This window comes from Paraburkholderia sp. BR10872, assembly GCF_040965835.1.
GTDB classification, from domain to species: domain Bacteria; phylum Pseudomonadota; class Gammaproteobacteria; order Burkholderiales; family Burkholderiaceae; genus Paraburkholderia; species Paraburkholderia nodosa_A.
This window is the reverse complement of record NZ_JBFRCN010000006.1, coordinates 1-207,978: the sequence shown is the minus strand read 5'-3', so window position 1 is coordinate 207,978 and position 207,978 is coordinate 1. Positions and strand designations below refer to the sequence as shown.

The window sequence follows — 207,978 nt, the reverse complement described above, 5'->3', positions numbered from 1 at the left end:
CAACTATGGCCTGCCGCAATGGCTGCGTGTGACGATCGGCTTGCCCGAGGAGAACGCGGCATTCGTCGCGGCCCTCGAGCGAGCGCTTGGCGCGCAATGAGCGCGCAACCCTTACTTTTTTCGGTGACGTCGTGAGTGCGTTTTCGTTTAACAAACTGGTGATTTTCGGCGTGGGCCTGATCGGCGGGTCGCTCGCGCGCGCGTTGCGCGAGCGAGGCTCGCACGGCGGCGAAGGCGTGCAGGTGATCGGTGTGGGCCGCAGTGCAAAGTCGGTATCGCGCGCGCTCGAACTGGGCGTGATCGATGCCGCCGCGACGCTCGACGACGAAGCGGCGCTCGCCGCCGCGCTCGACGGCGCCGACATCGTGCTGATCGCCGCTCCCGTAGCGCAAACCCAGGCCCTGCTCGAGCGCATGGCGCCGCACCTGGGGCAAGCAACCATCGTCACCGACGCCGGCAGCACCAAGAGCGACGTGATCGCCGCGGCCCGTGCCGCGCTCGGCGCGCGCATCGCCCAGTTCGTGCCGGGGCATCCCATCGCCGGGCGCGAATCGAGCGGCGTCGACGCCGCGCTGCCCGATCTCTACGTGGGCCGCAACGTCGTGCTGTGCCCGCTCGCGGAAAACGCGCCGGCATCGGTCGAGCGCATCGCCGCGATGTGGCGCGCCACGGGCGCATTGATCGGCGAGATGCCGGCCGCGCAGCACGATCGCGTGTTCGCTTCGGTGAGCCATCTGCCGCATGTGTTGTCGTTTGCGCTCGTCGACCAGATTCTCGCTTCGCCCGACGCCCAGCTGAAATTTTCGTTCGCGGCAGGCGGTTTCCGCGACTTCACGCGCATTGCCGCGTCGAGCCCCGAAATGTGGCGCGACGTGTGCCTCGCGAACCGCGCCGCGCTGCTCGCCGAACTCGACGGCTACACTGAAGTGCTGGCGAAGCTGCGCGCGGCCATCGACGCCGGCGACGGCGCAGCGCTCGAAACCGTGTTCGCGCGTTCGCGCGCCGCGCGCGAGGCGTGGCAGGAGCGCGGCGGCAAGAGCGCGGCGGCGGCCATCGATACAGCACCAGGCAAATAAGCAAGCAGGACCCAGCCCGACGGCGCGAGCGCCGCAACCCAGGCAACCTCAGGTAACACCAGGCATTCTCAGGACACGCTCATGGAACACCTCGATCTCGGACCGTTCACCCGTGCGTCCGGCACGATCCGTCTGCCCGGTTCGAAGAGCATCTCGAACCGCGTGCTGCTGCTCGCCGCGCTGGCCGAGGGCGAAACGACCATCACGAACCTGCTCGACTCCGACGACACGCGCGTGATGCTCGACGCACTGGAAAAGCTCGGCGTGAAGCTCAAACGAGAGGACGACACCTGCATCGTGCAGGGCACGCGCGGCGCGTTCCAGGCGGTGCGCGCGGATCTCTTCCTCGGCAACGCAGGCACGGCGGTGCGTCCGCTCACGGCCGCGCTCGCGGTGAACGGCGGCGACTACCGCATTCACGGCGTACCGCGCATGCACGAGCGACCCATCGGCGACCTCGTGGACGGCCTGCGCCAGATCGGCGCGAAGATCGATTACGAAGAAAACGAAGGCTATCCGCCGCTGCGCATCCGCCCCGCGCCGGTTTCGGTCGAGGCGCCCATCCGCGTGCGCGGCGATGTGTCGAGCCAGTTCCTCACGGCGCTTCTGATGACGCTGCCGCTCGTGCGCGCCAAGGACGGCGTGACGATCGTCGAAGTGGACGGCGAACTGATCTCCAAGCCCTACATCGAAATCACGATCAAGCTGATGGAGCGCTTCGGCGTGAAGGTCGAGCGCCACGGCTGGCACCGCTTCGAGATCCCGGCGGGCGTGCGCTACCAGTCGCCGGGCAAGATCATGGTCGAGGGCGATGCATCGAGCGCGTCGTACTTTCTCGCCGCGGGCGCGATCGGCGGCGGCCCGCTGCGTGTGGAAGGCGTGGGACGATCGAGTATCCAGGGCGACGTTGCGTTCGCCGCGGCGCTCATGCGCATGGGCGCGAACGTCACGGTCGCCGATGACTGGATCGAGGTGCGCGGGATCGGCAACGATCACGGCAAGCTCGACCCCATCGACATGGACTTCAACCTGATTCCCGACGCAGCGATGACGATCGCCGTGGCGGCGCTCTTCGCCGACGGCGCAACTACGCTACGCAACATCGCGAGCTGGCGCGTGAAGGAAACCGACCGCATCGCCGCGATGGCCACGGAACTGCGCAAGGTGGGCGCGAACGTGGAAGAGGGCCCCGATTACCTGATCGTGCGTCCGCCCGAGCAACTCACGCCGAACGCAGCGATCGACACCTACGACGATCACCGCATGGCGATGTGCTTCTCGCTCGTGAGCCTCGGCGGCGTGCCGGTGCGCATCAACGACCCGAAGTGCGTCGGCAAGACGTTCCCCGATTACTTCGAGCGCTTCCTGGCGCTCGCGCAACCTTGATTCAATGAAGCCGAGTACCTTTGCCGCATGAAATCGACCCGTCCCTTTTATCCGACGCCCGTCATCACGATCGACGGCCCGAGTGCTTCCGGCAAGGGCACGGTGGCCGCGCTAGTCGCCGCGCAACTTGGCTTTCACCTGCTCGACAGCGGCGCGCTGTACCGCCTGGCGGCGCTCGCGAGCATGCGCTACGCGATTGCGGCCGACGACGCCGAGAACCTTGCGAAGCTGATCGACGATCTCCATATCACGTTCCGCGAGGGGCTTGCGCAGCTCGATGGCGTTGAAGTTTCGAACGAAATCCGTGCCGAGGAAGTGGGCAACCGCGCCTCGATGATCGCTGCGCATCCGGCCGTGCGCACCGCGCTCGTGGCGCGCCAGCGGGCGTTTCGCAAGCTTCCCGGGCTCGTTGCGGATGGCCGCGACATGGGCACCGTGATCTTCCCGGACGCTGTTCTGAAGGTGTTTTTAACGGCCAGCGTGGAGGCCCGTGCGGCCCGCCGGCATAAGCAATTGATCCAAAAAGGTTTTTCTGCTAATATGGATGACTTGCTTCGGGATTTGCGTGGACGCGACGCGCGCGACAGTAACCGCGCGGCCGCACCGCTCAAGCCTGCAGCAGATGCGCAGCTTCTCGATACTTCGGCGCTCTCCGTCGACCAGGCGGTCGAACAGGTGGTGCAGTGGTATCAGGAGTCTAGCCAACTGCGGCCCGTACGGTAATCCGCGAACGGGGCAAAGCGCAGTAAAGAAAGCAGTAAGCAGTAAGCAGTAAGCAGTAAGCAGTACGAGTAGGTGCCCTGGAAAGCAACAGGGCGTGTGTTAAACCCTTTAACCCCGTATGGCTTTTGCATCTGCGCCGCGAGCATCGTGTTCCGGCCTCAACGCCCGGCAGTCAAGACCGACTGGCGAGGTAGCGAAAACCATGCAAATCCAGATTTTTATGTCCGACCTGCAAACCTCCACCCCGAATACCGAATCTTTCGCGGCTCTGTTCGAAGAGTCGCTGACCCGCCAGGACATGCGCGCCGGCGAAGTGATTTCCGCCGAAGTCGTGCGCGTCGACCACAACTTTGTGGTCGTCAATGCTGGTCTCAAGTCCGAAGCCTATATTCCGCTCGAAGAATTCCTGAACGACGCGGGTGAAGTGGAAGTGCAGGCGGGTGATTTCGTTTCCGTCGCGATCGACGCGCTGGAAAACGGCTACGGCGACACCATCCTGTCGCGCGACAAGGCGAAGCGTCTCGCTTCGTGGCTGTCGCTGGAAAAGGCTCTCGACAACAACGAACTCGTGACCGGCACGATCACGGGCAAGGTCAAGGGCGGCATGACCGTCATGGTCAACGGCATCCGCGCGTTCCTGCCGGGTTCGCTCGTCGACACGCGTCCGGTCAAGGACACGACGCCGTACGAAGGCAAGACCCTCGAATTCCGCGTCATCAAGCTCGACCGCAAGCGTAACAACGTCGTGCTGTCGCGCCGCGCAGTGATCGAAGCCACGCAAGGCGAAGAGCGCGCAAAGCTGCTCGAAACGCTCAAGGAAGGCGCGATCGTCAACGGCGTGGTCAAGAACATCACCGACTACGGCGCGTTCGTGGACCTCGGCGGCATCGACGGCCTGCTGCACATCACCGACATCGCATGGCGTCGCGTGCGTCACCCGAGCGAAGTTCTCTCGGTTGGCCAGGAAGTCACCGCGAAGATCCTCAAGTTCGACCAGGAAAAGAACCGCGTTTCGCTCGGTATCAAGCAACTGGGCGACGATCCGTGGGAAGGCATCTCGCGCCGTTACCCGTCGGGCACGCGTCTGTTCGGCAAGGTCACGAACATCACCGACTACGGCGCGTTCGTCGAAGTCGAATCGGGCATCGAAGGCCTGGTTCACGTGTCGGAAATGGACTGGACCAACAAGAACGTTGCTCCGTCGAAGGTTGTCCAGCTGGGCGACGAAGTCGAAGTCATGGTCCTCGAGATCGACGAAGACCGCCGCCGCATCTCGCTCGGCATGAAGCAGTGCAAGCCGAATCCGTGGGATGACTTCAGCCGCAACTTCAAGAAGGGCGACAAGCTCCAGGGCGCGATCAAGTCGATTACCGACTTCGGCGTGTTCATCGGTCTGCCTGGCGGCATCGACGGTCTGGTTCACCTTTCGGACCTGTCGTGGTCGGAAGCTGGCGAAGAAGCCGTTCGCAAGTACAAGAAGGGCGACGAAGTCGAAGCCGTGGTTCTGGGCATCGACGTCGAGAAGGAACGCATTTCGCTCGGCATCAAGCAGCTCGAAGGCGACCCGTTCAGCAACTTCGTTGCTGTCAACGACAAGGGTTCGATCGTCGACGGCGTGGTCAAGTCGGTTGACGCCAAGGGCGCAGTCGTGACGCTGAACGCCGACGTCGAAGGCTACCTGCGTGCTTCGGAAATCGCGCAAGACCGCGTGGAAGATGCTCGCAACGTGCTGAAGGAAGGCGACAAGGTCAACGCGATGATCATCAACATCGATCGCAAGTCGCGTGGCATCAACCTGTCGATCAAGGCGAAGGACTCGGCTGAAACGCAGGAAGCCCTGCGCACCATGTCGGCTGATTCGGGTCAGGCTGCCACCGGCACGACCAACCTCGGCGCGCTGCTCAAGGCCAAGCTCGACGGCCAGAACCAGTAAGCCTCAAACGGGGGCAAGCTGAAGTATGACCAAATCTGAATTGGTCGCGCAGCTGGCTACGCGATTTCCGCAACTTGTTCTCAAGGACGCGGATTTCGCGGTCAAGACGATGCTCGATGCGATGTCCGAGGCGCTTGCCAAGGGCCATCGCATCGAAATTCGTGGCTTTGGCAGCTTCGGCCTGAATCGTCGGCCGTCGCGCGTCGGTCGCAATCCGAAGTCGGGTGAAAAGGTGCTGGTGCCTGAGAAGTTCGTGCCGCACTTCAAGCCGGGCAAGGAACTGCGCGAGCGCGTCGACCGTAATTCGGGCGAGCCGCTGAAGGCGGACGAGCCGGACGACGACCTGTAAGCGTTGGATCGTTTTCGATCGGGCGATTGCGGTCGTCGGCGGTCAATGCCAGATGGCCAGAATGCATGGACCGATAAAAAGCGCTGGGGTGAACAACCCCGGCGCTTTTTTTTCGTCTGCGCCTTTTGGACGCGGTTAGTTCCGGCAAGCCAGGTTGCCTGGCTCAGTGCTCGCTCACACGTGTCGGCCCGCGAGCCGTTCAATTACAATACGGGACACTTCGGCGCGGCTTGTGCTGCGGCGCAGCATGTCCGCCGTGCCGGCGCCTTTCTCAACTGCCAAGAGAACCCTTCAATGAGATTGATCGCCTGGGTGATCCGTGTGCTGGTGTTCGTACTGCTGCTCGTCCTTGCGCTCGCCAACACGCAAACCGCGACGCTGAACTTTCTGGCCGGATATTCGTGGCAGGCCCCGCTGATCCTGATCGGCCTCGCGTTTTTTGTCGTGGGGCTGCTGGCGGGGCTGCTTTCTGCGCTGCCCGGCGTGTTCCGGCTGCGCATGGAAAACGGCCGCCTCAAGCGCGACTTGCGGGTGGCGCGTGAAACGCCCACGCCGAGCGTCGAGCCGCCGCTGCCGCCGCTCATCTGATTTGTATTGCCGTGCCGCGCGCCTGAACGCGTGCGGCTGATTTTCCGCTCATACCATCGCTCGCATGGATCTCGATTTTTGGTGGCTCCTCGTCATTCCCGTGGCTTTCGCGCTCGGCTGGATGGCGTCGCGCTACGACCTGAAGGCACTGCTTTCCGAAAGCGCCAACCTGCCGCGCTCGTATTTTCGCGGCCTGAATTTTCTGCTCAACGAGCAGCCGGACAAGGCCATCGACGCGTTCATCGAGGTCGCCAAGCTCGACCCCGAAACCGTCGAGCTGCACTTCGCGCTCGGCAATCTGTTTCGCCGCCGCGGCGAGACCGACCGCGCGATCCGCGTGCATCAGAATCTGCTTTCGCGTTCCGACCTGCCCGTGAACGAGCGCGACCACGCGCTCTATGAACTCGGCCAGGATTTTCTGAAGGCCGGTATGCTCGACCGCGCCGAAGAGACCTTCGGCAAGCTCAAGTCGGGCGACTTCGCGCTCGGCGCTCAGCGTGCACTGCTCGCGATCTACGAGATCGAGAAGGACTGGAACCGCTGCATCGACACGGCACGTCATCTCGAAACGATGGGCGCGGCGTCGCTCGACCTCGAGATCGCCCAGTTCCACTGCGAACTCGCGCAGGAAGCGCTCCAGCAGAAAAAGCCCGACGAAGCGCGCCGTCAACTGGCGCTCGCGCTCAAGGCCAATTCGCAGAACGTGCGCGCGACGATCCTCGCAGGCGACGTCGATGCGGCAAGCGGCGATTGCGAGACTGCGCTTGGCCACTGGCGCGATGTCGAAGCGCAAAACCCCGCTTATCTGCCGCTCGTCGCCGAAAAGGTCATGAAGGCCTACGAGACGCTCGGCCGCGCCGAAGAGGGCGCACAATTGCTCACGACGTGGGTCGACGCGTATCCGTCGAACGATCTGCTCGACGTCGCCTACAAGTATGTCGCCGCGCTGCGCGGCCCCGATGCGGCGCACGCGCTCGCCCGCACGCAGATGCAGAAGTCGCCGAACCTCGCCGGCATGGCGCGCCTGCTCGAAGCGCAGCAGGCCACGGCCGAAGAGCCGCGCCGCAGCGAACTCGAGCTGATGCGCAAGCTGCTCCAGCAGCGCACCAAGAACCTGCCTCGCTACACCTGCCAGAACTGCGGATTCCGGGCGCGCCTGTTCTACTGGCAGTGTCCGGGCTGCAGCGGCTGGGAAACCTATGCGCCGCGCCGTGTCGAGCCGGTTCCCGCGTCGAGCTGAGCCTTAAGGGCGCGCGTGCCCAGCCCGGCACCAGCCGGCCGCGCCCACAAACATTCCAACATCCGCATCTGTCACCGGAGCGCCTATGAAGATCACCATTGTCGGTACCGGCTACGTCGGCCTCGTCACCGGTGCGTGTCTTGCCGAAATCGGCCACGACGTGTTTTGCCTCGATGTCGATCCGCGCAAGATCGATATCCTGAATGGCGGCGGCGTCCCGATTCACGAGCCGGGCCTGCTCGAACTCATCGCGCGCAACCGCGCGGCCGGGCGCATTACCTTTTCCACCGACATCGCCGCGAGCGTCGAGCACGGCGAGGTGCAGTTCATCGCCGTGGGCACGCCGCCCGACGAAGACGGCTCGGCCGATCTCCAGTACGTGCTCGAAGCGGCGCGCAGCATCGGCCGCCACATGAACGGCTTCAAGGTGGTCGTCGACAAGTCGACGGTGCCGGTCGGCACGGCGCAGCGCGTGCACGGCGTGCTGGCCGAAGAACTGGCGAAGCGCGGCCTCTCGCATAGCGTGGATCACCGCTTCTCGGTCGTCTCGAACCCCGAGTTTCTGAAAGAGGGCGCGGCGGTGGACGACTTCATGCGTCCGGACCGCATCATCATCGGTCTCGACGAGGACGAGAACGGCACCGTGGCGCGCGAGAAGATGAAGCGCCTCTACGCGCCGTTCAACCGCAATCACGAACGCACGATCTACATGGACGTGCGCTCCGCCGAATTCACGAAGTACGCGGCCAACGCCATGCTCGCCACGCGCATCTCGTTCATGAACGAGATGGCGAATCTCGCCGACCGCGTGGGCGCCGACATCGAGTCGGTGCGCCGCGGCATCGGCTCCGATCCGCGCATCGGCTATCACTTCCTCTATGCCGGCTGCGGCTATGGCGGCTCGTGCTTCCCGAAGGACGTGCAGGCGCTGATCCGCACGGCCGCCGAGTCGGGCCAGAACCTGCGCGTGCTCGAAGCCGTCGAGGAGGTCAATCACGGCCAGAAGGAAGTGCTCGTGAAGAAGATCGCCAGCGTGTGCGGCGACGACCTCACCGGCAAGCACTTCGCCGTGTGGGGCCTCGCGTTCAAGCCGAACACCGACGACATGCGCGAAGCGCCGAGCCGCCGTCTGATCGCCGACCTGCTCTCGCGCGGGGCCACGGTGGCGGCGTGGGACCCGGTCGCAGCCGAAGAGGCGCAGCGCGTGTTCGCGCTCGATCTCGCACACGCGCCTGAGCAGCACGCGCGCCTGACGTTCGCATCGAGCCAGGACGACGCGCTCACGGGTGCCGACGCGCTCGTGATCGTCACCGAATGGACCGCCTTCAAGGCGCCCGATTTCGCGCATTTGAAGAAGGTGCTCAAGGCACCGCGTATCTTCGACGGACGCAACCTCTACGAGCCCGACGCCATGGCCGAGCTCGGCATTGACTATCATTCGATTGGGCGGCCCCATGTCAATCTCGCAAACTCCGCAGCCTGAAGCCGCGCCCGTCGCCGCGCTTGCTGCTGCCATCGCGCCGGAAGTGCGCGTCGTGCCGCGCGAGAAGCTCGCGACCTCGCGCGTGCTGGTGGTGGGCGACGTCATGCTCGACCGCTACTGGTTCGGCGACGTCAACCGCATCTCGCCGGAAGCGCCGGTGCCGGTCGTGCATGTGCAGCGCAAGGAAGACCGTTTGGGTGGCGCCGCGAACGTCGCGCGCAACGCGGCGGCGCTCGGCGCTCACGCGGGCCTCCTGTGCGTGGTGGGCCATGACGAACCCGGCGAGCGTATCGTCGAGCTGCTCGACGAAAGCAACGTGAACGCGTATCTCGAGCGCGATCCCGCGTTGCCGACCACCATCAAGCTGCGCGTGCTGTCGCGCCAGCAACAGTTGTTGCGCGTGGACTTCGAAAACACGCCCGCGCACGAGATCCTGCTCGCCGGCCTCGCGCGTTTCGACGCGCTGCTGCCCACGCACGACGTGATCCTGCTCTCCGACTACGCGAAGGGTGGGCTCACGCATGTCACGCAGATGATCGCGAAGGCGCGCGCCGCGGGCAAGGCGGTGCTCGTCGATCCGAAGGGCGACGACTGGGAGCGCTATCGCGGCGCGAGCCTCATCACGCCGAACCGCGCGGAGCTGCGCGAAGTGGTGGGCACGTGGAAGTCCGAGGAGGACCTGCACGCGCGCGTGACGAAGCTGCGCCACGAACTGCAGTTCGATGCGCTCCTGCTCACGCGCTCAGAAGAGGGTATGACGCTCTTTTCCGATGACGGCGCGCTGCACGCGGCGGCCGATGCGCGCGAAGTGTATGATGTCTCGGGCGCCGGCGACACGGTGATCGCGACCGTCGCGGTCATGCTGGGCGCGGGATTGCCGCTCGTCGAAGGCGTCGCGCTCGCGAATCGCGCGGCCGGCATCGTGGTCGGCAAGCTCGGCACGGCCACCGTCGACTACGACGAACTCTTTCAATAATGTTGCGCATGCGAGCGTGCAGCGCTCGCACCCCGGCCGGAATTTCCGCAGCGTTTTTCCGGCGGGGCATCAACCTCGCGTGAACCTCGTCACCGCAGACCTATCATGACCCTCATCGTCACCGGCGCGGCCGGCTTCATCGGCAGCAACATCGTCAAGGCGCTGAACGAACGCGGCGAAGACCGCATCATCGCCGTCGACAATCTCACCCGCGCGGACAAGTTCAGGAATCTCGTCGATTGCGAGATCGACGACTACATCGACAAGACCGAGTTCGTCGAGCGCTTTGCGCGCGGCGATTTCGGCGACGTGCGCGCGGTGTTCCACGAAGGCGCCTGTTCGGACACGATGGAAACCGACGGCCGCTACATGATGGACAACAACTTCCGCTATAGCCGCGCCGTGCTCGACACGTGCCTCGCGCAGCGCGTGCAGTTTCTGTATGCGTCGTCGGCGGCGATTTACGGCGGCTCGACGCGCTTCGTCGAAGAGCGCGAAGTGGAAGCGCCGCTGAACGTGTACGGCTATTCGAAGTTCCTGTTCGACCAGGTGATCCGCCGCGTGCTGCCCACGGCGCAAAGCCAGATTGCGGGCTTTCGCTACTTCAACGTGTACGGTGCGCGCGAAACGCACAAGGCGCGCATGGCGTCGGTTGCGTTCCACAACTTCAACCAGTTCCGCGCCGAAGGCCGCGTGAAGCTGTTCGGCGAATACAACGGTTATGCGCCGGGCGAGCAGACGCGCGACTTCGTCTCCGTCGAGGACGTGGTGAAGGTGAACCTGTTCTTCTTCGATCATCCGGAGAAGACGGGCATCTTCAATCTGGGCAGCGGCCGTGCCCAGCCGTTCAACGACATCGCCACGACCGTGGTGAACACGCTGCGTGCGATGGAAGGCAAGCCCGCGCTCTCGCTCGCGGAGCAGGTCAAGGAAGGGCTGATCGAGTACATCCCGTTCCCGGATGCGCTGCGCGGCAAGTATCAGTGCTTCACGCAGGCGGACCAGTCGAAGCTGCGCGCAGCGGGCTACGACGCGCCGTTCCTGACGGTGCAGGAAGGCGTGGATCGTTACGTACGTTGGCTTTCTGGCCAGGTGTAACGCGAAGCCCTGACTTCATAAACTGGACTCTCCTCGCCGGCGATGGTCGCCGGCGTTTTGAGGGAGATCCAGCATGTTCCGAAAAGTCCTTGCGGCGGCCGCGCTTCTGGCCGTATTCAGCCACGCCTTTGCGGCCGTGGAGGTCAACACCGCCAACGAAGACGCGCTTCGCGGCATCAAGGGGGTGGGGCCCGCGCGCGCCAAGGCCATTCTCGACGAGCGCAGCGCGCACGGCCCGTACAAGGATGCCAGTGACCTCGGCAAGCGCGTGAAGGGCATGGGCGGCCATACCGTCGAACGTTTGCAGGCCGAAGGATTGGCGATCGGTCCCGCGAATGCCCATGCAGCACAGGCGAAGGTTGCGCAGGCAACGCCCGCGAAGGCGGGCGCACCTCAGGCTGCCGTGGCGGTCAAGAAGTAGCAGGCCGCTCGCGCTCGTGTGTTACCCCGCGCGTCGTGCTGCGCCGTCGCGGGGCGCAGTTTCCTTCAGGTGTCGCTCAGGTGAAGTCGACCCGCGACGTTGACCCGCGGCCCGGGCCGCGGGCTTTTTGCAGCCCATGATGGTCGAGTCGCCAGCCGGCGTCCATACCGGCGTCATGGGTCCCCTGCGGTCGCTGCCCGCGTGGTTTAGAATCGACGGGTCACGTCATCGCGCCTCACTGCCATCCCCATGCCCTACAAGACCATTGAAGACACGATCGGCAATACCCCGCTCGTGCAACTCGTCCGCCTGCCGGACGACGAAATCCGCGCCCGCAACAACGTCTTGCTGGCCAAGCTCGAAGGCAACAACCCGGCTGGGTCCGTGAAGGACCGCCCGGCGCTCTCGATGATCCATAAAGCCGAAGAGCGCGGCCGCATCAAGCCCGGCGACACACTCATCGAAGCGACGAGCGGCAACACGGGCATCGCGCTCGCCATGGCGGCGGCGATCCGCGGCTACAAGATGGTGCTCATCATGCCGGAGGACCTCTCGGTCGAGCGCCGTCAGAGCATGGCGGCTTACGGCGCCGAAATCATGCTTACGCCGGTCAAGGGCGGCATGGAATATGCGCGCGATCTCGCCGAGCAAATGCAGCGCGACGGCAAGGGGATTATCCTCGACCAGTTCGGCAATCCCGACAATCCGCTTGCGCACTACGAGGCCACTGGCCCGGAAATCTGGCGCGATACCGAAGGGCGCATCACGCACTTCGTTTCGTCGATGGGCACGACCGGCACGATCATGGGCACGTCCCAGTTCCTGAAAGAAAAGAATCAGGCGATCGAGATCGTCGGCGCGCAGCCGGAAGAGGGCTCGCGCATTCCGGGCATTCGCAAGTGGCCCGAAGCGTATATGCCGAAGATTTTCGACCGCAGCCGCGTGGATCGCGTGGAGAGCGTGAGCCAGGCCGCCGCCGAGAACATGGCGCGCCGTCTGGCCTCGGTCGAAGGTATCTTCGCGGGGATCTCGTCGGGCGGCGCATGTGAGGTGGCGATGCGTCTTGCGCGCCAGCTCGAGAACGCGACGATCGTGTTCATCGTCTGCGATCGTGGCGACCGCTATCTCTCGACGGGTGTGTTTCCCGCCTGATTGAAGCGTGGACGCAAAAAAAACGGCCTTCGATGTTTCCGAAGGCCGTTTTGCTTTGTATCGCTGAAGTTACTCTTGCTGTTCGGGTGGCGTCGCGCCCGTGCCGTTCGGGGCGCTGTTCATCCCGTTGCCATTGCCACCGTTGTTGCCGCCGTTGCCGCCATTTCCACCGTTTCCGTTCGCCGGGCCCACCCCCACGCCTGGCTGCGTCGCCAGCATCTGCGCTTTCACGCGCATGCCCAGTTGATACACCGCGAGCGCATAGAAGAAGCTGCGGTTATAGCGCGTCAGCACATAAAAGTTCTTGAGCCCGAGCTTGTACTCGGTGCCGCGGCCAGGCGACGGCAGGTCGATCACCGTGACAGGCGTGCCCGCCTCGGCGGCGATATCCACGTCCGGCTGGTCGAGCACGAGGCCCGAGCGCAGCAACTGGCTCAGCGGCCAGCGCGGTTCGGGCTTGCCGTCGGCGGCGGCCTGGGCGATGCCGAGGCTGCCCGCATCGGTGGCGATATTCCATACCACGGGCCGCCCCGATTCCCAGCCGTTCTGCCGCAGATAGTTCGCCACGCTGCCGATCGCGTCGGCCGTGCTCCCGCGCAGGTCGATGTGATTGTTGCCCTCGTAGTCCACCGCGTACTGCACGATGCTGCTCGGCAGGAACTGGGGAATGCCGATCGCGCCCGTGTACGAGCCGAGTACCGACGACGGATCGATCTGCGCGTCGCGCGTCCACACGAGGTAGTCCTCGAGATTCTTGCGGAACGTCGCCATGCGCTCGGCGCGGTTCGGCGTGTCCGGATAATCGAAGGCGAGCGTGGTGAGCGCATCGAGCACGCGGAAGTTGCCCATGTAGCGGCCGTAGATCGTCTCCACGCCGATGATGCCGACGATCACCTCGGGCGGCACGCCAAACTCCTCCGACGCGCGCTGCAGCGTGGCCTGGTTCGCGCGCCAGAAGCGTACCCCCGCATTGATGCGTACCGGGTCGAGGAAGCGCGCCTGATATGCGCGCCAGTTCTTCACGCCCGGAACGGGCGAGGGCGTCACGAGCTTCACCGCCGTCGCCGAATAGTTCGCGCTCGCGAACAGCGCATGCAGTGCGGTGGGATCGAAGTCGTAGCGCGCCACCATGTCGTTGATGAAGCCGTCGACGTCCGGATTGTTCGCGTAGCGCTGCGGGACGATTTCCTCTTCGAACGTCTGGCCCTGCGTCGGCGTTTGCGGTTGCGCCTGCGCGAGCGTGAGCGGCGTCTGTCGCGATTTCGGCGCGGCAGTTTGCGCGCGCGCCGCGCCGGTGCACAACGACGCCGCGACGCAAAGCGCGAGTGCGAGGGTCGTGCGACGTGGGCGGCTGGAGGCGGACAGAGCAGTCTTGAGGGTCATGAGAGAGCGGAGGGAGAGCGGTCCAGGAAGAACCCGGGCAGTATAACCGAGCGCCTTCGGGGAATCGGGCCGTTGCGCGCCGGCGTGGCGCGTGAGCACCAGGTCGCTGTGGTAACGTGGTGTCTGTTCGCGCGCCAGCCGGCGTGCCGCCAGACTAAAGACAGAAGGAGACCCGCGGCCGCGCGCATGCGCGAAGCCCGCGGCGAGTGCGACTCATGACGACCGGTTTCTTCTCTCACCCCGATTTTCTGCTGCACGAGATGGGCGAATGGCATCCTGAATGCCCCGCGCGTCTGCAGGCCATCGAAGACCAGCTGATCGCGAGCCGCATCGACGCGCTGATCGAGCGCGACGAATCGGCGCCGCTCGCGACCGAGGCGGACCTCCTGCGCGTGCATACCCAGGCGCATATCGACTTCATCCGCAACACGGCGCCCAGCGAAGGCTACGCGAGCATCGACCCGGACACGCTGATGAATCCGCACACGTGGCAGGCGGCGCTGCGTGCGGCGGGCGCGGCGATCGCGGCCACCGACGCGGTCCTCGCCGGGCGCTACGAGAACGCATTCTGCAGCGTGCGCCCGCCCGGCCATCACGCGGAGCCTGCGCGCGCGATGGGCTTTTGCTTCTTCAACAACATCGCGATCGCGGCGCGCCATGCACTCGAAGTCCACGGCCTCCAGCGCGTGGCGATCGTCGATTTCGACGTGCATCACGGCAACGGCACCGAGGCCGCGTTCGCGGGCGACTCGCGCGTGCTGATGTGCAGCTTCTTTCAGCATCCGTTCTATCCGTACTCGGGGGCCGAGAATCCGGCGCCGAACATGGTCAACCTGCCGATCGCGGCGCGCACGAAAGGCATGGAAGTGCGCGAGGCCATCGACATCATGTGGCTGCCGCGGCTGCACGAGTTCAAACCGGAGATGGTGTTCGTCTCGGCGGGCTTCGACGCGCATCGCGAAGACGATCTCGGCAACATGGGCCTCGTGGAGGACGACTTCGCCTGGATCACGGACCAGATTCGCGACATCGCGGGCCGCTATGCGAAGGGGCGCATCGTGAGCAGCCTCGAAGGCGGCTATAACCTCTCGGCGCTCGGCCGCAGCGTGGTGGCGCATCTGCGCGCGCTGGCGGATATCTAGGCGGCCGGCGCGGCCCAGAGCGCGGACCCGCATCGCACACATTCGAACGAAGGAGACACGCATCGTGAGTGCCATTCCCTCTTCATCGCAAGCGCTAGTCGAAATTACACGCGATGCGTATGGCGTGTCGGGCGTCGTGCGCCTCACGCTGAACCGTCCGGATGCGTTCAACGCGCTTTCCGAGGCGCTCATCGATGCGTTGCAGGGCGAACTCGCCGCGCTGGCGCAATCCGACGCGCGCGTGGTCGTGATCGCAGCGGCAGGGCGCGCGTTCTGCGCGGGCCACGATCTCAGGGAAATGCGCGCGGCGCCCTCGCACGAGTACTACACGAAGCTGTTCGAGCGCTGCTCGAAGATGATGCTCGCCATTCAAAAGATGCCGCAGCCTGTCATCGCGCGCGTCCAGGGCGTGGCGACGGCGGCGGGCTGCCAGCTCGTCGCGATGTGCGATCTGGCGGTGGCGGTGGACTCGGCGCGCTTTGCGGTTTCGGGCATCAATCTCGGGCTCTTTTGCTCGACGCCCGCTGTGCCGCTCTCGCGCAATGTCTCGCGCAAGGCGGCCTTCGAGATGCTGATGACGGGCGAATTCATCGATGCGGAGAAGGCGTTGCGCGAAGGCCTCGTGAATCGCGTGGTGCCCGCCGACCAACTCGACGCCGCCGTGACCGCGCTGGCCGCGAGCATCTGCGCGAAGCCGCGCGAGGCCGTCGCGGCAGGCAAGGGGCTCTTCTACCGGCAACTCGAAATGGGCATCGACGCCGCGTATCAGCTGGCCGGGCAGACCATGGCCTGCAACATGATGACCGACCCAGCGCTCGACGGCGTGCAGGCCTTCATCGAGAAACGCAGCGCGAAGTAACGCGCCTGACCGCTCAGGAGTGCTGGTCGATCCAGTCGATCAGCGCGCCGATCACGCGCTCTCGATCGAGGTCGTTGAGCGTTTCATGGAAGCTGCCTTCATATAGCGTGAGCGTGCGATCGGGCGATCCCACGTTCGCGCCGAACGCGCGGCTGCCCTCGGGCTCGGTGAGCTTGTCCTCGGTGCCATGCCAGATCAGCACGGGTAGCCGCAGTTGCGCGCGTCCTGTCTCGATGCGCTTCATCGCTTCCAGCAATTGCGCCCCCGTGCGGGCGGGAATCGCGCCGTGATGCACGAGCGGATCGGCGCGATTGGCTTCGACCACGTCGCGCACGCGCGCGAGCAGCGCCGCGTCGATCTTCATGGCCGGAAAGGTCGGCCAGATCGCGCTGATCACACGGCTCGCGGCGATTTTCCATGCGGGCACGTCGCGGCCCGGCGCGAGCGCCGCGCTCGAGAGCAGCAGGCCCGCGAGCGGCACGCGAGTTTGCGGCAGGCGCTCGATGGCGTAGAGCGCGGCAATCGCGCCGCCCATGCTGTGCCCCATCAGGAAGAGCGGTGTGCCCTGTGCAGCGCATTGCGCGCTCGCGTGGGCGAGGAGCGCCTCGGCGTCGTTGAGATAGTCGTCGAAGTGCGAGATCCAGGTGCGGCGGCCAGGGGCATGCCCGTGGCCGCGCAGATCGATTGCGTAGACATCGATGCCCGCGGCGGTCAGCCGCGTGGCGAGCGCCGCATACCGGCCCGCGTGTTCCGCGAGACCATGAATCAGCGCGATGGCCGCGCGCGGCGGCGCGCTCGCGCGCCAGACGTAGAGCGGCAACTCGACGCCGTCACGCGTACGCAGCGTCGCTTGCCCGGCGGGTTCGGCGGCTTGCGCCATGGCGATGTTCTGACTGGTCTCCATCTCGCTCCCTGTTTGGGCAATGCGTGGCGGTTCACGGTAGTTCGTTTTCGGCATCAGTCTGTCGGCAGCAGTGTAGCGGCCGCGCGGGCGGCCACGTGCTGCCAGAAGCCTCTAATGCAAATGAGTTATGAAATTATCGAAATTGATTATTAAAAGGAATTTTGCGTGCCAGGGTAAAATGCGGGGCTAAATCCAGTCCATCAAACGGCGGCTGTCTGCCGGCGCGACGCGTTTTCCGCTACTGAAAAGGAGCGGCCTGCGCGAGCGGCGCGCGGCACACCCGCCGTTTTGCTTTTTTTCCATGATCGAAATTCGAAACGTGTCCCAGCGCTTCGCCGGCCCACAAGGCTGGATCGAGGCGCTGCACAACGTCAATCTGACGATTCCGCCGGGCGAAGTGTTCGGCATCATCGGGCGCAGCGGCGCAGGCAAGAGCACGCTGGTGCGCACCATCAACCTGCTCACGCGGCCCACCGAAGGCGACATCGTCGTCAACGCTCGCACGCTCACGTCGCTCTCTTCGGCCCAGCTGCGCGAAGCGCGCCGCGAGATCGGCATGATTTTCCAGCACTTCAACCTGCTGTCGTCGCGCACCGTGTTCGACAACGTCGCGCTGCCGCTCGAACTGGCCGGCGTGAAGCGCGCCGAGATCGAAGCGACGGTGCTGCCGCTGCTCGAACTCGTCGGCCTGACCGCGCAGAAAGACCGCTATCCCTCGCAGATCAGCGGCGGCCAGAAGCAGCGCGTGGGCATTGCGCGCGCGCTCGCGAGCAAGCCGAAGGTGCTGCTTTCGGACGAGGCGACCTCGGCGCTCGACCCCGAAACCACGCGCGCGATTCTCGACCTGCTGCGCAAGATCAATCGCGAACTGAACCTGACCATCGTGATGATCACGCACCAGATGGAAGTGATCAAACAGGTCTGCGACCGCGTGGCCGTGCTCGACGCGGGCCGCGTGGTGGAAAGCGGTCCCGTGATCGACGTGTTCCTGCAGCCGCGCCACGAAGTCACGCGCGCGCTGCTCGGCGACGTGATCGCCCAGGAACTGCCGCCCGCGCTCAAGGCGCGTGTGGCCGAGCATCTCGCGAAGGGCAGCGGCCACTTGCTGCGCCTCGCGTTCAAGGGTACGGGCGTCGACCAGCCGGTTCTCTCGGAGACGATTCGGCGCTTCGAACTCGATTTCAACATCCTGCACGGCCAGATCGACGAGATCCAGGGGCAGGCGTTCGGCTCGCTCGCGGTGCTCGCGGGCGGCGATCCGGTGAAGGTGGCGCAGGCCATGGCGTGGCTGCGCGAACAAGGCGTCGTGGTGGAGGAACTGTCCCATGTGGAGTGAAATGTTCGACATGTTCGTCCAGTCGTTCTGGGAGACGCTCGTCATGGTGGGCATCTCGGGACTCGTGGGCGCGGCCATCGGCCTGCCGCTCGGCGTGCTGCTCTATCTCACCGACCGCAACGGCGTGCTGCAGAATATCGCCGCGAATCGCGTGATGGGGGTGATCGTCAATGCCGTGCGCTCCACGCCGTTCATCATTCTGCTCGTTGCCGTGATTCCGTTCACGCGCCTCGTGGTCGGCTCGTCGATCGGCACGGCGGCCGCCGTCGTGCCGCTCACCATCGCCGCTGCGCCGTTCATCGCGCGACTCGTCGAAACGGCGCTGCGCGAAGTCGATCGCGGCCTGATCGAAGCGGCCCAGGCCATGGGCGCGAGCACGAGCCAGATCGTCTTCAAGGTGCTGCTGCCCGAGTCGCTGCCAGGCGTCGTCGCGGGGCTCACCATCACGTTCATCTCGCTCGTCGGCTATTCGGCGATGGCCGGCGCGATCGGCGGCGGCGGTCTTGGCGACCTCGGCATCCGCTACGGCTATCAGCGCTTCGAACCCGAAGTCATGTTGATCGTGGTCGTGATCCTGATCGTGTTCGTGCAGCTCGTGCAGTCGTTCGGCGACTGGCTCGTGCGGCGCCTGAGCCACAAATAGGCCTTAAAACAAGCGGTTTTTCGATCAACATAACTACACAAGACAAAGGTTGGATATGCAACGTCGTTTCATGATCCGGCTCGCGGCGGCGCTTGGCGCGGCTTCGCTCATCGCACCGCTTGCTGCGCACGCGGACGAAACCATCAAGGTGGGCGTGACGGGCGGCCCGCACGAGCAGGTGATGGAAGTCGTGAAGAGCGTGGCCGCGAAGAGCGGCCTGAACATCAAGATCATCGAGTTCTCCGACTACGTGCAGCCGAACGCGGCGCTCGCGGGCGGCGATCTCGACGCCAACAGCTACCAGCACGCGCCGTATCTCGACGCGCAGGTGAAGGATCGCGGCTACAAGCTGATCAAGATCGCCGACACCGTTACGTTCCCGATGGGCATCTACTCGAAGAAGATCAAATCGCTCTCCGAACTGAAGCCGGGCGCGCGCATCGCGGTGCCGAATGATCCGACGAATGGCGGCCGTGCGTTGCTGCTGCTGCAGAGCCAGGGTCTCATCAAGTTGCGCGCCGACGCAGGTTTGAAGGCGACGCCGCTCGACATCGTGGAAAACCCCAGGAAGCTGAAAATCGTCGAGCTCGACGCCGCACAGATTCCGCGTTCGCTCGACGACGTGGACGCGGCCGCGATCAACACGAACTTCGCCATGCAAGCGGGCCTGAAGCCGAAACAGGACGCGATCGCAATCGAAGACCCGAAGGGGCCGTACGTGAATATCCTCGCGATCCGCGAGGCGGACCGCAACAAGCCCTGGGTGGCGAAGCTGGTCGCCGCGTACCACTCGCCGGGAGTGAAGCGCTACGTCGAAACGACGTTCGGCGGGGCAGTTATCACCTCGTGGTAGGACCCCCTGGGCCGTGAAATTAGAGATATTTTTCGGCGCCCGGGCTTGATGCCCGGGTTTTTTCCACCGTAAAATCGCACGATCGTTCGCTACTGATGACCGGGGTGCGGCAGCGGTGGTTCGGGAAAATTGCTGGTGGCAGATCGGCCCGACAGGGCTATCGCTATAATGTCCGCCAGGTTGACGTATTCGTAACTTCGGAGCATGTGAATGAAAGTCCTTGTGCCAGTCAAACGCGTAGTCGATTACAACGTGAAGGTTCGTGTGAAGTCGGATGGCACGGGCGTCGACATCGCGAACGTGAAGATGTCGATGAACCCGTTCGACGAAATCGCCGTGGAAGAAGCGGTGCGTCTGAAGGAAGCGGGCGTGGCGACCGAAGTCATCGCCGTTTCGGCGGGCGTGACGCAAGCGCAGGAAACGCTGCGCACGGCGCTGGCCATCGGCGCGGATCGCGCGATCCTCATCGAGTCGAACGAAGACCTCCAGCCGCTGGCTGTGGCCAAGCTGCTGAAGGCGCTGGTCGACAAGGAACAGCCGCAACTCGTCATCCTCGGCAAGCAGGCCATCGACGACGATTCGAACCAGACCGGCCAGATGCTCGCCGCGCTGGCGAACCTGCCGCAAGCCACCTTCGCCTCGAAGGTGGTCGTGGCCGACGGCAAGGCGACGGTGTCGCGCGAAGTGGACGGTGGCGCGGAAACGCTGTCGCTCAAGCTGCCCGCAGTCGTTACGACGGATCTGCGCCTGAACGAGCCGCGCTACGTCACGCTGCCGAACATCATGAAGGCGAAGAAGAAGCCGCTGGAAACCGTCAAGCCCGAAGACCTCGGCGTCGACGTCGCGCCGCGTCTGAAGACGCTGAAGGTTGCCGAGCCGCCCAAGCGCAGCGCAGGCGTGAAGGTGCCGGACGTGAAGACGCTGGTCGAGAAGCTGAAGACGGAAGCCAAGGTGCTGTAAGGAGCGAGACGAAAATGACGAATCTGGTTATTGCTGAACACGACAATCACTCGATCAAGGCCGCGACGCTGAACACGGTCGCCGCAGCACAGAAAATTGGCGGCGACGTGCACGTGCTGGTCGCGGGCCACAACGCGCAAGCCGCAGCGGATGCCGCCGCGAAGATCGCAGGCGTTGCGAAGGTGCTGCTGGCCGACGCGCCGCAACTCGAGCAGGGTCTCGCCGAGAACGTCGAAGCGACGGTCCTCGCGCTTGTGCAAAATGCGGCGAAGAACTACACGCACATCCTGGCGCCGGCAACGGCAGCGGGCAAGAACGTCACGCCGCGTATCGCCGCGAAGCTCGACGTCGCGCAAATCAGCGACATCACCGCTGTGGATGCGCCGGACACGTTCGAGCGCCCGATCTACGCGGGCAATGCCATCGCGACGGTGCAATCGGTCGACCCGATCAAGGTCATCACCGTGCGTACGACGGCATTCGATGCAGTTGCAGCCGTTGGCGGCAGCGCAGCAGTCGAGAAGCTCGACGCGGCAGCGGACAGCGGCCTCACCCAGTTCGTCGGCCGTGAAGTGACGAAGCTCGACCGTCCGGAACTCACGAGCGCAAAGATCATCGTCTCGGGCGGCCGGGGTCTGGGCAGCGGCGAGAACTACACGAAGGTGCTGGAGCCGCTCGCGGACAAGCTCAACGCCGCACTTGGCGCCTCGCGCGCAGCCGTCGACGCGGGCTATGTGCCGAACGACTATCAGGTCGGACAGACCGGCAAGATCGTCGCGCCGCAACTGTACGTGGCGGTCGGCATCTCGGGTGCGATCCAGCACCTTGCCGGCATGAAGGACTCGAAGGTCATCGTCGCGATCAACAAGGACGAAGAAGCACCGATCTTCAGCGTGGCCGATTACGGCCTCGTGGGCGACCTGTTCACGGTCGTGCCGGAACTCGTGAAGGAACTCGGCTGAATCCGGCCGGTGTATCGAGCGACGAGCGCCGCGTATCATGATTGAACGCGTGGCGTGAGACGAAGCAACAAAGGGGCGCTGCGGCGCCCCTTTGTCATTTGAGGAACCGCATACCGACAGGAGGAGACTGAAATGTACCAGGCGCCCACGAGCGACATGCTGTTCGTCATGAAGGAACTGGCCGGCCTCGAAGAAATCGCCAGCTTACCGGGCGGCGAAGACGCCACGCCCGAAACGGTCGAAGCGGTGCTGCACGAAGCCGCGAAGCTGTGCGGCGAAGTGCTCGAGCCGCTGAACGCCGAAGGCGACCGCAATCCGAGCCGCTGGGAAAACGGCAACGTGCACGCCACGCCCGGTTTCAAGGCGGCATTCCGCCAATACGTGGAAGGCGGCTGGCAAGGCGTGCAGCATCCTCAGGAATACGAAGGACAAGGTTTACCGAAGCTCGTCGGCACGCCGTGTGTGGAAATGCTCAACGCGGCGAACCTTTCGTTCGCGTTGTGTCCGCTGCTCACCGACGGCGCCATCGAAGCGCTCCTCACCGCCGGCAGCGAAGCGCAAAAGCAGCGCTTCGTGCCGAAGCTCATCTCCGGCGACTGGACCGGCACGATGAACCTCACCGAGCCGCAGGCGGGCTCCGATCTCGCCGCCGTGCGCACGCGCGCCGAGCCGCAAGGCGACGGCACGTACAAGGTGTTCGGCACGAAGATCTTCATCACGTGGGGCGAGCACGACATGGCGGAGAACATCGTCCATCTCGTGCTCGCGCGCACGCCCACGGCGCCCGAAGGCGTGAAGGGCATTTCGCTCTTCATCGTGCCGAAGTTCCTCGTCAACGAAGATGGCACGCTCGGCGCGCGCAACGATGTGCACTGCGTATCGATCGAACACAAGCTCGGCATCAAGGCGAGCCCGACCGCCGTGCTGCAGTTCGGCGACCATGGCGGCGCGATCGGCCAGTTGATCGGCGAAGAGAATCGCGGCCTCGAATACATGTTCATCATGATGAACGCCGCGCGTTTTGCGGTGGGCATGCAGGGCGTGGCCGTCTCCGATCGCGCGTACCAGAAGGCGCTCGCCTATGCGAAGGAGCGCGTGCAGAGCCGCCCGGTGGACGGTTCCGCGAAAGCCGCGGTGAGCATCATCCATCACCCCGACGTGCGCCGCATGCTCGCCACGATGCGTGCGCTCACCGAAGCCGCGCGTGCGCTCGCTTACGTGGCGGCCGGCGAGAGCGACCGCGCGCATGGCGACCCCGACGAGGCGGCCCGTGCGCGGCATCAGGCGCGCTACGAGTACCTCGTGCCGATCGTGAAGGGCTGGAGCACCGAACTCGCGCTCGAAGTGACGAGCCTCGGCGTCCAGGTTCATGGCGGCATGGGCTTCATCGAGGAAACGGGCGCGGCGCAGTTCTACCGTGACGCACGCATTCTGCCGATCTACGAGGGCACGACGGCGATCCAGGCGAACGATCTCATCGGACGCAAGACGCTGCGCGACGGCGGCGCGGCGGCAAAGGCGCTGCTCGCCGATATCGCGCAGACCGTCGACGCGCTGGCCGCACAACGAGGCGCGGCGTTCGAGTCGATGCGCAAGCATCTCGCGGCGGGTAAGGATGCGCTGGCATCGGCCGTGGACTTCGTGCTCGCGAAGACGAAAAGCGATCCGAACGCGGTGTTCGCGGGCAGCGTGCCGTATCTCAAGCTCGCGGGCATCGTGCTGTGCGGTTGGCAAATGGCGCGCGCCATGCTCGCCTCGCAGCGTCTCATGCAGGAGGACCCGAAGTTTCATGGCGCGAAGATCGCCACGGCGCAGTTCTACGCGCAACACGTCTTGCCGCAGGCGGTGGCGCTCGAAGCGGCGATCGTCAGCGCCAACGGCAGCGAGGGCGTGCTGGCGCTAGCGGAGGATCAGTTCTGACGCAGCCGCGCGCTACTCACAGCGAGAAATGAAACACGGCGCCCTGGCGGCGCCGTGTTCGTTCACGCAGCGTGGCTGGCTTCAGGCATACGCCGGACGATGCGAGCCTTGCGTGTCGCCGAGATAGCGGTGCACCGAAAGATCGTCCGCGCGGATGGCGGGCTGTTTGCCCGAGATCAAGTCGGCGAGCAATTGGCCCGAACCGCACGACATCGTCCAGCCGAGGGTGCCGTGACCCGTGTTCAGGAACAGGTTCGAGATCGGCGTGCGGCCGACAACCGGCGTGCCGTCCGGCGTCATCGGGCGCAGGCCGGTCCAGAAGGTGGCCTTCGTCGTGTCGCCGCCGCCCGGGAACAAGTCGTTGACGCACATTTCGAGCGTTTCACGGCGCGCTTGCTTGAGCGTCTTGTCGAAGCCGACGATCTCGGCCATGCCGCCCACACGGATGCGGTCGTCAAAACGCGTGATCGCGATCTTGTAGGTTTCGTCGAGCACGGTCGAAACCGGCGCGGCACTCGCATTCACGATCGGCGCCGTGATCGAATAGCCCTTGAGCGGATAAACCGGAATCTTCACGAGGCCCGCGAGCATCTTCGTCGAGAAGGAGCCGAGCGCGACCACGAACGAATCGGCGCGCACCAGCTCGCTGCCGCATTGCACGCCCGCGATACGGTCGCCCTGCATGGCGAGGCCGTCGATCGGCGTGTTGTAGCGGAATTTCACACCCAGTTGTTCGGCCATGGCGGCGAGGCGCGTGGTGAACATCTGGCAGTCGCCGGTTTCGTCGCCGGGCAGACGCAGGCCGCCGGTGAGCTTGCCCGACACCGCGGCGAGCGCCGGTTCTGCGCGGCCGAGTTCGGCTGCGGTGAGCAGTTCGTACGGAACGTTCGCGTCCTTGAGCACGGCGATGTCCTTCGCTGCGCCTTCGAACTGCTGCTGCGTGCGGAACACCTGAAGCGTGCCGCCCGTGCGGCCTTCATACTGAATGCCCGTGTCGGCGCGCAACGCCTGCAGGCAGTCGCGGCTGTATTCCGCGAGACGCACCATGCGGCCTTTGTTGAGCGCGTAGCGTTCAGCCGTGCAGTTCTGCAGCATCTGCCACATCCACTGCAGCTGGAACTTCGTGCCGTCCAGACGAATGGCGAGCGGCGCGTGCTTCTCGAACATCCACTTGATCGCCTTGAGCGGCACGCCCGGCGCGGCCCACGGTGCGGCGTAGCCCGGCGAGATCTGTCCGGCATTGGCAAAACTGGTTTCGAGCGCGGGACCGGCCTCGCGGTCGATCACCGTGACTTCGTGGCCCGCGCGGGCGAGATACCAGGCGCTGGCCACACCGACCACACCACTGCCCAACACGACGACTCGCATAGCTGCTCCATATAGTTTCGTTGAGCTACGCCGCGTTGCCGGGCCCTTGGAAGCCGTCTTTTGGCACCGATAGGGAAGAAGGCATGAAAATCCGGGTGTAGCCAGTATTTGTAGCTATGCTATTGTTGTATGTCCAGGTTTTGTTATCGTATTTTTCAGATTTTCGGGAAGAAATCATGAGAACGCAGCGCCAACCGGTCCGCGCGCTCGACCGGCTCGATCACCGCATCCTGAAGCTGCTCCAGGAGGACGGCCGCATGGCGATGAAGGACCTCGCGGAGCAGGTCGGGCTCTCGGTCACACCGTGCATCGAGCGCGTCAAGCGCATGGAGCGCGACGGCGTGATCACGGGTTACTTCGCGCGTGTGAATCCCTCGGTGCTGGGTGCGGCGCTGCTCGTGTTCGTGGAGATCACGCTCGATCACAAGAGCGGCAACATGTTCGACCAGTTCCGCCGCGAGGTGCAGAAGATTCCCGAAGTGCTCGAATGCCATCTCGTCTCGGGCGACTTCGACTATCTCATCAAGGCGCGCATCGGCGAGATGGCCGACTACCGCAAGCTGCTCGGCGACATCCTGCTGCAACTGCCGGGCGCCGTGCAGTCGAAGAGCTACGTGGTGATGGAAGAGATCAAGGAGACGCTGACCATCGCCGTGGGGGAATGAACGGGTAACAGCGGGCTGAAGGCGGCCCCGTTTTTAGGACTCGACAACGCGGATCGATACTGTATATTTATACAGTATCGATCCGCGTCTTTTTGTCCATTTTCTCTACCCGTGACTGATTCCCATCACCCCGATCCCGACGCCTGGTATCCCGTTGCGCCGCCCACGGCGCGCAAGGGGCGCGGGGCGGTCACGAACCTGCAAGGGCGCTACGAAGTCGACCAGCGCGAAGCGTTCGACGACGGCTGGCAGCCCACGGGTGTCGGCGGGGAGCGCGATGGTGATGGCGATGAAACCGGCGAGCCCAGGCTGCGCACCGAAGTCTTCGAAGAGCGCGCGAAGAGCATCCTCACACGCAACCAGTCGCCGGACATTCCATTCAACGTCTCGCTCAATCCGTATCGCGGCTGCGAGCACGGCTGTATCTATTGCTTTGCGCGGCCTACGCACAGTTATCTCGGCCTTTCGCCGGGGCTCGATTTCGAGAGCCGAATCTACGCCAAGGTCAATGCGGCGGAGTTGCTCGCGCGGGAAATCGCCAAGCCGTCGTACGAGCCCGAGCCGATTGCGCTGGGCGTGAATACCGACGCCTGGCAACCGGTGGAGCGCGACCTGCGCATCACACGCCGCGTGGTCGAAGTGCTGGCGGAACGGCAGCATCCGTTCGCGGCCATCACGAAATCCTCGCTGATCGAGCGCGATCTCGACCTGCTCGCGCCGATGGCCGCGCGCCAGCAGTTCATGGCGGCAATCACGATCACCACACTCGACGCCGATATCGCCCGCTCGCTCGAACCGCGTGCGGCGACACCCGCGCGGCGGCTGCGTACCATCCGCACGCTCGCCGAAGCCGGTGTGCCGGTCGGCGTGAGCATCGCACCCGTGATTCCGTTCGTGACCGAGCCCGACATGGAGCGCGTGCTCGAAGCCTGCGCCGAGGCCGGTGCGACAAGCGCGAGTTACATCGTGCTGCGTTTGCCGTGGGAGGTCGCGCCGCTGTTCCAGGACTGGCTGGCGGCGCACTTCCCGCAGCGCGCCGAGCGCGTGATGAGCCGCGTGCGCGACATGCGCGGCGGCAAAGACTACGAATCGGCGTTTTCGCAGCGCATGAAGGGAACGGGGCTGTGGGCCGACCTGCTCAAGCAGCGCTTTCATCATGCCGTGCGGCGCCTCGGGCTCAACGAGCGGCGCCACGGCATTCTGGACATGTCGGCGTTCGTGCAGTCGAAGACCGTGCGCGAGAAGCCTCAGCTCGACCTGTTCTGAGCCGTTACTGCGCGATTTACTGCGAGAGCGCCTTCGCGGCCTCGACTTGCGACTCGAAGTACGTTTGAAACGAGAGTGCGAGTCCCGTCATCAGCAGGAACGCGCCAATCAGCAGCGAGAAGATCACGACGAAAATCACCGTCCAGCCCGAGCGGCTCGTGCGGCCTTTCTCCACGAACGCGGCGTTGAACTGCGCGTCCCATTTGGCGTCGGGGCGAAGTCCGTAGACGATTGCCGCCAGAAACGCCGAGAGGACGGACACCGCGCCGATCACGGCGAGCACCCAGCCAGGAATCGAGGCGCGCTCGGTGGCGACGAGCAGCATCACGCCCGGAATGCCGAGGAGCGTGCCCAACAAATGCGCCCAGCCCCACACGTCGCGCGGGCCATACAGGTAGAAGCGGTGGGCGCCGAGACTGCCAAACAGGAAGGCGAGGGCGGCGGTGAGCGTCTTGGAGCGAAAGCGTGCGAGGTTCTTGTCGTTGGGCATGGGCTCGGGCAAAACGTGGGCGTCGGCCGCCATGAGCGCATTACGTCGAACGCGCACGGGCCGCCGGGCATTGTATGCCGCACGACGCGCTTGCAGCACAAGCGCACGCTTATGCCCGGCACTTGTCTGCAGCTTCGATGTGACGGCCGCGTCACGGTTTCGTGTAGGTCACGCGATAGATCGCGCCCGCATAGTCGTCGCTGACGAGGAGCGATCCGTCGGGCAGCGGCAGCACGTCGGCGGGGCGGCCCCATTGGGTCTCGTCTGAATTGAGCCAGCCCTGCGCGAACACTTCCTGGCGTGCGTTCGTGCCGTCTGGGTTGGCGATCACGCGCACCACGCGATAGCCGACCTTCTTGCTGCGGTTCCACGAGCCGTGCTCGGCGATGAAAATGCAGTTCTTATAGTCAGCCGGGAACATCGAACCGGTATAGAAGCGCATGCCAAGCGACGCCACATGCGCGCCGAGCTTGAGGACCGGGGGCGTGAAGCTGCTGCACGGATGGCCTGCGCCGAACTCGGGGTCGGCGACATTGCCGCCGTGGCAATAGGGAAAGCCGAAGTCCTCGCCCACGTGCGCGAGGCGGTTGAGCTTGTCGTCGGGGATGTCGTCGCCGAGCATGTCCCGGCCGTTGTCGGTGAACCAGAGCTCATGCGTCTGCGGATGCCACGCGAAGCCGACCGTGTTGCGCACGCCGCGGGCGATGGTCTCGTAGTGCGAGCCGTCGGGCTCCATGCGCCCGATCATCGCGAAATGCACGCGCTGCGGGTCGCTGACCGGCAGACAGACGTTGCACGGCGCGCCTTGCGGCACGTAGAGCTTGCCGTCGGGGCCGAAGGCGATGAACTTCCAGCCGTGGTGGCGCTCGGCGGGCAGCGAATCCGTGACGACGACGGCTTTGGGCGGATCGTCGAGATGACGGTCGATGTCGTCGAGCCGCACGATAGACGACACCGCTGAAACGTACAATGCGCCGTTGCGCCAGGCCACGCCCACCGGCATCGTCAGTCCCGAGGCCACGATATGGCGCTTGATGGCTTTGCCGTCCTTGAGTTCGAGCGCGTAGACGTCGCCGTCCGTACTCCCCACATACAGGAGGGTGCCGTTGCCTGACAGCGTCATTTCGCGCGCACCGGGCAAGTCGGCGGACAGCACCTCGATGTGGAAGCCCGGCGGCAGCTTGATGCGCTCGATGGGAAGCGCCGCTTGAGCGAACGGCGCCGCGAGCAGGGCGGCGGCAAAGGCGAGACACGCCGCTGCAAAGCGTCGGGCCGACTCGCGAGACACCGGAAAAAAGGAGCTGCCACCCACGCCGCCGCCACAAACGCGACGCGGCCATTGCACGAGTCGTCTGAAAGTCGCCACAATTCGCTCCAGGGCCCGCCCATCGTGGGCATGAGCCGCAGTTTGACCGCTTTGTCTCGCCGCTTTCCGCGCGCCGGCGTGCAATTTCCCGTTAAGTGTTTGTTATGCCTCCGGTTTCGGGCTATAATCGCATGTTTCAGTAGTCCCGAACCCCCGGTTTTCAAGGATTTTCGTATGGTCATCATCCGTCTGGCACGCGGCGGCTCGAAGAAGCGCCCGTTCTACAACATCGTCGCAACCGACTCGCGCAACCGTCGCGACGGCCGTTTCATCGAGCGAGTGGGCTTCTACAACCCGGTCGCTACCAAGGGTGAAACGCTGCGTATCGCTCAAGATCGCGTGACGTACTGGAAGGAAAACGGCGCGCAAATGTCGCCGGCCGTCGAGCGCCTCGTGAAGGAAGCGCAAAAGACCGCCGCCGCTGCGCCGGCTGCTTAAGTCTTTAAGCGTCTTTTCAGTCTGTTGTCCGTGTTTCACCTGTGTACGCGCTGCATGATCCGCGTATGCAATATCAAGCTGGTCGCAAGGGGTGCCGATGTCCGCGCATGACGCCAAATCTGCCGTAGAGGCGAACGACGCGTCGGAAAGCGGGGCGCCCGAAGTTGCAGCCAGCGGCGCCGGCAAGGCTGCCGCCCGCGGCGCGCCGTCCTTTGGTGCGTTCGTGCGCAAGCCTGCGCGCGAGAGCGCCGCGAAAGCTGCGCCCGCAACCGGGACAGCCGGTGGCCTGCGCGCCGAAACCGAGGCGAGTTGGCCTGCCGACGCCGTTGAAGTCGGCGCCGTGATCGACGCCTACGGTCTCAAGGGCTGGCTGAAGATCGCGCCGCACGCGCAGGATAGCCAGGCGCTGCTTTCCGCTAAACGCTGGTGGCTCCTCAAGGGCCGCGAGGGTCAGGCGCATCGCGAGCGTCATTGCGCGGTGCGCGTGAGCGCCAAGGTTCATGGTGACAGCGTCGTTGGCCAGCTTTCGGGCGTGGCCGACCGCGATGCCGCGCTGCTGTTGCGCGGCGCGCGCGTGTACGTGAGCCGGGCCGAATTCCCGGCGCCCGCAGCCGATGAATATTACTGGGTCGACCTGATCGGCCTCGATGTCGCCAATGAGGCGGGCGTCGAGCTCGGCAAGGTTGCCGACCTGATCGACAATGGCGCGCAATCGGTGTTGCGTGTCACGTATGCGTCTACGGACAAGGATGGCAAGCCGGCCACCGGCGAGCGCCTGATCCCGTTTGTAGGCGTGTTCGTGAAGACGGTGGACCTGGCGGCGAAGCGTATCGTCGTCGACTGGGAAGCCGACTACTAAGCAGCGGCAACGCTGTGGCAACCCCGCCGCGCGCCTTGATTCAATTTCGCTGAACGGAGAGAGCGATGCAGTTCGATGTCGTCACGCTCTTTCCCGAGATGTTCCGCGCGCTGACCGACTGGGGCATTACCAGCCGGGCGGCGAAGCAGCAGCGTTACACGTTGCGCACGTGGAATCCGCGTGATTTCACGACCGACAACTACCGTACGATCGACGATCGCCCCTACGGCGGCGGGCCCGGCATGGTCATGCTGGCCAGGCCGCTCGAAGCGGCGATCGACGCGGCAAAGGCCGCGCAGGCGCAAGCCGGCGTGAGCGCCCCGCGTGTGCTGCTGATGTCGCCGCAAGGCAAACCGCTCACGCATGAACGCGTCATGCAGTTCGCGCAGGAGCCGGGTCTCGTGATGTTGTGCGGCCGCTATGAAGCGATCGACCAGCGTCTCGTCGACCGCTGCGTGGACGAAGAAGTGAGCCTCGGCGACTTCGTGCTCTCGGGGGGTGAATTGCCCGCGATGGCCTTGATGGACGCCGTGGTGCGCAACCTGCCGGGCGTGCTGGGCGATGCGCTTTCGGCGGTGCAGGACAGCTTCGTCGACGGTTTGCTCGACTGTCCGCATTACACGCGCCCCGAGGAATACGACGGTGTGCGCGTGCCCGATGTGCTGCTTGGCGGCCATCATGCGGAAATCGAGCAATGGCGTCGCCGCGAGGCGTTGCGCAACACGTGGAACAAGCGGCCCGATCTGATCGCGCGGGCCAGAAAGAACAAGATGTTGAGCCGGGCCGACGAGGCGTGGCTCGCTAGTCTCGCGAAGGGCTCGAACGAAGCGTAAGGCTTCGGGCGTGCGCGACAAGGGGCGCAAAAGGCGGTGCCGCTTCATGCGTGAACGGCGCCAGTTGTGAATCCATCCTCTATCGGGGCCGTAGTGCAGCAACCCTGCACAGGTACGAACGCCGACAAGATGGCATACGGAGTCAATCCATGAATCTGATTGAAAAACTCGAGCAGGAAGAAATCCAGCGCGTGCTGGGCGAGAAGACCATCCCCGAATTCGCCCCCGGCGATACGGTGATCGTCAACGTGAACGTGGTTGAAGGTAACCGCAAGCGCGTTCAGGCATACGAAGGCGTCGTGATCGCGAAGCGTAACCGCGGCCTGAACTCGTCGTTCATCGTGCGCAAGATCTCGTCGGGCGAAGGCGTCGAGCGTACGTTCCAGACGTACTCGCCGCTGCTGGCCAGCATCGTGGTGAAGCGTCGCGGCGACGTGCGTCGCGCGAAGCTGTACTACCTGCGCAACCTGTCGGGCAAGAAGGCACGTATCAAGGAAAAGCTGGTGTCGAAAGACCGCGCAGCTGCTCCGGCCGAACAGGCGTAAAAGCTGTAAGAAAGAAGCACCCTCCGGGGTGCTTTTTTCTTTTTGGCCGCAAAATAATCTCGTGTACGTGTAATCCGGGACGCCCGTTGATCCGCCCAGTATTTGAACCCGAAAGCCTGCCGATCGAATCGACGGGCGCGAGCCTTCCGCAGGTCGCCGCGGAACGCCTGACCGCCGCCGGCTTGCGCACGCGCTTCGAGCAGCGCCTGCCGTGGGACCCCGAACCCCAGGAAGCCCGTCTGTTCGAGATGCGCGATCCGCGCGAGGCCGCCGTGCTCATGCCCATCGCCATGCGCCCGGGCGGCCTGACCGTGCTGCTCACCCAGCGCGCCGACAACCTCAGCAATCACGCGGGACAGGTGAGCTTTCCCGGCGGCAGCCGCGAACCTTCCGACCCCACCCCCATCGCCGCCGCGCTGCGCGAGGCGCACGAGGAAGTGAACCTCGACCCCGCGCGCGTCGAGGTGCTCGGCGCATTGCCCGACTACCTCACCGGCACCGGCTTCAGGGTCACGCCCGTGGTCGGTCTCGTGCACGAGCCGTTCAGTCTCGCGGCGGACTCGCTCGAAGTGGCAAGCATCTTCGAAGTGCCGCTCAGCTTTCTCATGAACCCGGTGCATCACCAGGTGCGCGTGCTCCGCTGGGAAGGCGGCGAGCGGCGCTTTTATGCGATGCCGTATCCGGACCGCAATTCGCCGGACCTCGACGTGCCCGAACCCGTCGTCGCTTCCGGTGTCGGCTCCTCGCACTTCATCTGGGGGGCGACGGCCGGTATGCTGCGCAACTTCTACCGTTTCCTGCTCGCGTAACACGTCTGGCGGCGCGTGCAAGCGTCGCTGCGCACTGTTGCGAGTTTGCCGCCCGAATTGCCGGCGATGGTCAGGCACATCTGGCCCTGTGATATCGTTGCAACACTTTCATAAAACCCCTTTCGCAACCCGATCTGCACGGCGCGTCGCATGACCTTCTTTTCCGTATTGCTGGCTCTCGTCATCGAACAGGTGCGGGCGCTGTCGCCCAATAATCCGGTCATGGCGCTCGTGCGCCTCAATGCGGAGTGGGCCGCTCACGGCTTCGACGCCGGCAAGCAGAAGCATGGCCTCATCGCGTGGCTCGTGGTCGTGCTGCCGTGGACGCTCGCCACGGCGCTCGTCTACTACGTGCTGTACCACATCAGCTTCGTGCTGGCGTTCCTGTGGAACGTGGCGGTTGTGTACTTCACGCTCGGTTTTCGCCAGTTCAGCCACTACTTCACCGACATCCATCTCGCGCTGAACAACGACGACGTGCCGCGCGCGCGTGAAATCCTCCAGGAATGGACCGGCATCGACGCCGTGGACATGCCCGTGAGCGAGATCGTGCGCCACACGCTGATTCATGCGGTGATCGCCTCGCATCGGCACGTGTTCGGCGTGTTCTTCTGGTTTCTCGTGCCGATCGGGCCCGCGGGCGCCGTGCTGTACCGCATCGCCGAATACCTCGCGCGCGAGTGGGCACGTCCGGCCGAGGAACGCACCGAGGCGTTCTCGAACTTCGCGCAGCATGTGTTCTTCGTGATCGACTGGGTGCCTGCGCGGCTCACGTCGCTGGGCTTCGCGATCGTCGGCAACTTCGAGGACGCGATCTACGCCTGGCGCAACCACACGAACCAGTGGCCCGACACCAACGAAGGCGTGCTGCTCGCCACCGGCAGCGGCGCGCTGGGCGCGCGCCTGTCAGGCCCGCTCGCCGAGCAGTCCAGCGTCGATGTGCTCGCGCAGCCGGGCGAGGGCGGTCCGTACACGGTGGGCGACGACTGCACGCCGCGTACGCTGCAATCGGCCGTGGGCCTCGTGTGGCGCGCCGTGATCCTGTGGATGATCCTGCTGCTCATGCTGACGATTGCCGTCTGGCTCTGAGCGCCCGACGCTGAATCGCAGAAATGCAAATGGGCCGCTTCCAGCGGCCCATTTTCGTCTGGATCAGCAACTCACGCCGTCACTCGTCGCGCACGTCGCGATCGCGTCCGCAATTCCAGCACACGGTGAACTGCGCCTCGAGCACCTCGCCGCAGCGCGCACAGCGCCACGTGGGCGAGCCCGGCGGCGGCCCGTTCACGGCTTCGTCAATCAGACGCCGGGCGAGCTTCTCGTCGCGCTCGTCCACGAGCCACAGTTCGGGCGCGCACTGTTCGGCCGGAATCTCGCCCATCGCGCCGCTCAGATAGCGGTTGTGCAGCTCGCAGGGCACGCCCGCCGTCGCCAGGATGTTCATCCAGTGCTGGGCGATCAGCAGATTCGGCGCGCGCACGAGCTTGAGCATAGGCGTTGGGGCAGGTGGCGGTCAGCGCACGACCTGGCTGATCTCGTGGATGAGCTGCGCGTAGAGCGCCTGGCGCTCGGGCGCGATGCGGCCGTCGTCCACCGCTTCCAGAATCGCGCAGCCCGGTTCGTGCAGGTGATGGCAGTTGTAGAAGCGGCAATGCGCGAGCAGCGGCCGGAACTCGGGGAACGCACGCTCCAGCTTGCCTTCGGTGAGGTGATAGAGGCCGAACTCCTGGAAGCCCGGCGAGTCGATCAACGCGCCGCCCTCGGGCAGCGTGTAGAGCCGCGTGAACGTCGTGGTGTGACGGCCGCTGTTGAGTGCCGTCGAGATCTCGCGCGTGGCCGCTTCGGCGTCGGGGATCAGCAGGTTCACGAGCGTCGACTTGCCCATGCCCGACTGGCCGAGCAGGATCGTCTGATGGCCGTGGAGATGCTCGGCCAGCACCGCGTGTGCTTGCTCGGGGCGGCCCTTCACCGAAACCTCCAGCACCGTATAGCCCAGCGCGCGATAGCGTTCGAGGCGCTGGCGCGCGAGCGGCAGCGCGGCCTCTACGTCGATCTTGTTGAGCACGATGAGCGGCTTGAGGTCGTTGGCCTCGGCGGCCACGAGCGCGCGCCCGAGCAGGTCCTCGCTGAAGTGCGGCTCGGTGGCGAGCACGATCAGCAACTGGTCGAGGTTCGCCGCGAAGAGCTTCGACTTGAACTGGTCGGAGCGATAGAGCAGGTTGCGCCGCTCGCCGATCGCGACGATCACGCCCTGGTCGGCGGAAGTCGACTGATACTCGACGCGGTCGCCCACCGCGACCTCGCTCTTCTTGCCGCGCGGGAAGCATTGCAGGTGCGCGCCGCCGCCGTCGGGCGCGACGAGATAATGGCGCCCATGGGCGGCGATCACCACGCCGTGCAGCGTAGTGCCTGCAGCTTTTGCGTTGTCGGCGGCTTTGGATGCGCGCCGGTTCATGCGTGCGCGAGCAGTCGGTCGATCCGCTGCGAAGCCGGCGGATGCGAGTAGTAGAACGCGGTATAGAGCGGGTCGGGCGTGAGCGTCGACGCGTTGTCCTCGTAGAGTTTCACGAGCGCGTTGACGAGATGCTGCGCGTCCGTTTGCGTGGCGGCGAAGGCGTCGGCCTCGAACTCGTGCTTGCGCGAGGAGAGGCTGCCAAGCGGCGTAACGAAGAACAGGAACACGGGCACGGCGAGGAAGAACAGCACGAGCGCGAGCCCTTCATTGCCGCCGAGCAGCGACGGCCGCACGCCGAGCCCCTCGTAGAACCAGACGCGCTGCGAGAGCCAGCCGAGCAGGGCGAGCAACGCGAGGCTGATCGCAAACGTGACGACCATGCGCTTGATCACGTGACGACGCTTGAAGTGACCGAGTTCGTGCGCAAGCACGGCCTCGATCTCGCTGCCGGACAGGCGCGTGAGCAGCGTGTCGAAGAACACGATGCGCTTGGATGCGCCAAAGCCCGTGAAATAGGCGTTGCCGTGCGCGGAACGGCGGCTGCCGTCCATCACGAACAGGCCCTTGGCCGCGAAGCCGCAGCGCTGCATGAGCGCCTCGATGCGCGAGCGCAGCGCTTCGTCGCGCAGCGGTTCGAACTTGTTGAAGAGCGGCGCGATGAAGGTGGGGTAGAGCACCAGCACGAGCATCTGGAAGGCGACCCATACGGCCCACGTCCAGAGCCACCAGAAGCTGCCCGCCTGCTTCATGAGCCAGAGCACGACGAAGAGCAGTGGAATGCCGAACGCGGCGCCGATCAGGAGCCCCTTGATGCGGTCCATGATGAAGATGCGCTTCGTCATGCGATTGAAGCCGAAGCGCTCCTCGACCACGAACTGGCGGTAGTAGTCGAGCGGCAGCTCGACCAGGCCGGAGATGGCGAGCACGGCCCCGACCAGCGCGATCTGGCCCACATATTCGCGCCCGATCGCGTCCGAGATGCCGAGATCGAGCGCCTGCACGCCGCCGAGCAGCGTGAGCGCGATCAGCACCACGGCGCCGAGCACGATCTCGATCATGCCGAGGCGCGTGCGCGCGACCGTGTAGTCGGCGGCGCGCTGGTGCGCGGCGAGCGGAATGGTGGCGGTGAACTGCGCCGGCACCGCGCCGCGGTGGGCGGCCACGAAGCGGATCTGGCGCGACGCGAGCCAGAGTTTGGTCGCGACCATGGCGAGCACGCCGACGACGAACAGCACGCTGAAGTACAGCGCAGGGGAGGGGGACAGATTAGGCATCCAGGAAGTCCGTGGTATCTATGCGACAATTATATGTTCTCGCCGGCCGGGCATCGCATCCTGTCGATGCCGCGCACGCGCCGCGCCACCAACGCTCTCCGGGTTGCCTTTCATGACTGACATTACCGCTGCCGGCGCGCCGCTCATCGAGCGCACCGACATGAACCTGATCTGGCTCGATATGGAGATGACGGGCCTCGATCCCGACAACGACCGCATCATCGAGATCGCCGTGGTGGTGACGAACTCGACGCTCGAGAAACTCGTGGAAGGCCCCGTGCTGGCCATCCATCAGCCGGAGTCGGTGCTCGACCGCATGGACGAATGGAACCGCAACACACACGGCCGCTCGGGCCTCACCGAGCGCGTGCGCGCTTCGACCGTCACGGAAGAAACCGCGACCGAGCAGATCATGGCGTTCCTTTCGCAATACGTGCCGCCGGGCAAGTCGCCGATGTGCGGCAACTCGATCTGCCAGGACCGCCGCTTCATGGCGCGCTGGATGCCCACGCTCGAGCGCTTCTTTCACTACCGCAACCTCGACGTGAGCACGCTCAAGGAGCTGTGCCGCCGTTGGCAGCCCACCCTCTACAAGGGTTTCCAGAAGCGCGCGATGCACACGGCGCTCGCCGACATCCACGAGTCGATCGACGAACTCAAGTACTACCGCGAGCACTTCCTCGTTCCGGCGCCGGGCATCGTGCCCGACGTGGCGGCAGGCGAGGCCGGCCCGGCACTCTGAGCGCCGTTGAGACACGCAGCAGCAGCGGCGCTGCCGCTGCTGCGCGATCGTTGAAGTTCGAGTGTCAAGCGCGCGGCGCCCGCTGCGCGTTCCTGGGCCGGAACGCCGCCACGACGTTCGGATCGGTTTCGATATACGGTCCGCCGATCAGGTCGATGCAGTACGGCACCGCAGCAAAAATACCGGGCACCTTCACCGTGCCCTGATCGTCGCGCAAGCCTTCCAGCGTTTCCTTGATCGACTTCGGCTGCCCCGGCAGGTTGATGATGAGCGCCGCGTGGTCGTCGTTCTCGCGGATCACGGCAACCTGGCGCGACAGAATGGCCGTCGGCACGAAATTCAGGCTGATCTGGCGCATCTGCTCGCCAAAGCCCGGCATTTCCTTTGTCGCGACCGCGAGCGTCGCCTCGGGCGTCACGTCGCGGCGCGCGGGGCCGGTGCCGCCCGTCGTCAACACGAGGTCGCAGCCGAGGCCGTCCACGAGCGCCGTGAGCGTCGCGGAGATCGTTCCCGCGTCGTCGTGGATCAGGCGCGTTTCGGCGCGCCACGGCGTTTTCAGCGCGTTGCCGAGCCACTCCATCAGCGAGGGAATGCCCTTGTCCTCGTAGACGCCGCTCGTCGCGCGGTCGCTGACCGACACGAGGCCGATCACGAGTTCGTCAGGATGGCTGCGCTCAGGCTTCGTCATCTTCGCGGTCCTCGTCGGCACGCTCGTCGTCCTGGTCTTCGCTCTCGCCAGCGCCCTGGGCGCTCGCGTCCTTGATCCACTGGAACAGCTCGCGGAAGGACCTGGGCGGCTTGCCTTGCTCCTGCTCGCGGCGCGCGTTGCGGATCAGCGTGCGGCCTTCCTGCGGGTCGGCGGCGGGGTGCTGGCGGATGAATTCGGTGAGCGCGGCGTCGTCCGCGAGCAGCTTGTCGCGCGTGCGCTCGATCCAGTGCAGGCGCGCCGTGGCGGCCCTGTTCACGCCGCGGTGCTCGTCGAGCTTCGTGCGCAGCGCGGCGACTTCGGCCTCCGTGAGCCCGCGCATCATGCGGCCCACATACTGGAGCTGGCGGCGACGGCCTTCGTGGTCGGTGATGCGGCGGCACTCGTGGACGGCGTCTGCGAGGTCTTCGGTCATCGGCATGCGCTTGAGCGCGTCCTTGGGCAGTTCCACGAGGGCCTGGCCGAGTTCCTGGAGCGCTTCCATGTCACGCTTGAGCTGCGATTTGCTCGGGCGATCGTAGCCGTTGTCGTCTTGTTCGGCGACAGCGTCGTTCATCGGTTGAATGCGGGTTTTGCGTTTCATGGGGCGTATTGTAGCGTGCGCGCGCGTGCGGCTCGGGCTGGAAGTCGGCGGAAAGCGGCGCCGGCGGCCCGATGCGGGTGCGGGCATTGGTACGGCGGTTGGTGCGGGGGCCAGGCGGCGAAAGCGCCTGTGATGCGTGTTCACATACCTTGCTATGATCGCGGGATGCGCTTTGCGAACGCTGCGCGTTCCGAGGCACCTGAATCGACACCAGCGAAACACGACATCAGCGGGCCGCACCGGCCCAATACCGGACCGTAACGACAATGGCAGCAGACATCGAAGCCCGGCAACGCTTTTTCCCCCACACCCAGGACGAGCTGAAGGAGATCGCGTCAGACATCCTGCGGCATGCCAGCGCGCTCGGCGCGAGCGACGCCGCGACCGAGATTTCCGAAGGCGACGGTTTGTCCGTCTCGGTGCGGCGCGGCGAGGTCGAGACGATCGAGCACAACCGCGACAAGATGGTCGGCGTGACCGTCTATATCGGCAACAAGCGCGGCAACGCGAGCACCTCGGACTTTTCGCCGCAGGCGCTCAAGGACACGGTGGCTGCCGCGTACAACATCGCGCGCTTCACCGCCGACGACGACTGCGCGGGCCTCGCCGAGCGCGATCTGCTCGAAACAGCGCCGCGCGACCTCGACCTCTATCACCCGTGGAATCTCTCCGCCGACGAGGCCGTGGAAATCGCGCGCCGCGCCGAAGACGCCGCGTTCGCCGTCGACCCGCGCGTGAAGAATTCCGAAGGCGCGAGCGTGTCGGCGCAGCATTCGCAGTTCGTGCTCGCCACCTCGGGCGGCTTCATGCACGGCTATCCGTACTCGCGCCACTACGTTTCGTGTGCGCCTATCGCAGGCGTCGGCCGCAACATGCAGCGCGACGACTGGTACAGCTCGCGGCGCAGCGCGGCCGAACTGGCCTCCCCCGAAGCCGTCGGGCGCTATGCGGCCGAGCGTGCGCTTTCACGCCTGAACGCGCGCAGCCTCGACACGCGCAAGGTGCCGGTGCTGTTCGAGGCGCCGCTCGCGGCGGGCCTGCTCGGCGCGTTCGTGCAGGCTGTCAGCGGCGGCGCGCTGTATCGCAAGACGTCGTTCCTCGTCGACAGCCTCGGCAAGCCGGTGTTCGCGCCGCACATCCAGATCGTCGAGGACCCGCATGTGCCGCGCGCGGCCGGCAGCGCGCCGTTCGACGAAGAGGGCGTGCGCACGCAGCGCCGCGAAGTCGTGAAGGACGGCATCGTGCAGGGCTATTTCCTGTCGTCGTATTCGGCGCGCAAGCTCGGCATGCAGACCACGGGCAACGCCGGCGGGTCGCACAACCTGCAGTTCCAGAGCTCGCTCACGAAGCCCGAGGACGACTTCGAGGAGATGCTGAAAAAGCTCGGCACGGGCCTGTTGCTGACCGAACTGATGGGTCAGGGCGTGAACTTCGTGACGGGCGACTATTCGCGCGGCGCGTCGGGCTTCTGGGTGGAGAACGGCAAGATCCAGTACCCTGTGGAAGAAATCACGGTGGCTTCCACGCTGCAGGAGATGTTCCACCACATCGTCGCCGTGGGCGCGGATACGCTCGCGCGCGGCACGCGTCAGACCGGCTCGGTGCTGATCGAGCGGATGACGGTGGCGGGGCAGTAAGCGCCCTTTAGCGCCTTCTGCACAGGCTCGATGAAAAACGGCACGCCCTGGCGTGCCGTTTTGCTTTTGGGTGCCGCGCTGCGCGCCCCCGTCGATCAATCCCGCCGCACGTACCGCACGAAAGCGAAATCGAAGTCGTTCGGTGCATTCGCATGCAGCGACTCGCGCGACGTTTCCTGCCACACGTCGGGGTCGGGCGCGGGGAAGGTGGCGTCGCCCTCGAAGTCCGCGGAGATTTCCGTCACGACGAGCTCGCGCGCAAGCCCGAGTCCTTCGCCGTAGAGCTGCGCGCCGCCGATCAGGAACGCCGTGGGCGCCTGGTCCTGGGCCGCGAGCGCGAGCGCCTCGTCGAGGCTCGTGGCGGTGTCGCAGCCGGGAAAGCGCTTGCCCGCGTCGCGCGTCACGACGATGTTGCGGCGGCCCGGCAAGGCGCGGCCGATCGATTCGTGCGTTTTACGGCCCATGATGATGGGCGCGCCCATCGTGGTGCGCTTGAAGAACGCGAGGTCTTCGGGGAGCCGCCAGGGCAGCGCGTTGTCGCGGCCGATCACGCCGTTGCGGGCGCGCGCGACAATGAGAGTGAGCGTCGTCATCGAAAGGGTAGAGGTGCGAGGTTGTAAGCTGTTCGCAGTCATTCTACCCGAGCGCGCCGGGCGCCCCGACGCGCTTCCCCTGCGGTATCGGCTCTTTCAGTCCTGCCCGTCGGGCGGCAATTCCGCCTGGTTTTCCGCATCGCCGCCAAAGAACGTTTTTTCATCGCGCAGGCCGTGCGTGCCCATCAGCCGGTAAAGCGTCACGCGCGAGATGCCGAGATCGGCAGCGGCTTCCGTGAGCCGGTGCCGGTGCCGCAGCAGCGCCGCTTCGATCGCGCGCCGCTCCGCGGCCTCGCGCGCCTGCGCGAGCGTGACCGTCTGCTGCGCGGTGAAGTGCGCGAGATCGAGATCCTCCGCCGAGATCAGCTTGCTTTCGGCCATCACGATCGCGCGGCGCACGCGGTTGATGAGCTCGCGCACGTTGCCAGGCCAGTTGTAGTTGTACAGGGCCTCGATGGCGTCTGGCGTGAAGCCGCGGATGCGGCGCGCGCTGTCCTGCTTGAACTTGTGCAGCACGTGATGCGCGAGAATTTCGATGTCCTTGCCGCGCGCGCGCAGCGGCGGCTCGTCCACGCGCAGCACGCACAGGCGGTGAAAGAGGTCGGCGCGAAAGCGTCCGTCGCGCATCGCCGCCTCGAGATCGACGTGCGTGGCCGAAATGATGCGCACGTCCACGGGAATCTGCTCGCGGCCGCCCAGCCGCTCGATCTTGCCTTCCTGCAAAAAGCGCAGCAGGCTTGCCTGGCTTTCCAGCGGCAGGTCGCCGATTTCGTCGAGAAAGAGCGTCCCGCCGTTGGCCGATTCGACGCGCCCGATCTTGCGCTGGTTCGCGCCCGTGAACGCACCGCGCTCGTAGCCGAACAATTCGGATTGCAGAAGATGGTGCGGAATCGCGCCGCAGTTGATCGGCACGAAGGTCGCCTTGCGCCGCGCGGAGCGCTCGTGGATCGCGAGCGCCGTGAGTTCCTTGCCAGTGCCCGATTCGCCCGAGATGAATACGGTGGCATCGGTGTTGGCCACCTTGCGGATCGTGCGAAAGAGCTGCTGCATCGCTTCGCAGGTGCCGACCATCTCGTCATCGTCCTGGCTCGCGGCGGCGGCCGGCGTGTCGAGATCGCACAGCGACACCATGCCGAACGCGTGGCCCACGAGGTAGTCGAGCGTCGCATGCGCGACCGGCACGTGCACGTAGTCGAAGCAATAGTGGCGGATCAAGCGCCGCACTTCGGCGTCGGTGAGGCGCGTATCGTCGGTGAGCGCGATCCATCCCACCTGCTGCAGCCGCAGAATCGTCTCGAGGCCCGCGAACTCGCGCGGCGCGAAACCCGTGAGATCGATGATGCCGGCGTAGGCCTCCTCCGGCTTCACGAGGCGCGAGGCCTCGTGCACCGTGCGCGCGGTCGAGATTTCCCAGCCACGGCTCTTGAGGTAGGCACACAGCAGCGGGTCGGGTGTACGCGCGACATACAGCAGGGTGCGCTCGATGCCCGCCTCGGGCTTCGCATCGCGCGCGCGGCCCACGTCGGGGACATCTTCGGCAAGCGGCGGCCCGCCCACGGCGAGACGCTGCCCGGCTCCGGCGAGTGGTGTCACAGTGGCGCCCAGATGTGAGGATTCGCGCACGATCGGCCTCATGTGATCAGAAGGTGTAAGGGAATCGCACGCCGACGACGAAGTTCGGTGCATCGGGCGTGAGCCCGACGGACACCGCGCCGTTGATCGTCAGGTGCTTGTTCACCACGTGGTTCAGGCCGAAGTTGAGCACCGAGGCGGTCGTCTGGCTGCCCGGCACGCCGGTCCAGGTGCCGCCCGGCGACTTGGTCTTCGACTGCGGCTCGATGGCCATGGTGTACGAAATGCTCGCCGAGTCCTTGTCCGAGAAGGCGAGCGCTACGCCGCCGCCGAACTGGATGATGTCGCCGAGCTTCACTTCGGCAGGCTCGGTCTGCCCGATCACCGAGGAGATGTCGGCGAACGAGCGTGAGATGTTGTACGTGTATGAGAAGCTGCCGAACAGCACCACGGGGTCGTAGGTCTTCAGCACCGAGATGCCGGCCGTGACGTTCCAGAAGCCCGTGCCTGTAGGCAGCTTGCTGGGAGCGACGAGATTGGTGTTGTCGGGCGTGATCTGCTGAACCTTGATGCCGAACGGCGAGGTGCCGGTCGCCGTTTTCACGCGCAGGCTGCCGACCACGTCGGGAATGCTGTTGGTTTCCTTCAGGAACTGGTAGTAGATCCCGAAGTTCACGTCGCCGATGGCGTTCGAATTGACCGATGCATCCGTGAGCGTGCTGGCCGAGCCGCCCGCGCCACCCACGATGAAGGTGCTGTGCCGGTAGACATAAGGCACGTCCACATCGATGCTCATGCGGTCCGTGAGGCCGTAGCGCGTGTCGAGGTCGGCGGTGATCGTGTGCGACTTGGTCTGCCCCAGATTGATGTTGCCGAGAAAGATCGCGTCGAGTGCAAGAAAGCCCGAAAGCTGGAGCTGGCGCCGATCGTAGTAACTGTCGCTGATGCCCCAGTCCAACGTCAGCTTGTGGTCGAAGAGCGGCGCGTGCTCGCGCTGCACGACCGCCTCTTCGGCTTGCGTGCGCGACGGCTCGGCGCTCTTTTGCGTCTCGCCCACGGTCGGGCTGCCAGTGTTGGGATTGACGCCCGGGTTGATACCAACGGGCGCGCCCTGCTGCGGCCCGCTCGCGGCCGAAGTGCCGGTCGCACCATTGGTCGCGCCCGCGTCGGGCGAGGGCGGGTTCACCGGCACGCCCGTGGCCGTGCCGGTGAGCGAACCCGGCGCCGTCGCGCCCGGCAGCGCCTGGGCGAGCGGCGGCAGGGGCACAGGCAGACCGTCTGCGCCCGGCTGTTCCGCGACCGTCGCGCCCGACGCGGCGTCAGGCGCGCCCGCGCCCGGCATGCCGCGGCCGCGTTGCGCCATTTCGAGGTTCGTCACCTGGCGCTCCAGCGACTGGATTTGCCTCTGCTGCTCGTCGACGACGCGCATGAGCGTATTCAGGCGGTCCTCGATCGACTGGCTTTGTAGCGCCTGCGCGTGGGCGGATTGCGAGAGCGCGAATAGTAAAACGGCTGCTGGAATGGCGGCCAGCGACACGTGTGGCGCGGCCGCCCTGGACATCATCTTCATTGTTCTTCCCCCGGGATCGAATGCGGGCGCCCGGCGGAACCCCCTGGTTCCACGCCCGCGCACGTCGATGCTCCTCATTCAAAGTGCTGCTTCTCGCGCGGGTCCTTGCCCGCGTGGTGGTCTCCTTGACTGGCACGTCTCGTGTAGGCCCTCGGTTAGTGGAGATTTCGCAGAGCCTGTAATACGCCGGTCTGCCGGATCATTTGCGACGTCATCTGCTGCGTCTGCAGACTCAGTTGCAACTGGTTGGCGACCTGCTGGTTATTGCCTGCGACCTGGAGTAACTGGGCGATCGCGCCGGCTTGCTGCAAGTTGCCCGGCACGATGTTCTGCGTGGCGATGCCCGCCGGCGTCTGCAGCGTCACGTTGACGCCGTTACTGCCGAACGAGATGCCCGCTCTTATGCTGCCGGTCGCGTTCGATGCCGACGCGCTCGACTGGTTGGCGGCGCCTGGCAGATTCGCGAGGTGCGGCGCGTTGTTGTCATAGGAGATGGTGGCGGCATTGGCGCCCGTATTGCCGTTGCCGGCCACCTGGGTGATCTGCGAGACGCCGTTGATCGAGACGTTCTGGCCGCCGGTGGCCGTCGCGTTCGGGTTGGCGCCGCTGTTTGCGCCCGTGGCCCCGCTCTGCGTCGGGTCGATCACGGTTGCGTAGGTCTTCACCTGCGCGCTCACCTGGTTGGCCGCGTTCTGGGCGACCGCGAGCGCGCCTTGCGCGACTGCGGTCGCGCCGTTTGGCAATTGCCATTGAGAAAGCAGGTTCAGAACGAACCCGGAAATCATGTCGCTGCCGGCATATTTGCCGGTCTGATGCGCGAGCACGTCGTCGCCGACGGCTTCGCAGCGGATGCCTTGCGCCTGTCCGTCGGCGTTCGCGAGAAACGCCGGCACCGGTTGCGGCGAGCCGATGCCTTCAGCCGCTAGCGCACCGCTCGAAAAAGCGCAGGCGAGCGCGCAGACGGCTGCCGCGATGCCACACTGTGAGAGGTTGCGTTTCATGATTCTTCGGACTTCAGAACATGACGGCCTTATCGAGGCCGTACTCGAAGAAGGGAGTCGCCGCGGTGCCATTGAGCAAGGCTTGTTCACGCAGCTTGAGCGCGAGCGACTCGTTGTTCTGCAACAGCGGAGAGTCCTCCAGGAACGGTTTGCCGAGCACCGCGAAGACGAGGCCGTTCCATGTTTTGGCGAAGTCGTCTTCGGCGACGATCCGGTTGCCGAGCGCGGGGTCCGCAATGAAGATGCGGCCATTCTCGGCGTGCTTGACGATCACGAAGTGCTCGTAGCCATCGATGTTCATGAGCACCAGCACGGGAATCTGCAGGTGGTAGAGCGCGTCGGTATTGACGCGAAAACCGCGGCCGCGCAAGCCGATCGTCTCGACGAACTTCTTCATGTCGAGCATGGAGAAGCCGTTCTTGACGACCACCTCGGGCGTGGAGAACACCATCATCTGGCGGATCAGCTCAGGTTCGGGGATGTCGATGCCGTAGCCATACTTGAGCAGTGTGGCGAGTGCGGCGGCGCCGCAGCTGTAGTCGTACTGCTGGCTGACGATGCTGCGATAGCGCAGGTCCCGCATCGAGTGGAGCGGCAGCTTCACCGGCACGCCGACGAGGTGGGTCGCGTCGAGCGTCGACTGCTGCGCATGCACAGGCACAAGGGCTGCGCTGGCCGAGAGCGTCAGCGCGACGACAAACATCCTTGATGCCGGGGTCGATACGGGCCCGGACATGGTGGTCTCCTGCCTTCTGGTATGCGCGCCGGCTGCGGTGGGACAGCCGGCGCGCGTTGCTTGCTGCGTTTTCTGCCTGGGGCGAGCCCAGTTCCTGCAGTGCTGCCAACCGTGCTTAGTGGCCGTTGTTCATCGCGGCGATTGCCATGCCGTTGTGCTGCAGGTTGCCGATGCCGCCGGCAATGTTCACGCCGATGTTGCCTTGCGCGCCGGTGAGCGTATTGGCGCCGAGGCTGGCCGTACCCTGGAACTGGCCGACTGCCGACATGTTGGCGTTCTGCGAGCTGTTATCCGTCGCGACCATCGCAACCGTCGAGTAGGCACCCGGGGTTGCCGTCGTCACCGAGCCCGCAAGACTGTTGTTCTGCGCGTTGCCGATGCCGGATGCGACGTTCACGCCGACGTTGCCCGATACGTTGGCGAGAGAGCCGTCGCCGACAGACGCGTTCAGGTTGAAGTTCTTCACGTGGGCGCTACCGCTGGACGCCTGCGTGTTGAAGATCTGCGCGTTGCCGAACACGTTGCCCATGTCGACGGAAGCGAGCGCGACGTCGTTGCTTTGCGCGTTGTTGATGCCTTCAGCGATGTTCACGCCGAGGTTGCCCGTCACGCCGGTTGCTGCGCCGTTGCCGGTATTGGCGTCGAGCGTGCCCGCCTGTTGTGTGTTGATATGCTGCGTAACGGAGCCGGTGGTGTGCTCGTCGACGGTGTTGAGCGAGTCGCTCACGTTGTAGCCCCAGCTCTTGCTCGAGCTCGAGCTGCGCGACGACGAGTGGCTATCCGAATCCGAGCTGGAGCTCGACGAGCTGTACATGGATGCGTACGTGCTCGACGAGTTCTTCGACTTTTCGCTCGTGCCGTTCACGCTCGTCGAAAGCGCGGCGCTGGCCGTGCCGTCAGCATGAGCCGTATTGGCGGTCGTCGAGCTGTTGCTCGTATTCTTGTTGTTGTTCACGGACCAGGCCGCGCCGACGTTCGTCGTGTCGCTGTTGTTGTGCGAGTTGGTCGTGGTGTGCGACGTGCTTTCCGAGCCAGTGAGGTCGATGCCGGCCGAGCCGTTCCGGTGGTTGCCGGTGTGCGACCACGATGCGTTGGCCTGGAGGCTGCCATTGCCGCTCTGCGACTTCGTCGACGTGTTGTTGCCTACGCTGCTGTAGCTCGTGCCAAGGGCCGCGCTGCCCGTGTCGCTATAGGTGCTGGCAGTCGTGTGGTCATGTGTGCTGCCATTGTCGGTCGCGACGTGATAGTCGGCGCTCGCGCTTGCGTTGAAGGTCTTGCTGAAGCTCGAGTTGCTCGACGAGCTCTTCGAGTTCGACGCATTCACTTGATGCGAATGCGACGAACTGCTCGACGACGACGAGCTGCTCGACTCGCTCGAGCTCGAGGACTTCGAGAAGGAATTGCTGCCCGTGCCCGTCACGCTCCACGTGGTGTTGTTCACTGCCGTGGTGATCTTGCCGCTGTTGTAGCTTTGCGCTTGCGGAAGCAGCGTGCCGCCACCGGTGGTCTGGTTGTTGTTGATGACGGCGCCGGCGGTGCTCGAAACCGAGACGCAGCCGAACAGCGCGACAAAGCCTTCGATGCCTACGTATTGCGTGACGCCTGTGGCGTTGAAGAGATACGCCGAATTTGCCGCGTGAGCGGAGCCTACCGCCGACGCAAGAACTGCCGCTGCTATGAGGGTGCGCTTCATGATTTCGCTCCGATACTGAGTGGTCAGTTAAAAAAGAGTGCCCGCCGGGGGACGGAGCACAAAACTGTTTGCCGTAGCGTTACCGGCGCCGGCCGTCTGGTTCACCTGCACGAGGCCCGTCGCATTCCTGAATGCCGCATTGTCGATGCGTACCTCACGAATACCCCCTGCCTGGGCCATTTGCCCCTGACCGCCGTTTTGAGCAGCCGCCGCGGACAGTTCCCCGTCCGAGACCGCCACTACACCAATCGCACCACTGCTGATGAGAGCAGTGTTGCGCTGGACATTGCCCACGCCCGCCGACTGATTCACCATCATTGCGCCGTTCGCGTTTGCAAAAGCTCCTGCACCTATCGTCGCGCTCGCGCCCTTGAGTCGCGCCGTGACGCTGGCGAGCTGCTCGTCGCCGTTGACGTTGATCGACACGTTGCCGGTCGTGATCGTCAGCTGGTTGGCCTGCGCGTTGTCGACACCCGCGGTCTCGTTCACCGTGAGCGCGCCGGTCGTCGAGGTGGCGGCGCCCGGGGCGATGCTCGCCGTCGCGCCGACGCTCACCTGGGCCTGCGCGGCGCTCGCGAAGGCGAGCGCGGCGACGCCGGCGAGCGCGCCGGAAAGCGCCGTGCGCCACGCGCGTGACGTCTGGATCGAACGGCTCATTTCATGCCTCCCATGGCGCCCGAGAGTGGGGCGAGCGCGCCTGTGATCGTCGAGGAAATCGTGCCGCCGAGACCGGCGCCGACGCCGCCGGTCGCGCCGGCTCCGGCCGCCACATTCGAGCCGGTTGCGCTGCCCGTGAGAATGCGCGTGAGCGCCTGGACGCCGGCGGTCTGCGCACTCAATGCGCCGTTCGCGTTGACGCCGCTCGAGCCGTGCGCGTTGGTGAGATCGGTGTCGGTGACGAGCGTCGCCATCGCCGGGTCGAAGCTGTTCTTGGGGAAGGTTGTGGCGCGCACGAGCACCGGGTCCTGATTCTTCGGCACGTTGTCGAAAGCGCTGCGCGGCGTGATGTCTCGTTCGACGATGACGTCGCCGGGATTCGTGACCTGCTGGGCGGCCACGCCCGCCGTGACGCTCGCGGCCAGTAAGCCGCACAGGGCGGCGGCGAACTGGGCCGACCGGCGGCTGGTGCCGCGCGTCGCATTGCGTGCTCTCATGCTGGTCTCCTCCTGGCCGGAGTCGGCACATCGGCGCCTTGTCCGGTCATTTCGTCCTGGCCGCGCGTGTTCGCAGCGAACCAGGACACCGCGCAGCAAGCGGCGCGGGTGCTATCTCATCGTTACTTTCTCGTGTAGCTCGCGAGGTTGCCCTGCGTGTTCTGGGTCGCGTCGACAGGGATCGGCAGCGGTGCGGGCGGCGCGATTTCGTCCCAGAGCGTCACGTTGTTGTTGCCGCGCATCAGTTGCGGGGTGGCAGCCATCATCACCATGCCGACGGCGCCGCCGCGCTGGCGCGAAAGCGTCTGGTCGTCGAGAGAGCCGATGCCCGCGAAGACGCCGTCATTGCCAAAGGCGACGGGGTCGGCCGGGGCGGGGGCGCTGGCGGACGTGGTGCTGGCCGGGGCCGCGGCTGTCGAAGTCGTGTCGCTGGCCGGCGTGCCCACTGCTAGCGTGGCGGGAACGAGTGCCGCAGGTGTTGCAGGAACGACATCCGGGGTGGCGCTGGCGACGCTGGCAACCGCAGTTGGCGCGGCAGGTGCATCGTCCACTGCCTGTGCGCGAGCACCGGGCGAGAGTAGGAGGAGGGCGGCGGGAACGAGCATGGCGGCACATGCACTGCCGTAGCCAATGACACTGCGCCGGACCTGCTGGATGTTGAGTCGCATGGCGTATCTCCTGATGCGAGACATTTAGCGAAACGTGTGCCATCGCCCGCAATCCATTGATACGCTTCGAACCGCACTATTCTCTGCAAATTTTGAATGGCGGATATTCGCCAAAATGTTTCAGCGCTGAAACGTGGGGCTGTTTAAACCCGTTTGGAATGCGATACGGGTTTCAAAGGAGAACGTTTGCGCGCCAGACACTTAACTATTGAGAGAAAGGAAACATCCGTAATTCTTTCTGCACTGACAAAATGCCGGAAAACTAGTGGAAACATTTCCATCGGTCCCTTATCCATTCCCATTGCATAAATTCTATCCAAGTGCCACGAGGCTATAGTAAGCTTCAGAAAAAGCCGTAATGCCTAAAAGAAAACGCCCGCAACTGGGCAAGTTGACACACACGCCACAACTCGGGGATTCACTGTCAGCAAAAGCATGCGCGTTCACTGTTTTTCAGGTACGCGAAAGCCGCTTTTTGCTGCGTGTCTGTACATTCAGGTGCGTGCCGTCATTCCCAAACGATGGTGTTGGCAAGAGGATCTGAATAATGGAACCTGCAACGCGGCAATTGGTGTACGTGACGCGAAAACCGGTCGAAGCGTTGAACGAGCGGTTCCACGAGCGTGGCTGGCAGGTGGAGATCGTCGGCAACGCACGGGACGCGCGGCGCGCTCTGCGCGCAGGGATGCCTGCGGGCGGGCTGCTCGATCTTTCCAGCGAATTCCATCTGCATGAAATCGGCTCGTTCGAGCCGTGCCTCACGCTGCCCAATGTCGGCTGGGTGGCTGCGACCACGACGGGCCAGTTGCAGGACGCAACGCTGCGCCGTCTGGTGCGCGATTACTGTTTCGATTACGTAACGGTCCCCTGGAACGGCGATCGGATCGTCGATTCCGTCGGCCACGCGTATGGCATGGTCTCGCTCTGCGAAGTCGCCTCGAACGACACCACGGGCGGCACCGAAGGCGAAATGGTCGGCTCGTGCGAGGCGATGCTGGCGCTGTTCCGCTCGATCCGCAAGGTCGCGCTGACCGATGCGCCGGTGTTCATCTCCGGCGAGTCGGGCACGGGCAAGGAACTCACGGCGGTGGCGATCCACGAGCGCTCGGCGCGCCGCAGCGCGCCGTTCGTGCCGATCAACTGCGGCGCCATTCCCCCGCACCTGCTGCAGTCCGAGTTGTTCGGCTACGAGCGCGGCGCGTTCACGGGCGCGAGCCAGCGCAAGATCGGCCGGGTCGAATCGGCCAACGGCGGCACGCTCTTTCTCGACGAAATCGGCGACCTGCCGATGGAAAGCCAGGCGAGCCTGCTGCGTTTCCTGCAGGAAGGCAAGATCGAGCGCCTGGGCGGTCATCAGTCGATTCCCGTGGACGTGCGCATCATCTCGGCCACGCACGTCGATATGCGCGCGGCGATGGTGGAAGGGCGCTTCCGCCAGGATTTGTATCACCGTCTGTGCGTGCTGCAGATCGACGAGCCGCCGCTGCGCGCGCGCGGCAAGGACATCGAGCTGCTCGCGCGGCACATGCTCGAGCGCTTCAAGAAGGACGGCAGCCGGCGCCTGCGCGGCTTTTCGCCCGACGCCATCGCCGCCCTGCACAACTACAGCTGGCCCGGCAACGTGCGCGAGTTGATCAACCGCGTGCGGCGCGCCATCGTGATGTCGGAGGGCCGTGCGATCACGGCGCGCGATCTCGAACTCGGCGACTACGTCGAGGTGGTGCCGGTCTCGCTCGCCCAGGCGCGCGAAGCCGCCGAGCGCCAGGCCATCGAACTCGCGCTGCTGCGCCACCGCGGCCGCCTCGGCGACGCCGCCCAGGAGCTCGGCATCTCGCGCGTGACGCTGTACCGGCTCTTGTGCGCGCATGGCATGCGCCATATGGAAAGCGAGCCGCTCGCGCCGCATCCGGGCGGCCTGGTTTCGGGCGGTTGAGGCGGGGTGGGGTTGCCTGAGGGCGATTGACGTCGATTGAGGCGACCGGCACTTTCGTGCTCCACGCGTGGATCGCGCGCCGTCGCTTTGCGCGGCCTTTGCCATGCGTTTCATCTCGGTGCGTCTTATAGCGTCGCGAGACTTTCTCCGGGCTCGTCGTAGCCCTTCCTGTGGGCGTTCTGCCCTTGTCACCGTTGCGTGATGCGCTCGCGCTTTCGGCGCGGCCGACCCGGGACGCGCGCGCCGGGTAAAATCCTCCTTTTCCATCCTGAATCCGAACCGGGCGCCACGTGCCCGACGAGGGAACCGCGCATGAAACAGTATCTCGAGCTCGTCCGCTCGATTCTCGACACCGGCACCTGGCAGGAAAACCGCACCGGCATCCGCACGATCAGCCAGCCGGGCGCCATGCTGCGCTTCGACCTGCAGGAAGGCTTCCCCGCGGTGACGACGAAGAAGCTGGCATTCAAGTCGGCCGTGGGTGAGCTGATCGGATTTTTGCGCGCCTCGCGCAGCGCAGCCGACTTCCGGGCGCTGGGCTGCAAGGTCTGGGACGCCAACGCGAACGAGAACGCCCAGTGGCTCGCCAACCCGTACCGCCAGGGCACGGACGACCTGGGCGACGTGTACGGCGTGCAATGGCGGCGCTGGCCTGCTTACAAGGTGCTCGACGGCGACGCCGCCGCACAGCTCGTCGACGCGCAGTCGCGCGGCTATGCGCGCGTGGCAGAATTTACCGAGGATGGCCGCTCCAAGGTGCTGCTCTACAAGGCGGTGGACCAGCTGCGTCAGTGCCTCGATACGATCATGAGCAACCCCACCGACCGGCGAATTTTGTTTCATGGCTGGAATCCGGCCGTGCTCGAAGAGATCGCGCTGCCGGCTTGCCATCTGCTGTACCAGTTCCTGCCGAACCCGACAAAGCGCGAAATCTCGCTGTGCCTCTACATCCGCAGCAACGATGTGGGCCTCGGCACGCCGTTCAACCTCACCGAAGGCGCGGTGCTGCTGCACCTGGTGGGCCGGCTCACGGGCTATACGCCGCGCTGGTTCACGTACTTCATCGGCGACGCGCATATCTACGAGAACCAGCTCGATATGCTCAACGAGCAGCTGCGCCGGGAGCCGTACGCGAGCCCGCGTCTGGCCATCTCCGAGCGCGTGCCCGAGTACGCGAAGACGGGCGTCTACGAGCCTCAGTGGCTCGAAAAGGTCGAGCCGTCGGACTTCTCGCTCGTCGACTACCGGCATCACGAGCCGCTGACCGCGCCGATGGCAGTGTGAGGCGCTTGCATTTGCGTGAGTGGCCGGTATGACCGCGCCATGAATAAAGCCCGCGAACGGCGACGTTCGCGGGCTTTTTCGTTGGCGGCGCGTCGATCAGCCGTGGTGGCGATCGTCGTGATTGCCACCGCTTGCACGCTCTTGCGGATGAGGCGCGGGCTGCGGCTGCGGACGCGGTTGGGGCTGCGGCTGCGGGCGGGCCTCCGCGTGCTGCTGCGGCTGGGGCTGGGGCTGCGGATGGAATTCCGGGCGCGGCGCATGTTGGGCCCGAAGCTGCCCTTCACAGGCGCGATGCCAGGCGTGCCCGGGTCGATGCGCGCATTGCGCCATTGCTGCGGATCGACACGCTGTGCGAACCGCGAGACCGGCTGACCGTGGACGAACGCCGTGGCCGGTACCGCCGTCACCGCACCCGGCGCGCGATAGTTCACGTAGGTGTTGTGAACGTTGATATTCGTGATGTTGACGTCGCGCCGGTAGTTGTTGACGACGACGGTCTGGTTCACGCGCTCGTAGTAGTGCGGGCTCCAGCCGCCCCAGTGCGGATGCCATGGCTCACCCGGCCCGAGCGCGAACCACGCGACGCCCGCGGCCGCGACGCCGCCTACCGCGAGGTTGACGCCCCAGTCCGTGCCGCCGTCGCCGCCGCCCACGAACGCGACCAGCGCCGGCGCATAGACGGGCGGCGCGCTTTCGACGACCGGCCCGGGCACCCACGCCCACGAATCGTCGACGTAAGCCCAGCGTCCGTAGTGATATGGCGCGAAGCCCCAGGGCGCGTCATCGACCCACGTCCAGCCCCACGGCGCCTGCCACACCCAGTGGCCGTCGTGATACGGCGCCCAGCCGGTGGGCACCGAGTTCGGCGTCCAGACTTCGCCGTATTGCGGATCGTTGCGCCACGTGCCGTTGTTGTCGAGGTCCTGGTAGCCCGGGACGTCGCGCGAGACGTAGCGCGCCGAGACCGAGCGGTCCTCGGCGGCGTCGCGCGCGAGCCCCCACTGGTCGAAGGCGTCCGGCGGCGGCGTCTGGTCGCTCGCCACCTGCTGCAGGTCGGTGCCGGCGAAGCGGATCTGCTGGCCGGCCGTCATCGGCGTCTGACCGTTTTCGCCGTACACGGTCACGCTCCCGCTGCGCACGGTGACGGTCGTGCTGCTGCCGTCGGGTGCCACATCCACGCGATAGTCGCCGGGGCTCGTCACGCCGAGTGCGAGGTTCGGCGTGTCGATTTCATACGAGCTGCCGGGCGGCACTTCGCGCACACGCGTCGAGAGCGTGCCCTGCGCGATCTTGAGCTGCGCGGTTTGATCGTCGAGATTGAGGACGTCGAGGCTCGTTTGCGCGCCGAGGCGCACCGCCGTCGAGCCGATGTGCATTTCCGAGCGCCCATTGGCGTCGTTCCAGAGCTGGTCGCCGGTCGTGAGCGGGCGGTTGAGCTGCGCGTACGACCAGTCGCTCGCGCCGGCCGGCTCGGTGGTCACGGCGCCGGCCATGTAGTCCAGACGCGCGACGCGGCTCGGCGGATCGCCGCCCGTGGCAGCGGGGGCGGTCGCGGCATCGGGCGGCGCTGCCTGCGCGAAGACCGCGGGCGCGGCTGCGAGGTTCAGCGCCGCGAGCGCGGCGAGCGCAAACAGCGTGCGGCGCGAAGTGCGCCGAAACTGGGTGATCGTAGGTGTGCGCGTCATCATTGTTCTCCTGTCGATGGGATTTGGCGCTTTGCTGCCGCAGCGTTTAGCGCTATCCCATGCAGGGCACTGTATCCGGCGGGCTTGTTTCCATGCTCACGGATTTGTTAAGGCTTATGCACCAGATGTAACAGAACGTGTGACCGCGCGCGAAACGCGCATTTTTGCGCGCGAAATCGGCGATGTTGTACGGTAATTGTCAGCTAATTCCGCGCGTGCAGCTGGTGTCTCAGGCACCGGCGATTGCGTCGAACTCGCGCTGTCCCTTGGGTGTGATGCGCAACACGCGCGGGCGGCTCGTGCGCTCGATCCAGCCGCCCCGCGTCCACGAATCGAGCAGCGCCGCGCCGAGTGCGCCGCCCAGGTGCGGCCTGCGCTCGCTCCAGTCGAGGCAGGTGCAGGCGAAGCGCCGCCGCCGCGCGCGCAGCGCCGCCACGTCCACGCCCCAGGCCGCGAGACGCGTTGCGCCTTCGGGGGTGGCTTCGAGGGTGTCGCCGTCGCGCACCAGCAGGCCGCCGTCCACGAGACGTTCGAACACCCGCACGGCCACTTCGCCGGCCATGTGGTCGTAGCAGGTGCGCGCATGGCGCATCTCGAGCGGCACCGTACGCGCGGGGCGCGGCGCCGGGCGCTGCGAGGTGACGGCGTTGGACACCTGCGCGACGTTCATGAGCGCCTCGATCGCCGCAGCGATCTCGGGGTTGGCGATGCGGTAGTAGCGGTGGCGGCCGCGCACGTCGAGCGCGAGGAGCCCGCCGTCGGTCAGGCGCGCGAGGTGGCCGCTCGCCGCCGAAGGCGACAGCCCCGCGATCATCGTGAGTTCGCCCGCGGGCCGCGCGCTGCCGTCCATCAACGCCCACAGCATGGCGGCGCGGCCCGGATCGGCGAGGAGTGCGGCAACGCGTGCGAGGCCCGGGAAGTGGCTCGACTCGTCGGTGGCGGGAAGGTTCATGGCGGCTCCTTCATGGTTTGCGATGGCGGCTGACGCCGCCCACACCGTGACTTTAGCGAATTGTCGCATTCGACGTTTCAGTCTATGGTGAAGTGTCGATTGCAACCACTCGAGATCCCCGCGGGTGAGGTCGAGGCATTGCCTGCGGCGGTACATACTGCGGTGCGCCAGAGCCCCGCGCTAAAATCGTTTATTCACGCAATCGGCCCGGCTTCTCATGAAACGCTTCCTCGCTCTTTTTGCCGTCGCCGCGCTCGCCGCCTTGTGCACCGCCTGCGCCGGCGGTTCCGCGCCGTCGTCGAGCGGTGCCAGCGGCATCACGATGTACGGCACGATCGACGAGGGCATCACGTTCCACAAGTGAGCGGCCTGGCATCATCTGGCAGTTTTTGATGTTGCTTTGGCCTGACTGCCAAAGGCGCGCGTGCGATGATGCAGACAGATCGTCAGCATCGAGTCCGCCGCCATGCCGTCTCAACCGCCGTCCCAAACGCCCGCACGCCATGTCGTGTTCGCCGTCGCGCCGGAGCTCGTGCTGCTCGACGCCTGCGGTCCCGTCGAGGCGTTCTGGCGCGCCGAGCTGGCGATGCGTGTCGCGAGCGGTATCCGCGGCGGCGATCCCTGCGCCTACCGCACGACGCTCGCCTCGGTCGCCGGCGGCGTGCTGCCCACCTTCGCGGGCATGCCCATCGTCACCGAGCGGCTCGACACGCTCGACCCTGCCACGATCGACACGCTGATCGTCCCCGGCGTCCCCATCGACGACACCACCGCGCTGCAACCCGAACTCGTCGCCTGGATCGCAGCGGCCGCGCCGCACGCGCGCCGCGTCGCGTCGGTCTGCACGGGGGCGTTCTATCTCGCGGCAGCGGGGCTGCTCGACGGTCGCCGCGCGGCCACGCACTGGCGCAACGCGGCGCAGCTCGCGCGCCGTTTTCCCCGTATCGAAGTCGATCCCGAGCCGATCTTTATCCGCGACGAGCGCGACGGCCGCGTGGTGTGGACGTCGGCGGGTGTGACGGCGGGTATCGATCTCGCGCTCGCGCTGATCGAGGAGGACTGCGGCCATGCGGTCGCGATGCAGGCCGCGCGCCGCCTCGTCGTGTTCATGAAGCGGCCCGGCGGCCAGTCGCAGTTCAGCGAGGCACTCGCGGCTCAGGTCAGCGCGGGCGCGGAGTTCGACGCGCTGCACGGCTGGATGGCCGCCAACCTGCACGGCGAGCTGAGCGTCGAGCGTCTGGCCGAAGAAGCGCGCATGAGCCCGCGCACGTTCGCGCGCCGATATGTCGACGCAGTGGGGCGCACGCCTGCGCGCACGGTCGCGGCGATGCGCGTGGAGGCCGCCGCCCACGCGCTCGTGCAGTCGCGCCGCCCGCTCAAGCGCATTGCGGCCGACTGCGGTTTCGGCACCGAGCAGAATCTGCGGCGCGCGTTCGAAAGGTCCTACGGCGTGCTGCCCCTCGACTATCGGGCGCGATTCGCGGCGAGCTAGAAACACCGCCGATGGCGTTTGGCAGGCGGCTGCGACTCTCTGTCTTATTGCGCTCGTATAATCAACGCCTCCTTACCCCACCATACGAGCCGCCGTACGCGGCTTTTCGCCATGAGCCAAGCCGAGATGAAGACGCCTACCCAGCCGCTGGACCGTTCGGAAACGACGTTCCGGTTCCTCGCCGAGCCGACTTCGGTGAACTTCGGCGGCAAAGTGCACGGCGGTGCGCTGATGAAGTGGATCGACGAGACGGCTTATGCGTGCGCCGCGGTCTGGTCCGGCCGCTATTGCGTCACGGTGAGCGTGGGCAATATCCGCTTTCGACGGCCGATTCTCGTCGGCAACATGGTCGAGCTGCGCGCGCGCGTGGTCGCCACGGGCCGCACGTCGATGCATATTCACATCACCGTGCATGCCGGCGATCCGAAGAGCGGCCAGCTACGGCTCACCACGGACTGCCTGATCGTGTTCGTGGCCGTCGACGAAAACGGCAATCCGATTCCCGTGCCCACGTACGTGCCGGAAACGGACGAGCAGAAGCGCCTCGCGAAGTACGCGCTCGACGTGAAGGAAGCGCTCGACGCGATCGTCGAACTCAAGCCCGAGGAAGTGGCGAAAGGGCAGGTCTAAGCAGGGTCGAGACGCAGGCACGCTGTTGCGCCAGCATGAAAAAACGGGCGGCGAGGGTTTGAACCACGCCGCCCATTTTGCATTTCAGCCCTGCAAATAGAGCTTATTTCTTCGCGTTGCCGACCATCTCGCCGGGCTTCACCCATTCGTCGAACTGCTGCTCGGTCACGTGTCCCAGCGCGAGCGCGGCGGCCTTGAGCGTGGTGCCTTCCTTGTGCGCCTTCTTGGCGATCTGCGCGGCCTTGTCGTAGCCGATGTGCGGATTGAGCGCCGTCACGAGCATGAGCGATTCGTTGAGCAGCGTGTCGATGCGCGAGCGGTTCGGCTCGATCCCCACCGCGCAGTGATCGTTGAAGCTGAGCGCACCGTCGGCGAGCATGCGGATGGACTGCAGCACGTTGTGCGCGATCATCGGGCGGAACACGTTCAGCTCGAAGTTGCCGCTCGCGCCTCCCATGTTCACGGCAACGTCGTTGCCGAACACCTGGCAGCAGAGCATTGTCACGGCTTCCGACTGCGTAGGGTTCACCTTGCCCGGCATGATCGAGCTGCCCGGCTCGTTCTCGGGAATCGACAGCTCGCCCAGGCCGCAGCGCGGACCGCTCGCGAGCCAGCGAATGTCGTTGGCGATCTTCATGAGGCTCGCCGCCACGGTCTTGAGCGCGCCGTGGGCGAACACGAGCGCGTCTGCGGCGGCCATCACCTCGAACTTGTTGGGCGCGGTGACGAAGGGCACGCCCGTCAGCTTCGCAATGCTTTCCGCCACCTTGTGCGCGAACTGCGGATGCGCGTTCAGGCCCGTGCCTACGGCCGTGCCGCCCTGCGCGAGTTCATACAGATGGGGCAACGAAGATTCCACGTGCTTGATGCCGTGATCGAGCTGCGCAACATAGCCCGAGAACTCCTGGCCGAGCGTGAGCGGCGTGGCGTCCTGCAGGTGCGTGCGGCCGATCTTCACGATGTCGGCAAAGGCCTTCGCCTTCGCATCGAGCGTATTGCGCAGCGTCTTGAGCGCCGGCAGCAGATGCTTGACGATGCCATAGGCGGCGGCCACGTGCATCGCGGTCGGGAACACGTCGTTGGACGACTGGCCGCGGTTGACGTCGTCGTTCGGATGCACCTTGCGCGCCTCGCCGCGCTCCCCGCCCAGAATCTCGCTCGCGCGGTTCGCGATCACCTCGTTGAGATTCATGTTGGTTTGCGTGCCGGAGCCCGTTTGCCAGACCGCAAGCGGGAATTCGCCCGGATGCTTTCCCGCGATGATCTCGTCGGCGGCCTGCACGATCGCGTGCGCCCTGGTCTCGTCGAGCACGCCTAGCGAGAGATTCACTTCGGCTGCAGCGCGCTTGATCGTCGCTAGCGCGGTGATGAGTTCCGGCGACTGCTTTTCGGTGGAGATGCGGAAGTTCTGCAGCGATCGCTGCGTCTGCGCGCCCCAAAGCTGCTGGGCGGGCACGGCGATCTCGCCGAACGTGTCGCGCTCCATGCGGACGCTTTCGTTGCTTGCGGTCATTTGATCCTCCGGTGATTGAGGCGGCGCCTTCGGCTCGCGCGGCTTGCGAGTCAAGCGTTCTACGTGTTGCTCGCCCGATAGCGACGTGCGCTCAAAGCCGCTTCAAAGCTGGCTATCGACCGGCAACAGCAAGAATAGCCCGGTTAGGACATTTCTGTAGAAACCCGCACCAGGGTCGAGGTTGTAGGTGCGGATCATGCCGTTCTCCTCGTCGGTCCAGACGAGCGCCGAGTTGACCGTCGTGCCTTTGAGCAGCGCCAGTTGTTCGGGCGTCGCGAGCGTCACGCGGTAGCTCACCTGCGGCGAGGTCGCACGCTTGAACAGGTCGGCGACTTCATGCGCGATCGGCGGACTCTCGATGGTGAGCGCAAGCTCGGTGTTCAGGCGTGCCGAGCGCGGATCGAGATTGAGCGAGCCGATCACGAGCGTGCTGTCGTCAATCACGTAAGCCTTGGCGTGCAGGCTCGCTCGCGAGCGCGAACCGACCACGCCGAAGCGCTGCTCGTCGTCGTGCTCCTCCTGCTGCGGCTTGAACTCGTAGAGCTCGACGCCGGCCTCGAGCAGCGGCACGCGGTAGGGGCTGTAGCCGGCCTGCACCGCCACGGCGTCGGTGGCGGCGAGCGAATTGGTGAGGATCGCCACGCGCACACCATGCGAGGTGAGCGCGCGGATGGTCTGCACGCCCGTGTCGTGCGGCACGAAGTACGGCGAGAACACCAGCACGCTGTTGTGCGCCTGATGGATACGATCGAGCAGCGCGCGCATGGCGTCGCCCAGCTCGCCTTTGTCGGCGCCCGCGATCTTGCCGGGCGAGTCGGCCACGAACGCCCATTTCGCCCAGACAAGCCCGAGCGTGTTGCCCGCGATCTGCTGCGCGAGCGGCGTGGCGTTGAGCGGCTTGGCGTTGTAGGGTTCGGCGCTCTCGTGCCAGTGGCGGCGCAGGTCGTCGCGCGCGGCGTCGAGATCGTGTGCGTCGAACTTCTGATGATTGAGCACGCGCAGGGGGTAGGAGATCGAGCTGTTCCAGTACTCGTCGAAGCTTGCCGAGACGCTTTGCGCGACCGGGCCCGCCGTGAGCACGTCGAGGTCGCGGAAGTCGATCGTCGGGCTCGCGTTGAAGTACTCGTCGCCGAGATTGCGGCCGCCGACGATCGCCATTTCGTTGTCGACGATCGTCGCCTTGTTGTGCATGCGGCGCGTGAACTGGTCGACGTTCGTGAAGAAGTTGCGCGTGCGCAGGTACATCGATTCGCTCGTGCTGCCGTACGGATTGAACACGCGGATCTGGATGTTCGGATGGCTGTTGAGCGCGGCCATCAGGCGGTCGATGTCGTGAAAATTCAGGTCGTCGACCAGCATGCGCACGCGTACGCCGCGATCGGCCGCATAGAGCGCCGAGCCGAGCAGCAGCTTGCCGGTGGTGTCCTCGTTGGCGATGTAGTACTGCATGTCGAGCGTTTTCGTCGCCGCGCGCGCAAGCGCGACGCGCATCTGCAGCGAGTCGGTGCCGGTGGCGAGCAGGCGGAATCCCGATTCGTTCGGGTGAGCGGCAAGGGGGGCGGCGAGCGCGGCGCCGAGCGGCGTGGCGCTGGCTTGCTGCGCCGGCAGCGCCGCGCTCGTCTCGCGCGGGTAGTCGGTGGCGGGCGGGCGCGTCGCGCAACCGGCGACCAGCGCGAGGCAAACGAGCGCGAAGCAGGCTCGCCGTGGGGCTCCAGGCAGGGCTTGCGGCGGGACGCGCCGCAAGGTCATGCGTTGCGAAACGGTTTCGGATCGGGCGGGATGCGCGGGCAAACGGATTCTCCATGGCGGCGCGCCGCATGATGGTTCGTTTTCATTGCACGGCTTCGCGAAGATTCTACGGGAAGCGGCCTGCCTGTCTTGCGGCGGCGGACACGCTGCGTATGCAATTTCCGGGCCGCAAGCAACTGACGATTGCGCGCGGCCGGAAAGGTCTGCGGTCGATCAAACGCGCGCGGTCGACGCGTTCTCAGCGCCTTGCGCATCGCGCGTGCTGCCGCGCGCCGGCTTCCCGGCCCAGTAGCCGGCGAGCACCGAGCCCGAGAGGTTGTGCCATACCGAGAAAAGCGCGCCGGGCAGGGCGGCGAGCGGCGAGAAGTAGAGCTTGCCGAGCGTCGCGGCGAGACCCGAGTTCTGCATGCCCACTTCGATGGCCAGCGTGCGGCACACCGATTCGTCGAAGCCGAGCAGGCGGCCGCCCCAGTAGCCGCCGAGCAGGCCGATGCCGTTGTGCAGCACCACGCCGAGCGCGACGAGCGGACCGACCGTGGCGATGCTCGCATGCGTGCCGCTTACCACGGCGGCGATGATCGCGAGGATCGACACCATGGAGACGAGCGGCAGCACCGGCTCGACGCGGCGCACGAGCGCGCCCGCGAGGCGGTTCACGATGAGGCCGATGGCGATCGGCAGGCCGACGATCTGCAGGATGCTCATGAGCATGCCGTGCACGTCGACGACGATCGAGGCATCGACGTAAAGACGGGTCAGCAGCGGCGTCGCGAATACGCCGACCAGGGTGGAGAGCGCGCTGATCGTCACCGAAAGAACGACGTCGCCGCGCGCGAGATAGATCATCACGTTCGACGCCGTGCCGCTCGCCACGCTGCCCACGAGCACCATGCCCGCCGTGAGGTCGGGCGGCATGTGCAGCACTTTGGCGATCGCCCAGGCGGCGAGCGGCATGACGAGGTAGTGCAGGAAGATGCCCGCGGCGACCGGCGCGGGCCGCGTGAAGACGCGCTGGAAGTCGGCGAACGAGAGCGTGACGCCCATCGCCAGCATGATGATCATCAGGAGCGTCGTGACGTGCGGCGCGATCGGCGCGACGAGGCCCGGGTCGAAGTAGGCCAGCAGGGAAACGAGGACGGCCCAGAGCGGGAAGAGTCGGGTAATCGGGGCGAGCATGAAGGGGCGGTCCGTGAATGGGTTCGTTGTGCGTTGGCGCACGGCAAGCGGTGCCGGGGTGGCCGGCGGCGGCGCTCGCGGGGCGCGGCTGTCTCCTGTGTCGACTGGCGTTGGCGCTTTAGCGCCCGGTCCAGTCCCATGCAGCGTACTGTTCTTGCCCTCGTGGGACGGACGCCGCTTGCGGCGCCTGGCGCGTATTTTAACCGGTCGAGCCGGTGCGGCCCGGTCGGTTAAGTGAACGCTTCAACCCGCGCTTCAACCCGCGCGGCCCGCCGCGGCGGCGTGAGCCTGCGAGCGCAGGCTCATCCGGTGAAAGCGCCATGTCATGAGCACGGCGACGGTGGCAAGCCCGGCTGCGAGCCCCCACCAGAGCCCGAGCGCGCCGAGGCCGAAGTAAAACGCCAGCGCGTAGCCCAGCGGAAAGCCGATCCCCCAGTAACCAAGCGTGGCCGCGAGCATCGGCACGCGCGTGTCCTTCAGGCCGCGCAGGCAGCCCGAACCCACGGTCTGCGCGCCGTCGACGATCTGGAAGATGGCCGCGACGCCGAGAAGCGTGGCGGCGAGCGAGACCGTCTGCGCATTGGCCGGGTCGTCGAGATGCAGGTAGAGCCCGACAATCCAGTGCGGCGCCAGCACCATCACGAGCGCCGAGAGCGACATGAAGCCGACGCCGAGCCCGAGCGCGACGAAGCCCGCATGGCGTGCCGCGCTCGGCACACCCGCGCCGGACCAGTAACCCACGCGCACGTTGGCCGCCTGGCCGATCGCGAGCGGCACCATGAACGTGACAGAGGCCACGTTCAGGGCGATCTGGTGCGCCGCCAGCGGCGTCTCCCCGAGCAGGCCGGCGAGCAGGCCGGTGGCGAGAAAGAGCGTCGCTTCGACCGCATAGGTGATCGCAACCGGCCAGCCGATCGTGAAGAGTTCGCCCATCAGCGGCGCCGTCGGTCGGCGCGCGACGACGAAACGCTGGTGCGAAGGCCGCAGGTGCAGCAGCGCCATCAGCACGAACGCGGTGAGCCACACGGTGATGGTCGTCGCTACCGCCGAGCCGAGAAAGCCGAGGCGCGGCAGGCCCCAGGCACCGTGGATCAGGCCGAAGTTGAGAAAGCCGTTGATGAAGACGCACGCCACCGACACCCACAGGAGGCGCCGCGCCGCGCCGATGGCGGGCAGGAACGAGCGCATGAGCCCCACGCCGATAAGGCTGGCGGGCGCGCCCCAGCGCAGCACGGCCGTGTATTCGCCGATGTGATGCGCGAGCAGCGTCGGCTCCCCGAGGGCGCGCAGGATCGGCTCGGCGAACGAGAGCAACGCGAACGCCGGCACGGAAAGCAGCAGGGACAGCGCGAAACCGGTCCAGTAGATGTGCGGTACGTGGCTTTCGTTGTCGGCGCCGCGCGCCTGCGCGACGCTCACGCTCACCGAGGTCAGCACGCCCTGCAGCACGGTGACCACCACGAAGAACAGGTTAGCGCCGAGGCCGCCCGCGGCGAGCGCGTCGGCGCCGAGCGAGCCGAGCAGCACCGTGTCGGTCACGCTCATCGCCATCTGCGAGAGTTGGGCGATCGCGAGCGGCCCGGCGAGGCGGGCGGTGTCGGCTGCATGGCGGCGCAGCGTGGGCGGCGCGGCAACGGCGCGGCGGGAAAGCGTAGTTCGAGTCATGAAAAACAAGCGGCGCGAGATAAGCGCGCCGCGAGGCAGGGTTCGTCTGTCAAAACTGAAAGCTTATTGCGAGACAGCGACCTTGTCGATCCAGATGCTCAAATCTGGTGCATAGCCGGCGCCTGCGGGCAAGTTCCGGCGGGGTTCACTCGCTCGCCTTGATGGCAATGCGGGTGTCGCCGAGCAGCACGGCCTGGCCCGCGCGGATCTTGCACGTCTTGCGCAGCTCGACTTCGCCGTCCACCTTCACCGCGCCCGAGGCGACGATCTGCTTGGCCGAGCCGCCGCTGTCGGCGAGTCCGGTGATCTTCAGGAGGTTGTGCAGTTCGACGTAGTCGCCGGTCAGCGTGAAATCGAGGTTGGGCATGGCGGATTCAAATTCGAAAGGCGTGCGGCTAGCGCGCGACGGGTGAGCATCATAAGCGATGGCGGGCTCGCGGCAGCGCCTGCCAGCGCATCGTTACATGCAGGGGCCAGATGTTATGAATTCGTCAGTAAATGAAACGTTGAGTAACGTCGCGGGACCCCGCGGCGATCTTCATACCAAAATGGTTTCACCCGGATCGACAGCGCCGCTCGAGTTTTTCTGGTGCGGTTCCGTCGAGCCGGGGCGCGATTGTGGCGGGCTTGCCCACCGCATAAGCGCCTTCGGAACCACTGCAAAGAGGATACGCCATGACCCAGATCGCCAAGCTGCTCACTGCTACCGCCGCTTTTGCCACCGTGACCACTGCCGCCGTATTTGCGCAGGGCGCGTATGCCCAAAACGCGACCCAGGGCGCGACACAGGCCGGCGAAGCCCCAACGATGGCGCCTTCCGGCGCGCCGGCCATGGCGCCGGGCGCTGCCCCTGGCCAGATGACCGGGCAGGCGCCGAGCCAGGCGCCGGCGGCCGCAGGGATCGCGCAGCCCGCGCCCGCGCCGCAGGCCCTGACCGCACCGCAGTCCGCCGACCCGCTGGTGCAAAAGCGCAACGCGAACGCGGCGGCGAACGCCGAATACCGCATCGCGAAGAAGTCGGCGAACGCCGAGTACGGCGACGCGAAGAAGCAGGCGAAGTCGCAGTACAAGGCGCAGGTGAAGGACGCGAAGATCAACCACAAGGCCGATCGTCAGGCCAACGACTCGGAAATGAAGGACCAGATGAACGGCATGTCGGCCCAGCAGCAGGGCGGCCAGTCGCAGTAACGATCGGCTGATGCCGAAGGCGCCCGCGCCTTTGGGGGCGCCGGCCTTGTGCCTGGCCTTGTGAGCGGCGGCGTCCGGCAACGGGCGCCGCCGTTTTGTCTGGCGGCTCCCGGGTGTCGGCGGCGGCGAAACGCGCCGTGGCGTTGTCGTTAAATCCCGCCAGATCGCCGTGGAATCAGGCGCTTGCGGACGCATGGTGTATGGATATACAGTATGCGTCGCTCCTTCCCGATTCGCCACGTTCATCGTCCCAGCGCCCGCCGTGTCCACCGTTTCCGTTGCCGATTCCTCCGTCTCCGATGCCAGCCAGGCGCGCGCCGAAGCAGCCAATGCCGTTGGCGCGTGGCTCGCGAAACTCAACGATGCGCAGCGCGAGGCCGTCGAACACGGCGGCGAAGCGGGCTACGCGCCCGGTTCCGCGCTGCCGGGCCCGCTGCTCGTGATCGCGGGCGCCGGGTCGGGCAAGACGAATACGCTCGCGCACCGCGTCGCGCATCTGATCGCGGGTGGCGCCGACCCGCACCGCATCCTGCTGCTCACGTTCTCGCGGCGCGCCGCGCTGGAAATGACGCGGCGCGTGGCGCGTATCGCTGCCAGCGCCCCAGGCGCGGCCGCCGTGCTCGCGCAAGGGCTCAGTTGGGCGGGCACCTTTCACGGCGTGGGCGCGCGGTTGTTGCGCGAGTACGCGGATCACATCGGCCTGTCGCCGGCGTTCACGATCAACGACCGCGAGGATTCCGCGGATCTTATGAATCTGGTGCGCCACGAGCTGGGTTTCTCGGCCAAAGAAAAGCGCTTCCCCTCGAAATCGACTTGCCTCGCGATCTATTCGCGCGCGGTCAATACGGGCGATTCGCTCGCCAATGTGCTCAACCGTTCGTTCTCGTGGTGCCTCGAGTGGGAGCCGCAGCTACGTGCGCTGTTCGCCTCGTACGTGGACGCCAAGCAGAAGCAGAACGTGCTCGACTACGACGACCTGCTGCTCTACTGGGCCCACATGGCCGCGGAGCCGGCCATCGCCGCCGATCTCGCGGGCCGCTTCGATCACATCCTCGTCGACGAATACCAGGACACCAACCGCCTGCAGGCCTCGATCCTGCTCGCGCTCAAGCCCGATGGCCGCGGCCTCACCGTGGTCGGCGACGACGCCCAGGCGATCTATTCGTTTCGCGGCGCGACCGTGCGCAACATTCTCGACTTCCCGGCGCAGTTCGACCCGCCCGCGCGTCAGGTGACGCTCGAACGCAATTACCGTTCGACGGCGCCGATCCTCGCCGCCTCGAACGCCGTGATCGACGCCGCCGCCGAGCGCTTCACCAAGAACCTGTGGACCGAACGCCCCTCGCAGCAGCGCCCGCGCCTCGTCACCGTGGCCGACGAGGCCACCCAGGCGCGCTATGTCGTCGAGCAGATTCTCGAGGCGCGTGAAGCGGGCATGAAACTCAAACAGCAGGCCGTGCTGTTTCGCGCGGCGCACCACAGCGCGACGCTCGAAATCGAACTGGCGCGACGCAATATCCCGTTCGTGAAGTTCGGCGGACTGCGTTTTCTCGACGCCGCGCACGTGAAAGACGTGCTGGCGGTGCTGCGCTGGGCCGAGAATCCGCTCGACCGTGTGGCGGGGTTTCGCGTGACGCAGTTGCTGCCGGGCGTCGGGCCCGCCAACGCCGCGCGCCTGCTCGACCAGGTGTCAGCGTGCACGGGCGCGTATCGCGCCGCCGAGGCGCTCGCGGCTTTCGCGCCGCCGCCGCGCGCGGCCGAGGACTGGCCGGCGTTTGCGTCGCTCATCGACGGCCTCTCGATGCGCTCGACGCCGTGGCCGGCCGAATTCGAGCGCGTGCGGCGCTGGTACGAGCCGCATCTCGAGCGCAATCACGAAGACGCCCAGGTGCGTCTCGCCGACTTGCTGCAGATGGAGAGCATTGCGAGCACCTACGCCTCGCGCGAGCGCTTTCTCACCGAACTCACGCTCGATCCGCCCGACGCGACGAGCGCCGAATCGGCCGATCCGCTGCTCGACGAAGACTACCTGATCCTTTCGACGATCCATTCGGCGAAAGGTCAGGAGTGGCGCAACGTGTTCGTGCTCAACGGCGTGGACGGCTGCATTCCGTCCGATCTCGGCGCGGGCAGCGACGAGGAACTGGAGGAGGAGCGGCGGCTGCTCTATGTGGCGATGACGCGCGCGAAGGAGGATCTGCACATCGTCGTGCCGCAGCGCTTTTATGTGCACAACCAGGTGGCGTCGGGCGACCGGCACGTGTGGGCCTCGCGCACGCGCTTCATCGCGACGCCCATGCTGCCGCTGTTCGAATCCCGCGCGTGGCCGCCCGCGCCCGTGGCGAGCGCGCCGAGCGCGGCCGGACTCGCCGCCGCCGCGCAGGCGAAGGTCGAGATCGCCGCGAAGCTCAGGAAGATGTGGGATTGAGGGGGAAAGCGGGGCGCGCGCCGTTTTCAGGCGCGCGCGCCAGCGCTTAGCGCCGCTGCTCGCGTGCCGTGCTGCGCTGCGGCGGCATGAAGAAGTTGCGCATCCACGCGGCGAGGCGCGTGAACACATCGTCGGGCTCCTCGACGAAAATCTCGGGCTTGAGCAGGCGCAGATACTCCATGATCTGTTGCGCTTCCTGCTTCTGGAACACGCCATGCGTCACGCCGAGCCTCAGCAGCCCGCGCAGCTCGCCCAGACGCTCGCGAGCCGCGCTGCCGCTCGCCTGTTCACAGCCGATCTTCGCTTCGTACACGCGCTGACGCAGCGACTCGGTGAGGCGCCACGCGGGCGTCTGCATCGACTCTTCGAGGGCCTGGATGTCCTGCACGCCCGACTTGATCTGCGCCGCCAGCGGGTCGACCAGCGTGTCGTCGCCCTGGGCTTCGCTCACGATGGCCGCCGCCCAGTCGCGGCACTGCTTCGAGAGTTCGTCGGGCGTCCACTCGGGCCGCGACGCGAAGCCGAAACCGAATTCGCCTGCCTGACGCATCAGGATCGAGACGACCTCGGGGAATTCCTTGTCGAGCGTGCGCTTGGCCCACGCGTACTGGCCGCCTTGCAGGAGCCGCTGGACGGCGTGCTCCGTGAGCGGCGTCATGTTGTCGAGCAGCTTCGCGCGCAGGTAGTCCTCGAATTCCGGCGTGGCGAATTGCGGGTCGAGTTTGAGCGAGACGCGCAGGAACGCGTCGAAATCCTTGCGCAGCGACGCAAGCGTTTCGTCCTTCAGGTTAAGGGTGATATGCCCCATTGTGGTTGCCCCGGTGTAATCCTTGTCGCTTCTCGCGTGCTCTCGCCGTTCGAGCAGTGGCCTGCCAGAGCAGGCCCTGACGGGTTTAACGGCGCTCCGGGGTGAAACTTGAGCGTAAGGGGCGACGCTTGCCTCTAGCGCAGGACAACGCCTTGCCAGAGGAAGAACACGCCGAGCCCGATCGCGATGGTGAGGAGCGGGCGCTTCGTGAGCGCGCTGACGACGATCGCCGCGAGCGCGCCGACGAGTTGCGGGTTGCGCCAGGTCAGCTCGGCGCCCTGACCGTGGGGCGAGACCGCCATCGGCACGATGATCGCCGTGAGCACGGTGACGGGCACGAAGCCGAGCGCGGTGCGCACGAGCGGCGGGAATACCAGCCGGTCGCCGAGCACGAACACCGCAGTGCGAATGACCAGGGTGATCAGGGCCATGCCGAGAATCAGGACGACGTAGTTCATTGCCCGGCTCCTGCGGTGCGTTGGACGTTGGGGGACTTGCGGGAGGACTCGCTGCCGGCGCGGGCGCCGCGCGACGAACCTGGCCGTGAGAGCACGACACCCACGACCACGCCCGCGAGCACGGCGCCGAGCAGCCCGAGCTTGTACGGCCAGCCCTGCCAGAAAAAGGCGAGCGCGCCCGCAGTCGCGGCGGCGGCGAGGTAGCGCAAGGCAACCAGCTGTGGCACGACGATGGCGATGAAGGTCGCGACCATCGCGAAGTCGAGGCCGAGCGACTGCAGACCCGGGAACGCCGCGCCGAACAGCAGGCCGGCCGCGGTCCAGAGTTGCCAGTTCAGGTACATCGAGAGGCCCGAGCCGAGGAAATGCCACGGCGAGACGTCGTCGCCGGGCGGATGGCGGCGCAAATGCGCCCACGCGACGGCGAAGACCTCATCGGTGAGCAGGCTGCCGAGCACGAGCCGCCAGCGCAGCGGCAGGTGCGAGATATAGGGCGCGAGCGTCGCGCTATAGAGCACGTGGCGCAGGTTCACGATGAACGTGGTGGCCCAAATCACCGCGAAGCTCGCGTGCGAAGCGATCAGCCCGAGCGCGATGAATTGCGCGGAGCCGGCGAACACGGCGAGCGACATGAACTGGCCGTGCCAGAGCGAAAGCGGGCCCGAGGTGACGAGCGTGCCGAAGATCACGCCGAAGGGCGCGGCGCCGATCATCATGGGGATCGTGTCGCGCGCGCCGGCGATGAATTCGGCAAGGCGGTTGGGATGCGTGGTCAAACTGTCCTCCTGATACAAGGGGACAGCATAGCGGGCCGCCTTACGCGTGGCTTGTACGTTCTTGCGGCCGGATGCGGGTTGGCGCGTTCAGGACGACTGCCAGCGCCCCGGCGGCACGCCGAACATGCGCCGAAAGTGTCGCGTGAAATGGCTCTGGTCGGTGAAACCGCTCGCGGCGGCGACCTCGGCAACCGTAGCGCCTTCGCGCAGCGGGGCGAGGGCGCGTTGCAGGCGCAACTGGGTGCGCCAGGCGTGCGGCGGCAGCCCGGTTGCCTGCGTGAAGAGCCGCGCGGCGTGAAACGGCGAGAGGCCGACCGCCTGGGCGAGATCGGCCACGCGCAGCGGCGTGGCGAGATCGGCGGCGAGGAGCGCCTTCATCGTTTCCACGCGCGGATCGTTCGGGCCGTGTTTGAGCGCCGCCTCGCGCGTGCGGCCGTAGCGCGTGAGCAGCGTCGAGAGTGCGTCGAGCAGCGAGCCTTCCACGGCGAGCAGATCGGCACAAGGCGCCGAAGGCGATGCCGGGCTGGCGCTCGCGCCGGGTTCGGGCACGGCTGCGGCGCGCCGCCAGTCCGCGTCGGCTTCCAGCAGCCGGTGGGCGCGCGAGAGCCGGTGCGCGAGATCGAGATCGTGGATCACCTCGGCGTCGAACCACGGCAGCGGCTGCGTGCGCCCGGCGATTTCGCCGGCGAGCTCGTGCAGGAAGTCGATCGGCACGTACATCACCCGATAGCTCCAGCCTTCTTCGACGGCGCGTGAACCCGTATGCAGCTCCCCCGGATTGATCACCGGCACGCTGCCCGTTGCGGCGACATGCTGCGTGCCGCGATAGCGAAAGCATTCCGCGCCGCCCTCGATCACGGGGATCGTGTAGGCCTCGTGCCAGTGTGGCGCGAACGTATGTTGGTTGTATTCGGCCGTGACGAGATCCGCGCCGGGCAGAAGCGGCGTGCGCCAGTAGCGGGCGGAGTCTCGAAAACGGGAACCGGTCATGGTGAAGGATCCTGCACGGATCGCCAGTTTAGCGCAGCGGAATCGTCGTGCCCGCGGGCACCGGCACGGCCGTCACGCTGTTCTTGGCGCTGCCGCTCACCACGCGGTCGCTGTAGGTCAGATACACGAGCGCGTTGCGCTTCGCGTCGACCACGCGCACGACGTGCAGCGTCTTGAAGAGGAACGACATGCGCTCGTTGAAGACGTCGTCTTGCTGTTTGAGCGGACCTGCGAAGGAGATCGGCCCGACCTGCCGGCACGCGATCGATGCCTCGGTCGGATCTTCCGCAATGCCGAGCGTGCCCTTCACGCCGCCCGTGCGTGCGCGGGAGACGTAGCAGGTCACGCCTGGCACCTGCGGATCGTCGTAGGCCTCGACGACGACTTTGTCCGAGCCGGTCACGCGGAAGTTGGTGTTCACGCTGCCGATCTGCTCGGCGTGGGCGGTGGCGCAGGCGACGAGGCTCGCGCAGGCGAGCAGCGGGCGCGCGAGGCAAGCGCAGAGGCGGGTGGATTTCATGCGGATTCCCGAAGATGACGAAGCGACATTATCGGGGAGGGTAGCGTGTGCCACGCGCGCAGCAAAAGAAAAAGGGGTTGCGTGCAACCACGCAACCCCTCGATATTTTGGCTCCCCGACCTGGGCTCGAACCAGGGACCTACGGATTAACAGTCCGGCGCTCTACCGACTGAGCTATCGGGGACCAGCAGTACAGCGACAACACTTTACGTCATAAAAAAGCCCGTTTTGCGTTGTGAACGCCAACGGGCTTTTGCGAATCTTGGCTCCCCGACCTGGGCTCGAACCAGGGACCTACGGATTAACAGTCCGGCGCTCTACCGACTGAGCTATCGGGGATCAACAAAAGCAGAGAACGAGATTCTATGGGGTCTGGCTGGGCCTGTCAATACCCTGTCGCGATCTGTTTAGGGCAATCCGCTGCGCGAGGGACTGTCCGTGTAAGCGACGGCGGCGGGAAGACACCCCGAACAAGCGATCAGCGTGCGAGCAGCGCGAGCTTGTCCTTCACGTCCTTGAATTCGTCGGCTTCCGGCAGCGGGGCCTTGGTCTTCGTGATGCTCGGCCAGCCCTTCGCGAGGTCGGCGTTCAGCTCGATGAATGATTGCTGGTCGCCAGGCACGTCTTCCTCGGCGTAGATGGCGTTCACCGGGCACTCGGCAACGCACACGGCGCAGTCGATGCACTCGTCCGGGTCGATCGCGAGGAAGTTGGGACCTTCGCGAAAGCAGTCCACCGGGCACACATCGACGCAGTCGGTATAGCGGCACTTGATGCAGCTCTCGGTCACAACGTGAGTCATTCAGGCAGCTCCTGCAAGCTTTTTGTATCGGGGGATGGCGGTTCGCCAAAAGCGCTATTGTAACTGATGAGGAATTACCCCAACCACAGGCCCGCGACCGTCCTTAGATCGTTTCGTGATTAGTTTATAAGGCCGGGCGATCCGCAGCGTTTTATCCCTTGCGCGCGAGGGGCCGTGCCGGCGGGCACGCGGCGCGCGCGGGCATTCGGGTAACATGGACGCACCGCTGGCGTCTGCCGCCCGGAACCGCTGCGGGACATCTGCCCGGCAGCATGTCCGGTTCCCGCTTCGCGGGCGCTATCCGATTGCAGTCCGGCCGGCCCATCATGATCATTACTTCGCTGCTCGATACCGATCTCTACAAATTCACCATGATGCAGGTGGTGCTGCATCATTTCCCCGCGGCCAATGTGGAATACCGCTTCCGCTGCCGCACGCCGAACGTCGATCTCGTGCCTTACGTCGACGAGATCCGCAGCGAGATCCAGAAGCTGTGCAGGCTACGCTTCGCCGAGACCGAGCTCGACTACCTGCGCAAGATGCGCTTCATCAAGAGCGACTTCATCGACTTTCTCGCGCTCTTTCACCTCAACGAAAAGTACATCTCGGTCACGCCGTCGCCCAAGGCCAATGGCGAGATCGACATCGCGATCCAGGGGCCGTGGCTGCACACGATCCTCTTCGAGATCCCGGTGCTCGCCATCGTCAACGAGGTGTACTTCCGCAACACGCAGCATCATCCGCAGTACGAGGAGGGGCGCGAGCGCCTGCGCCACAAGATCGAGCTACTTGGCGCGAAGCCCGAATTCGCCGACTGCAAGATCGCCGACTACGGTACGCGCCGCCGCTTCTCGAAGCGCTGGCACGAGGAGGTGATCCTCACGCTCAAGGCCGATCTCGGCGAGCAGTTCACGGGCACGAGCAACGTCTACTACGCGATGAAGCACAACCTCACGCCGCTCGGCACGATGGCGCATGAGTACCTGCAGGCGTGCCAGGCGCTCGGGCCGCGTCTGCGCGACTCGCAGATCTTCGGCTTCGAGATGTGGGCGAAGGAATACCGCGGCGACCTGGGCATTGCGCTCTCGGACGTCTACGGCATGCAGGCGTTCCTGCGCGACTTCGACATGTACTTCTGCAAGCTCTTCGACGGCGCGCGGCACGACTCGGGGGATCCGTTCGAGTGGGGCGAGCGCCTGCTCAAGCACTACGAGGACAATCGCTGCGATCCGCGCACGAAGACGATGATCTTCTCGGACGCGCTCGACATTCCGAAGGTGCTGCGCCTGTACGAGCGTTTCGGCGACCGCTGCCGCCTCGCGTTCGGCGTGGGCACGAACCTCACCAACGACCTGGGTTACCAGCCGCTGCAGATCGTCATCAAGATGGTCCGCTGCAACGGCCAGCCCGTCGCCAAGCTTTCCGATTCGCCGGGCAAGAACATGTGCGACGACAAGGCATATCTCGCCTATCTGCGCCAGGTGTTCGGCATCGAGCAGCCCGTAGAGGAAGAGTGCGGGGGGCAACCAGGCGTGTGAAAAACGCCGCACGCTTGACCCGCAGATCGCAGGCGACGCCCCGGTATAATCGGCGCGTCGCCTTTCTTCATCTGACGAGGACGTTCATGGACACGACGGCCGCCCGCCGCAGCATACTCGCGCGCATTCGCGCGGCGCAGGGACGCGAGGCCACGCCCGCGGCGGATGAGCGGGAAGCCGTGGCCGACTACCTCGCGCTACATCCCGAGGGTCCGCGCCCGCCGCTGGAAGGCGATCTCGTTGCGCGCTTCGTCGGCGAGGCGCGCAAGATGTCGAGCACCGTCGACGAAATCCAGCAACTCGCCGATGTGCCCGCCGCCGCGCAACGCTATCTCGCTGAGCGCAGCCTGCCGATGCAGGCCGTCGCGTGGCAGACGCTCGACACGCTCGACTGGGCCGGCGCCGGTCTCGCCGTGCAATTCCGCAAGCCCGAAGATCGCGATCTCGTCGGCCTCACGGGCTGCTTTTGCGCCACCGCTGAAACCGGCACGCTGGTCCTGCTCTCCAGCCCCCAGACGTGGGCCTCGGGCGCGCTGCTGCCCGAAACGCACATCGCCGTCGTGCCCGCTTCGCGCATCGTCGCGGGCCACGAGGACGCCTTCGCGCTCATGCGCGCCGAACGCGGTGAGCTGCCGCGCGCGGTCAACTTCGTTTCGGGGCCTTCGCGCACCGGCGACATCGAGCAGACCATCATTCTTGGGGCACACGGGCCGTATCGCGTGCATGTGATCGTCGTGCATGGCGCGTAAGCGCAACACGGCAAGCGCTTGCGCGGGGACGCTCTGCGCGGCGCTGACGCTCTACAGCACGAGCGCACACGCGGCGGCCTTCGACGGCGCATCGCTCGGCGCCGCGTGGGCGCTGCCGTTCGCCGGCATGCTGCTGTCGATCGCGTTCTTCCCGATGTTCGCGGCCACGTTCTGGCATCACCACTTCGGCAAGGTTTCGGCGGCCTGGGCGCTCGCGTTCCTGCTGCCGTTCGCGGCCACGCATGGTGTCGGCGTGACGTATCCGCTGTTCGTGCACGCCGTCGTCGACGAATATCTGCCCTTCATCGTGTTGCTCGGCGCGCTCTATACGATCGCGGGCGGCATCTGCGTGTACGGGAATCTGCGCGGCTCGCCGCGCATGAACACGGAGATCCTCGCGCTCGGCACCGTGCTCGCGAGCGTGATGGGCACGACCGGCGCGGCGATGCTGCTGATCCGCCCGCTCCTGCGCGCGAACGACAACCGCCGGCACAACGTGCACGTGGTCGTGTTCTTCATCTTTCTCGTCGCGAATGCGGGCGGCCTGCTCACGCCGCTCGGCGATCCGCCGCTGTTCCTCGGTTTTCTCAACGGCGTGGGATTCTTCTGGACTGCGCAGCATCTCGCGCTGCCGATGCTGTTCGTGTGCGGCGTGCTGCTTGTGGTGTTCTACGCGCTCGATAGCTGGTACTTTCGCCGCGCCGGGGAAGTGCACGCCGCTGCGCTCGACGCGACGCCGGACACAGACGCGCTCTCCATCGGCGGCAAGGCGAATTTCGTGTTGCTCGCGCTACTCGTCGTGCTCGTGCTGATGAGCGGCGTGTGGCGTCCCGGTATCGTTTTCGAGGTCGCGGGCGCGCACCTGCAGTTGCAGAATCTCGTGCGCGATGCGGGACTCGTTGCGCTCGCACTCATTTCGCTCGTGTTCACGTCGAAAGCAGCGCGCGCCGACAACGGTTTCGAATGGGCGCCGATCGTCGAGGTGGCCAAACTCTTCGCGGGCATTTTCGTGACGATCACGCCGGTCATCGCGATGTTGCGCGCGGGCGAGGCGGGCGCGTTCGCGGCGCTGATCCGGTTTGTGAGCGACGCGCCAGGCCGCCCCAACGAAGCGATGTACTTCTGGGCGACGGGGCTCCTCTCGTCGTTTCTCGACAACGCGCCCACCTACCTCGTGTTCTTCAATCTCGCGGGCGGCGACGCCAACGCGCTCATGTCCGGCGGCGCGAAAACGCTCGCCGCGATCTCGGCAGGCGCGGTGTGGATGGGCGCGCTCACCTATATCGGCAACGCGCCGAACTTCATGGTGAAGGCGATCGCGCAGTCGCGCGGCGTGCGCATGCCGGGCTTCTTCGGCTATCTTGGCTGGTCGGGCGCGCTGCTCGCGCCGGTGTTTCTCGCGGCCACCTGGCTCTTTTTCGTCTAGCGGCAAGGCGTTTGCGAGCCGGACTGCGAAAAGCGCGCGAGACTTCCCTGAGCGCCCCGTCACGCGCAACAATGACGGACATCGACTGAAGTGTGGAGAGCAACGATGCAAAAGATTCTCGTGGCGCGCCCGATCTTTCCCGACGTGATCGATCGGCTCAAGCAGTATTTCGACGTGGACTGGAACAACGGCGAAGCGCTTTCGCCCGAGGCGCTGCACCAGCGTCTCGCCGACAAGGACGGCGCGCTCACCGCGGGCGACCCGATCGGCGCCGCAACGCTCGCCGCGGCGCCGCGCCTGCGCGTGGTGTCGAACATGGCCGTGGGCTACAACAACTTCGACATGGCCGCCTTCAACGCGGCCAACGTGCTCGGCACCAACACGCCGGACGTGCTCAACGAAACCACGGCCGACTTCGGCTGGGCGCTGATGATGGCGGCCGCGCGCCGCGTGACGGAATCGGAGCACTTCCTGCGCGCGGGCAAGTGGGACAAGTGGTCGTTCGACGCGTTCCTCGGTTCGGACATTTTCGGCGCCACGCTCGGCGTGATCGGCATGGGCCGTATCGGCCAGGCGCTCGCGCGTCGTGCGCGCGGCTTCGACATGCGCGTGGTGTATCACAACCGTTCGCGCGTCGCGGCTGAGATCGAGCGCGAGCTGAATGCCGAATATCTGTCGAAGGAAGACCTGCTCAGGCAGGCCGACCACGTCGTGCTCGTGCTGCCCTATACGGCGCAAAACCATCACACGATCGGCGCAGCCGAACTCGCGCTGATGAAACCCACGGCGACGCTAACCAACATCGCGCGCGGCGGCATCGTCGACGACGCGGCGCTCGCACACGCGCTGCGCACGCGCCAGATCGCGGCGGCGGGCCTCGACGTGTTCGAGGGCGAGCCGCGCGTGCATCCGGCGTTGCTCGAAGTGGAGAACGTCGTGCTCACGCCGCACATCGCGAGTGCGAGCGAAGCCACGCGCCGCGCGATGGCGAACCTCGCCGCCGACAACCTTATCGCGGCGCTCGGCGAGGGACCGCGCGCCGGCCAGCCGCCCAATCCGATCAACCCCGCTGTGCTGGGGCAAGCCCGTAAATGAGTCCGCTCGCAGTCATGTCGCTGGCGATCGTCGCGCTGGCGATCGCATTCGTCGTGACGCTCGTGGCGTTGCTGCGCGCGCGTCAAGGCCATGGCGATGGCGACGCCGAGGTCACGCTCGACGCACTCGATCAACTGAGCGACCGCCTCGCCGCGTCGACCGACACGCAGGCGCGCGCGGCCGAGCGCATCGAGCGCGAGCTGCGCAATGAGATCGCGCGCACGGCGCAGAGCTCGCGCAGCGAGTTCGGCGGCGGCTTCGCGCAGGTGCAGCAGGCGCTGGCGGCGCAGCTCGGCAGCATCGCGACCGTGCAGAACAGCCAGATCGACGGTTTCGCCCAGCAGCTCGCCAAACTCACCGCCGCCAATACGCAGCAGCTCGATGCCGTGCGCCAGAGTCTGCATCAGCAAGCCCAGCAGGCGCGTGACGAGCAGGGCGCTGCGCTGCGCCACTTCGGCGCGCTGCTCACGCAGCAGCTCGGGCAACTCACCGAAGTCAACGACCGCCGCTTCGCCGAAGTGCGCGCGACGCTCGAACAGCGCCTCAAGGACATCGAAGCGAACAACGCGGCGAAGCTCGAGGAAATGCGCCGCACGGTCGACGAGAAGCTGCACGCTACGCTCGAACAGCGCCTTGGCGAATCGTTCAAGCTCGTTTCCGATCGGCTGGAGCAGGTGCATCGCGGGCTTGGCGAGATGCAGACGCTGGCCGCGGGCGTGGGCGACCTGAAGAAGGTGCTCACCAATGTGAAGACGCGCGGCACCTGGGGCGAAGTGCAGCTCGAAGCGCTGCTCGAACAGATGCTCACGCCCGACCAGTACGCGAAGAACGTCGCGACGGTGCCGAAGAGCACGGAGCGCGTGGAATTCGCGATTCGCCTGCCCGGACGCGGCGCGGGCGGCGCGGAACAAGGCGAGCCGGTCTGGCTGCCGATCGACGCCAAATTCCCGCGCGAAGACTACGAACGTCTCATCGATGCGCAGGAGCGCGCGGACGTGCTCGCGATCGAGGAGGCCGGGCGCGCGCTCGAGCTGCGCATCCGCGCGGAGGCGCGCACCATCGCCGAGAAGTACGTCGCGCCCCCGCACACGACCGATTTCGCGCTGCTGTTCCTGCCGACCGAAGGCCTTTACGCCGAAATCCTGCGCCGCCCGGGCTTGACCGATGTCCTGCAGCGCGACTACCGCGTGAGCGTGGCGGGTCCGACCACGCTCACGGCACTTCTCAACAGCCTGCAGATGGGCTTTCGCACGCTCGCGATCGAGCGCCGCTCGAGCGAGGTGTGGCAGGTGCTGGGCGCGGTGAAGACGGAGTTCGGCAAGTTCGGCGACGTGCTCGCGCGCACCAAGACGCAGCTCGAAACGGTCACGCGTTCCATCGAGGCGGCGGAGGTGCGCACGCGTGCGATGAACCGCAAGCTGCGCGACGTCGAGGCGCTGCCGGGCGAGGCCGCCGCGAATCTCCTCGGCGACGCGCTCCGTAATGGCAACGGCAACGGCGACGCAGAAAGCGAAACGGGCTTCGGCGACGAGTGACCGCAACCCGCGCGCCAAAAGACAACGGGCCGCCCGATTCAGGCGGCCCGTTTGCATTCGAGCGTGTGCGGTGCGTTGGCTTAACCGATCATCGTTTCACCAGCTGCGGCGAGCTTTTCGAGCGCATCGCCGGTCATGCGCACGACGCGCCAGTCGGGCAGCACGGTCGCGCCGAGCTTTTCATAGAAGCCGATGGCCGGCGTGTTCCAGTCGAGCACGGTCCACTCGAAGCGGGCGCAGCCGCGTTCGACGGCGATCGCCGCGAGCGCGCGCAACATCGCGGTGCCGAGGCCGGTGCCGCGCTGCGACGGCTGCACGTAGAGGTCTTCGAGATAAAGGCCGCGGCGGCTCAGGAACGTCGAGTAGTTGTGGAAGAAGAGCGCGTAGCCGACGATGCGGCCGGCGTCTTCCGCCACCAGCGCTTCAGCGGCCGGGCGCGTGCCGAACAGGGCGTCGGCGAGGCCATCGGCCGTGCCCGTGAACAGATGCGTGAGCTTCTCGAACTCCGCGAGCTCGTACATCAGCGCGTGCATCGCGCCGACGTCGGCGGCCGTGGCGGCGCGGATCGTCGCGGTCATCACGCTTCCTCGGGCACGTCGGACAGATGGATCTCGATGCCGCCGAAGCGCGAGGCCACCCAGTTGTAGGCGTGGCAGGCGATCCACAGCAGGATGAAGCCGACGATCGCGTTGAGCAGCAGCGCGCTGAAGATGGTCGAGAGTTCGACCGCGCCATAGCGCACGAACGCCACGAGCACGCCAAGCAGCACGATCGGCACGCTGAAGGTCAGGTACACGAGGATGAGCGCCTTGGCGGTCTGGCCCGCAGCGATGAACGAGATCTGTTTTTTCATAGTAGTCGGTCCGTTATGCAGGTGTGGACGTGTGGTTGGTTTTGATGACCTCTCGGGCGCCGCCGCGCTAGACGAGTCCATCGAACAGCATGATGTCGACCGCGTCGCCGGCATCGAGATCGCCGGCTTCATGGGCGAGCACGATGAAGCAGTTCGCCTCGCTCATCGTGCTGAGCGCGCCCGAGCTTTGCGAGCCGGTCGGCGCGACGCGCCACTGGCCGCTGGCGTCGCGGCGCGCGAGGCCGCGCTGGAATTCGGTGCGGCCCGCGCGCTTTTTGATCGGCTGATCGCTCAATGCCGGCACGAGCGGGACGGGCTGCGCTTGCGCGCCCGCCATCGCCAAGAGAGCGGGGCGCACGATCTGGTAGAACGAGACCATCGTCGCGACCGGGTTGCCGGGCAGCCCGAACAGGAGCGCCGCGCGGCCCGCGCCCGGGCGTCCGCCCGACCAGATGCGGCCGAACGCAAGCGGGCGGCCGGGACGCATGGCGAGGCCCCAGAACGAGACGTCGCCGAGCGTTTGCAACTGGGTGCGCGTGAAATCGGCTTCGCCGACCGAGACGCCGCCGGAGGTTAGCACGACATCGGCGGATTCGGCAGCGAGTTTCAGCGTGGCGGCCAGCGCCGCGGGGTCGTCGCGCACGACGCCCAGATCGATCGCCTCGACGTTCAGGCGCTGCAGCATCGCGCCGAGCGCGTAGCGGTTGCTGTCGTAGATGCAGCCCGCTTCGAGCGGCTCGCCTGGCGAGCGCAGTTCGTCGCCGGTCGAGAAGTAGGCCACGCGCAGGCGCTGCTTCACGTGCGCCTCGATGAGGCCAAGCGACGCCAGCAAGCCAATGTCGGACGCGCGCAGCACGCGGCCGGCCGCGAGCGCCGCGCCGCCGCGCGCGAGGTCCTCGCCCTTACGGCGCGCGTTCGCGCCGCGTTTGACGGCGTTTGCTTCGAAAGTGACGACGTCGCCCTGCACAGACACATGCTCTTGCGGCACGACGGTGTCGCAGTTCGCGGGCATCGGCGCGCCGGTCATGATGCGCACGCACGCACCCGCGGCAACGTCGCCCGGGTAAGCGTGACCGGCGAAGGCCTTGCCGCATACGGCGAGCGAGAGGGCGCCGGAGGTGCCGGCCAGGGCCGCGCCATCGAACGCGTAGCCGTCCATCGCGGCGTTGTCGTGCGCGGGAACGTCGATGGGCGAAATCACGTCTTCGGCCAGCACACGCGCGAGCGCTTCACGCAGCGGCACGCGTTCGCTCGCCGCAAGCGGCGTCGCCCACTGCAGCACGATGGCCTGGGCGGCGCTGACGGGCAAAGCTTGCGGATCGTACTGGCTGATGCAGCCGGCGCTGCCGGAGGGATGGTTAAGCGTGGTCATCGAGTGAGGAAGCGTCGCATCCGCACGGCGTGTGCGGCGATCGTCCAGGCGGGCGTGCCGGCCGTGTGCCGGGGACGGCGGCCGACCGGGCGGCGCCCGATTGCAATTCAGGCGCGTTCGAGTTCGGCCAGTTCCTGTAAGGAATTGATATTGTAAAACGCACGTTCGTCGGCAAAGGCGACTTCGGTGGCCGTGTGGCGCGCGTACCACGCACGCACCTTGCGCTCGCCGGCGGCGAGGAAGGCGGCGAGGTCGTCGGCGAGCGAGGTGCGTACGAGCGCGAATACCGGGTGCAGCGAGACCACGCCTTCGGCATTCGTCGTGGTCGCGGTCACGATGTCGGCGCGCGCCGAGAGCGCGGCGTGGCCCAGGCGCTCGGCGAGATCGGCCGGCAGCCAGGGCGAGTCGCAGGGCGCCGTGAGGAGCCATACGGTTTGCGCAGCGCGCAGTCCCGCGAGGAGCCCCGCGAGCGGGCCGGGGAAGTCGGGCAGCGTATCGGCGAGCACGCTCGCTCGCCATGGTGCGCCGAGCGCCGAATAAGCATCGCCGTTGCGGTTCGCGCTGATCGAGAGGGCGCCGACCTGCGACGCGAGGCGCGTGAGCACGTGCGCGGCAAGCGGTTTGCCGTGCAGCATCTGCAAGCCCTTGTCCGCGCCGCCCATACGCTGGCCGCGGCCGCCCGCGAGCACGAGGCCCGTGATCGATGCCGTGGAAATGGGGTTGGCGCTCGTCGGCGTCATGGGCTGCTCAGCCGCCGATATAGGACATTTCGATGCGGCGCTCGTCGGAGGCCGCCGGCGCCTGCGCGCTGCCCCGCAGCTGCGAATAGCGGTCGGCGCGGCCTTCCCATACCTGCGCGATGGCGCCGGAGATTGCCGTGTCGGTGGCGCCGTTGCGCAACAGCGCGCGCAGGTCGTAACCCATCGAGGCGAAGAGGCACAGGTACAGCTTGCCCTCGGTCGAAAGGCGCGCGCGCGTGCAGTCGCCGCAGAACGCGCGCGTCACGCTGGAGATCGCGCCGATTTCGCCCGCGCCATCTGCGTAGCCCCAGCGCTGCGCCGTTTCGGCGGCGTTGTGGGGCTCCAGCGGCACGAGCGGCCAGTGCTCGGAAATGCGCGCGACGACTTCCGCCGACGGCAGCACTTCGGCCATGTTCCAGCCATTCGAGGTGCCCACGTCCATGTACTCGATGAAGCGCAGCGTCACATCCGTGCCGCGGAAATGCCGTGCAAGCGGCACGATCTCGCCGTCGTTCGTGCCGCGCTTGACGACCATGTTGACCTTGATCGGCGCGAGACCCACGGCTTGTGCCGCCGCAATGCCGTCGAGCACGTCGGCCACCGCGAAGTCGGCGTCGTTCATGCGGCGAAAGAGGGCGTCGTCGAGGGCGTCCAGGCTCACCGTCACGCGTGTGAGGCCCGCGTCACGCAGCGCGCGCGCCTTGCGGGCAAGCAGCGAGCCATTGGTGGTGAGCGTGATATCGAGCGGTTCGCCTGCGGGCGTACGCAGCGCGGCGAGCCGCTCGATCAGGAATTCGATGTTCTTGCGCAGCAGCGGCTCACCACCCGTGAGGCGGATCTTGGTGACGCCATGCGCGACGAAAAGCCGCGCGAGCCGCTCGATTTCTTCGAGCGAAAGCAGCGCGGAATGGGGCAAAAACGGGTAATCCTTGTCGAACACCGCTCGCGGCATGCAGTACACGCAGCGGAAATTACAGCGGTCAGTGACCGAGATGCGAAGGTCGCGCAGGGGTCTGGCGAGCGCGTCGAAGACCGCGCCAGAAGGCGCGCGCACGGCTTCTGCGGCCGTCCGGGGCAATTCGGGCGGCAGCGATCGAACGTCGGCAACAGGGATGATGCGTCGTGTCATGGTCTCTTCGTTCTCGCGTTAGTTCGATTTTAGCCGAACCAGGACCTGCCTTCAGACAAGGGAGAACGCTGATATATCAAAAAAAGCCCGCCGGGAGGGGCGGGCTTTTCGGGGTGCGCCGGAATCGGGGTCCGGCGGCCAGTTGCCTTGCAGCGCTTACGGCAGGCGGGTGGTCTCGACCTGCTGCATCGGCGTGCTGTCGACCGGCGGCAGCGGCTTGCGCTCGCGCGGCGTGCGTGCGGGCTTGACCAGCTGCGCGGCGGCTTGCTGCGCAGCGCGCAGCTTGTCGGCGTCAGTATTGACCCAGACGAGACCCGCCGATTCCAGCATCGGGCGCAGCGTGTCTGCGGTGGGGGCAGCCGCGGGCGCCGCCGTTGCCACCGGGGCCGGATGCGAGGCAACCGGCTCGGTGATCGCGACGACCGCCGGAGCGGCGGCTACCGCTTCTTGTGCCGGCTCCGGTTGAGCGACGGGCGCTGCTGCCGCTGCCACGGGCTCTTCGGTCCGCGGTGCTTCGACGCGATCTTCGCGCACGACAGGCGGCGTTTCGGCCTGAACCGGCTCCACCGGGGCTGCCGGCGCGACCGGTTCGTCCGCTGCGGCAGGGGCCACAGGAGCGACAGGTGCCACAGCGTCTTCGGCCTTCGGTTCGACCGCGTGTGCGGTTTCGACGCTCACCGGTGCGGCTTCGGCGGGTGCCGGAGCCGGCTCGGCAGGAGCCGGAGCTTGCTCTGCAGCGGGCGCGACGGTTTCGACGGGCGCCGTCGTCACTGCAGCGGGAGGCACGTGCCCGGCTTCAGCGACGGCGGCTGCGGCCGGCAGTGCGGTCACGACAGGCTCGGCAGCCGCCTCGGTGCGCGCTTCTACGGCCGGTGCTTCATGCACTTGTGCGGCAATGGCAGGCTGCTCGAGCGCCGGTTGGGCGGGGGCGGCTTGCTCTTCGCCTTCCGGTGCATCTGCGCCCGGCGTCAGGCCGGCTGCATCCGTCTCGCGCTCGCGGCGACCACCACGGCGGCCGCGGCGGCGGCGGCGGCGTTCTTCGCCTTCACGCGGTGCGCCATCTTCGTCGGCACCGGCGCTCACGCCTTCGAGCAGGTCTTCCGTCTGCGGCGCTTCGACGCCTTCGGCGCCTGCCGATGCGGCGTCAAGACGCGCTTCCTGGGCTTCAGCGGCCTCGGCTTGCTGACGGCGACGCGACTCACCGCGCTCGCCACGTTCACCACGCTCGCGGCGCTCGCCACGTGCGGCGCCGGCTTCTGCCGTTACATCGCTACGTTCCTGACCGCGCTCGACGCGTTCGATGCGCTGTTCGCGCTCGGTGCGCGCTTCGCGGGTTTCACGCGGTTCACGTTGCTCGCGCGGTTCGCGTTGTTCACGCGGCTCACGCGGCTCACGCGGCTCGCGGACACCACGGCCTTCGCGTGCTTCACGCGGCTCACGCTGTTCGCGCGGCTCGCGTTCCTCACGGCGGCCAGCCGGCTGGCCGGCACGTGCGCCGCCTGCGCTTTCGCCGCGGGCTGCCGCGTCGCGGCCGCCGGAGCGGCGATTGCGGTTGCGATCGCCGCCGGTCTTCTCACCGCGCTCGGTACGCGCTTCGCGGGTCGGACGGGCAGTCTTTTCGGGTTGAGCGACCGGTGCCGGCGCGGGCGCCGCAGCCGGTGCACCGCCAAAGAGACGCTTGACCCAGCCAAAGAAGCCGCCGCCCGCGGGCGTGACAGCCAGTTGTGCCGCGACGGGCGCGGTTTCGGCCGGCTTGACCGGCGCGCTCGGCGCCGGACGCTCCGGCGTGATGCCCTTCACCGCCGCTTCCTGTTTCGGCTTGGCTTCGGCGGTACGCTTGCTGTAGCCGGTTTCCGACTCGAGTTCACGAGCCGCTTCCTCGGCCATCTTCCACGAGGCGCGCGGGTCGTCGAGGCGCGCATCGTCGTGACGCAGGCGCTCGAGCTTGTAGTGCGGCGTTTCGAGGTGCTTGTTCGGGATCAGAACGACCGCAACCTTGAAGCGCGACTCGATCTTGTTGATCTCCGAGCGCTTTTCGTTGAGCAGGAAGGCGGTCACTTCGACCGGCACCTGGCAATGAATTGCCGCGGTGTTTTCCTTCATCGCCTCTTCCTGGATGATGCGCAGCACCTGCAGCGCCGACGATTCCGTATCGCGGATATGACCCGTGCCGTTACAGCGCGGGCAGGTCACGTGGCTGCCTTCCGAGAGGGCGGGGCGCAGGCGCTGGCGCGACAGCTCCATCAGGCCGAAGCGCGAGATCTTGCCCATCTGCACGCGGGCGCGGTCGTGGCGCAGCGCGTCTTTCAGGCGCTGCTCGACTTCGCGCTGGCTCTTGGCCGACTCCATGTCGATGAAGTCGATCACGATCAGGCCGCCCAGGTCGCGCAGACGCAGCTGGCGCGCCACTTCGTCGGCGGCTTCGAGGTTGGTGCGCGCGGCGGTTTCCTCGATGTCGGCGCCCTTGGTGGCGCGCGCCGAGTTCACGTCGATGGCGACCAGGGCTTCGGTGTGGTCGATCACGATCGCGCCGCCCGAGGGCAGCGGCACCGTGCGCGAATACGCCGTCTCGATCTGGTGCTCGATCTGGAAACGCGAGAAAAGCGGCACGTCGTCGTGATACCGCTTCACCTTATTGACATTGTCCGGCATCACGATATCCATGAAGGCGCGCGCCTGGTCATGGATCTCGGTGGTGTCGATGAGGATTTCGCCGATGTCGGGCTGGAAGTAGTCGCGGATCGCGCGAATGACGAGGCTCGATTCCAGGTAGATCAGCATGGGCTGACCGGACTGGCCGGCCTGCGACGCGGCTTCGATGGCGCGCCACAGTTGCAGCAGGTAGTTCAGGTCCCACTGGAGCTCTTCGGCGGAGCGGCCGATGCCGGCCGTACGCGCGATGATGCTCATGCCGTCCGGCAGTTGCAGCTGCGCCATGGTTTCGCGCAGTTCCTGACGGTCGTCGCCCTCGATGCGTCGCGAGACGCCGCCGCCGCGCGGGTTGTTCGGCATGAGCACGAGGTAGCGGCCGGCGAGCGAGATGAACGTGGTGAGGGCGGCGCCCTTGTTGCCGCGTTCTTCCTTCTCGACCTGGACGATCAGCTCCTGGCCTTCCTTGAGGGCGTCCTGAATACGCGCGCCGCGCATGTCGATGCCTTCGCGGAAGTACTGGCGGGCGACTTCCTTGAACGGCAGGAAGCCGTGGCGGTCTTCGCCGTAGTTGACGAAACACGCCTCGAGCGAAGGCTCGATCCGGGTGACGATCCCCTTGTAGATGTTGCCTTTGCGCTGTTCGCGCCCGGCGGTTTCGATGTCGATGTCGATGAGCTTCTGTCCATCGACGATGGCGACACGCAGTTCTTCCTGCTGTGTCGCGTTGAACAGCATTCGTTTCATTGAACGACTCCAGTGCGTTCGCGCGCGAGCCGCACGGTGCGCGGCGGTGACGCCAGGCAGCACGGTGCGGGCAGCGGCGAGCCGCGCCTTATTGTGTTGTCACAAGCACGCTGGAGCGGGAACGATGGCGGGGAGAATTGCCTTTTCTGGGCGCCGGTCCGGCGTTGCGTTGCCGTGGACGGGGCCGCGTGGGCACATGCGAAATACGTCTTCAAGAAGAGAAGAGACATGCCGCGGGTTCGCGACGGCAACGTTTTCCTGCGCTTCCAATCCACCTGGCTGCCGTGACCATGAACGTGCCGATGGGTGTGCCCATCGCACTGGCCGTGACAGACGCCGGCCGCAGCGGCGAACCGCGCGCGCTTGCGACTGGATCAGGTTCGCGGCCTCAAGATTCAATCAGGGCCGCGCACGGGAAGCTTTTCAGGAACGCCCGTCTTCCCCCTCGGGGTGTCTCGCCACTTTTGACGTCGCCGTGTCCCGCACATTGCCGGGACGCTTCGGGCGCTCGCCGTATTTTCGCCACCAGCGCCTCCCGCGGCGGTCACTTCGACCGCGCGGCGGGACGCGCCGGATAAATTCTTTATACCAATGTTCCGTTACCGTCGGAGCCGCCCCTGACCGAACGTGCCTGTGGGCGCCGTCCCTGCCGGAGTGGTGATCCGTGCGTGCAACTCGTTGCTTCTCATCAAACGGGGTGAGCAACCAGCCCCGGGCGCAAGTAAAATAACCGTTTATCGCTTGCAGCCTGCGCTCGCCGCGTGGTCCAAGTCCAGGATAACCCCCTTGGGGTGTCCATTGGGTGGTTCGCAGAACATTTGGCCATTTGGCCTGGGCCATTTGGCCTACCGTTGCGTCGGCGCTGGGCAAATTATATTCAGAATGAAAGGGTTAGGCAAAACATCCCAGAATCAGGTCGCAAGCGACCAGGTTTCGTTCGTCGAAATCGACGAGGGCGCGGCCGGTCAGCGCATCGACAATTTTCTCTTGCGCGTCTGCAAAGGCGTGCCGAAAAGCCACATCTATCGCATTTTGCGCAGCGGGGAAGTGCGCGTAAATAAGGGCCGGGTCGACGCGCAGTATCGGCTCGCGGAAGGAGACATCGTGCGCGTGCCGCCCATCCGCACGTCGCAGTCGAATGCGCCGGCCGGCGCCACGCCCGTGCCGGCGGCTCAGTTTCCCATCATCTACGAGGACGACGCGCTGCTCGTCATCGACAAGCCTGCCGGCGTGGCCGTGCACGGCGGCAGCGGGGTGGCGTTCGGCGTGATCGAGCAGTTGCGCGCGGCGCGAACGCAGGGCAAGTTCCTCGAACTGGTCCACCGCCTCGACCGCGAAACGTCGGGCGTGCTGATGCTCGCCAAGAAGCGCGCCGCACTCGTGGGCCTGCATGCGCAGATGCGCGATAACCAGACCGACAAGCGCTATTACGCCTGCGTTCACGGCGAATGGGCGAGCGACTGGGGCCGTCGGCGCGCTGTGAAGGAGCCGCTTCACAAATATCTGACCCCGGAAGGCGAGCGTCGTGTGCGCGTGCAGCCGGACGGCATGCCCTCGCATACGGTGTTCAATCTCGTCGAGCGCTGGCCGGGCTACGCGCTGCTCGAAGCCGAACTGAAGACGGGCCGCACGCACCAGATCCGCGTGCACCTCGCTCACCTCGGCCTGCCGATCGTCGGCGACGCCAAGTACGGCGACTTCGCGCTCAACAAGGATCTCGCGCGCACGGGCGCGCGGCCGGGCATCAAGCGGATGTTCCTGCATGCGCACCGGTTGAAGCTCGCTCACCCGATCACGGGCGTCCCGTTGCAGTTCGAGGCGCCGCTGCCGGCGGATTGCCGCGGCTTCGTCGACGCGCTGCGCGCGCAGCGCGAGCAAGGCGCGGCAACCGACGCGGCCCGACCTGACGCGGCCCAACCTGACGCGGCCCGTCCCGAATGACACCGAATCTGACAGCGTTTGGAGAAGTCCTGCATGGCTCGAGAGTTATTTGACCTGATTGTGTTCGACTGGGACGGCACCCTGATGGACTCGACCGCCCATATCACGCGCAGCATCCAGGCGGCGTGCCGCGACCTCGGCTTGCCCGTGCCCGGAGACGAGGCGGCGAGCTACGTGATCGGCCTCGGCCTGCGAGAGGCGCTGCAGATCGCCGCGCCCACGCTCGATCCGGCCGACTACCCGCGGCTCGTCGAGCGCTATCGCATCCATTATTTGCTGAAGGACCAGCAGACCGAGCTGTTCGCAGGCGTGCGCGAGATGCTCGCGGAACTGCGCGACACCGGCTACCTGCTCGCCGTGGCGACGGGCAAGAGCCGCGTGGGGCTGAACCGCGCGCTGGCGGATTCGCGGCTCACGAGCCTCTTCGACGGCACCCGCTGCGCCGATGAAACCTTCTCGAAGCCGCATCCGGCCATGCTTCAGGAGCTCACGCGCGAACTGGGGCAGGATCTGGGGCGCACGGTGATGATCGGCGACACGACCCACGATCTGCAGATGGCGATCAACGCGGGCGCGGCTGCCATTGGCGTGGCGTATGGCGCGCACGCATCCGGCGCACTCGAAAAGCTCGAGCCGCGCTTTGTCGCGCCCGACGTTGCTGCGCTCGCGGGCTGGCTGCGGGAGAACGCATGAGCGCGGCGCCCGAGACAGCGGCGCTCGAGCCGGTGCGCGTCTGCGCGTCCGACGAACTCACCGAGGGCGGCGAGGGTCGGCGCATGAATGCAACCTACGCGGGCGGCGACGCGGTGGTGTTCTTCGTGCGCTACGGTGGAGAGGTGTACGGCTACCTGAACCGCTGCGCGCACGTGCCGATGGAACTCGACTGGGTCGAGGGCCAGTTCTTCGAGTCGTCGGGGCTCTATCTGATGTGCGCCACGCACGGCGCGATCTACCAGCCCGACACGGGCAAGTGCGTGGGCGGCCCATGCCGCGGCGGGCGTTTGCGCCCCGTGCAAGTCGAGGAACGCGACACGCCCGAGGGGCGTGCGGTATTCTGGCTGCCGGACGACGCTTTGCGTCCGACCCCAACCTGATTCCTCACTTTCGACCCTTTCGAACGTAACCCGCTCGCATGTCCGACAATCCGACCCCTGATTCGAACGAAGCGCCACGCGCGGCTTCGTCAGACCGCGGCGCGCCCGCGCCTGGCTGCGAGCGCGAGGCGCTCGAACGTATCGCGCTCGCGGCCATCAGCGAGCAGCGTGCGGCGCGGCGCTGGCGTATTTTCTTTCGCTTCGCGTTTCTCGCCGTGTTCGTGGTGATCGCGTGGGCGATCCTCGATCTGTCGGGCGCGCGCGTGGAGAGTGAAGGGCGCCACACGGCGCTCGTTTCGCTCGACGGCGAAATCGGCTCCGACACCCCGGCGAATGCGGAGGACATCATCAGCGCGCTCGACAGCGCCTTCGACGACGACGGCACCGCAGGCGTCATCCTGCATATCGACAGCCCCGGCGGCAGCCCGGTGCAGGCCGGCATCATCAACGACGAGATCCACCGTCTGCGCATCAAGTATCCGGCCATCCCGCTGTATGTGGTGGTGGGCGACATGTGCGCTTCGGGCGGATATTACGTCGCGGCCGCCGCCGACAAGATTTACGTCAACAAGGCGAGCATCGTGGGCTCGATCGGCGTGCTGATGGACGGATTCGGCTTTACCGGCCTCATGGACAAGCTCGGCGTCCAGCGGCGCCTGCGTACCTCGGGAGAAAACAAGGGTTTCTTCGACCCGTTCTCGCCCGACACGCCGAAAATGGACGCGCACGCCCAGGAGATGCTCGACCAGATTCACCAACAGTTCATCGACGCCGTGAAAGCGGGCCGCGGCAAGCGCCTGAAGGACTCGCCGGATGTCTTCTCGGGCTTGTTCTGGACCGGGCAGAAGAGCGTGGAACTCGGTCTGGCTGACGGCTACGGCGACACCGATTACGTGGCGCGCGAGGTCATCAAGGCGCCGGACGTCGTCGATTACACGGTCAAGCAGAGCCTCACCGATCGCGTGGCGAAGCGCGTGGGCGCGAACATCGGCTCGGCGGCTGTGCATTCGCTGCTGATGGGCGGCAAGCTGTCGGTGCACTGAGCACTGGCGGCGCGTTAGCCACCGGTCGTCCTCGAGAAAAATCGGCCGCTGCGCGAGGGTTGCGCAGCGGCCGATTCGTTTTTGCGTGCCGAAGGGTTCAGTGCGCGAGCAGCAGGAAGATCGCCGGCCGCTTGTGCAATTCGGGCGCGGGCTTCTTTTTCCAGTCGGACACGGCGCGGCTCACTATCGTCTACGTGGGCAGCGTGAGATCGGCGGCGACGCACACGAGCGTGGAGGGCGCACAGGTCGCGAGCAGCGCGTCGAGCAGCGTGCGGTTGCGGTAGGGCGTCTCGATGAAGATCTGCGTCTGCTTGCCCTTGCGCGAGATCTGCTCGAGATCGCGCAGCTTTTTCACGCGCTCGTTCGCGTCGACGGGCAGGTACCCGTGAAACGCGAAGCTCTGGCCGTTCAGGCCCGACGCCATCAACGCGAGCAGAATCGAACTCGGACCCACGAGCGGCACGACCTTGATGCCGCGCTCGTGCGCGCGCCGCACGAGCAGCGCGCCCGGATCGGCGACTGCGGGCACGCCCGCCTCGGAAACGAGCCCCGTGTCGATGCCCGCGAGCAGCGGGGCGAGCAGCTTCTCGACCTCGCCGGCGGGCGTGTTGACATTGAGTTCGCGGATCTCGATTTCCTGGATCGGCCGCGTCGTGCCCACGCGTTTGAGGAAGGCGCGCGTGGTCTTCGCGTTTTCGCCGATATAGCTGGCGAGCGCGCCCGCGCGTTCGCGCACGGGCGTCGGCAGGACGGCGTTGAGCGCGGCATCGTCGCCTTCGCCGAGCGTGTTGGGGATCAGGTAGAGGGTGCCCAGGCTCATGCTTGCGTCTCCAGCAACGGGTATCCCGCGGCAAGCAGCATGCGCGTGAGCGCGATGAGCGGCAGGCCGATCAGGGCGGTGGGGTCCTCCGATTCGATCGCTTCGAGTAGTGCGATGCCGAGTCCCTCCGATTTCGCGCTGCCCGCGCAGTCGTAAGGCGTTTCGGCGCGCAGGTAGGCGTCGAGCGCGGCGTCGGGCAGGTCGCGAAAGCGCACCTTCGTGACGACATCGACGGTATCCGTTTGGCCAGTCGCGGTGTCGAGCACGCTCAGGGCACTATGGAACAACACTTCGCGGCCGCGCATGGCCAGCAACTGCTCGAGCGCGCGCTCGTGCGTGCCGGGCTTGCCGATCTGGCGGCCATCGAAGGTGGCGACCTGGTCGGAGCCGATCACCAGCGTTCGCGTCGCGCCGGCGGGCAGCGCGGCGGCCACGGCGCGGGCCTTCGCGGTAGCCAGGCGCAGCGCCGTCGCTTCGGGCGTTTCGCCGGGCTGCGGCGTTTCGTCGACGGCGGGCACGGCCGTGTCGAAGGGAATGCGCAGGCGCTCGAGCAACTCGCGCCGGTAGCGCGAGCTGGAGGCGAGGATGAGGGCGGGGCGGCCCGTGCGCGGGGCCTGCGAGGGAGAATCCTGCATGTTCGATCTGAGTATCGGAGTATGGAAGAGCGGCTGCGAATGTGGCTGCGTTTGCGACTGGAGAAAAGGCGGCTGTGGTTTGGCGATTTTCGGGCGGATTCGCCGTGAAAACGGGGTCGGATATCCCGCACAACGTCGTCAGAGGCTCCCGAAAACCGCGCTTGCACAGACACTTGCGTACGCGAGCTTAAGTGTTTGACTCACAAAGATAAAGGCGATATGATTTTGGGCTTTTCATCGGTACGCTCTCGTCGCACGTCTTGTGCGGGCGCATGAATTTCGCGGCGTCACGGCTCGAATGACCTTGCCGGCAGTAGCGTGTCGATGGCGAATGTTGGCAAGCGCAGGTCGATAGCGACCCGTGCGGGCCGGCCAGGCTGGATTGCTGCGGGCCGCTGGCGGCTTTCGCGCATCGCTCGCCGCGCCCTAAGCCTTGAAGCAGGAGAGCGCACATGACCGAACACACTGGCAAGCCTGCTGGCGCCGAATTGAATCCGCGCGACTTCGATATCTTCGAATTCGCGCGCAGCGAGCGCGAAGCGGCAGGCGTCGTGCGCGTCTCGCAACTGCCGCGCATGTTAAACGAAGTCCCGGCCGACGCGCCAGATCGCGACACCGCGTTCACCTGGCAGGCTGCGGGCTTTACCCAGCAGGAATTGCAGGACGACGGCACCGAAGGGCCGCAGCCATACCTGCGGCTGGCTGTTCACGGTGGCGCGTGGCTCACGTGCCAGCGGTGCCTCGCTCCCTACGAGCAGGCATTCAATGCGGATGCGACCTTCCGTATCGTCCAGACGGAAGAAGAGGCGGACGAGTTTCCGCTCGACGACGATGAAGTCGAAGTGATCGTGGGCTCGCGCCATTTCGATCTCGTCGACTTGATCGAAGAGGAGCTGTTGCTCGCGCTGCCGCTGGTGCCGAAGCATGAAGTCTGTCCGGAAATTCACGAAAGCCTCGCCTCGGGTCCCGACGGCGCGGAAGGCGTGGATTCCGTAGACGACGTGCCGGAGCAGGAAATCGAGCCGGAAGAGCGCGTCAACCCGTTTGCGGCGCTCGAATCGCTCAAGAAGGACGGTCCTGGCAGCAAGCACTGAGGGAAGCCTTGGGCGGCTGTGCGGGGCAGGCAGTACCAGACGCGTGGGCCTGAGCCCGGAGTCCGGCCATCCCCCAAGGGTGGCGGCGGCCGGATCGGGCTGTGTTAGAATTCGGAAAATTTTCAGGAGTTATCATGGCAGTTCAACAAAACAAGAAGTCGCCGTCGAAGCGCGGTATGCACCGCTCGCACGATTTCCTCACGGGCGCGCCGCTGGCCGTCGAGCCGAGCACGGGTGAAGTGCATCTGCGTCACCACATCAGCCCGAACGGCTACTACCGCGGCAAGAAAGTCGTCAAGACCAAGAACGACTAATCGTTTCAGCGTGCGGCGCAGTGTTTGACATCTGGCGCCGCATCTGACGATTCCGTTCGCTTGACCATATTTCGGCTCGGCAAAAAGGCGGCATTCAACTGCCGCTTTTTTATGCCTGAAATCCGTCGCATTCCATGACTGTTACGCTCACGATAGATTGCATGGGAGGCGACCACGGCCCGTCTGTGACGGTGCCTGCCGCAGTCCATTTCGTCCGCTCGCACCCCGACGCGCATCTCATGCTCGTGGGCGTCGAGTCGGCGGTTCGCGCCCAGTTAAAGAAGCTGAAGGCGTCGGACCATCCCGCGCTTACCGTCGTGCCCGCCACCGAGGTCGTCGAAATGGACGATCCGGTTGAAGTCGCCCTGCGCAAGAAAAAAGATTCGTCGATGCGCGTCGCGCTCAATCGCGTGAAAGAGGGCGAGGCGCAAGCCTGCATCTCGGCCGGCAATACCGGTGCGCTAATGGCGGTCTCGCGCTACGTGCTGAAGACGTTGCCCGGCATCGAACGCCCGGCCATCGCCTTCGCGCTGCCGAACCCGCGCGGCTATACGACGATGCTAGACCTCGGCGCGAACGTCGACTGCGAACCGCAGCACCTGCTGCAGTTCGCGGAGATGGGCCACGCGCTCGTCGCGGCGCTCGAGGGCAAGGATCGCCCAACCATCGGGCTCCTGAATATCGGCGAAGAAGTCATCAAGGGCAACGACACCATCAAGCGCGCGGGCGAGCTCCTGCGCGCGAGCACGCTGAACTTCCGCGGCAACGTCGAAGGCAACGACATTTACAAGGGCACCGTCGACGTCATCGTCTGTGACGGTTTCGTTGGGAATGTCGCGCTCAAGACGTCGGAGGGCCTCGCGCAGATGCTCAACGACATGATCAAGGAAGAGTTCGGCCGCTCATGGCTCACGAAGCTCATGGCGATTGCCGCACTGCCCGTGCTCATGCGCTTCAAGAAGCGTGTCGACCATCGCCAGTACAACGGCGCGGCGCTGCTCGGCCTGAAGAGCCTCGTCATCAAGAGCCACGGCTCGGCCGATGCCTACGCGTTTGAGTGTGCGATCAATCGCGGGTATGATGCCGTCAAAAATGGCGTGCTGGAGCGCCTCGCGCACGCCATGGAAGAAAACGCCGGTTCGCTCGAACAGGCGGCAGACGAGCCCGGCGGCGCCCAGAACGTGCAAGCCGCGCAGGCGGGGCAGGCTACCAGTGCGCCCAGCCAGGCAGCGGGCGAGGTACCGCCCGGCGCCGCATCATCCTCGAAGGCATAATGGCTCAATCGACTCTCTATTCCCGCGTGATCGGCACGGGCAGCTACCTTCCGCCTGATCGCGTCACCAACCAGGAACTGGCCGAACGGCTCGCCGCAAAAGGCGTCGAAACGAGCGACGAGTGGATCGTGGCCCGCACGGGCATTCACGCGCGCCACTTCGCCGCGCCCGACGTCACGACGAGCGATCTCGCGCTTGCGGCATCGCAGCGCGCGATCGCGGCAGCCGACGTCGATCCGCAGTCGATCGACCTCATCATCGTCGCCACTTCCACGCCCGATTTCGTCTTTCCGAGCACGGCCTGCCTCTTGCAGAACAAGCTCGGCATCCGCAATCACGGCGCGGCGTTCGACGTGCAGGCCGTGTGCTCGGGCTTCGCGTACGCCGTTTCGGTAGCCGACAGCCTGATCCGCAGCGGCCAGCATCGCACGGCGCTCGTGGTCGGCGCGGAGACCTTCTCGCGAATTCTCGATTTCAACGATCGCACCACCTGTGTGCTGTTCGGCGACGGCGCAGGCGCGATCATCCTGCAGGCGTCGAGCGAACCGGGCGTGCTTTCGAGCGCGCTGCACGCCGACGGCAGCTACGCGCACATCCTGTGCACGCCGGGCAACGTGCACGGCGGCGTGATCGCGGGCAACGCGTTCCTGCACATGGACGGCCAGGCCGTGTTCAAGCTGGCCGTGAACGTGCTCGAAAAGGTCGCGATCGAGGCGCTCGACAAGGCGCAGCTCACCGCCGACCAGGTCGACTGGCTGATCCCGCACCAGGCCAACATCCGCATCATGCAGGGCACTTGCCGCAAGCTCGGCCTGCCCGCGGAGCGCATGGTGGTGACGGTGGGCGAACATGGCAACACCTCGGCGGCCTCGATTCCGCTCGCTTTCGACGTCGCGGTGCGCGACGGCCGCATCAAGCGCGGCCACAACGTGCTGATCGAAGGCGTCGGCGGCGGCTTCACCTGGGGCGCCTCCGTCATCCGCTTCTAAGCATCCTGAGCGGGCTTTCGCGCTCCCGCAGCGGTCCTGGCGCACGACGTGCATGTCGCGCGCAGCCGGCGGCGGTTCATCCGAGCACATTGCCCACCCGTATTGATCGAATTTGGGGACGTTATGAAATTCGCGTTCGTTTTTCCCGGACAGGGCTCGCAGGCCGTCGGCATGCTCGCCGCCTTCGCCGATAACGCCATCGTGCGCGAGACGCTGCAAGAAGCGTCCGACGCGCTGGGCCAGGACCTCGGCAAGCTGATCGCCGAAGGCCCCGCCGAAGAACTCAATCTCACCACCAACACGCAGCCGGTCATGCTCACCGCCGCCTACGCCGTCTATCGCGCGTGGCAGCAGGCGGGCGGCGCTCTGCCTGCCATCGTCGCGGGCCACAGCCTCGGCGAATACACGGCGCTCGTCGCCGCCGGCGTCCTCGCGTTCCGCGACGCCGTGCCGCTCGTGCGCTTTCGCGCGCAGGCGATGCAAAGCGCGGTGCCGGTGGGCGAGGGCGGCATGGCCGCCGTGCTCGGTCTCGACGACGACACCGTGCGCGCAGTCTGCACGGAAGCCGCCGCTGCAAGCGGCGGCGTGGTCGAAGCCGTGAACTTCAACGCGCCGGCGCAAGTCGTGATCGCGGGCCACAAGGGCGCGGTCGAGAAGGCCTGCGAGATCGCCAAGGCGAAGGGCGCCAAGCGCGCGCTGCCGCTGCCGGTTTCGGCGCCGTTCCACTCGTCGCTGCTCAAGCCTGCCTCGGATCAGTTGCGCGACTATCTCGCGAACGTGACGCTGAACGCGCCGCAGATCCCCGTGGTGAACAACGTCGACGTGGCATTCGAAACCGACCCCGCGAAAATTCGCGACGCGCTCGTGCGCCAGGCCGCGGGCGCCGTGCGCTGGGTCGAATGTGTGCAGGCCATTGCGGCGCAAGGCGCGACGCACGTGGTCGAATGCGGTCCGGGCAAGGTGCTTGCGGGCCTCACCAGGCGTATCGACGGCAACCTGGTCGGCGCCTCGGTGCTCGATCCGAAGTCGCTCGACGAAGCGCTTGCGCTTCTGAAGGCCTGAGCGCCTACGCCACCACCGCTAACGGATTCAAACGATGGAAAAGACTCTCGACAATCAAGCCGCGATCGTGACCGGCGCCACCCGCGGCATCGGCCGCGCGATCGCGCTGGAACTGGCGCGCCAGGGCGCGACAGTGATCGGTACGGCAACGAGCGAAGCCGGCGCGCAGGCCATCTCGGCCGCTTTCGAAGCAGCGGGCCTGAAGGGCCGCGGCGCGGTGCTCGACGTGAACGACGCCGCTGCGGCGGAGGCGCTGATCGACGCAACGGTCAAGGAATTCGGCGGTCTTGCGATCCTCGTCAATAATGCGGGCATCACGCAGGACAACCTGGCGATGCGCATGAAGGACGACGAGTGGGACTCGGTCATCGACACCAACCTGAAGTCGGTGTTCCGCCTCTCGCGCGCCGTGCTGCGCCCGATGATGAAGGCGAAGGGCGGCCGCATCATCAATATCACCTCGGTGGTGGGCTCGTCGGGCAACCCGGGTCAGGCTAACTACGCCGCCGCCAAGGCCGGCGTGGCGGGCATGACGCGCGCGCTCGCACGCGAGATCGGCAGCCGCGGCATCACCGTGAACTGCGTCGCGCCCGGTTTCATCGACACCGACATGACGAAGGACTTGCCGGCGGAGCAGCAAGCCGCGCTCAAGCAGCAGATTCCGTTGGGCCGTCTCGGCAGCCCGGACGACATCGCGCATGCGGTCGCGTTCCTCGCGTCGCCGCAGGCGGCCTACATCACGGGCACGACGTTGCACGTGAACGGCGGCATGTATATGTCTTAACCGGATTCAGGTACTATCCGCGCCTTGATGCGCTTGATGCAAAACATTGCGCAAGCGCCGTCGCGGATAGCCTTCCGGAACCTTGAGCGCCGCTTTTCAGCCAGGTCAAACCTGATAAAATGCGCGCACTCGCATTCATGAGCTAACTTTTTTCCCTTGGAGGGGTAATGGACAACATCGAACAGCGCGTCAAGAAGATCGTCGCCGAGCAACTGGGCGTCGCCGAAGCTGAAATCAAGAACGAAGCTTCGTTCGTGAACGATCTGGGCGCCGACTCGCTCGACACCGTCGAACTGGTCATGGCTCTCGAAGACGAGTTCGGCATGGAAATCCCGGACGAGGAAGCCGAGAAGATCACGACGGTTCAGCAAGCGATCGACTACGCTCGCGCGAACGTCAAGGCTTAAGCGCCAGATTCCCGCCTGGGCCGCGCAACGCAGTGCGCTGGCGGCCCGCGAGGACGCTCGCCCGTGAAACCGCATACGCCTGCCGCACTCGCTGCGGGGCATCTGCCGGTCAACTAGCCACAGGGCTCACAGGAGCATTTCCTGTGGCCTCTGTGGCTTTTGTTTTTGTCATCTATGGATAAGGGGTTACCGTGAGCCGTCGTCGAGTTGTTGTTACAGGCCTGGGGCTGATTTCGCCTGTTGGCAATAATGTTGCCGACGGCTGGGCCAATCTGGTCGCCGGGAAGTCCGGCATCGCCAACATCACGAAGTTCGACGCTACGAACTTCTCGACCCGCTTTGCCGGCGAAGTGAAGGGCTTCAACGTCGAAGACTACATGCCGGCGAAAGAAGCGCGCCATATGGACACGTTCATCCATTACGGCATCGCGGCGGGCATGCAGGCGATCCAGGACAGCGGTCTCGAAGTCACCGAAGCGAACGCTGAGCGGATCGGCGTGAACGTCGGCTCGGGCATCGGCGGTCTGCCGATGATCGAAGTCACGCAAACCGAACTGCTCAACCGCGGCCCGCGCCGCATCTCGCCGTTCTTCGTGCCCGCCTCGATCATCAACATGATCTCGGGCCATCTGTCGATCAAGTACGGCCTCAAGGGTCCGAATCTGGCGATGGTCACGGCATGTACGACCGGCCTGCACTGCATCGGCGAAGCGTCGCGTCTGATCGAATACGGCGACTGCGACGTGATGATCGCGGGCGGTGCGGAAGCGACCGTGTCGCCGCTCGGCATCGGCGGCTTCGCGGCGGCGCGCGCGCTCTCGCAGCGCAACGACGATCCGGCGACGGCCAGCCGTCCGTGGGACAAGGACCGTGACGGCTTCGTGCTCGGCGAAGGCGCGGGCGTGATGGTGCTCGAAGAGTACGAACACGCGAAGGCGCGCGGCGCGAAGATCTACGCGGAAATCGGCGGCTACGGCATGAGCGGTGATGCGTATCACATGACCGCTCCGCCGGAAGATGGCGACGGCGCACGCCGCTGCATGATCGCCGCGCTGAAGAACGCGGGCGTCAACGCCAACGAAGTGAACTGGCTCAGCGCACACGGCACGTCGACGCCGCTCGGCGACCTCGCGGAAACCCTCGCGATCAAGCGCGCGTTCGGTGACCACGCGAAGGACATCGTCGTGAACTCTACAAAGTCGATGACGGGCCACCTGCTGGGTGGCTCGGGCGGCCTGGAATCGGTGTTTACGGTGCTCGCGGTGCATAACCAGGTGTCGCCGCCGACGATCAACATCTTCAACCAGGATCCGGCATGCGACCTGGACTACTGCGCGAACACCGCGCGGGACATGAAGATCGACGTCGCGCTGAAGAACTCGTTCGGGTTCGGCGGCACGAACGGCACGCTCGTCTTCAAGCGTCACGCTTGATCCCGCACGACGAGACAGCGGCCGTGCCGAATGCTTCGGCCGGCCGCGTCCCTCCTGCTTTCCCCTCGCGGCGCGCGGGCGCGCCGCTTCTTTCCCTGCGTCCATCGCTTGCGCTGCAATTGCTCGTTGCCGCGGGTCTGGGCGTGGCCGCGGCCGCCGTCTACACGGCGCTCGCACCCTGGCTCGGCGTCTGGCAAGCGTTGCCGGTCACGCTGGCGTTCCTCGCGACCGGCGGCCTCGCGGCTGCGGCGTGGCGCCGCAAGCAACCGGCCTTCCTCGAAATCGGGTCGGATTTTCTCGCGGCCTGGTCGTGCGATGGCGCCTGCCTCGCGGCCGGGCGGCTTGCCGGCGCGTCGCAATGGGGCGCGTGGCTGCTCGCGCTCGTCGTGGAGCAGGGCGCACGCCGCACGACGATTCTCGTCGCCGCCGACGCCGTTCCCGCAGAAACCTTCCGCACACTCGCCGTGCGCGCGCGCAGCGCGGCCGGTCGCTGAGCCTCCTTTCGCTGTAAAGCTTGTAACCGCTGTTACTCGCGTAACGTGGGACCGTGGCGAGGACGCTACAATGGTGCCCCCACGTCTACTTCATGTGCTAACGGATTTTTCAGGTGAGCGAAAAAGAAATTGATCAGGTTCTGGTCGAGCGCGTGCAAAAAGGCGACAAGGCCGCGTTCGAGCTCCTGGTCTCGAAATACCACCGCAAGATCATCCGGCTGATCTCGCGCCTCGTGCGGGACCCCGCCGAGGTCGAGGACGTGGCCCAGGACGCCTTTATCAAGGCTTACCGCGCACTACCGCAATTTCGTGGCGAATCGGCTTTCTATACGTGGTTGTACCGAATTGCTGTCAATACGGCAAAGAACTACCTTGCGACCCAGGGAAGACGCGCGCCGACTTCTACCGAGGCAGATGCTGAAGAAGCGGAAACTTTCTCGGACGCCGATCAACTAAGGGATATCAATACGCCCGAGTCGATGTTGATGAGCAAGCAGATCGCACAGACGGTCAATGCTGCGATGGCGGTTTTACCGGAAGAGCTGCGCACCGCCATTACGCTTCGGGAAATAGAAGGCCTAAGCTACGAAGAAATCGCCGAGATGATGGGGTGCCCGATCGGCACCGTCAGATCGAGAATCTTCCGCGCTCGGGAAGCCATTGCGGCAAAATTGCGTCCGCTGCTGGACACTCCGGAAGGTAAGCGCTGGTAAGAAGAACCAGCTTCGCCCCGGGCGGCGACGCGATTCACCAGAATGAGTTGGTGTCACAGGGACGTCTGTTAGGGAATGGGGAGCATCATGGGTTCGGTCTCGATGCAATCGGTATCAAGCTCGCGCAGCGAGCGTCTGTCCGCCTTCGTCGACGGTGAAGCGTCGGCGCAGGAGCATCTGAACGGAAATTTTCTGGAACTCGACGGCGAAGGGCGCGCAGCCTGGTCGGAGTACCACCTGATCGGCGACGTGCTGCGTTCCGACGATCTGGCCCTCAGCCAGGCGGCAAGCCGCGCCTTCATGACGGGTTTTGCGGCGCGCTTCGAAGCGGAGCCGCATCTGCTCGCACCGGCTGCGCTGCCGCAGGTGCAGGCCGGCCGCAATGAGCGCGTTGGCCGCATTCTGGCGCTGCGCCGCCGCGTGATGCCGTCGCTGGCCGTGGCGGCTGCGGCCGCCACGCTCACGTGGATCGTCATGCCGCAGATGCGCGGCGTGGGCATGGCTGGCGCGCCGCAAATCGCTGCTGTGCAGTCGCAGGGCGACGGCGTGCAGCGCGTGGCGATGAACACCACGCCGGCGCCGGTTGCAGGCGGTCAGGACGGCAATATCATCCGCGACGCTCGCCTCGACGAATATCTCCAGGCGCACCAGCAGTTCGCGCAGCAGCCGGTCATTTCGGATTCCATGCCGTACATCCGTTCAGCCGCTCTTACTACGCAAGGCCAATAAGTTTGATGCAGACATTGCGGTTGAATAAAAAGACAATCTGGGGGCGGTTGCCGGCATTCCTTTGCTGCGCAGCCGCGATGTTCACCGCTCTGTCTGTCGCCCCGCGTGCCCACGCGCAAGGCGCGTCCGCGGCCGATGCCGCCACGCGCCAGAGCGCGGCACAGCTGCTCGACCGCATCCAGCAGGCCGCCCAGCAGCAAAGTTACGAAGGCACCTTCGTCTATCAGCGCGGCGAGTTCGTGCAATCTTCGCGCATCACGCATTACGCCTCGAAGCAGGACGGCGAGTTCGAAAAGCTCGAAAGCCTCGACGGCAAGCCGCGCACAATGCTGCGCCACAATGACGATCTCTATACCTTCGTGCCCGAGCGCAAGCTGCTCGTCGTCGAAAAGCGCCAGAACAAGGACGCTTTCCCGGCGCTGCTTTCCACGAGCGGGGACCAGGTGCTGGGCGTCTACGAGCCGAAGATGCTCGCCAACGACCGCGTGGCCGGCCTCGACAGCCAGGTGATCCAGCTCGACCCGAAGGACAATTTCCGTTTCGCCTACAAGCTGTGGGCGGACGCGAAAACCGGTCTGCTGCTGCGCTCGCAGATGCTCGACCCGTCGAACGGCCAGGTGCTCCAGCAGCTCGCGTTCACGCAGGTGCGCATCGGCGGACCCGTCGACAAGACGCCTATCGTCAATGGCATGCGCAATATCGAGGGTTGGAACGTGGTGCGCCCGCCGCTCCAGCCGGTCGACATCGAAGCGCAGGGCTGGTCGTTCGGCCCGGCTGCGCCGGGATTCCAGAAGATTCGCGAAGTGCGCCGGCCGATGGCGGCGCGCGATGCGAGCGATCCGCCCATCCCGGTCGATCAGGCTGTATTCTCTGACGGACTGTCCACGCTTTCCGTCTTTATCGAGCCGGTGAAGAACAACAGTCGCAAGGAAGGCTCGGGCAGCAGTGGCGCGACCCACGTGCTCGTGAAGCGCAACGGCGATTACTTCATCACGTTGCTTGGCGAAGTGCCCCAGACCACGTTGCAGCAGTTCGCGTCTGCCATAGAATACAAGGCTCCCAGGTAACTCCTTCCTTCGGCTGACTTCGATATGACGATTCTCCCGCTGCGCAAATTCTTCGCGGCCGCGGTCGTGGCGGCGTGCCTGCCGTTGGCACCGCACGTGGCATCGGCGGCGCCGGCTGCCAACCTGCCCGACTTCGCCGACCTCGTGGACAAAGTGGGGCCGTCGGTCGTCAATATCCGCACCACCACACGCGTCTCCTCAGCTCAGCGCGGCCTGCCGCCGGGCATGGATCAGGGCGACATGTCGGAATTCTTCCGCCGCTTCTTTGGCATCCCGCTCCCGCAAGGGCCGCAGGGTGGGCAGGGCGGCGGCCAGGGGGGCAGTCAGGGCGGAAGCCCGGGCGGCGGTTCGGACTCCGGCCCGGACAGCGGCAACGACACCGAGCAGAACAGCGGCGTCGGCTCGGGTTTCATCCTCTCGGGCGACGGCTACGTGATGACCAACGCGCACGTGGTCGACGACGCGGACAGCATCTACGTGACGCTCACCGACAAGCGCGAATTCAAGGCGAAGCTGATCGGCGTGGACGACCGCACGGACGTCGCCGTGGTGAAGATCCAGGCCGCGAATCTGCCGGCCGTGACGATGGGCGATTCGAACAAGGTGCGCGTGGGCGAGTGGGTCGTGGCGATCGGTTCGCCGTTCGGCCTCGAGAATACCGTGACGGCGGGCATCGTGAGCGCGAAGGGTCGCGACACGGGCGATTATTTGCCGTTCATCCAGACCGACGTGGCCGTGAATCCCGGCAACTCGGGCGGTCCGCTCATCAACATGCAGGGCGAGGTGATCGGCATCAACTCGCAGATCTATAGCCGCACCGGCGGCTTCATGGGCATCTCGTTCGCGATTCCGATCGACGAGGCGATGCGCGTGGCGGACCAGCTCAAGTCCACGGGCAAGGTCACGCGCGGCCGCATTGCCGTCGCAATCGGCGAGGTGACGAAGGACGTCGCCGACTCGCTCGGTCTGCCCAAGGCGCAAGGCGCGCTGGTCTCCAGCGTCGAGCCGGGCGGCCCGGCCGACAAGGCGGGCATCCAGCCGGGCGACATCATCCTGAAGTTCAACGGCACGACCGTCGACGCCGCGACCGACCTGCCGCGCATGGTCGGCGACACGAAGCCGGGCACCAAGGCGACCGTGACGATCTGGCGCAAGGGCGCAACGCGCGATCTACCGATCACGATCGCCGAGATGCAGACCGACAAGAGCGCGAAGGCCGACCAGAAAAAGGCGCCCGAGCCCAAGCCGCGCGCGATGAACGCGCTCGGTATCGCGGTGGTCGATATTCCCGCCGACCAGCTCGCCCAGCTCAAGATCAAGGGCGGCGCGATGGTGGACTCGGTCGATGGCCCCGCACAGCGCGCCGGCCTGCAGAAGGGCGACATCATCCTGCGCGTGGGCGACACGGATATCACCAGCGCGAAGCAGTTCCAGGAGGTGACGGCGCATCTCGACTCGCAGAAGACGGTCGCGGTGCTCGTGCGTCGCGGCGACAACACGCAATTCGTGCCGCTGCGCCCGCGCGCGCCGGGGCAGAAGTAACGCCGATGCGCACGCCCATGCGGTCTTCGTCGGCGGCGCCGGGCGCGCTCGAACGCACGAGTGCGCACCTCGTGCTGTATGGGCGCGCGTGGTGTCATCTGTGCGAAGAGATGCGCGTGGCGCTCGCGCCGCTCGCCGCCGCGGCGGGTGCGCGTCTCGACGTCGTCGATGTCGATTCAGACCCCGCGATCCAGGCGCGTTACGACGAGCTCGTGCCGGTGCTCCTTTGCGACGGCATCGAGCTGTGTCACTACCGTCTCGACGAAGCACGCGTGCGCGCTACGCTGGGCCTGAGTGCCGACGCGCCGAACACACCGCCGGCGCCGCCGGGCGGTGCGTGAAACGCGGGCGCGGGGGCGGCGCAAGACGTGCCCCGCGCCATCACACATCCGTTACATCAGCGGACGGTTAGCCTGTGGGACCCCTTTTCGGCTAAAATAGTCCGGTTTTTCATCTGTTTACGAGGCGTGTCCAGCTATCGTTGGGGCGCGCCTTTTTCGCTTGATCGGCACTGAATGGATCATATTCGTAACTTCTCGATCATTGCGCACATCGACCATGGCAAGTCGACGCTCGCCGATCGCATCATCCAGCTGTGCGGCGGCTTGTCCGACCGCGAAATGGAATCGCAGGTGCTCGACTCGATGGATCTCGAGCGCGAGCGCGGCATCACCATCAAGGCGCAGACCGCTGCGCTCTCGTACAAGGCGCGTGACGGGAAGGTCTACAACCTGAACCTGATCGACACGCCGGGGCACGTCGACTTCTCCTACGAGGTGAGCCGTTCGCTCTCCGCGTGCGAGGGCGCGCTGCTCGTGGTGGACGCGAGCCAGGGCGTCGAGGCGCAGACGGTGGCGAACTGCTACACCGCAATCGAACTCGGCGTGGAAGTCGTGCCGGTGCTCAACAAGATCGACCTGCCCGCCGCCAACCCCGAAAACGCCATCGAAGAGATCGAGGACGTGATCGGCATCGACGCCACCGACGCCACGCGCTGCAGCGCGAAGACCGGCCTCGGCGTGGAAGACGTGCTCGAAGCGCTCATCGCCAAGGTGCCGCCGCCCAAGGGCGATCCGCAAGCGCCGCTGCAGGCGCTCATCATCGACTCGTGGTTCGACAACTACGTCGGCGTGGTGATGCTCGTGCGTATCGTCAACGGTACGCTGCGTCCGAAGGACAAGATCAAGCTGATGGCTACCGGCGCGCAGTATCCGGTCGAGCACGTCGGCGTGTTCTCGCCGAAGTCGCGCAACCTCGAGCAGCTTTCGGCGGGGCAGGTGGGCTTCATCATCGCCGGCATCAAGGAACTCGCCGCGACCAAGGTGGGCGACACCGTCACGCTCGCGACGAAGCCGGCGGCCGAGCCGCTGCCGGGCTTCAAGGAAGTGAAGCCGCAGGTGTTCGCGGGCCTGTATCCGGTCGAGGCGAGCCAGTACGACGCGCTGCGCGAATCGCTCGAAAAGCTCAAGCTCAACGACGCCTCGCTGCAATACGAGCCGGAAGTTTCGCAGGCGCTGGGCTTCGGCTTCCGCTGCGGCTTCCTGGGTCTTCTGCACATGGAAATCGTGCAGGAGCGTCTCGAGCGCGAGTTCGACATGGACCTCATCACCACGGCGCCGACCGTGGTGTACGAAGTCGTGCAGGCGGACGGCAGCACGATCAAGGTCGAGAACCCGGCGAAGATGCCGGAGCCCTCGAAGATTGCCGAGGTCCGCGAGCCGATCGTGACGGTGAACCTGTACATGCCGCAGGAGTACGTGGGTTCGGTCATCACGCTCTGTACGCAAAAGCGCGGCAACCAGATCAACATGCAGTACCACGGCCGCCAGGTGCAGCTCACGTACGAAATTCCGATGGCGGAAATCGTGCTCGACTTCTTCGACCGTCTGAAGTCGGTGTCGCGCGGTTATGCGTCGATGGACTACGAGTTCAAGGAATACCGCACCTCCGACGTCGTGAAGGTCGACATGCTGATCAACGGCGACAAGGTCGATGCGCTGTCCATCATCGTCCACCGCTCGCAGTCGCAGTACCGCGGCCGCGAAGTGGCGGCGAAGATGCGGGAGATCATCCCGCGCCAGATGTACGACGTGGCCATTCAGGCTGCGATCGGCGCGCACATCATCGCGCGCGAGAACATCAAGGCGCTGCGCAAGAACGTGCTGGCCAAGTGCTACGGCGGCGACATCACGCGTAAGAAGAAGCTGCTCGAAAAGCAGAAGGAAGGCAAGAAGCGGATGAAGCAGGTCGGCTCGGTCGAGATTCCGCAAGAGGCCTTCCTCGCCATCCTTCGTGTCGAAGATAAATAAGTAACGCAAATAAGCCGGACAACGGATCTCTACATGAATTTCGCGCTGATACTCTTTGTGCTCGTCATCTTGACGGGCGTCGCGTGGGTTGCAGACAAACTGGTGTTCATGCCGCGCCGGCGCCTCGCCGCCGATGCGGCGGTCGCGGAGTTCGACCGTCAGCAGGAGCGTGTGGGCGAGCGCTTCGCCGATGAAAACGCGCCTGTCACGCGTCAGAACCTGCGCAACGACAAGCTGCGCCAGCCGTGGTGGCTCGAGTACACGGCGAGCTTCTTCCCCGTCATCCTGATCGTGTTCCTCGTACGGTCGTTCGTCGTCGAGCCGTTCAAGATTCCGTCGGGTTCGATGGTGCCCACGCTGCTCGTGGGCGACTTCATCCTCGTGAACAAGTTCGACTACGGCATCCGCCTGCCGATCACGAACACGAAGATCACGCAGGGCCGGCCGCTCGAGCGCGGCGACGTGGTCGTGTTCCGCTATCCGAAGGATGAGTCGGTCGACTACATCAAGCGCGTGATCGGCCTGCCGGGCGACGTGGTCTCGTATCAGGACAAGCAGCTCACGATCAACGGCAAGCCGGTGCCGGAAGTGCCGCAGGGCGACTTCTTCGACGAAGAGCGCATCGGCTATGCGAAGCAGTTCACCGAGGACCTCGGCAGCGGCCGCAAGAACAACATCCTCAACAACCCCGCGGTGCCGCCGTTCATCGTAGGCGCAGAGGATTATCCGTATCGCGACAACTGCCAGTACAACGCGCGCGGCGTGATCTGCAAGGTGCCGGCGGGCCATTACTTCATGATGGGCGACAATCGCGACAACAGCGCGGACAGCCGCTACTGGGGCTTCGTGCCCGACGCGAACATCGTGGGCCGCGCGTTCTTCATCTGGATGAACTTCAGCAACCTGCGTCGCATCGGTTCGTTCGAGTAATTCGTGTTGCCTCGACGTGCAATGCATGTAGAGCATGCGCGCGAAGGAGCCATCGAAGCAGCAACAAAAAGCGTATGCGTGAGCACGAGTCTCACTCGCAACGCATCTTCGCGCGCTACTTGAAGAATCCCCGGTAACGTCGCTTCGTCACGGTTTTTCGCCCGCCGCCCCCTGTTTTCGCCGGGGGCGGCGGGCGCGTTATACTCTCCCCATGCCCCAATCTCCGTTGGAAAGCCGTCTGCGCTACGAATTTCGCAATGCGGAATTGCTGCGCCAGGCTTTAACCCACCGCAGTCACAGTGCCACGCATAACGAACGCCTCGAATTCCTCGGTGATTCGGTTCTGAATTGCGCGGTGGCTGCCCTATTGTTCCAACGTTTTGGCAAGCTGGACGAGGGCGACCTCTCGCGCGTGCGCGCGAACCTGGTCAAGCAACAGTCGCTCTACGAGATTGCTCAGGCCCTCAATATCGCCGACGGCCTGCGGCTCGGCGAAGGCGAGTTGCGCAGCGGCGGCTTCCGCCGCCCGTCGATCCTCGCCGACGCGCTGGAAGCGATCTTCGGGGCGATTTTCCTCGACGGCGGCTTCGATGCCGCCCAGACGGTCATTAAGCGCCTCTACGTGCCGATCCTCGATCACATCGATCCGCGCACGCTTGGCAAGGATTCCAAGACGCTGCTGCAGGAGTACCTGCAGGGTCATAAGATCGCGCTGCCGACCTACACGGTCGTCGCGACGCATGGTGCGGCGCACAATCAGCAGTTCGAAGTCGAATGCACGGTGCCGAAGCTCGACGTGAAGGTGTCGGGTTCGGGCGCGAGCCGTCGCGCGGCGGAGCAGGCCGCAGCGAAGAAGGCACTCGACGAGGTCATGGCTGCGGCGCCCGCGCTGGTTGCGAAGCCGCGCCGCTCGAAGGGCGCACGTGCGCCCAAAGCGGAACCCGAGGTCGTCCCCGGCGTGACCGGCGTGCAGGGCGCGCTTGATCTGCGCTCGCCGGAACGCCGCGAGCGTGCCTCGGCGCGCGCCGAGCGTCCGTCGCTAACCGCGGCAGCCGAAGGCGCGCCGCTCGCGGTGATCCGCGCGGCGCACGTCCAGGAGCGTCCGGCGGAGAAGGACAAACCGGCTGAAAAGCCCGCAGAGAAGGCCGAACGCGGTGCAGGGAAGGCCAGCGACAAGCCCGCCGACAAGGCCACGGGCTTCGACGCCGTGCCGAGCGCCGGCGCCATCGGCCACCGTTCGGCCGCGGTGAAGGCCGAAGCGGCGTTGCGCACTGTCGAGCGCGCGCAAACCGCAACGGCCGGCGGCACCAGCGCCGACGCCCAGACCCATGCCGAAGCCACGACGGCCATTCCCGTGCGCGCGGCCGATGCCGGCCACTGATTCCACCGAGGCGCGCCGCGAGCGCGCCTCCCGTTTTTCTATTCCGGTCCGATCATGAACGCTCCCACTTCCACTCCTGCCGGTTTCCGTTGCGGCATGGTCGCGATCGTCGGCCGTCCGAACGTTGGCAAATCGACGCTGATGAACGCGCTGGTCGGCCAGAAGATCAGCATCACGTCGCGCAAGGCGCAGACTACGCGCCATCGCATCACCGGCATCAACACGATCGACGACGCACAGTACATCTTCGTCGACACGCCCGGTTTCCAGACGCGCCACAGCACGGCGCTCAACCGCTCGCTGAACCGCGCGGTGACCTCCACGCTCAGCTCGGTCGATGCCGTGCTGTTCGTGATCGAGGCCGGCAAGTTCGGTCCCGACGACCAGAAAGTGCTCGACCTGATTCCCCCGAGTGCGCCCACGATCCTGATCGCCAACAAGATCGACCGCGTGACCGACAAGGCCACGCTGTATCCGTTCATCCAGCAGGTGCAGGGTCTGCGCGAATTCCGCGAGATCGTGCCGCTTTCGGCAAATAATCCGGACGACATCAAGCGCCTGCTCGCGACGCTCAAGCCGTATCTGCCCGAAGGCGAGCCGATCTACGGCGAAGACGACCTCACCGATCGCAGCGAGCGCTTCCTCGCAGCCGAGATCCTGCGCGAGAAAGTGTTCCGCTGGACCGGCGACGAACTGCCGTACACGAGCACGGTGCTGATCGACAAGTTCGAGCAGGAAGGGCGGCTGCGCCGCGTCTTCGCGACGATTCTCGTCGAGCGAGACACGCAGAAGGCGATGGTGATCGGCCAGAAGGGCGCGAAGCTCAAGCAGATCAGCACCGAGGCGCGACTCGATATGGAGAAGCTGTTCGACGGTCCCGTCTACCTCGAAACCTTCGTGAAGGTGAAGAGCGGCTGGGCCGATAACGAAGCCGGGCTGCGCGCCTACGGTTACGAGTAAGCACGACGGGCACCGCGTATGAGTGACGGCGCAGCCGGAACCCTGCACGACGACTGGCCCGCGCACGATGACGCGCAGGCCGACGAGGCAATCGCTGCGGACGAACCGACCGGTTCCCGCAGCGCGCGGCGCTCGCCCGCGAAAGGCACCCAAGGCACGCCGAGCACGCGAAGCACGAAGGTGACGAAAGGCGCCGCCGCGCGCAACGCGGTGACCGAAGGCGCCGACGCCACGCTCGAAGGCCGCGCCGAGCCGCGCAACGGCCGCAAGACCACCGCGCGCTCGCAATTGCCGCGCGCTTCACGCAGCACGACCCCCGATTACCGCATCGCCGAGCAGCCGGCTTTCGTGCTGCACAGCTATCCGTACCGCGAGACGAGCCTCATCATCGATGTGCTCTCGCGCGATCACGGCCGCGTGGCGCTCGTCGCGAAGGGCGCGAAGCGTCCGCATTCGGCGTTGCGCGGCGTGCTGCAAACCTTCCAGCCGCTCGCGCTTTCGTGGACCGGCAAGGGCGAGGTGCGCACACTCACGGGCGCCGAGTGGGTCGGCGGCATGTTGCCGCTGACCGGCGACGCGCTCCTGTGCGGCTTCTACGTGAACGAGCTGCTCGTGAAGTTCATCGCGCGCGAAGACCCGCACCCCGAACTCTTTCGCCACTACGTCGTGACGCTCACGCGCCTCGCGCACGACGAGCCGCCCGTGCAGGTGCTGCGCTCGTTCGAGCGCGTGCTGCTGCGCGAGGCCGGCTACGCGCTCGCGCTCAACCGCACCGTGAACCGCAAGACCGTCGCGGCCGAAGGGCGCTACGTGTTCGATCCGGAACGCGGCGTGCGCGAAGCATCGGATGAATGGCCTTCTCAATGGCCCCGGCTTTCGGGTCAGACGTTGCTCGACATGGAAGAGGACGATTACCATCGACCCCAGACGGTTGCGCAGAGCAAGGCGCTCATGCGCTTCCTGCTGAACACGTACCTTGGCGGCACGCCGCTCGCGACGCGCCAGATTCTGATCGACTTGCAGAACCTATGAGCTTCTTTCTCACTTCGCCCAACGTGATCGACCTCGGTGTGAACATCGATCACGTCGCCACGCTGCGCAACGCGCGCGGCACCGCTTATCCCGATCCGATCCGCGCGGCGCTTCTCGCCGAAGAGGCGGGCGCCGACGCGATCACGCTGCATCTGCGCGAGGATCGCCGCCATATCGTCGACGCCGACGTGCGCGCGCTGCGTCCGCAGCTGAAAACGCGCATGAATCTCGAATGCGCGGTGACGCCCGAGATGCTCGACATCGCGTGCGAGATCAAGCCGCATGACGTTTGCCTCGTGCCCGAAAAGCGCGCGGAACTGACGACCGAAGGCGGCCTCGACGTCGCGGGCCACTTCGACGCCGTTGCCGCCGCCTGCCGTCAACTTGCCGATGCGGGCTGCCGCGTCTCGCTTTTCATCGACCCGGACGAAACGCAGATTCGCGCGGCGCACGAAACGGGCGCGCCCGTGATCGAGTTGCATACGGGCCGCTACGCCGAGGCGCACGACGCCGGCGAGCAGGAGCGCGAATACGAGCGCGTGGTCACCGGCGTGAGCTGCGGCAACAGCCTCGGACTGAAGGTGAATGCCGGCCACGGTCTGCACTATACGAACGTGCAGCAGATCGCGGCCATCGACGGCATCGTCGAGCTGAACATCGGCCACGCGATCGTTGCGCACGCAATTTTTGCGGGCTGGGAGAACGCGGTGCGCGAAATGAAGGCGATCATGGTTGCGGCGCGCCTCGGCACGCGCGGCTGACTGCTACCCCGCGCCATCGCGTCAGGCGCAATCGACAGACATCGACGGGAGTCTCATGGCGATCTACGGTATCGGCACCGACATCATCCAGGTGAGCCGAGTGGCGGCGGTCATGGAGCGCACCAACGGGCGCTTCGCGCCGCGCGTGCTCGGCCCGGACGAACTCGCCGTCTACGAGGCGCGCAAGGCGCGCTCGGCGGCGCGGGGCCTCGCGTATCTATGCACGCGGTTCTCCGCGAAAGAGGCGTTCTCGAAAGCGATCGGCCTCGGCATGCGTATGCCGATGACCTGGCGCGCCATGCAGACCCTCAACGAGCCGGGCGGCCGTCCGGTGATCGTCGCTTCGGGCGAACTCGCGCGGTGGCTCGACGAACGCGGTATCACGGCGCGCGTGAGCATCACGGACGAGCATGACTACGCGGTGTCGTTCGTGGTTGCGGAAATCAACGGTTGATATCTTTCGCCGTGCGTTGCGCGGCATCTACGCAAAACTCATCGATGAAGAATAATCCCGGGCCAGTCATGCTCGACGTGGTCGGCACCACGCTGAACGACGACGACGTGCGTCGCCTCGCACACCCGATGACGGGCGGCGTGATCCTGTTCGCGCGTCACTACGAGAACCGCGCGCAGCTCGTTGCGCTGACCGACGCCATCCGCTCGGTGCGCGAGGACCTGCTGATCGCCGTCGACCACGAAGGCGGCCGCGTGCAGCGCTTTCGCACCGACGGCTTCACCGTGCTGCCCGCCATGGGGCGCCTCGGCGCCTTGTGGGACAAGGATGTGCTGCTCGCCACCAAGCTCGCGACGGCGGTGGGCTATATCCTCGCGAGCGAGTTGCGCGCGTGCGGCATCGATCTCTCGTTCACGCCGGTGCTCGATCTCGGCTACGGCCAGTCGAAGGTGGTCGGCGATCGCGCGTTCCATCGCGATCCGCGTGTCGTCACGCTGCTCGCCAAGAGTCTCAATCACGGGCTATCCCTTGCGGGCATGGCCAATTGCGGCAAGCATTTCCCGGGGCATGGCTTCGCGACGGCGGACTCGCACGTCGCGGTGCCCGTCGACGAGCGTCCGCTCGAAGCGATCCTCGGCGAAGACGCACAGCCTTACGACTGGCTCGGTCTCTCGCTCACGGCGGTGATGCCGGGGCACGTGATTTATCCGAAGGTCGATGCGAAGCCCGCGGGCTTCTCGCGCATCTGGGTCGAGGAAGTGCTGCGCAAGCGCTTGCGCTTCACGGGCGCGATCTTCAGCGACGACCTCTCGATGGAGGCCGCGCGCCAGGGCGGTACGCTCACCGAGGGCGCGCGCGCCGCGCTCGAAGCGGGTTGCGACATGGTGCTGATCTGCAACCAACCGCACGAAGCCGGGAAGGTGCTCGACGCGTTGCGTACGATGGAGCCGCGCCGCGCGCCCAAGGCTTCGGGCCTGCGCATCAAGCGCATGCGCGCGCGCGGCAAGGCGCAGCGCTGGGACAGGATGGTAGCGGACCCGGGGTACATCGAGGCGCAGGCGTTACTGCGCAGCGTGCTGCCGTGATGTGCTGATTGCTGCATCGGTGGAATGAAAAAGGCTGTCCTTCGGAAACGAAGGACAGCCTTTTTACAACGTGCGTGCGTTTTGCCGATTCAGTTGAGCCGCATGCGCTGGAGCTTGTTATAGAGCGTCTTGGGGCTGATGCCGAGCAGCGACGCGGCGCGGTGCCGCGTGCCGCCCACGGCGTCGAGCGTCGCGCGGATCAGCATTTCCTCCACGTCGGCGAGCGGCGTGCCCACGGTGACCTGCACGCGGCCGCCGTTCATCTCGCGCGGGCCCGCGCCGCTGCTTTCCTCGGCCTGCAGCGTCTCGAGCACCTCGCCCGAGGCGTGCCACGCGCGCCTCACGCGTTCGTGCAGTTCGCGGACGTTGCCGGGCCAGTCGTACGCGAGGCATTCGCGGATAAACGAGGGCGCGACGAGCCGCGTCGCGCCGGCCAGACCGTGCGCCTGGGCCTCCTGATTGAGTTCGTCGATGCAGGCGAGCGCGAGCAGGGCGGCGTCGTCGTCGCGCTCTCGCAGCGGCGGCAGCTGGATCGCCGCCGCATCGAGGCGCAGCCAGAGATCCTCGTGCAGTGCACCCTGCTGGACGGCTTCGCGCGGGTTCGCATGGGTGGCCGCGATCAGGCGGAAATCGGTGCCTACCTCGCTGTTGCCGCCCACGCGCATGAAGGTCTGAGAATCGAGCGCGCGCAGCAGTGTTTCCTGCTGCTCACGCGGCAGGTCGGTCAGCTCGTCGATGAAAAGCGTACCGCCGCTCGCCTGATCGACGAGACCCGGCTCGCGCTGTTCCGCGCCCGTGAACGCGCCGCGCTCGTGGCCGAACAGCACGCTCGCCAGCGGCCGGCCTGCGGCCGCTTCGGCCACGAGCGAGCGGGCGTCGCACACGATGAACGGCCCCTTGCGGCGGCGGCTCAGCTGGTGCAGCGTGCGCGCCGCGACTTCCTTGCCGGTGCCGGCTTCGCCGTGCACGAGCAGCGCCGCTTCGGTGGGCGCGAGCTGTTCGAGCGTGTCGTAGACATGCTGGATCGCGCTGCTGCGGCCGAGCATCGGCCCGAAGTGGCCCATCTTGCGCAGTGTCGCGCGCAGCGCGCTGACCTCCTCGGTTAGCTCGTAGGGACGCGGAATGCGTGCGAGCAGGCTGCGCAGGCGCGGAATGTTGACGGGCTTGAGCAGATAGTCCCAGATGCCGTGGCGCAGGCCTTCGATCGCGCTTTCGACCGTGGCGTTGCCGGTCATCACGATCACCGGCAGGGCGCCGCCTGGCGGCTGCGCCGGCAAATGCGGCAGCAACTCGAGGCCGCCGCCATCGGGCAGGTTCAGGTCGACGAGTACGACGTCGGGGATGAAGCGCGCAAGGGCGGCACGCGCTTCGGCGAGGGTGGCAGCGGTGTCGACGGAGAACCCGTCGGCCGACAGGATCGCAGACAGACCTGACAGGCTATTGGGATCGTCTTCGACAATCAGGGCGTGTGGCATGGCGGTAGCGGCTTACGGATGAGCGCAGTCGCGCCGGTGCTGCGCGCGCGGGTAGCGCGTGCGCCCCGGCAGGCAGCCGCGCGGCGCGCGGGAGCGCGGCACGATGCGAAAGATTTCACCGAGATCACGGAGATGTCTCGTAGCAGGGTGTTCAGTTCCGGTCCTCCCAGTTGTGCTGCGCCAGAACGGGGGCGCGACGGCGTTGCCGGGCAGTGAACTGCCGGCGGGGCCGAGCAGCAGCGCAAGCCGAAGCGCCAGGCGCTTTGGCATGCGTGCAACCCCCTGTTTGCCTGCAAGTGGGCGACGTCCGTACCGGCCATGCCGTGGACGGTGCGTCAGTCGCGTGGCCGGTGCGCGTCGAACCAGCGGCGCACTTCCAGTTCCGCCTCGTCACGCGTCTTGCCGTAACGTTCCTGGATAAGCCCGGCGAGCCGATCCGCACGGCCTTCGGCTTTGGCGAGTTCGTCGTCCGTCAGCTCGCCCCATGCCGCTTTGGCCTTGCCGATCAACTGCTTCCACTTGCCTTCGGCAATGTCGTTGTTCATTGTGTTTCTCCTGATAAGGGGAAAGAGCGTGGTACGCATGCTCTCCCACCCCACAGCAGAAATCGTGCCGCGGGAGTCACTTTGACCGGTGCGCGCTGCCCTTGCTCGCCGCTTGCCTGCTAAAGGCGGCAAGCACGTAATCCATTGCGCATAACCGGTAAGGTTTTCCGTAGCACTCTCAAACATACACGTTCGGCAAAAAAAGAAAAAGCGCCCCGGGGGGCGCTTTCATAGCGGTGTCCGCCTTTTGCCGCTGGGGCAGCCGGCGGGCGCCTTTTCGGCCTGAGGCTGTCGTCAGCCCGCCGTTAGGCGCGGCTGCGGTACTCGTTCGTACGCGTGTCGATTTCGATCTTGTCGCCGATGTTGCAGAAGAGCGGCACTTGCAGCTCGAAACCGGTGTTCAGCTTGGCGGTCTTCAGGACCTTGCCCGACGACGTGTCGCCCTTGACGGCCGGTTCCGTGTAGATGATCTCGCGCACCAGCACGGTCGGCAGTTCGACCGAGATGGCCTTCTCGTTGTAGAACACGACTTCGCAAGCCATGCCGTCTTCGAGGTAGTTCAGGGCGTCGCCCATCATCTCGCCTTCGACTTCGAACTGGTTGTAGTCGGCGTCCATGAACACGTACATCGGGTCGGCGAAGTACGAGTACGTCACTTCCTTGCGATCCAGCACGACGACGTCGAACTTGTCGTCCGCCTTGTACACGGTTTCCATGCCCGCGCCGGTCAGCAGGTTCTTGAACTTCATCTTGACGACGGCGGCGTTGCGGCCCGACTTGTTGTATTCGGCCTTCTGCACGACCATCGCGTCGTTACCGATCATCACGACGTTGCCGACGCGGAGTTCCTGTGCGGTCTTCATAGTAAAAAACTGTCCTGTCCAGATTAAGTAGCTTCGAGTGTGCTCGACGGCAAACGTCGCAAGCGGATTCGGTTGCTGCAGCAGGTGCAGTTGCTGCGACCCTCTTTCATGCGTGCACGATGGGGGCCGCGGAACTCGAAGCGCTTGAGACGGCTGCCGTCGGATAACCGCTTATTTTAACTGACTTTTTGCGAACTCGGCGAGATTTCCGGCGAGATCGCCAACCTGCCCGAGTTCGGCCGCCCAGGCGTTGGCGCGCGCCGCGTAGGCGGGCAGATGCTGCGCAAAATCGGTCCAGTCCGGCGTGCCGCGGCCATTCCACGCATGCCAGAAGCGTTCGAGCGCGGCGCGCGGTGCCTTCGGCAGCGTGCGGCCGTAGTGCGCGAGCGCGGCGTCGAGCTTGGGCAGATGGGCATCGTCGCCTTGCGGGTAGATGTGCCACACGAACGGTCGCGCGGCCCATTGGGCGCGCACGAACGAGTCCTCGCCGCGCACGAAGTTGAGGTCGCTCGCCCAGAGCAGGGGGTCGTAACCGCGCTGCTCGGTGAACGCCAGCGCGTGCGCGCGCAGCGCGCCGCGCGTGGCCTGCGAACCTGCACCGAACGCCGGCTCTCCGAAAAAGCGCGCGAGCGCGCCAGAGATGCGACCCTCCGGCACGAGCAGGATCACCGGCTTCGCGCCGTCGCGCCATTGCTCGAGCAGCGCGTCGACGGCGGGATTCTCATAGGCGAAGAGCGAGATCACGGTGGCTTCCGGCCCGGGCGGTGGGCCGCCCGTGGCGCGCTGCCACCATGCGGCGCGCTCGTCCGGTGAGCGCTCGAAGTCCGCGCGCGCGGCATCGAGCGTGCGCTCCTTGAGCACGCCCCCCGTGCCGGGTCCGAGGCCGGGAAAGAAGAAGTGCTTGGCGAGCGCGTAACGCGGGTGCGGCGACGGCCGCAGATGAAAGTCGGCGACCCAGTCCTCGCCGCTCAGATATTCGAGGTTGAGCCAGACGGGCTTGCGCGCACGCTCGGCCATCGCCGCGACGTAGACGCCCGGCAGCTCGCACGCGAACGCCTCGATCACGACATCGGCGATCTGCAGCGTGTCGCCCGCATGCTCCGGCGCGTGCCAGTGCTCGACGAGCACGCCTTCGACCGATTGCGTGGCGCGGCTCGGGTCGAGCGCGGGGCAGAGCTTGCGAAACGCGTGCAAGTCGTCGACGAAGAGGCGCACCTGCCAGCCGTGCTCGTGCGCGAGCTGGCGTGCGAGCCGCCAGCACACGCCGATGTCGCCGAAATTGTCGATGACGGCGCAAAAGAGGTCGCAGGCAATGGCGCTAGCGCTGACGGCGGTGGGTGTGGGGGCTTCTGTCATGGGTAGCGGGTGACGCGGAGAATCGGGACCGCCATGCAGCAAGCGGGTGCAGAACGCCCGGCCGGCAAGTTCGGCGCAGGTTCCGTGCGGCATGGAATGATCTAAACTTGCGATTCTAGGACACAGCCATGAATGCGTCGCGACGGCGGCGCTGGGCCAGGTCTCATCTCTCTCGACGCACCGCCCGTCCCCGAAACTGGATGACCGACACCGACGTTTTCGACCCGAAAAAGGCGCTCGCGCAGTTGCCGCATCTGCCGGGCGTGTATCGCTACTACGACGCGCAAGGCGCGGTCCTCTACGTCGGCAAGGCGCGCGACCTGAAAAAGCGCGTGTCGAGCTACTTCACCAAGACGCAGCTTTCGCCGCGCATCGCGATGATGATCACGCGTATCGCGCGCATCGAAACCACGGTCACGCGTTCCGAGGCCGAGGCGCTGCTGCTCGAGAACAACCTCATCAAGGCGCTCACACCGCGCTACAACATCCTTTTTCGCGACGACAAGTCGTATCCGTTTCTCAAGATCACCGGGCACAAGTTCCCGCGCATGGCGTACTACCGCGGCGCGGTGGATCGCAACAACCAGTACTTCGGGCCGTTTCCGAGTGCGTCGGCGGTGCGCGAGAGCATCCAGATCCTGCAGCGCGTATTCCAGTTGCGCACCTGCGAGGACTCGGTGTTCAACAACCGCACGCGGCCCTGCCTGCTGCATCAGATCGGTCGCTGCACGGCGCCTTGCGTGGGCGCCATCAGCGAAGAGGATTACGCGCGCGACGTGAACAACGCATCGCGTTTTTTGCTGGGCCGTCAGAACGAGGTGATGAAGGAACTCGAGACGAAGATGCACGCGTTCGCCTCGGAGCTTAAGTTCGAGCAGGCGGCCTCCGTGCGCAACCAGATGAGTTCGCTTTCGACGGTGCTGCATCAACAGGCCATCGAAACGGGCAGCGAGAGCGACGTCGACATTCTTGCCGTGGTGGCGCTGGGCGGGCGCGTTTGCGTGAATCTCGCGATGGTGCGCGGCGGCCGGCATCTGGGCGACAAGGCTTATTTCCCCGCGCACGTGGAGCGTGCGCTGACCGACGAGGAGGGCGGCGTCGCCGAGGAAATCGACAGCGAGACCGTGGTCGCGGCAAGCGCGCTGAAGTCGCTGCCCACGCTCGCGCGCAAGACGGTGGAGGACTACGTCGAGGAAGCGCAGGCGGAAGACGCACAGGACGATGCGGCGCTCGAAGCGGATCCGCTCGCCATCGCGGCCGATCTCGCCGACGATGACGACGCGGCAAGCGATGCCGAAACCGCCACGCCCGCGCTCGAGCCGCAGGCGGATGCGCGCAGAAAGCGCGAGATCGGCATCGAATCCGAAGTGCTCGACGCCTTCATCGCGCAGCATTACTTCGGCAACCGTGTGCCGCCCGTGCTGGTGGTGAGCCATCCGCCCGCGAACCGCGAACTCGTGGACGTGCTGAGCGAGCAGGCCGGGCACAAGGTCACGGTGCTGCGTCAGCCGCAAGGTCAGAAGCGCGCATGGCTTGCCATGGCCGAACAGAATGCGCGGCTCGCGCTCGCGCGTCTGCTCTCCGAGCAGGGCTCGCAGCAGGCCCGCACGCGCACGCTCGCGCAACTGCTCGGGCTCGAGCTGGACGATCTCGCGCACCTGCGCATCGAGTGCTTCGACATCAGCCACACGATGGGCGAGGCGACCCAGGCCTCATGCGTGGTGTATCACCATCACAAGATGCAGTCGGCCGAATACCGGCGCTACAACATCACCGGCATCACGCCCGGCGACGACTACGCCGCCATGCGCCAGGTGCTCACGCGGCGCTACGAAAAGATGGTCGCGCAAGCGGCGCGCGCCGAAGCCGACGAGGCGCCTGGGCTGTCCGTGCCTGCGCCCGATCCGGCCGACCCGGATGCCGCGTCGCAAGCCATGGAGGCCAGCGAGTCAGTCGAAGCCCCGCCGCCCGGCGGCACGCTGCCCAATATCGTGCTCATCGACGGCGGCAAGGGGCAGGTCGAGATTGCGCGCCAAGTGTTCACCGAACTGGGTCTCGATCCGGCGATGCTGGTGGGCGTGGCGAAGGGCGAGGGCCGCAAGGTCGGCCTCGAAACGCTCGTGTTCGCCGACGGCCGTGCGCCGCTCGAACTCGGCAAGGAGAGCGCCGCACTCATGCTCGTCGCGCAGATCCGCGACGAAGCGCACCGCTTCGCCATCACGGGCATGCGCGCGAAGCGCGGCAAAACGCGCCAGACTTCGCGTCTCGAAGAGCTGGAGGGCGTGGGGGCGAAGCGTCGCCAGCGCCTGCTCGCGCGCTTTGGCGGCCTGCGCGGCGTGATGGCGGCGAGCGTGGAGGATCTGGCGAGCGTGGAGGGCATCTCGCGCTCGCTCGCCGAGCAGATCTACCAGCAGCTTCACTGATGCGGCGGCGTCGCTGGCCGGGTCCGGCCTGGCCATTCCTTACGGTTGCTTGTGGCACGTGCGGCGACGCGGCACAATTGCATCTCCCATCATTGCATCTCCCCGACAGATAGCGCCAGCCGATGCCGTTCAATATTCCGATTCTCCTGACCTGGCTGCGGATCCTGGCGATTCCGCTCGTGGTTGGCGTGTTCTATCTGCCGCAGACGATGCTTTCCCCGATGCAGCAGAACGTGCTGGCGATGCTGCTCTTCGTGCTGGCGGCGCTCACCGACTGGTTCGACGGTTTTCTCGCGCGCAAGTGGAATCAGACCTCGTCGTTCGGCGCATTCCTCGATCCCGTCGCGGACAAGCTCATGGTGACCGCGGCTCTGCTCGTGCTCGTGCATCTGCAGCGTCTCGACGCCGTGATCGCGCTCGTGATCGTCGGGCGCGAAATCGCGATCTCGGCGCTGCGCGAGTGGATGGCGCAGATCGGCGCGTCGAAGAGCGTGGCCGTGAATTCGCTCGGCAAGTTCAAGACCGCGTGCCAGATGGTCGCGATTCCCATGCTGCTGTTCTACGCGCCGCTCACGCTCGGTGGCGTAACGCTGTTCGACTCGCGCGTGTGGGGTGCGTGGCTCATCTACGTGGCAGCGTTCCTCACGATCTGGTCGATGCTTTACTACATGAAGCTCGCGTGGCCCCAGATCCGCGAACGGGGGAGCTTGTGACCCCTGTGCTGTGAATCCCTTATGTCTTTTCCAAAAAGATCATGCGAAGGGGTTGACACGATTCTGCGGGTTATACATAATCTCACTTCTCCGCTGCACGACGCAGTAGCAAGTAAAAAGATGCGGTGGAGATAGCAGAAGATAGGCCGATGTTAGTTGAAAATTCGGCGAAATCTGAAGCCAATATGCGGGAGTAGCTCAGTTGGTAGAGCGCAACCTTGCCAAGGTTGAGGTCGCGAGTTCGAGACTCGTCTCCCGCTCCAGAATTTTAGGTGCGGCGTTTTTGCAGTAACGAAAAACGAAGTGCCGAAGCAGTAAAAGTCGCAGTAAAGCAGGATATTTGCGGGAGTAGCTCAGTTGGTAGAGCGCAACCTTGCCAAGGTTGAGGTCGCGAGTTCGAGACTCGTCTCCCGCTCCAAATGCCAAGGGGAAGCAGCGCTTCCCTTTTTGTTTGGCAGGTTTTGGTCAGCGTATCAAGCCATCAAACAAATCTGTCCGGTCGTTGCGAGCGCAAGCAGTTTCCGCACCCCGGTCAGTCCGCTTCTGGCGCGATAGCAAAGCGGTTATGCAGCGGCCTGCAAAGCCGTGTAGGCCGGTTCGACTCCGGCTCGCGCCTCCAAGTAGTACAAAGAAAAGCCCTGATTTTTCAGGGCTTTTCTTTTTCCCTCACCGTTTCCATCGATGGAAATGCGTCCTGTAAAGTGGTAAAAAGCCCTCTGTAACCACTCTGAAAACACGCTCAACCACGCGTCGAACGGCTCATTGGCCGTCGAGGCGAGTTGCGAATACGGGGCTATGTCGACAAAAAGAAAGCGTCCGTCCGGGACGTGGGAATACATCATTCGGCGCAAGGGCGTCCTGCCAAAGCCACTTTCTCTGACCTTCCAGACCGAAGAAGAAGGCGATCAATACGTCGCCCGCCTTGAGCAACTTCTCGACGCGGGGATCTTGCCCGAAGATCTCGTTGCGCAAAAAGACCAGATCGTGACAGTGGAGGACGCGATACGTGCTTACATGCGCAAGGTGTCTTTGCCCGCGTCTGATCTCGATCTTCTCAACACGATGATCGGTAGATGGAAGGGCGAGCCTCTAACAAAGGTCAATTTCCAGTGGGCAGATGCTTGGGTGACGAGCATGAAGCGAGCGGACAATCTCGCGCCGTCGACGATACGACACAGGGTAGGTGCGTTGGCGAGGTGCTTCGACTGGGTCGTGAAGACTGGGACGCCTGCGCTAGCGGTCAATCCACTGCGGCTGCTCCCTAAGCGATATGCAGCCTATACGGAGGAAGACGGTGTCGCAGTGATCGCGCAGGATCTCGCGCCGAAGGAGGATGTGTACCGTGACCGTAGACCTAGCCAGTCTGAAGAGCGAGAGATCCGCCGAATCATAGACGGCGGAAAGCCGAATGGTCGCGAGCGGAGCTTTGAACTTCAATACCAGCCCGCCCTTGCTTTTCTTTTTGAGCTTGCGATTGAATCGGCTATGCGACTGCGAGAGATGTTCACGCTCGAGACGGGGCAATTTGACATCGCCAAACGGACGGCGTTTTTGGATCGCACGAAGAATGGCAGCAAGAGAGCAGTGCCTCTCACGAGCGTAGCGTTGGCCGCGTACGAGCGTTACGTTGATGCCGTGAGCGACCAGTCGGACGATATGCGGGGATTCAGTTTCGAAACCGGCTACCTCTTTCCGTGGGTGCCGGAAGCTTTGCAGAACTCCGCAGGCGGAGTCCAATTACCGCTGCGCAAAGTACTTAACAAGGTGACGTCACGGATGTCCGGCCAGTTTGGGCGCATCTTCGATGCAGCAGGTTGTCCCGATTTGACGTTTCACGATTTGCGTCATGAGGCGACGTCGCGACTCTACGAGCGCACGACGTTAAGTGACATCCAGATAGCCAAAATCACAGGTCATACAGACCCCAAGGTTTTGATGCGCTATGCGAATCTGCGGGGTAGCGATTTAGCGGATCGCCTCTGGTAATATCTGCCGTGTTTCGAGACGCAGTACGAATAAAAAGAAAGCGAGAGATCATGAATACGCCATCAAATCCGCCGCCGGCCGGCGGCACGCAGCCCAACACAACGGCAGGTACGCAAACCCCTGTTAGTGGTCAAAATAGCTCAGGCGCGGCAACAGCTTCGCCCGCTGCGGCCGCGAGTTCGCCGTCCACCCCGCCGGCTGCCTCAAGCGCAGTTCAGTCTGCGCCGCCTATGCGTAAGCCAGGGAAGTTGTCCAACGCATTCACCACGGTTTTGCCGCTCTGGATCATCGTAATTACTGTTTGCTTGATTGCTCTTCCGCATAGCATGACAGCGAATTGGTTTGGGCTGGAGAAGGCTCCGAACGCGAACCTTCCGGTGGCGGCGCCTGCAGTACCCGGCACCAGCGGCGCAGCGGCCACGCTCGATGCTAGGTCCGTCTCTGACATCGCTAAGTTCGCGATCGATTCGTCAAAGGATCGCGCTGATGCGATGAAGGAGACGTATGACAAGCTGTTCTCTCTGTTTGCTGCGCTTGGTGCACTGCTTGCCTTCCTCGGATTCAAGGGCTTGGATACTTTCATGGTAGCCAAGCAACGCTCTGAGGAGATCGTGCAGACGGCGAACGCCGCAGTTGAGCGGGCGAACGCAGCCTATGAGCGTGCCGAGCGAGCGACGAAGGATCACGAAGAATTCATCAGGGTCCGCTATGCCGCGGACAACAGTGCCGAAATCAACACCGCGCATGGCATCGTGATGCGGGAGATTGCCGAGTTGTACGCGGTGCTTTTCTTGCTACATGACCCCGCTGCGGATATCTCGAAGAATGCGAAGTATCGAGACTATCTTGACCTTGGGCGTCTTTACTTGGACAAGGTCACAGATAAGCCCGAAAACCTGAATGTGAAGGTGGTTTGTCGCGCATTCATCACGCGGGGCAATATCTTGCGCCGGCAGGGGGACTATCAGGGCGCACTCAAGATGGTCCAGATCGTACTTGACAGATACGACGAGAAGGATCTAGCAGCGCTGTTCAATGCCGGCTGTTATTGCTCCCTACTTGCCAAGGCCGAGGAAGATTTAGGGAACAAAAAGCGCTGCCGGGAGCATCGACAAGCCGCACTTGGCTATCTCAAGCGCGCTGTTGAACTTGACCCCAATTTGAAGGAAGACGCAGAGAATGACGAGGACTTCCAATGGCTGAGGACGAGCGACCCCACGCGTTTCAATGAACTAGTGAAATGATCCAAACAAAAAGCCCGCGAATCGCGGGCTTTTTGCTAAGAAACGGCGGAAAACGTGCAGAAACGTCGGCTTATGCCCGGGGACGGATATCTTGGCGGACAGCTTGATTCTTCATAGTTGGCTCCTTGCCTTGCGTGATTAAGAAAAATATGTCAAGAATTCAATAGCTTCGACAGTTTCATCGCACGTTCGTTTCGTGCAAACGGACGATTGTAGCGCGGCAATCGGCCCTCGTAAACCGAAAGCATTTTGATCGCCGCACGACCAATGTAGCAACGACAAATTAGCTTTGCAACCCTTGGTTGAACAAGGTTTCTAAAAAAGTCAAGCCTCCAGAACTTCCTCGACTTTATAGCATCTCGTGTGCCTAGGCTTTCTTGTGGCCTATGTCAAGCAGGTATCGCGTCCGGTAGGCTAGGGAGCGCACGCGCCCGGCGTCCAGGGCGCCGTTGGTCCAGTGTCGGAACCTGTCGCGCAATTGCGCGGGCTACCTTCGCGTCTGTTTCCGGTTCGGGAAAACCCTGGAGTCGCGCAGCCGTTTGCTCGTGGATCTGCTTGCGGAGATACGTGACCACGTCGTCCTCGAGGAACACCCACGCTCGCCCGATTTTTGCGCCCCTCAGCTCGCCACTACCGGCGAGCCTCAAGACCTTATTGCGATCCACTTTCAGGAAGTCCGCGCACTCGAGAAGATCGAATGTTCTCATGATGTGATTTCCTGTTGAAGTTCTGTGGCGGCCCTCTGAAAAGCGGCAAGAATCTCCGCGCCGCGAAACCTGTACTTCTGCCGATCCCGGGCAGTGCCGGCTATGCACCAGAATTCATCCATGCGGCCGCGCGAACTCCGCATGAGGAAGTACTCCAGCTCGCCCGCACGCTCGGCCTCTGCCAATGCGGCATCAATGGTTCTCTGAGCAGTGCGTAACGTATTCATGATGCGTCGCTTCGGCAGCGGTCCCGAAGTCTTGAGCAGTGCAATTGCATCGACGCGCAAAGTTGCTTTGGCTCGCACTCGCCGCGTGACACCATTTGTCGTCATCCTAGCGTAGCGGCTCTCACTCATGGTTGCCGCCTATGGGAACGTGGTTACCTCCGTCGATCAGCAGGTGGACGTTGGCAAACCAAGAATCTCGGGCTCGGCGGTGTTTGGTCCACAGCTCGGTGTCAAACGCCTTAAAGGTCTCGCTGACCACGCCGATATAAGGATGATGGAAAACGAATACAGCCCGTTTCCGAACGAGGAAACTAAGTGGGCCATGGCCCGCAACATCGAAGATACGGTCCGCGCAGTGCGGCGTGCGCAAGGAAAGAAGAACCCGGAAGATTTTCCTTGGGGCTCGCCCGAGGAGGAGGCCACGACGGCCGAATTTCTCCACGATGTCATGCGCGCGATTGATCGCATTAGCGAGGTGTATGGGCACAAGTCCGGTGACGATGAACCGCACGGCGTCGGCGCTGCGGGGTAGATGACTACGCACGTAGTCCCGAATCACACGCATCATTGATCTCCTACCAGCGCACAGTCGCCGCCGGCACGGTCGAGCCGCTCGATTTCGGCGATGATTAGTGCTCCGGCCTTCACGAGGTCGCGGCGTGGCGTGGTGGGCTTCCACCACGAGCGATCCCAATTGCCAGGCCATTCGGGCGGCGGAATATCGCGGCGCACCCAGCGATGCGAGAGCGCATAGCACGCGGCTGCTGACGCTAACTCTCCGAGAGCATGCTGGTCGTCATTGGCCGGCGTAAAGCCTTCCTCGCTTACCTGCCTTACGCGCTCGGCGCGCACGTCGCGCTCTGCGTCGCTCATCCTTTGCACAGGTTTGTCCACCGTTTCTGTGGATAACTGTCCATCTGCGCCAAAACATATTTCACTCGGCGCTGCAGCTGCGAGAGCAGCTCTCAGGTAAATAGGCCAGAATCGATCGTCGACGGGGGAGATCATGCGGTTGACGCGCGCAACGGCGGCGCATGCCTGCGCGTGAATTGTTCGAAGTTGCTGGGTATTCATGGTTATCCTCGTGCGATAGCAGGACGCATCGCGCGCTCCAGTTGCATCAAGCCAGTCTCGATCGACAGGCGCGCTTGTTCGGCCCACGTGCGTGCCTCCTGCGCCGCTTTGTGCCGGCTATAGCTGCCTACTTCATCGCGCATGAGGTTGAGCAACTCGACGTCGGCGCCAAGCACGATTGCTTCGACCAGCGAGCGGATCTCGGTGCCGAAGGCGTCGATGCGCGAGAGGTGGTCACGTCGGTTTTCCGACGTGACTTCGTTCATCTGGATTGGTTTGCGCCGCGCACGCGGCGCTTCCTTGTTCAGGATTGCGGGCGAGAGCCCGCTGCTGTTGACGTTGCCGTCCAAAGGCTGCGCCGGCACGGCGCCAGCGAGCGCAAGCCTCGGGCGCTCTTCGGTGCCTTTCCGCTGACGCGGCAGCGGGCGTGGGGTAGAAGTAGCCGCGCGCAGGGTCATTTCGCCTCCGCATTAGCAAGTTCCTCGGTCCAATCGGGATCGGGAGCGGCGTAAAGGCCGTCTAGCCACTTGCGAACACTGGGCGCTTCCTTCGTGTTCCCGAGGCGCGGGTCTTCAAGGAGGCGCGTGAAATACTGAACGGCCGCGCGGATCGCTTGCCCCCGCGTCGGATAAGTCGGATCACCATCGCGCAATGAGCACGGGGTGCTACCGCCTCCCGTGCCCATGTAATACGACGTCCCGAAAATCCACTTTCCAGGTGCGGTCTGTGCGATGTGGATTTCAGCCGGTGCGTTCACGGTGCGGCCCGTTTTCAGTTTCGGGGACGCAAGCCTCTCGAAGGTGTAGACCCCATGTTCGTTCGGCTCGTTGACGGGATACTTCTTCCTCGCCGTTGGTTTGGCGTCGAGAAGATCCGAGAGTGGACCGAGCGCGGTGTGTACGCCATCGATCGTGCCAGGCGAGAGCTTGCCGAACATCGGATCGTGCAACACGGATTGCAGAGCCTGCAAAAGTGACTTTGCCTGTGTCTCGCTGATCTTCTTCGCAGTGGGTGTGGCCGCTGCTGCCTCGATGTGCTTCTTCGTAGCCTTAGCTTTCCCGAGTGACTTCGCCGTATCGATGCCGCGCCTGAGTCGTTCAAGCGCCTTCTCGGGGCCGTGCGCGCGAATTTGCTCGATGGCGAGAGTCGACGTGACGGCCTGATCTCGCACGAGTTTGTGGACCTCTCGGGGCGCGTTGGCGAGCAGGAGACAGTCGCGGATAGTTTGATCCGTGATGTTCAGGCGCGAGCAGATCGTCTTGTTATCTTCGCCGAGCGTTTGTAGCTCCACGATCTGCTCCGCCAGTTGCAGCGGCGTGAGCTTCTCGCTGTCGTTATTGATGATGCCGGCATAGATCAGGTTCGCGCGTGTCACAGACTTTGCTTCGTCGATCACGAGCGGCAGTCGATCGATCTCGTAGCCTTCGCTGATCGCGAGCAGGGCGCCGTGGTAGCGATGCTGGCCCTCGTACACGAAGATGCGGTCCTCGCCGCCGACCTTTCGCACGAAGCAGCCGAGCGGCTTCTTGCGGTCGTATCCGTTTGCCTTGATCAAGTCTGCGATCTGGCGAACGCGATCCTTGTTGAGAGGGCGTACGTTGTCGCGCGGATCATAATGGATATGCTCGGGGGGTACGGTCCAAAGGTCCGACGAGCCACCTCTGGCAGCCTTGACTGCGGCCTTCGTGTTGCCAGTGACGATCATGGCGTCGAGAACGAGCGGGCTGGTGCGCTTGTCGTTCATGCTTCACCTCCGCGCTTGCTCCCGGAAAAGCTCACCGAACGGTTACGCAAAAACACGCGCGCGAAGCACAGCGCACAGAATGCCGCAACGAGGATCACCGCCGTCTTGCCGGCGGCGATGCCGGCTACGAGCCAGAGGATGGAGTCGAGCAGGCCGAACAGGCCGCCAAGGGTTCGATTGGGTTGCGGGCTGGTCAGCAGCCAAGCCGTCGCACAGGTCGCAAAGGCAATGAGAAGGGCGAGCATCACGCGGCCTCCCTTGCTTCAAGGTGTGCCGCGTAGCCTTCGGTGCATCGCGCGACCACTCGTAGTTGTGTTTTCGGGCGCCGCAGGATCGCACCGCGCGGGTGAACAAGATTGGTGGTTCGCTCGAGGTGGTAACCGATCTCGATCAACGTTTCGATCAGTCGGTCTCCGCTGCCGTAGAAAATGCCGGTATCGAGAAAGAGCGCATTCACAGCCCGACCAGTGGCCCGATCCTCGCGGCAGTCGAGGACGAGTCCGGAATTGCCCTCGATGTCGTAGTGCGCGCTGCGAGCACGCAGCCGGACGAGGTCCGGTTCGAGAGCTTCGATGAGTTTTCTGGCGCCCATGATGCGCTTGACACGCGATTGATAGCGTTCGTGCTCACGCTCGAGCACTTCTTTGAAGCTAATGGGCGGTTCCCAGCGATAGGTGGTGGCTCGCTTCATGCTGCTACCTCCTCACGCGCCGGCTTCGCGTGGCGCTTCTTCGCTTTTGCGACCGTCGATTCGGCCATCGACGCAGCCTGCTTGCGACGATGAGCGAGGACTGCCGACGCGCAATCGCCTTCCGACGGATAGGAGATCTGAGTGCTGACGACGGTTTTGCCGTCGAGGATCATGTAGAGGGTGTAAATGCTGTCGAGCAGCGGGCGGCGTGCGACTACGTAGTCACCGATCATGATCGGCGTTGTGGGGCGCGGTGCCATCGGGTCGTACTTGACGATCGTGCGCAGTCCGATTGTGTCGCGGCGCGTGTCAGGATCGGGTTGCATATAGGGTTTGATTCGCGGCATGAGGCGTTACTCCGAATCGCCAGCGGCACGGCGCTTGTTGTCGACGAGCTGGTCGCTCGGCGGTATCTCGCGCTGTTTTCGCAGTCCTGCGAGGACGGCGAGGCAAGTGCGTATGGCAGGGTTGGTAAGTGCGTCTGTGGCGGAGCCGGGGAAGCGGCGGAGGCGGTGTTCCCTCACGATCTCTGCATCCGTGACGGGGATTCGCTCGGCCATGTCCGGCTTGCCTCTACGCGGACACGTGACGGCCGAACGGCCGGTACTTCAAAAAGCGATGCAGGATGCCGCCCGGTGAGGGCGGTGGCGTGCGTGGTTCGGCGGCGATGTGGTAACTGGCCGTAGGTACAACGGGCATGAGTGCCTGCAGCGCTAGATCTCCACGGTGCACCGTTACGACGTAGTCGAACTGCGCTTGTACTATGGCCGACGCCTCAACGTCGACGCTGATAACAACCGAATCAGCAATGTGCTCGACAAAAGAGACGTCAATATCGGCGGCAGTCGCCACTGCGATGCAGACGAACGCACACTCATTGCCAGTCGAGCGCAAACGGTCTGCGATTGCGACGGCAACGGTCTCTGCGGAATGCGTGCGCTCGGTCGGCTGAACGAGGTTCTGAACAAGGATCTTTCGCATGTCGCGCCCTCAAACCATCGGCTGGCTGTGCGACGCGTTGGCGGCGGCGGGGTTAAGCGGCACCGGTTCCGGCGAAAACACCTGGATGCCGATCACGATCAACGCCACGCAGAAGCAAAAGCGCCAATACGGGGACTGCTCAAAGTTGCTTTGCGGTGCGCTTTCCATGTCGGCTCGCATCTGCTGCTGGAGCCACGCGCGGCGCTCATCCGAATAAATGTCGACTGATTCCATCTGGATCTCCTGCGCGCAACTTGCGCGTGGATGCCAGAATAGCCACTAATGGAATTATTGTAAAGCCAGAAATGGCTATTTATGAATGGAGTGGTACGCCCAAAATGCGGGCGTGGCTACTGTGCGGTCAGCTAAGAGGAGCGTCTTGCGAGGGCTGCGGCAGTCAGCTGTGCCCCGATGGACAGCGCGGCGTCGAGCCATGCGATGTCGTTGATGTAGGTGGCGGCAACGAAACTGATGGTGCTAAGGATTGCGATTGTCGCGGCGCCGCGTTGGTGCGTGCCGTCGCGTAGATGCGACCTTCGGCGTGAGTGTTTTGCGGCGTGCGCGTCGAGCGTATTGGCGAGGGAGCGCAGTTCGTGGGCGAGGGCGGCGGCCATCTCCGGCTCTATTCCAGCCGCGACATGGCCGATGGTTCCATTGGTGTCAATGAAGGCTGCGGCAACTGCTACGGCTGGAGAGTCGGCTTGCGTTAGGCGGGAAATTACCCTGCCATTTACTAGATCGATGCGTTTTGCATACGCATCGGCAATGTCTGGGGTTGGGGGAGATTCCGGGGCTCGGAATCTATCGAGTCGATGTACGTTTGCGTACGCGCGCGGTGGGATTGTTCTCGTGTTCACGTTCATGGCTAGTATTCAGCGTGTCATCATTAAGCTCACGCTGAATCGCCTTCACTAGGCGTTCTGTTAGCCCGCGGTTTGCTTCGCGTACTCCTTCGGTGTTCAGGGCCGTCGAGGGCGCTTCGTGCTGGTGCCGCGCCGCGAGGAATGCGACGAAATCGGAAACCTGCTTCTTTTCCTCTTCTGAGAGGTGGGTGTAGGTCTGCTCCCACTCCGGAGTGATTCCGCGTGCGTGGTCGACGTTCTCGTCAAGAAGCGCAGCAACGTCGACCTTGAAGGCCTCGGCTAAGGCTTCCACTTGGGAGAGCTGGGCATAGACTTCCCCCCGCAAGAGTCGACCGACAGTGCTCTGGGCGATGCCAGCGCGCTGTGCGACCTTAATCTGCGTATCCAATATTTCACTGTGGTCCATTAAGCGTCGAAGGTTCTTGGCCAGGATCGCTTTCGTATTTTGTCGGCTCATGGGAGCGAGCGTGCCACTAATGGATAGCCACTTGCGGGTATCTGAAAGGCCGCCAAGTTTGCAAAAATAACCATTTGTGGCTAATATGGCGCTGTTCATTTCAACGGGGCTCCGTATGGAAAACCACAGCGACACGCTGCTGGATCGGGTGTTGGCCCGGCTAAGCCGTGAGAAGGGCAATTTACGGGCTATCGCGAGCAAAGCTGGTGTGCCGTACTCAACGCTTACGAAGATCAGCGCGCGTAGCGTCACTGACCCTCGGTTCTCGACTGTCCAAGCGCTTCACGACTATTTCGAAGCACATCCCGATGTTGCCGACTCCGGTGCTTCCGGACGTGTTCATTGATGTGCATTCGCGTAAGGCGATTTCTCGCACCCGGCAGCCGAGGCGCGCGAGTTTGAATCGTAGGTCGCGAGGCATCGTGCAAACAGCATGAAACAACAGGTTTACCAAGAGAACGAGGCAAGCATGACCTGCAGATACAGCAACACGGATTGGCTTGACGTGCTGTACACGTCGATTCGCGGTACGCCCGGCGGACTGCCCGAAGCGGCAGCGTTCCTGACGAATCGCCGGGGCCGCAACATCACCACAGAGAGCCTTCGCCTGCGTTTGCGCGGGCAGGGCGAGAATCGCCTCTCCATGGAGATGTTCGAACTGCTGATCGAGTGGATGGAGGAGCGCCGTCAGCCTCAGTACCGCGATGCGTTGATAGCGCTTAACGAGCGGTTCAATCTCAGCGTAGTGCCAAACGATATCGTGCAAGTGGGTAGCACGCCGCACGACATCGCCATGCAGACGTTCGATCTCGCACAGCACGCCGGCATCGTCGCCGAGTGCGTGCGCGAGGCGCTCGAAGATCGCATCGTCACGCCAGCGGAAGCCGACAATATCATCGGTGCGGCGAGAGACAGCAAGCGCCTGCTGGACCGCATCATTGCGACCGTACGTCGCGTCAGCGCCAAGCCTGCGCGCTAAACATGGCGTGCTGCAATCCGCACCGTGTGAAGGCCGAACTGCATTGCGACATCGGGCAGCAGCTGGTCTGCGCCGAGTCGCGTCTCAAATGGCACGCGGAGTACAAGCCCGAAGTGGTGCCACGCCTTCTTGTTCAGACCATCTCGAGCTTCCCCGATCACCTTATCCATTTGCGTGTCGTCGCCTTGCGCGTTGACGCCCTCGACCACTTTATCGACTGCGTTGCGCGCCAGTGCGCGCAGCTCGCGACCAAAACGGATCGGCGCGAATTTCGTGCTCGCCTTGAGCCGGAAATGAGCGTCGCTGAACGCGAACATTTCGACCGCGCACTCGGGGCCGAATGGCACCGCCTGCGCGGTAGCAAGCCGGAGAGCAACAAGTGACTCTGAACGGATACAGCAGCGCGCTGCGACACAGCCATTCCCTGAACACGCGGGCGCCTCTCGGTGCGCACAACTACGCCGCTGGTCGTGCCTGTTGGCGCGGTCACGCTGGCACGACCGCGCGCAATCGCCTCAGCGCACTCTGCGCGCACGGCACGGGGCGCCGCCTCACTCCCCTTCGTGATCGATCGTAGGCGTACCCCGCATCCTAAAGTGACTTTGGCGTATCTGCCTCATGGCGAATACGCAGCATCCCTCCGCTCCACGTGCACTGCGCGCCTTGCGCGCTGTGGGGGCGTTCAACCCAGAAGGGGCAATTGACCGATGGCGACACTCGACCAGATTCGCGCGCAGTTGATAGCAGCGGATCATCCTGAGCTTCCTGCGGGCCATCCGCACATCCGGGAGGATGGCAGACCGGTGCGATACGGTCCCGGAAAGAAGTACTGGTACTCGATTCACGCAGTTGAGAAAGATGGCCGGATCATCGGCTATATCGGGGCATTCGGTTGCTGGGCGGGCAATGACAGTGGCGCGCAAAAATTCCAGTGGCAGGGCAAAGCCCTTGCGGCCGAAGATCTGGCAGCGGCCAAGGCCCGTCAGGAGAGTGTCGCTGCCGAGGAAGAGCGCAAGCGCCAGCATACCGCCAAGCTCGCCGCAAACCGCGCGCGTGAGCAGTGGCAACGCGCGCAGGATGAGGGCGCGTCGGCCTATCTGGAATGCAAGCAGATCACGCCTGAGGGAGTGCGCTTCGCAACTGACGGCGACGTGCTCGTGCCGATGTTCCGTTACGACGACGGATACCGGCTCGTCGGTTTGCAGAAGATCACGCCTACGGGCGCGAAGCGCTTCAACAAGGGTATGGAAAAGAAGGGGGCGCTGTTCCTCCTCGGCGACTTGGGCGCGGAGAGCAAGGTTGTCCAGATCGCCGAGGGCTATGCGACGGCTCGGTCGATCCGCATGGCGACCGATAGCGCTGTGCCGGTGATGGTGTGCTTCGATGCCGGCGGCATCATGGATGCGGCCTGCTACCTGCGCGCGACGTATCCGGAAATCCACGTGATGGTTTGCGCGGACGATGACTGGATGATCGAGCGGCGGCTCTACGATCACCTCGCCGACGAATTTGGCTACAGGGACGCCTTCGAGATCGGCGGCGAACCAATTCTCGTCCAGGCGCGCAAGACGTGGTATCGAGTCCGTGCCGCTCGCGAGACTGACGCACATGGCGTCGAGTCGCTCGTGATGACGATTGGCAACGATGTGATGCCGCAGCGCACGCGGCGCTTCGAGAATGCCGGCCTGAAGTATGCGTTCGAGGCCGTGGCAGCGATCGGCAACGCGAGCGTCGTGTTCCCACGCTTTACCGGCCGGGGCGAGCGCAAGCTGACCGACTTCAATGACCTGCACGTTGAAGAGGGCCTGCACGTTGTCAAGTCTCAGATCGCGACCGCGCTGCTGGTCGAGATGGCGGCGTCCGGTACCGATCACGCGCGCAGCTCACATCTGGCTGTCGTTGCCGAAGCTGTCGATCCACTCTATGAGCAGGCGGTAGAGTTTGTGTGTAAATCGCGTGCTGCTTCGGTATCGAAGGTCCAGCGCCATCTGCGGATCGGCTATAACCGTGCCGCCCGACTGCTAGAAACGATGGAGCGCGCTGCTATCGTCTCGCCGGAGAGCGACAGCGGCAAACGCTCTGTCTTGCGCCCGGCCGCGACGTCCGCTGGCGCCGGTAACAACGACGCCGGGGGCGGCTGGCCTGGCGTCGAGACGGAAAACGGCGCGTACACGTGGGAGCAACGCCTGCGCCGTACGGACCGTTTCGCGCTGAAGCCCGACCTCGATAACGTGGTCGACATTCTCACGCACTCCGACCAGTGGCGTGGTGTGCTTGGCTACGAGGCGTTTTCGCAGAAGGTGCGCAAGCTCGATCGTCCGCCATATGAGGGCGGCGAAGTCGGGGAGTGGATCGAGCACGACGACGTGTTGCTCACGGACTGGTTCGGGCGCACGTGGTCGATCACGCCACGCCGTGATGTGATCTGTGATGCCGTGGCTACCGTCGCGCGACGCAACACCTACCACGTCGTGCTCGACTACCTGCGTGGGCTTGTATGGGACCAGAAGCCGCGCGTGCGCACGTGGCTCGTCGACTACCTCGGTGTGCAGGATACGCCGTACGCCCGCGCGGTCGGCTACAAGTGGTTGCTCGGCGCCGTTGGTCGGGTCATGGAGCCGGGCTGCAAGATGGACAACGTACTGATCCTTGAAGGTCCGCAGGACGCTGGCAAGTCGCGCTCAATCAAGATGCTGTTCGGTGAGGAGTGGTCGATGGAGGCCAACATCAACCTCAACGACTCGGATGCGGTCGAGGTGCTAGGCGGCAAGTGGGCGATCGAACTGGCCGAACTCGATGCACTCAACAAATCAGATTCGGCGGCAGCCAAGCGCTGGATCACGACACAGGCCGATGTCTACCGGCCCAAGTATGCGCGCCGTGCTGTGCGTGTGCCTCGCCAGTTTGTGGTCGTCGGCACGGTGAACCTGGACGCTTACCTGAAGGACGAGACGGGCAACCGGCGTTACTGGCCCGTGCGCGTCATGCCGTGGATCGCGCTTGCTTCGCTGCGCTCCGACCGCGACCAGATCTGGGCTGAGGCGTTCTCGATGTATCAGGAATGGGCCGCAGAGAACGCGGAAGCGGGTGGCGAGTTGCCCACGCCATGGCAGGTGCTCGGCGAAGAAAAACCGATGTTCGAGATCGAGCAGGCCGCGCGCTACGAAGGCGATATGTACGAGTCGCTGATCGCTGAATTCGTTCAGGGTCGCGAGAGCGTGACGATGGAGGATATCGCGCTCGACTGCATCAAGCTCGAAACATCGAAGGTCACGAAGGCTGAACAGCGTCGAATCGGTTCCGCAATGAAGGCACTCGGTTGGGAGCGCAAGCGGGAGACGAAGGGCGCCCGGCGCTGGTATTACGTACCTGCCTCTGCGCCGGCCTCGCCCGCTTCGACTGCGCGCAGTCAATCGACTGGAAGTGATGACGATGCACCGCTCTGACTTCGCGCCAGCTGCATCGCGTCGCACGCGCGCCATGTCGCGCCGTCTGGCGCGCCACGGCTGCCATTTTGGCGCGCCAAGTGCAAACGGTTTGCGTCCCGCGTCCCACTCCGCGATGCACTTTCCGTAGTCCCGTGTGTGCGAGCGCGACGTGCGCGACGTGAGGGTGCGCATGTCGCACGTCGCGCGCACTCACACATTTTCTTTTCATCGATATTGAAGTGGGACGAAGGACGGATAGGGGTTATGGTGATTGTCGACCTGAAAGAGCAAGCCGGGATAGCGATGAATGCACGCGGTCAGCTATCGGAGCCGATTGCCGACCCCCAAGTTACTTTGGGCGCGCTCGCATTCGCGAACGAACTCGGTCGCCTGTTGTGGCGAATGAAATACGGGCAGGACGTTCGGCGCTCGGGCCTGCATCGCGCTACGTTGCTTCTCGCAAAGCGCTTGCGTGAACCCGGCCGGTTCGATCGTTCAAAATTTACCGGTGTGACGCGTGCGGCAGAAAAGGCCGCCGCAAAGACGGGCAAAAAGGTCGAGCGACAAATATCGGACATCATCGAGCGATTCGCACGGCAGGCGATCATCGAATGGGTTGCGGACCTTTGCGCCGCGTGTGATGGTCGCGGCGTAACCGGACGTGGCAAGGCGTTGGCGGTGGAGCGTATCGGTTGTCCGACGTGTGGTGGCCAAGGTCGGGTCTGTGTCGACGAATATTCCATCCCGTTTGCAGCGAGCCGTAACGGGCGCGGCCCCATGATCTTTCGCGAGTACGAGCGCTGTCCGCAATGCCACGGCGCCGGCAATATCGTGGTCGAGATTTCAGCGAAAGGCGCTGGTCGGCAGATCTGCGGTGTATGTGGTGGGACCGGTCGTCAGCCGGAGGATCACGCAGCACGCGCACGTGCGCTAGGTGTTCCGATGGCGCAATATCGCTCGCATTGGGAGCCGTACTTTCACGCGGTGCATGCGTTGCTCGATGCACTTGACGGCGCGGCCAATGACACCGTGCGACGGAGAATGCAACGATGAAAACTCTTGCATTTCAAGAAAAACCCTGCTTACAATTCGCGCCATGCATCCTTTACCGTGGCACTGGATGCTGTGAGCCCCGCACACTCGTGGAGCAACCCTCTCCCGGCAGTCGTACAGTATCGCGCGAGCGGCGCGACGAATAACATGCCAACAGGCTGTCGGGAATTGTTCGGCGGGCGTTCGCCCGTACGAAACACGAATATCCGAAGCCCTGAGCGCAAAAAACTCGGGGCTTTTCTATTGGAGCATCGTGATGAGTGATGTACCCGAAGCGGAAGTTGACACCAACGGCGATGAAGACGCGCTGCTAGACTGGGTGGAAGGGCAGGCAGCGGAAAATATGCGTTTTCACGTTGAGAGCTTGGCTGTCATATCGAAGGAGGCGAACACGACGCTGACAGTGTTGCTCGCCGGGGTGGGGGCTGCGTCCGCCTACACGGTGAAGCTATTTGACACCCACGGTGCCGGTTGGCTTCTTGCCGCCACCATCACATTCGGTGTCTGCCTGCTGTTGCTGAGCGCCTGGCTAATTCTGGGTTGCTTAAAGATCAGTGAATTGCCGACGCCGACGAACGAGCCAGAGAATCTGTATCAGCCAAAATACTCGCTGTCCGCAATTCGGGCAGCGGAAATTACGAACACACAGTCGCGCATACATCAAGTGGTTCGGCGCAACAACAAGACGGCGGACCGGCTTAACCGGATCCGCCTACTGGCATTGTTGACGCCAGTTATCGCTTCGGTTGCGGCCGGGGTTGTGGCTGCGGTTGGCGTGGAGCGTCACGCGTCGGAATGCTCGCCTGATCGCGGCGTGCCGGCTGCGGCTGTGGGATTGTTGGCTTATCCTGACTCATTGGTTGGTCTCCGTACGGTCTTCGCCGCATCAGGCGAAGCTGGCTGATTGTAGCCTGGACGGCGCGCCGTCCGACAACTCCAAAGCCCTGTGAGCGCAAGCCACGGGGCTTTTTGCATGGGGTATTGCCATGGCAAGCTCGACGTTCGGCGTACGCGTCGACATGAGCAAGTTTGATTCTGCCGTTGACGATCATGTCCGCAATCGCGTGCCGCGCATCATGGCGAAAGCCTTGAACGCCACGGCTCGCGAGGCGCAGGCCGCACTGAAAACTGCGATGTCGCAGTATTTCGACCGGCCGACGCCGTGGACGTTGAACAGCACGCGCGTCGTTACTGCGTCGCCGACAAAGCTGGTGGCAACGGTCGGCTTCAAGGACGAGGCGTTCAAGGGCACACCCGCAACGAAATATCTGTTGCCGCAAGTGGAAGGTGGTGGGCGCAACGTCAAACGCATGGAGTCGGCACTGCGTCGCATCGGCCTTTTGCGCAGCAATGAGTTTGCTGTTCCGGGTCGAGGCGCAACGCTCGATGCCTACGGAAACGTCGCCCGTTCGCAGATCGTCCAGGTGATGTCGTATTTGCAGGCGTTCGGCGAACAGGGCTACCGGGCGAACATGACGCAGAAGCGGCGTGACGCACTCGCGCGCGGGCGTAAGGGATCGCGTGGGTTCAGTTATTTTGCGCTCGTGAATCGCGAGGGCAAACTGCCGCCTGGCATTTACTTGCGCACGCACTACGGTGCGGACTCGCGCATCTCGCATCTGCAGTACGGTGGCGCGAAGCCGGTCTTTGTCTTCACGCGTGCGCCGCAATATCGACCACGGTTCCCGTTCGAGCAGCTGGTGGCCGATAGCGTGAACGCGACGATGTCAATCAATATCGCGGGCGCATTCCAGCTTGCGTATGGGAGTCAGCGCTAGAGGCGATAGCCGATCAGGATAAGGCCGAGGATGCAAAGCGACGCGCTCAGCAGCGCAGAGCTAAGGATAACGACGGGCAGCGGGATCATGGTCTGTATGCATTTGAGTTATCCACGAATGGTATTCATTTGGAATCTTTCTGACTGTTAGGGATTGTTAATCTCGATGTAAGAAAGATGGCTCATGCAGGGCGCCTTTCCGCTCGCATATCGGAATCAGCGCTAAAAGCTGCTTTGCGGCGCAATCTGGGTTTTGCGCCATAAAAGTTAAAAGTCGATTTCATCGCGCGGGCTCTGGCGCACGGCTTTGGTGCGCGCCTGCCGCATTCCCAGCGAAGCCCCGCGATGTGTGCGGATTCGTAAGGGTAGACCCCTATACCCAGCCTGCAATCGCACGGGTCCTTCCGGCGACCCTGCGCGTGGGGGTAATTCGAGCCGCGTTGCTCGCACGGTCTCAGGTCTTTTTCAGGGTGGTCACATGGGTGGTCAGGTGGTCACTCGTGGTGGTCAAAGGGTGGTCAGATGGCCGAAATGAGTCAAAGGGGCTTTGCCCGCCATATGGGCGTTGCGCTCAATGCCGTGCAGAAAGCCCTGAAGTCTGGGCGCATCGCACTGAACGCCAACGGCAAGATCGACGCTGTCTTGGCCGAATCTGCATGGCGCCGAAACACCGACGAGAGCCGCCGCTCGTTCGCCGACCTCTCGCGTGATACGAAGGCCCTGGAGGCCGATACGCCTCTGCCTCCGGCTGACGGCGATGAAGCGTTTCCCGCTGCCGCGTCGACAAACGACCCGCATATGGCCGTGTATCGCGCGGCGCGAGCGGAGCGCGAGACTACGCGGGCAAAGCGCGAGTCCATGGAGCTGGAGCGTGATCTTGGAAACCTGCTCGACCTCGCTGACGCAAACCGCCTCGCTTTCACTGCGTTTCGCACGCTGCGCGATAGCGTCATGAATGTGCCTGTGCGTATCAAGGACCTGCTCGCAGCAGAGAGCGACCCCCATCGGATCGAGTCGATGCTCGAAGACGAACTGGCGCGGGCGCTGTCGTCGATCGACGTCAACAGGCTCATGCACGAAGAAGAAACGGACGAAGACGATGGGAGCGATCAACAGCTTTCTGAAGACGATCGGGGAGGCGATCCGGCCTGACAGGCGTATCGGTATCGCTGAGTGGTCTGAGGATCACCGCGTCCTGCCCGAGAGCAGTCCCGAACCGGGCAAGTGGCGCAATTCACGCACGCCGTATCTCGTCGGGATCATGGATGCGCTGTCCGGTCAGGCGAGCACAGTCACGCGATACGACCATGACGATACGCGCCCATTCGATAACAGTTGGGTCACAGTTGTCGGACTGCAGAAAGGGCACCAGCTTGGTGGCTCGGCGCTCGGCGAAAACTTCATCGGGCGCAGCATCACGAGTGCGGCCGGCAACATCCTTGCCGTGTTCGCGACGAAGGACGATGCCGAGAAGTGGGAGATGGACCGCTTCGAGCCGATGCGGTTGTCGACGAAGGCGTTGCGCCGGCGCGTAAAGGACGCCAATCGCAAGGGCAGCGCCAATACGAAGCTGCGCAAGCGGTTTCCCGGCGGGATCATGAATCTCGTCAGCGCAACGCGTGCCGGGCGCCTGAAGTCGACCACCGTGCGCTATGTGCTGCTCGAGGAAGTCGACGAGTACGAACTCAACGTCGACGGGCAGGGCAACCCGATCGACCTCGCGAAGAATCGCACAAGCAACTTTGGGCGGCGCGCGAAGATCTTCGCGAACAGCACGCCGACGATCAAGCGGCGCTCGCAGATCGAGAAGCTATACGAGGCTGGCGATCAGCGCCGCTACTTCGTGCCGTGTCCCGAATGCGGCGTAGCGCAGTATTTCGAGTGGGCGAATTTCAAGCGTGTCGAGTCGGAACCGGACACGATTCTTTGCTATTGCAAAGCGCCGGGTTGCGGCGTCGGCAGCCCGGAGCACGCGTGGAAATCGCAGTATCCGAACGCGTACTGGATGCCCACGGCGAAGGGCGACGGCCGTACAGCGAGTTTCCACCTGAGCGCGTTGTATGCGCCGCTGGGTTGGCGGCCGTGGCCGGAATTGATGTCCGACTACGAGGCGGGCGAGAACGACGTCGAGAAGCGTATTGCTTTCACGAACAACGCGCTTGCGGAATGCTGGGAGGACAAGAGCGCGGAAATGAAGTGGGAGACGATCAAGCGTCGAGCGGAGCCATACCGGCTTCGCACGATTCCGCTGGGCGTGCTCCTGCTGACGGCTGCTGTCGACACGCAGGGTGACCGTCTCGAAGTCGAGATATCCGGCTGGGGGCGTGGCATGCGCAACTGGACGGTCGATCACATCGTGATACGGGGCGATCCGGCAACGCCAGAACCGTGGGCTGCCCTCGATCGCATCCTCGACTCGCCGATCGAGAATAGCTTTGGCGTGCCGATGCGCATCGAGCTGTGTGCGGTCGACACCGGCGGCAACAGAACACAGGACGCCTACGACTACTGTCGCACTCGCGCGCATCGCGGCGTGTTCGGCGTCAAGGGTGCGTCGACGAAGCATCGCCCGATTGTCGGCAGGCCGTCCGATCAGGACGTGACGAAGAATGGCAAGACGATCAAAAACGGCGTCAAGGTGTGGCCAGTCGGCACGGACACGGCAAAGGATCGGATCTTCGGCACGCTTGCTGCCGATGAAGAGCGCGAGACCGTCGACCGGCGCATGCACTTTTCGGAGGATCTCGAAGACGAGTACTACGAGCAGCTTTGCGCGGAGGCTTACAACCCGTCGAAAGATCGGTGGGACAAGCTGCGCAAGCGTAATGAAGCGCTTGACCTCAAGGTCTACAACTTCGCGTGCGCGTATCACCCGAGATTGCGGCTCAACACGTATCAGGACGCGGACTGGACGGCGCTGGAGCTTGTCGTCCAGCCGCGTGTGCGCGATCTCTTTTCGCAGCCCGTAGACGCCCCTCAGGTGGCTTCTACCGATGTCGGACTGGCGCACCCCTCACCGGGCGAGAGCGAGCCCGCTGCGGCGGCGGTGGACGTTGCTGAGGCAACCATCGAACAACCTACGGCGCAGCCGCAGAGGCCAGCGGCCGATGCATGGTTGCCGCGCCGGGACAACTGGCTAAGGCGATAGCTATGGCATTTACACAGCAGGACCTCAACGCCGTCGAGCGCGCAATCGCGAGCGGCACGCTCACGGTCGAATACAGCGGGAAAAAAGTAACTTTCCGGCAGGTGGGCGAGCTTCTCGCAGCGCGTGACACGATCAAATCAGATCTGGCCACGCAGAATCCTACGGCGCGGCCACGATCGAGCATCGCGATCATGGAGCGCTTTTGATGAAACGGAATCTGCTCGACAGGCTGGTCGAGGCGATCTCGCCGGAGGCCGGCGCCCGCCGTATGCGAGCGCGCATGATGCTCGATCTGGCGCGTGGTTTCGACGGCGCGAAGCGGGGGCCGCGCGCGATCGGGTGGAAGGCAACAGGCACGAGCGCGAATGCTGAGCTGGGTCCTGCGCTCGCGACCTTGCGCAACCGTTCGCGGGACCTGATTCGTAACAATCCATACCTCTCGCACGCGCTCAACGTGAAGGTGGCGAACCTCGTCGGAACCGGCATCCGCGCGAAGTTCAAGGATAAGGCCCTGCAATCGTTGTGGAAGCGATGGGTGAGGGAATGCGATTCCGGAGGCCTGCTCGACTTCTACGGCATCCAGGCGCAGACCTATCGAGCAATGGATGAGTCGGGCGAGTGCTTCATCCGCTTTCGTTCCCGGCTACCTCAAGACGGACTGAGCGTGCCGTTGCAGTTGCAGGTACTGGAGTCTGACTTTCTCGACAGCACGAAGACCGGCCCTGTTCCCGGCGGCTTTGTGATCCTCGGCGTGCAGTTCAACATGATCGGCCAGCGTACGGGTTACTGGTTCTTCGACCAGCACCCCGGCGAGATCGCGACGGTGCCGCGCAACATGGTCAGCAGCTTCGTGCCGGCCGCCGACGTGATCCACCTGTTCGACGCCATCAAGCGACCCGGCTCTGTTCGGGGCCTGCCGGAGTTCGCCACGACGATCTGGAAAGCACGCGATCTCGACGAGTATCAGGATGCGGAGCTGATCCGCAAGAAGATCGAGGCGTGCTTTGCGGCTTTCGTCACGACAAGCGACGACTCTTACCAGGCGGGTCGTCCGGTCTCGACTGGAGCGGCGAACGGTCCGCGCGTCGAATCGCTATCGCCGGGGCTCGTGGAGTATCTCAGGCAGGGCGAGACAGTCAGCTTTGCCGCGCCTGCTGCGAGCGACGGCTACAAGGATCACGTTTCGATCGAGTTGCAGGCACTTGCGGCGGGCACCAACACGACGTACGAGCAGCTGACGGGCGACTATTCGCGCGTGAATTTCACAAGCGGGCGCATGGGCAAGATGGAATTCAAGCGGATCATGGAGCAGCGGCAGTGGCTTCTTGTGATTCCCATGCTTTGCGAGCGGGTGGCCGCCCGATTCGTAACGACGGCTTATCTGGCGGGTCACACGCCTAAGCCCGTAGCCGACGTGAGCTGGACGCCCGAGCGCATCGAGTTTATCGACCCGGTGCGCGAAGCCAACGGATTGATCTCGCTCATTGAAGCGCATCTCAAGAGTCGCAAGCAGGGCATCCGGGAGCTTGGTGAGGATCCGGACGAAGTCGATAGCGAGATCGAGGCGGATCCGTTCAAGAAGGACGCCACGAATGTTAAGACGACTGTGAACTAGGGGTGATTCGACGATGCTCACTGGAAACACACGCTATCGGCTCGGGTGGCGAAAGAAGATCGTCCTTCAGGCGGAGTACTGGTATTGGCCGCCATTGCCGGTGCCTGGACGGGGCTTCTTGCCCATTGGCGGCCGGCAGTATCTACGCGCGTGGCGAGACGCGACGTTCGCCGACGTGATCGCGATTGAGCGGGGTGAGGTGCAGCGCGATCGGCCCGAAACATTGGACCGCCTGCCGCCGCCGCCGAAGCGTAGTCCGGGCGACAAGCCTGTGTAATCCCTCAGCCTCAGCCGATGGCCTATCCGTGACAGCCTTGATAGGTCAGCAGCACAACCACATAACACGCCCGCACCTGCGGGCGTTTTTCGTTGGAGCAAACGATGCCCCAAACAGCAAATTCGCCGGGTGGCGCCCAGCCGCGCGGCTCATCGATGCCGATCCTCGGTCGTGAGATGCCGGTCTCGTCGGTGAATGCCGATGCGCGCACCGTCGACGTGACGTGGACGACCGGCGCGCAGGTGTTGCGCTACGACTGGATGCGCGACCGCAACTACCTGGAAGAGCTGAGCACGCAGCCCGGTGCTGTGCGCATGCAACGCCTCGAATCGGGCAGCGCACCGCTTCTCAACAACCACAGCCGCTGGGCCGGGCTCGATGGTGTGCTCGGCGTTGTTTCGTCGGCCTCGCTCAACAGCGCATCGGGAACCGGCCAAGCAACTTTGCGCTTTTCAAAGCGCGACATCGCAGAGCCGTATTTCCAGGACGTGCAGGACGGCATCCTGCGCAACGTCTCAGTCGGCTATCGAACCTATCGGGTCGAAATGATCCCTCCCGGCCAGGAGGGTAACGATCAGTGGATTTACCGCGCGACGGATTGGGAGCCTTACGAGGTCTCGCTCGTCGCGATCCCGGCTGACGCGGGCTCGACCACGCGCGGCGACGATCCTGGCGGCCATCAACGTTTCTTTCCCTGCGAATTCGTCGAGCGAGGCGCAGGCAATCAACCCAACGGGGCGAACGCCTCTCAGCAAAACGAAGGAGCAACTATGCCGACGACCCAAAATGAAAACAGCCAAGCCCGCACCGCACCCAACGCGAATGCTTCGGTCACCCCGCCGGTACAGCCGGGAAATCCGCCGGCCGAAGGTGCCGAAGCCGCTCGTTCTCAAGCTCAGTCGGAGGAGCGCCAGCGCGTGCAGGAGATTCGCGTAGCAGTGCGCTCCAGCACGCTCGAGGATCCGCAGGTGCTGATCGATCGCTTCGTCGACAACGGCACCACGGTCGATGCGGTGCGCGCCGAGCTGCTGCGTATGCTCGCTGAGCGCTCGAATGCGGCGCAAACGCGCTCGCAATCGGGCGTGCAAACCGTGACCGACGAGACCGAAGTGCGGCAGGAGGCGATGTCCAACGCCCTCATGCACCGCATCAACCCGCGCCATTCGCTTACCGATGCAGGCCGTCAGTATCGCGGCATGACGCTCGGCGAGTTCTGCCGCGTCGGTCTTGAAGCAGCCGGTGTCGATACGCGTGGCCTCGATCGCCGTCAGATCGCCGGTATTGCGCTCGGCATGGGCGAGCGCGGCTACAACACGACCTCGGATCTTCCGGTCGTTTTTGGCAACGTGATCAACCGCACGCTTCGCGAAGCGTACACGGCAGCGCCGCGCTCGTTCTCGCAATGGGCGCGTCAGGGCGTGCTGACCGACTTCCGCGCTGCGACGCGCGTGATGGTCGATGGTGCGCTGAAGCTCGAACAGGTCAACGAGGCCGGGGAGTACAAGTATGGCAAGCTGGTCGACGGCGGCGAGACGATCCAGCTTGGCACGTTCGGCAAGATCGTTTCGTTCACGCGCCAGATGATCATCAACGACGATCTCTCGGCGCTTGAGCGCGTGCCGCTGTATTTCGGGCGCGCGGCTGCGAACCTCGAACTCGACATGGTGTATGGCGCACTGCTCGGTAACACGCCGATGTCCGATGGCAAGGCGTTGTTTCACGCAACGCACAACAATCTTGGGCAGGCGGCAGCCATCGGCATCGCGTCACTGTCGGCAGGTCGCGCCGCGATGCGCGTGCAGAAGGCGCCGGGCGATGGCACGGCGCTGAATCTCGCACCGAGCTACCTGCTGGTGCCGGCAGCACTCGAAACGGTCGCGGGCCAGTTCACGAGCAACCAGTACACGCCCAATCAGGCCACCGAGCAGAACCCGTTCTTCGGAACGCTCACGCCGATCGTCGAGGCGCGACTCGATGCCGTCAGTACGACCGGCTGGTACCTCGCTGCTGACCCGGCCGTGATCGACACGGTCGAGTACTGCTATCTCGACGGGGAGCAAGGCCTGTACACCGAACAGTCGCTCGACTTCGACGTCGACGGCCTGAAGGTCAAGGCTCGTCTCGACTTCGCGGCGAAGGCAATCGATTTCCGCGGGCTCTACAAGAACCCCGGCGCCGCGTAAGGCACGTTGCCGGGCGCATATGTGCGCCCGGCGTGATCCGCAGTTCAAGCGAACCATTTCCGACAGGAACCCCATATGAACAACTTCATTCAGCACGGCAAGACCCTGACGGCGACGCTCGCCGCCGCTGTTATTTCCGGCCAGCCCGTGACGCTCGGCAATTCGAAGCTGCCAGCGGTCGCGAGTGGCGCGTACGCCGCGAACACGTCTGGCGAATACGCGATCGTCGGTATCTTCGAGCTGCCGGCGGATGCGGCGGCGGCCGGGGCCGTAGGCGATGCAGCCTACCTGACCGCCGCCGGCACGATTGCAACCGTCGCCGAGGGCAACACTGCTTATGGTGTGCTCGCGGCGCCTGTGGTCGCGAACAGCGCCACAGCGCGAGTGCGACTGCCCGGAGCCTGACGTGTTCGATCCCGGCATATTCTGGGACGCCTTTGCCGCTGTCGGGATGCTCAAGACGGCTTACGTCGACGGCATGCCCGGCAGCGTGCAGGTCGGATTCGTTGCGCCTGATCATCTCGAGCTGGGCAACCAGACGACGGCTGCTGAGTACCAGATCGAGTATCAGGCCCACGACCTTCCTGACCTCGCTCGCGGCTCGTTGCTGTCAATCGATGATGTCCGGTATCGCGTACTGCGCCCCCCACGCCGACAGCACGATGGCTTCTTCATGGTGGGCGACCTGGGGATTGCCAAATGACGACAAGACGCGAGTCGTATGTTGAATCGCTCATGCAGGCGCTGTCTGGCAGCGCAGAGTTGCAGTCACTTGGTGTGCAGGTCGAGCGCTCGGTGTTTGAGGCGGTGAGCAGCAGCGAGCCACGCGTGCTTGTGGTTCATCGTGGTCGCGATGTGCCGACGACGGACATCGGTGTTACCGCGCGCGAGTGCATTTTCAATCTGACCGCCGTTGTGCGCGACGCTGCGCCTGATCGTGCCGCCGACGACATCTTCGAACTCGCGCATCCGATCGTCATGGCGTTCGATGCGCCGGGTTTGATGGGCATCGTGGAAGGGCCAACTGAAGAGCCTAGCGTCGCCGATGCTGAGGGCGGCATCGGCGTTGTGACAATCCAGTATCTGTTTCAGTACCAGACGCCGACCGAGGCCCTGTAGCGCTGGCGTCGTATACATTTAGAGGGAACCTCGATGGCGAAATCCACAAAGAAAACAGTCATTCTCGCGAAGCTGCAGGATGCTATCGGCACGCCAGCCGTGCCGACCGGCGCAGACGATGCGATGCTGGTGACGAATCCGAGCCATACGCCGCTTGCGGCGACTATGGTCAGCCGCGATCTTATCCGGCCGTTCTATGGCAACAATCAGCAACTGACTGCAGGCGTCCACACGGAACTGAGTTTCGACGTCGAGATCGCTGGATCAGGTGTCGCCGGCACGGCACCGGCATGGGGTCGACTGCTCGTGGCCTGCTATTTTGCCGAAACCATTACGGCAGGCACAGACGTGAAATATGCGCCGGTGAGCCTCAAGCCGGACACGCCGCTCACGATCTACTATCACCTCGACGGTCTGCTGCATCAGCTGACCGACGCTTACGGGACGGTCTCAATCGACATCACCTCGGCGGGGATTCCGAAGATGTCGTTCAAGTTCATGGGGACCTACAACCCCGTGACTGATTCGCCGCTCCCGGCGGGTGTGGACTTCTCGAAGTTCCTCACTCCCAGGATCGCGAATACGGCGAATACCACGTGGTCGATGTTCGGCTACAGCGGGCCGCTCCAGTCGTTGTCTCTGGATATCGCGAATTCGCTCAACTGGTTCCAGATGATCGGCGACGAGGGCGCCGAGGTCGACGATCGGGCGCCGACCGGCAAGATCGTCATGGAGCTTTCCAAAGTCTCCGAGAAAGACTGGTGGACTGCTGCGCGGGATGCGACGCTTGGCGCGCTGACGATCCAGCAGGGGCAGGCAGCGGGAAACATCGTTCTGCTCGAGGCGCCGCAAGCGCAGATCAGCAACCTCTCGTACTCCGATCAAAACAACAAAGCGCTGCTCAATGGCGATCTTGGAGTCAACCCGCTCAACGGCAACGATGAGCTGATCATTACCGTAAAGTAACTTTACTTGTTCATCACGTACGGGCCGCCAAAGCGCGGCCCGTTTTCATTGGGGTTCAAATGGCCTACGTACTCAGCAAATCGCCCACGCTTACTGCCAAGGTAGAAGTCACAGAGCCCGGCAATGCGCCGGATGGTGCGGTTGAAAATTTCACGTTTGTTGCCGTGTTTCGGCGGCTTGACAGCGACGAGCTTGACGCGCTGTTGAAGTCCAATAAACCCATCCGAACGGTCCTGGCTGACCTGCTTACCGGATGGTCCGATTTGCGTGACGCGACAGGCCAGGAATTGCCCTTCACCACGGAATACCGGGATTCGCTGCTGAAAATTCCGCATGCAGTTGTCGGACTCTGGGGGGCTTTCCTCGAGGCGCATTCGGGAGCCGCAAGAAAAAACTGATTGGGGCGGCGCGTAAGTGGGCAGGGGCCGCGCCTGACGACGGCGGAATCGACGATGGCGTCGCCTCCGCTCTAGCTGCCTTCGGTGCGCGTCAGGTTGATGTCGAATCTGCACGCGAGCGTGCCAGGGAATCTGATTTCGAGGTCTATCCGGATAACTGGGAGACCGTTCAGGTTTTCCTCGCGCTTGGGACGCAGTGGCGCGCAATTGCTGTATCGACGATGGCGTCCGCGCGCGTTCTGCAGACCGGTATCGATTACGGCGCGATTGACCCTGTATTTCGCCTGCTTGGCGTCGCCAGAAAGCGCCGCGCGGCTGTCTTCGAGAAGTTGCGCGTAATGGAGGAGGCCGCGCTCGACGTGATGCATTCGTCCTGAATATAGATGAACGCGCACGCGCTGTGCGTCATACGTGAGAGAGGCCATATGGCTGCATCAAGTGGTTCCCTGGGCCAACTGGTCGTTCAGATCACGATGGACCCGTCCGCTTATAACGCCGGAGCGCGCGATATCAAATCGACCGCTTCGAGCGTCGGCACATCACTCAGGCAATCCGGCGAGACCGGTGCGGCCGGCATGGACAAGATCGGTATTCATACTGCCGCTGCGCGCCGGGAACTCCTCGTGATGGCGCACGAGACCTTGACCGGCAGCTTCAAGAATCTCATTGGCTCTTCGATGGTTCTCGCCGAGGAGATGGATGCAGTGGAGGTGGTCACCAGCGCAGCGGGCCTTTCCATCGTCGGCCTCATCGGAACGATTGCCGCGTTTGCAGTCGCTGCGGTAAAGGGACACGCGGAGACCGAAAAATTCAACAACTCGCTGATCCTCACCGGGAACTTTGCGGGTGTCACGGCAAGCAGCTTTCAGGCGCTCACGCAGTCGATTGCGTCGAGTACGGGATCGAGCGTCGGAACCGCGCGCGAGGGCCTTCAGGCGCTCGTATTCTCGGGACAGTTCACGGGGCAGGCGCTTCAGATTCTCGGCGCCGACGTCGTGCGAATGCACGATCTGACCGGCAAGAGCCTCGATGATATTGCCGAGGACTACGCAAAAATGCCCGAGGGCGTTGCGAAGTGGGCCGAGCAGCACAACACGAGCATGCACTTCATCACGACCGCGCAATACGAGTACATTCGCGCACTTGAGGATGCGGGGGACAAGCAGGGGGCCATTCTCGCGGTTGCAAAGGCGCTCGATGCACAGATCAGCGGGCAGTCTTTGCAAAACCTCGGGTATCTTGAAAAGGCGTGGCGAGGTGTGGGGGCCGCGATTGGTGGCGTCTGGGAGTGGATGAAATCGCTTGGCCGGGCCGAAACGGCGGCCGAGAAGATCGCAGCTGCCACTGCGGAGGTGCAGCGGCTGCAAAACGCGCTCAACTCGGCGACCGGAAAGATGAACAGCGATCTGCTTACGCCGCAACTGAACGCAGCGCGGGCGCAACTTGATGCACTGAACCGCGACGCGCTGAAAGAGCAGGACGCCGCCACAACGAAGTCGCAAAACGACATGGAGCAGGCGGCCGGCATCAAGGCGTCAGACTTCCTGAAGAAACTGCAGGACGAGGAGCGCGGCATCCATCGGGTTGATGATGCGCTCTCGGAGTACCGAAAGAACGTCGCCGCCTATAACAAGGCAAACCCAAACAACCAGATCTCCGCTGCGCAGCAGGCGACCGACGAAGCGTATCTGCGCAAGCACTATGCCGATCAAGGCGGCGTATCGGCTGCGAACAAGGCTCGCAAGGACGAGTTGGCAGCGGCATTGCAGACGACGAAAAACGGCCTCGATCTCATCAGCGCTGCATACAAGGCGTCGGACGATCAACTGCAAGCGCTGCACAAAGCAACTTTGATTTCCGACCAGGCGTATTACGAGGCCGAGATCTCGCTTGCCGACGATACTGCGCAGCAACAGATTGCTGCCTATCAGCAGCAGAAGAAAACGCTTCAGGATGCCTACTGGAGGGCGCCGTCCGAGGAGCGTATCAAGATCACCCAGCAAATCGGCGAAGTCGACACGTCGATCACCAAGGTGACACAGGAAAACGCGGCAAAGGTTGCCGTGCTGATCACCCAGCAAACGGAGGCTCAGCGCCAATACAAGAAGTCGATCGAAGACGCGCACAACGCGCTCCTCGCGCAAGCTGGCGTATCGGAGACGAAGGCGCTCGCGGATTTCGACGAGAAGTATCGCGGCGCGAGTTTGCAGGCGGTGAGCACGGGCGATCTGTCGGGCGCCGCATTTCTCGATCAGGATCGGCAACTCACGGCACTTTCGGCTCGATACAACGACATCGTCGCGCAGGCAAAGGCGGCGCAAATGAAGATCGACCTGGATCAGCAAACGGGCCTCGCTGGCTTGTTCGACGGATTCAGTCAGTTGCGTGACAACTCTGAGGAAACGGTCCAGTCGTTGCAGACCCTGTATGACCAGGTGAATCGGCTTTCGTGGTCGACAAACGACGAGGGCGTGTTGCGCAGCCTGGATCAGTTGCGCGACAAGATCCGGCAGTCAATGGTCGACAGCCAAGGTTATCTTCAGGACTTCACGGATGCTGGGAGGAGTGCATTCACTGGCCTGTTCTCCGACATCGTCACGGGGACAAAAACGCCTGCGCAGGCGGTTGCGTCGATGGTGTCGAGCATGCTGGCTTCGTTTGCGCAGATTTTCGCGAACAAGGCGTATAGCAGCCTCGCAAACAGCATTCTTGGATTCCTTTCACCGAGCACGCTCACGGGCAGCGCCGGATATAACTTCACCATGCCGGCCAGCATATCGGGGTCTGGGGCTTTGTTCGGTGTAGGCGCAGGGCTTGGCTTTGCGACCGGTGGTTCCGTATGGGGAGCTGGCTCCGGCACGAGCGACAGCATCAACGCGCGCCTCTCCAACGGGGAATTTGTGGTTAAGGAGAGCGTGGCATCGCGTCCGGGCATGCGTGGCTTTCTGACGGCCCTGAATGGAGGCGGTGCGCTCAGCGGATCGAATCGCTTCGCTGATGGTGGTTCTGTCGAAGGGGATTCGGCCTCAGCGTCATCGCCGCAGGTCGAGGTGAATATCCACAACGCTCCGGCCGGCACGCAGACGACGCAGTCGAAAACCGCGAGCGGTGGACTGCGCCTCGACGTGCTGCTGCCCGCGATCGATCAGCACATTGCCGCCGGCATTCAGTCGGGTCGCGGCACAACCGCAAAGGCGATGCAACGGCAATACGGTTTGAACCGTACCGTGGGAGGGACCAGCTAATGGCAGATATTGCAGTATGGCCTGACACGTTGCCGCAGCCGCGAGCGGATGGCTACGGAGTCCAGCCGAAGGCGGTTTATGCCGCCACAGATATGGATTCCGGGCGCAGTCGCACCAGACGCCGTTTCACGCAAACCCCGAGCACCATCTCGGTGAAGTGGCGATTCACGTGGACGCAGTTTGCGGTTTTCGAGGCCTTTTTGAAGTACGAGATTAACCTCGGCGCCGCACCGTTTTCTGTCGGACTATTGAACGGCATGGGTGTCACTGCGGTGCAGGCCCAATTCTTCGAAGATCCGCCTTATCAGTCGTCAATCAGCGATTCGCGCACGTGGTTTGACGTGACTGCCAATCTGAAGGTTAAGTCGATGCCGGTACTCGGCTACGACTATTACGTCGTGTTGCGCAAATACAGCGAGCAGGAAGTCTTCGGGGCCGGGGACCGTCTCCATCGGCTTATTCACTCGGATCTAACGGGTCCACTGAGGTGGTAAATGGCGACGCTCTCTCAAGCCCTCGCGGAGATATACGCGAGCAATCCGCAGGACGACTATGTCCTCAATACGCTGGAAATTCGCCATCCCACATTCATCGACAATGCCGGCAATCCAGCGCCGATTCGCGTGGTGGCTGATCACGAGCCGCTACAGGCGAAGCTCGAGGCGGACGCCCCTTTGAATGCTGGTGACTCTGTCCAGTTCGAGGCCGTGGCGTTCAACTTCAAGTTGCCGTCGATGGAGGAGGGGCAGGCACCCCAACTCGATGTGACGCTGGATGGCGTGAGCCGTGAAGTGGTGTCTCATCTCGAAAACGCCGTCGCCCAAACCGCGCAGATCGAAGTGACCTATCGGCGCTTTCGCGCCGCAGACCCGGCAGCAGGTCCCCAGGACGTGGAGCCGCTAACGCTGTATGCATCGAGCGCCAAAGCAACTTTGACGCAGGTTACGACGAGCGCAACGCTTACAGACATCCATAACAAGGCGTTTCCGTCGCGTATCTACACCACGACTGATTTTCCGGGGCTGAATCGATGACGGCCGATGAGGTGAACGCATACATCAATCGTCCATGGGTGGGTGGTGGTCGAGGCCCCGACAGTTTCGATTGTTGGGGCCTTCTTGCATGGGTGCAGAGAGAACACTTCGGCATTTATATGCCCGAGCGTGCGGCCGATCCTGCGGGGATGCGGGCTATCTACCACGATCAGCTTGAGTCTGGCCGTTGGCGCATCGTGCCGCGCCCGGTGCACGGCTGTGGCGTACTTCTGCGGTCAGGGGATCGGCCGCATGTCGGTGTTTATCTGCAAATCGATGGCGGCGGGGTGCTTCACGCCATGGAAGGGGTGGGTGTGATCTACACCTCGCGACATCAACTCAAGGTAATGGGGTATCCGCGTGCTACTTGGTACGAGTTCCTACCGCGCGACAGTCATTCACGCGCGTAACCCGCTTTGCTCCTCGCTTGCTCGACGGATCGTACACCTCGAGCGGCCAATGACGGTGCGGGATTGGCTCGCCGCAGCGTCCGTTGACGCTTCGTGGAGCACGGTCTGCGTGAATGGCGATTACTGGCTGCGCGGAGATTGGGACCGCGAAATTCCCCACGGAGCGCTTGTTCATGTCGAAGCCCGCGCCGGCCATGGTGGAGGCTCGAATCCGCTTGCAATCATCCTGCAAGTTGCCGTGCTTGCCGCTGCAGTGTTTGTGCCTGGGGCTGGCTGGGGTTTGGCGTTGACAGGATGGCAGGCCGCCGCCGCAGGAATGGCAATATCGATTGGTGGTTCGCTGCTAGTCAATGCAATCGTGCCGACGGTAAGCGCGAGTTCAAGCGTGACTGGCACTACGACCAGTCCCACGTATTCATTGCAGTCGAGCGGTAACAGCGCGCGGTTGCTCGATTCGATGCCGGCAGCCTATGGTCGCATGAAGCTGACGCCGGATCTCGCCTCGCAGCCCTACACGGAGTATTCCGACAACGATCAGTACCTGTATGAGCTGTTTTGCATCACACAGGGCGAACTCGCGATCGAGTCCATCCTGATCGGCGATACGCCCATCGCGAATTTCAGCGAGATCGACTACGAGATTGTTGGGCCGAATCAGGCTGTCACGCTCTTTCCCGACAATGTCGTCACGAGCGCCGAGGTCGGGGGTATCGAGTTGCAGGCTCCGAATGACAGTGGTGACTGGGTTGGGCCGTTTACGGCGAATCCGGCGGGCACGAAGGCTAACTTCATCGGAATCGACCTCACGCTGCCGTCAGGGCTGTTTTACGCTAATGACAACGGTTCCCTCGGTTCTCTTGCGCTGACCTATGAGGTGCAGGCCCGGCAGATTGATGACGCCGGTAATGCAACGAGCGACTGGATCGGACTCGATGCGCGCGAGCTGAAGATGGCAACGTCTCAGCCGCAGCAGGTGAGCTATCGCTATCCGGTGACGGCCGCTCGTTACGAGGTGCGGGCACGCCGCACGACAAACCTTAATACGGATAGTCGCGCACAGAATCGGGTGCAGTGGGCAGGCATGCGTGCATACCTTCCGAGCGAACGTTATTACGGCGATTGCACCTTGTTAGCCCTTCGTGCACGCGCGACCAATAACCTGAATTCATCGACGGCGCACCAGGTCTACGTTATCGGCACGCGAAAGCTGCCTGTGTGGAACGGGACTTCATGGAGCGATCCGCAGCCGACCCGATCGATCGCATGGGCATTCGCGGATGCGTGTCGAAACACGACCTACGGTGGGGGGCTCGCGGACAAGCGCGTTGATCTGGAGACGCTGCTCGAACTCGATGCCATCTGGTCGGCGCGTGGCGACCAGTTCAATGGAGTGTTCGACACCAAAGGGACTTTCTGGGATGCGCTCACGACGATCGCGGCAGCCGGGCGTGCGGTGCCAATGTATTTCGCGAGTGTGGTCAGCATCGTGCGCGACGAGCTGAAGACTGCGCGAACGATCGTATTTACCCCTGACAACAGTATCCCAAGTTCGTTCGCTGTGAGCTATGCGTTCTATGCGGCGGATACACCGGACCATGTTGTGATCCAGTACCTGGACGAACAAACGTGGGGATGGCAGGAGGTGGCATGTATTCCGACAGGGTCTCCTGCACTTGTTCCCAGCACGATCAAGATGGTCGGCGTTACCAACCGCACTCAGGCGTGGAGAGAGGGGATCTACAAAGCGTATGCCAATCGCGATCAGCGCAAGCAGATCACGCTCTCGACCGAGTTGGAGGGCTTTATTCCGCGATTCGGCGATCTGGTCGGTATCTCTCATGACCTGCCGCAATGGGGGATTTCCGGCACGGTAGACGGGCAGGACGACAGCATGGTGATGGTCGACCAGCAACTCGAGTGGACCGAGGGGGCGCAGCACTATGTCTATTTCATCTGGCCGGATGGGTCGCCTACGGGTGCGCTAAGGGTCTCGAAGCCAGATAGCGGGGACGATATGAGCATGGCGCTCGTCGACGCGCTGCCGGCCGGTTTTGTTTTCAGCGACGGCTTCTCGTATGAGGCGACACGCTTTTGCTTCGGGCCGGGCATCGATCGAGCCATGCTCGATGCCCGAGTGATTTCGATCGTTCCGGGCGACAACGGGCAGGTCGATCTCACGTTCGTCAACGCAGCCGACAGCCCCCACCTCGCGGAAACGCAGCAGTCACCGCCGGGACCAGTCTCGCCGTCGTCTCTGCCCGGCATCATTCATGCGCCGATCGTCACGGAGATTGCCGTCGACTGGAAGATCGTGCCCGGCAATGTGACGATCACGGCAGCCCCTGCGGCTGGCGCCGCGCTGTACGAATTCCAGTCAAGCGCGAACGGCGGTGCCTCGTGGGCAAAGCTCGGCACCTCGACGGGCAATACGATAAGCGTACCGATTGCGGTGGGTGACTGGATGTTTCGTGTGCGAGCGTACGGTGCGAGCGGCCTGGGAGGCCCGTACGCGACGTGGACAGGCTCGGTAACGGAATTTGTGTATCCGCCTGCAGCGCCGTCGCTCTCCCTGCGCGACCCCTTCACGGGCGATCAGTTGTCGATCGAAATCCAGCGTCTGCAGGACGTCGATTTTTACGACATCGATGTCATGGTCGGCGGCGCCGTGAAATACAGCGCTGAGATCACGGCGCAAAACTTCACCTGGACGCTTGAGCAGGCGCAGCAGTATGGCGCAATCGCAGATACGTTCGATGTACGTGTCACAGCGGGCAACGTGGCGGGCATGGGTACGCCTGCAACGATCACCGTCAAGAGCACGCCGCCTGCTATGCCGACAGTGACGGTTACGCCTGGCGTCGGAGGATTGGCGACGCTCTACATGTCGAGTAATGGGGCAGTCAAGGCGACGGGTTTTGTCGTGCGGCAAGGTGCCGACACGGTGTTTGACGGGGCTGGCCCGACGTGCGAGGTGACTGCCGGCAATTCGTATGACGTGACGGCATACAACGCGTGGCATAGCGAGTCTGCGGCCCGTACGGTCGACGTCTCGCTAAGCGATGGCGAGTCGTCTGGGTCGGACAACTCCGGGCCCGGTGGCGGGACGTAACAAAGCAACTTTGCATGCGCGAGGCCGCCCGGATTATTTCCGGCGCGGCCTTTTTTCATGCCTGGAGAAAATCAGATATGGCACTTACACCAGTGCAGGAAATCGATCGGCTCGCCGTAGACTGTGAGCTGCTCCATGACATCGTTCACGGTCCCGCAACAGGGGCCGGGAGCACGGTGCAGACAGAGGGAGGTCAGGTTGTAACGGTCGCAAAGCTCCTGAATGACAAGAGCGACGAGATCGATGCGGCGGCGGGGGCTGTGCCGGTTGTGACTCAACTCGCCGCCAATGCGCAGGCGAGTGCAAACCAGGCGGCTACGCAAGCGGGTGTCGGCGCAGCGGCGAATCGCATTTATGCGTCGACGGCGGCAGGCATAGCGGCGACGACCGATCAGCAGTATTTCTACGTGCCGTCGACGAACGCGGCCGGCTCTTACGACGTATGGCAGAACCAGGCAGGGGCGGCTGTCAGTGCAGGCATTACGCTGCCCAGCCTTGTGGCAGTGCAGGCCCATTCGCAGGCGATCACGAACCTCAATGCACGCACGGCAACGTTGCGATTCATCCCCCTGACGCAGTATTACGACGTCATCTGGGGTGCGTGCATCGACGGCGCGTACACGGTATGGCTCGATAGTACGGGGACGTTTCATTCGACCCACACGCACGCGGAGTTCTCGCAGTTCGCCACCTTGCGCGAGTATGTGCCGAAGGTGATGCCGCTAACGCAGGGAAGCGCTCTTGATTACGGTGTGACGATCGACGGCACGCTGAAAATCTGGGTGGACTCAAGTGGCGTATTCCATTCGACGCACACGCATACGGAGTTCGGCCAGTTCGCGATGTTGCGGGATCTTGCGCCGAAGGTAGTCCCGCTCGCGAAGGGGCAAGACTACGCGTACGGGGTCGTGGTCGACGGCGCGTATCTGACGTGGATCGATAGCGTCGGCTTATTTCACTCTACACACACGCATCCTGAGATAGCGCCGTTACAGGCGGCCGTCGCGGGGATTCAGACTCAACTCGAGTCGGGTGCATTGGGAGGCAATTCCTCCGGCTATCTGGTCGAGCAGGTAGCGAAGGTGAACGGCGGCACGACAGAGCAGCAGATCATGGTGCTCGACGGGCAGTCGCAGTATCGGCAGCTGACGCTTGATGGATACAACTGGCGAGCACCGGTCGTTCACCACAATACGGCGGTGCGCTGCATCACCGACCATGAGTTCGTAGGGGGCAACGACGCGGTGACGATCCTGCCGACCGGTGAGATCGTGCCCGAGTCGGGCGTTGTAGCGCACACTGCGGTGTACGGTCAGTCGCTCGCGCTCGGCGCACGGGGCTTTGTGACTTACACGTGGGACGCGGTGAATCAGGTATTTACCGCCGCGACCGTGTTCTCGAATGTTCCCTCGCCGCACGGATGGTACTGCCTGGCGTTCGGTGACGGGACGGTCGGCAACCCGCGAACGGGCAACTATTTCACGAAGTTCGGCGTGCTACAGGAAGCCTGGAGCGGCGTTGTGGGCGAGACGGTTTGCTCGGGCTTTGCTAATGCGCGCAACAACAGGCTTCTCTCAAAGTGGGGCTTCCGTCAGCGCATCCTCGCGACGTCGACGGGCCTGGGGGCAACGCCGTATTCGGGGCTGAAGAAAGGCACAGCGCCTTATGCGAGTCTGATCGGCTCGATAACGGGCGGCAAGGCCACCGCGGCTGGTAAGGGCTGGAAGTACTACGTGCCGACGCTCTACATCATTCATGGTGAGAGCGAGACCGGGAACATTGCGGATACGACGTACGAAGGCTATCTGCAGGAGTGGATCTCGGATTTCTCGGCTGACATCATGCCGATCACGGGGCAGCGTCAACCGCCGGTGATGATCCTTTCGCAGATGAACCGGCAGAAGGTAGCGAACGAAGGCGTGACGCTTGGCCAACTGCTCGCGCACGACAACAGCGCCAATATCATCCTGATCGGCCCGAAGTACCAGCACCTGTATTACGACGACGCGCACATGCTCGCGGAGGGCTATGTCAAGCAGGGTGAGTACGGCGAGCGCACGTCGAGGCACTGGCTCGCGGGCCGCAAGTGGCAACCGCTCAAACCAGTGTCGATCGTGGGCGCCGGTAACACCGTGTCGATTCAGTTCAACAACACGCTCGTGAGCGGGGATACCGTCGCTGGTCCGGTCGGTGTGCTCGCATTCGATACGACCGTGGTGACGAACCCCGGCAACTACGGGTTCGAATATTCAGATGGAGCCGGCACCACTATCACGAACGTTGCGCTCGGCGGCGATGGCACGAGCGTCGTGCTCACCTTGTCAGCGAACTATGTGGTAGGTGCGACCGTGCAGTACGCAATGCAAAGTGCGCTCAACCTGAACACGATGCCGAGCGGGCAAAACACCGGGTCACGTGGATGCCTGCGCGATACGGATACGCGTGACCAATCGCAGTACGACAACACGAATCTCTACAACTGGTGCGTTGCCTTCCGTAAGGCGCTTTCATAAGGGAAAAACATGAACCGTCGTCAAATAATTCAGATCGGCAACGCATTGCCGCCGGGCGTTACGGCCGAGCAATTCGCGCTCGCGCAACTGGCTTCCATCGTGGCATGGCCTGTGGTCGCCAAGTGGGGGGTAAGTGCGGCCGCGACCGGGTTTCAGGATCGCCTCGAGCGCGGTGCGGTGCGAATGGCAAATGGGCAGACGGCAGTGGCCGGTCGTTTCTTCGATACGTCGGATGGTACTGGCACCGGCTATTCCATCCAGGGTGTCCCGATGGCTCTCGTTCTGCCGACGTTCGATACGTCCGGTGACTTTACGGTTGGCGTTCGCTTCGCACCGGGTGCGCTCACGATCGCGGGCGGCACATGGGGTGGCTTTGCGCTTGGCAGCTACACGTCGGCAAACAACGCTTGGCGCCTGGAGAACGATGATTCGGGGCGTTTCCGCATGGGAGCACCGGGTGGCTTGCAGACGAACTATGCGGACTATGCGGGTCCTGTGGTAACGGCCAGTCAGATGATGTACGCGGTGCTGCGATTCTTCCGCGCATCCGGGAAGCTCAACATGCGTATCAACGGCGTATACGAACAGAATTTGCAGAACAATGCATTGGTCGCTGCGACGTTTGCCACCGAGCTTGCGTTCGGGCTTTACTGGGATTTCTCGACGTCGACGACGAAGTACCGACCGACCCAGCTGGTGAAGGCGGTAGCAGCCAATGCCGCGCTGACGGGAGACGATCTGACCGCGCTCGAGAATTACCTCAAGTCGGCAACTGTTGAGTAAGGGAGGAATCCGAAATGAAAGTACGAGTCGACATCCTGTCGCTTTGCACGGGTGACGTTACCGCGAGTTCACTGCGTGCATCCCTGCTGGACGCGAATGGCGTTGCCGTTGCGGTCGCAGATGCCACGGCCCCGTCCGCTGAGTTCGATGGCGTCGCAGCTGGTGCGTACACCGCGCAGGTTGTGCGCCGCTCGGATGCCGGCGACAACGTTGGCGAGGCGTTGAGCTACGGATTCGCGATAAGCGCCGATTCCATGAGCCAGACGTTCTACGGCGCTGGCATCAACATCACGGTCATCCCGACGTAGCGGGCGCCATCACATAACAAAAGCCGCCCCCGGGCGGCTTTTTATTTGTCCTGGAGGACTGGATGCAAGAGCCTGACAAGACTCTTTTGGAGTTGATCTTTGTGGGCGCATTGATAGGGGTCGCAAAGTTACTTGTGAGCAGTGAGCAATTGACCTTTCGAGTGGTCGCGGGCCGGGCGTTGCTGGGTTCCGCCACTTCGATGGTTGCTGGTGTCGCACTGCTTCAGATTCCGGATCTGCCGCCACTCGCGCTACTCGGGATCGGCAGCGCGCTCGGGATCGTCGGGTCGCAGTACATCGAAATTCTGCTTCGTCGCAAGACGAAAGCGATCCTTGGAAAGGAGTGACGATTTTGAAGCTGAAATTGATTGAGGACTGGCGTCAGAGTCACAAGCTCGCGTCGGTGCGTACGTCGGCGGCCCTGTCCGTTGTCTTTGGCGCTGGTCCTGCACTGTTCGATGCATGGAGGCAGGTGCCGGATGAACTGAAGGCTGCGCTTCCGCATGGCTGGGCGCGATGGGTAGCCGTTGCCGGCTTCGTTTTGGTGCTCGGTGCGCGCGTGACGCGTGTGGAGAAGGCTGATGGCTAATGTGCAGAAGAAAACACTGGTGGGTGTTGTGGGGGCTGCTACGGCAGCCCTTTTGCTTTCCACTGTGCCGACGTTAGAGGGCGAGGTGTTGCGAGGCTATCTCGACCCGGTAGGCATCCCGACGAAGTGCATGGGGGATACGCATGACGTTGTCGTCGGCAAGGTCTACAGCGAGGCCGAGTGCCGAGAGTCGCTAGAGACGCAGCTCATCGCGCATGCCGAGCCGGTGCTGAAGTGTACGCCCGGCCTGAAGGGGCGAACGTATCAACTCGGGGCAGCCTTGAGCTTTGCCTACAACGTCGGCACAGGGGCCTACTGCGGTAGCGCGACGGCGCGGCGTTTCAATGCAGGCGACTATCGCGGCGCGTGCAGGGCGATGAACGAGTCTGACTCGGGAAAGCAGCAGTGGGTGACATCGGGCGGCCGGGTTCTTCCCGGCCTGGTCAAGCGGCGCGCGTTGGAGCGTGCGATCTGTGAGCGAGGCTTGTGATGTGGAAGACGTTTCTACCGTATGCGCTCGTGGCGTTGATTGCCGCTGGCGCCGGTTTCGGTTGTGAGCATTTGATCGCGCGCGGTGAACTCGCGGAAGCGCAGGCCGCGCACTCGAAAGATAACGAGCAGCACGCCAACGATCTGCTAGCCATTTCGAAGATGGCGCTCGATGCCGAAACCCGCGCGATCGACGCGCACACCCAGGCGGCCAGCGACGTGGCCGCGATCGATGTTCAATTGACAACGGAGCGACTGGCCCATGAAGCCGACAATCAAAAGAATCGCGCTGCTATTGCTGACGGCACTCGCCGGCTGCGCATCGCAGTGTCCAACTTCACTGCAGCCGGTACCGACGAAGCCAGTGCCGGCGCCGGCACCGGCGGCGTGGGCCATGGTGCCAGTGGCTACGCCGAGCTATCACCAGCGTGGGGAGCAGATCTTTTCGGGGTCTTCGACGATGCAGACAACGATGCCCGGGCAAAAGCCGACTACCTCCAGCAATACGTCTGTGCGCTCCAGCAGCACGGACTGATTGAGGGGGAATGCACGCGATCGGGGGACTAGGATCTCGATCGAAAAAAACCTGCCGGGCGGCTGTGCGCCCGGCAGCTGTCACGGAGCGCTTTTGCGCTGGGACAGAACAATGCCATCCGGAGCAAACCTGGTACGATCCTGCTCCACACCCATCCCTTGCCATGCGTTGCGGTAGCGACCGCTATGTTGCCGGCGCAGCTTGCGGATATGTCTGGCTTGGCCAGTTGGGATTCGATTCTGGCGAATTGTCGCGCAGCGATTGCGTTCCGATAACGGGGTTACCGGAATGAAGTGCGTGTACGACAGGCCCTATCCGGCTAGCTCCTCTTTTAGCATATCGTTCAATCTTTCGAGGCCGGCAATGTTGTTCGCGAGGATGTGAATCTCGTGTTCTACCGACTGGCGCCAGCTCTGATTCGTCTCGGCTTCGAGTTGCTTCTCCAGCGAGGCAATCCGTTCGCGAAATTTTTGGATCTCGTCGTCGGTACTGGCAATGACTGCGCGATTGCGCGACTTTTGCTCTTCGGTCAGTGGGGGCTTGCCTTTCTGCCATTCCTTCCATTGCTTTACCTTCTCTTCCAGCGCTCGCCGATAGTGACCCTGCTCCGGATCGTTTGGATCAAGTTCGTCAATGCGTCGCTGAGCGAAATCGATCGAATTCTGCAAGTGCTTGCTTCTCGCTTTGTCGTGGTCGTCCATGTTCGTTTCCAAAGCTTATTGGGAGGCGTCCGTTGATTGGAGTCGCCGAAAAAAAGCCGCACCGTCTTGTAGGCGGTGCGGCAAAAAAACCGGTGGGCGCTATCCGAGGGCTCGTGCCCACCAGCTGAGAGAATTGCGAAGCATACTTGCCGGTTCGTGACAGCCGGTTGACTGCACAGGGGAGTTCAATGTCTCGTCCGAATCAGATTGGTTGCTAAGTCGGGCGACGGGCGTCACTCCTTGCTAGCGTTCGGTGCGGCCTGGAGGTTTTTCGCCGCCGCAATCGTTGGCCCCAGTGCAGCTGCGGAGGTGGTGGCGGTCGGCTGTTGCGCGCTGTCCGTTTTCGCGGGCGGTTCGATGATGGTTGTTAGTCCCATGCTGACCGTAATCAGCGCTGGATAGTCGTAGGCTGCGCCAGTGCTCATGTCGACGCCTGCGCCGATCAAACCGCCGAAGAGGATGTTTCCGAACGCCATGCCCTTGGTGGTTGACTTCACGGTCGCGATACCGGGGTCAACGCCATTCTTCTCGCATTTGATGGAGAGCTCACCGTACGCGCGGTGGACGGTGACCGTACCTGGTGTCTTGACGAACCACGTTCCCTTATCGTTTTCGAGCTTGCAAGCAGCGCCGGCGATTTCGTCGCTACCCTTAAACGTTTGTATCGAAACGACCTGGTTCGTGCCGTTGACGATTGAGGCGCAGCCCGTCAACGCGGCAGTGCAACCTAATAGCCCAAGTAGTTTCATGTCCTAACAATCTCCCCTGAATTTGCGGCCGTTACATTAAGTAACAATCGGGGGGATGGTAGCAATTCGCCCAGCGCTAGCGAAGCTTGAAATGCGGGCTATGTGTCCGATGTCGGTTTCGTGGAATCTTTTGTCGCGTTCGCACTAAAGAGCATTCTGGATGCATAGGTACCCATAAGTACCGATGCCTTGATGAATGTGCAGCTAGTGAGGCTCGGAGCGGGCATAAAAAATACCGCACCGTCTCCGCAGACGGTGCGGCAGCTAAATCGTGGGCCGAGGGCCACCACGCCCACGAGGACCGAGTCGCAGGCTAGCACGCCGTCAAAAAGATTGACCTTCGACAACCGATGCGGACAAGTCTTTGTCCAGTTCAGATTAGCTCTTGTCTGGTCAGGCTAGGGCAGGCGCTTCCATGCCTATAACGCCTGATTCGACAGTTCGGAGAAACCAAGCAGTTTTTGAAGACAGGGCGACCGGGGGAATGTTGCAGCATTCGTCCCGGTCACCTTTCCACTGACGTACCAGTGAATCAGCCGAGGCCCTGAAACCCTCCGGAGGGTGGGCCGAATTCTAACAAATATCCAACAAAGGCAATCACTATGGCTCAACCCATCATCCCGTGGATCGGCGGTAAGCGCCGCCTTGCCGATCACCTTATCCCGAGGTTTCCCGCGCACGAATGCTATGTCGAAGTGTTCGCAGGCGGTGCGGCGCTGTACTTCATGCGGCCACCCGCACGCGTTGAGGTGATAAATGATGTGAATGGGGATCTGGTGAATCTCTACCGCGTCGTGCAGCATCACCTCGAGGAGTTTGTTCGGCAGTTCAAGTGGGCGCTCTCAAGCCGGCAGGTGTTCGAGTGGCTCAAGCAAACGGCTCCCGAAACACTCACAGACATCCAGCGGGCCGCGCGCTTCTACTACCTTCAGCAAAATTGCTTTGGCGGTAAGGTCGAAGGGCAGACGTTCGGAACCGCGACAACTGCTCCGCCGGGACTCAACCTCCTGCGCCTCGAGGAGAGCCTCTCGATGGCTCACCTCCGGCTTGCCAGCACGTATATCGAAAATCTGGACTGGAAAGCATGCATCGAGCGTTACGACAGGCCGCACACGCTTTTCTATCTAGATCCACCGTACTGGCAGACCGAGGGATATGGGGTCCCGTTTCCTTTTGGCGAATACGAGGCCATGGCCGCACGACTGCGGACGTTGAAGGGGAAGGCAATTGTGAGTTTGAACGATCACCCCGACATCCGACGCGCGTTCGACGGCTTTCATATCGAAACTGTCGATATTTGCTACACGGTTGGAGGTGGAGGGCGCGAGGCTGCGCGAAAGGAGGTGATCATCTTCAGCTGGGATGACGCTGCGCAGCCGGCGGGGCTCTTTTAGTCATCAGACGCTCGCGTGCGCGATTGCTGTCGCGCACGCGGTTATGCGAAATGAATGGGTTGGTTCTATCGGTTTAACTGGATCCGAGCCCATAGTAATTCGAAATAGCGCCGGAAAGGAGGTTGCCCGCTGCGGCAATACCTATTTGCCAACTTCCGCTTGCGGCTTTTTGCATCATGGACCCAATCCACTGCGCGACCTTCGGGCCAATCGATTTTGTGTGCGTCGGCACATCTCCATCGTCAGTGATAGCCCGACTAAGTGACGCTAGGTCGTCTTGTTGCACTCCCGCCTCGCGTAGCGCTTTGGCTAACTGATCAATATTCCCTTGATTGATCGTGTTGGAAATTGTCGCGGTATTCTGGTTGCCTACAAAAATTGTGGTATTGGAACCAAAAACAGCTGATTTGAAAATGTCGTTTGTGTTTACGTTAGCGGCTGCCTTCTTCAATTCCACCTCCGGGACGTCACCGATCTTATCCTGCAAAGTTAGTACGAATTCAAGCAGACGCGTGCGAATCTCGATGAGAACGCCCGCGATCTGCGTTGACCCGATAAGGCTCCTAGCGCTGGTTACGTGTCCTCCTTCATACGGCTGACCCAGCAATCCATAGAATTCAGGCGGGACGGCGGAGGCAACGGTCCCTTCCGCCGCCGCTGCGAAGACCTCGAGTTCCTTGACTGAATGTCCGAGATGTGCCTTGCAGAATCTCTCGCGGACGTGCTCGGGAAGATGGAATGTCGGTAGAGTCACGTTGCTCATCCGCCGGGCGATGTTTTCGACGGTGCCGGTGAGTTGAGCGCTGACGATACGGTAGTCGGGTACCGCATCTGTGTTGGGATAGCCATTAAGCTCGCTGTTGAGCCAGCCATCGAGATCTTTGTGGCCGATACGGTGCATCAGCACTTTCGTCTTAAGTAGGCCGCTCGCGAGCGAGCCCTTGTCGTCGCTGAGTAGGGTTACTATGTCATCGAAGAGCTGCATTCTCTTGCCCCGGTTGTAGGTGACAGATCATACTGCTTTCCGATCGATCAGATTGACGCTGCAATTGATGGGCACGGAGGAGAGTGGGTGATTCGAGTGGTTTATTGGTCTACACCATTGATTTTACTGAGAAGTGTACGGCCTGCAAAGCCGTGTAGGCCGGTTCGACTCCGGCTCGCGCCTCCAGATGCAAAACAAAAGCCACCTTCGGGTGGCTTTTGTTTTTTGCGGCCGCCTTGCTGCGTTTTTCGCGACACGCCAACGCGCCTGGCGCAAAATAACCGCAACCTTTCCTCCGCGGTTTGCCGACATGTCCATCGAACTCCCCGAAGACGCGCGCACCGAAGCGATCGCCTCCATCCAGCGCTATTTCGATGCCAACATGGAAGAGCCGATCGGCAACATCGCAGCGGGCGCGCTGCTGGGCTTCTTTCTCGAAGAGATCGCGCCGGCGGTCTACAACAAGGCCATTGCCGACGCGCAGGAGAGCATGCAGGCGCGCATCGTCGATCTCGACATCGATCTGCACGAGGAGCCATTCCAGTACTGGCGCAAATACGAGCAACCGCGCCGGCGAAAGTGAGCGCTGCGAGAGTCGCGAGTTTGTGGCGCTCGCGGCGCGCGGCATAATCGTGGTCATTCACGACGCCTTGATGGAAATCACCGACCATGACCGTGCAGTCCACCGCCTTGCCGCTGCCCCAATTCGACTGGCAATGGAAAGCCTTTGATGCGCTCGACGCGCGCGAAGTCTACGCCATGCTCAAACTGCGCTCGGACGCGTTCGTCGTCGAGCAGAACTGCGTGTATGGCGATATCGACGGTCTCGACTTCGGCGCATGGCATCTGTTCGCATGGAGCGAGCAGGGCGGCGCGCGAGAGCTTGCGGGCTATTTGCGCGTGCTGCTGCCTGACGCGCAGGACCCCGACGTGCGCATCGGCCGCGTGGTGACGTCGCAAAACCACCGCGGCATCAAGCTCGGCAACGCGCTGCTCGAGCGCGCCATCGCGCAGATCGAGCGTCAATGGCCGGAGGTCGCGATGCGTCTGCATGCCCAGGCGCATCTGCAGAAGTTCTACGGTGCGTTCGGCTTCTCGCCCGTTGGCGAGATTCACGACGAGGACGGCATTGCGCACGTATGGATGCGCTCGGCCTGATTCGACGTTGATCGCATCTTGCGCCGGCACTCGAGTGCTTTACGTGCGCAGGGTGCGCCCTTCCTCGTGACGCTGGCCGTCCGCCGGACGCATGCCGGGCCGCCGGTCCCGCTGCAATCGTCCGCGCGCGGATAGCCGCATCCAGTGGCGCAGCGCGACCAGCGCGCCGACCACGCTCATCATCGACCCCGGAATCCACAGCAGCAACCCGCCGATCTGCTGGTCGCGCATTGGCGAGAGCCAGGTGAACGCGCGGCCGCAGATCGAATAGACCGGGTAAAGCTCGTGCGGCGTGAAAAAGATGAACGCGCCGAGCACGATCTGCGGCGGAATCGCCGCGATCACGACGAGCACACGCTTGCCCGGCGAGAGGCGCGCGGGCGGCGCGGGGCGCGAGTCGAGCACGAGCCACCAGAACAACAGCCCGTCGATCACCATGCTCCAGTTCATGACGCGGTAGAGACGCCAGTCGAGCATCGCGATGAGGTGGATCGGCGAAAAGAGCCAGAAATAGATGAGCCCGACGAAGAGTCCGACCGCGACGACGGGATGCATGACGATGTCGAGCGCCACGCGCACGGGCCGCGCGGCGAGCGCGGGACGCACGAAGCGCTGCCGCCACCTGAACGGAATGCCCGCGCGCAGCGCCGCGCCCGGGTAGGCGAGCGCGATGAAGAACGGCCCCAGGTGGTGCAGCACCAGGTGCTGCGCGCGATGCATGAAGAACTCGTGCTCGAAGTAGTAGTCGAGGCGCGTATGCAGCACGACGTAGAGCGCGCCAAGCCCGAACCAGAACGAGAGCTGGCGTGCGAGCGACACCCGCGCGTGCCGCTTGCCGCGCACGAACAACACCGCCGCGAGCATCGTGCAGATCATCACGGTCGGCGAAGGCTCCCAGGGCTGGAGCCAGAAGAGCAGGGTCATCGCGAGCATGGCGGCGGCTTCATCGCGGGTTCAACATGCTTGCGCGCGCAACCAGTCTTGAATGCGCACGCGGTGGTGTTACCGCGGCCTTACTGCCCCGAGGGCGGCTTGACCGCGAACGGCGTGTCGAGCGTTTCGCCGTCCGAGAACTGCAGCTTCACGTTCACGGTGTCGCCCGGCGCGACCTTGTGCTTCGCTTTCTCCAGCATCAGGTGGTAGCCACCCGGCGCGATGGCGAGCGTGCCGTGCGCGGGCACCGTCGCCTTGTGCACCATGACCATCTTCTGCGTCGAGCCATTCGAGACCGTCTGATGCAGCATGACCATGCCGTAAGTGTCGCTCGAGACACCCACGAGGTCGACCGGCTGGTCGCCATCGTTCTTGAGCGTCACGTAGCCCGCGGCCGGCAGGTCGTTGGGCAGCCAGCGCACCCATGCGTCCTGCGCGGTCAGCGTGCCGGCGGCGGCGTGTGCGCCGGGCGCGAAGGCGGCGAGCGCACCGAAGGTGCTCAGCGCGCAGCCGAGCGAGACGGTGAGTGACTTGAGGTTCTTCGTCATAACGTTTCCTGTTGCGATTGCTGTTGCGTCAAAACCCGATGATTGGACCGGCGAGGCCGCATGCGTTCACGCCGTGTCGTTGATGACGCGGCGCAGGTCATGCGCGATCGCGTCCGCAGAGTCGTGGTCGGTGGCGAGCAGGCGCGCATGACCTTGCGCGTCGAACACATAGACGGCCGAGCTGTGCGTGACTTCGTAGTCGCCGTCGGGGTCGCGCTTTTCCATCTGATAGGCCACGCGGTAGCGCCGCGCGAGCGACTCGATCTGGGCATCGGTGCCGGTCAGGCCGCGCGCATGCCGGGCGTCGAACGCGCCGACGTAGGCGTGAAGTGCCTGCGGCGTATCGCGCGCCGGATCGACGCTGATGAAGAGTATCCGCACTTTGTCCGCATCGGGGCCGAGCTTCGCTATAACCTGCATCAGGCGCGCCATGGTTTCCGGACAGACGTCCGGGCAATGCGTGTAGCCGAAATAGACGAGCGTCGTGTCTCCGCGAAAACTGGTGCCGGTCACGGGTTGGCCGTTGTCGGCCGTGAGCGCGAAGTCCAGGTCGGGCAGATGACCGCTCACGTTCGTGAGCTGCCACGCCTCGCCCGGGTGCGAACACGCGGCGAGCAGTACCGCGCCGGCCACCACCGCCGCGTGCCGCAGGCTACGCATGCCGCCGCGAAGGTGGCCGCGAAGGTGGCGGCTCAGGCGGGTGCGGAACGTGCGCAGCGTGCGCTCGAAGGTGGCAAACAAAGGCAATGTCGTCGACTCGATTGGATCACGTTGGCCGCGCTCGCTCAGACCATGGGGCTCGGCTTGTCGCTGCGACTGTAGCAAAATTGGGTCCGCGCGGTCGCGAGTGGCCCGGTCGTGCCGATCGCTCGCGTCAATATGCCGCATCTTCGAGTCCGGGAATGCCTGCACAGGCGGTCAGCCCTCACTTTCTCGATAATCGATCCAAGGCGCGGTAAGATTCGCACACTTTCCCTGGGCGCAGCCCGGGGCCATACCCGGCCAGCGAGGCCGATGGGTGAAAAGAACGCAATGCAAGCACTTCCGGCAGTCCTGCCGCCTGATCAGACGGCATTTTTCTTCGATTTCGACGGCACGCTCGTCGAGCTCGCGCCCACGCCCGATGGCGTGCTCGTCCGACCGGAGATGCTCGCGCTGCTGCGCGAGTTGCGCCGCGCGACGCACGGCGCGGTGGCGATCGTCTCCGGTCGCGGCATCGAGAGCATCGACGGTTTCCTCGGCATGCCCGATCTGCCCGTGGCCGGCCTGCACGGCGCCGAGCGGCGCGACGCCAACGGCGACACGCAGCGTGTCGGCTTCAACGACCAGCGTCTGCTGCACATGGAGCAGGTGCTCGCGGAGGTCGTGCGCACGCATGCGGGTATGCTGCTCGAGATCAAGGGCGCGTCGCTCGCGCTGCACTACCGCAACGCGCCGGAGCGAGAAGCCGAAGCGCGCGCCGCGACCGAGCGCCTCGCCGCCGACTACGCCGACGCCTACGTGCTGCAGCCCGGCAAAATGGTCTACGAAATCAAGCCGAAGGACGTCGACAAGGGCCGCGCGCTGCGCGCGTTCCTCGACGAGCCGCCGTTCGCGGGCCGTAGCCCGGTGTTCGCCGGCGACGACTTGACCGACGAAAAGGGCTTCGCCGTCGTCAACGCGCTCGGCGGGCTGTCAATCAAGGTCGGCGGCGGCGACACCATCGCGCAGACGCGCGTCGACTCGGTCGAAGCGCTGATCGGCTGGCTCGCATCGCTGGTCGCCGCCATGCCAGGCGCCCGATGACCGCGCGCATGCCTCACTTCATTGCCCACGTAGACTGCCTGACCTGGCCGAGCCGAAGCCCCGCCTCGCGCGCGCCACGCCTTCCCGATTTCCTGCACGGACCCCGCCCCTCATGAGCCGATTGATCATCGTGTCGAACCGCGTCGCGCCGATTTCCGAAGGCGGTCCGGCCGCGGGCGGCCTCGCGGTGGGCGTGTACGACGCACTCAAGGAAACCGGCGGCATGTGGTTCGGCTGGAGCGGGGACGTGCTCACCTCCGGCCAGCCGCAGATCGCCCTCGAAGAGCGCGGTCCCGTGACCTTCGCCACCATCGGCCTGCTGCGGCGCGACTACGACCAGTACTACCGCGGTTTCTCGAACGCCACGCTCTGGCCCGCCTTCCACTACCGCGCCGATCTCGTCCAGTACGACCGCCACGACTACGAGGGCTATAGCCGCGTGAACGCGTGGCTCGCGCAGCAGCTCGTGCCGCTGCTGCGCGAAGACGACGTGATCTGGGTCCACGACTATCACCTCATCCCGTTCGCCCAGGCATTGCGCGCGGCGGGCGTGAAGAACCGCATCGGCTTCTTCCTGCACATTCCGTTTCCGGCCTCGCAGGTGTTGCTGGCGGTGCCGCCGCATCGCGAGCTGGTTGAGGCGCTGTGCGCGTTCGACCTGCTCGGCTTCCAGACCAAGCCCGATCTGCGCGCCTTCTGCGACTACATCGTGAACGAGGCGGGAGGCACGACGGCGATGCAGCCGGACGGCCTCACGCGCATCGAGGCGTTCGGGCAGACGCTCTGCGCGGGCGATTACCCGATCGGCGTCTATCCCGACGAGATCGCGGAACTCGCCAAGGCCGGCGAGCGCGGCAAGCCGGTGCGTACGCTCAAGTCCACGCTGCACGGGCGCAAGGTCATCATGAGCGTGGACCGGCTCGACTACTCGAAGGGGCTCGTGGAGCGCTTCCGTGCTTTCGAACGCCTGCTCGACCACACGCCGGCGCAGCGCAACAAGGTCTCGTTCGTGCAGATCGCGCCGCCCACGCGTGCCGACCTGCATGCCTATCAGGACATCCGGCTGCGCCTCGAGGCGGAGTCGGGGCGTATCAACGGCCGTTACGCGGAACTCGACTGGACGCCGATCTGGTACATCCACCGCCAGTACGAACGGGCGGTGCTGGCCGCGCTGTTCCGGGCGTCGAACGTCGGCTACGTCACGCCGCTGCGCGACGGCATGAACCTCGTCGCCAAGGAATACGTGTCGGCGCAGGACCCCGAGGACCCGGGCGTGCTCGTGCTCTCGCGCTTTGCCGGCGCGGCGCAGGAGCTTTCCGGCGCGCTGATCGTCAATCCGCTCGATATCGACGGCATGGCCGATGCGCTGGGCGCCGCGCTCTCCATGCCGCTTGCCGAGCGCCTCGCGCGCTATCAGGACATGATGGCCCAGTTGCGCGAGAACAATGTCTCGGTCTGGCGCGACCGCTTCATGCGCGATCTCGGCCGGGTCTGCGTGCGGCAAGGGGTGAGCTTGCCGCCGCTCGAGCGCGCGCAGGGCTGAGCACCCGCGCCTCGCTCCCATTCGAGAGCGAAAAAAAGCCGCTTCAGTCGATGCACTGAAGCGGCTTTTTTGCGTCCGGGAGTCTGGGGCAAGACCAGCGGGCGATGCGCCCGCATGCGGGGTGGCGTCAGGCCACGTGCTTTTCGTCGGCCTTCTTGCTGCCCAGATGGAGCGTGGCCTGCTTGCCGTACTGCTTGGCGAGGAGGTCGCGGTAGAGGCCCGGACGGTTGCGCAGTTCTTCCGGACTGCCGTCGTCGATCACCTTGCCCGCACTCATCACGATGATGCGGTCGAAGTTGTTGAGCGTGGAGAGGCGGTGCGCGATCGCGATCACCGTGCGGCCCACCATCAGCCGGTCGAGCGCCTGCTGGATGGCCTCTTCGGACGCGCTGTCGAGCGCCGAGGTGGCCTCGTCGAGCAGCAGGATCGGCGAATTCTTGAGAATGGCGCGCGCGATCGCGATCCGCTGGCGCTGGCCGCCCGACAGCTTCACGCCGCGGTCGCCCACGATCGTGTCGTAACCCTCGGGCATCGCCTCGATGAATTCGGCGCAGCGCGCCTCGCGGGCCGCGGCGAGCACTTCCTCGCGGCTCGCCTCGGGGCGGCCGTAGGCGATGTTTTCGTAGATCGAGCGGTGCAGCAGCGAGATGTCCTGCGGCACGAGCGCGATGGCGTGGCGCAGGGTGTCCTGCGTAACGTGCGCGATGTCCTGGCCGTCGATCTTGATGGCGCCGCCCTGGGTGTCGTAGAAGTGCTGCAGCAGCGCGAGCACCGTCGTCTTGCCTGCGCCCGATTTGCCGATCAGCCCCACGCGCTGGCCGGCCTCGATGCGCAGGTCGAAATGGTCGAGGATCGGCTTGCGGTGCGGATACGCGAAGGTCACGCCCTCGAATTCGACGCGGCCGCCCTGAGCCACGAGCTCCTTGGCGTCGTCCCGGTCGGGCATGCCGTGCGGCTCCAGCAGCGTCTGCACGGCCTCGGCGAGGCGTGCCACGTGCTGGGTCACGTCCACGAGCGCCACGGCCAGATCGCGCGTGCCGTGCAGGATCGTGAAGCCGAGCGAGCTGACCAGCACGATGTCGCCCGACGTCGCCTTGCCCTGATCCCACAGCCACAGCGCCCAGCCGAGCAGGCCGGCGGACAGCATGGCCGTGATCACGGCGTGCAGCAGACGCAGCTTTTCGAGATAGAGCAGGCTCGAGCGTCGCGCGTCGAGTTCGGCCTTGACCGTCGAGCCGAAGCGCTTTTGCTCGCGGAACGTCATACCGAAGGCGCGCACGAGCGCCATGTTGCCGATCACGTCGACGAGCTCGCCATCCACCGCGGCCGCTTTCGAGGCGAAGGTGTGGTGGCGCGACGAGCCGCGCCCAGCCAGCTTGAAGAGGATCACCGAAAGGATCGCAGAGCAGAGCAGGAGGCCCGCCGCCATCAGCGGGTTCACGACGATGATCATGACGATCGCGCCGGCCACGGCGATGCAGGGCGGCAGCACGTTCCAGGCGGTGGTGTTCTCGGCCGTGTAGACGGCGTTCGACGTCGCCGTGATGCGGCTGGCGAGCGTGCCGGGCTGTTTTTCGGCGTAGTAAGTGGGCGAGTGCCCGCTCAGATACTGAAAGAGATCGCGCCGCAGGTCGCCCGTCACGGCGACGAAGGTGTGCGCTGCGAACCAGCCGCCGACCCGCCAGAGCAGGTTGTCGGCGGCGATCAGGCCGACGAGGATGGCGAACGCGGTCCACAGCGGGCCCGGATGGTGGCGTCCCGCTCCGAGCACGTCGATCAGATGCTTGATGGCGTACTGCGACGCAAGCGCGCAGCCGACGGCCGCGAACACGCTCGCGAGCACGACAGTATGGGCGAACGGATGGCGCTTGATGTAGCGGAAAAGGAACGCGAGCGGGCGCCGCGCATAGCTCGCGAGCTTGGCGTTGTGGGCGTTACGCTGAGCGGGAGTCAGATGTTCCAATTGATCGGGTGGTCGGTCTGACGGAATTTCGTCCGTGCAAGTTCAAGGAAGATAGCGGGCGCTCCGGCGATGAACGGCTTCCGGCGCGCGGCAACGAAGGCGGACTTACCGCATTGTAAACACCCCACGGGCCTGGCGCACCGCCTGTGCCCGGCGGACGCGCATCATATCGCGACACGATAGCGCGGGATACAGATTGGGGACACGTTGTTGCAGTGGAGGTTCAACAGGAATCGTGGATCGTTTTAGAGATAGGTGTTTTAGAGATAGAATTACCGATTGCATTCGGAAAAGCGGTGTGCTTGCTCGCAACACGCTGTCGGCCGGTTGCGAACCCGGAAACGAGCAGGATCGATTCATGCGCACAAGAGCCGCGACAATCGCGCGCAGTTGCTTCCCGCAGCGCAGCACCCAATCTAGAACTCTCTTGGAAAACAATGGGTTGCGGAGTGTTTCCGGTGTGTAACAACGTAAAGACTTTGAAATGATCTAGCCGGTATTTACCCTGGACCGGGATAATGCCGACTCGGACAGCGTAGGGAATTTGACAGCTTCTGTGTCAACGGCCGCGAACCCTGCGCGTTTACCGCCTGAACCGCCGCGTGTGCGCTCTCTTGCCGCTTCACAACTGCGTCGGGTCTGTGTCCGGATTTCCGGCGCGGTTAGCGGTATGGAACGCCTGTAAGGCGCGTGGCGACAAGGAAGCCGCAGCCTGCATAGGTCGATTGTCAAACTTGCAGTCTATTGCCCGATTTATTACGAGGAAGGAGTTCACCACTATGCGAATCGCTCAAATCGCTCCGTTGCACGAGGCGGTTCCTCCCAAGCTGTACGGCGGCACGGAACGGGTGGTCTCCTACCTGACCGAAGCGCTGGTCGAACAGGGCCACGATGTCACGCTGTTCGCCAGCGGCGATTCGATCACCTCGGCAAAGCTCGAAGCGTTCTGGCCGCAGGCACTGCGCCTCGACCCCACGATTCGCGACGTGATGGCTCCGCACATGCTGCTGCTCGAAGAAGTTCGCCGCCGCGCGGACGAGTTCGACGTGCTGCACTTCCACATTGACTACTACCCGTTCTCGCTGTTCCAGCGCCAGCCGGTGCCGTTCGTCACGACCATGCACGGCCGTCTGGACCTGCCGGAACTGCAGCCGGTGTTCAATGCGTTCAACGACGTGCCGGTGGTGTCGATCTCGGACAACCAGCGTATTCCGCTGCAGCAGGCCAACTGGCAGCAGACCGTGTACCACGGCCTGCCGGAAGACGTGCTCACGCCGATTCCGAACGTCGAGCCCGGCTACCTCGCATTCCTCGGCCGCGTTTCGCCGGAGAAGGGTCTTGACCGGGCGATCCGCATCGCCGGCCAGGCGGGCATGAAGCTCAAGGTCGCCGCCAAGATCGACAAGGCCGACCGCGCCTACTACGAAGAAGTCATCAAGCCGCTGATGGCGTTGCCGCATGTCGAGTACATCGGCGAAATCGGCGAGCACGAAAAGCGCGAGTTCCTCGGCAATGCGCATGCCCTGGTGTTCCCGATCGACTGGCCGGAGCCCTTCGGTCTCGTCATGATCGAAGCCATGGCCTGCGGTACGCCGGTCATCGCGTTCAAGCGCGGCTCGGTGCCGGAAGTCATCGAGAACGGCGTGTCGGGCTTCGTCGTCGAGGACGAAATCAGCGCAGTCGCGGCGGTCAAGCGCCTGTCGACGCTGCCGCGCGAGAAGGTGCGCGCCGCGTTCGAGGCACGCTTCTCGTCGAAGGTGATGGCACGCAATTACGTGGCCGTGTACGAAGAACTGCTGCGCCAGAAGCATCGCACCGTGCTGCGCGAAGTCAACGCCGGCTAAGCTACGTACCGAAACTGGACGCGCTGCGGCGCGCCCGGTTTTCCCGCTGTTCCCCAACGCCCCGGTGCAATGCACCGGGGCGTTGTCACATTCGCGGCGGCGGCGGGTGAGGCGCACGCTTAATGTCCCTATAATGGCCGTGCCGTAAAATCCGCAGCGCCCACGAAAGCGTGCCTTGTATGGGACCGGAGTAAGACGCTAAAGCGCCAACTCCGGTCGACAGCTTTGCATGGGACCAGAGTAAGACGCTAAAGCGTCAACTCTGGTCGACAGCTATGCATGGGACCAGAGTAAGACGCTAAAGCGTCAACTCCGGTCGACAGAGGAGAATACCCTTGGCCAGAACCCGACCGACGCCCACGGCCACCGTACCCGGTGCCGGGACGCTTTTCGCGCTGCGCGCGATCGGGCTCGTAATCCTCGCGCGCTGGTTGCACTCCATGGCGCAAATGAACTTCGTCGCCGCGCTCGAAGGCATGGCGTCGTCGCCGGCGGCAAGCCTGAATCTCGTCTTCCTGTTTTTGCTGATCGTGCTGCCGGGCGCCAAGGCGCGCGTCGAGCGGCCGTTTCACCCGCTGCCCCAGTGGCTGCGTCAGGCGCTGCGATTTTTCGGCGTGCTCGGCCTCTTGTTCGCAATCGGCTCGATCGGCGTGTTCGTCTGGACCGCCGGCTGGCGTCGCACCATCCACGCCGTGGCCGACACCAACGGCTGGCTGGTTGCCGCCCCCGCGCTCTATGCCGCCGTGGTCTGGATCTGCCGGCCGCGCGCGCTCTGGCGCAGCAACTTCGCCGCGCGGCGCTTCGCGATCGGGCGCTTCGCCGTTTCGATCGATGCTGCGACGCGCACGACAGTCGTCTGGCGGGAGAGCCGTAAGGTAGGCCAGTACGATGCCCGCGAGTTGTCGGTGCGCTGGCTCTGCGGTGCGGCGCAGGGCGGGGCCGTTGCGTCCGGGCCCGCGCTCTTGCCCGCGCCGCCGCAGACCGGCGATCCTGCGCCCGCGGGTGGCGTCGCCGAACCGGCTGCTGTTTCGGATGCTGCGCATGCCGCGGATACCACGGATACCACTGCAACGCTGGGGGCCGGCCAGTCTGCGGCCACGCCTGAGCCGGGCGCGCCCGCTGCGCAGCGGCCGGCATCGGCATCCTCTGCTGCAGCGCCTGCGGGCAAGCCCGCGCGCCGCGCGAAGATCGAGTTGCTCTGGGATTCGCCCGCTGCGGCGGGCCATAACCGTCAGACTGTGTTTCGCGTGGGGCTCGCCTCCGAAGGCGACCGCACCGCTGCACGCGCCCTCGACATCGCGCTCAAGCAGGTCTGACGGCCCGTGGCCCGGCCGCGTTGCGCGACGTCCGCGTTCTCGCCGCTTTACCATTGCTTGCCGTTCCTGTCGTCCACCGGAAGGAGTTGCAATGCTGATACGCTGGTTGCTCGCCGCCGTTCATTTGCTCGCCTTCGGCTTTGCGCTCGCTTCGATCCTGCGGCGCACGCGCGGCCTGCGCCGCTGCACGTCGACCGAAGACCTGCCGATGATCTTCAGCGCCGACAACGGCTGGGGCGGCTCGGCGGTCGTCCTGATCGTGACTGGCGCAATGCGTGCGTTCGGCGGTTTCGAGAAGGGCGCTGCGTACTACATCCACGAGCCGCTCTTTCTCGTAAAGATGGCCGCGCTCGTGCTGATCCTTCTGCTCGAAATCGCACCCATGATGGCGCTGCTGCGCTGGAGGCTCGCCGTGCGGCGCGGCGACGTGCCGGATCTCACCGGCGCGGCGAAATACGCACTTATCGGCAGATGGCAGACGCTCATGCTTGTCGTGATGGTATTCGCGGCCACGGGCATGGCGCGCGGCATCGGTCTAGATCCTTCGATTGTTTGATTCGGATTGCTGACGGTGAAACGCGCCGACCGGATGTTTCGCGCAATGCCGAAGCCCAAAGCAAAAGGCCTCGTTGCTTTCGCAACGAGGCCTTTTATTCTTCGGTGCTTGTCGTTACCAACACCAGGAATTCTGGTGGGTAGTACTGGGATCGAACCAGTGACCCCTGCCGTGTGAAGGCAGTGCTCTACCGCTGAGCTAACCACCCGAAGAGATGGAGATTATGCAGGGTGTTTTCGATCTTGTAAAGCCCTTTTTAAGCATTTTGCGCATCGGCCGCATTGGCTTCGGCGGGAGCCGGCTCGGTGCGCCAAACCGACGTCCCCTTGATCGCCTTGTCGAGACCGTCGAGCACGGCGTTGTGTTCGGCGATTTCTTCGTCGCTCGCCATGATCACCGGCAGATCGATCGACTCGAGCTGGATGCGCGGCGCGGCGGCCGCACCGGGCGCGGCGTGCTCGCCCAGCATGTCGATGACGAGGCTTTCCTGGCCGCGCGTCATCGCGAGGTACACCTCGGCGAGCAGTTCCGAGTCGAGCAGCGCGCCGTGCAGCGTGCGGTGCGCGTTGCTGATGCCGAAGCGGTCGCACAGGGCGTCGAGCGAGTTGCGCTTGCCCGGGAAGATCTGCTTGGCCTGCACGAGCGTGTCGATCACCTCGCCACAGTGCTCCTTGAATCCCGGCTTGCCGAGTAGCGCGAGTTCGGCGTCGAGAAAGCCGATGTCGAACGGCGCGTTGTGGATGATGATGTCCGCGCCGCGAATGAAGTCGAGGATCTCGTCCGCGACTTCGGCGAACTTCGGCTTGTCGGAGAGGAACTCGGTCGTGAGGCCGTGCACGGCGAGTGCGCCCGGGTCGCTGTCACGCTCCGGGTTCACGTAGAAGTGCAGGTTGTTGCCGGTGAGCCGGCGGTTCACCAGCTCGACGCAGCCGATTTCGATGATGCGGTCGCCCGTGCGGGCGTTCAGGCCGGTGGTTTCGGTATCGAGAATGATCTGGCGCATGTCTTGTAAGGCGTGAAAGCGTGAGGCCGCCGCGAAGCGGTCCTGGAAAGCAGCGGTCTCAGAGTTCCGCGAGGGTGGCGACGCCGCGGTTCGCGAGCGCGTCGGCGCGCTCGTTCTCCGGGTGGCCGGCGTGACCCTTCACCCAGCGCCACTCGATCTCGTGCTGGGCGACGAGCGAGTCCAGACGCTTCCAGAGGTCGTCGTTCTTGACCGGCGTTTTAGCGGCCGTCATCCAGTTCTTCTTCTTCCAGCCGTGAATCCACTCGCTGATGCCTTTTTGCACGTACTGCGAGTCGGTATGCACGATCACCTTGCACGGGCGCTTGAGCGCGTCGAGTGCGGCGATCACCGCCATCAGCTCCATGCGGTTGTTGGTCGTGCCGGCCTCGCCGCCGAACAGTTCCTTTTCCTGCGCGCCGAAGCGCAGCAGCGCGCCCCAGCCGCCGGGGCCGGGGTTGCCCTTGCAGGCGCCGTCCGTGAAGATTTCGACGAAGTCGGGTGTGCTCATGAGTCCTTGTTGCGTGTTGGGGAGGGGGTGGTCGCCGCGGGCTTCAGGCTCGCGGCCAGCACCGGCTTCTTGACCTTCAATGGGCCGACGAGGCGCATGCCGCGCACGCGCTTGATCGCCGTCACCATATAGATAGCGCCGAAAATCGGCCACCAGCGGTCGCCGGCGGCTTCCATGAAGCCGTAGCGGCCGAGCCACTGGTCCGTCGCGAGCGGCGGACGATAGCAGCCGAAGCGCCCGCGTTCAAGCTCGAAGCCCAGCAGCTTGATCCAGTCTTTCAGACGCGTGAACGCGATCAGGTCCTGGCGCGCGGGCAGGAACGGATGGCCGGTCAGCTTGCCGACCGACTGGCGCGCACCCCACAGTGAAAGCGAGTTGAACCCGACGATCAGCAGCTGCCCTTCGGGCATCAGCACACGTTCGGCTTCGCGCAGCAGACGGTGCGGGTCGCTCGTGAATTCGAGCGTGTGCGGCATCACGATGAGGTCGACGCTCTGCGCCTCGAACGGCAGATCGAGAAAGTCGCACCAGACAGTGCTGCGGCCCGCGGGCGCGTGAAGCAACGAACCGCCGCCCGCAGCCGGCGTGCGGTCCGCTGTTGCGCCGCCTGCCTCGGGCGGAGTTTGCCCGCCGTTCGGGTGGGAATGGGCCGACGCGCCGGGTACGGAGTAGGGTGCGCTTGCAGCACTGGCGGCATCGAGCACGAGGCCGCGGCACGACATGCGGTTCTCGCGCAGGGCGTCGAGCTGCGGCAGGCCGAGCTGCAGCGCATGGTAGCCGAATATGTTCGACACCACGCGGTCGAGCTGCTCCTGCTCCCAGCCGAGCACATACCTGCCAGCGGGCGAGGCGGTCCAGGCGGGCCAGTCTATAATCAATCGGTCAGACATGTCGAAGAATACGTCGCCCCATGAAGAATCCGCTTGAGTACGCGCGTTCGAGCGATGCGTGCGCCTACGAGTACGTACCGGTTCCGGCTTTTGAAGACAATTACATCTGGGTCGTTTCGGACGGCCGGAATGCCGTTGCCGTCGATCCGGGCGACGCCGCTCCGGTTCGCGCGTACTTCGCGAAGCGCGGCTGGCGGCTCGTCGCTATTTTACTCACCCATCACCACAACGACCATGTCGGCGGTGTGGCCGACCTGCTCGCCGACGCACGCGTGCCCGTCTACGGCCCGGCCGGCGAGGCGCTCGGCTCGCTCGATGGATTCGTCACGCGCGTGAAGGGTGGCGACGCCGTCCATCTGGATGCACCCGCGCTCGACCTGACGGTGATCGATGTGCCTGGCCATACGCGTGGCCATATTGCGTATTTCCAGGCGGCCGATGCCACCGGCACACCTCACGTGTTCTGCGGCGACACGCTCTTTGCCTGCGGCTGCGGCCGCCTCTTCGAGGGTACGCCCGCGCAGATGCTCGACTCGCTCGACGCACTCGCGGCGCTGCCCGGCAATACCCATGTGCATTGCGCACACGAGTACACGTTGTCGAACATTCGCTTCGCGCTCGCCTGCGATCCCGAAAACGGCGATCTGCGCGACTGGAGCCGCGAGGCGGCGGCGCTGCGCGAGCGCGGCGTGCCGACTCTGCCTACGACGATCGCGCACGAGCGCGCCGTCAATCCTTTCCTGCGCGCGGGCAATGCGGCGGTGCAAGCCGCGCTCTCAGAGGCGCTGCACGAATCGGTGCCGGACCGGCTGGCGGCTTTCGCAATGCTGCGTGAATGGAAGAATCGGTTCCGCTGACCCAGCCGGGTCAGGGGGCATGCTCAACCCAATCGTATGGAATCACGCCCAAGCTGCGGATTTCATGGCTTTTTTTCCATTAATTCCGATTGACGGAAACCGGCACGTTCCGTACTATCGGCTGCAAATTCCAGCCATGCGGATGTAGATTTTCATGCGATTCATAATCAGTGCGCTGCTGGTCCTCATGCTCGCCGCCTGTGCGAGCGGGGGACCGTCTGCGAGTTCTCAAGCACCAGCCAACGCCCAGGCCAACGCCGACCTCATTCGTAAGACCTCCGCTGCGAAAGAAACCATTAACGTCGATCAAGGCTCCGTCGATCAGTTGACGAGCCCCGACGCCGACCTCTGGGGACGCATTCGCCGCGGCTTCCAGATGCCCGACCTGCAGAGCGACCTCGTCGACATGAACGCCAACTGGTACGCCCAGCGGCCCGACTACGTCGCGCGCATGACCGAGCGTTCGCAGAAGTACCTCTATCACATCGTCGAAGAGCTCGAGGCGCGTCACATGCCTACCGAGCTCGCGCTGCTGCCGTTCATCGAGTCCGCCTATAACCCGCAGGCGCTGTCGGTCGCGAAGGCCGCCGGCATGTGGCAGTTCGTGCCGGGCACGGGGCGCACCTACAACCTCAAGCAGAACATGTGGCAGGACGAGCGCCGCGACGTGCTGGCCTCCACCAGCGCCGCGCTCGACTATCTCTCGCGCCTGCACGACATGTTCGGCGACTGGTATCTCGCGCTGGCCGCCTACAACTGGGGCGAGGGCAACGTGCAGCGCGCCATCGCGCGCAACGAGGCGGCGGGCCTGCCGACCGACTATCAAAGCTTGCGCATGCCCAGCGAAACACGTAACTACGTGCCGAAGCTTCAGGCGGTCAAGAACATCGTGATGAACCCGCAGCAGTACGGGCTTACGCTGCCATCCATTCCGAACCACCCGTATTTCGTCACGGTCACGACCTCGCACGACATCGACGTGGACGTCGCCGCCAAGCTCGCGAACATGACGACCGACGAGTTCCGCTCGCTCAACCCGTCGTTCAAGAAGCCCGTGATTCTCGGCGCGACCGACCCGCAGATCCTGCTGCCGTTCGACAACGCGAGCGCGTTCGAGCGCAACCTGAAGGCCTATTCCGGTCAGCTTTCGTCGTGGACCGTCTACACGACCGACTCGCGCACCACGCCTGCGGCGATCGCGCAGAAGATCGGCGTGGACGCCGATACGCTGATGTCGGTGAACAAGATTCCGGCGGGCATGCGCCTGAAGGCGGGCTCGACGCTCGTGGTGCCGCGCACCGACGACGGCGACGACGAGGACATCAGCGCCGACGTGGCGGAAAGCGCGGTGCTGGCCATGGAGCCGGACGTACCCGACACGCGCAAGATGCTGATCCGCGTACGCCGCAAGCAGTCGATGGAAGCCGTGGCGAGCCGCTATGGCGTGTCGCTCGGCCAGTTGAAGGCGTGGAACAAGACCCGCCGCGACTACGTCGCGCCCGGCCAGGTGCTGGTTTTGCACGTACCGGTCAACAAGGCAATGCCGAGCGAGCCAGGACCGGAGCGTCTGGCAACGAACGTTTCTGGTGGTGGAGTGCAGCGAATTGGCACCCGCGTTGCAGACACCGGGTCGAAGTCGCGATACGATAAGAAGCACGGTCGCGCGCGCACCGAGGTCGTCAAGGTTTCCGAACCTTTCAAGGCCAGGACGGTCAGCGCTGCGCCCAGCAAGGCGTCGAAGGGTACGGCGAGCCGCCCGAAGGCCGACACCCACACGCAGAAACACCATACAAAATAGCGGCTGGCGAAGGGTGCTCAAACATGCGTTGCGGGGGCAGCGCATGGTATTTCGCTCCGATCACTTTTCCGTTTTTGTTGTGTTTGACGCCGTCACCCCGCCAGGTGGCGGCGTTTTCATTGGCGGGTCCCAAACATAAAGGGCGTGATTCGGTGCGGCGCCGTGCGGGCGACGCTTGCCGCTGCGCCCCCGCCCGCTATAGTGGAAAGGGCCATGCACCGGGCCGCGAGCACGCTCCCCGTCGCCAGCGTCATCCTGAAATTTGAAGGAAAGGTGACTTTCGCGCTATAATTTCAAGGTTTGAGCTTATCAACCCGCACCCTAGCGCCTACCTCCTCCCATCCGTTCATCCGCCGCCCGCGCTTCATCGTCAACTGGCCGGCTGCCGCCCGATCCTGCGTCACAAACGCGCGCTCGTGGCCCGGCGCCACAACGGTCGACCGCACACGAAGAGTCGCGCAAGCGAGCGAGCCGCGCGCGCATCCTGATCCTCACGGAAAGGGGTGCCGACGCCGCAGCCGCTCCCACAGGTCGCAAGATCGCAACGTCGGATAACAGGTCGGCACAGGGTGCTCCCCCAAGGAGTCTCCCGTGTTGCCGTCATTCTCTCCCGCTCTGCTCGCGCTCGCCGACGGCACGGTCTTTCGTGGTTACTCGATCGGCGCGCCGGGTCATACGATCGGTGAAGTCGTGTTTAACACGGCCATCACCGGTTATCAGGAAATCCTGACTGACCCGAGCTACGCTCGCCAGATCGTCACCCTCACGTATCCGCATATCGGCAACGTCGGCGTCAACGCCGAAGACGTCGAAGCCACGAAAGTCCATGCCGCCGGTCTGATCATCCGCGACCTGCCTGTGCTCGCCTCGAACTTCCGCATGGAGCGCACGCTCGGCCAGTATCTGAAGGACGAAGGCGTAGTCGCCATCGCCGGCATCGATACGCGCAAGCTCACGCGTATCCTGCGCGACAAGGGCGCGCAGAACGGCGCGATCCTCGCAGGCTCCGACGACGAAGCGAAGGCCATCGAACTCGCGCGCTCGTTCCCGGGCCTCGCGGGCATGGACCTCGCGAAGGTCGTCTCGACCGACGAGCCGTACAAGTGGAACACCACCGAATGGCGTCTGGGTGAAGGCTACCGCACGCAATCGGCGCCGAAGTACAAGGTCGTGGCGTTCGATTACGGCGTGAAGCAGAACATCCTGCGCATGCTGGCCGAGCGCGGCTGCGACGTCACAGTGCTGCCGGCGCAAGCGACGGCTGAAGATGCCTTCGCACTGAACCCGGACGGCGTGTTCCTTTCAAACGGCCCCGGCGACCCGGAACCCTGCGACTACGCGATCAAGGCGACGCAAGCCTTCATCGAGCGCGGCATCCCGACCTTCGGCATCTGCCTCGGCCACCAGATCATGGGCCTCGCCGTGGGCGCGAAGACCATGAAGATGAAAACGGGCCACCACGGCGCGAACCATCCGGTGAAGGATCTGGCCGACGGTCGTGTCGTCATCACGTCGCAGAACCACGGCTTCGCGGTGGATGCCGCCACGCTGCCGGCCAACACGCGCGTCACGCACGTTTCGCTGTTCGACGGCACGCTGCAAGGCTTCGAGCTGACCGACAAGCCCGCGTTCTGCTTCCAGGGCCACCCGGAAGCGTCGCCGGGCCCGCAGGACATCGGCTATCTGTTCGACCGCTTCACGGCGCTGATGGACAAGGCCAAGGCGGCGTAAGCGCCGCATCGAGCGCAAAAGCAGAGCAGGGTGCGCAGCGAGCCGGTTCGAAGAACGACGGCCCACGCGCGCACCCGGGCGGCAAGCTGAGTCACCCGCGAGCCGCCAGACGTAAAAGACACAGGAATATTTAGCGAGAGCGTTATGCCCAAGCGGACAGACATCAAGAGCATTCTCATCATCGGCGCGGGTCCGATCATCATCGGCCAGGCGTGCGAGTTCGACTATTCGGGCGCGCAGGCATGCAAGGCGCTGCGTGAAGAAGGCTACAAGGTCATCCTCGTCAACAGCAATCCGGCGACGATCATGACCGACCCGAACACGGCCGACGTCACGTACATCGAGCCGATCACGTGGGAAGTGGTGGAGCGCATCATCGAGAAGGAGCGCCCGGACGCGATCCTGCCGACGATGGGCGGCCAGACCGCGCTGAACTGCGCGCTCGACCTGCATCACCACGGCGTGCTTGCGAAGTACAACGTCGAGCTGATCGGCGCGTCGCCGGAAGCCATCGACAAGGCCGAAGACCGCCAGAAGTTCAAGGACGCGATGACGAAGATCGGCCTTGGTTCGGCGAAGTCGGGCGTCGCGCACTCGATGGAAGAGGCGCTCAAGGTGCAAGGCGAAATCGCCGAAGCCACCGGCTCGGGCGGCTACCCCGTCGTGATCCGTCCGTCGTTCACGCTGGGCGGTTCCGGCGGCGGCATTGCCTACAACCGTGAAGAGTTCGAAGAGATCTGCAAGCGCGGCCTCGACCTCTCGCCCACGCGCGAACTGCTGATCGAAGAATCGCTGCTCGGCTGGAAGGAATACGAGATGGAAGTGGTCCGCGACAAGGCGGACAACTGCATCATCGTCTGCTCGATCGAAAACCTCGACCCGATGGGCATCCACACCGGCGACTCGATCACGGTCGCGCCGGCGCAAACGCTCACCGACAAGGAATACCAGATCCTGCGCGACGCCTCGCTGGCGGTCCTGCGCGAGATCGGCGTGGATACGGGCGGCTCGAACGTCCAGTTCTCGATCGACCCGCGCACGGGCCGCATGATCGTGATCGAAATGAACCCGCGCGTGTCGCGTTCGTCGGCGCTGGCTTCGAAGGCCACGGGCTTCCCGATCGCCAAGGTCGCGGCCAAGCTGGCCGTGGGCTATACGCTCGACGAGCTCAAGAACGAAATCACGGGCGGTCAGACGCCGGCTTCGTTCGAGCCGACCATCGACTACGTCGTCACGAAGATTCCGCGTTTCGCGTTCGAGAAGTTCCGCGAAGCCGACCCGCGCCTCACCACGCAGATGAAGTCGGTGGGCGAAGTCATGGCGATCGGCCGCACGTTCCAGGAGTCGTTCCAGAAGGCGCTGCGCGGCCTCGAAGTCGGCGTCGACGGTCTGGACGAAAAGACCACGAGCCGCGACGAGATCATCCGCGAGATCGGCGAAGCCGGTCCGGACCGCATCTGGTACGTGGGCGACGCGTTCCGCGTGGGCATGACGCGCGAAGAGATCTTCGAAGAGACCGCGATCGACCCATGGTTCCTCGCGCAGATCGAAGAGATCGTCAAGAAGGAAGAGGCATGCAAGGGCCGCACGCTCGAAAGTCTCTCGAAGGACGAGCTGCGTTACCTCAAGCAAAGCGGTTTCTCGGATCGCCGTCTCGCGAAGCTGCTGGGCAGCAACGCCACGGACGTGCGCAAGCGTCGTATCGAGCTGAACGTGCGCCCGGTCTACAAGCGCGTTGACACCTGCGCGGCCGAGTTCGCCACGAAAACCGCCTACATGTACTCGACCTATGAGGAAGAGTGCGAGGCCAACCCGACCGCCAACAAGAAGATCATGGTGCTGGGCGGCGGCCCGAACCGGATCGGCCAGGGTATCGAGTTCGACTACTGCTGCGTGCACGCCGCGCTCGCGATGCGCGAAGACGGCTACGAAACGATCATGGTCAACTGCAACCCCGAGACCGTCTCGACCGACTACGACACGTCCGACCGTCTGTACTTCGAGCCGCTCACGCTCGAAGACGTGCTCGAAGTCGTGGACCTGGAAAAGCCGGTTGGCGTGATCGTGCAGTACGGCGGCCAGACGCCGCTGAAGCTCGCGCTCGACCTCGAGGCGAACGGCGTGCCCATCGTCGGCACGTCGCCGGACATGATCGACGCCGCGGAGGACCGCGAGCGCTTCCAGAAGCTGCTGCAGGACCTGAACCTGCGCCAGCCGCCGAACCGCACGGCACGCGCCGAAGACGAAGCGCTCAAGCTCGCCGACGAAATCGGCTACCCGCTCGTCGTGCGTCCGTCGTACGTGCTGGGCGGCCGCGCCATGGAAATCGTCCACGAGCCGCGCGACCTCGAGCGCTACATGCGCGAGGCCGTGAAGGTGTCGAACGACTCGCCGGTGCTGCTCGACCGCTTCCTGAACGACGCGATCGAATGCGATGTGGATTGCATCTCCGATGGCACGGACGTGTTCATCGGCGGCGTCATGGAGCACATCGAACAGGCGGGCGTGCACTCGGGCGACTCGGCCTGCTCGCTGCCGCCGTACTCGCTGTCGCAGGAAACGGTCGCCGAACTGAAGCGACAAACTGCCGCGATGGCCAAGGCGCTGAACGTGGTCGGCCTGATGAACGTGCAGTTCGCAATCCAGCAAGTGCCGCAGGATGACGGTTCGAAGAAGGACATCATCTACGTGCTGGAAGTGAACCCGCGCGCTTCGCGTACCGTGCCATACGTCTCGAAGGCGACCAGCCTGCCGCTCGCGAAGATCGCGGCGCGCGCGATGGTCGGCCAGAAGCTGGCGGAGCAGGGCGTGACGAAGGAAGTCGTGCCGCCGTACTTCAGCGTGAAGGAAGCGGTGTTCCCGTTCATCAAGTTCCCGACCGTCGACCCGGTGCTCGGACCGGAAATGCGTTCCACGGGCGAAGTGATGGGCGTGGGCAAGACCTTCGGTGAAGCGCTCTTCAAGTCGCAGCTCGCAGCGGGCTCGCGCCTGCCGGAGTCGGGCACCGTCTTCATCACCGTGATGGACGCCGACAAGCCCAAGGCTGTCGAAGTCGCGCGCATGCTGCACGAACTCGGCTACCCGATCGTCGCCACGCGCGGCACCGCTGCCGCGATCGAGGCGGCCGGTGTGCCGGTGAAGGTCGTGAACAAGGTGAAGGACGGCCGTCCGCACATCGTCGACATGATCAAGAATGGCGAGATTTCGCTCGTGTTCACGACGGTCGACGAAACCCGCTCCGCGATCGCCGATTCGCGTTCGATCCGCATGAGCGCGCAGGCCAACAAGGTCACGTACTACACGACGATGTCGGGCGCCCGTGCGGCCGTCGAGGGTCTGCGCTACCTGAAGAACCTGGAAGTCTATGATTTACAAGGCCTGCATGCTCGCCTAAACTAAGGCTTCCATTGTCTGTCTAACGTTCGACGAGGCAGGCTACAAAAGCTGAATGTGCCGCGGTTAAGCGGCGTCCCAACAGGGTTTCAGGCTGCGCCAGACCGCGCAGCCGCCCTCGCGGGATGCACTTAACCGCGGAATTTTTTTATGGCCGCAACGTGCGCGACAAGCGTGCGTGGCGCGGTCTCCTTTAGGCCCTTTTGGGCCGTACGAGTTGTTTATGAGCACGATTCCCTTGACCAAGCGCGGTGCAGACCAACTCCGCGGAGAGTTGCAGCGCCTCAAGTCCGTCGAGCGTCCGGCGGTCATCAATTCGATCGCGGAAGCGCGCGCGCAGGGCGATCTGTCGGAAAACGCGGAATACGACGCCGCAAAGGAAAAGCAGGGCTTCATCGAAGGCCGCATCGCCGAGATCGAGTCGAAACTGGCGGCCGCGCAGATCATCGACCCGGCCACGCTCGAAGCAGACGGCCGCGTGGTGTTCGGCTCGACCGTGGATCTCGAAGACCTCGATTCGGGCAAGACGGTGACCTACCAGATCGTCGGCGACGACGAAGCCGATCTCGAGCACGGCCTGATCTCGGTCAGCTCGCCCATCGCCCGTGCGCTGATCGGCAAGTCCGAAGGCGACGTCGCCGAAGTGCAGGCCCCCGGCGGCGTGCGCGAATACGAGGTCATCGAGGTCCGCTACGTCTGAGGGCGCGTCGACGTGAGTACTGCAAGCCACGTGGGTTCCGCCACTCCCGTTTCGCTCGTTGCGCACCGCCTCTTCGGGCTGCTCGCCATGCTGTGGGTCGGCAGTCAGCTGACCATCGGCTATGCGGTCGCCCCCGTCCTGTTCGCGTCGCTCGACAGGCCGGTGGCGGGCGAGCTCGCCGCGCAGCTGTTTCGCCTCGAAGGTCTGATCGGCGTGGTGTGCGGGCTGCTGCTGCTCGGGCTCTCGAGCGTGCTCGTGCGCCGCGGCGCGTTGGGCTATCGCCGGCTGCGCTGGATTCTGGCCGCCATGCTGCTGTGCGTGCTGATCGGCTATTTCGCGCTGCAGCCGTTCATGAACGCGTTGCGCGTTCAGGCGATGAGCGCGGGCATGGACGTGGCCAGTTCGCCGTATGCGAGCCGCTTCGGCTTGCTGCACGGCGTGTCGAGCCTGTTCTATCTCGTGCAGAGCTTGCTGGGTGCGTGGCTCGTTTGGCTGCTGCCTTCGGCGCGCGGCATGCTGCCGCGGCGCATGGAAACCGCTCCGCACTGAAAACGACCTGAAGCCGGGCCAGGCGAAAAAAAGCGCGGCTCGAAGGCCGCGCTTTTTTACTTCGAACCCTGGTGGGCCCGCTTGGAGCTGGTTTGGCGTTTCTTGGCGCGCTTGATGTTGCCGCCTTGCGTGACGCGCTCGTTGCCCTTGACCGTCACCTTTTGCGCCTTCGGCTTGCGCATGGGGTTCTCGCTGGCCTTGACGACCTTGACGGTGCGCGGCGCGGCGCCGCGCTTGCCCGCTTCACGAGCGCTCGGTACGTCGGCGGCCGGGCGCGACACGGTGCCGCGGGCGCCGGCGCGCGCGGTCGTGGCCTTCGCCTTGGCTTCTTCGGGCTTGTAGATGACGAGCAGCTTGCCGATGTGCTGGATCGGGGCGGCGCTCAGGCGGTCGCAGATCTCTTCGTAGATCGCGAGGCGCTCTTCGCGCTCGTCGCCGAACACGCGCACCTTGATGAGCTGGTGCGCAATAAGGTGAACCTTGATTTCCTTGAGGACGGCGTCGGTCAGTCCCTCGGCGCCGATGAGCACGACCGGTTTGAGCGCGTGAGCCTGGGAGCGCAGCTCGGAGCGCTGTTCGGCGGAAAGAGTGAGGGCGGGCATGGGATGTGGCAGACTCGACTAAAATGACGGCGCCGCGCGGGTCGACAGGCGTGAATTGACAACCTGGGCAGACGTGGATTGCGGTCCGCGAAAAGCGGGCCGCCAGCGGGCAAAGCGCGTCGGAACTACGGAAAACCGTGGGGAACGGCAGGGCGCGGGCAAAAAACGCCGGCGGAGCAACAAACATCCGGCCAGGCGGGCCGCGACGGCCGCACGAATAAAACGCGTATTATCCGCTAAAAGCGCGGAATCACGCAGCAAGAGTTCATCTTTAATGGCAAAAAATCGCTTCAACCAGTCGTGGCTGCACGACCATATCAACGATCCGTACGTGAAAATGGCACAGCGGGAGGGCTATCGTGCCCGCGCTGCCTACAAGCTGAAGGAAATCGACGAGCAGGACAAGCTGATCCGCCCCGGCATGGTGATCGTGGACCTGGGCGCGGCGCCCGGCAGCTGGAGCCAGTACGCTCGCAACAAGCTCGCGCAAGGCACGAAGCGCGACGACCAGCGGCAGGGTGGGATCGACGGCACGATCATTGCGCTCGATCTCCTTCCGATGGAACCCATCTCCGACGTGCAGTTCCTGCAGGGCGACTTTCGCGACGACGAGGTGCTCGCGCAACTGGAAGAATTGGTGGGCGGCCGCCCGGTCGACCTTGTAATTTCGGACATGGCGCCCAATCTCTCGGGGGTCGCGTCTGCAGACGCGGCACGCATCGAGCACGTGTGCGACCTCGCGCTCGAGTTTTCGCAGAATCATCTGAAACCCGATGGAGCCCTTTTAGTCAAATGCTTCCACGGCAGCGGTTACAGTCAGATCGTCGAGAAGTTCAAGCAGCAGTTCAAGGTCGTGGCGGCACGCAAACCGAAGGCTTCGCGTGATAAATCGTCCGAAACGTTTATTTTGGGTAAACATCTGAAGCGTCCCTGTTAAACGGGGCATGATTGCCGTGCAAATGGCGCAATCTGGTCGCAAAATGACCCCGAGAGGCGGTCAGGACAAGGCGCTCGGGCTATTCCTGCGGTAGCGAAACGTTATGGCAGGGGTCCGTGTACTGGATTAGAATGCTTTGGTGGTGTCGCAGTCGCAAGGCAAATGTAGGCGCCCATCTATGAGTGAAGGAGTGGTGCTTTGAACAACAACATGTTTTCGAAGGCAGCAGTGTGGCTGGTAATCGCACTGGTGCTGTTTACGGTGTTCAAGCAGTTCGACAAGCCCCGTGTCCAGGAAGGCGTTTCCTATTCGCAGTTCATGGACGACGCGAAGAACGGCAAGGTCAAGAGCGTCGTGGTGCAGGGGCGGAACCTCACGGTCACTCCGGCTGATGGCCAGAAATACCAGATCGTCTCCCCAGGCGACATCTGGATGGTCGGCGACCTGATGAAATATGGCGTGCAGGTGAGCGGCAAGGCTGACGAAGAGCCGAACGCGCTCGTTTCCGCGCTGTACTACCTCGGGCCGACCATACTCATCATCGTGTTCTGGTTCTACATGATGAGACAGATGCAGGGGGGCGGCAAAGGCGGGGCGTTCTCCTTTGGTAAATCGCGCGCCCGCCTGATCGACGAGAACAACAATGCGGTCAACTTCTCCGACGTCGCGGGCTGCGACGAAGCGAAGGAAGAAGTGTCCGAACTCGTCGACTTCCTGCGCGATCCGCAAAAATTCCAGAAGCTGGGTGGACGCATTCCGCGCGGGGTGCTGCTCGTTGGCCCTCCGGGTACGGGTAAGACGCTGCTGGCGCGCGCCATTGCCGGCGAAGCGAAGGTGCCGTTCTTCAGCATCTCGGGTTCGGACTTCGTCGAAATGTTCGTCGGCGTGGGCGCGGCCCGCGTGCGCGACATGTTCGAGCAGGCCAAGAAGCATGCACCGTGTATCGTGTTCATCGACGAAATCGACGCGGTCGGCCGCCATCGTGGCGCCGGCATGGGCGGCGGCAACGACGAGCGTGAGCAGACGCTGAACCAGATGCTGGTCGAGATGGACGGCTTCGAGGCGAACTCGGGCGTCATCGTGATCGCGGCAACCAACCGTTCGGACGTGCTGGACAAGGCGCTGCTGCGTCCGGGCCGTTTCGACCGCCAGGTCTATGTGGGCCTGCCGGACATCCGCGGCCGCGAACAGATCATGAAGGTGCACCTGCGCAAGGTGCCGATCGCCAACGACGTGGATGCAGCGGTCATTGCACGCGGCACGCCGGGCTTCTCGGGCGCCGACCTCGCGAACCTCGTGAACGAAGCCGCGCTGTTCGCGGCGCGCCGCGGCAAGCGCATCGTCGAAATGCAGGACTTCGAAGACGCGAAGGACAAGATCTTCATGGGTCCGGAGCGCAAGTCGGCGGTGATCCGCGAAGAAGCGAAGCGCGCCACGGCGTACCACGAGTCGGGTCACGCGGTGATCGCGAAGCTGCTGCCGAAGGCGGACCCGGTGCACAAGGTCACGATCATCCCGCGCGGTCGCGCGCTGGGCGTGACGTGGCAGTTGCCCGAGCACGACAACGAAACGTACTCGAAGGACTATCTGCTGGATCGTCTGGCCATTCTGTTCGGTGGCCGTGTGGCGGAAGAGCTGTTCATGAACCTGATCAGCACGGGCGCGTCGGACGACTTCAACAAGGCCACGCAAACCGCTCGCGCCATGGTCACGCGCTTCGGCATGACCGACGCGCTCGGAACGATGGTCTACGCCGACGACGACAACGACGGTGGCCCGTTCGGCAAGGGCTTCACGCGTGCGATCTCGGAAGCGACGCAGCAGAAAGTCGATGCGGAAATCCGCCGCGTGCTCGACGAGCAGTACAACCTCGCGAAGCGCTTGCTCGACGAGAACCGCGACAAGGTCGAAGCCATGACCGCGGCCCTCATGGAGTGGGAAACGATCGACGCCGACCAGATCAACGACATCATGGCCGGCCGTCCGCCGCGCTCGCCGAAGAGCACGCCGTCGCCGGGCGACGCGTCGTCGGGCGGCAGCACGGGCACTGAGGTCAAGCCCGGTAGCGCCACCGCACCGGCGTGATCCTTATCGAGTAAAGTTGCGGGCCGGTGTGATGTTCACATCGGCCCGTTTTGCATTTCTGGCGTGCCGCTGTGCCGCCGCATCTTGTTACACATCTGACGTTTTCTGACGTGCCCAACATCTCCTCGCAAGGTAGTCTGCCACCTGAACCGCTCGCGTGCGGTCGTTTCACGCTGACGTTCGAGCGTCCGCTCGTCATGGGCATCCTCAACACAACACCCGACTCGTTTTCCGACGGCGGTCGCTATATCGCTTTCGGCGACGCCTTGCGCCGCGCCGAGCAGATGATGCTAGACGGCGCCGATATCATCGACATCGGCGGCGAATCGACGCGCCCGGGTGCGCCGCCTGTGCCGCTCGACGAGGAACTCGAACGCGTGATTCCGCTGGTGGAAAAGCTCAAGGGTGCGAACGTGCCGCTGTCGATCGACACGTACAAGCCCGAGGTCATGCGCGCGGCGCTCGCGGCAGGCGCAGACATGATCAACGATATCTGGGGATTCCGCATGCCCGGCGCGATCGAGGCCGTGCGCGAGAGCAACTGCGGGCTGTGCGTGATGCACATGCTCGGCGAGCCGCAGACGATGCAGCTGGGCGAGCCCGACTACGTGAATGTTGTGCGTGAGGTGCGCGAGTTTCTTGCCCAGCGTTGCGCCGAACTCGAAGCGGCAGGCGTGGCGAAGGCGCGCATCAGCGTGGACCCGGGCTTCGGCTTCGGCAAGTCGGTGGTCGAGCACAATTACGCGCTGCTCGCGCACCTGCCCGAGACGGCGCCAGAGGTTGCGGCAGGCCTCGCACCGTATCCGATCCTGGCCGGCATGTCGCGCAAGTCGATGCTCGGCGCGCTCGTGAACCGGCCCGCGCCCGAACGCGTGGCGGCGAGCGTGGGGGCGGCCGTGTGCGCGGCAGAGCGCGGTGCGGCGATCATTCGCGTGCACGACGTGGCGCCCACCGTGGACGCGCTCAAAGTCTGGGCGGCGATGCGCGACGCGATGTCCGCCGCTACGTCGGCTACACAAGGCTGAGCGTTTGCCCGGCGCAACGCTGACCGGCGCGAAGTGCGCCGGAGCGGCTCCGGGCGCCACAATACAGGACAAAGCAGCACCAAACCGAGGGGTAGAAAGATGGGACGTCGTTATTTCGGAACTGATGGAGTGCGTGGCAAGGTCGGCGAGGCGCCGATCACGCCCGATTTCGTGCTTCGGCTAGGCTATGCCGCGGGCAAGGTGCTCGCGGGGTCGGCAGCGGCATCCGGGCCGCGCCCGTCCGTGCTGATCGGCAAGGACACGCGTATTTCGGGCTATATGCTCGAAGCCTCCCTGGAAGCGGGGCTCTCGGCTGCGGGCATCGACGTGATGCTGGCCGGGCCAATGACGACGCCAGGCATCGCCTATCTCACGCGTGCGCTGCGGCTGGCCGCGGGCGTCGTGATCAGCGCGTCGCACAATCCCTACTACGACAACGGCATCAAGTTCTTCTCCGCCGACGGCAACAAGCTCCCCGACGAAGTGGAGACGCTGATCGAGGAGCAGCTCGAGCAGCCGCTCGCCTGCGCGCCGTCCGAACAGCTTGGCCGCGCACGCCGCCTGCACGACGCGGGTGGGCGCTATATCGAGTTCTGCAAGAGCACGTTCCCGCAGGCGTTCAATCTGCGCGGCCTGAAGCTCGTGATCGATTGCGCCAACGGTGCGGCCTATGACATCGCGCCGCACGTGTTCCACGAGCTGGGCGCGGATGTGATTCCGATCGGTGTGTCGCCGAACGGCTTCAACATCAACGACGGCGTGGGCGCGACCGCGCCCGATGCGCTCGTGCGCGCCGTGCGTGCGAATCATGCGGACCTCGGCATCGCGCTCGACGGCGACGCCGACCGTCTCCAGATCGTCGATGCCCAGGGCCGCCTCTACAACGGTGACGAGCTGCTCTATGTGCTCGTGAAGGACCGCATCGCGACCGACGGCAAAGTGGAAGGCGCAGTTGGCACGCTCATGACCAATCTCGCGGTCGAGCAGGCGCTCGAGGGCCTCGGCGTGCAGCTGGTGCGCGCGAACGTGGGCGACCGCTACGTGCTGGAGCAACTTCGCGAGCGCGGCTGGCAGCTCGGCGCGGAAGGCTCGGGCCACATTCTTTCGCTCGACCGCCACACCACCGGCGACGGCATCGTCTCGGCGCTGCTCGTGCTCGCGGCGATGAAGCGCAGCGGCAAGACGATCGCGCAGCTGCTCGACGGCGTGAAGCTGTTTCCGCAGAAGCTCATCAACGTGCGCATCGCGCAGGGCGCCGACTGGAAGGGCAACGCCGAGATCCAGCAATCGATCGCTTCCGCCGAGGCGGAATTAAAGGGCAAGGGCCGTGTGTTGATTCGCGCCTCAGGGACGGAGCCGGTCCTGCGTGTGATGGTCGAAGCCCGCGAGGAGCGCGACACGATGCATTACGCCGAGGCGATCGCCAGCGTGGTGAAGCGTTCGATCGCGTGATCGCCGACGATTCAGTCGCGCAAGTCGCGCGACTGAATCACGATTGCGCCCAACCGATGAGCACGACGTTGCAATCCGCCGTCGTGCTCATTTTTTTGCGATTTATTCGGCGTCACAAGGGAAGCAGGCAAACGTTTAAAACAATCGCATAACGGTTTGCAAACCATTTTTGAGGAAATCCTCGAATTTTTTCATGCGACCCTCAGCATCCGCCAAACTCCCGCCTGGCGGGCTTTTCAGCTATCCAGGCACGTGCAGGCCATGTCGCAACCGCGCCTGCAAAGTCGCCCAAAACGCATATCCACGCGCCTTTCAGCCAGTAATCGAACTGTCACGTTCGCTTCATGAATCGTCACAGTACTGTCACAGAGACCCCCTAAGCTTCGCGGTGTCGTTCATCCGCTCACACACTGGAGGTCTCATGAAATTGATGCAAACCGCGCTCGCTGGCGTTGCTGGCGCGCTCTTCGCGATCGCAGCGCAGGCTGCTGACATCACCGGCGCGGGCAGCACCTTCGCAGCACCGATCTATACGAAATGGGCGGATGCCTATCAAAAGGCGGGCGGCGGCAAGGTGAACTACCAAGGTATTGGTTCGTCGGGCGGCATCAAGCAGATTCAGGCCAAGACCGTTGACTTCGCGGGCTCGGACGCTCCGCTGAAGGACGAGGATCTGGCCAAGGAAGGCCTGTTCCAGTTCCCGACGGTGGTCGGCGGCGTCGTGCCGGCGATCAACGTGCCGGGCGTGAAGCCGGGCGAGATCACCCTGTCGGGCCCGGTGCTCGGCGATATCTACCTCGGCAAGATCAAGAAGTGGAACGATCCGGCCATCGTCGCCCTGAACCCGAAGGTCAAGCTGCCTGATCTCGACATCGCCGTGGTCCGCCGCGCCGATGGTTCGGGCACCAGCTTCATCTGGACGAACTACCTGTCGAAGGTCAACCCCGACTGGAAGAGCAAGGTCGGCGAAGGCACGACCGTGAACTGGCCGACGGGTACGGGCGGCAAGGGCAACGACGGCGTCGCAGCCTTCGTGCAGCGTCTGCCGGGCGCGATCGGCTACGTCGAGTGGGCGTACGCCAAGCAAAATCACATGGTCTACACTGCCATGAAGAACGAGGCGGGCACTGTGGTTCAGCCGGACACCGAAACGTTCAAGGCAGCGGCCGCTGGCGCGGACTGGAAGAAGTCGTTCTACCAGATCCTCACGAACGAGCCGGGCAAGGACGCATGGCCGGTCGTCGGCGCGACCTTCGTGCTGCTGCACACGGCACAGGACAAGCCGGACCAGGGCAAGGAAACGCTCAAGTTCTTCGACTGGGCCTTCAAGAACGGTACGCCGGCTGCTGACAGCCTCGACTACATCTCGCTGCCGCAGTCGGTCGTGAGCGAAATCAAGTCGCAGTGGAAGGAGAAGGTCAAGGACGCGAGCGGCAAGCCGGTCGCCGAGTAAGCAGGGCGTCAGGCAAGTGTAAAAAAAGGCCGCCGCGTGACGCGCGCGGCCTGTTCGCTTGTGGCTTGCCTGAATCCGCGCTGTCCAAGATGTGCCGTCCGCCTTCCGGCTGAGTCGTCAGTATTAACGGCCGGAAGTCGGGCGATCTGCAGTCCCACGGCTGCATCAACGTCGTGAGCCCGCGCTCGCGGCAACTGGAACCCAGGTCACCATGTCCGACGTCCCGCTCGTGTCGAACCCGCCCGGCAACGCCGCGCAGCAAAAAGCGCCCAGCCCGGCAGGGGACATCATTTTTGGCGGCCTCGCACGCCTCGCCGCCATCGTCACGTTGTTGTTGCTCGGCGGCATCATCGTGTCACTGATCGTCGCCTCGTTGCCGACGATCCAGAAATTCGGTTTCGCATTCCTCTGGACTGCCGACTGGGATCCACCCAGCGAGCAGTTCGGCGCGCTCGTGCCCATCTACGGCACGATCGCCACCTCGATCATCGCGCTCATCATCGCCGTGCCGGTGAGCTTCGGCATTGCGCTGTTCCTCACGGAGCTTTCGCCGGCGTGGCTGCGCCGTCCGCTCGGCATCGCCATCGAACTGCTCGCCGCGATCCCGTCGATCGTCTACGGTATGTGGGGTCTGCTCGTCTTTGCGCCGATCTTCGCGCAGTGGTTCGAAAAGCCGCTCGGCTCGCTGCTCGGCGGCATGCCGATCGTCGGCGCGCTGTTCCAGGGCGCGCCCATCGGCATCGGCATTCTGTGCGCCGGCGTGATTCTCGCGATCATGATCATTCCGTATATCGCTTCGGTCATGCGCGACGTGTTCGAAGTCACGCCCGTACTGCTCAAGGAGTCGGCTTACGGCATTGGCTGCACGACATGGGAAGTGATGTGGAAGATCGTGCTGCCGTTCACCAAGACCGGCGTGATCGGCGGCGTGATGCTGGGTCTCGGCCGAGCGCTCGGCGAGACGATGGCCGTCACGTTCGTGATCGGCAATACGAACCTGCTCGACAACGTGTCGCTCTTTTCACCGGGCAACAGCATCACCTCGGCGCTCGCCAACGAGTTCGCGGAAGCGAGCCCGGGCCTGCACACCGCCGCGCTGATGGAACTCGGCCTGATCCTTTTCGTGATCACCTTCATCGTGCTGTCGATCTCGAAGCTCATGTTGCTGCGCCTTGAAAAAGCGGAGGGTGCGCGATGAGCGAACCGATGATGAAAATTCCGGGCGCGATTTACGGCCCCGAACTGGAGCGCATGCGCGACAAGCTGCAGCGTCGCCGCCGCGTGACCAATGCGATCGCGCTCACGTGCTCGCTCGCTGCGATGGTGTTCGGCCTGATCTGGCTCGTGTGGATTCTCTACACGACGCTCTCGCTTGGGATCGGCGGCCTTTCGGTGGAACTGTTCACGCAGTCCACGCCGCCGCCGAACACCGACGGCGGCGGTCTCGCCAACGCCATCGTCGGCAGCTTGATGCTCGTTGCGATCGCAACGTTCGTCGGCACGCCGATCGGCATTCTCGCGGGCATCTATCTCGCGGAATATGGCCAGAAGGGCTGGCTCGCGGGCGTCACGCGCTTCATCAACGACATTCTGCTGTCGGCGCCTTCGATCGTCGTGGGCCTGTTCGTGTACGCGCTCGTCGTGGCGAAGATGGGGCACTTCAGCGGCTGGGCCGGCGCGATTGCGCTGGCGCTCCTGCAGGTTCCGATCGTGATTCGCACGACCGAGAACATGCTCAAGCTCGTGCCGAACAACCTGCGTGAAGCGGCATTCGCGCTCGGCACGCCGAAGTGGAAGATGGTGATGTCGATCACGCTGAAGGCTTCGATCGCCGGTATCGTGACGGGCGTGCTGCTGGCGGTTGCGCGTATCGCCGGCGAAACCGCGCCGCTGCTCTTCACCGCGCTGTCGAACCAGTTCTTCACCGCGAACATGAATCAACCGATCGCGAACCTGCCGGTCACGATCTTCAAGTTTGCGATGAGCCCGTTTGCGCAGTGGCAGTCGCTTGCGTGGGCCGGCGTTTTCCTGATCACGCTCGGCGTGCTGGGTCTGAATATCCTCGCGCGCACGATCTTTTCGAACAAGTAAGCAAGGGCGGAGTTCCCGATGAACATGGCTGAGAGTCACCTCAACACCGCTGCGCACGGCAATGCGCCCTCCGCTGGGTTTGAACCTGCGGATCCCGCCCAGAACGCACGCCTGCCGGCGCTGGGCAAGCCGAAGATCGAAGTGAAGGACCTGAACTTCTTCTACGGTAAGTATCACGCGCTGAAGAACATCAACCTGCAGATTCCCGAAGGCAAGGTGACGGCGTTCATCGGCCCGTCGGGCTGCGGCAAGTCCACGCTCCTGCGCACCTTCAACAAGATGTTCGCGCTCTATCCGGAGCAGCGCGCCGAGGGCGAAATCGTCATGGACGGCGAGAACCTGCTGACGACCAGGCGCGACATCTCGCTTTTGCGTGCGCGTATCGGCATGGTGTTCCAGAAGCCGACCCCGTTCCCGATGTCGATTTACGACAACATCGCGTTCGGCGTGAAGATGTTCGAGAAGCTCTCGCGCCCGGAAATGGATGACCGCGTCGAATGGGCGCTCACCAAGGCCGCGCTCTGGAACGAAGTGAAGGACAAGCTCGGCCAGAGCGGCTACGGCCTCTCGGGCGGCCAGCAGCAGCGCCTATGCATCGCGCGCGGCATTGCGATCCGCCCCGAAGTGCTGCTGCTCGATGAGCCGTGCTCGGCGCTCGACCCCATTTCCACCGGCCGCATCGAAGAGCTGATCGCGGAACTCAAGAGCGATTACACGGTGGTGATCGTCACCCATAACATGCAGCAGGCCGCGCGTTGCTCGGACTACACTGCTTACATGTACCTTGGTGAGCTGATCGAATTCGGTGACACCGAAAAGATCTTCATCAAGCCGGTCCGCAAGGAAACGGAAGACTACATCACCGGCCGCTTCGGCTAATCGGAGCAGGGAGCAAATCATGTCCGACAAACACTTGTCCAGCCAGTTCGACGCCGATTTGAACCTCATTTCGTCGAAGGTGCTCGAAATGGGCGGCCTCGTCGAATCGCAGATCATCACGGCAATGCAGGCATTGAACGAGTTCGACGGCGCCGCCGCCGAGCGCGTGATCGCCGCCGAAGACCGCCTCAACACGATGGAAGTCGAGATCGACGAGGAGTGCAGCAACATCATCGCGCGCCGCCAGCCGGCCGCGCGCGACCTGCGCCTCGTGCTCGCCATTTCGAAGACCATCACGAACCTCGAGCGCGCCGGCGACGAAGCCGAGAAGATCGCCAAGCGCACCAAACGCCTGATGGAAGACGGCGCTTCGCGCGCGGTCAACATCGCCGAGATCAAGGTCTCGGGCGAAATGGCCGTGTCGATCCTGCGCCGCGCGCTCGACGCGTTCGCGCGTCTCGACACCGTGGCCGCCGCGCAGATCGTGCGCGACGACAAGGCGATCGACGAGGAATTCCGCGCGTTCGTGCGCAAACTCGTGAGCTACATGATGGAAGATCCGCGCACGATTTCGGTGGGCCTCGACTATCTGTTCATCGCCAAGGCGATCGAGCGGATCGGCGACCACGCGAAGAACATCGCGGAGTTCATCATCTACATCGTGAAGGGCACCGACGTGCGCCACAAGTCGCGCGACGCGCTCGAACGCGAAGCGCTCAGCTAATTCACTCCATAGGTAACAAGGTCAAGAGGTGCCGATGCCTAGCAGCATTCTCGTCATCGAAGATGAGCCCGCCATTTCCGAGCTGATTTCGGTGAACCTGCAGCACGCAGGCCACTGCCCGATCCGCGCCTACAACGCGGAGCAGGCGCAAAACCTGATCAGCGACGTGCTGCCCGATCTCATCCTGCTGGACTGGATGTTGCCGGGCAAGTCGGGTGTGAACTTCGCGCGCGACTTGCGCAACAACGAACGCACGAAGCATATTCCGATCATCATGCTGACCGCGCGCGGCGACGAGCAGGACAAGGTGCTCGGCCTCGAAATCGGCGCTGACGATTACGTGACTAAGCCGTTTTCGCCCAAGGAGCTGATGGCGCGCATCAAGGCGGTGCTGCGCCGCCGTGCGCCGCAGCTCACGGAAGACGTGGTGGCGATCAACGGTCTGAAGCTCGATCCGGCCACGCACCGCGTGGCGGCCGCCGCCGAAGGCTCGGAAATCAAGCTCGATCTCGGCCCGACCGAATTCCGCCTGCTGCACTTCTTCATGACGCATCCGGAGCGCGTGCATAGCCGTACGCAACTGCTCGACCAGGTATGGGGCGATCACGTGTTCGTGGAAGAGCGCACGGTGGACGTGCATATCAAGCGTCTGCGCGCCGCGCTCAAGCCGGCAGGGTGCGATGCTATGATCGAAACGGTGCGCGGCAGCGGCTACCGTCTCGCCAAGAGCGCCTGAGCTGGACCCATGGCCGCGCCGCAGGGTGACTCACCGGGCGGCGCGACCGTTTCACTGCCGCCGGTATTCGCGCGGTAGTCACTCGATGTCGCGTGCCCGCATCCGACCGTATTTATCTTCGATCGCAGGAACATGAACATCATCTGGGCGCGCTCCCTCGTATCGATCGTGTTGCTCGCGCTCATGTGCGCGGGCGTTGGCGCGATTTTCGGCGTCAAGATCGCGCTGAGCATCGCCGTGCTGGCGCTGCTCGCGCAAATGCTCTTCAGCACGTTTCACAAGCAGCGTCTGTGGCGCCTGCTCGACGCGCCGGTCTACGGCGAAGTGCCGAGCGCTCCCGGCATCTGGGGCGAAATCTACTACCGTCTGCATAAGCTCGCGAAGCGTTGGCATGCTCAGGTGCGCCAGGTGGAGCAGCAGCATTCGCGCTTCATCCAGGCGATCCAGGCGTCGCCCAACGGCGTCGCCATGCTCGACGACCACGACCAGATCGAGTGGTGCAACGCGATCTCGGAAGTTCACTTCGGCCTCGATGCGAGGCGCGACCTGCGCCAGCACATCACGCATCTCGTGCGTCAGCCCGACTTCGTGCGCTACCTCAATTCGCACGATTACAAGGATATGCTGATCATGCGCGGCATGGGCGCGAAGCGTCAGAACGTGATCTCGGTGCAGGTGTTTCCGTACGGCGAGAACCGCAAGCTCATCCTGTCGCAGGACATCACCGAACTCGAGCGCACCGACGCCATGCGGCGCGACTTCGTGGCCAACGTCTCGCACGAGCTGAAAACGCCGATCACGGTGCTCTCGGGCTTCCTCGAGACGATGCGCGAGCTGCCGCTTGGCGAAGCCGAGCGCAATCGCTACCTGGAGCTGATGGAGCAACAGGCCTCGCGCATGCGCCACATCGTCACCGACCTGCTCGTGCTCGCCAAGCTCGAAGGCGAGGGGCGCCAGCCCGGCGACCACATGGTCGATATGCGCGCGGTGCTCGGGCACGTGCGCGAGGACGCCGAAAGCCTTTCGGGTGGGCGTCACCGCATCACGGCCGATTTCGACGACGGACTGAGCGTCACCGGTTCCGAAACCGAGATCATGAGCGCGCTCGGCAATCTGGCGACCAACGCGGTGCGCTACACGCCGGACGGCGGGACGGTGCATCTGTCGTGGCGCGCAGAACACGGCAGCGCGGTCTTCGCGGTCACCGACAGCGGCCTCGGCATTCCGGCCGCCGATATTCCGCGCCTGACCGAGCGCTTCTATCGTGTGGACCGCAGCCGCTCGCGCGATACGGGCGGCACGGGACTGGGTCTCGCGATCGTCAAGCACGTGCTGCAGCGTCACGACGCGGCGCTCGAAGTGAAGAGCGAGGAAGGGCGGGGCAGCACGTTCACGGTGCGCTTCCCGGCCGCGCGCACGACGAGACGGCAGCCGGCGCCGGCGTAACGAAGCGCCGCCGCAATTGAAAAAGCCGCTTCATTCGAAGCGGCTTTTTTGCGTTCGGCGTTATTGCTCCGTCAAGGCATCACGGACAGAACTTCGCCAGCAAGCTCAACTGCGCATTGCGCACGGCCTTGCCCGCGCGGCGGCGGCGATAGTGGCCGTCGCTTTGCATGAGCCACGCCGATTGATTGTCGCCGAGGAAGGTGGAAAGCCCTTCGGCGATCACGCGGCGCTTGAGTCTGCGGTCGTGAATCGGGAACGCCACTTCGACGCGGCGGAACAGGTTGCGATCCATCCAGTCCGCGCTCGACAGATAGACGTCTTCCTTACCGCCCGCATAGAAGTAGTAGATGCGGTGGTGCTCGAGGAAACGCCCGACGATCGAGCGCACGGTGATGTTCTCGGACAGCCCCGGCACGCCGGGCTGCAACGAGCACACGCCACGGATGATCAGATCGATCTTCACGCCGGCCTGCGATGCTTCGTACAACTCGTCGATCACGGTCGGCTCGAGCAGCGCGTTCATCTTCGCGACGATGCGCGCCTTCTTGCCCGCGCGCGCGGCATCGGCTTCGTTGCGGATCGCCTCGATCATCTTCGGATGCAGCGTGAACGGCGACTGCCACAGATCGTGCAGCTGCAGCTCGCCACCGATGCCGGTGAGCTGCTGGAAGACGTGGTGCACGTCCTCGCACATCTTCGGCTCCGAGGTCATGAGGCCGAAGTCGGTATAGAGGCGTGCCGTGCGCGGGTGGTAGTTGCCCGTGCCCAGGTGCACGTAGCGGCGCAGCACCATGCGCCCGTTCACGGGCACGCGGCGCACGATCAGCATCATCTTGGCGTGGCACTTGTGGCCCACCACGCCGTACACCACGTGCGCGCCCACGGCTTCGAGCTGCGCCGCCCAGTTGATGTTGGTCTCTTCGTCGAAGCGCGCGAGCAGCTCCACCACCACCGTCACTTCCTTGCCGTTGCGCGCGGCCTGCATGAGCGCGTCCATGAGCGGCGAGTCGGTGCCGGTGCGGTAGATCGTCTGCTTGATAGCGACGACGTTCGGGTCGTTCGCGGCCTGCAGCAGTAGTTCGAGCACGGGCTGGAAGCTCTCGTACGGATGATGCAGGAGCACGTCGCCCTGATCGATCACGTCGAACATGTTGCTGTTCGCGGCAATGCGGCGCGGAATCGCGGGCACGTGCGGCACGAACTTGAGGTCGGGGCGATCGACCATCTCGGGTAGCTGCATGAGCCGTACGAGATTCACGGGGCCATCGACGAAATAGCAGTCCTTTTCGTCGAGGCCGCTTTCGTCGAGCAGGCGCTTCACGAGATGCGGGGGCGTTTCCGCCGACACTTCGAGACGCACCGCATTGCCGAGGTGCCGCGCGGGCAGTTCGCCCTGCAGCGCCACGCGCAGGTTGGTGATTTCGTCTTCGTCGACGAAGAGTTCACTGTTGCGCGTGATGCGGAACTGGTTGCAGCTGCGCACGACGAGGCTCGGGAACAGCTCGCCCACGAAGCGCTGCAAGAGCGAGCCGAGCAGCACGAAGCCGTGCTGGAAGCCGGAAAGCTCCTGCGGCATGCGCACGAGGCGCGGCAGCGCGCGCGGCGCCTGCACGATGCCCATGACGGCCTGCCGCCCGAAAGCGTCCTTGCCTTCGAGTTCGACCACGAAGTTCAGACTCTTGTTGAGCACGCGCGGGAACGGGTGCGCGGGATCGAGCCCGATGGGCGTGAGAACGGGCAGCAGTTCGTCGAAGAAGTATTTGCGCGCCCATGCGGTTTGCGCTTCGTTCCAGGCGTCGGTGCCGTGGAAGTAGATGCCTTCCTGTTCGAGCGCGGGCAGCACGGTGTCGTGCAGCATGCGGTACTGGCGATGCACGAGACGCTGCGCGCGCTCGACCACGAGGTCGTACACGTGCTGCAGCGACATGCCGTCGGGCGAGAGCACGCCCGGGTTGTCGCGCATCTGCTCCTGAAGCCCGGCCATACGGACTTCGAAGAATTCGTCGAGGTTGCTGCTGGTGATACAGATGAAGCGCAAGCGCTCCAGCAAAGGAACAGCGGGATCGGACGCCTGTGCGAGCACGCGCTCATTGAATCCCAGAATGCCCAGTTCGCGATTGAGTAGGGGATAGCGGATGGACATCGGCAATGAAAACGGAATGTCAGGAATGGATTCGAACGGACGCTCGGAAATTCTCACAGTAATATGACTTTATTGTGACTTTCGAAGTGTCATAAATTTTACGCCGCATTTTCACGAAATCGACAAGTCGCGTTGCGAACATGCACGCTGGGTAAAAGTACCCATGGTCATGACCAATGCGAGGAGCGACATGGTGAAGTCGGCTACGCTTAAAATGACGCATTTGGACAGCGCGGCGGCGGCGCAGCAAGCCCGCATGGCTGCGCGTTCGTCTCTGTATGCACGCATGGAGCCTGCCCCTTCGATGGTCACCAATCCCCAACTGCTTGCCGCCGTCGATCTCGGTTCGAACAGCTTTCGTCTGATCGTCGGCCGCGTCGAGGAAACCGATGCCGGCAGCCAGATCTACCCGGTGGACGCGCTGCGCGAACCGGTGCGCCTCGCGGCCGGCCTCTCGAGGGACAAACTGCTCGACCGCGCCTCGCAGGTGCGCGGCTGGGACGCGCTCAAGCGCTTCGGCGAGCGCCTGCGCGACTTTCATCCCGACCAGGTGCGCGCGGTGGCGACCAATACGCTGCGTGTCGCCAAGAACGCGCGCGAGTTTCTCACCGAGGCGGAAGCCGCGCTCGGGTTCCCGATCGAAGTGATCGCGGGGCGCGAAGAAGCGCGCCTCATCTATGCGGGCGCCGCGCACTCGGTGCCGGCGAGCGCGGGCAAGCGCTTCGTGGTGGACATCGGCGGCGGCTCGACCGAGTTCATCATCGGCGCGCACTACACGCCGATCCGCATGGAAAGCCTCTATATCGGCTGCGTGAGCCATAGCCGCCAGTTCTTCCCGTCGGGCAACGTCGACGAGTACACCATGCGCCAGGCCGAACTCGCGGCCACGCGTGAAATCCAGATCATTTCCTCCGACTACCGCAAGACCGGCTGGGACCAGGCGATCGGCTCGTCGGGTACGGCGCGCGCGCTCGCGGAACTCGTCGAGGCGAACGGCTTCAACGATCCCGGCATCACGCACGGCATTTCGCGCGGTGGCCTCGAGCGCCTGAAGCGCGCGCTCATCAAGGCCGAGAACGTCAACCGGCTCAAGCTCGTCGCGCTCAAGCCCGACCGCATCCCGGTGCTGGCGGGCGGTCTCTCGATCATGATCGCGGTGTTCGAGGAGCTCGGTATCGACTATGTGGACACCACGGACGGCGCGTTGCGCCTGGGCGTGCTCTACGACCTGCTGGGCCGCTCGCAGCACGAGGACATGCGTACGGTGACGGTGGAGGGCTTCATGCGCCGCTACGGCGTGGATCGCGCGCAGGCGGGGCGCATTGGCGAGCTGGCCGTGAAGTTCTACGATCAGTTCGAGGAGCCCGACGACGAGCGCCGCGAAGAGAACCGCATGTTCCTCACGTGGGCGGCGTCGCTGCACGAAATCGGGCTTTCCATCTCGCACAGCGCGTACCACAAGCATTCGGCCTACATCGCCAGCAACGCGGACATGCCCGGCTTCTCGCGCACCGACCAGGCGCGCCTCGCCGCGCTGGTGCTCGGCCACGTGGGCAAGCTCGGCAAGCTCTCGCAAACGCGCGATGTGGAATGGACGCTGCTGTTCTGTCTGCGTCTCGCCGCGCTGCTGACGCGCCGCCGCGCCGATGTCGGTCTGCCGCACATCAAGGTGGAGGAGGAGGGCAGCGGCTACGAAGTGCTGCTGCCCAATGCCTGGGTCCAGAATAATCCGCTCACCGATTACAACCTCGTTCAGGAAGCGGCGGAATGGGGCAAGATCGGCATTCCGTATCGCGTGGTCTATACGGAAGAGTGAGCGTAGCGCGCTGCGCCTCGTCTGACTGCGCCGATAAAAAAGCCCGGCTCGTTCGTGAGCCGGGCTTTTTTTGTTGACTCATCCTGCCCACTGAGGAGCGGATGAGGTTTTAACGCGTGACAGCTTCGCCGAGGAAGTGGCGCGCGTAACGCTCGTTGATTTCCGAGAGGCGGAAGAGCGTAAGGAAGTCGGCGGTGTTGAAGTCGGGGTCCCAGGCGGGCGCGCCACAGATCTTCGCGCCGAGGCGCAGATAGCCCTTGATGAGCGGCGGCGGCACGGCCGGCGTGCCGGTGCGCAGTTCCTCGACGGGCAGCGGCGTGTGCGGGAACGCGCGGTATTCGGGCGCGGTCAGCGCGTTCGCGCCGAGCGCGCAGTACAGGTTCGCCGCGTAGTGGCCACCGTCAGCCATGGCGACGCTCGCGCAGCCGAGCATCGTCTCGTAGCCGTTGTGCTGCATATAGCCGCCGAGACCGCCCCACAGCGACATGATGACCGAGCCGCTGCGGTAGTCGGGATGCACGCACGAGCGGCCCACCTCGACCATTTTCGGGCGCAGATGCGCGAGGCGCGAGACGTCGAATTCGCTTTCGGCATAGAGGCGGCCGATGCGCGCCGCCTGGTGCGGCGGCAGCACGCGATAGGTGCCGACGACCTTGAGCGTGTCGAGGTCGCGCACGAGCAGGTGGTCGCAGTAGGCGTCGAAGGCGTCGACGTCGAGGCCGGCGGGGCCGGTCAGGCGTGCGCCCATCTCTTCGGCGAAAACGCGGTAGCGCAGGCGCTGGGCTTCGCGCAGCTCCTCGTCGGTGCGAGCCCAGGCCACCTGCAGCCGATGCTGCGCGGTGACCGTTTCTTCGGCACGCGGCAAGCGTCGGCTCGACTCGAACAGCGTCGAGGCGAACGGCAGGGTGGGCGTCGGCAGATCTCGCATAGGGCGTCCTGGTCGGAAGTAAGAGAACTTTTCCGGCAATGTAGTAATACGCGGTTACGTTTCCATGAAAACGCAATGACGATTCGATGACGTGGCGTCAGGCAGACGGACGAGGTGGCTAGAAAGGCGGGGGGCGGCGGGCGCGTTTGAAGGGCGCTTGAATCGCGCTTGAACCGCTGTAGGGGCCGCGTGCAGGCGGCCCGGTGGGCAGACGCAGGCGGGGTCGGGGCTAGACGAGATCGGGCGTGATGGCCGCGTGGAGGACCGCCTGGTCGCCGCCGTCGCGCTCACGGCTCGCAAGCCAGAGCACGCCGGCTTTCTTGACGGCCCAGCTGCGCGAATCGGCGCCGCCCGAGAGCAGCCGCGCCGCGACCTCGCCGAGCGTGGGCTGATGGCCGACCACGACGACCGTGGACGCGAGGCCCTTGGGCCAGCCGACGGCGGTCAGCACCTCCTCGACGCTCGCATCGGGGGCGAGTTCGCGCACGACGCGATATTGGTCGGTGAGCGCCTCGGCGGTCTGGATGGTGCGTGCGGCGGGGCTGGCGAGGATCACGGCGTCGTCGGGCAGGCGCGCGCGCAGCCAGCGCGCGACGTTCTGCGCCTGCTTGCGCCCGCGTGTGGTGAGCTGGCGGGAGAGGTCGCTGGCGGCGATGTCTTCGGCTTCGGCGTGGCGCCAGAGGATGAGGTGCATGGCGTCTCCTTTTTTGGCGGTATGGGGTGCACGTGCGGCGTGTCCTGTCATGGTGCACGCCAGGCCGGTGTGCGGCAAGCGCGTGACGTGGATCGCTTTTCGTCGCTATGGCTCACTCAGATTTGACGGCGTGGCATCAGTGCCGATACAATCGCTGATTCGTCGGAGCGTAGCGCAGCCTGGTAGCGCATCTGATTTGGGATCAGAGGGTCGTAGGTTCGAATCCTATCGCTCCGACCAGCAATACCGAGGGGTTACACGCCATTGGCCTGTAGCCCCTTTTTCTTTTTCTCCCATGTTGGGTCATACGCGCTCGCGTCTCGTCGTACGGCTTGCGTTCCCTTTGAAAAGCCACCGAGCCTATAAAATACGGATCGGCCACAACTCCCGTGGCGATCGCACCCTGGCAGCCATGTTACGTTTATCCGAAGTCAAACTCCCCCTCGACCACGCCGAAAGCGAACTTGAAGCCGCGATTCGGGGACGTCTCGCGGAACTCGGCGTGGGGGCGGATGCGCTCGTGCGTTACACCGTATTCCGCCGTGCGCACGACGCACGCAAGCGCTCGGATATCAAGCTGACCTATATCGTCGACGTCGAAGTCAAGGACGAAGCGGCCGCGCTCAAGCGGATCGCCGGCAAGCCGCATTGCGGGGTGACGCCGGACATGACCTACCGCTTTGTCGCCAAGGCGCCCGAGCACTCGACGCATCCGCGTCCGGTGGTGATCGGCATGGGGCCATGCGGCCTGTTCGCGGGACTGATCCTCGCGCAGATGGGCTTTCGTCCCATCATCCTCGAACGCGGCAAGGCCGTGCGCGAGCGCACCAAGGACACCTTCGGGCTGTGGCGCAAGTCCGTGCTCAACCCCGAATCCAACGTGCAGTTCGGCGAAGGCGGGGCCGGGACGTTTTCCGACGGCAAGCTGTACAGCCAGATCAAGGATCCGCACCACTACGGCCGCAAGGTGCTCGAGGAGTTCGTCAAGGCGGGCGCGCCGGAAGACATTCTGTATCTGAGCCGGCCGCACATCGGCACGTTCCGTCTCGTCAGCATGGTGGAAAAAATGCGCGCCACCATCCACGAGCTGGGCGGTGAAGTGCGCTTCGAAACCCGCGTCGAAGACATCGAGATCGAACAGGGCAAGGTGCGCGCGCTCAAGCTTTCGAACGGCGAGACGCTGCCGTGCGACCACGTCGTGCTGGCCGTCGGCCACAGCGCCCGCGACACGTTCCAGATGCTGCACGATCGCGGCGTGTTCATGGAAGCCAAGCCGTTTTCGCTGGGCTTTCGGATCGAGCATCCGCAGGGGCTGATCGATCGCAGCCGTTTCGGCAAGTTTGCGGGCCACAAGCAACTCGGCGCGGCCGACTACAAGGTGGTGCATCACGCCAACAATGGACGGGCGGTCTATAGCTTCTGCATGTGCCCGGGCGGCACGGTGGTCGCGGCGACCTCCGAACCCGGCCGCGTGGTCACCAATGGCATGAGCCAGTATTCGCGGGCCGAGCGCAACGCGAATGCGGGCATCGTCGTCGGCATCACGCCGGAGGACTATCCGGGCGGTCCGCTCGCGGGCATCGCCTTCCAGCGCAAGTGGGAAGAGCGGGCGTTCGAACTCGGCGGCGGCAATTACCAGGCGCCGGGCCAACTGGTCGGCGACTTTATCGCCGGTCGTCCGTCGACGTCGCTGGGCTCCGTGGTGCCGTCTTACAAGCCGGGTGTGCACCCGACCGATCTCAGCACCGCGCTGCCCGACTACGTGATCGAAGCCATCCGCGAAGCCCTGCCTCAGATCGACAGGAAGATCGCAGGCTTCGCGATGCACGACGCCGTGCTCACCGGCGTGGAGACGCGCACGTCGTCGCCGCTGCGCATTCGTCGCAAGGACAATTACCAGAGCATGAACGTCGAAGGTCTGTATCCGGCGGGCGAAGGCGCCGGGTATGCCGGTGGTATCTACTCGGCGGCCATCGACGGCATCGAAGTGGCGCAAGCCGTGGCGCTCGATATGACGTCGGCGCAGGCGTCTTGATAGCAACAAGCTCTGCCGCCCTTATTGCACACCGCCCACATCGGGCTGGCGGCGTGTATTAAGCGGCGTTTGCCCCGGACGTCAGCGCGACGTCCGGCGGCGGTCCGGTTGCCGCTCGGCGATCGCAAAGTGCCCCCCCAATTTCCGCCTCCTCCAATCTCTCAAAATACTGTATAAATATACAGGTGGAGGCGAGTCGACCTCCTTCTTGCCGATGCCCCATTTCTTGCCGGGCAGGGCGAAGCGTTCCCATTAACCAGGCCACGAACCATGGCAGCAGCAGCCCAGACCACTGCGCAGACCACCGCGCAACTCGCCGCGCACTTGCCCCCCCGGCTGCAAAGCCGCGTGTGGCAAGGCGATCAGCTCGCGCGCGCCAGCGAGCGCACGGTACCGAGCGGCCACGCGACGCTCGACGCCCAGCTCCCCGGCGCCGGGTGGCCCTCGGGCAGCCTGACCGAGTTGCTCGTCGAGCAGGGCGGCGTGGGCGAGATGCGGCTCGTCGCGCCGGCGCTGCGCGCGCTCACCGCGCAGGCGGGCCGGCACGTGCTGCTCGTCGCGCCGCCGTGGCGCCCATACGCCTGCGCGCTCAAGGCGTGGGGGCTCGCGCTCGATCGCGTGATCTGGGTGCGCGCGGCCGAAAACGAAGCCGCCTGGGTGGCCGAACAGGCGCTCAAGCAGGAAGGCATGGGCGCCGTGCTGCTCTGGCAGGCGAAGGCGCGCGCCGACGCCGTGCGCCGTCTGCAGGTCGCCGCCCAGGATTCGCAGGCGCTCGCATTTCTCGTGCGGCCGCTCGCCGCGCGCAACCAGTCGTCGCCGGCGCCGCTGCGCATGACCTGCTCGCCGGTGCCGCCGCCCGACGACGCGAGCCTGAACCGCCGGCAATGGATGCAGCTCGCCGCGCTCTCTGTCGATATTTTCAAGCGCCGCGGGCCGCCGCCCGCCCAGCCACTCGTCATTACATTGCCGCTGCAGGATGCGGTGCTGCCCCAGCCGGACGCAGCTTCCGTCGTCATGCCGTGGCCCGGGGTCAATCATGCTGTGGATCGCCGTCACCTTGCCGTTGTTGCCGCTGGAGGCCGTCAGACCTCTGATGCCGCCGGCGCCGTCAACGCCGCTCCTGCCTGAAAGCGTCGATGCCCATGTCACCGGCGCGCCGCGCTGCTACGCGCTCGCCGACCACACGCGCATCCTGATCGCCGATCTCGACGCGCTGCGCGCAGGCGTCGAGCCCGGCAACACGCGCTCGCATGCGCTCGCGCTCGCGCCGGGGCTCGTGCTGCTCGAAGCCGATCCGGCGCGCGAGACCCGCGCGTTCGAGGCGCTCGCGCTCGCGTTGCTCGCCTATACGCCCAAGGTGTCGTTCGCGCAGTCGCACACGCTGCTGCTCGAAGTCGGCTCGGGCTTGCGTCTGTTCGGCGGCGTGCGTGCGCTGCTCGCCAGGGTCGCGGCGACGGTGGCCGGCTGCGGGCACACCGCGCGCATGGCGTGCGCGCCCACGGCGTGGGGGGCGTGGACGCTCGCGCAGGCGCGCGTCACGCGTTCGTCGCGCCGCTGGCATGTGCTCAAGGAAACAACGCTCGCGCGCGTGCTCGACTCACTGCCGGTCACGCTTGCGCCGTTCGCCGCGCAGCACGACCACGCGCTCACGCAGATCGGCTGCGCGACGCTCGGCGATTTGCGGCGGTTGCCGCGCGACGGCATTGTGCGTCGTTTCGGCGACGGCGTGCTCGGCTGGCTCGCGCAGGCGCGCGGCGAGGCGCCCGATCCGCGCGTCTGGTTTGCCGCGCCGCCGTCGTTTCACGCGTCGCTCGAATTGCAGGCGCGCGTGGAGAGTGCCGAGGCGCTGCTCTTTGCCGCGCGCCGGCTCGTGATGCAGCTGGCCGGCTGGCTGGCCGCGCAGCACGCGGCGTTGAGCGGCTTCGAACTGCGCCTGGAGCACGAACTGGCTTCGCGTCACGCGCCGCGCACCTCGACGCTCACGATCGCCTGGGCATCGCCTTCGCGCGACGCCGAGCATCTGCTGTGGCTGCTTCGCGAGCGCCTGAATCAGACTGAGCTTGCCGCGCCCGTGATCGGCCT

At 64.4% G+C, this 207,978-nt stretch carries 200 protein-coding genes, 8 tRNA genes and 2 pseudogenes; 137 read left to right on the top strand and 73 right to left on the bottom strand.

The window, feature by feature from the left end:
- The first annotated feature begins 86 nt into the window (after positions 1-86).
- The 12 genes from AB4Y43_RS07730 to cysM all read left to right on the top strand — a co-directional run bounded on the left by AB4Y43_RS07730 (position 87) and on the right by cysM (position 12,425).
- Positions 87-1,076, top strand: coding sequence for a prephenate dehydrogenase (locus tag AB4Y43_RS07730; RefSeq protein WP_368727376.1), 990 nt, complete (start codon positions 87-89; stop codon positions 1,074-1,076).
- A gap of 81 nt (positions 1,077-1,157) precedes the next feature.
- A complete protein-coding gene (gene aroA, locus AB4Y43_RS07725) occupies positions 1,158-2,462 on the top strand; it encodes a 3-phosphoshikimate 1-carboxyvinyltransferase (protein WP_368727375.1) in 1,305 nt (434 codons plus the stop codon).
- A gap of 27 nt (positions 2,463-2,489) precedes the next feature.
- Positions 2,490-3,185 carry a (d)CMP kinase gene (gene cmk / locus AB4Y43_RS07720; protein WP_368727374.1) on the top strand — a complete coding sequence of 232 codons (696 nt, stop codon included), beginning with the start codon at positions 2,490-2,492 and terminating at the stop codon, positions 3,183-3,185.
- Positions 3,186-3,387: 202 nt separating this feature from the next.
- On the top strand, positions 3,388-5,118 hold the full coding sequence (gene rpsA / locus AB4Y43_RS07715; protein ID WP_069262639.1) for a 30S ribosomal protein S1: 1,731 nt from the start codon (positions 3,388-3,390) through the stop codon (positions 5,116-5,118).
- A 25-nt stretch (positions 5,119-5,143) separates the two neighbouring features.
- A complete protein-coding gene (locus AB4Y43_RS07710; RefSeq protein ID WP_027817382.1) occupies positions 5,144-5,467 on the top strand; it encodes an integration host factor subunit beta in 324 nt (107 codons plus the stop codon).
- A gap of 294 nt (positions 5,468-5,761) precedes the next feature.
- The gene (locus tag AB4Y43_RS07705; RefSeq protein ID WP_028208175.1) at positions 5,762-6,055 is read left to right on the top strand and encodes a lipopolysaccharide assembly protein LapA domain-containing protein; all 294 of its coding nucleotides are present in this window, start codon (positions 5,762-5,764) and stop codon (positions 6,053-6,055) included.
- Positions 6,056-6,119: 64 nt separating this feature from the next.
- Positions 6,120-7,295 carry a lipopolysaccharide assembly protein LapB gene (lapB, locus tag AB4Y43_RS07700; RefSeq protein ID WP_069262638.1) on the top strand — a complete coding sequence of 392 codons (1,176 nt, stop codon included), beginning with the start codon at positions 6,120-6,122 and terminating at the stop codon, positions 7,293-7,295.
- Positions 7,296-7,380: 85 nt separating this feature from the next.
- Positions 7,381-8,778: a UDP-glucose/GDP-mannose dehydrogenase family protein gene (locus tag AB4Y43_RS07695; RefSeq protein ID WP_069262637.1), complete on the top strand. Its 1,398-nt coding sequence runs from the start codon at positions 7,381-7,383 to the stop codon at positions 8,776-8,778.
- Positions 8,750-9,754, top strand: a complete 1,005-nt coding sequence (gene rfaE1 / locus AB4Y43_RS07690) for a D-glycero-beta-D-manno-heptose-7-phosphate kinase (RefSeq protein WP_342948582.1) — start codon at positions 8,750-8,752, stop codon at positions 9,752-9,754. The genes AB4Y43_RS07695 and rfaE1 overlap by 29 nt, the downstream gene beginning before the upstream one ends.
- 105 nt (positions 9,755-9,859) lie before the next feature.
- Positions 9,860-10,852, top strand: coding sequence for an ADP-glyceromanno-heptose 6-epimerase (gene rfaD / locus AB4Y43_RS07685; RefSeq protein ID WP_069262635.1), 993 nt, complete (start codon positions 9,860-9,862; stop codon positions 10,850-10,852).
- 73 nt (positions 10,853-10,925) lie between these two features.
- Positions 10,926-11,273: a ComEA family DNA-binding protein gene (locus AB4Y43_RS07680; protein ID WP_368727373.1), complete on the top strand. Its 348-nt coding sequence runs from the start codon at positions 10,926-10,928 to the stop codon at positions 11,271-11,273.
- 249 nt (positions 11,274-11,522) lie between these two features.
- Positions 11,523-12,425 (top strand): cysteine synthase CysM, encoded by a 903-nt coding sequence (gene cysM / locus AB4Y43_RS07675; protein WP_368727372.1) that lies wholly within the window; start codon positions 11,523-11,525, stop codon positions 12,423-12,425.
- A 69-nt stretch (positions 12,426-12,494) separates the two neighbouring features.
- Here cysM and mltB read toward each other — a convergent pair whose 3' ends face one another.
- Positions 12,495-13,808 (bottom strand): lytic murein transglycosylase B, encoded by a 1,314-nt coding sequence (gene mltB / locus AB4Y43_RS07670; RefSeq protein ID WP_368727371.1) that lies wholly within the window; start codon positions 13,806-13,808, stop codon positions 12,495-12,497.
- 215 nt (positions 13,809-14,023) lie between these two features.
- Between mltB and AB4Y43_RS07665 the strand changes: the two genes are divergently transcribed.
- Positions 14,024-14,950, top strand: coding sequence for a histone deacetylase family protein (locus tag AB4Y43_RS07665; RefSeq protein WP_069262632.1), 927 nt, complete (start codon positions 14,024-14,026; stop codon positions 14,948-14,950).
- 64 nt (positions 14,951-15,014) lie between these two features.
- Positions 15,015-15,809, top strand: a complete 795-nt coding sequence (locus tag AB4Y43_RS07660; protein ID WP_368727370.1) for an enoyl-CoA hydratase — start codon at positions 15,015-15,017, stop codon at positions 15,807-15,809.
- A 13-nt stretch (positions 15,810-15,822) separates the two neighbouring features.
- Here the strand turns inward: AB4Y43_RS07660 and AB4Y43_RS07655 are convergent, their stop codons facing one another.
- Complete coding sequence (locus AB4Y43_RS07655; RefSeq protein WP_368727369.1) at positions 15,823-16,713, bottom strand: lysophospholipase; 891 nt, start codon at positions 16,711-16,713, stop codon at positions 15,823-15,825.
- Positions 16,714-17,014: 301 nt separating this feature from the next.
- Here AB4Y43_RS07655 and AB4Y43_RS07650 point away from each other — a divergent pair, with 301 nt between their 5' ends.
- From AB4Y43_RS07650 to AB4Y43_RS07625, 6 genes are all read left to right on the top strand, one after another.
- Positions 17,015-18,049 carry a methionine ABC transporter ATP-binding protein gene (locus tag AB4Y43_RS07650; protein ID WP_069262629.1) on the top strand — a complete coding sequence of 345 codons (1,035 nt, stop codon included), beginning with the start codon at positions 17,015-17,017 and terminating at the stop codon, positions 18,047-18,049.
- Positions 18,039-18,692: a methionine ABC transporter permease gene (locus tag AB4Y43_RS07645; protein ID WP_069262628.1), complete on the top strand. Its 654-nt coding sequence runs from the start codon at positions 18,039-18,041 to the stop codon at positions 18,690-18,692. Before AB4Y43_RS07650 ends, AB4Y43_RS07645 begins: the two co-directional genes overlap by 11 nt.
- Before the next feature lie 55 nt (positions 18,693-18,747).
- Positions 18,748-19,545, top strand: coding sequence for a MetQ/NlpA family ABC transporter substrate-binding protein (locus AB4Y43_RS07640; RefSeq protein WP_342948587.1), 798 nt, complete (start codon positions 18,748-18,750; stop codon positions 19,543-19,545).
- Between the two features lie 210 nt (positions 19,546-19,755).
- Positions 19,756-20,505, top strand: coding sequence for an electron transfer flavoprotein subunit beta/FixA family protein (locus tag AB4Y43_RS07635; RefSeq protein WP_368727368.1), 750 nt, complete (start codon positions 19,756-19,758; stop codon positions 20,503-20,505).
- Positions 20,506-20,519: 14 nt separating this feature from the next.
- A complete protein-coding gene (locus AB4Y43_RS07630; protein WP_069262625.1) occupies positions 20,520-21,467 on the top strand; it encodes an electron transfer flavoprotein subunit alpha/FixB family protein in 948 nt (315 codons plus the stop codon).
- A gap of 132 nt (positions 21,468-21,599) precedes the next feature.
- Positions 21,600-23,387 carry an acyl-CoA dehydrogenase gene (locus AB4Y43_RS07625; protein WP_368727367.1) on the top strand — a complete coding sequence of 596 codons (1,788 nt, stop codon included), beginning with the start codon at positions 21,600-21,602 and terminating at the stop codon, positions 23,385-23,387.
- Between the two features lie 81 nt (positions 23,388-23,468).
- Here the strand turns inward: AB4Y43_RS07625 and AB4Y43_RS07620 are convergent, their stop codons facing one another.
- The gene (locus AB4Y43_RS07620; protein ID WP_368616018.1) at positions 23,469-24,755 is read right to left on the bottom strand and encodes a D-amino acid dehydrogenase; all 1,287 of its coding nucleotides are present in this window, start codon (positions 24,753-24,755) and stop codon (positions 23,469-23,471) included.
- 176 nt (positions 24,756-24,931) lie between these two features.
- Here AB4Y43_RS07620 and AB4Y43_RS07615 point away from each other — a divergent pair, with 176 nt between their 5' ends.
- The gene (locus AB4Y43_RS07615) at positions 24,932-25,420 is read left to right on the top strand and encodes an Lrp/AsnC ligand binding domain-containing protein (RefSeq protein WP_042261052.1); all 489 of its coding nucleotides are present in this window, start codon (positions 24,932-24,934) and stop codon (positions 25,418-25,420) included.
- 111 nt (positions 25,421-25,531) lie between these two features.
- Positions 25,532-26,686, top strand: a complete 1,155-nt coding sequence (locus AB4Y43_RS07610; protein WP_069262622.1) for a PA0069 family radical SAM protein — start codon at positions 25,532-25,534, stop codon at positions 26,684-26,686.
- Positions 26,687-26,702: 16 nt separating this feature from the next.
- Here the strand turns inward: AB4Y43_RS07610 and AB4Y43_RS07605 are convergent, their stop codons facing one another.
- Positions 26,703-27,209, bottom strand: coding sequence for an NINE protein (locus tag AB4Y43_RS07605; RefSeq protein ID WP_069262621.1), 507 nt, complete (start codon positions 27,207-27,209; stop codon positions 26,703-26,705).
- A 118-nt stretch (positions 27,210-27,327) separates the two neighbouring features.
- Positions 27,328-28,407: a sorbosone dehydrogenase family protein gene (locus tag AB4Y43_RS07600; protein WP_368727382.1), complete on the bottom strand. Its 1,080-nt coding sequence runs from the start codon at positions 28,405-28,407 to the stop codon at positions 27,328-27,330.
- A gap of 309 nt (positions 28,408-28,716) precedes the next feature.
- Here AB4Y43_RS07600 and rpsP point away from each other — a divergent pair, with 309 nt between their 5' ends.
- The 6 genes from rpsP to AB4Y43_RS07570 all read left to right on the top strand — a co-directional run bounded on the left by rpsP (position 28,717) and on the right by AB4Y43_RS07570 (position 33,115).
- Positions 28,717-28,980 (top strand): 30S ribosomal protein S16, encoded by a 264-nt coding sequence (gene rpsP / locus AB4Y43_RS07595; protein WP_028206744.1) that lies wholly within the window; start codon positions 28,717-28,719, stop codon positions 28,978-28,980.
- A 97-nt stretch (positions 28,981-29,077) separates the two neighbouring features.
- Positions 29,078-29,839 carry a ribosome maturation factor RimM gene (rimM, locus tag AB4Y43_RS07590; protein ID WP_368605523.1) on the top strand — a complete coding sequence of 254 codons (762 nt, stop codon included), beginning with the start codon at positions 29,078-29,080 and terminating at the stop codon, positions 29,837-29,839.
- 65 nt (positions 29,840-29,904) lie between these two features.
- On the top strand, positions 29,905-30,672 hold the full coding sequence (gene trmD / locus AB4Y43_RS07585) for a tRNA (guanosine(37)-N1)-methyltransferase TrmD (RefSeq protein WP_069262619.1): 768 nt from the start codon (positions 29,905-29,907) through the stop codon (positions 30,670-30,672).
- A gap of 149 nt (positions 30,673-30,821) precedes the next feature.
- Positions 30,822-31,217, top strand: coding sequence for a 50S ribosomal protein L19 (gene rplS / locus AB4Y43_RS07580; protein WP_035522529.1), 396 nt, complete (start codon positions 30,822-30,824; stop codon positions 31,215-31,217).
- A gap of 86 nt (positions 31,218-31,303) precedes the next feature.
- Positions 31,304-32,026 carry a CoA pyrophosphatase gene (locus tag AB4Y43_RS07575; RefSeq protein ID WP_069262618.1) on the top strand — a complete coding sequence of 241 codons (723 nt, stop codon included), beginning with the start codon at positions 31,304-31,306 and terminating at the stop codon, positions 32,024-32,026.
- A 150-nt stretch (positions 32,027-32,176) separates the two neighbouring features.
- A complete protein-coding gene (locus tag AB4Y43_RS07570; RefSeq protein ID WP_368727366.1) occupies positions 32,177-33,115 on the top strand; it encodes a CobD/CbiB family protein in 939 nt (312 codons plus the stop codon).
- A 79-nt stretch (positions 33,116-33,194) separates the two neighbouring features.
- Here AB4Y43_RS07570 and AB4Y43_RS07565 read toward each other — a convergent pair whose 3' ends face one another.
- Genes AB4Y43_RS07565 through AB4Y43_RS07555 form a run of 3 tightly spaced genes read right to left on the bottom strand, consistent with a single transcriptional unit; the run spans position 33,195 to position 35,755 of the window.
- The gene (locus AB4Y43_RS07565; protein WP_028206738.1) at positions 33,195-33,518 is read right to left on the bottom strand and encodes a DUF2007 domain-containing protein; all 324 of its coding nucleotides are present in this window, start codon (positions 33,516-33,518) and stop codon (positions 33,195-33,197) included.
- Positions 33,519-33,539: 21 nt separating this feature from the next.
- On the bottom strand, positions 33,540-34,481 hold the full coding sequence (gene rsgA, locus AB4Y43_RS07560) for a ribosome small subunit-dependent GTPase A (protein ID WP_368727365.1): 942 nt from the start codon (positions 34,479-34,481) through the stop codon (positions 33,540-33,542).
- A complete protein-coding gene (locus AB4Y43_RS07555) occupies positions 34,478-35,755 on the bottom strand; it encodes a M48 family metallopeptidase (protein WP_368727364.1) in 1,278 nt (425 codons plus the stop codon). The genes rsgA and AB4Y43_RS07555 overlap by 4 nt, the downstream gene beginning before the upstream one ends.
- A 112-nt stretch (positions 35,756-35,867) precedes the next feature.
- On the opposite strand from AB4Y43_RS07555, the gene orn reads away from it, so the two are divergent.
- Complete coding sequence (gene orn / locus AB4Y43_RS07550; protein ID WP_069262614.1) at positions 35,868-36,497, top strand: oligoribonuclease; 630 nt, start codon at positions 35,868-35,870, stop codon at positions 36,495-36,497.
- A gap of 64 nt (positions 36,498-36,561) precedes the next feature.
- Here orn and mog read toward each other — a convergent pair whose 3' ends face one another.
- The gene (gene mog / locus AB4Y43_RS07545; protein ID WP_342945418.1) at positions 36,562-37,185 is read right to left on the bottom strand and encodes a molybdopterin adenylyltransferase; all 624 of its coding nucleotides are present in this window, start codon (positions 37,183-37,185) and stop codon (positions 36,562-36,564) included.
- On the bottom strand, positions 37,172-37,786 hold the full coding sequence (gene yjgA, locus AB4Y43_RS07540; RefSeq protein ID WP_069262612.1) for a ribosome biogenesis factor YjgA: 615 nt from the start codon (positions 37,784-37,786) through the stop codon (positions 37,172-37,174). The genes mog and yjgA overlap by 14 nt, the downstream gene beginning before the upstream one ends.
- Before the next feature lie 266 nt (positions 37,787-38,052).
- Between yjgA and pmbA the strand changes: the two genes are divergently transcribed.
- Positions 38,053-39,423, top strand: a complete 1,371-nt coding sequence (gene pmbA, locus AB4Y43_RS07535; protein WP_069262611.1) for a metalloprotease PmbA — start codon at positions 38,053-38,055, stop codon at positions 39,421-39,423.
- A gap of 95 nt (positions 39,424-39,518) precedes the next feature.
- On the opposite strand, the gene AB4Y43_RS07530 is transcribed toward pmbA, so the two are convergent.
- From AB4Y43_RS07530 to AB4Y43_RS07490, 9 genes are all read right to left on the bottom strand, one after another.
- Complete coding sequence (locus tag AB4Y43_RS07530) at positions 39,519-40,016, bottom strand: dihydrofolate reductase (RefSeq protein ID WP_069262610.1); 498 nt, start codon at positions 40,014-40,016, stop codon at positions 39,519-39,521.
- A 96-nt stretch (positions 40,017-40,112) separates the two neighbouring features.
- Positions 40,113-41,537, bottom strand: a complete 1,425-nt coding sequence (locus AB4Y43_RS07525; RefSeq protein ID WP_368616249.1) for a sigma 54-interacting transcriptional regulator — start codon at positions 41,535-41,537, stop codon at positions 40,113-40,115.
- Positions 41,538-41,655: 118 nt separating this feature from the next.
- The gene (locus tag AB4Y43_RS07520) at positions 41,656-43,158 is read right to left on the bottom strand and encodes a hypothetical protein (RefSeq protein WP_342945419.1); all 1,503 of its coding nucleotides are present in this window, start codon (positions 43,156-43,158) and stop codon (positions 41,656-41,658) included.
- A 155-nt stretch (positions 43,159-43,313) separates the two neighbouring features.
- Positions 43,314-44,159 carry a peptidase C39 gene (locus tag AB4Y43_RS07515; RefSeq protein ID WP_342945420.1) on the bottom strand — a complete coding sequence of 282 codons (846 nt, stop codon included), beginning with the start codon at positions 44,157-44,159 and terminating at the stop codon, positions 43,314-43,316.
- A gap of 13 nt (positions 44,160-44,172) precedes the next feature.
- On the bottom strand, positions 44,173-44,862 hold the full coding sequence (locus AB4Y43_RS07510; protein ID WP_141710611.1) for a C39 family peptidase: 690 nt from the start codon (positions 44,860-44,862) through the stop codon (positions 44,173-44,175).
- A 148-nt stretch (positions 44,863-45,010) separates the two neighbouring features.
- The gene (locus tag AB4Y43_RS07505; protein WP_368616022.1) at positions 45,011-46,588 is read right to left on the bottom strand and encodes a beta strand repeat-containing protein; all 1,578 of its coding nucleotides are present in this window, start codon (positions 46,586-46,588) and stop codon (positions 45,011-45,013) included.
- Positions 46,589-46,615: 27 nt separating this feature from the next.
- Positions 46,616-47,245, bottom strand: coding sequence for a hypothetical protein (locus AB4Y43_RS07500; RefSeq protein ID WP_176732841.1), 630 nt, complete (start codon positions 47,243-47,245; stop codon positions 46,616-46,618).
- Complete coding sequence (locus AB4Y43_RS07495) at positions 47,242-47,742, bottom strand: hypothetical protein (protein ID WP_342945422.1); 501 nt, start codon at positions 47,740-47,742, stop codon at positions 47,242-47,244. Before AB4Y43_RS07495 ends, AB4Y43_RS07500 begins: the two co-directional genes overlap by 4 nt.
- Before the next feature lie 122 nt (positions 47,743-47,864).
- On the bottom strand, positions 47,865-48,410 hold the full coding sequence (locus tag AB4Y43_RS07490; protein ID WP_069262604.1) for a hypothetical protein: 546 nt from the start codon (positions 48,408-48,410) through the stop codon (positions 47,865-47,867).
- A 547-nt stretch (positions 48,411-48,957) separates the two neighbouring features.
- Here AB4Y43_RS07490 and AB4Y43_RS07485 point away from each other — a divergent pair.
- Both AB4Y43_RS07485 and AB4Y43_RS07480 read left to right on the top strand, forming a co-directional pair.
- A complete protein-coding gene (locus AB4Y43_RS07485; protein WP_368616024.1) occupies positions 48,958-50,343 on the top strand; it encodes a sigma 54-interacting transcriptional regulator in 1,386 nt (461 codons plus the stop codon).
- 312 nt (positions 50,344-50,655) lie between these two features.
- The gene (locus tag AB4Y43_RS07480) at positions 50,656-51,627 is read left to right on the top strand and encodes a thymidylate synthase (protein WP_342945423.1); all 972 of its coding nucleotides are present in this window, start codon (positions 50,656-50,658) and stop codon (positions 51,625-51,627) included.
- A 254-nt stretch (positions 51,628-51,881) separates the two neighbouring features.
- On the opposite strand, the pseudogene AB4Y43_RS07475 reads toward AB4Y43_RS07480, so the two are convergent.
- A pseudogene (locus AB4Y43_RS07475) lies at positions 51,882-53,312 on the bottom strand (DUF6600 domain-containing protein); the annotation flags it as partial.
- Between the two features lie 229 nt (positions 53,313-53,541).
- Positions 53,542-54,264 carry an ArsR/SmtB family transcription factor gene (locus tag AB4Y43_RS07470; RefSeq protein WP_368727363.1) on the bottom strand — a complete coding sequence of 241 codons (723 nt, stop codon included), beginning with the start codon at positions 54,262-54,264 and terminating at the stop codon, positions 53,542-53,544.
- Between the two features lie 217 nt (positions 54,265-54,481).
- Between AB4Y43_RS07470 and AB4Y43_RS07465 the strand changes: the two genes are divergently transcribed.
- The 3 genes from AB4Y43_RS07465 to AB4Y43_RS07455 all read left to right on the top strand — a co-directional run bounded on the left by AB4Y43_RS07465 (position 54,482) and on the right by AB4Y43_RS07455 (position 56,386).
- Positions 54,482-54,628, top strand: a complete 147-nt coding sequence (locus AB4Y43_RS07465) for a hypothetical protein (RefSeq protein ID WP_176732839.1) — start codon at positions 54,482-54,484, stop codon at positions 54,626-54,628.
- Positions 54,629-54,730: 102 nt separating this feature from the next.
- Positions 54,731-55,756, top strand: a complete 1,026-nt coding sequence (locus AB4Y43_RS07460; RefSeq protein ID WP_368727362.1) for a GlxA family transcriptional regulator — start codon at positions 54,731-54,733, stop codon at positions 55,754-55,756.
- 126 nt (positions 55,757-55,882) lie between these two features.
- Positions 55,883-56,386, top strand: a complete 504-nt coding sequence (locus AB4Y43_RS07455) for an acyl-CoA thioesterase (protein WP_069262939.1) — start codon at positions 55,883-55,885, stop codon at positions 56,384-56,386.
- Between the two features lie 103 nt (positions 56,387-56,489).
- On the opposite strand, the gene fumC is transcribed toward AB4Y43_RS07455, so the two are convergent.
- The 5 genes from fumC to AB4Y43_RS07430 form a co-directional block, all read right to left on the bottom strand.
- The gene (fumC, locus tag AB4Y43_RS07450) at positions 56,490-57,899 is read right to left on the bottom strand and encodes a class II fumarate hydratase (RefSeq protein WP_368682119.1); all 1,410 of its coding nucleotides are present in this window, start codon (positions 57,897-57,899) and stop codon (positions 56,490-56,492) included.
- A 102-nt stretch (positions 57,900-58,001) separates the two neighbouring features.
- Entirely contained in the window at positions 58,002-59,648 is a 1,647-nt protein-coding gene (locus AB4Y43_RS07445; protein WP_368727381.1) for a phospholipase D family protein, read from the bottom strand.
- A gap of 213 nt (positions 59,649-59,861) precedes the next feature.
- The gene (locus AB4Y43_RS07440) at positions 59,862-60,824 is read right to left on the bottom strand and encodes a bile acid:sodium symporter family protein (protein WP_368605509.1); all 963 of its coding nucleotides are present in this window, start codon (positions 60,822-60,824) and stop codon (positions 59,862-59,864) included.
- 255 nt (positions 60,825-61,079) lie between these two features.
- Positions 61,080-62,489: an MATE family efflux transporter gene (locus AB4Y43_RS07435; protein ID WP_368605508.1), complete on the bottom strand. Its 1,410-nt coding sequence runs from the start codon at positions 62,487-62,489 to the stop codon at positions 61,080-61,082.
- 145 nt (positions 62,490-62,634) lie between these two features.
- The gene (locus AB4Y43_RS07430; protein WP_028206712.1) at positions 62,635-62,856 is read right to left on the bottom strand and encodes an RNA-binding S4 domain-containing protein; all 222 of its coding nucleotides are present in this window, start codon (positions 62,854-62,856) and stop codon (positions 62,635-62,637) included.
- Positions 62,857-63,164: 308 nt separating this feature from the next.
- Between AB4Y43_RS07430 and AB4Y43_RS07425 the strand changes: the two genes are divergently transcribed.
- Both AB4Y43_RS07425 and AB4Y43_RS07420 read left to right on the top strand, forming a co-directional pair.
- Positions 63,165-63,677 carry a hypothetical protein gene (locus AB4Y43_RS07425; protein ID WP_368605507.1) on the top strand — a complete coding sequence of 171 codons (513 nt, stop codon included), beginning with the start codon at positions 63,165-63,167 and terminating at the stop codon, positions 63,675-63,677.
- Between the two features lie 193 nt (positions 63,678-63,870).
- Complete coding sequence (locus AB4Y43_RS07420; protein WP_368605539.1) at positions 63,871-66,105, top strand: ATP-dependent helicase; 2,235 nt, start codon at positions 63,871-63,873, stop codon at positions 66,103-66,105.
- Positions 66,106-66,151: 46 nt separating this feature from the next.
- On the opposite strand, the gene AB4Y43_RS07415 is transcribed toward AB4Y43_RS07420, so the two are convergent.
- The 8 genes from AB4Y43_RS07415 to fdxA form a co-directional block, all read right to left on the bottom strand.
- A complete protein-coding gene (locus AB4Y43_RS07415) occupies positions 66,152-66,913 on the bottom strand; it encodes a DUF4088 family protein (RefSeq protein ID WP_254354957.1) in 762 nt (253 codons plus the stop codon).
- 134 nt (positions 66,914-67,047) lie between these two features.
- Positions 67,048-67,371, bottom strand: a complete 324-nt coding sequence (locus tag AB4Y43_RS07410; RefSeq protein ID WP_069262594.1) for an AzlD domain-containing protein — start codon at positions 67,369-67,371, stop codon at positions 67,048-67,050.
- Positions 67,368-68,087 carry an AzlC family ABC transporter permease gene (locus tag AB4Y43_RS07405; RefSeq protein WP_256094564.1) on the bottom strand — a complete coding sequence of 240 codons (720 nt, stop codon included), beginning with the start codon at positions 68,085-68,087 and terminating at the stop codon, positions 67,368-67,370. Before AB4Y43_RS07405 ends, AB4Y43_RS07410 begins: the two co-directional genes overlap by 4 nt.
- 147 nt (positions 68,088-68,234) lie before the next feature.
- On the bottom strand, positions 68,235-69,137 hold the full coding sequence (locus AB4Y43_RS07400) for an AraC family transcriptional regulator (protein ID WP_342945430.1): 903 nt from the start codon (positions 69,135-69,137) through the stop codon (positions 68,235-68,237).
- 28 nt (positions 69,138-69,165) lie between these two features.
- Entirely contained in the window at positions 69,166-69,657 is a 492-nt protein-coding gene (locus AB4Y43_RS07395) for a CreA family protein (RefSeq protein ID WP_368727361.1), read from the bottom strand.
- A gap of 108 nt (positions 69,658-69,765) precedes the next feature.
- Positions 69,766-69,841: transfer RNA gene (locus tag AB4Y43_RS07390), tRNA-Asn, on the bottom strand.
- 79 nt (positions 69,842-69,920) lie between these two features.
- Positions 69,921-69,996: transfer RNA gene (locus tag AB4Y43_RS07385), tRNA-Asn, on the bottom strand.
- 139 nt (positions 69,997-70,135) lie between these two features.
- A complete protein-coding gene (fdxA, locus tag AB4Y43_RS07380; RefSeq protein ID WP_028206706.1) occupies positions 70,136-70,459 on the bottom strand; it encodes a ferredoxin FdxA in 324 nt (107 codons plus the stop codon).
- Between the two features lie 326 nt (positions 70,460-70,785).
- Here fdxA and pncB point away from each other — a divergent pair, with 326 nt between their 5' ends.
- The 5 genes from pncB (at position 70,786) to AB4Y43_RS07355 (ending at position 76,802) form a co-directional block, all read left to right on the top strand.
- Entirely contained in the window at positions 70,786-71,997 is a 1,212-nt protein-coding gene (gene pncB / locus AB4Y43_RS07375) for a nicotinate phosphoribosyltransferase (protein ID WP_342945432.1), read from the top strand.
- 86 nt (positions 71,998-72,083) lie between these two features.
- Positions 72,084-72,746, top strand: coding sequence for a lactate utilization protein C (locus AB4Y43_RS07370; protein ID WP_368616032.1), 663 nt, complete (start codon positions 72,084-72,086; stop codon positions 72,744-72,746).
- A complete protein-coding gene (locus AB4Y43_RS07365; RefSeq protein WP_368727360.1) occupies positions 72,736-74,172 on the top strand; it encodes a sodium:proton antiporter in 1,437 nt (478 codons plus the stop codon). The genes AB4Y43_RS07370 and AB4Y43_RS07365 overlap by 11 nt, the downstream gene beginning before the upstream one ends.
- 105 nt (positions 74,173-74,277) lie before the next feature.
- On the top strand, positions 74,278-75,267 hold the full coding sequence (locus AB4Y43_RS07360) for a D-glycerate dehydrogenase (RefSeq protein WP_069262588.1): 990 nt from the start codon (positions 74,278-74,280) through the stop codon (positions 75,265-75,267).
- A complete protein-coding gene (locus tag AB4Y43_RS07355; protein ID WP_368605501.1) occupies positions 75,264-76,802 on the top strand; it encodes a DNA recombination protein RmuC in 1,539 nt (512 codons plus the stop codon). Before AB4Y43_RS07360 ends, AB4Y43_RS07355 begins: the two co-directional genes overlap by 4 nt.
- A gap of 80 nt (positions 76,803-76,882) precedes the next feature.
- Here the strand turns inward: AB4Y43_RS07355 and AB4Y43_RS07350 are convergent, their stop codons facing one another.
- The 6 genes from AB4Y43_RS07350 to AB4Y43_RS07325 form a co-directional block, all read right to left on the bottom strand.
- A complete protein-coding gene (locus tag AB4Y43_RS07350; protein ID WP_342945436.1) occupies positions 76,883-77,380 on the bottom strand; it encodes a GNAT family N-acetyltransferase in 498 nt (165 codons plus the stop codon).
- Positions 77,380-77,655 carry a hypothetical protein gene (locus AB4Y43_RS07345; RefSeq protein WP_028206699.1) on the bottom strand — a complete coding sequence of 92 codons (276 nt, stop codon included), beginning with the start codon at positions 77,653-77,655 and terminating at the stop codon, positions 77,380-77,382. Before AB4Y43_RS07345 ends, AB4Y43_RS07350 begins: the two co-directional genes overlap by 1 nt.
- Positions 77,656-77,722: 67 nt before the next feature.
- On the bottom strand, positions 77,723-79,027 hold the full coding sequence (gene glp / locus AB4Y43_RS07340) for a gephyrin-like molybdotransferase Glp (protein ID WP_368727359.1): 1,305 nt from the start codon (positions 79,025-79,027) through the stop codon (positions 77,723-77,725).
- 107 nt (positions 79,028-79,134) lie between these two features.
- Entirely contained in the window at positions 79,135-79,767 is a 633-nt protein-coding gene (gene mobA / locus AB4Y43_RS07335) for a molybdenum cofactor guanylyltransferase MobA (protein ID WP_368727358.1), read from the bottom strand.
- A gap of 7 nt (positions 79,768-79,774) precedes the next feature.
- Complete coding sequence (moaA, locus tag AB4Y43_RS07330) at positions 79,775-80,896, bottom strand: GTP 3',8-cyclase MoaA (RefSeq protein ID WP_368605498.1); 1,122 nt, start codon at positions 80,894-80,896, stop codon at positions 79,775-79,777.
- Positions 80,897-81,052: 156 nt separating this feature from the next.
- On the bottom strand, positions 81,053-84,292 hold the full coding sequence (locus AB4Y43_RS07325) for a ribonuclease E/G (RefSeq protein ID WP_368727357.1): 3,240 nt from the start codon (positions 84,290-84,292) through the stop codon (positions 81,053-81,055).
- Positions 84,293-85,174: 882 nt separating this feature from the next.
- On the opposite strand from AB4Y43_RS07325, the gene AB4Y43_RS07320 reads away from it, so the two are divergent.
- The 4 genes from AB4Y43_RS07320 to AB4Y43_RS07305 are packed head-to-tail and all read left to right on the top strand — an operon-like array spanning position 85,175 to position 88,370.
- Positions 85,175-86,233 carry an RluA family pseudouridine synthase gene (locus AB4Y43_RS07320; RefSeq protein ID WP_368727356.1) on the top strand — a complete coding sequence of 353 codons (1,059 nt, stop codon included), beginning with the start codon at positions 85,175-85,177 and terminating at the stop codon, positions 86,231-86,233.
- A 33-nt stretch (positions 86,234-86,266) separates the two neighbouring features.
- Positions 86,267-86,926 (top strand): HAD-IIIA family hydrolase, encoded by a 660-nt coding sequence (locus AB4Y43_RS07315; RefSeq protein ID WP_069262580.1) that lies wholly within the window; start codon positions 86,267-86,269, stop codon positions 86,924-86,926.
- Complete coding sequence (locus AB4Y43_RS07310; protein ID WP_368727355.1) at positions 86,923-87,327, top strand: Rieske (2Fe-2S) protein; 405 nt, start codon at positions 86,923-86,925, stop codon at positions 87,325-87,327. Before AB4Y43_RS07315 ends, AB4Y43_RS07310 begins: the two co-directional genes overlap by 4 nt.
- 38 nt (positions 87,328-87,365) lie before the next feature.
- Positions 87,366-88,370 (top strand): S49 family peptidase, encoded by a 1,005-nt coding sequence (locus tag AB4Y43_RS07305; protein WP_368727354.1) that lies wholly within the window; start codon positions 87,366-87,368, stop codon positions 88,368-88,370.
- A gap of 97 nt (positions 88,371-88,467) precedes the next feature.
- On the opposite strand, the pseudogene AB4Y43_RS07300 reads toward AB4Y43_RS07305, so the two are convergent.
- Together AB4Y43_RS07300 and AB4Y43_RS07295 are read right to left on the bottom strand one after the other, a co-directional pair.
- A pseudogene (locus AB4Y43_RS07300) lies at positions 88,468-89,190 on the bottom strand (SAM-dependent methyltransferase).
- The gene (locus AB4Y43_RS07295) at positions 89,187-89,825 is read right to left on the bottom strand and encodes a Maf-like protein (protein WP_368727353.1); all 639 of its coding nucleotides are present in this window, start codon (positions 89,823-89,825) and stop codon (positions 89,187-89,189) included. The pseudogene AB4Y43_RS07300 and the gene AB4Y43_RS07295 overlap by 4 nt, the downstream one beginning before the upstream one ends.
- 452 nt (positions 89,826-90,277) lie before the next feature.
- Here AB4Y43_RS07295 and AB4Y43_RS07290 point away from each other — a divergent pair, with 452 nt between their 5' ends.
- From AB4Y43_RS07290 to nagZ, 22 genes are all read left to right on the top strand, one after another.
- A complete protein-coding gene (locus AB4Y43_RS07290; protein WP_342945444.1) occupies positions 90,278-90,919 on the top strand; it encodes a DUF177 domain-containing protein in 642 nt (213 codons plus the stop codon).
- A gap of 134 nt (positions 90,920-91,053) precedes the next feature.
- A complete protein-coding gene (rpmF, locus tag AB4Y43_RS07285) occupies positions 91,054-91,233 on the top strand; it encodes a 50S ribosomal protein L32 (RefSeq protein ID WP_018441573.1) in 180 nt (59 codons plus the stop codon).
- Positions 91,234-91,367: 134 nt separating this feature from the next.
- Positions 91,368-92,507: a phosphate acyltransferase PlsX gene (plsX, locus tag AB4Y43_RS07280; RefSeq protein ID WP_069262574.1), complete on the top strand. Its 1,140-nt coding sequence runs from the start codon at positions 91,368-91,370 to the stop codon at positions 92,505-92,507.
- Positions 92,507-93,496: a beta-ketoacyl-ACP synthase III gene (locus AB4Y43_RS07275; RefSeq protein WP_069262573.1), complete on the top strand. Its 990-nt coding sequence runs from the start codon at positions 92,507-92,509 to the stop codon at positions 93,494-93,496. The genes plsX and AB4Y43_RS07275 overlap by 1 nt, the downstream gene beginning before the upstream one ends.
- A 123-nt stretch (positions 93,497-93,619) precedes the next feature.
- Positions 93,620-94,558 carry an ACP S-malonyltransferase gene (fabD, locus tag AB4Y43_RS07270; RefSeq protein ID WP_368727352.1) on the top strand — a complete coding sequence of 313 codons (939 nt, stop codon included), beginning with the start codon at positions 93,620-93,622 and terminating at the stop codon, positions 94,556-94,558.
- 34 nt (positions 94,559-94,592) lie between these two features.
- Positions 94,593-95,342: a 3-oxoacyl-ACP reductase FabG gene (fabG, locus tag AB4Y43_RS07265; RefSeq protein WP_342945447.1), complete on the top strand. Its 750-nt coding sequence runs from the start codon at positions 94,593-94,595 to the stop codon at positions 95,340-95,342.
- 167 nt (positions 95,343-95,509) lie between these two features.
- Positions 95,510-95,749, top strand: coding sequence for an acyl carrier protein (gene acpP / locus AB4Y43_RS07260; protein WP_004197638.1), 240 nt, complete (start codon positions 95,510-95,512; stop codon positions 95,747-95,749).
- Positions 95,750-95,940: 191 nt separating this feature from the next.
- A complete protein-coding gene (gene fabF, locus AB4Y43_RS07255) occupies positions 95,941-97,182 on the top strand; it encodes a beta-ketoacyl-ACP synthase II (RefSeq protein WP_342945448.1) in 1,242 nt (413 codons plus the stop codon).
- A gap of 23 nt (positions 97,183-97,205) precedes the next feature.
- Positions 97,206-97,676 carry a protein YgfX gene (locus AB4Y43_RS07250; protein WP_256094520.1) on the top strand — a complete coding sequence of 157 codons (471 nt, stop codon included), beginning with the start codon at positions 97,206-97,208 and terminating at the stop codon, positions 97,674-97,676.
- Positions 97,677-97,789: 113 nt separating this feature from the next.
- Positions 97,790-98,389, top strand: a complete 600-nt coding sequence (rpoE, locus tag AB4Y43_RS07245; protein ID WP_027795258.1) for an RNA polymerase sigma factor RpoE — start codon at positions 97,790-97,792, stop codon at positions 98,387-98,389.
- A gap of 87 nt (positions 98,390-98,476) precedes the next feature.
- The gene (locus AB4Y43_RS07240; protein WP_368727351.1) at positions 98,477-99,118 is read left to right on the top strand and encodes a sigma-E factor negative regulatory protein; all 642 of its coding nucleotides are present in this window, start codon (positions 98,477-98,479) and stop codon (positions 99,116-99,118) included.
- 5 nt (positions 99,119-99,123) lie between these two features.
- Positions 99,124-100,185, top strand: a complete 1,062-nt coding sequence (locus AB4Y43_RS07235; protein ID WP_368727380.1) for a MucB/RseB C-terminal domain-containing protein — start codon at positions 99,124-99,126, stop codon at positions 100,183-100,185.
- A 24-nt stretch (positions 100,186-100,209) separates the two neighbouring features.
- A complete protein-coding gene (locus AB4Y43_RS07230) occupies positions 100,210-101,727 on the top strand; it encodes a DegQ family serine endoprotease (protein WP_368604849.1) in 1,518 nt (505 codons plus the stop codon).
- A 5-nt stretch (positions 101,728-101,732) separates the two neighbouring features.
- A complete protein-coding gene (locus AB4Y43_RS07225; RefSeq protein ID WP_368604850.1) occupies positions 101,733-102,068 on the top strand; it encodes a glutaredoxin family protein in 336 nt (111 codons plus the stop codon).
- Between the two features lie 174 nt (positions 102,069-102,242).
- Positions 102,243-104,036: a translation elongation factor 4 gene (gene lepA / locus AB4Y43_RS07220; RefSeq protein ID WP_368727350.1), complete on the top strand. Its 1,794-nt coding sequence runs from the start codon at positions 102,243-102,245 to the stop codon at positions 104,034-104,036.
- 33 nt (positions 104,037-104,069) lie between these two features.
- Complete coding sequence (gene lepB, locus AB4Y43_RS07215; protein ID WP_069262567.1) at positions 104,070-104,966, top strand: signal peptidase I; 897 nt, start codon at positions 104,070-104,072, stop codon at positions 104,964-104,966.
- 211 nt (positions 104,967-105,177) lie between these two features.
- A complete protein-coding gene (gene rnc / locus AB4Y43_RS07210; RefSeq protein ID WP_368727349.1) occupies positions 105,178-106,347 on the top strand; it encodes a ribonuclease III in 1,170 nt (389 codons plus the stop codon).
- 54 nt (positions 106,348-106,401) lie between these two features.
- Positions 106,402-107,307, top strand: a complete 906-nt coding sequence (gene era / locus AB4Y43_RS07205) for a GTPase Era (protein ID WP_342945452.1) — start codon at positions 106,402-106,404, stop codon at positions 107,305-107,307.
- An 18-nt stretch (positions 107,308-107,325) separates the two neighbouring features.
- Positions 107,326-108,339 (top strand): DNA repair protein RecO, encoded by a 1,014-nt coding sequence (gene recO / locus AB4Y43_RS07200; protein WP_368727348.1) that lies wholly within the window; start codon positions 107,326-107,328, stop codon positions 108,337-108,339.
- Positions 108,336-109,100: a pyridoxine 5'-phosphate synthase gene (pdxJ, locus tag AB4Y43_RS07195; protein ID WP_069262563.1), complete on the top strand. Its 765-nt coding sequence runs from the start codon at positions 108,336-108,338 to the stop codon at positions 109,098-109,100. Before recO ends, pdxJ begins: the two co-directional genes overlap by 4 nt.
- 55 nt (positions 109,101-109,155) lie before the next feature.
- Positions 109,156-109,554 carry a holo-ACP synthase gene (gene acpS / locus AB4Y43_RS07190; protein WP_069262930.1) on the top strand — a complete coding sequence of 133 codons (399 nt, stop codon included), beginning with the start codon at positions 109,156-109,158 and terminating at the stop codon, positions 109,552-109,554.
- Between the two features lie 44 nt (positions 109,555-109,598).
- Positions 109,599-110,639: a beta-N-acetylhexosaminidase gene (gene nagZ / locus AB4Y43_RS07185; protein ID WP_069262562.1), complete on the top strand. Its 1,041-nt coding sequence runs from the start codon at positions 109,599-109,601 to the stop codon at positions 110,637-110,639.
- 89 nt (positions 110,640-110,728) lie between these two features.
- Here the strand turns inward: nagZ and AB4Y43_RS07180 are convergent, their stop codons facing one another.
- The 4 genes from AB4Y43_RS07180 to earP form a co-directional block, all read right to left on the bottom strand.
- Positions 110,729-112,114: a sigma-54 dependent transcriptional regulator gene (locus tag AB4Y43_RS07180; protein ID WP_069262561.1), complete on the bottom strand. Its 1,386-nt coding sequence runs from the start codon at positions 112,112-112,114 to the stop codon at positions 110,729-110,731.
- Between the two features lie 335 nt (positions 112,115-112,449).
- Positions 112,450-112,659, bottom strand: coding sequence for a CsbD family protein (locus tag AB4Y43_RS07175; RefSeq protein WP_028206671.1), 210 nt, complete (start codon positions 112,657-112,659; stop codon positions 112,450-112,452).
- A gap of 305 nt (positions 112,660-112,964) precedes the next feature.
- Positions 112,965-113,522, bottom strand: coding sequence for an elongation factor P (efp, locus tag AB4Y43_RS07170; RefSeq protein WP_069262560.1), 558 nt, complete (start codon positions 113,520-113,522; stop codon positions 112,965-112,967).
- 171 nt (positions 113,523-113,693) lie between these two features.
- Positions 113,694-114,878, bottom strand: a complete 1,185-nt coding sequence (earP, locus tag AB4Y43_RS07165) for an elongation factor P maturation arginine rhamnosyltransferase EarP (protein ID WP_368727347.1) — start codon at positions 114,876-114,878, stop codon at positions 113,694-113,696.
- A gap of 200 nt (positions 114,879-115,078) precedes the next feature.
- On the opposite strand from earP, the gene uvrC reads away from it, so the two are divergent.
- From uvrC to AB4Y43_RS07130, 7 genes are all read left to right on the top strand, one after another.
- Positions 115,079-117,301 carry an excinuclease ABC subunit UvrC gene (uvrC, locus tag AB4Y43_RS07160; RefSeq protein WP_368727346.1) on the top strand — a complete coding sequence of 741 codons (2,223 nt, stop codon included), beginning with the start codon at positions 115,079-115,081 and terminating at the stop codon, positions 117,299-117,301.
- A gap of 122 nt (positions 117,302-117,423) precedes the next feature.
- Positions 117,424-118,014: a CDP-diacylglycerol--glycerol-3-phosphate 3-phosphatidyltransferase gene (pgsA, locus tag AB4Y43_RS07155; RefSeq protein ID WP_042261239.1), complete on the top strand. Its 591-nt coding sequence runs from the start codon at positions 117,424-117,426 to the stop codon at positions 118,012-118,014.
- A gap of 187 nt (positions 118,015-118,201) precedes the next feature.
- Positions 118,202-118,277: transfer RNA gene (locus tag AB4Y43_RS07150), tRNA-Gly, on the top strand.
- A 79-nt stretch (positions 118,278-118,356) separates the two neighbouring features.
- A tRNA-Gly gene (locus AB4Y43_RS07145) sits at positions 118,357-118,432 on the top strand.
- A gap of 127 nt (positions 118,433-118,559) precedes the next feature.
- Positions 118,560-118,633, top strand: a tRNA-Cys gene (locus tag AB4Y43_RS07140).
- Positions 118,634-118,809: 176 nt separating this feature from the next.
- Positions 118,810-120,000 (top strand): site-specific integrase, encoded by a 1,191-nt coding sequence (locus tag AB4Y43_RS07135; protein WP_368727345.1) that lies wholly within the window; start codon positions 118,810-118,812, stop codon positions 119,998-120,000.
- 50 nt (positions 120,001-120,050) lie between these two features.
- Complete coding sequence (locus AB4Y43_RS07130) at positions 120,051-121,244, top strand: tetratricopeptide repeat protein (RefSeq protein ID WP_368727344.1); 1,194 nt, start codon at positions 120,051-120,053, stop codon at positions 121,242-121,244.
- Between the two features lie 389 nt (positions 121,245-121,633).
- Here the strand turns inward: AB4Y43_RS07130 and AB4Y43_RS07125 are convergent, their stop codons facing one another.
- Both AB4Y43_RS07125 and AB4Y43_RS07120 read right to left on the bottom strand, forming a co-directional pair.
- Positions 121,634-121,951 carry a helix-turn-helix domain-containing protein gene (locus AB4Y43_RS07125; protein WP_368727343.1) on the bottom strand — a complete coding sequence of 106 codons (318 nt, stop codon included), beginning with the start codon at positions 121,949-121,951 and terminating at the stop codon, positions 121,634-121,636.
- Positions 121,948-122,307, bottom strand: a complete 360-nt coding sequence (locus tag AB4Y43_RS07120) for a hypothetical protein (RefSeq protein ID WP_368727342.1) — start codon at positions 122,305-122,307, stop codon at positions 121,948-121,950. The genes AB4Y43_RS07125 and AB4Y43_RS07120 overlap by 4 nt, the downstream gene beginning before the upstream one ends.
- Between AB4Y43_RS07120 and AB4Y43_RS07115 the strand changes: the two genes are divergently transcribed.
- Positions 122,306-122,710, top strand: coding sequence for a hypothetical protein (locus tag AB4Y43_RS07115; protein ID WP_368727341.1), 405 nt, complete (start codon positions 122,306-122,308; stop codon positions 122,708-122,710). The genes AB4Y43_RS07120 and AB4Y43_RS07115 overlap by 2 nt on opposite strands.
- 32 nt (positions 122,711-122,742) lie before the next feature.
- Here AB4Y43_RS07115 and AB4Y43_RS07110 read toward each other — a convergent pair whose 3' ends face one another.
- From AB4Y43_RS07110 to AB4Y43_RS07065, 10 genes are all read right to left on the bottom strand, one after another.
- Positions 122,743-123,252 (bottom strand): hypothetical protein, encoded by a 510-nt coding sequence (locus AB4Y43_RS07110; protein ID WP_368727340.1) that lies wholly within the window; start codon positions 123,250-123,252, stop codon positions 122,743-122,745.
- Positions 123,253-123,254: 2 nt separating this feature from the next.
- A complete protein-coding gene (locus AB4Y43_RS07105; RefSeq protein WP_368727339.1) occupies positions 123,255-123,710 on the bottom strand; it encodes a hypothetical protein in 456 nt (151 codons plus the stop codon).
- A complete protein-coding gene (locus AB4Y43_RS07100; RefSeq protein WP_368727338.1) occupies positions 123,707-124,996 on the bottom strand; it encodes a transcriptional regulator in 1,290 nt (429 codons plus the stop codon). The genes AB4Y43_RS07105 and AB4Y43_RS07100 overlap by 4 nt, the downstream gene beginning before the upstream one ends.
- Positions 124,993-125,241 carry a hypothetical protein gene (locus AB4Y43_RS07095; RefSeq protein WP_368727337.1) on the bottom strand — a complete coding sequence of 83 codons (249 nt, stop codon included), beginning with the start codon at positions 125,239-125,241 and terminating at the stop codon, positions 124,993-124,995. Before AB4Y43_RS07095 ends, AB4Y43_RS07100 begins: the two co-directional genes overlap by 4 nt.
- Positions 125,241-125,687 (bottom strand): hypothetical protein, encoded by a 447-nt coding sequence (locus tag AB4Y43_RS07090; protein ID WP_368727336.1) that lies wholly within the window; start codon positions 125,685-125,687, stop codon positions 125,241-125,243. The genes AB4Y43_RS07095 and AB4Y43_RS07090 overlap by 1 nt, the downstream gene beginning before the upstream one ends.
- On the bottom strand, positions 125,684-126,034 hold the full coding sequence (locus AB4Y43_RS07085) for a beta-hexosaminidase (protein ID WP_368727335.1): 351 nt from the start codon (positions 126,032-126,034) through the stop codon (positions 125,684-125,686). Before AB4Y43_RS07085 ends, AB4Y43_RS07090 begins: the two co-directional genes overlap by 4 nt.
- 226 nt (positions 126,035-126,260) lie before the next feature.
- Positions 126,261-126,668 carry a hypothetical protein gene (locus tag AB4Y43_RS07080; RefSeq protein ID WP_368727334.1) on the bottom strand — a complete coding sequence of 136 codons (408 nt, stop codon included), beginning with the start codon at positions 126,666-126,668 and terminating at the stop codon, positions 126,261-126,263.
- Positions 126,669-126,677: 9 nt separating this feature from the next.
- Positions 126,678-126,902 carry a hypothetical protein gene (locus AB4Y43_RS07075; protein WP_368727333.1) on the bottom strand — a complete coding sequence of 75 codons (225 nt, stop codon included), beginning with the start codon at positions 126,900-126,902 and terminating at the stop codon, positions 126,678-126,680.
- A 131-nt stretch (positions 126,903-127,033) separates the two neighbouring features.
- Positions 127,034-127,282 (bottom strand): hypothetical protein, encoded by a 249-nt coding sequence (locus AB4Y43_RS07070; RefSeq protein WP_368727332.1) that lies wholly within the window; start codon positions 127,280-127,282, stop codon positions 127,034-127,036.
- A 187-nt stretch (positions 127,283-127,469) separates the two neighbouring features.
- Entirely contained in the window at positions 127,470-128,087 is a 618-nt protein-coding gene (locus AB4Y43_RS07065; RefSeq protein ID WP_368727331.1) for a helix-turn-helix domain-containing protein, read from the bottom strand.
- A 334-nt stretch (positions 128,088-128,421) separates the two neighbouring features.
- On the opposite strand from AB4Y43_RS07065, the gene AB4Y43_RS07060 reads away from it, so the two are divergent.
- From AB4Y43_RS07060 to AB4Y43_RS06915, 30 genes are all read left to right on the top strand, one after another.
- Positions 128,422-128,967, top strand: coding sequence for a hypothetical protein (locus tag AB4Y43_RS07060; protein WP_368727330.1), 546 nt, complete (start codon positions 128,422-128,424; stop codon positions 128,965-128,967).
- A 26-nt stretch (positions 128,968-128,993) separates the two neighbouring features.
- A complete protein-coding gene (locus AB4Y43_RS07055) occupies positions 128,994-129,350 on the top strand; it encodes a hypothetical protein (RefSeq protein WP_368727329.1) in 357 nt (118 codons plus the stop codon).
- Positions 129,351-129,674: 324 nt separating this feature from the next.
- Positions 129,675-132,413: a VapE domain-containing protein gene (locus AB4Y43_RS07050; RefSeq protein ID WP_368727328.1), complete on the top strand. Its 2,739-nt coding sequence runs from the start codon at positions 129,675-129,677 to the stop codon at positions 132,411-132,413.
- A 246-nt stretch (positions 132,414-132,659) separates the two neighbouring features.
- Positions 132,660-133,448, top strand: a complete 789-nt coding sequence (locus AB4Y43_RS07045) for a hypothetical protein (protein WP_368727327.1) — start codon at positions 132,660-132,662, stop codon at positions 133,446-133,448.
- A gap of 256 nt (positions 133,449-133,704) precedes the next feature.
- Positions 133,705-134,352 carry a hypothetical protein gene (locus tag AB4Y43_RS07040; protein ID WP_368727326.1) on the top strand — a complete coding sequence of 216 codons (648 nt, stop codon included), beginning with the start codon at positions 133,705-133,707 and terminating at the stop codon, positions 134,350-134,352.
- Between the two features lie 115 nt (positions 134,353-134,467).
- Positions 134,468-135,226, top strand: coding sequence for a hypothetical protein (locus AB4Y43_RS07035; RefSeq protein WP_368727325.1), 759 nt, complete (start codon positions 134,468-134,470; stop codon positions 135,224-135,226).
- Positions 135,227-135,747: 521 nt separating this feature from the next.
- Positions 135,748-136,377 (top strand): hypothetical protein, encoded by a 630-nt coding sequence (locus AB4Y43_RS07030; protein ID WP_368727324.1) that lies wholly within the window; start codon positions 135,748-135,750, stop codon positions 136,375-136,377.
- On the top strand, positions 136,325-138,373 hold the full coding sequence (locus tag AB4Y43_RS07025) for a phage terminase large subunit family protein (RefSeq protein WP_368727323.1): 2,049 nt from the start codon (positions 136,325-136,327) through the stop codon (positions 138,371-138,373). The genes AB4Y43_RS07030 and AB4Y43_RS07025 overlap by 53 nt, the downstream gene beginning before the upstream one ends.
- A gap of 2 nt (positions 138,374-138,375) precedes the next feature.
- A complete protein-coding gene (locus AB4Y43_RS07020; protein WP_368727322.1) occupies positions 138,376-138,579 on the top strand; it encodes a phage head-tail joining protein in 204 nt (67 codons plus the stop codon).
- Complete coding sequence (locus tag AB4Y43_RS07015; protein ID WP_368727321.1) at positions 138,579-139,988, top strand: phage portal protein; 1,410 nt, start codon at positions 138,579-138,581, stop codon at positions 139,986-139,988. The genes AB4Y43_RS07020 and AB4Y43_RS07015 overlap by 1 nt, the downstream gene beginning before the upstream one ends.
- Before the next feature lie 13 nt (positions 139,989-140,001).
- The gene (locus AB4Y43_RS07010; RefSeq protein WP_368727320.1) at positions 140,002-140,265 is read left to right on the top strand and encodes a hypothetical protein; all 264 of its coding nucleotides are present in this window, start codon (positions 140,002-140,004) and stop codon (positions 140,263-140,265) included.
- A 104-nt stretch (positions 140,266-140,369) separates the two neighbouring features.
- Positions 140,370-142,448, top strand: a complete 2,079-nt coding sequence (locus AB4Y43_RS07005; protein WP_368727319.1) for a prohead protease/major capsid protein fusion protein — start codon at positions 140,370-140,372, stop codon at positions 142,446-142,448.
- A 75-nt stretch (positions 142,449-142,523) separates the two neighbouring features.
- Positions 142,524-142,853 carry a capsid cement protein gene (locus AB4Y43_RS07000; protein WP_368727318.1) on the top strand — a complete coding sequence of 110 codons (330 nt, stop codon included), beginning with the start codon at positions 142,524-142,526 and terminating at the stop codon, positions 142,851-142,853.
- A 1-nt stretch (position 142,854) separates the two neighbouring features.
- The gene (locus AB4Y43_RS06995; protein WP_368727317.1) at positions 142,855-143,151 is read left to right on the top strand and encodes a hypothetical protein; all 297 of its coding nucleotides are present in this window, start codon (positions 142,855-142,857) and stop codon (positions 143,149-143,151) included.
- Positions 143,148-143,567, top strand: coding sequence for a hypothetical protein (locus AB4Y43_RS06990; RefSeq protein WP_368727316.1), 420 nt, complete (start codon positions 143,148-143,150; stop codon positions 143,565-143,567). Before AB4Y43_RS06995 ends, AB4Y43_RS06990 begins: the two co-directional genes overlap by 4 nt.
- Before the next feature lie 33 nt (positions 143,568-143,600).
- Positions 143,601-144,533, top strand: a complete 933-nt coding sequence (locus AB4Y43_RS06985; RefSeq protein WP_368727315.1) for a phage tail tube protein — start codon at positions 143,601-143,603, stop codon at positions 144,531-144,533.
- Positions 144,534-144,592: 59 nt separating this feature from the next.
- Positions 144,593-144,931 carry a hypothetical protein gene (locus AB4Y43_RS06980; protein WP_368690928.1) on the top strand — a complete coding sequence of 113 codons (339 nt, stop codon included), beginning with the start codon at positions 144,593-144,595 and terminating at the stop codon, positions 144,929-144,931.
- Positions 144,820-145,308, top strand: a complete 489-nt coding sequence (locus tag AB4Y43_RS06975; protein ID WP_368727379.1) for a DUF1799 domain-containing protein — start codon at positions 144,820-144,822, stop codon at positions 145,306-145,308. The genes AB4Y43_RS06980 and AB4Y43_RS06975 overlap by 112 nt, the downstream gene beginning before the upstream one ends.
- A 48-nt stretch (positions 145,309-145,356) precedes the next feature.
- Positions 145,357-148,176, top strand: a complete 2,820-nt coding sequence (locus AB4Y43_RS06970) for a phage tail length tape measure family protein (protein WP_368727314.1) — start codon at positions 145,357-145,359, stop codon at positions 148,174-148,176.
- Positions 148,176-148,670: a hypothetical protein gene (locus tag AB4Y43_RS06965; RefSeq protein ID WP_368727313.1), complete on the top strand. Its 495-nt coding sequence runs from the start codon at positions 148,176-148,178 to the stop codon at positions 148,668-148,670. The genes AB4Y43_RS06970 and AB4Y43_RS06965 overlap by 1 nt, the downstream gene beginning before the upstream one ends.
- Complete coding sequence (locus AB4Y43_RS06960) at positions 148,671-149,210, top strand: DUF1833 family protein (RefSeq protein WP_368727312.1); 540 nt, start codon at positions 148,671-148,673, stop codon at positions 149,208-149,210.
- Positions 149,207-149,620, top strand: coding sequence for an NlpC/P60 family protein (locus AB4Y43_RS06955; RefSeq protein ID WP_368727311.1), 414 nt, complete (start codon positions 149,207-149,209; stop codon positions 149,618-149,620). Before AB4Y43_RS06960 ends, AB4Y43_RS06955 begins: the two co-directional genes overlap by 4 nt.
- A 49-nt stretch (positions 149,621-149,669) precedes the next feature.
- Complete coding sequence (locus tag AB4Y43_RS06950; protein ID WP_368727310.1) at positions 149,670-152,729, top strand: host specificity factor TipJ family phage tail protein; 3,060 nt, start codon at positions 149,670-149,672, stop codon at positions 152,727-152,729.
- Between the two features lie 77 nt (positions 152,730-152,806).
- A complete protein-coding gene (locus AB4Y43_RS06945) occupies positions 152,807-155,242 on the top strand; it encodes a hypothetical protein (RefSeq protein ID WP_368727309.1) in 2,436 nt (811 codons plus the stop codon).
- 9 nt (positions 155,243-155,251) lie between these two features.
- The gene (locus tag AB4Y43_RS06940) at positions 155,252-156,025 is read left to right on the top strand and encodes a hypothetical protein (RefSeq protein ID WP_368690921.1); all 774 of its coding nucleotides are present in this window, start codon (positions 155,252-155,254) and stop codon (positions 156,023-156,025) included.
- A gap of 14 nt (positions 156,026-156,039) precedes the next feature.
- Positions 156,040-156,333 carry a hypothetical protein gene (locus AB4Y43_RS06935; RefSeq protein ID WP_368727308.1) on the top strand — a complete coding sequence of 98 codons (294 nt, stop codon included), beginning with the start codon at positions 156,040-156,042 and terminating at the stop codon, positions 156,331-156,333.
- Positions 156,334-156,395: 62 nt separating this feature from the next.
- Complete coding sequence (locus AB4Y43_RS06930; RefSeq protein WP_368690919.1) at positions 156,396-156,680, top strand: holin; 285 nt, start codon at positions 156,396-156,398, stop codon at positions 156,678-156,680.
- Entirely contained in the window at positions 156,677-156,922 is a 246-nt protein-coding gene (locus AB4Y43_RS06925; RefSeq protein ID WP_368727307.1) for a hypothetical protein, read from the top strand. The genes AB4Y43_RS06930 and AB4Y43_RS06925 overlap by 4 nt, the downstream gene beginning before the upstream one ends.
- On the top strand, positions 156,915-157,412 hold the full coding sequence (locus tag AB4Y43_RS06920; protein WP_368727306.1) for a lysozyme: 498 nt from the start codon (positions 156,915-156,917) through the stop codon (positions 157,410-157,412). Before AB4Y43_RS06925 ends, AB4Y43_RS06920 begins: the two co-directional genes overlap by 8 nt.
- Positions 157,412-157,978 carry a lysis system i-spanin subunit Rz gene (locus AB4Y43_RS06915; protein ID WP_368727305.1) on the top strand — a complete coding sequence of 189 codons (567 nt, stop codon included), beginning with the start codon at positions 157,412-157,414 and terminating at the stop codon, positions 157,976-157,978. The genes AB4Y43_RS06920 and AB4Y43_RS06915 overlap by 1 nt, the downstream gene beginning before the upstream one ends.
- 279 nt (positions 157,979-158,257) lie before the next feature.
- Here AB4Y43_RS06915 and AB4Y43_RS06910 read toward each other — a convergent pair whose 3' ends face one another.
- On the bottom strand, positions 158,258-158,647 hold the full coding sequence (locus tag AB4Y43_RS06910; RefSeq protein ID WP_368727304.1) for a hypothetical protein: 390 nt from the start codon (positions 158,645-158,647) through the stop codon (positions 158,258-158,260).
- A 233-nt stretch (positions 158,648-158,880) separates the two neighbouring features.
- The gene (locus tag AB4Y43_RS06905; protein ID WP_368727303.1) at positions 158,881-159,396 is read right to left on the bottom strand and encodes a hypothetical protein; all 516 of its coding nucleotides are present in this window, start codon (positions 159,394-159,396) and stop codon (positions 158,881-158,883) included.
- 602 nt (positions 159,397-159,998) lie between these two features.
- Between AB4Y43_RS06905 and AB4Y43_RS06900 the strand changes: the two genes are divergently transcribed.
- Positions 159,999-160,790, top strand: coding sequence for a DNA adenine methylase (locus AB4Y43_RS06900; protein ID WP_368727302.1), 792 nt, complete (start codon positions 159,999-160,001; stop codon positions 160,788-160,790).
- A gap of 73 nt (positions 160,791-160,863) precedes the next feature.
- Here AB4Y43_RS06900 and AB4Y43_RS06895 read toward each other — a convergent pair whose 3' ends face one another.
- A complete protein-coding gene (locus AB4Y43_RS06895) occupies positions 160,864-161,775 on the bottom strand; it encodes a hypothetical protein (RefSeq protein WP_368727301.1) in 912 nt (303 codons plus the stop codon).
- 70 nt (positions 161,776-161,845) lie between these two features.
- Between AB4Y43_RS06895 and AB4Y43_RS06890 the strand changes: the two genes are divergently transcribed.
- The 3 genes from AB4Y43_RS06890 (at position 161,846) to AB4Y43_RS06880 (ending at position 162,933) form a co-directional block, all read left to right on the top strand.
- Positions 161,846-161,961, top strand: a tRNA-Ser gene (locus tag AB4Y43_RS06890).
- 124 nt (positions 161,962-162,085) lie between these two features.
- On the top strand, positions 162,086-162,358 hold the full coding sequence (locus AB4Y43_RS06885) for a DUF2164 domain-containing protein (protein ID WP_342951950.1): 273 nt from the start codon (positions 162,086-162,088) through the stop codon (positions 162,356-162,358).
- 86 nt (positions 162,359-162,444) lie between these two features.
- A complete protein-coding gene (locus AB4Y43_RS06880; protein ID WP_342945457.1) occupies positions 162,445-162,933 on the top strand; it encodes a GNAT family N-acetyltransferase in 489 nt (162 codons plus the stop codon).
- Between the two features lie 39 nt (positions 162,934-162,972).
- Here AB4Y43_RS06880 and AB4Y43_RS06875 read toward each other — a convergent pair whose 3' ends face one another.
- The 3 genes from AB4Y43_RS06875 to AB4Y43_RS06865 all read right to left on the bottom strand — a co-directional run bounded on the left by AB4Y43_RS06875 (position 162,973) and on the right by AB4Y43_RS06865 (position 165,074).
- Positions 162,973-163,857, bottom strand: a complete 885-nt coding sequence (locus AB4Y43_RS06875; protein WP_368727378.1) for a cytochrome c oxidase assembly protein — start codon at positions 163,855-163,857, stop codon at positions 162,973-162,975.
- An 89-nt stretch (positions 163,858-163,946) separates the two neighbouring features.
- The gene (locus AB4Y43_RS06870) at positions 163,947-164,414 is read right to left on the bottom strand and encodes a copper chaperone PCu(A)C (RefSeq protein ID WP_368727300.1); all 468 of its coding nucleotides are present in this window, start codon (positions 164,412-164,414) and stop codon (positions 163,947-163,949) included.
- A 66-nt stretch (positions 164,415-164,480) separates the two neighbouring features.
- A complete protein-coding gene (locus AB4Y43_RS06865; protein ID WP_368727377.1) occupies positions 164,481-165,074 on the bottom strand; it encodes an SCO family protein in 594 nt (197 codons plus the stop codon).
- 372 nt (positions 165,075-165,446) lie between these two features.
- Here AB4Y43_RS06865 and otsB point away from each other — a divergent pair, with 372 nt between their 5' ends.
- Together otsB and otsA are read left to right on the top strand one after the other, a co-directional pair.
- On the top strand, positions 165,447-166,199 hold the full coding sequence (gene otsB, locus AB4Y43_RS06860; RefSeq protein ID WP_342945458.1) for a trehalose-phosphatase: 753 nt from the start codon (positions 165,447-165,449) through the stop codon (positions 166,197-166,199).
- Between the two features lie 112 nt (positions 166,200-166,311).
- Complete coding sequence (gene otsA, locus AB4Y43_RS06855) at positions 166,312-167,742, top strand: alpha,alpha-trehalose-phosphate synthase (UDP-forming) (RefSeq protein WP_368727299.1); 1,431 nt, start codon at positions 166,312-166,314, stop codon at positions 167,740-167,742.
- A 127-nt stretch (positions 167,743-167,869) separates the two neighbouring features.
- Here the strand turns inward: otsA and AB4Y43_RS06850 are convergent, their stop codons facing one another.
- Positions 167,870-169,705: an ABC transporter ATP-binding protein gene (locus AB4Y43_RS06850; protein ID WP_342945460.1), complete on the bottom strand. Its 1,836-nt coding sequence runs from the start codon at positions 169,703-169,705 to the stop codon at positions 167,870-167,872.
- 779 nt (positions 169,706-170,484) lie between these two features.
- On the opposite strand from AB4Y43_RS06850, the gene AB4Y43_RS06845 reads away from it, so the two are divergent.
- The 3 genes from AB4Y43_RS06845 (at position 170,485) to AB4Y43_RS06835 (ending at position 173,421) form a co-directional block, all read left to right on the top strand.
- Complete coding sequence (locus AB4Y43_RS06845) at positions 170,485-171,549, top strand: glycosyltransferase family 4 protein (protein ID WP_069262552.1); 1,065 nt, start codon at positions 170,485-170,487, stop codon at positions 171,547-171,549.
- A gap of 335 nt (positions 171,550-171,884) precedes the next feature.
- Entirely contained in the window at positions 171,885-172,865 is a 981-nt protein-coding gene (locus AB4Y43_RS06840) for a hypothetical protein (protein ID WP_368727298.1), read from the top strand.
- A gap of 91 nt (positions 172,866-172,956) precedes the next feature.
- The gene (locus AB4Y43_RS06835) at positions 172,957-173,421 is read left to right on the top strand and encodes a DUF2214 family protein (RefSeq protein WP_368727297.1); all 465 of its coding nucleotides are present in this window, start codon (positions 172,957-172,959) and stop codon (positions 173,419-173,421) included.
- Between the two features lie 133 nt (positions 173,422-173,554).
- Here AB4Y43_RS06835 and AB4Y43_RS06830 read toward each other — a convergent pair.
- From AB4Y43_RS06830 to AB4Y43_RS06815, 4 genes are all read right to left on the bottom strand, one after another.
- Positions 173,555-173,629, bottom strand: a tRNA-Val gene (locus AB4Y43_RS06830).
- 48 nt (positions 173,630-173,677) lie between these two features.
- Positions 173,678-174,424, bottom strand: a complete 747-nt coding sequence (dnaQ, locus tag AB4Y43_RS06825) for a DNA polymerase III subunit epsilon (RefSeq protein ID WP_342945462.1) — start codon at positions 174,422-174,424, stop codon at positions 173,678-173,680.
- Positions 174,425-174,482: 58 nt separating this feature from the next.
- Positions 174,483-174,932 carry a ribonuclease HI gene (rnhA, locus tag AB4Y43_RS06820; protein ID WP_069262548.1) on the bottom strand — a complete coding sequence of 150 codons (450 nt, stop codon included), beginning with the start codon at positions 174,930-174,932 and terminating at the stop codon, positions 174,483-174,485.
- Complete coding sequence (locus tag AB4Y43_RS06815; protein WP_069262547.1) at positions 174,929-175,822, bottom strand: class I SAM-dependent methyltransferase; 894 nt, start codon at positions 175,820-175,822, stop codon at positions 174,929-174,931. The genes rnhA and AB4Y43_RS06815 overlap by 4 nt, the downstream gene beginning before the upstream one ends.
- 20 nt (positions 175,823-175,842) lie before the next feature.
- Between AB4Y43_RS06815 and gloB the strand changes: the two genes are divergently transcribed.
- The 6 genes from gloB (at position 175,843) to AB4Y43_RS06785 (ending at position 184,850) form a co-directional block, all read left to right on the top strand.
- Positions 175,843-176,679: a hydroxyacylglutathione hydrolase gene (gene gloB / locus AB4Y43_RS06810; RefSeq protein WP_368727296.1), complete on the top strand. Its 837-nt coding sequence runs from the start codon at positions 175,843-175,845 to the stop codon at positions 176,677-176,679.
- A 154-nt stretch (positions 176,680-176,833) separates the two neighbouring features.
- Entirely contained in the window at positions 176,834-178,477 is a 1,644-nt protein-coding gene (locus AB4Y43_RS06805; RefSeq protein ID WP_368727295.1) for a transglycosylase SLT domain-containing protein, read from the top strand.
- 591 nt (positions 178,478-179,068) lie between these two features.
- Positions 179,069-180,208 (top strand): glutamine-hydrolyzing carbamoyl-phosphate synthase small subunit, encoded by a 1,140-nt coding sequence (gene carA, locus AB4Y43_RS06800; protein WP_069262544.1) that lies wholly within the window; start codon positions 179,069-179,071, stop codon positions 180,206-180,208.
- A gap of 144 nt (positions 180,209-180,352) precedes the next feature.
- Positions 180,353-183,607: a carbamoyl-phosphate synthase large subunit gene (gene carB / locus AB4Y43_RS06795; RefSeq protein WP_368682093.1), complete on the top strand. Its 3,255-nt coding sequence runs from the start codon at positions 180,353-180,355 to the stop codon at positions 183,605-183,607.
- Positions 183,608-183,824: 217 nt separating this feature from the next.
- The gene (gene greA / locus AB4Y43_RS06790) at positions 183,825-184,301 is read left to right on the top strand and encodes a transcription elongation factor GreA (RefSeq protein WP_042261359.1); all 477 of its coding nucleotides are present in this window, start codon (positions 183,825-183,827) and stop codon (positions 184,299-184,301) included.
- A gap of 87 nt (positions 184,302-184,388) precedes the next feature.
- Complete coding sequence (locus tag AB4Y43_RS06785) at positions 184,389-184,850, top strand: DUF4149 domain-containing protein (protein ID WP_342945987.1); 462 nt, start codon at positions 184,389-184,391, stop codon at positions 184,848-184,850.
- Positions 184,851-184,906: 56 nt separating this feature from the next.
- Here the strand turns inward: AB4Y43_RS06785 and AB4Y43_RS06780 are convergent, their stop codons facing one another.
- A complete protein-coding gene (locus AB4Y43_RS06780; protein WP_368616061.1) occupies positions 184,907-185,452 on the bottom strand; it encodes a YhbY family RNA-binding protein in 546 nt (181 codons plus the stop codon).
- A gap of 274 nt (positions 185,453-185,726) precedes the next feature.
- Between AB4Y43_RS06780 and AB4Y43_RS06775 the strand changes: the two genes are divergently transcribed.
- The 11 genes from AB4Y43_RS06775 to phoR all read left to right on the top strand — a co-directional run bounded on the left by AB4Y43_RS06775 (position 185,727) and on the right by phoR (position 198,280).
- Complete coding sequence (locus AB4Y43_RS06775; RefSeq protein WP_342945988.1) at positions 185,727-186,389, top strand: RlmE family RNA methyltransferase; 663 nt, start codon at positions 185,727-185,729, stop codon at positions 186,387-186,389.
- Positions 186,390-186,587: 198 nt separating this feature from the next.
- On the top strand, positions 186,588-188,474 hold the full coding sequence (gene ftsH, locus AB4Y43_RS06770) for an ATP-dependent zinc metalloprotease FtsH (RefSeq protein ID WP_069262540.1): 1,887 nt from the start codon (positions 186,588-186,590) through the stop codon (positions 188,472-188,474).
- A 119-nt stretch (positions 188,475-188,593) separates the two neighbouring features.
- Positions 188,594-189,499 carry a dihydropteroate synthase gene (folP, locus tag AB4Y43_RS06765; protein ID WP_141710609.1) on the top strand — a complete coding sequence of 302 codons (906 nt, stop codon included), beginning with the start codon at positions 188,594-188,596 and terminating at the stop codon, positions 189,497-189,499.
- 99 nt (positions 189,500-189,598) lie between these two features.
- A complete protein-coding gene (glmM, locus tag AB4Y43_RS06760) occupies positions 189,599-190,951 on the top strand; it encodes a phosphoglucosamine mutase (RefSeq protein WP_342945464.1) in 1,353 nt (450 codons plus the stop codon).
- A gap of 421 nt (positions 190,952-191,372) precedes the next feature.
- A complete protein-coding gene (pstS, locus tag AB4Y43_RS06755) occupies positions 191,373-192,404 on the top strand; it encodes a phosphate ABC transporter substrate-binding protein PstS (RefSeq protein WP_069262538.1) in 1,032 nt (343 codons plus the stop codon).
- A gap of 211 nt (positions 192,405-192,615) precedes the next feature.
- On the top strand, positions 192,616-193,602 hold the full coding sequence (gene pstC, locus AB4Y43_RS06750; protein WP_069262537.1) for a phosphate ABC transporter permease PstC: 987 nt from the start codon (positions 192,616-192,618) through the stop codon (positions 193,600-193,602).
- Positions 193,599-194,495, top strand: coding sequence for a phosphate ABC transporter permease PstA (gene pstA, locus AB4Y43_RS06745; protein WP_342945465.1), 897 nt, complete (start codon positions 193,599-193,601; stop codon positions 194,493-194,495). Before pstC ends, pstA begins: the two co-directional genes overlap by 4 nt.
- Before the next feature lie 18 nt (positions 194,496-194,513).
- Positions 194,514-195,374, top strand: coding sequence for a phosphate ABC transporter ATP-binding protein PstB (pstB, locus tag AB4Y43_RS06740; RefSeq protein WP_342945466.1), 861 nt, complete (start codon positions 194,514-194,516; stop codon positions 195,372-195,374).
- A gap of 19 nt (positions 195,375-195,393) precedes the next feature.
- A complete protein-coding gene (phoU, locus tag AB4Y43_RS06735; RefSeq protein ID WP_069262534.1) occupies positions 195,394-196,098 on the top strand; it encodes a phosphate signaling complex protein PhoU in 705 nt (234 codons plus the stop codon).
- Positions 196,099-196,132: 34 nt separating this feature from the next.
- Complete coding sequence (gene phoB / locus AB4Y43_RS06730) at positions 196,133-196,834, top strand: phosphate regulon transcriptional regulator PhoB (RefSeq protein ID WP_042261377.1); 702 nt, start codon at positions 196,133-196,135, stop codon at positions 196,832-196,834.
- A 132-nt stretch (positions 196,835-196,966) separates the two neighbouring features.
- Positions 196,967-198,280, top strand: coding sequence for a phosphate regulon sensor histidine kinase PhoR (phoR, locus tag AB4Y43_RS06725; RefSeq protein WP_069262533.1), 1,314 nt, complete (start codon positions 196,967-196,969; stop codon positions 198,278-198,280).
- 79 nt (positions 198,281-198,359) lie between these two features.
- Here the strand turns inward: phoR and ppk1 are convergent, their stop codons facing one another.
- Positions 198,360-200,423, bottom strand: a complete 2,064-nt coding sequence (gene ppk1, locus AB4Y43_RS06720) for a polyphosphate kinase 1 (RefSeq protein ID WP_069262532.1) — start codon at positions 200,421-200,423, stop codon at positions 198,360-198,362.
- A 193-nt stretch (positions 200,424-200,616) separates the two neighbouring features.
- Here ppk1 and ppx point away from each other — a divergent pair, with 193 nt between their 5' ends.
- A complete protein-coding gene (gene ppx / locus AB4Y43_RS06715; RefSeq protein WP_342945989.1) occupies positions 200,617-202,239 on the top strand; it encodes an exopolyphosphatase in 1,623 nt (540 codons plus the stop codon).
- A gap of 109 nt (positions 202,240-202,348) precedes the next feature.
- Here ppx and AB4Y43_RS06710 read toward each other — a convergent pair whose 3' ends face one another.
- Positions 202,349-203,167: a GNAT family N-acetyltransferase gene (locus AB4Y43_RS06710; protein ID WP_368616063.1), complete on the bottom strand. Its 819-nt coding sequence runs from the start codon at positions 203,165-203,167 to the stop codon at positions 202,349-202,351.
- Between the two features lie 229 nt (positions 203,168-203,396).
- Positions 203,397-203,861: a phosphohistidine phosphatase SixA gene (gene sixA, locus AB4Y43_RS06705; protein ID WP_368616064.1), complete on the bottom strand. Its 465-nt coding sequence runs from the start codon at positions 203,859-203,861 to the stop codon at positions 203,397-203,399.
- A 163-nt stretch (positions 203,862-204,024) separates the two neighbouring features.
- Between sixA and AB4Y43_RS06700 the strand changes: the two genes are divergently transcribed.
- The 4 genes from AB4Y43_RS06700 to AB4Y43_RS06685 form a co-directional block, all read left to right on the top strand.
- Positions 204,025-204,101, top strand: a tRNA-Pro gene (locus AB4Y43_RS06700).
- Between the two features lie 172 nt (positions 204,102-204,273).
- Positions 204,274-205,896 carry an NAD(P)/FAD-dependent oxidoreductase gene (locus AB4Y43_RS06695; RefSeq protein ID WP_342945468.1) on the top strand — a complete coding sequence of 541 codons (1,623 nt, stop codon included), beginning with the start codon at positions 204,274-204,276 and terminating at the stop codon, positions 205,894-205,896.
- Positions 205,897-206,166: 270 nt separating this feature from the next.
- On the top strand, positions 206,167-207,024 hold the full coding sequence (gene imuA, locus AB4Y43_RS06690) for a translesion DNA synthesis-associated protein ImuA (RefSeq protein WP_368727294.1): 858 nt from the start codon (positions 206,167-206,169) through the stop codon (positions 207,022-207,024).
- Positions 206,933-207,978 (top strand): DNA polymerase Y family protein (locus AB4Y43_RS06685; RefSeq protein WP_368727293.1); only part of this gene is annotated, 1,046 nt, incomplete at its 3' end. The genes imuA and AB4Y43_RS06685, both read left to right, overlap by 92 nt.

Coding starts and splice junctions, on each gene's coding strand:
- aroA (WP_368727375.1), top strand. CDS start 1,158: ATGGAACACCTCGATCTCGGACCGTTCACCCGTGCGTCCGGCACGATC.
- cmk (WP_368727374.1), top strand. CDS start 2,490: ATGAAATCGACCCGTCCCTTTTATCCGACGCCCGTCATCACGATCGAC.
- rpsA (WP_069262639.1), top strand. CDS start 3,388: ATGCAAATCCAGATTTTTATGTCCGACCTGCAAACCTCCACCCCGAAT.
- AB4Y43_RS07710 (WP_027817382.1), top strand. CDS start 5,144: ATGACCAAATCTGAATTGGTCGCGCAGCTGGCTACGCGATTTCCGCAA.
- AB4Y43_RS07705 (WP_028208175.1), top strand. CDS start 5,762: ATGAGATTGATCGCCTGGGTGATCCGTGTGCTGGTGTTCGTACTGCTG.
- lapB (WP_069262638.1), top strand. CDS start 6,120: ATGGATCTCGATTTTTGGTGGCTCCTCGTCATTCCCGTGGCTTTCGCG.
- AB4Y43_RS07695 (WP_069262637.1), top strand. CDS start 7,381: ATGAAGATCACCATTGTCGGTACCGGCTACGTCGGCCTCGTCACCGGT.
- rfaE1 (WP_342948582.1), top strand. CDS start 8,750: ATGTCAATCTCGCAAACTCCGCAGCCTGAAGCCGCGCCCGTCGCCGCG.
- rfaD (WP_069262635.1), top strand. CDS start 9,860: ATGACCCTCATCGTCACCGGCGCGGCCGGCTTCATCGGCAGCAACATC.
- AB4Y43_RS07680 (WP_368727373.1), top strand. CDS start 10,926: ATGTTCCGAAAAGTCCTTGCGGCGGCCGCGCTTCTGGCCGTATTCAGC.
- cysM (WP_368727372.1), top strand. CDS start 11,523: ATGCCCTACAAGACCATTGAAGACACGATCGGCAATACCCCGCTCGTG.
- mltB (WP_368727371.1), bottom strand. CDS start 13,808: ATGACCCTCAAGACTGCTCTGTCCGCCTCCAGCCGCCCACGTCGCACG.
- AB4Y43_RS07665 (WP_069262632.1), top strand. CDS start 14,024: ATGACGACCGGTTTCTTCTCTCACCCCGATTTTCTGCTGCACGAGATG.
- AB4Y43_RS07655 (WP_368727369.1), bottom strand. CDS start 16,713: ATGGAGACCAGTCAGAACATCGCCATGGCGCAAGCCGCCGAACCCGCC.
- AB4Y43_RS07650 (WP_069262629.1), top strand. CDS start 17,015: ATGATCGAAATTCGAAACGTGTCCCAGCGCTTCGCCGGCCCACAAGGC.
- AB4Y43_RS07645 (WP_069262628.1), top strand. CDS start 18,039: ATGTGGAGTGAAATGTTCGACATGTTCGTCCAGTCGTTCTGGGAGACG.
- AB4Y43_RS07640 (WP_342948587.1), top strand. CDS start 18,748: ATGCAACGTCGTTTCATGATCCGGCTCGCGGCGGCGCTTGGCGCGGCT.
- AB4Y43_RS07635 (WP_368727368.1), top strand. CDS start 19,756: ATGAAAGTCCTTGTGCCAGTCAAACGCGTAGTCGATTACAACGTGAAG.
- AB4Y43_RS07630 (WP_069262625.1), top strand. CDS start 20,520: ATGACGAATCTGGTTATTGCTGAACACGACAATCACTCGATCAAGGCC.
- AB4Y43_RS07625 (WP_368727367.1), top strand. CDS start 21,600: ATGTACCAGGCGCCCACGAGCGACATGCTGTTCGTCATGAAGGAACTG.
- AB4Y43_RS07620 (WP_368616018.1), bottom strand. CDS start 24,755: ATGCGAGTCGTCGTGTTGGGCAGTGGTGTGGTCGGTGTGGCCAGCGCC.
- AB4Y43_RS07615 (WP_042261052.1), top strand. CDS start 24,932: ATGAGAACGCAGCGCCAACCGGTCCGCGCGCTCGACCGGCTCGATCAC.
- AB4Y43_RS07605 (WP_069262621.1), bottom strand. CDS start 27,209: ATGGCGGCCGACGCCCACGTTTTGCCCGAGCCCATGCCCAACGACAAG.
- rpsP (WP_028206744.1), top strand. CDS start 28,717: ATGGTCATCATCCGTCTGGCACGCGGCGGCTCGAAGAAGCGCCCGTTC.
- rimM (WP_368605523.1), top strand. CDS start 29,078: ATGTCCGCGCATGACGCCAAATCTGCCGTAGAGGCGAACGACGCGTCG.
- trmD (WP_069262619.1), top strand. CDS start 29,905: ATGCAGTTCGATGTCGTCACGCTCTTTCCCGAGATGTTCCGCGCGCTG.
- rplS (WP_035522529.1), top strand. CDS start 30,822: ATGAATCTGATTGAAAAACTCGAGCAGGAAGAAATCCAGCGCGTGCTG.
- AB4Y43_RS07570 (WP_368727366.1), top strand. CDS start 32,177: ATGACCTTCTTTTCCGTATTGCTGGCTCTCGTCATCGAACAGGTGCGG.
- AB4Y43_RS07565 (WP_028206738.1), bottom strand. CDS start 33,518: ATGCTCAAGCTCGTGCGCGCGCCGAATCTGCTGATCGCCCAGCACTGG.
- rsgA (WP_368727365.1), bottom strand. CDS start 34,481: ATGAACCGGCGCGCATCCAAAGCCGCCGACAACGCAAAAGCTGCAGGC.
- AB4Y43_RS07555 (WP_368727364.1), bottom strand. CDS start 35,755: ATGCCTAATCTGTCCCCCTCCCCTGCGCTGTACTTCAGCGTGCTGTTC.
- orn (WP_069262614.1), top strand. CDS start 35,868: ATGACTGACATTACCGCTGCCGGCGCGCCGCTCATCGAGCGCACCGAC.
- mog (WP_342945418.1), bottom strand. CDS start 37,185: ATGACGAAGCCTGAGCGCAGCCATCCTGACGAACTCGTGATCGGCCTC.
- yjgA (WP_069262612.1), bottom strand. CDS start 37,786: ATGAAACGCAAAACCCGCATTCAACCGATGAACGACGCTGTCGCCGAA.
- pmbA (WP_069262611.1), top strand. CDS start 38,053: ATGGCAGCAGACATCGAAGCCCGGCAACGCTTTTTCCCCCACACCCAG.
- AB4Y43_RS07530 (WP_069262610.1), bottom strand. CDS start 40,016: ATGACGACGCTCACTCTCATTGTCGCGCGCGCCCGCAACGGCGTGATC.
- AB4Y43_RS07520 (WP_342945419.1), bottom strand. CDS start 43,158: ATGAAGATGATGTCCAGGGCGGCCGCGCCACACGTGTCGCTGGCCGCC.
- AB4Y43_RS07515 (WP_342945420.1), bottom strand. CDS start 44,159: ATGAAACGCAACCTCTCACAGTGTGGCATCGCGGCAGCCGTCTGCGCG.
- AB4Y43_RS07510 (WP_141710611.1), bottom strand. CDS start 44,862: ATGTTTGTCGTCGCGCTGACGCTCTCGGCCAGCGCAGCCCTTGTGCCT.
- AB4Y43_RS07505 (WP_368616022.1), bottom strand. CDS start 46,588: ATGAAGCGCACCCTCATAGCAGCGGCAGTTCTTGCGTCGGCGGTAGGC.
- AB4Y43_RS07500 (WP_176732841.1), bottom strand. CDS start 47,245: ATGAGCCGTTCGATCCAGACGTCACGCGCGTGGCGCACGGCGCTTTCC.
- AB4Y43_RS07495 (WP_342945422.1), bottom strand. CDS start 47,742: ATGAGAGCACGCAATGCGACGCGCGGCACCAGCCGCCGGTCGGCCCAG.
- AB4Y43_RS07490 (WP_069262604.1), bottom strand. CDS start 48,410: ATGCGACTCAACATCCAGCAGGTCCGGCGCAGTGTCATTGGCTACGGC.
- AB4Y43_RS07485 (WP_368616024.1), top strand. CDS start 48,958: ATGGAACCTGCAACGCGGCAATTGGTGTACGTGACGCGAAAACCGGTC.
- AB4Y43_RS07480 (WP_342945423.1), top strand. CDS start 50,656: ATGAAACAGTATCTCGAGCTCGTCCGCTCGATTCTCGACACCGGCACC.
- AB4Y43_RS07470 (WP_368727363.1), bottom strand. CDS start 54,264: ATGAACCTTCCCGCCACCGACGAGTCGAGCCACTTCCCGGGCCTCGCA.
- AB4Y43_RS07465 (WP_176732839.1), top strand. CDS start 54,482: ATGAAACGCTTCCTCGCTCTTTTTGCCGTCGCCGCGCTCGCCGCCTTG.
- AB4Y43_RS07460 (WP_368727362.1), top strand. CDS start 54,731: ATGCCGTCTCAACCGCCGTCCCAAACGCCCGCACGCCATGTCGTGTTC.
- AB4Y43_RS07455 (WP_069262939.1), top strand. CDS start 55,883: ATGAAGACGCCTACCCAGCCGCTGGACCGTTCGGAAACGACGTTCCGG.
- fumC (WP_368682119.1), bottom strand. CDS start 57,899: ATGACCGCAAGCAACGAAAGCGTCCGCATGGAGCGCGACACGTTCGGC.
- AB4Y43_RS07445 (WP_368727381.1), bottom strand. CDS start 59,648: ATGACCTTGCGGCGCGTCCCGCCGCAAGCCCTGCCTGGAGCCCCACGG.
- AB4Y43_RS07440 (WP_368605509.1), bottom strand. CDS start 60,824: ATGCTCGCCCCGATTACCCGACTCTTCCCGCTCTGGGCCGTCCTCGTT.
- AB4Y43_RS07435 (WP_368605508.1), bottom strand. CDS start 62,489: ATGACTCGAACTACGCTTTCCCGCCGCGCCGTTGCCGCGCCGCCCACG.
- AB4Y43_RS07430 (WP_028206712.1), bottom strand. CDS start 62,856: ATGCCCAACCTCGATTTCACGCTGACCGGCGACTACGTCGAACTGCAC.
- AB4Y43_RS07425 (WP_368605507.1), top strand. CDS start 63,165: ATGACCCAGATCGCCAAGCTGCTCACTGCTACCGCCGCTTTTGCCACC.
- AB4Y43_RS07420 (WP_368605539.1), top strand. CDS start 63,871: ATGGTGTATGGATATACAGTATGCGTCGCTCCTTCCCGATTCGCCACG.
- AB4Y43_RS07415 (WP_254354957.1), bottom strand. CDS start 66,913: ATGGGGCATATCACCCTTAACCTGAAGGACGAAACGCTTGCGTCGCTG.
- AB4Y43_RS07410 (WP_069262594.1), bottom strand. CDS start 67,371: ATGAACTACGTCGTCCTGATTCTCGGCATGGCCCTGATCACCCTGGTC.
- AB4Y43_RS07405 (WP_256094564.1), bottom strand. CDS start 68,087: ATGATGATCGGCGCCGCGCCCTTCGGCGTGATCTTCGGCACGCTCGTC.
- AB4Y43_RS07400 (WP_342945430.1), bottom strand. CDS start 69,137: ATGACCGGTTCCCGTTTTCGAGACTCCGCCCGCTACTGGCGCACGCCG.
- AB4Y43_RS07395 (WP_368727361.1), bottom strand. CDS start 69,657: ATGAAATCCACCCGCCTCTGCGCTTGCCTCGCGCGCCCGCTGCTCGCC.
- fdxA (WP_028206706.1), bottom strand. CDS start 70,459: ATGACTCACGTTGTGACCGAGAGCTGCATCAAGTGCCGCTATACCGAC.
- pncB (WP_342945432.1), top strand. CDS start 70,786: ATGATCATTACTTCGCTGCTCGATACCGATCTCTACAAATTCACCATG.
- AB4Y43_RS07370 (WP_368616032.1), top strand. CDS start 72,084: ATGGACACGACGGCCGCCCGCCGCAGCATACTCGCGCGCATTCGCGCG.
- AB4Y43_RS07365 (WP_368727360.1), top strand. CDS start 72,736: ATGGCGCGTAAGCGCAACACGGCAAGCGCTTGCGCGGGGACGCTCTGC.
- AB4Y43_RS07360 (WP_069262588.1), top strand. CDS start 74,278: ATGCAAAAGATTCTCGTGGCGCGCCCGATCTTTCCCGACGTGATCGAT.
- AB4Y43_RS07355 (WP_368605501.1), top strand. CDS start 75,264: ATGAGTCCGCTCGCAGTCATGTCGCTGGCGATCGTCGCGCTGGCGATC.
- AB4Y43_RS07350 (WP_342945436.1), bottom strand. CDS start 77,380: ATGACCGCGACGATCCGCGCCGCCACGGCCGCCGACGTCGGCGCGATG.
- AB4Y43_RS07345 (WP_028206699.1), bottom strand. CDS start 77,655: ATGAAAAAACAGATCTCGTTCATCGCTGCGGGCCAGACCGCCAAGGCG.
- glp (WP_368727359.1), bottom strand. CDS start 79,027: ATGACCACGCTTAACCATCCCTCCGGCAGCGCCGGCTGCATCAGCCAG.
- mobA (WP_368727358.1), bottom strand. CDS start 79,767: ATGACGCCGACGAGCGCCAACCCCATTTCCACGGCATCGATCACGGGC.
- moaA (WP_368605498.1), bottom strand. CDS start 80,896: ATGACACGACGCATCATCCCTGTTGCCGACGTTCGATCGCTGCCGCCC.
- AB4Y43_RS07325 (WP_368727357.1), bottom strand. CDS start 84,292: ATGAAACGAATGCTGTTCAACGCGACACAGCAGGAAGAACTGCGTGTC.
- AB4Y43_RS07320 (WP_368727356.1), top strand. CDS start 85,175: ATGAAAGGGTTAGGCAAAACATCCCAGAATCAGGTCGCAAGCGACCAG.
- AB4Y43_RS07315 (WP_069262580.1), top strand. CDS start 86,267: ATGGCTCGAGAGTTATTTGACCTGATTGTGTTCGACTGGGACGGCACC.
- AB4Y43_RS07310 (WP_368727355.1), top strand. CDS start 86,923: ATGAGCGCGGCGCCCGAGACAGCGGCGCTCGAGCCGGTGCGCGTCTGC.
- AB4Y43_RS07305 (WP_368727354.1), top strand. CDS start 87,366: ATGTCCGACAATCCGACCCCTGATTCGAACGAAGCGCCACGCGCGGCT.
- AB4Y43_RS07295 (WP_368727353.1), bottom strand. CDS start 89,825: ATGCAGGATTCTCCCTCGCAGGCCCCGCGCACGGGCCGCCCCGCCCTC.
- AB4Y43_RS07290 (WP_342945444.1), top strand. CDS start 90,278: ATGACCGAACACACTGGCAAGCCTGCTGGCGCCGAATTGAATCCGCGC.
- rpmF (WP_018441573.1), top strand. CDS start 91,054: ATGGCAGTTCAACAAAACAAGAAGTCGCCGTCGAAGCGCGGTATGCAC.
- plsX (WP_069262574.1), top strand. CDS start 91,368: ATGACTGTTACGCTCACGATAGATTGCATGGGAGGCGACCACGGCCCG.
- AB4Y43_RS07275 (WP_069262573.1), top strand. CDS start 92,507: ATGGCTCAATCGACTCTCTATTCCCGCGTGATCGGCACGGGCAGCTAC.
- fabD (WP_368727352.1), top strand. CDS start 93,620: ATGAAATTCGCGTTCGTTTTTCCCGGACAGGGCTCGCAGGCCGTCGGC.
- fabG (WP_342945447.1), top strand. CDS start 94,593: ATGGAAAAGACTCTCGACAATCAAGCCGCGATCGTGACCGGCGCCACC.
- acpP (WP_004197638.1), top strand. CDS start 95,510: ATGGACAACATCGAACAGCGCGTCAAGAAGATCGTCGCCGAGCAACTG.
- AB4Y43_RS07240 (WP_368727351.1), top strand. CDS start 98,477: ATGGGTTCGGTCTCGATGCAATCGGTATCAAGCTCGCGCAGCGAGCGT.
- AB4Y43_RS07235 (WP_368727380.1), top strand. CDS start 99,124: ATGCAGACATTGCGGTTGAATAAAAAGACAATCTGGGGGCGGTTGCCG.
- AB4Y43_RS07230 (WP_368604849.1), top strand. CDS start 100,210: ATGACGATTCTCCCGCTGCGCAAATTCTTCGCGGCCGCGGTCGTGGCG.
- AB4Y43_RS07225 (WP_368604850.1), top strand. CDS start 101,733: ATGCGCACGCCCATGCGGTCTTCGTCGGCGGCGCCGGGCGCGCTCGAA.
- lepA (WP_368727350.1), top strand. CDS start 102,243: ATGGATCATATTCGTAACTTCTCGATCATTGCGCACATCGACCATGGC.
- lepB (WP_069262567.1), top strand. CDS start 104,070: ATGAATTTCGCGCTGATACTCTTTGTGCTCGTCATCTTGACGGGCGTC.
- rnc (WP_368727349.1), top strand. CDS start 105,178: ATGCCCCAATCTCCGTTGGAAAGCCGTCTGCGCTACGAATTTCGCAAT.
- era (WP_342945452.1), top strand. CDS start 106,402: ATGAACGCTCCCACTTCCACTCCTGCCGGTTTCCGTTGCGGCATGGTC.
- recO (WP_368727348.1), top strand. CDS start 107,326: ATGAGTGACGGCGCAGCCGGAACCCTGCACGACGACTGGCCCGCGCAC.
- pdxJ (WP_069262563.1), top strand. CDS start 108,336: ATGAGCTTCTTTCTCACTTCGCCCAACGTGATCGACCTCGGTGTGAAC.
- acpS (WP_069262930.1), top strand. CDS start 109,156: ATGGCGATCTACGGTATCGGCACCGACATCATCCAGGTGAGCCGAGTG.
- nagZ (WP_069262562.1), top strand. CDS start 109,599: ATGAAGAATAATCCCGGGCCAGTCATGCTCGACGTGGTCGGCACCACG.
- AB4Y43_RS07180 (WP_069262561.1), bottom strand. CDS start 112,114: ATGCCACACGCCCTGATTGTCGAAGACGATCCCAATAGCCTGTCAGGT.
- AB4Y43_RS07175 (WP_028206671.1), bottom strand. CDS start 112,659: ATGAACAACGACATTGCCGAAGGCAAGTGGAAGCAGTTGATCGGCAAG.
- efp (WP_069262560.1), bottom strand. CDS start 113,522: ATGAAGACCGCACAGGAACTCCGCGTCGGCAACGTCGTGATGATCGGT.
- earP (WP_368727347.1), bottom strand. CDS start 114,878: ATGACAGAAGCCCCCACACCCACCGCCGTCAGCGCTAGCGCCATTGCC.
- uvrC (WP_368727346.1), top strand. CDS start 115,079: ATGACCGACACCGACGTTTTCGACCCGAAAAAGGCGCTCGCGCAGTTG.
- pgsA (WP_042261239.1), top strand. CDS start 117,424: ATGCCGTTCAATATTCCGATTCTCCTGACCTGGCTGCGGATCCTGGCG.
- AB4Y43_RS07135 (WP_368727345.1), top strand. CDS start 118,810: ATGTCGACAAAAAGAAAGCGTCCGTCCGGGACGTGGGAATACATCATT.
- AB4Y43_RS07130 (WP_368727344.1), top strand. CDS start 120,051: ATGAATACGCCATCAAATCCGCCGCCGGCCGGCGGCACGCAGCCCAAC.
- AB4Y43_RS07125 (WP_368727343.1), bottom strand. CDS start 121,951: ATGAGAACATTCGATCTTCTCGAGTGCGCGGACTTCCTGAAAGTGGAT.
- AB4Y43_RS07115 (WP_368727341.1), top strand. CDS start 122,306: ATGGTTGCCGCCTATGGGAACGTGGTTACCTCCGTCGATCAGCAGGTG.
- AB4Y43_RS07120 (WP_368727342.1), bottom strand. CDS start 122,307: ATGAGTGAGAGCCGCTACGCTAGGATGACGACAAATGGTGTCACGCGG.
- AB4Y43_RS07110 (WP_368727340.1), bottom strand. CDS start 123,252: ATGAATACCCAGCAACTTCGAACAATTCACGCGCAGGCATGCGCCGCC.
- AB4Y43_RS07105 (WP_368727339.1), bottom strand. CDS start 123,710: ATGACCCTGCGCGCGGCTACTTCTACCCCACGCCCGCTGCCGCGTCAG.
- AB4Y43_RS07100 (WP_368727338.1), bottom strand. CDS start 124,996: ATGAACGACAAGCGCACCAGCCCGCTCGTTCTCGACGCCATGATCGTC.
- AB4Y43_RS07095 (WP_368727337.1), bottom strand. CDS start 125,241: ATGCTCGCCCTTCTCATTGCCTTTGCGACCTGTGCGACGGCTTGGCTG.
- AB4Y43_RS07090 (WP_368727336.1), bottom strand. CDS start 125,687: ATGAAGCGAGCCACCACCTATCGCTGGGAACCGCCCATTAGCTTCAAA.
- AB4Y43_RS07085 (WP_368727335.1), bottom strand. CDS start 126,034: ATGCCGCGAATCAAACCCTATATGCAACCCGATCCTGACACGCGCCGC.
- AB4Y43_RS07080 (WP_368727334.1), bottom strand. CDS start 126,668: ATGCGAAAGATCCTTGTTCAGAACCTCGTTCAGCCGACCGAGCGCACG.
- AB4Y43_RS07075 (WP_368727333.1), bottom strand. CDS start 126,902: ATGGAATCAGTCGACATTTATTCGGATGAGCGCCGCGCGTGGCTCCAG.
- AB4Y43_RS07070 (WP_368727332.1), bottom strand. CDS start 127,282: ATGGCCGCCGCCCTCGCCCACGAACTGCGCTCCCTCGCCAATACGCTC.
- AB4Y43_RS07065 (WP_368727331.1), bottom strand. CDS start 128,087: ATGAACAGCGCCATATTAGCCACAAATGGTTATTTTTGCAAACTTGGC.
- AB4Y43_RS07060 (WP_368727330.1), top strand. CDS start 128,422: ATGAAACAACAGGTTTACCAAGAGAACGAGGCAAGCATGACCTGCAGA.
- AB4Y43_RS07050 (WP_368727328.1), top strand. CDS start 129,675: ATGGCGACACTCGACCAGATTCGCGCGCAGTTGATAGCAGCGGATCAT.
- AB4Y43_RS07045 (WP_368727327.1), top strand. CDS start 132,660: ATGGTGATTGTCGACCTGAAAGAGCAAGCCGGGATAGCGATGAATGCA.
- AB4Y43_RS07040 (WP_368727326.1), top strand. CDS start 133,705: ATGAGTGATGTACCCGAAGCGGAAGTTGACACCAACGGCGATGAAGAC.
- AB4Y43_RS07035 (WP_368727325.1), top strand. CDS start 134,468: ATGAGCAAGTTTGATTCTGCCGTTGACGATCATGTCCGCAATCGCGTG.
- AB4Y43_RS07030 (WP_368727324.1), top strand. CDS start 135,748: ATGGCCGAAATGAGTCAAAGGGGCTTTGCCCGCCATATGGGCGTTGCG.
- AB4Y43_RS07025 (WP_368727323.1), top strand. CDS start 136,325: ATGGGAGCGATCAACAGCTTTCTGAAGACGATCGGGGAGGCGATCCGG.
- AB4Y43_RS07020 (WP_368727322.1), top strand. CDS start 138,376: ATGGCATTTACACAGCAGGACCTCAACGCCGTCGAGCGCGCAATCGCG.
- AB4Y43_RS07015 (WP_368727321.1), top strand. CDS start 138,579: ATGAAACGGAATCTGCTCGACAGGCTGGTCGAGGCGATCTCGCCGGAG.
- AB4Y43_RS07010 (WP_368727320.1), top strand. CDS start 140,002: ATGCTCACTGGAAACACACGCTATCGGCTCGGGTGGCGAAAGAAGATC.
- AB4Y43_RS07005 (WP_368727319.1), top strand. CDS start 140,370: ATGCCCCAAACAGCAAATTCGCCGGGTGGCGCCCAGCCGCGCGGCTCA.
- AB4Y43_RS07000 (WP_368727318.1), top strand. CDS start 142,524: ATGAACAACTTCATTCAGCACGGCAAGACCCTGACGGCGACGCTCGCC.
- AB4Y43_RS06990 (WP_368727316.1), top strand. CDS start 143,148: ATGACGACAAGACGCGAGTCGTATGTTGAATCGCTCATGCAGGCGCTG.
- AB4Y43_RS06985 (WP_368727315.1), top strand. CDS start 143,601: ATGGCGAAATCCACAAAGAAAACAGTCATTCTCGCGAAGCTGCAGGAT.
- AB4Y43_RS06980 (WP_368690928.1), top strand. CDS start 144,593: ATGGCCTACGTACTCAGCAAATCGCCCACGCTTACTGCCAAGGTAGAA.
- AB4Y43_RS06970 (WP_368727314.1), top strand. CDS start 145,357: ATGGCTGCATCAAGTGGTTCCCTGGGCCAACTGGTCGTTCAGATCACG.
- AB4Y43_RS06965 (WP_368727313.1), top strand. CDS start 148,176: ATGGCAGATATTGCAGTATGGCCTGACACGTTGCCGCAGCCGCGAGCG.
- AB4Y43_RS06960 (WP_368727312.1), top strand. CDS start 148,671: ATGGCGACGCTCTCTCAAGCCCTCGCGGAGATATACGCGAGCAATCCG.
- AB4Y43_RS06955 (WP_368727311.1), top strand. CDS start 149,207: ATGACGGCCGATGAGGTGAACGCATACATCAATCGTCCATGGGTGGGT.
- AB4Y43_RS06950 (WP_368727310.1), top strand. CDS start 149,670: ATGACGGTGCGGGATTGGCTCGCCGCAGCGTCCGTTGACGCTTCGTGG.
- AB4Y43_RS06945 (WP_368727309.1), top strand. CDS start 152,807: ATGGCACTTACACCAGTGCAGGAAATCGATCGGCTCGCCGTAGACTGT.
- AB4Y43_RS06940 (WP_368690921.1), top strand. CDS start 155,252: ATGAACCGTCGTCAAATAATTCAGATCGGCAACGCATTGCCGCCGGGC.
- AB4Y43_RS06935 (WP_368727308.1), top strand. CDS start 156,040: ATGAAAGTACGAGTCGACATCCTGTCGCTTTGCACGGGTGACGTTACC.
- AB4Y43_RS06930 (WP_368690919.1), top strand. CDS start 156,396: ATGCAAGAGCCTGACAAGACTCTTTTGGAGTTGATCTTTGTGGGCGCA.
- AB4Y43_RS06920 (WP_368727306.1), top strand. CDS start 156,915: ATGGCTAATGTGCAGAAGAAAACACTGGTGGGTGTTGTGGGGGCTGCT.
- AB4Y43_RS06915 (WP_368727305.1), top strand. CDS start 157,412: ATGTGGAAGACGTTTCTACCGTATGCGCTCGTGGCGTTGATTGCCGCT.
- AB4Y43_RS06910 (WP_368727304.1), bottom strand. CDS start 158,647: ATGGACGACCACGACAAAGCGAGAAGCAAGCACTTGCAGAATTCGATC.
- AB4Y43_RS06905 (WP_368727303.1), bottom strand. CDS start 159,396: ATGAAACTACTTGGGCTATTAGGTTGCACTGCCGCGTTGACGGGCTGC.
- AB4Y43_RS06900 (WP_368727302.1), top strand. CDS start 159,999: ATGGCTCAACCCATCATCCCGTGGATCGGCGGTAAGCGCCGCCTTGCC.
- AB4Y43_RS06895 (WP_368727301.1), bottom strand. CDS start 161,775: ATGCAGCTCTTCGATGACATAGTAACCCTACTCAGCGACGACAAGGGC.
- AB4Y43_RS06885 (WP_342951950.1), top strand. CDS start 162,086: ATGTCCATCGAACTCCCCGAAGACGCGCGCACCGAAGCGATCGCCTCC.
- AB4Y43_RS06880 (WP_342945457.1), top strand. CDS start 162,445: ATGACCGTGCAGTCCACCGCCTTGCCGCTGCCCCAATTCGACTGGCAA.
- AB4Y43_RS06875 (WP_368727378.1), bottom strand. CDS start 163,857: ATGACCCTGCTCTTCTGGCTCCAGCCCTGGGAGCCTTCGCCGACCGTG.
- AB4Y43_RS06870 (WP_368727300.1), bottom strand. CDS start 164,414: ATGACGAAGAACCTCAAGTCACTCACCGTCTCGCTCGGCTGCGCGCTG.
- AB4Y43_RS06865 (WP_368727377.1), bottom strand. CDS start 165,074: ATGCGTAGCCTGCGGCACGCGGCGGTGGTGGCCGGCGCGGTACTGCTC.
- otsB (WP_342945458.1), top strand. CDS start 165,447: ATGCAAGCACTTCCGGCAGTCCTGCCGCCTGATCAGACGGCATTTTTC.
- otsA (WP_368727299.1), top strand. CDS start 166,312: ATGAGCCGATTGATCATCGTGTCGAACCGCGTCGCGCCGATTTCCGAA.
- AB4Y43_RS06845 (WP_069262552.1), top strand. CDS start 170,485: ATGCGAATCGCTCAAATCGCTCCGTTGCACGAGGCGGTTCCTCCCAAG.
- AB4Y43_RS06835 (WP_368727297.1), top strand. CDS start 172,957: ATGCTGATACGCTGGTTGCTCGCCGCCGTTCATTTGCTCGCCTTCGGC.
- dnaQ (WP_342945462.1), bottom strand. CDS start 174,424: ATGCGCCAGATCATTCTCGATACCGAAACCACCGGCCTGAACGCCCGC.
- rnhA (WP_069262548.1), bottom strand. CDS start 174,932: ATGAGCACACCCGACTTCGTCGAAATCTTCACGGACGGCGCCTGCAAG.
- AB4Y43_RS06815 (WP_069262547.1), bottom strand. CDS start 175,822: ATGTCTGACCGATTGATTATAGACTGGCCCGCCTGGACCGCCTCGCCC.
- gloB (WP_368727296.1), top strand. CDS start 175,843: ATGAAGAATCCGCTTGAGTACGCGCGTTCGAGCGATGCGTGCGCCTAC.
- AB4Y43_RS06805 (WP_368727295.1), top strand. CDS start 176,834: ATGCGATTCATAATCAGTGCGCTGCTGGTCCTCATGCTCGCCGCCTGT.
- carB (WP_368682093.1), top strand. CDS start 180,353: ATGCCCAAGCGGACAGACATCAAGAGCATTCTCATCATCGGCGCGGGT.
- greA (WP_042261359.1), top strand. CDS start 183,825: ATGAGCACGATTCCCTTGACCAAGCGCGGTGCAGACCAACTCCGCGGA.
- AB4Y43_RS06785 (WP_342945987.1), top strand. CDS start 184,389: ATGCTGTGGGTCGGCAGTCAGCTGACCATCGGCTATGCGGTCGCCCCC.
- AB4Y43_RS06780 (WP_368616061.1), bottom strand. CDS start 185,452: ATGCCCGCCCTCACTCTTTCCGCCGAACAGCGCTCCGAGCTGCGCTCC.
- AB4Y43_RS06775 (WP_342945988.1), top strand. CDS start 185,727: ATGGCAAAAAATCGCTTCAACCAGTCGTGGCTGCACGACCATATCAAC.
- glmM (WP_342945464.1), top strand. CDS start 189,599: ATGGGACGTCGTTATTTCGGAACTGATGGAGTGCGTGGCAAGGTCGGC.
- pstS (WP_069262538.1), top strand. CDS start 191,373: ATGAAATTGATGCAAACCGCGCTCGCTGGCGTTGCTGGCGCGCTCTTC.
- pstC (WP_069262537.1), top strand. CDS start 192,616: ATGTCCGACGTCCCGCTCGTGTCGAACCCGCCCGGCAACGCCGCGCAG.
- pstA (WP_342945465.1), top strand. CDS start 193,599: ATGAGCGAACCGATGATGAAAATTCCGGGCGCGATTTACGGCCCCGAA.
- pstB (WP_342945466.1), top strand. CDS start 194,514: ATGAACATGGCTGAGAGTCACCTCAACACCGCTGCGCACGGCAATGCG.
- phoU (WP_069262534.1), top strand. CDS start 195,394: ATGTCCGACAAACACTTGTCCAGCCAGTTCGACGCCGATTTGAACCTC.
- phoB (WP_042261377.1), top strand. CDS start 196,133: ATGCCTAGCAGCATTCTCGTCATCGAAGATGAGCCCGCCATTTCCGAG.
- phoR (WP_069262533.1), top strand. CDS start 196,967: ATGAACATCATCTGGGCGCGCTCCCTCGTATCGATCGTGTTGCTCGCG.
- ppk1 (WP_069262532.1), bottom strand. CDS start 200,423: ATGTCCATCCGCTATCCCCTACTCAATCGCGAACTGGGCATTCTGGGA.
- AB4Y43_RS06710 (WP_368616063.1), bottom strand. CDS start 203,167: ATGCGAGATCTGCCGACGCCCACCCTGCCGTTCGCCTCGACGCTGTTC.
- sixA (WP_368616064.1), bottom strand. CDS start 203,861: ATGCACCTCATCCTCTGGCGCCACGCCGAAGCCGAAGACATCGCCGCC.
- AB4Y43_RS06695 (WP_342945468.1), top strand. CDS start 204,274: ATGTTACGTTTATCCGAAGTCAAACTCCCCCTCGACCACGCCGAAAGC.
- imuA (WP_368727294.1), top strand. CDS start 206,167: ATGGCAGCAGCAGCCCAGACCACTGCGCAGACCACCGCGCAACTCGCC.